Source organism: Pseudoduganella lutea (assembly GCF_004209755.1).
GTDB lineage: Bacteria > Pseudomonadota > Gammaproteobacteria > Burkholderiales > Burkholderiaceae_D > Rugamonas > Rugamonas lutea.
Map to the genome: position 1 here is coordinate 1,724,006 of NZ_CP035913.1, position 230,686 is coordinate 1,954,691.

The 230,686-nt window shown below is 64.8% G+C and carries 174 protein-coding genes and 1 tRNA gene (2 of these 175 cut by a window edge); 74 read left to right on the forward strand and 101 right to left on the reverse strand.

Going from position 1 to position 230,686, the window contains the following annotated elements; all coding sequences use genetic code 11:
• On the reverse strand, window positions 1-1,230 hold the 5' portion of the coding sequence (locus EWM63_RS07265) for a bifunctional rhamnulose-1-phosphate aldolase/short-chain dehydrogenase (RefSeq protein ID WP_130185925.1). It extends 870 nt beyond the left edge of the window; only the first 1,230 of its 2,100 coding nucleotides appear in the window; it begins with the start codon at window positions 1,228-1,230; its stop codon lies beyond the left edge, outside the window.
• Window positions 1,231-1,536: 306 nt separating this feature from the next.
• Here EWM63_RS07265 and EWM63_RS07270 point away from each other — a divergent pair, with 306 nt between their 5' ends.
• Genes EWM63_RS07270 through EWM63_RS07295 form a run of 6 tightly spaced genes read left to right on the forward strand, consistent with a single transcriptional unit; the run spans window position 1,537 to window position 8,474 of the window.
• Window positions 1,537-2,403, forward strand: coding sequence for a DeoR/GlpR family DNA-binding transcription regulator (locus EWM63_RS07270; protein ID WP_130185926.1), 867 nt, complete (start codon window positions 1,537-1,539; stop codon window positions 2,401-2,403).
• Window positions 2,400-3,440 (forward strand): rhamnose ABC transporter substrate-binding protein, encoded by a 1,041-nt coding sequence (gene rhaS, locus EWM63_RS07275; RefSeq protein ID WP_207221260.1) that lies wholly within the window; start codon window positions 2,400-2,402, stop codon window positions 3,438-3,440. Before EWM63_RS07270 ends, rhaS begins: the two co-directional genes overlap by 4 nt.
• A gap of 3 nt (window positions 3,441-3,443) precedes the next feature.
• Entirely contained in the window at window positions 3,444-4,994 is a 1,551-nt protein-coding gene (locus tag EWM63_RS07280; RefSeq protein ID WP_130185927.1) for a sugar ABC transporter ATP-binding protein, read from the forward strand.
• On the forward strand, window positions 4,991-6,013 hold the full coding sequence (locus EWM63_RS07285; RefSeq protein WP_229487784.1) for an ABC transporter permease: 1,023 nt from the start codon (window positions 4,991-4,993) through the stop codon (window positions 6,011-6,013). Before EWM63_RS07280 ends, EWM63_RS07285 begins: the two co-directional genes overlap by 4 nt.
• Window positions 6,014-6,018: 5 nt before the next feature.
• Window positions 6,019-7,089, forward strand: a complete 1,071-nt coding sequence (locus tag EWM63_RS07290) for an ABC transporter permease (protein ID WP_130190249.1) — start codon at window positions 6,019-6,021, stop codon at window positions 7,087-7,089.
• Window positions 7,086-8,474 (forward strand): FGGY-family carbohydrate kinase, encoded by a 1,389-nt coding sequence (locus EWM63_RS07295; protein WP_130185928.1) that lies wholly within the window; start codon window positions 7,086-7,088, stop codon window positions 8,472-8,474. The genes EWM63_RS07290 and EWM63_RS07295 overlap by 4 nt, the downstream gene beginning before the upstream one ends.
• Window positions 8,475-8,677: 203 nt before the next feature.
• On the opposite strand, the gene EWM63_RS07300 is transcribed toward EWM63_RS07295, so the two are convergent.
• The 3 genes from EWM63_RS07300 to typA form a co-directional block, all read right to left on the reverse strand.
• On the reverse strand, window positions 8,678-9,739 hold the full coding sequence (locus tag EWM63_RS07300) for a glycoside hydrolase family 43 protein (protein ID WP_229487786.1): 1,062 nt from the start codon (window positions 9,737-9,739) through the stop codon (window positions 8,678-8,680).
• A gap of 38 nt (window positions 9,740-9,777) precedes the next feature.
• Complete coding sequence (locus EWM63_RS07305) at window positions 9,778-12,999, reverse strand: TonB-dependent receptor (RefSeq protein ID WP_229487787.1); 3,222 nt, start codon at window positions 12,997-12,999, stop codon at window positions 9,778-9,780.
• A gap of 277 nt (window positions 13,000-13,276) precedes the next feature.
• Entirely contained in the window at window positions 13,277-15,109 is a 1,833-nt protein-coding gene (gene typA / locus EWM63_RS07310; RefSeq protein WP_130185930.1) for a translational GTPase TypA, read from the reverse strand.
• Window positions 15,110-15,328: 219 nt separating this feature from the next.
• Between typA and EWM63_RS07315 the strand changes: the two genes are divergently transcribed.
• Window positions 15,329-17,755: an ATP-binding protein gene (locus tag EWM63_RS07315; RefSeq protein WP_165390776.1), complete on the forward strand. Its 2,427-nt coding sequence runs from the start codon at window positions 15,329-15,331 to the stop codon at window positions 17,753-17,755.
• Between the two features lie 446 nt (window positions 17,756-18,201).
• Here EWM63_RS07315 and EWM63_RS07320 read toward each other — a convergent pair whose 3' ends face one another.
• From EWM63_RS07320 to EWM63_RS07385, 14 genes are all read right to left on the reverse strand, one after another.
• A complete protein-coding gene (locus EWM63_RS07320) occupies window positions 18,202-18,870 on the reverse strand; it encodes a PEP-CTERM sorting domain-containing protein (protein WP_229487789.1) in 669 nt (222 codons plus the stop codon).
• A gap of 132 nt (window positions 18,871-19,002) precedes the next feature.
• Window positions 19,003-19,695 (reverse strand): PEP-CTERM sorting domain-containing protein, encoded by a 693-nt coding sequence (locus EWM63_RS07325; RefSeq protein WP_229487791.1) that lies wholly within the window; start codon window positions 19,693-19,695, stop codon window positions 19,003-19,005.
• Between the two features lie 355 nt (window positions 19,696-20,050).
• The gene (gene truB, locus EWM63_RS07330; RefSeq protein WP_130185933.1) at window positions 20,051-21,007 is read right to left on the reverse strand and encodes a tRNA pseudouridine(55) synthase TruB; all 957 of its coding nucleotides are present in this window, start codon (window positions 21,005-21,007) and stop codon (window positions 20,051-20,053) included.
• Window positions 21,004-21,429: a 30S ribosome-binding factor RbfA gene (rbfA, locus tag EWM63_RS07335; protein ID WP_130185934.1), complete on the reverse strand. Its 426-nt coding sequence runs from the start codon at window positions 21,427-21,429 to the stop codon at window positions 21,004-21,006. The genes truB and rbfA overlap by 4 nt, the downstream gene beginning before the upstream one ends.
• 88 nt (window positions 21,430-21,517) lie before the next feature.
• The gene (gene infB / locus EWM63_RS07340; RefSeq protein WP_130185935.1) at window positions 21,518-24,394 is read right to left on the reverse strand and encodes a translation initiation factor IF-2; all 2,877 of its coding nucleotides are present in this window, start codon (window positions 24,392-24,394) and stop codon (window positions 21,518-21,520) included.
• A 68-nt stretch (window positions 24,395-24,462) separates the two neighbouring features.
• Window positions 24,463-26,028, reverse strand: coding sequence for a transcription termination factor NusA (gene nusA, locus EWM63_RS07345; protein ID WP_130185936.1), 1,566 nt, complete (start codon window positions 26,026-26,028; stop codon window positions 24,463-24,465).
• Window positions 26,025-26,513, reverse strand: a complete 489-nt coding sequence (gene rimP, locus EWM63_RS07350; protein ID WP_130185937.1) for a ribosome maturation factor RimP — start codon at window positions 26,511-26,513, stop codon at window positions 26,025-26,027. The genes nusA and rimP overlap by 4 nt, the downstream gene beginning before the upstream one ends.
• A gap of 437 nt (window positions 26,514-26,950) precedes the next feature.
• Window positions 26,951-29,164 carry a 23S rRNA pseudouridine(2605) synthase RluB gene (gene rluB / locus EWM63_RS07355; protein ID WP_130185938.1) on the reverse strand — a complete coding sequence of 738 codons (2,214 nt, stop codon included), beginning with the start codon at window positions 29,162-29,164 and terminating at the stop codon, window positions 26,951-26,953.
• Window positions 29,151-29,885 (reverse strand): SMC-Scp complex subunit ScpB, encoded by a 735-nt coding sequence (gene scpB / locus EWM63_RS07360; RefSeq protein WP_130185939.1) that lies wholly within the window; start codon window positions 29,883-29,885, stop codon window positions 29,151-29,153. The genes rluB and scpB overlap by 14 nt, the downstream gene beginning before the upstream one ends.
• Before the next feature lie 392 nt (window positions 29,886-30,277).
• Window positions 30,278-31,294 (reverse strand): glucokinase, encoded by a 1,017-nt coding sequence (locus tag EWM63_RS07365; protein ID WP_130185940.1) that lies wholly within the window; start codon window positions 31,292-31,294, stop codon window positions 30,278-30,280.
• A gap of 206 nt (window positions 31,295-31,500) precedes the next feature.
• On the reverse strand, window positions 31,501-32,466 hold the full coding sequence (locus EWM63_RS07370; protein WP_130185941.1) for a VTT domain-containing protein: 966 nt from the start codon (window positions 32,464-32,466) through the stop codon (window positions 31,501-31,503).
• Window positions 32,467-32,478: 12 nt separating this feature from the next.
• Window positions 32,479-34,215, reverse strand: coding sequence for an ABC transporter ATP-binding protein (locus EWM63_RS07375; protein ID WP_229487792.1), 1,737 nt, complete (start codon window positions 34,213-34,215; stop codon window positions 32,479-32,481).
• On the reverse strand, window positions 34,215-35,231 hold the full coding sequence (locus EWM63_RS07380) for an ABC transporter permease (RefSeq protein WP_130185942.1): 1,017 nt from the start codon (window positions 35,229-35,231) through the stop codon (window positions 34,215-34,217). The genes EWM63_RS07375 and EWM63_RS07380 overlap by 1 nt, the downstream gene beginning before the upstream one ends.
• Entirely contained in the window at window positions 35,228-36,166 is a 939-nt protein-coding gene (locus EWM63_RS07385; RefSeq protein WP_130185943.1) for an ABC transporter permease, read from the reverse strand. The genes EWM63_RS07380 and EWM63_RS07385 overlap by 4 nt, the downstream gene beginning before the upstream one ends.
• 427 nt (window positions 36,167-36,593) lie before the next feature.
• Here EWM63_RS07385 and EWM63_RS07390 point away from each other — a divergent pair, with 427 nt between their 5' ends.
• Together EWM63_RS07390 and EWM63_RS07395 are read left to right on the forward strand one after the other, a co-directional pair.
• Window positions 36,594-39,365, forward strand: coding sequence for a TonB-dependent receptor (locus EWM63_RS07390; RefSeq protein ID WP_229487793.1), 2,772 nt, complete (start codon window positions 36,594-36,596; stop codon window positions 39,363-39,365).
• A gap of 440 nt (window positions 39,366-39,805) precedes the next feature.
• The gene (locus tag EWM63_RS07395) at window positions 39,806-42,580 is read left to right on the forward strand and encodes a TonB-dependent receptor domain-containing protein (protein ID WP_165390777.1); all 2,775 of its coding nucleotides are present in this window, start codon (window positions 39,806-39,808) and stop codon (window positions 42,578-42,580) included.
• Between the two features lie 165 nt (window positions 42,581-42,745).
• On the opposite strand, the gene aroG is transcribed toward EWM63_RS07395, so the two are convergent.
• Entirely contained in the window at window positions 42,746-43,804 is a 1,059-nt protein-coding gene (aroG, locus tag EWM63_RS07400) for a 3-deoxy-7-phosphoheptulonate synthase AroG (RefSeq protein WP_130185945.1), read from the reverse strand.
• A gap of 24 nt (window positions 43,805-43,828) precedes the next feature.
• Here aroG and EWM63_RS07405 point away from each other — a divergent pair, with 24 nt between their 5' ends.
• The 3 genes from EWM63_RS07405 to EWM63_RS07415 all read left to right on the forward strand — a co-directional run bounded on the left by EWM63_RS07405 (window position 43,829) and on the right by EWM63_RS07415 (window position 50,458).
• Window positions 43,829-44,020: a hypothetical protein gene (locus tag EWM63_RS07405; protein WP_130185946.1), complete on the forward strand. Its 192-nt coding sequence runs from the start codon at window positions 43,829-43,831 to the stop codon at window positions 44,018-44,020.
• A 724-nt stretch (window positions 44,021-44,744) separates the two neighbouring features.
• Window positions 44,745-47,609, forward strand: coding sequence for a TonB-dependent receptor (locus EWM63_RS07410; protein ID WP_229487794.1), 2,865 nt, complete (start codon window positions 44,745-44,747; stop codon window positions 47,607-47,609).
• A 167-nt stretch (window positions 47,610-47,776) separates the two neighbouring features.
• Entirely contained in the window at window positions 47,777-50,458 is a 2,682-nt protein-coding gene (locus tag EWM63_RS07415) for a TonB-dependent receptor (RefSeq protein ID WP_130185947.1), read from the forward strand.
• A gap of 295 nt (window positions 50,459-50,753) precedes the next feature.
• Here EWM63_RS07415 and tldD read toward each other — a convergent pair whose 3' ends face one another.
• The 3 genes from tldD to EWM63_RS07430 all read right to left on the reverse strand — a co-directional run bounded on the left by tldD (window position 50,754) and on the right by EWM63_RS07430 (window position 57,373).
• On the reverse strand, window positions 50,754-52,214 hold the full coding sequence (tldD, locus tag EWM63_RS07420; RefSeq protein ID WP_130185948.1) for a metalloprotease TldD: 1,461 nt from the start codon (window positions 52,212-52,214) through the stop codon (window positions 50,754-50,756).
• Between the two features lie 91 nt (window positions 52,215-52,305).
• The gene (locus tag EWM63_RS07425; RefSeq protein ID WP_130185949.1) at window positions 52,306-53,121 is read right to left on the reverse strand and encodes a carbon-nitrogen hydrolase family protein; all 816 of its coding nucleotides are present in this window, start codon (window positions 53,119-53,121) and stop codon (window positions 52,306-52,308) included.
• A gap of 7 nt (window positions 53,122-53,128) precedes the next feature.
• A complete protein-coding gene (locus tag EWM63_RS07430; protein ID WP_229487795.1) occupies window positions 53,129-57,373 on the reverse strand; it encodes a YhdP family protein in 4,245 nt (1,414 codons plus the stop codon).
• A gap of 207 nt (window positions 57,374-57,580) precedes the next feature.
• Here EWM63_RS07430 and glnE point away from each other — a divergent pair, with 207 nt between their 5' ends.
• Window positions 57,581-60,340: a bifunctional [glutamate--ammonia ligase]-adenylyl-L-tyrosine phosphorylase/[glutamate--ammonia-ligase] adenylyltransferase gene (gene glnE, locus EWM63_RS07435; RefSeq protein WP_130185950.1), complete on the forward strand. Its 2,760-nt coding sequence runs from the start codon at window positions 57,581-57,583 to the stop codon at window positions 60,338-60,340.
• A 183-nt stretch (window positions 60,341-60,523) separates the two neighbouring features.
• A complete protein-coding gene (locus EWM63_RS07440) occupies window positions 60,524-63,226 on the forward strand; it encodes a TonB-dependent receptor (protein ID WP_130185951.1) in 2,703 nt (900 codons plus the stop codon).
• A gap of 222 nt (window positions 63,227-63,448) precedes the next feature.
• Here the strand turns inward: EWM63_RS07440 and gap are convergent, their stop codons facing one another.
• The gene (gene gap, locus EWM63_RS07445) at window positions 63,449-64,459 is read right to left on the reverse strand and encodes a type I glyceraldehyde-3-phosphate dehydrogenase (RefSeq protein ID WP_130185952.1); all 1,011 of its coding nucleotides are present in this window, start codon (window positions 64,457-64,459) and stop codon (window positions 63,449-63,451) included.
• Window positions 64,460-64,537: 78 nt separating this feature from the next.
• Window positions 64,538-66,535 carry a transketolase gene (tkt, locus tag EWM63_RS07450; RefSeq protein ID WP_130185953.1) on the reverse strand — a complete coding sequence of 666 codons (1,998 nt, stop codon included), beginning with the start codon at window positions 66,533-66,535 and terminating at the stop codon, window positions 64,538-64,540.
• A 176-nt stretch (window positions 66,536-66,711) separates the two neighbouring features.
• On the opposite strand from tkt, the gene EWM63_RS07455 reads away from it, so the two are divergent.
• The gene (locus EWM63_RS07455) at window positions 66,712-67,437 is read left to right on the forward strand and encodes a 16S rRNA (uracil(1498)-N(3))-methyltransferase (RefSeq protein ID WP_130185954.1); all 726 of its coding nucleotides are present in this window, start codon (window positions 66,712-66,714) and stop codon (window positions 67,435-67,437) included.
• A 75-nt stretch (window positions 67,438-67,512) separates the two neighbouring features.
• Here the strand turns inward: EWM63_RS07455 and EWM63_RS07460 are convergent, their stop codons facing one another.
• On the reverse strand, window positions 67,513-70,566 hold the full coding sequence (locus tag EWM63_RS07460) for a TonB-dependent receptor (RefSeq protein ID WP_130185955.1): 3,054 nt from the start codon (window positions 70,564-70,566) through the stop codon (window positions 67,513-67,515).
• 423 nt (window positions 70,567-70,989) lie between these two features.
• Here EWM63_RS07460 and EWM63_RS07465 point away from each other — a divergent pair, with 423 nt between their 5' ends.
• Window positions 70,990-72,621: an NAD(P)/FAD-dependent oxidoreductase gene (locus EWM63_RS07465; RefSeq protein ID WP_130185956.1), complete on the forward strand. Its 1,632-nt coding sequence runs from the start codon at window positions 70,990-70,992 to the stop codon at window positions 72,619-72,621.
• 167 nt (window positions 72,622-72,788) lie between these two features.
• On the opposite strand, the gene corA is transcribed toward EWM63_RS07465, so the two are convergent.
• From corA to glnA, 5 genes are all read right to left on the reverse strand, one after another.
• Complete coding sequence (gene corA / locus EWM63_RS07470) at window positions 72,789-73,754, reverse strand: magnesium/cobalt transporter CorA (protein ID WP_130185957.1); 966 nt, start codon at window positions 73,752-73,754, stop codon at window positions 72,789-72,791.
• A gap of 327 nt (window positions 73,755-74,081) precedes the next feature.
• Entirely contained in the window at window positions 74,082-75,566 is a 1,485-nt protein-coding gene (gene ntrC, locus EWM63_RS07475) for a nitrogen regulation protein NR(I) (RefSeq protein ID WP_130185958.1), read from the reverse strand.
• Window positions 75,567-75,625: 59 nt separating this feature from the next.
• Window positions 75,626-76,747: a nitrogen regulation protein NR(II) gene (glnL, locus tag EWM63_RS07480; protein ID WP_130185959.1), complete on the reverse strand. Its 1,122-nt coding sequence runs from the start codon at window positions 76,745-76,747 to the stop codon at window positions 75,626-75,628.
• Entirely contained in the window at window positions 76,744-77,241 is a 498-nt protein-coding gene (locus tag EWM63_RS07485; protein ID WP_307720835.1) for a DUF4124 domain-containing protein, read from the reverse strand. Before EWM63_RS07485 ends, glnL begins: the two co-directional genes overlap by 4 nt.
• A 115-nt stretch (window positions 77,242-77,356) precedes the next feature.
• The gene (gene glnA / locus EWM63_RS07490; RefSeq protein ID WP_130185960.1) at window positions 77,357-78,772 is read right to left on the reverse strand and encodes a type I glutamate--ammonia ligase; all 1,416 of its coding nucleotides are present in this window, start codon (window positions 78,770-78,772) and stop codon (window positions 77,357-77,359) included.
• 336 nt (window positions 78,773-79,108) lie between these two features.
• On the opposite strand from glnA, the gene EWM63_RS07495 reads away from it, so the two are divergent.
• Window positions 79,109-79,564, forward strand: coding sequence for a rhodanese-like domain-containing protein (locus EWM63_RS07495; protein WP_130185961.1), 456 nt, complete (start codon window positions 79,109-79,111; stop codon window positions 79,562-79,564).
• A gap of 260 nt (window positions 79,565-79,824) precedes the next feature.
• Here the strand turns inward: EWM63_RS07495 and EWM63_RS07500 are convergent, their stop codons facing one another.
• The 5 genes from EWM63_RS07500 to EWM63_RS07520 form a co-directional block, all read right to left on the reverse strand.
• Entirely contained in the window at window positions 79,825-82,326 is a 2,502-nt protein-coding gene (locus EWM63_RS07500) for a TonB-dependent receptor plug domain-containing protein (protein WP_130185962.1), read from the reverse strand.
• A 128-nt stretch (window positions 82,327-82,454) separates the two neighbouring features.
• Complete coding sequence (locus tag EWM63_RS07505) at window positions 82,455-83,822, reverse strand: TAXI family TRAP transporter solute-binding subunit (protein ID WP_130190257.1); 1,368 nt, start codon at window positions 83,820-83,822, stop codon at window positions 82,455-82,457.
• Between the two features lie 311 nt (window positions 83,823-84,133).
• Window positions 84,134-87,274: a transglycosylase domain-containing protein gene (locus EWM63_RS07510; RefSeq protein ID WP_130185963.1), complete on the reverse strand. Its 3,141-nt coding sequence runs from the start codon at window positions 87,272-87,274 to the stop codon at window positions 84,134-84,136.
• A 351-nt stretch (window positions 87,275-87,625) separates the two neighbouring features.
• On the reverse strand, window positions 87,626-88,426 hold the full coding sequence (locus EWM63_RS07515; RefSeq protein WP_130185964.1) for a competence/damage-inducible protein A: 801 nt from the start codon (window positions 88,424-88,426) through the stop codon (window positions 87,626-87,628).
• Entirely contained in the window at window positions 88,423-89,250 is an 828-nt protein-coding gene (locus EWM63_RS07520) for an EI24 domain-containing protein (protein ID WP_130185965.1), read from the reverse strand. Before EWM63_RS07520 ends, EWM63_RS07515 begins: the two co-directional genes overlap by 4 nt.
• A gap of 337 nt (window positions 89,251-89,587) precedes the next feature.
• Here EWM63_RS07520 and EWM63_RS07525 point away from each other — a divergent pair, with 337 nt between their 5' ends.
• Together EWM63_RS07525 and EWM63_RS07530 are read left to right on the forward strand one after the other, a co-directional pair.
• A complete protein-coding gene (locus EWM63_RS07525) occupies window positions 89,588-89,944 on the forward strand; it encodes an FKBP-type peptidyl-prolyl cis-trans isomerase (RefSeq protein ID WP_130185966.1) in 357 nt (118 codons plus the stop codon).
• The gene (locus EWM63_RS07530) at window positions 89,944-90,171 is read left to right on the forward strand and encodes a hypothetical protein (RefSeq protein WP_130190258.1); all 228 of its coding nucleotides are present in this window, start codon (window positions 89,944-89,946) and stop codon (window positions 90,169-90,171) included. The genes EWM63_RS07525 and EWM63_RS07530 overlap by 1 nt, the downstream gene beginning before the upstream one ends.
• Before the next feature lie 193 nt (window positions 90,172-90,364).
• On the opposite strand, the gene EWM63_RS07535 is transcribed toward EWM63_RS07530, so the two are convergent.
• On the reverse strand, window positions 90,365-91,162 hold the full coding sequence (locus tag EWM63_RS07535; RefSeq protein ID WP_130185967.1) for an anti-sigma factor: 798 nt from the start codon (window positions 91,160-91,162) through the stop codon (window positions 90,365-90,367).
• Between the two features lie 216 nt (window positions 91,163-91,378).
• Here EWM63_RS07535 and EWM63_RS07540 point away from each other — a divergent pair, with 216 nt between their 5' ends.
• The gene (locus tag EWM63_RS07540) at window positions 91,379-91,666 is read left to right on the forward strand and encodes an HU family DNA-binding protein (RefSeq protein ID WP_050409188.1); all 288 of its coding nucleotides are present in this window, start codon (window positions 91,379-91,381) and stop codon (window positions 91,664-91,666) included.
• A 169-nt stretch (window positions 91,667-91,835) separates the two neighbouring features.
• Window positions 91,836-92,090 (forward strand): acyl-CoA-binding protein, encoded by a 255-nt coding sequence (locus EWM63_RS07545; protein WP_130185968.1) that lies wholly within the window; start codon window positions 91,836-91,838, stop codon window positions 92,088-92,090.
• 51 nt (window positions 92,091-92,141) lie between these two features.
• Here the strand turns inward: EWM63_RS07545 and EWM63_RS07550 are convergent, their stop codons facing one another.
• Together EWM63_RS07550 and EWM63_RS07555 are read right to left on the reverse strand one after the other, a co-directional pair.
• Window positions 92,142-92,417 (reverse strand): polyhydroxyalkanoic acid system family protein, encoded by a 276-nt coding sequence (locus tag EWM63_RS07550; RefSeq protein WP_130185969.1) that lies wholly within the window; start codon window positions 92,415-92,417, stop codon window positions 92,142-92,144.
• Window positions 92,418-92,461: 44 nt separating this feature from the next.
• Window positions 92,462-93,718 carry a putative Na+/H+ antiporter gene (locus EWM63_RS07555; protein WP_130185970.1) on the reverse strand — a complete coding sequence of 419 codons (1,257 nt, stop codon included), beginning with the start codon at window positions 93,716-93,718 and terminating at the stop codon, window positions 92,462-92,464.
• A 183-nt stretch (window positions 93,719-93,901) separates the two neighbouring features.
• Between EWM63_RS07555 and EWM63_RS07560 the strand changes: the two genes are divergently transcribed.
• The 5 genes from EWM63_RS07560 (at window position 93,902) to EWM63_RS07580 (ending at window position 98,874) form a co-directional block, all read left to right on the forward strand.
• Window positions 93,902-95,377 (forward strand): gluzincin family metallopeptidase, encoded by a 1,476-nt coding sequence (locus EWM63_RS07560; protein WP_130185971.1) that lies wholly within the window; start codon window positions 93,902-93,904, stop codon window positions 95,375-95,377.
• A gap of 59 nt (window positions 95,378-95,436) precedes the next feature.
• Window positions 95,437-95,724, forward strand: a complete 288-nt coding sequence (locus tag EWM63_RS07565) for a protealysin inhibitor emfourin (protein WP_130185972.1) — start codon at window positions 95,437-95,439, stop codon at window positions 95,722-95,724.
• A gap of 187 nt (window positions 95,725-95,911) precedes the next feature.
• Window positions 95,912-96,235, forward strand: coding sequence for a ferredoxin FdxA (gene fdxA, locus EWM63_RS07570; protein ID WP_130185973.1), 324 nt, complete (start codon window positions 95,912-95,914; stop codon window positions 96,233-96,235).
• A 97-nt stretch (window positions 96,236-96,332) separates the two neighbouring features.
• The gene (locus EWM63_RS07575; RefSeq protein ID WP_130185974.1) at window positions 96,333-97,400 is read left to right on the forward strand and encodes an NAD(P)/FAD-dependent oxidoreductase; all 1,068 of its coding nucleotides are present in this window, start codon (window positions 96,333-96,335) and stop codon (window positions 97,398-97,400) included.
• Window positions 97,401-97,650: 250 nt separating this feature from the next.
• Complete coding sequence (locus tag EWM63_RS07580) at window positions 97,651-98,874, forward strand: polyhydroxyalkanoate depolymerase (RefSeq protein WP_130185975.1); 1,224 nt, start codon at window positions 97,651-97,653, stop codon at window positions 98,872-98,874.
• Between the two features lie 141 nt (window positions 98,875-99,015).
• On the opposite strand, the gene EWM63_RS07585 is transcribed toward EWM63_RS07580, so the two are convergent.
• On the reverse strand, window positions 99,016-99,843 hold the full coding sequence (locus EWM63_RS07585) for a substrate-binding periplasmic protein (RefSeq protein WP_130185976.1): 828 nt from the start codon (window positions 99,841-99,843) through the stop codon (window positions 99,016-99,018).
• Window positions 99,844-100,021: 178 nt separating this feature from the next.
• Between EWM63_RS07585 and rsxB the strand changes: the two genes are divergently transcribed.
• Together rsxB and nth are read left to right on the forward strand one after the other, a co-directional pair.
• Complete coding sequence (gene rsxB / locus EWM63_RS07590; RefSeq protein WP_229487796.1) at window positions 100,022-100,729, forward strand: electron transport complex subunit RsxB; 708 nt, start codon at window positions 100,022-100,024, stop codon at window positions 100,727-100,729.
• Window positions 100,726-101,373, forward strand: coding sequence for an endonuclease III (nth, locus tag EWM63_RS07595; protein ID WP_130185978.1), 648 nt, complete (start codon window positions 100,726-100,728; stop codon window positions 101,371-101,373). The genes rsxB and nth overlap by 4 nt, the downstream gene beginning before the upstream one ends.
• Before the next feature lie 278 nt (window positions 101,374-101,651).
• Here the strand turns inward: nth and proB are convergent, their stop codons facing one another.
• The 4 genes from proB to rplU all read right to left on the reverse strand — a co-directional run bounded on the left by proB (window position 101,652) and on the right by rplU (window position 104,793).
• The gene (gene proB, locus EWM63_RS07600) at window positions 101,652-102,785 is read right to left on the reverse strand and encodes a glutamate 5-kinase (RefSeq protein ID WP_130185979.1); all 1,134 of its coding nucleotides are present in this window, start codon (window positions 102,783-102,785) and stop codon (window positions 101,652-101,654) included.
• 194 nt (window positions 102,786-102,979) lie between these two features.
• Window positions 102,980-104,089 (reverse strand): GTPase ObgE, encoded by a 1,110-nt coding sequence (gene obgE / locus EWM63_RS07605; RefSeq protein ID WP_130185980.1) that lies wholly within the window; start codon window positions 104,087-104,089, stop codon window positions 102,980-102,982.
• A gap of 89 nt (window positions 104,090-104,178) precedes the next feature.
• Complete coding sequence (gene rpmA / locus EWM63_RS07610; protein ID WP_130185981.1) at window positions 104,179-104,442, reverse strand: 50S ribosomal protein L27; 264 nt, start codon at window positions 104,440-104,442, stop codon at window positions 104,179-104,181.
• Window positions 104,443-104,481: 39 nt separating this feature from the next.
• Window positions 104,482-104,793, reverse strand: a complete 312-nt coding sequence (gene rplU, locus EWM63_RS07615; protein ID WP_130185982.1) for a 50S ribosomal protein L21 — start codon at window positions 104,791-104,793, stop codon at window positions 104,482-104,484.
• A 220-nt stretch (window positions 104,794-105,013) separates the two neighbouring features.
• On the opposite strand from rplU, the gene ispB reads away from it, so the two are divergent.
• The 4 genes from ispB (at window position 105,014) to EWM63_RS07635 (ending at window position 109,728) form a co-directional block, all read left to right on the forward strand.
• A complete protein-coding gene (gene ispB / locus EWM63_RS07620; RefSeq protein WP_130185983.1) occupies window positions 105,014-105,997 on the forward strand; it encodes an octaprenyl diphosphate synthase in 984 nt (327 codons plus the stop codon).
• A 178-nt stretch (window positions 105,998-106,175) separates the two neighbouring features.
• Window positions 106,176-106,871 carry a FadR/GntR family transcriptional regulator gene (locus tag EWM63_RS07625; protein ID WP_130185984.1) on the forward strand — a complete coding sequence of 232 codons (696 nt, stop codon included), beginning with the start codon at window positions 106,176-106,178 and terminating at the stop codon, window positions 106,869-106,871.
• Between the two features lie 222 nt (window positions 106,872-107,093).
• Window positions 107,094-108,497: a glycoside hydrolase family 88/105 protein gene (locus EWM63_RS07630; protein ID WP_130185985.1), complete on the forward strand. Its 1,404-nt coding sequence runs from the start codon at window positions 107,094-107,096 to the stop codon at window positions 108,495-108,497.
• A gap of 10 nt (window positions 108,498-108,507) precedes the next feature.
• Window positions 108,508-109,728: a BT3233 family polysaccharide utilization protein gene (locus EWM63_RS07635; protein ID WP_229487797.1), complete on the forward strand. Its 1,221-nt coding sequence runs from the start codon at window positions 108,508-108,510 to the stop codon at window positions 109,726-109,728.
• Between the two features lie 48 nt (window positions 109,729-109,776).
• On the opposite strand, the gene arsC is transcribed toward EWM63_RS07635, so the two are convergent.
• Window positions 109,777-110,124: an arsenate reductase (glutaredoxin) gene (gene arsC / locus EWM63_RS07640; RefSeq protein WP_130185987.1), complete on the reverse strand. Its 348-nt coding sequence runs from the start codon at window positions 110,122-110,124 to the stop codon at window positions 109,777-109,779.
• Window positions 110,125-110,266: 142 nt separating this feature from the next.
• On the opposite strand from arsC, the gene EWM63_RS07645 reads away from it, so the two are divergent.
• A tRNA-Pro gene (locus tag EWM63_RS07645) sits at window positions 110,267-110,343 on the forward strand.
• 200 nt (window positions 110,344-110,543) lie between these two features.
• Here the strand turns inward: EWM63_RS07645 and EWM63_RS07650 are convergent.
• The 4 genes from EWM63_RS07650 to EWM63_RS07665 all read right to left on the reverse strand — a co-directional run bounded on the left by EWM63_RS07650 (window position 110,544) and on the right by EWM63_RS07665 (window position 116,937).
• Window positions 110,544-111,599: a DUF2278 family protein gene (locus EWM63_RS07650; RefSeq protein WP_130185988.1), complete on the reverse strand. Its 1,056-nt coding sequence runs from the start codon at window positions 111,597-111,599 to the stop codon at window positions 110,544-110,546.
• 54 nt (window positions 111,600-111,653) lie between these two features.
• Window positions 111,654-113,183: a ComEC/Rec2 family competence protein gene (locus EWM63_RS07655; RefSeq protein ID WP_130185989.1), complete on the reverse strand. Its 1,530-nt coding sequence runs from the start codon at window positions 113,181-113,183 to the stop codon at window positions 111,654-111,656.
• Window positions 113,184-113,551: 368 nt separating this feature from the next.
• Entirely contained in the window at window positions 113,552-115,414 is a 1,863-nt protein-coding gene (locus EWM63_RS07660; protein WP_130185990.1) for an ABC transporter ATP-binding protein/permease, read from the reverse strand.
• 230 nt (window positions 115,415-115,644) lie between these two features.
• Window positions 115,645-116,937, reverse strand: a complete 1,293-nt coding sequence (locus EWM63_RS07665; RefSeq protein ID WP_130185991.1) for an MFS transporter — start codon at window positions 116,935-116,937, stop codon at window positions 115,645-115,647.
• A gap of 214 nt (window positions 116,938-117,151) precedes the next feature.
• On the opposite strand from EWM63_RS07665, the gene EWM63_RS07670 reads away from it, so the two are divergent.
• Entirely contained in the window at window positions 117,152-118,831 is a 1,680-nt protein-coding gene (locus EWM63_RS07670) for an AMP-binding protein (RefSeq protein WP_130185992.1), read from the forward strand.
• Between the two features lie 65 nt (window positions 118,832-118,896).
• Here the strand turns inward: EWM63_RS07670 and EWM63_RS07675 are convergent, their stop codons facing one another.
• Entirely contained in the window at window positions 118,897-119,703 is an 807-nt protein-coding gene (locus EWM63_RS07675) for a PEP-CTERM sorting domain-containing protein (protein ID WP_165390778.1), read from the reverse strand.
• 123 nt (window positions 119,704-119,826) lie between these two features.
• Entirely contained in the window at window positions 119,827-121,587 is a 1,761-nt protein-coding gene (locus tag EWM63_RS07680; RefSeq protein ID WP_130185994.1) for a glycoside hydrolase family 9 protein, read from the reverse strand.
• Between the two features lie 326 nt (window positions 121,588-121,913).
• On the opposite strand from EWM63_RS07680, the gene EWM63_RS07685 reads away from it, so the two are divergent.
• Window positions 121,914-122,444, forward strand: a complete 531-nt coding sequence (locus EWM63_RS07685) for a hypothetical protein (RefSeq protein ID WP_130185995.1) — start codon at window positions 121,914-121,916, stop codon at window positions 122,442-122,444.
• Here the strand turns inward: EWM63_RS07685 and EWM63_RS07690 are convergent.
• Window positions 122,404-123,177: a helix-turn-helix transcriptional regulator gene (locus tag EWM63_RS07690; RefSeq protein ID WP_130185996.1), complete on the reverse strand. Its 774-nt coding sequence runs from the start codon at window positions 123,175-123,177 to the stop codon at window positions 122,404-122,406. The genes EWM63_RS07685 and EWM63_RS07690 overlap by 41 nt on opposite strands.
• Window positions 123,178-123,275: 98 nt before the next feature.
• Here EWM63_RS07690 and EWM63_RS07695 point away from each other — a divergent pair, with 98 nt between their 5' ends.
• The 9 genes from EWM63_RS07695 to EWM63_RS07735 all read left to right on the forward strand — a co-directional run bounded on the left by EWM63_RS07695 (window position 123,276) and on the right by EWM63_RS07735 (window position 132,844).
• Window positions 123,276-125,171, forward strand: a complete 1,896-nt coding sequence (locus EWM63_RS07695; protein WP_165390779.1) for a glycoside hydrolase family 2 protein — start codon at window positions 123,276-123,278, stop codon at window positions 125,169-125,171.
• A gap of 197 nt (window positions 125,172-125,368) precedes the next feature.
• Window positions 125,369-126,235: an STAS domain-containing protein gene (locus EWM63_RS07700; RefSeq protein ID WP_130185998.1), complete on the forward strand. Its 867-nt coding sequence runs from the start codon at window positions 125,369-125,371 to the stop codon at window positions 126,233-126,235.
• A 7-nt stretch (window positions 126,236-126,242) separates the two neighbouring features.
• On the forward strand, window positions 126,243-126,599 hold the full coding sequence (locus EWM63_RS07705) for an STAS domain-containing protein (protein ID WP_130185999.1): 357 nt from the start codon (window positions 126,243-126,245) through the stop codon (window positions 126,597-126,599).
• Window positions 126,600-126,614: 15 nt separating this feature from the next.
• Window positions 126,615-127,031, forward strand: coding sequence for an ATP-binding protein (locus tag EWM63_RS07710; RefSeq protein ID WP_229487799.1), 417 nt, complete (start codon window positions 126,615-126,617; stop codon window positions 127,029-127,031).
• Complete coding sequence (locus EWM63_RS07715) at window positions 127,016-128,074, forward strand: ATP-binding SpoIIE family protein phosphatase (RefSeq protein ID WP_130186000.1); 1,059 nt, start codon at window positions 127,016-127,018, stop codon at window positions 128,072-128,074. Before EWM63_RS07710 ends, EWM63_RS07715 begins: the two co-directional genes overlap by 16 nt.
• Window positions 128,071-129,828 (forward strand): ATP-binding protein, encoded by a 1,758-nt coding sequence (locus tag EWM63_RS07720; RefSeq protein WP_130186001.1) that lies wholly within the window; start codon window positions 128,071-128,073, stop codon window positions 129,826-129,828. The genes EWM63_RS07715 and EWM63_RS07720 overlap by 4 nt, the downstream gene beginning before the upstream one ends.
• Window positions 129,825-131,360, forward strand: a complete 1,536-nt coding sequence (locus EWM63_RS07725) for a response regulator (RefSeq protein ID WP_130186002.1) — start codon at window positions 129,825-129,827, stop codon at window positions 131,358-131,360. The genes EWM63_RS07720 and EWM63_RS07725 overlap by 4 nt, the downstream gene beginning before the upstream one ends.
• Before the next feature lie 105 nt (window positions 131,361-131,465).
• The gene (locus EWM63_RS07730; protein ID WP_130186003.1) at window positions 131,466-131,648 is read left to right on the forward strand and encodes a hypothetical protein; all 183 of its coding nucleotides are present in this window, start codon (window positions 131,466-131,468) and stop codon (window positions 131,646-131,648) included.
• Window positions 131,649-131,902: 254 nt separating this feature from the next.
• Window positions 131,903-132,844, forward strand: a complete 942-nt coding sequence (locus EWM63_RS07735; protein WP_130186004.1) for a LysR family transcriptional regulator — start codon at window positions 131,903-131,905, stop codon at window positions 132,842-132,844.
• A 291-nt stretch (window positions 132,845-133,135) separates the two neighbouring features.
• On the opposite strand, the gene EWM63_RS07740 is transcribed toward EWM63_RS07735, so the two are convergent.
• The gene (locus tag EWM63_RS07740) at window positions 133,136-133,858 is read right to left on the reverse strand and encodes a sulfite exporter TauE/SafE family protein (protein ID WP_130186005.1); all 723 of its coding nucleotides are present in this window, start codon (window positions 133,856-133,858) and stop codon (window positions 133,136-133,138) included.
• Window positions 133,859-133,956: 98 nt separating this feature from the next.
• Between EWM63_RS07740 and EWM63_RS07745 the strand changes: the two genes are divergently transcribed.
• Together EWM63_RS07745 and EWM63_RS07750 are read left to right on the forward strand one after the other, a co-directional pair.
• A complete protein-coding gene (locus EWM63_RS07745; protein WP_130186006.1) occupies window positions 133,957-134,874 on the forward strand; it encodes a LysR family transcriptional regulator in 918 nt (305 codons plus the stop codon).
• An 11-nt stretch (window positions 134,875-134,885) separates the two neighbouring features.
• Window positions 134,886-135,527 (forward strand): CatA-like O-acetyltransferase, encoded by a 642-nt coding sequence (locus tag EWM63_RS07750; RefSeq protein ID WP_130186007.1) that lies wholly within the window; start codon window positions 134,886-134,888, stop codon window positions 135,525-135,527.
• A 9-nt stretch (window positions 135,528-135,536) separates the two neighbouring features.
• On the opposite strand, the gene EWM63_RS07755 is transcribed toward EWM63_RS07750, so the two are convergent.
• The 8 genes from EWM63_RS07755 to aptA form a co-directional block, all read right to left on the reverse strand.
• Entirely contained in the window at window positions 135,537-136,811 is a 1,275-nt protein-coding gene (locus tag EWM63_RS07755) for a Zn-dependent hydrolase (protein ID WP_307720838.1), read from the reverse strand.
• An 11-nt stretch (window positions 136,812-136,822) separates the two neighbouring features.
• Window positions 136,823-138,217 carry a dihydropyrimidinase gene (gene hydA, locus EWM63_RS07760; RefSeq protein WP_130186008.1) on the reverse strand — a complete coding sequence of 465 codons (1,395 nt, stop codon included), beginning with the start codon at window positions 138,215-138,217 and terminating at the stop codon, window positions 136,823-136,825.
• Window positions 138,214-139,707, reverse strand: a complete 1,494-nt coding sequence (locus tag EWM63_RS07765) for an NCS1 family nucleobase:cation symporter-1 (protein ID WP_130186009.1) — start codon at window positions 139,705-139,707, stop codon at window positions 138,214-138,216. Before EWM63_RS07765 ends, hydA begins: the two co-directional genes overlap by 4 nt.
• A gap of 165 nt (window positions 139,708-139,872) precedes the next feature.
• Window positions 139,873-141,174 (reverse strand): NAD-dependent dihydropyrimidine dehydrogenase subunit PreA, encoded by a 1,302-nt coding sequence (gene preA, locus EWM63_RS07770; RefSeq protein WP_130186010.1) that lies wholly within the window; start codon window positions 141,172-141,174, stop codon window positions 139,873-139,875.
• Window positions 141,174-142,541, reverse strand: a complete 1,368-nt coding sequence (locus tag EWM63_RS07775) for an NAD(P)-dependent oxidoreductase (RefSeq protein WP_130186011.1) — start codon at window positions 142,539-142,541, stop codon at window positions 141,174-141,176. The genes preA and EWM63_RS07775 overlap by 1 nt, the downstream gene beginning before the upstream one ends.
• Window positions 142,542-142,759: 218 nt before the next feature.
• The gene (locus tag EWM63_RS07780) at window positions 142,760-144,262 is read right to left on the reverse strand and encodes a CoA-acylating methylmalonate-semialdehyde dehydrogenase (RefSeq protein WP_130186012.1); all 1,503 of its coding nucleotides are present in this window, start codon (window positions 144,260-144,262) and stop codon (window positions 142,760-142,762) included.
• Window positions 144,263-144,337: 75 nt separating this feature from the next.
• Window positions 144,338-145,453, reverse strand: coding sequence for an alanine dehydrogenase (gene ald / locus EWM63_RS07785; RefSeq protein WP_130186013.1), 1,116 nt, complete (start codon window positions 145,451-145,453; stop codon window positions 144,338-144,340).
• 191 nt (window positions 145,454-145,644) lie between these two features.
• A complete protein-coding gene (gene aptA, locus EWM63_RS07790; protein WP_130186014.1) occupies window positions 145,645-146,964 on the reverse strand; it encodes an omega-aminotransferase AptA in 1,320 nt (439 codons plus the stop codon).
• A 150-nt stretch (window positions 146,965-147,114) separates the two neighbouring features.
• Here aptA and EWM63_RS07795 point away from each other — a divergent pair, with 150 nt between their 5' ends.
• The gene (locus EWM63_RS07795; RefSeq protein ID WP_130186015.1) at window positions 147,115-148,605 is read left to right on the forward strand and encodes an aminotransferase-like domain-containing protein; all 1,491 of its coding nucleotides are present in this window, start codon (window positions 147,115-147,117) and stop codon (window positions 148,603-148,605) included.
• A gap of 10 nt (window positions 148,606-148,615) precedes the next feature.
• A complete protein-coding gene (locus EWM63_RS07800) occupies window positions 148,616-149,275 on the forward strand; it encodes a TetR/AcrR family transcriptional regulator (RefSeq protein WP_130186016.1) in 660 nt (219 codons plus the stop codon).
• Between the two features lie 58 nt (window positions 149,276-149,333).
• Here the strand turns inward: EWM63_RS07800 and EWM63_RS07805 are convergent, their stop codons facing one another.
• Complete coding sequence (locus tag EWM63_RS07805) at window positions 149,334-150,338, reverse strand: choice-of-anchor A family protein (protein ID WP_165390780.1); 1,005 nt, start codon at window positions 150,336-150,338, stop codon at window positions 149,334-149,336.
• On the opposite strand from EWM63_RS07805, the gene EWM63_RS31725 reads away from it, so the two are divergent.
• The 5 genes from EWM63_RS31725 (at window position 150,333) to EWM63_RS07825 (ending at window position 153,496) form a co-directional block, all read left to right on the forward strand.
• A complete protein-coding gene (locus tag EWM63_RS31725; protein ID WP_165390781.1) occupies window positions 150,333-150,503 on the forward strand; it encodes a hypothetical protein in 171 nt (56 codons plus the stop codon). The two genes, EWM63_RS07805 and EWM63_RS31725, sit on opposite strands and share 6 nt — an antisense overlap.
• 252 nt (window positions 150,504-150,755) lie before the next feature.
• Window positions 150,756-151,028 carry a hypothetical protein gene (locus EWM63_RS07810; protein ID WP_130186018.1) on the forward strand — a complete coding sequence of 91 codons (273 nt, stop codon included), beginning with the start codon at window positions 150,756-150,758 and terminating at the stop codon, window positions 151,026-151,028.
• A gap of 27 nt (window positions 151,029-151,055) precedes the next feature.
• Window positions 151,056-151,982, forward strand: a complete 927-nt coding sequence (locus EWM63_RS07815) for a sensor histidine kinase (RefSeq protein WP_130186019.1) — start codon at window positions 151,056-151,058, stop codon at window positions 151,980-151,982.
• Between the two features lie 162 nt (window positions 151,983-152,144).
• A complete protein-coding gene (locus tag EWM63_RS07820; protein ID WP_130186020.1) occupies window positions 152,145-152,906 on the forward strand; it encodes a LytR/AlgR family response regulator transcription factor in 762 nt (253 codons plus the stop codon).
• A gap of 122 nt (window positions 152,907-153,028) precedes the next feature.
• A complete protein-coding gene (locus tag EWM63_RS07825; RefSeq protein ID WP_130186021.1) occupies window positions 153,029-153,496 on the forward strand; it encodes a VOC family protein in 468 nt (155 codons plus the stop codon).
• Between the two features lie 7 nt (window positions 153,497-153,503).
• On the opposite strand, the gene EWM63_RS07830 is transcribed toward EWM63_RS07825, so the two are convergent.
• The 7 genes from EWM63_RS07830 to xapA form a co-directional block, all read right to left on the reverse strand.
• Window positions 153,504-154,805, reverse strand: coding sequence for a nucleoside deaminase (locus tag EWM63_RS07830; RefSeq protein ID WP_130186022.1), 1,302 nt, complete (start codon window positions 154,803-154,805; stop codon window positions 153,504-153,506).
• Window positions 154,806-154,812: 7 nt separating this feature from the next.
• Window positions 154,813-155,220 (reverse strand): cytidine deaminase, encoded by a 408-nt coding sequence (locus EWM63_RS07835; protein ID WP_130186023.1) that lies wholly within the window; start codon window positions 155,218-155,220, stop codon window positions 154,813-154,815.
• A gap of 175 nt (window positions 155,221-155,395) precedes the next feature.
• Window positions 155,396-156,700: a thymidine phosphorylase gene (gene deoA, locus EWM63_RS07840; RefSeq protein ID WP_130186024.1), complete on the reverse strand. Its 1,305-nt coding sequence runs from the start codon at window positions 156,698-156,700 to the stop codon at window positions 155,396-155,398.
• Window positions 156,701-156,893: 193 nt separating this feature from the next.
• The gene (locus EWM63_RS07845) at window positions 156,894-159,281 is read right to left on the reverse strand and encodes an aldehyde dehydrogenase family protein (RefSeq protein ID WP_371861195.1); all 2,388 of its coding nucleotides are present in this window, start codon (window positions 159,279-159,281) and stop codon (window positions 156,894-156,896) included.
• 17 nt (window positions 159,282-159,298) lie between these two features.
• Entirely contained in the window at window positions 159,299-160,273 is a 975-nt protein-coding gene (gene deoC, locus EWM63_RS07850) for a deoxyribose-phosphate aldolase (protein WP_207221261.1), read from the reverse strand.
• Complete coding sequence (locus EWM63_RS07855) at window positions 160,270-161,463, reverse strand: phosphopentomutase (RefSeq protein WP_130186025.1); 1,194 nt, start codon at window positions 161,461-161,463, stop codon at window positions 160,270-160,272. Before EWM63_RS07855 ends, deoC begins: the two co-directional genes overlap by 4 nt.
• A 52-nt stretch (window positions 161,464-161,515) precedes the next feature.
• Window positions 161,516-162,346, reverse strand: a complete 831-nt coding sequence (gene xapA, locus EWM63_RS07860; RefSeq protein ID WP_130186026.1) for a xanthosine phosphorylase — start codon at window positions 162,344-162,346, stop codon at window positions 161,516-161,518.
• Window positions 162,347-162,566: 220 nt separating this feature from the next.
• Between xapA and EWM63_RS07865 the strand changes: the two genes are divergently transcribed.
• The 3 genes from EWM63_RS07865 to EWM63_RS07875 are packed head-to-tail and all read left to right on the forward strand — an operon-like array spanning window position 162,567 to window position 165,558.
• A complete protein-coding gene (locus tag EWM63_RS07865; protein WP_130186027.1) occupies window positions 162,567-163,694 on the forward strand; it encodes a carbohydrate kinase in 1,128 nt (375 codons plus the stop codon).
• A 22-nt stretch (window positions 163,695-163,716) separates the two neighbouring features.
• Window positions 163,717-164,637, forward strand: coding sequence for a pseudouridine-5'-phosphate glycosidase (locus EWM63_RS07870; protein ID WP_130186028.1), 921 nt, complete (start codon window positions 163,717-163,719; stop codon window positions 164,635-164,637).
• Window positions 164,638-164,655: 18 nt separating this feature from the next.
• Window positions 164,656-165,558, forward strand: a complete 903-nt coding sequence (locus EWM63_RS07875; RefSeq protein WP_130186029.1) for a LysR family transcriptional regulator — start codon at window positions 164,656-164,658, stop codon at window positions 165,556-165,558.
• A 241-nt stretch (window positions 165,559-165,799) separates the two neighbouring features.
• Here EWM63_RS07875 and EWM63_RS07880 read toward each other — a convergent pair whose 3' ends face one another.
• Window positions 165,800-168,043, reverse strand: a complete 2,244-nt coding sequence (locus EWM63_RS07880) for a TonB-dependent receptor (RefSeq protein WP_130186030.1) — start codon at window positions 168,041-168,043, stop codon at window positions 165,800-165,802.
• A gap of 502 nt (window positions 168,044-168,545) precedes the next feature.
• Between EWM63_RS07880 and EWM63_RS07885 the strand changes: the two genes are divergently transcribed.
• The 4 genes from EWM63_RS07885 (at window position 168,546) to EWM63_RS07900 (ending at window position 173,199) form a co-directional block, all read left to right on the forward strand.
• On the forward strand, window positions 168,546-169,541 hold the full coding sequence (locus EWM63_RS07885) for a BMP family lipoprotein (protein ID WP_130186031.1): 996 nt from the start codon (window positions 168,546-168,548) through the stop codon (window positions 169,539-169,541).
• A gap of 84 nt (window positions 169,542-169,625) precedes the next feature.
• Window positions 169,626-171,152 carry an ABC transporter ATP-binding protein gene (locus EWM63_RS07890; protein WP_130186032.1) on the forward strand — a complete coding sequence of 509 codons (1,527 nt, stop codon included), beginning with the start codon at window positions 169,626-169,628 and terminating at the stop codon, window positions 171,150-171,152.
• Window positions 171,149-172,231, forward strand: coding sequence for an ABC transporter permease (locus tag EWM63_RS07895; RefSeq protein ID WP_130186033.1), 1,083 nt, complete (start codon window positions 171,149-171,151; stop codon window positions 172,229-172,231). Before EWM63_RS07890 ends, EWM63_RS07895 begins: the two co-directional genes overlap by 4 nt.
• Window positions 172,228-173,199, forward strand: a complete 972-nt coding sequence (locus EWM63_RS07900; protein ID WP_130186034.1) for an ABC transporter permease — start codon at window positions 172,228-172,230, stop codon at window positions 173,197-173,199. The genes EWM63_RS07895 and EWM63_RS07900 overlap by 4 nt, the downstream gene beginning before the upstream one ends.
• Window positions 173,200-173,409: 210 nt before the next feature.
• On the opposite strand, the gene EWM63_RS07905 is transcribed toward EWM63_RS07900, so the two are convergent.
• Entirely contained in the window at window positions 173,410-173,991 is a 582-nt protein-coding gene (locus EWM63_RS07905; RefSeq protein ID WP_130186035.1) for an NUDIX domain-containing protein, read from the reverse strand.
• A gap of 71 nt (window positions 173,992-174,062) precedes the next feature.
• Between EWM63_RS07905 and EWM63_RS07910 the strand changes: the two genes are divergently transcribed.
• Window positions 174,063-174,818: a DeoR/GlpR family DNA-binding transcription regulator gene (locus tag EWM63_RS07910; protein ID WP_130186036.1), complete on the forward strand. Its 756-nt coding sequence runs from the start codon at window positions 174,063-174,065 to the stop codon at window positions 174,816-174,818.
• Window positions 174,819-174,927: 109 nt separating this feature from the next.
• On the opposite strand, the gene EWM63_RS07915 is transcribed toward EWM63_RS07910, so the two are convergent.
• The 10 genes from EWM63_RS07915 to EWM63_RS07960 all read right to left on the reverse strand — a co-directional run bounded on the left by EWM63_RS07915 (window position 174,928) and on the right by EWM63_RS07960 (window position 192,553).
• A complete protein-coding gene (locus EWM63_RS07915) occupies window positions 174,928-175,992 on the reverse strand; it encodes a S1/P1 nuclease (RefSeq protein ID WP_130186037.1) in 1,065 nt (354 codons plus the stop codon).
• Entirely contained in the window at window positions 175,989-177,212 is a 1,224-nt protein-coding gene (locus EWM63_RS07920; RefSeq protein WP_130186038.1) for a phospholipase D-like domain-containing protein, read from the reverse strand. The genes EWM63_RS07915 and EWM63_RS07920 overlap by 4 nt, the downstream gene beginning before the upstream one ends.
• 10 nt (window positions 177,213-177,222) lie before the next feature.
• Window positions 177,223-178,908 carry a bifunctional metallophosphatase/5'-nucleotidase gene (locus EWM63_RS07925; protein WP_130186039.1) on the reverse strand — a complete coding sequence of 562 codons (1,686 nt, stop codon included), beginning with the start codon at window positions 178,906-178,908 and terminating at the stop codon, window positions 177,223-177,225.
• A 172-nt stretch (window positions 178,909-179,080) separates the two neighbouring features.
• The gene (locus tag EWM63_RS07930; protein ID WP_307720839.1) at window positions 179,081-182,437 is read right to left on the reverse strand and encodes a TonB-dependent receptor; all 3,357 of its coding nucleotides are present in this window, start codon (window positions 182,435-182,437) and stop codon (window positions 179,081-179,083) included.
• Window positions 182,438-183,043: 606 nt separating this feature from the next.
• Window positions 183,044-184,531, reverse strand: a complete 1,488-nt coding sequence (locus EWM63_RS07935; RefSeq protein ID WP_130186041.1) for an amidohydrolase family protein — start codon at window positions 184,529-184,531, stop codon at window positions 183,044-183,046.
• A gap of 28 nt (window positions 184,532-184,559) precedes the next feature.
• The gene (gene guaD, locus EWM63_RS07940) at window positions 184,560-185,870 is read right to left on the reverse strand and encodes a guanine deaminase (RefSeq protein WP_130186042.1); all 1,311 of its coding nucleotides are present in this window, start codon (window positions 185,868-185,870) and stop codon (window positions 184,560-184,562) included.
• A gap of 1 nt (window position 185,871) precedes the next feature.
• A complete protein-coding gene (xdhC, locus tag EWM63_RS07945) occupies window positions 185,872-186,876 on the reverse strand; it encodes a xanthine dehydrogenase accessory protein XdhC (RefSeq protein ID WP_130186043.1) in 1,005 nt (334 codons plus the stop codon).
• A gap of 185 nt (window positions 186,877-187,061) precedes the next feature.
• A complete protein-coding gene (xdhB, locus tag EWM63_RS07950; RefSeq protein ID WP_130186044.1) occupies window positions 187,062-189,407 on the reverse strand; it encodes a xanthine dehydrogenase molybdopterin binding subunit in 2,346 nt (781 codons plus the stop codon).
• A gap of 9 nt (window positions 189,408-189,416) precedes the next feature.
• Window positions 189,417-190,880 (reverse strand): xanthine dehydrogenase small subunit, encoded by a 1,464-nt coding sequence (xdhA, locus tag EWM63_RS07955; RefSeq protein ID WP_130186045.1) that lies wholly within the window; start codon window positions 190,878-190,880, stop codon window positions 189,417-189,419.
• A 140-nt stretch (window positions 190,881-191,020) separates the two neighbouring features.
• Window positions 191,021-192,553 (reverse strand): carboxylesterase/lipase family protein, encoded by a 1,533-nt coding sequence (locus EWM63_RS07960; protein ID WP_130186046.1) that lies wholly within the window; start codon window positions 192,551-192,553, stop codon window positions 191,021-191,023.
• 406 nt (window positions 192,554-192,959) lie between these two features.
• On the opposite strand from EWM63_RS07960, the gene pilB reads away from it, so the two are divergent.
• The 3 genes from pilB to EWM63_RS07975 all read left to right on the forward strand — a co-directional run bounded on the left by pilB (window position 192,960) and on the right by EWM63_RS07975 (window position 196,750).
• Window positions 192,960-194,642, forward strand: a complete 1,683-nt coding sequence (pilB, locus tag EWM63_RS07965; RefSeq protein WP_229487800.1) for a type IV-A pilus assembly ATPase PilB — start codon at window positions 192,960-192,962, stop codon at window positions 194,640-194,642.
• Window positions 194,643-194,652: 10 nt separating this feature from the next.
• On the forward strand, window positions 194,653-195,882 hold the full coding sequence (locus tag EWM63_RS07970; protein WP_307720840.1) for a type II secretion system F family protein: 1,230 nt from the start codon (window positions 194,653-194,655) through the stop codon (window positions 195,880-195,882).
• A 250-nt stretch (window positions 195,883-196,132) separates the two neighbouring features.
• The gene (locus tag EWM63_RS07975) at window positions 196,133-196,750 is read left to right on the forward strand and encodes a hypothetical protein (protein WP_130186048.1); all 618 of its coding nucleotides are present in this window, start codon (window positions 196,133-196,135) and stop codon (window positions 196,748-196,750) included.
• A 20-nt stretch (window positions 196,751-196,770) separates the two neighbouring features.
• On the opposite strand, the gene EWM63_RS07980 is transcribed toward EWM63_RS07975, so the two are convergent.
• The 4 genes from EWM63_RS07980 to EWM63_RS07995 all read right to left on the reverse strand — a co-directional run bounded on the left by EWM63_RS07980 (window position 196,771) and on the right by EWM63_RS07995 (window position 203,646).
• Window positions 196,771-198,129 (reverse strand): MFS transporter, encoded by a 1,359-nt coding sequence (locus tag EWM63_RS07980; protein ID WP_130186049.1) that lies wholly within the window; start codon window positions 198,127-198,129, stop codon window positions 196,771-196,773.
• A gap of 63 nt (window positions 198,130-198,192) precedes the next feature.
• Window positions 198,193-200,031, reverse strand: coding sequence for an alpha-amylase family glycosyl hydrolase (locus tag EWM63_RS07985; RefSeq protein ID WP_130186050.1), 1,839 nt, complete (start codon window positions 200,029-200,031; stop codon window positions 198,193-198,195).
• Window positions 200,032-200,084: 53 nt separating this feature from the next.
• Complete coding sequence (locus EWM63_RS07990; protein ID WP_130186051.1) at window positions 200,085-202,361, reverse strand: TonB-dependent siderophore receptor; 2,277 nt, start codon at window positions 202,359-202,361, stop codon at window positions 200,085-200,087.
• Window positions 202,362-202,578: 217 nt separating this feature from the next.
• On the reverse strand, window positions 202,579-203,646 hold the full coding sequence (locus EWM63_RS07995) for a LacI family DNA-binding transcriptional regulator (protein ID WP_130186052.1): 1,068 nt from the start codon (window positions 203,644-203,646) through the stop codon (window positions 202,579-202,581).
• 143 nt (window positions 203,647-203,789) lie between these two features.
• Between EWM63_RS07995 and EWM63_RS08000 the strand changes: the two genes are divergently transcribed.
• The 4 genes from EWM63_RS08000 (at window position 203,790) to yacG (ending at window position 206,339) form a co-directional block, all read left to right on the forward strand.
• On the forward strand, window positions 203,790-204,665 hold the full coding sequence (locus EWM63_RS08000) for a prepilin peptidase (RefSeq protein ID WP_130186053.1): 876 nt from the start codon (window positions 203,790-203,792) through the stop codon (window positions 204,663-204,665).
• Window positions 204,662-205,300 carry a dephospho-CoA kinase gene (gene coaE / locus EWM63_RS08005; RefSeq protein ID WP_130186054.1) on the forward strand — a complete coding sequence of 213 codons (639 nt, stop codon included), beginning with the start codon at window positions 204,662-204,664 and terminating at the stop codon, window positions 205,298-205,300. Before EWM63_RS08000 ends, coaE begins: the two co-directional genes overlap by 4 nt.
• A 94-nt stretch (window positions 205,301-205,394) precedes the next feature.
• On the forward strand, window positions 205,395-206,150 hold the full coding sequence (zapD, locus tag EWM63_RS08010) for a cell division protein ZapD (protein WP_130186055.1): 756 nt from the start codon (window positions 205,395-205,397) through the stop codon (window positions 206,148-206,150).
• Between the two features lie 9 nt (window positions 206,151-206,159).
• Window positions 206,160-206,339, forward strand: coding sequence for a DNA gyrase inhibitor YacG (yacG, locus tag EWM63_RS08015; RefSeq protein ID WP_130186056.1), 180 nt, complete (start codon window positions 206,160-206,162; stop codon window positions 206,337-206,339).
• A gap of 198 nt (window positions 206,340-206,537) precedes the next feature.
• On the opposite strand, the gene EWM63_RS08020 is transcribed toward yacG, so the two are convergent.
• The 3 genes from EWM63_RS08020 to argJ are packed head-to-tail and all read right to left on the reverse strand — an operon-like array spanning window position 206,538 to window position 209,052.
• Window positions 206,538-206,933, reverse strand: coding sequence for an NUDIX domain-containing protein (locus EWM63_RS08020; RefSeq protein ID WP_130186057.1), 396 nt, complete (start codon window positions 206,931-206,933; stop codon window positions 206,538-206,540).
• Window positions 206,930-207,817: an ATP-binding protein gene (locus tag EWM63_RS08025; protein WP_130186058.1), complete on the reverse strand. Its 888-nt coding sequence runs from the start codon at window positions 207,815-207,817 to the stop codon at window positions 206,930-206,932. The genes EWM63_RS08020 and EWM63_RS08025 overlap by 4 nt, the downstream gene beginning before the upstream one ends.
• Window positions 207,817-209,052 (reverse strand): bifunctional glutamate N-acetyltransferase/amino-acid acetyltransferase ArgJ, encoded by a 1,236-nt coding sequence (gene argJ, locus EWM63_RS08030; RefSeq protein ID WP_130186059.1) that lies wholly within the window; start codon window positions 209,050-209,052, stop codon window positions 207,817-207,819. The genes EWM63_RS08025 and argJ overlap by 1 nt, the downstream gene beginning before the upstream one ends.
• Before the next feature lie 340 nt (window positions 209,053-209,392).
• On the opposite strand from argJ, the gene EWM63_RS08035 reads away from it, so the two are divergent.
• Both EWM63_RS08035 and EWM63_RS08040 read left to right on the forward strand, forming a co-directional pair.
• A complete protein-coding gene (locus tag EWM63_RS08035) occupies window positions 209,393-210,607 on the forward strand; it encodes a hypothetical protein (RefSeq protein WP_229487801.1) in 1,215 nt (404 codons plus the stop codon).
• A 9-nt stretch (window positions 210,608-210,616) separates the two neighbouring features.
• On the forward strand, window positions 210,617-211,036 hold the full coding sequence (locus EWM63_RS08040) for a type 2 periplasmic-binding domain-containing protein (RefSeq protein WP_130186060.1): 420 nt from the start codon (window positions 210,617-210,619) through the stop codon (window positions 211,034-211,036).
• Window positions 211,037-211,094: 58 nt separating this feature from the next.
• Here the strand turns inward: EWM63_RS08040 and EWM63_RS08045 are convergent, their stop codons facing one another.
• Window positions 211,095-211,550 (reverse strand): GNAT family N-acetyltransferase, encoded by a 456-nt coding sequence (locus EWM63_RS08045; protein WP_130186061.1) that lies wholly within the window; start codon window positions 211,548-211,550, stop codon window positions 211,095-211,097.
• A 64-nt stretch (window positions 211,551-211,614) separates the two neighbouring features.
• On the reverse strand, window positions 211,615-214,377 hold the full coding sequence (secA, locus tag EWM63_RS08050) for a preprotein translocase subunit SecA (protein WP_130186062.1): 2,763 nt from the start codon (window positions 214,375-214,377) through the stop codon (window positions 211,615-211,617).
• Here secA and EWM63_RS08055 point away from each other — a divergent pair.
• Window positions 214,376-215,098 (forward strand): DciA family protein, encoded by a 723-nt coding sequence (locus tag EWM63_RS08055; RefSeq protein ID WP_307720841.1) that lies wholly within the window; start codon window positions 214,376-214,378, stop codon window positions 215,096-215,098. The two genes, secA and EWM63_RS08055, sit on opposite strands and share 2 nt — an antisense overlap.
• A 49-nt stretch (window positions 215,099-215,147) precedes the next feature.
• Here the strand turns inward: EWM63_RS08055 and lpxC are convergent, their stop codons facing one another.
• Both lpxC and EWM63_RS08065 read right to left on the reverse strand, forming a co-directional pair.
• Window positions 215,148-216,083: a UDP-3-O-acyl-N-acetylglucosamine deacetylase gene (lpxC, locus tag EWM63_RS08060; RefSeq protein WP_130186063.1), complete on the reverse strand. Its 936-nt coding sequence runs from the start codon at window positions 216,081-216,083 to the stop codon at window positions 215,148-215,150.
• Between the two features lie 87 nt (window positions 216,084-216,170).
• Complete coding sequence (locus EWM63_RS08065) at window positions 216,171-217,013, reverse strand: DMT family transporter (protein WP_130190266.1); 843 nt, start codon at window positions 217,011-217,013, stop codon at window positions 216,171-216,173.
• 153 nt (window positions 217,014-217,166) lie between these two features.
• On the opposite strand from EWM63_RS08065, the gene EWM63_RS08070 reads away from it, so the two are divergent.
• From EWM63_RS08070 to EWM63_RS32300, 3 genes are all read left to right on the forward strand, one after another.
• Window positions 217,167-217,667 carry an SET domain-containing protein gene (locus EWM63_RS08070; protein ID WP_130186064.1) on the forward strand — a complete coding sequence of 167 codons (501 nt, stop codon included), beginning with the start codon at window positions 217,167-217,169 and terminating at the stop codon, window positions 217,665-217,667.
• Between the two features lie 278 nt (window positions 217,668-217,945).
• The gene (locus EWM63_RS08075) at window positions 217,946-218,815 is read left to right on the forward strand and encodes a PEP-CTERM sorting domain-containing protein (RefSeq protein ID WP_229487802.1); all 870 of its coding nucleotides are present in this window, start codon (window positions 217,946-217,948) and stop codon (window positions 218,813-218,815) included.
• Complete coding sequence (locus EWM63_RS32300; protein WP_229487803.1) at window positions 218,812-219,651, forward strand: FxDxF family PEP-CTERM protein; 840 nt, start codon at window positions 218,812-218,814, stop codon at window positions 219,649-219,651. The genes EWM63_RS08075 and EWM63_RS32300 overlap by 4 nt, the downstream gene beginning before the upstream one ends.
• Window positions 219,652-219,720: 69 nt before the next feature.
• Here the strand turns inward: EWM63_RS32300 and EWM63_RS08085 are convergent, their stop codons facing one another.
• The 10 genes from EWM63_RS08085 to mraY all read right to left on the reverse strand — a co-directional run.
• Window positions 219,721-220,224, reverse strand: coding sequence for a peroxiredoxin (locus EWM63_RS08085; RefSeq protein WP_130186065.1), 504 nt, complete (start codon window positions 220,222-220,224; stop codon window positions 219,721-219,723).
• Window positions 220,225-220,465: 241 nt separating this feature from the next.
• Window positions 220,466-221,674, reverse strand: coding sequence for a cell division protein FtsZ (ftsZ, locus tag EWM63_RS08090; protein ID WP_130186066.1), 1,209 nt, complete (start codon window positions 221,672-221,674; stop codon window positions 220,466-220,468).
• Between the two features lie 160 nt (window positions 221,675-221,834).
• Entirely contained in the window at window positions 221,835-223,067 is a 1,233-nt protein-coding gene (gene ftsA, locus EWM63_RS08095) for a cell division protein FtsA (protein ID WP_130186067.1), read from the reverse strand.
• A gap of 47 nt (window positions 223,068-223,114) precedes the next feature.
• On the reverse strand, window positions 223,115-223,879 hold the full coding sequence (locus tag EWM63_RS08100) for a cell division protein FtsQ/DivIB (RefSeq protein WP_130186068.1): 765 nt from the start codon (window positions 223,877-223,879) through the stop codon (window positions 223,115-223,117).
• 7 nt (window positions 223,880-223,886) lie between these two features.
• Window positions 223,887-224,846, reverse strand: a complete 960-nt coding sequence (locus EWM63_RS08105) for a D-alanine--D-alanine ligase (protein ID WP_371861197.1) — start codon at window positions 224,844-224,846, stop codon at window positions 223,887-223,889.
• A 16-nt stretch (window positions 224,847-224,862) separates the two neighbouring features.
• On the reverse strand, window positions 224,863-226,251 hold the full coding sequence (gene murC, locus EWM63_RS08110) for a UDP-N-acetylmuramate--L-alanine ligase (RefSeq protein WP_130186070.1): 1,389 nt from the start codon (window positions 226,249-226,251) through the stop codon (window positions 224,863-224,865).
• 60 nt (window positions 226,252-226,311) lie between these two features.
• The gene (gene murG, locus EWM63_RS08115; protein ID WP_130186071.1) at window positions 226,312-227,379 is read right to left on the reverse strand and encodes an undecaprenyldiphospho-muramoylpentapeptide beta-N-acetylglucosaminyltransferase; all 1,068 of its coding nucleotides are present in this window, start codon (window positions 227,377-227,379) and stop codon (window positions 226,312-226,314) included.
• Window positions 227,376-228,587, reverse strand: coding sequence for a putative lipid II flippase FtsW (gene ftsW, locus EWM63_RS08120; RefSeq protein ID WP_130186072.1), 1,212 nt, complete (start codon window positions 228,585-228,587; stop codon window positions 227,376-227,378). Before ftsW ends, murG begins: the two co-directional genes overlap by 4 nt.
• On the reverse strand, window positions 228,587-230,116 hold the full coding sequence (gene murD / locus EWM63_RS08125; protein ID WP_130186073.1) for a UDP-N-acetylmuramoyl-L-alanine--D-glutamate ligase: 1,530 nt from the start codon (window positions 230,114-230,116) through the stop codon (window positions 228,587-228,589). The genes ftsW and murD overlap by 1 nt, the downstream gene beginning before the upstream one ends.
• A 34-nt stretch (window positions 230,117-230,150) precedes the next feature.
• Window positions 230,151-230,686, reverse strand: partial view of a phospho-N-acetylmuramoyl-pentapeptide-transferase gene (gene mraY / locus EWM63_RS08130; protein ID WP_130186074.1) — the end only. The gene runs 634 nt beyond the window's last position; the window shows 536 of its 1,170 coding nt (coding positions 635-1,170); its start codon lies off the right edge, out of view; it ends in the stop codon at window positions 230,151-230,153.

The window sequence follows — 230,686 nt, forward strand, 5'->3', positions numbered from 1 at the left end:
CTCCGGCAGGCCCACGTACTTGTCGACACCGTTCGCGCCGCGCATCACGTTGATCGCGTTGACGTAGAACTCGCCGGCGATACGGGCGGTTGCCTTGTCTTTCGCGAACGACAGCATGCCCACGCCCGGGATCAGGTAGATGATCGGGTTCGCGTCACGCACGGCCGGGCTGTTGTCTCGCTTGCAGCGCTCGTAATAGGCCGTGTAGTCGGCGCGGTAGGCTTCCAGCGCGTCATCCAGGCCGGCGGCCACGGCGTCGAAGTCCGGCTTCGTCGGGTCGAAGTCGACGACGAACGGGCGGATCTTCGTGCGCAGGAAGTGGTCGGGGCACGAGGTGCCCAGCGCCGCCAGCGGTGCCAGGTCCTTCGAGTTGACGAATTCCAGGATCGTGTCGGAATCCTCGAAGTGGCCCAGCTTGTATTCGGTCTTGCTGATCTTGCCGCGCAGCAGAGGCATCAGTTTCGCGGCGAACGCGGCGCGCTCCGCGGGCGGCAGGGCCTGGTGCTGCTGGCCGCCGAACACGGGCTGGGCGATGTTCGCTTCCAGCCATTCCTCGGCGCGCTTGATGATCGCCAGCGTCGTTTCGTAGGCTTCCTTGGCGGTGTCGCCCCAGGTGAACAGGCCGTGGCCTTCCAGGATGATGCCTTTCAGGTTCGGCTGCTCGGTCGACAGCTTTTCCAGGTCCAGGCCCAGGTCGAAGCCCGGGCGCTTCCATGGCAGCCAGCCCAGCACGCCTTCGAAGATCTTTTCCGTCAGCGCGCGGCTGTTGGCCGTGGCGGCGATGGCGATCACCGAATCCGGGTGCATGTGGTCGACGTGCTTCTTGTTGATGTAGGCGTGCAGCGGGGTGTCGATCGACGCGGCGCGCGGGTTCAGGTTGAACGTGGCGTGCGGCAGGTAGCCGACCATTTCATCTTCGTTCGCCAGGCCGCGGTAGCGCTTCTTCAGCGCGTGCAGCTTGTCCAGGTACAGCGTCGAGAAGCCGTCCAGCTTGATGCTGCCCAGGTCGCCGCCCGAGCCCTTCACCCACAGTACCTCGACTTTTTCGCCCGTCAGCGGGTCATCCATCATCACCTTGGCCGACGTGTTGCCGCCGCCGAAATTGGTGATGCGCAGGTCCGAGCCCAGCAGGTTGGAACGGTACAGCAACAGCTCCGGTTCGCTCATCGTTGCGGCCTTCGCGTCATCCCACAGCGACGTGATGGGCTGTTTCTGCTTCGGTTGGTTCATGTGGTCTCCATCGTTGATTTGCATTCGGTTTTGCCCCCGGATTCGACCGTTTGAGCAAGCGGAGTCAGTAGAAATCAGAGCCTGCGGGGGTGTCAATGCACAAGCGCTCAACATCGTGACCAAGAATGAATTAATCATTTACTTGAGCGAAATGATTAGAACGTGACGCGACAGTTTGAAAGAAAATCACTCAATTGATCGCCGGGTGATTGACCTGAGGGTTTGAAAGGGTTTAGGCTTGCCCTTAATAAATAGACCACTCACGGCACCCGCCGGGAAGTAGGATCACGACAAGGAGACGGAAACATGGTGAATCACAAGCGCCGTAAACGTTTGCTCAAACTGCTCGTCGAGCACCAGACCGCCAGCGTTCCCCAGCTGGTCGAATGGCTGAGCGCTTCCCCTGCCACTGTGCGCCGCGACATCAGCTGGCTCGCCGCGCGCAACCTGCTGACCCGCACCCGCGGCGGCGCGGCAAACCTGGCGCAGAAAAAGCGCAACCTCACGCTCACGAGCGAAACCTTCGAACACAACATCCAGTGCTTTGCCGACCGCAAGCGCGCCATTGCCCGCTACGCGGCGGGCATGTGCGAGGAAGGCGAAACGATCGTCATCAACGGTGGCACCACCACGTTCATGATGGCCGATTTCCTGGTCGACAAGCACCTGAAGATCCTCACGAATTCGTTCCTGATGGCCGAGCGCCTGCTGCTGTCGTCGGAAAACGAAGTGATCCTCCCGGGCGGCAAGGTGTACCGTGAGCAGAACGTGATCCTTTCGCCGTTCGACAACGACATCACGCAGCACCATTATGCGGCCAAGATGTTCATGAGCGTGTATGGCCTGTCGCTGCTGGGCCTCATGGAAGCCGACCCGCTGCTGATCCAGGCCGAAAAGCGCCTGATCGGCCAGGCCGAGGAACTGATCGTGCTGGCGGACAGCTCCAAGTTCGCCAAGAAGGCCGGCCTGATCCTGTGCGGCCTCGATCGCGTGTCGTGCGTGATCACGGATACCCATGCCTCGGACGCCGCCGTCCAGCTGCTCGAACAGTCCGGTGTCAAGGTCGTGACCGTGGCGCCCGAACCCGTGCCGACCCAGGTCGGGTCGCTGCAATTCCCGCACGGGTTCGACTTCCCCGCGTCATCGCTGTTCCATCCGGAGGCTGCACATTGAAACGCAAGACTTTTATCTACGCAGCGCTGGCTGCCGCGGTGGCTGCGACGGGCATCACGGGCTGCGGCCAGAAGACTGACGGCGCCGCCGCCGGCGCCGTCGCCAACGGCGAGAAAGTAAAGATCGCGATGGTCGTGAAAAGCCTGGGCAACGGCTTTTTCGACGCCGCCCACACGGGCGCCAAGGAAGCCGCGGGCCAGCTGAAGGATGTCGAGATCATCTATACCGGCCCGACCACGCCATCGGCCGAAGGCCAGATCGAAATCGTCAACTCGCTGATCAGCCAGAAGGTCCATGCGATCGTCATTTCCGCGAACGACCCGAACGCGCTCGTGCCGATCGCCAAGAAGGCGATGCAGCGCGGGATCAAGGTGGTGTCGTTCGACAGCGGCCTGGCGCAGGAAGGCCGCCTCATGCAGCTGAATCCCTCCAACGCCGAACTGATCGCCCGCAAGCAGCTGCAGATGGCGGCCGATTCGATCGGCGGCGCCGGCGAGATCGCGATCCTGTCCGCCTCGGCGCAGGCCACGAACCAGAACATCTGGATCGACGTGATGAAGTCGCAGCTCGCCACACCGGAATTCTCGAAGCTCAAACTGGTGGCCACCACCTACGGTGACGACCAGTCCGATAAAAGCTACCGCGAGGCGATCGGCCTGCTGCGCAGCTACCCGAACCTGAAGGCGATCATCGCGCCGACGACGGTCGGCATCGTGGCGGCATCGAAAGCCGTCGTCGACGAGAACGTCGTGGGCAAGGTGTTCGTCACGGGCCTGGGCCTGCCCTCGGAGATGGCCGGCCACGTGAAGAGCGGCGCCGTGAAGGAATTCGCGATCTGGAATCCGATCGACCTGGGCTATGCGGCCACCTATGCCGCCTACGACTTCGTCAAGGGAGCACCGGATGCGAAGGCCGGCGGCAAGTTCGCCGCGGGCCGGATGGGCAATATCGCGATCGACGGGAAAGGCGAGGCCGCGATGGCCGAACCGTTCACGTACAACCGCGACAACGTCGACAAATTCGCCAAGATTTTCTAAGCCATGCAACAGACAACGAACACACCTGCCGGGGGTGCAACCCCGGCGGGCGAGGCCGTGCTGCGCCTCGAGGGGATCTGCAAGCGCTTCGGCGGCATCACCGCGCTCAATAAAATGGCGCTCACCGTGCGCGCCGGCGAAGTGATGGCCCTGCTGGGCGAGAACGGCGCCGGCAAATCCACCCTCGTGAAGACGCTGACCGGCATCTACCAGCCGGACGAAGGCACGATCACGCTCAACGGCGAGCAGGTACGGTTCGCCAATGCGCAGGATGCGATGCGTGCGGGCGTGACGGCCGTGCACCAGGAAAGCGTGATGTTCGACGAGCTCACCGTGGCCGAGAACATCTACGTGGGCCGCCAGCCGCAAAAAGACGGCAGGATCGACTGGAGTCGCATCGAACACGAAGCGGAGCAGCTGTTCGCGCGGCTCGAGGTACCGCTACCTGTGCGCACGAAAGTGAAGGACCTGTCGGTGGCGCAGCGGCACTTCGTGGAAATCGCCCGCGCCCTGTCGCAGGATGCGCGCGTGGTGATCCTCGACGAGCCCACCGCCGCCCTCTCGCAGCGCGAGATCGGCGAGCTGTATCGCATCATCAGGCAGTTGAAGGCGGCCGGCACGGCGATCATCTTCATCACCCACAAGTTCGACGAGATCTATGCCGTGGCCGACCGCTACACGGTGCTGCGCGACGGCCACTACATCACCGAGGGCGTGCTGGCCGACATCACCGAAGGCGAGCTGGTATCGCTGATGGTGGGCCGCGCCGTGACGCAGGCTTACCCGAAGGCGGACGTGACGCCGGGCGCCACGCTGCTCGAAGTGAAGAATTTCTGCCATCCCACCGAATTCGACGACGTGAGTTTCACCTTGCGCAAGGGCGAGATCCTGGGCTTCTATGGCCTGGTGGGCGCCGGCCGCTCGGAAGTGATGCAGGCGCTGTTCGGCCTCACGAAACCGTCGCGCGGCACCGTGCTCATCGAGGGCAAGGAAGTGACGATCGGCTGCGCGGCCGAAGGCATCGCGCACGGCATCGCCTACGTGCCGGAAGACCGCCAGCACCAGGGTGCCCACCTGACGATGCCGATCCTGCACAACATCACGCTGCCGATCCTCGACAAGATGGGCTGGTTCCTGCGCGGCGGCAAGGCCAAGCGCGAATCGCTCGGCGTGGCGCGGCTGTACAGCGAGCAGCTGGAACTGAAGGCGCACCACCTGCGGCAGAACGTTTCCGAACTCTCGGGCGGCAACCAGCAGAAGGTGGTGCTGGGCAAGTGGCTGGCCACGAACCCGAAAGTGATCATCCTTGACGAACCCACGAAAGGCATCGACATCGGTTCGAAAGCCGCCGTGCACCGCTTCGTCGGCGAGCTGGTGAAGCAGGGCCTGTCGGTGATCCTCGTGTCGTCCGAGCTGCCGGAAGTACTGGGCCTGTCGGACCGCATCGTGGTGATGCACCAGGGCCGCGTCGAGCGCGAGTATGCGCGCGGCGAGGCGACACCGGAGAACGTTTGCGCGGCCGCCTCGGGCGCCGTGCTGGAGGAAGCGGCATGAACGCCTTGAGCATGAAAGCCCACAAACGTGAATTGCTGCTGGCCGCGTCCATCGTGGCGTTGATCATCGGCGTGGGCATGCGCGCACCGGTGTTCGTCACGGGCGCCAGCCTGGCCAACCTGCTGACGGACAGCACCCTGCTGATCATGCTGGCACTGGCGCAGATGCTGGTCATCGTCACACGCGGCGTCGACCTGTCGGTGGCGTCGAATCTCGCCTTGTCCGGCATGGCCGCCGCCCTGCTGGCCGCCAGCAACCCGGGCCTGCCGCTGCCGGTGATCGTGCTGGCCGCCGCCCTCCTCGGCCTCGTGCTGGGGCTCGTCAACGGCTACCTGATCGGCTACCTGGACCTGCCGGCGATCGTCGTCACGCTGGGCACGATGAGCGTGTACCGCGGGCTCGTGTTCGTGCTGTCCGGCGGCGCATGGGTGTCGTCGCACCAGATGCCCGAAGCGTTCATCGCCTTCCCGCTCACGAAGTTCCTGGGTGTGACGAACCTGGTGTGGATCGCGTTCGTCGTCGTGCTGGCCGCGTGGTACCTGGCGAATCACAGCCGCTTCGGTCGCGACCTGTACGCCGTAGGCAATGCGCCTTCGTGCGCCCGCTACGTGGGCATTCCGATGGCGCAGCGGCTGCTGTGGACCTACGGGATTTCCGGCCTGGTTGCCGGCGTGTGCGGCTACCTGTGGGTGGCGCGCTACGCGGTGGCCTACACCGAGATCGCCTATGGCTTCGAATTCACCGTGATCGCCGCGTGCGTGATCGGCGGCATCAACATCGCCGGCGGCACCGGTTCCGTGGCCGGCGCCGTGCTGGGGGCGCTGTTCCTGGCCGTGATCGGCAATGCGCTGCCGGTCGTGAAAGTGTCGCCGTTCTGGCAAAGCGCGCTGACCGGCGCCGTGATCCTCATTGCCGTGCTGATCAACGCCCGCGACCGCAAGAAGGAAGGCCGGCAGATCCTGCCGCTGCACCTCGACAATCACTCCTCGCCAACCGCACCTGTCCGGAGCGCCGCGTGACCACCATGACCGCCACCAATACGACCGCCAAGCCCGATTCGCCCGATTCGCCCGATTCGCCCGATTCGCCGAACGCCGGAGGGCCGGCCGCCAAATCCCGCTACACGATCCTCGACCAGCCGAAGCTGGGCATCAAGGGCGTGCTGGGCAAATGGGAAACCCTGCTTGCCCTGCTGTTCCTGCTAGCCTTCGTCACCAACGGCATGCTGCTGGAGCACTTCCTCGATCCGTACAATCTCGCGGACGGCACGTTCAACTTCAGTGAAAAGGCGCTGATCGCGCTGCCGATGGCCTTATTGATCATCTGCCGCGAGATCGACATCTCCGTGGCCGGCATCCTCGCACTGTCTTCGGTGGCGATGGGGCTGGCGATGAATGCCGGCTTCCCGCCTGCCTCGCTGCTGTTCGTGGCGCTGGCCACGGGCGTGGCCTGCGGCACGCTGAACGGCGTGCTGGTGACGCGCTTCGGCCTGCCGGCCATCGTCGTCACGATCGGCACCGTGTCGTTGTTCCGCGGCTTGGCTTCCGTGGTGTTGGGCGACAAGGCCTTCACCGGCTACCCGCAGGTGATGACGGACTGGGGGCAAGGCTACTTCTTCGACTTCATCCCGCGCGAATTCGTGATCCTGCTGGTGTTCGCGGCGATCTTCGCCTTCGTGCTGCATGCCACGCGCTGGGGCCGCCGCATCTACGCGATCGGCAACAACCCGATCGCCGCAAGGTTCTCCGGCATCGAGGTGGACCGCTACCGCATGGTGCTGTTCATGCTGACCGGCGCGATGGCGGGTCTCGCGGCCTTCCTGCTGACGGGCCGCATCGGCAGCACGCGCCCGAACATTGCCATGGGCTGGGAGCTGGAAGTGATCACGATGGTGATCCTGGGCGGCGTGTCCATCGCCGGCGGTGCCGGCACGATCGGCGGCGTGATGCTGGCCGTTCTGACGCTGGGTACCGTGACGTACGGCCTGTCGATGGCGAATATCCCGGGTATCTACATGACGATCGTGATCGGTTTGCTGCTGCTGGTGACCATCGCGCTGCCGCGCCTGCTGCGTGGCAAGAAGGTGGCGAAATGAGCGCAAGCGTGGGAAACATCGTCGTCCTCGACATCGGCAAGACGAACGTCAAGCTGGCCTTGATCGATGCTTCGGGCGCGCAGCTGGCCGAGCGCCGCAAGGCCAACACCGTGCTGCGCGACGGACCGTATCCGCACCACGACACGGAAGGCATCTGGAACTGGATGCTGGACACGATGAAGGAATTCGCGGCGACCGCGCCGGTGCGGGCGATCGTGCCGGTGACGCATGGCGCCACGGCGGCGCTGGTCGACGCGCAGGTTGAAAATTCTGGCCTGGTGCTGCCGGTGCTCGACTACGAATTCGAGCCGCCTGCCACGCAGCGTACGGAATACCTGGGCCAAAGGCCCGCGTACGACACGACGTATTCGCCGTCGCTGCCGGCCGGCCTGAACCTGGGGCGGCAGCTGGCATGGCTGGCATCGGCCTATCCCGCCGAGTTCGCGCGCACGAAGCACATCCTGATGTACCCGCAGTACTGGGCGTGGCGGCTGTCCGGCGTGGCGGCCGGCGAAGTGACGTCGCTCGGCTGCCATACGGACCTGTGGCAGCCTTCGCGCCAGCAGTATTCGCAACTCGTCGAGCGGCAAGGGTGGAGCACGCTGATGCCGCCGCTGCGCAATGCGTGGGATGCGCTGGGGCCCGTGCTGCCTGCGCTGGTGGAACGCACCGGCTTGCCGGCCGATTGCCAGGTCGTCTGCGGCATCCACGACAGCAATGCCTCGCTGCTGCGCCACCTCGATGCCACGGGTAGCCATGCGGCGCCGCCCGCCATCCTGTCGACCGGCACGTGGGTGATCGCCGCCCTGCCCGGCGGCCAGCTCGATGGCCTGAAGGAAGCGTCGGACATGCTGGCCAATTGCAGCGCGCTGGGCCAGCCGGTACCCTGCATCCGCTTCATGGGCGGGCGTGAGTTCGGCGCGCTGGCCGGCACCGAGGCGATGCCTTGCAGCGTGGCCGACCTGCAGCAGATCATCGACCAGGGCACGTATGCATTGCCCGCGTTCGCCGAAGCGGGCGGCCCGTTCGCCGGGCGCAAGGGCTCCGTCGTCGGCCCTGCATTGCCCACCGATGCCGAGCGCACCGCGCTGGCCACGCTGTACTGCGTGCTGATGAGCGACTGGTGCCTGACCGCGCTGGGCTCGGCGGGCGACATCGTTGTCGAAGGCAGCTTCACCAACAACCCGCACTTCGCTCCACTGCTCGCCGCCCTGCGGCGCGGCCAGCAGGTCACCGTGACCGACGATGCCAGCGGCACCACCAGCGGCGGCTGGATGCTCGCCCACTGGGGCGCCGCCCCCGCCGTGCGCTCGCACGCCGCCGATCCCATCGCGCTGCAGGGCTGGCCGCAGTATCGCGAACGCTGGCTGGCGCAGCTGGCGTAAACCGGCGGCCGCCGAGCCGCTGGTGTCTGACACTGTTTTCCGGGCGTTTTTCCGGAAAACAGTGTCAGACACCGGTTTTCGTGTGCGCTGACGGTGAACGCCGGGGAAAACCGGTGTCAGACACTATTTCCGGGTGAAGCGTCCGGAAATAGTGTCTGACACCAGATGCATCAGGCTTCAGCTTCTCATCAGGCTTCAGCGTCTCACTGGATAGCAGCTTTCTTGTCGGCCACGGGCACCCCAAAATCCGGTGTGCCGTCAGCCTTCCAATTGATGACTTGTGCCCGTGTGTGCCGGTCGGGGTTGCGCAGCGGGTCGCCGGCGATGTCGCGGTAGTTGCGCGCGTGGTAGACGAGGATGTCGGTCTTGCCGTCCGGCGTTGTCGTGAACGAATTGTGGCCGGGGCCGTACTGGCCGGTGGCGTCGCTGCTGGCAAACACGGGTTGCGCGGACTTGGTCCACGATTTGGGGTCCAGCAGGTTGGCATTGGCGCGCGCGGTGAGCATGCCCAGCGCGTAGTTGGCATCGGTGGCGGAGGCCGAGTAAGTCATGAACACGCGGCCGTTCTTCACCAGCACAGACGGGGCCTCGTTGACGGCGTGCTTGACCTTTTCCCACGCATATTCCGGTTCGGTCAGCAGCACGGCCGGGCCGGAGATCGATAGCGGCGTGTCCATCGGCGCGATGTAGATGTCGGTCTGCTTCTTGCCCTCCTGCTTCGGCCGCTGCGTCCACAGCAGGTAGCGCTGGCCTTTCAGCTCGAACGTGGTGGCATCCAGTGCGAACGATTCCCAGCCTGTCTTCAACTGGCCGCGTTCCTTCCAGGGCCCGCGCAGAGGATCGTCGGACTCGCATTCGAGCACATACAGGCGGATCTCCCAGATCGCATCCGAGCGGCCGGCGGTGAAGTAGATGTACCACTTGCCGTCGATCCGGTGCATCTCGGGAGCCCAGATGTGCGCGCCCATTTCACCCTTGGCGTGTTTGCGCCAGACGGTATGCACCTCGGCCTTGCCCAGATCGTCGAGCGAGCGGGCGCGCCGCACTTCGATGCGGTCGTACTCCGGCACTGTGGCCGTGTAGTAGTACCAGCCGTCCGGCTGCAAGGTCACGTGCGGGTCGGCACGCTGCAGCACGAGTGGATTGTTGAAGGCCGGCGCACCACTTGCCTGCGCAGTGGCGTTGGCGGACGTGGTGGTGGTGGGAGCAGCAGCGGAGGCGACGGCTGCGGCCGTGGCGGCGCAAACGAAAAAAACCGCAGGCACGAGGCCCGCGGTCCGGTGTGACGATGTCGGAGGCATGTTCAGTTTTTGAAGGATACGCTCAGATAGTAACGGCGGCCCGGGAACGCAAGCTCGTTGACGCGGAACGGGTCGCCCGCATCGGTCCTTTCAGCCTGGTCGGTCAGGTTCTTTCCCTCCAGCGAAATGGTGATGTTCTCGCTGTAGCGGTACTGCAGTTTAGCATCGAGGTAGCCGGTCTTTTCCGAAAAATTCGGGTTGCCCGACACGTCGTTGCCGCCCGTGTAGTAACGGTCGCGGTGGTTGTAGGCCACGCGGGCATTGACCGGGCCGCGGTCATACCACAGTGCCGCGTTGTAGCTGTTCTTCGACAGGCCCGGATACGGCAGCACGGTGCCATCGAGGGTGTTCAGGCGTTCGGTACCCGGCGCGTACTTGTAGTTCATGCGCGTGTAGTTGGTGTCGACACCGAAGCCGCCCAGCCACCCTGGCAGGAACGTGAACGCCGTGCGAGCGGTCAGCTCGATACCCTTGGTCGTTGCGCCCTCGCCGTTGACGGCGCCGGTCACGTCCCACAGGCGGCCGTCGCCGTACACGTCGACATCCTTCTGCAGGTTCTTCTCCAGGATGTAGCTGGAGATCTTCTTGTTGAAGAACGCCACGCTGACCTGGGTGTCGGCGCTCGGGTAGTACTCGAACGACACGTCGGTATTGGTGGCGCGGAACGGCTTGAGCTTCGGATTGCCGGACGTGCAGTCGTCGGCCGTGCCGTCGCCCCCAACGAGGGGGTTGCCGCTGTTGGCGATACAGGAGATGTTCGGTGCCAGCAGGTCGATGCGCGGACGCGACATGACCTTGCCCCAGCCCAGCCGCACCAGGAAGGTGTCCGGCACCAGCCAGGTCATCAGGTTGGCGCTCGGCAGCACGTCGTGGTATTCGTTGTCGACCGTGGCGATGCTGTTCGTGATGATGTAGTCGGTGTACGCGTTCGATCCGCTGCCGCTCGGCTGGCGGTAACGGTAGGACGAAGAACCTGTCGCGCGGCTGCGGGTACCCGTGTAGCGGGCACCGACGTTGCCGGTGAAACTGTAGCCGAGCAGCTCCGAGTCGAAGTCCAGGCGGGCATACGCGGAGCGCACGCTTTCCTCGGACTTGTAGGCCGGGATCTGCGGGTAGATGTTACCGTCGCTGCCCGGCGCGCTGGTCAGGTAGTCGTGGTTGAAGTGCGACGTGTCGAAGTTCGGCGCGGCGGCGGCGTAGTTCGGCGTGGTCCAGCCGGCGGGCAGGTTGCTGACCTTGTCGTAGCCGTTGAAGAACGTGCCCGGGGTGCGGCCGATGATCGAGCTGACCAGCGCCTGCATCTGGGCCGCGGTGGCGTACTTCGTGGCATAGCTGCGGTTCAGGAACGACTGCGAATCGGGCGAGCGGATCACGCCCGAGGTGTTCAGCGGATCGTAGACCAGCGTCTGGTTGACGTTGGCGCCAATGATGGCGACGTCGTCGGTCGTGGTACTCAGGTCGTTGCTGTTCAGGTAGCCGCCGCCGTTGTACTGGCGTCCGGTCGACTTGCGGAACTGCGTGCCCACCCACAATTTCGAGAAGAAGCCGTCGAGGCGATATTTCGCGTCGATCTTGGCCTGGTCTTCCGTGTTGCGCGTTTCCGATGGACGGTACTGCAGCTGCACCTGCGTGTACGAGCTGGCGTCATCGGGCGAATACCCGGACGGGAACGCGAAGTGCGGCAGGCCCTGCGCATCGAGCGACACCTTCAGGCCCGGCGCATTCTGTGTCAGCACCACGTTGTTGCTGTCGCTGAAGTAATCGGACGACGACGTGCCGACGAGGCCCTCCACTTCCAGGCGGTCGCGCTTGAAATTGAAGCCGCTGGACAGGTAGCGCGAACGGATATTGAGTTCATAGTCGCGCGCCGACGTGGAGAACGCGCCCTGGCCGCCCTGGCCGCCCACGTTCAGGCAATCGCCCACCGTGTATTCGGTGACGTAGTGGTTCTGCACCGTCATGCCGGCCGGCGTGCCGGTGCCCGGAATGGCCGTGCAGGTGCCTCCCGAGCCGACGCCGCTGGCGTTGTAGACTGGCGCCTTGCCGGCGCTGGCCAGGCGGTTGACGTTCTCGAACGCGGTGCCGAAGTTGCGGTCGTTCAGGCGCTGGTCCTGCTTGTTGTCCTGGTACGAAACATAGGCGTTGAAGCTTTTCGAGAATTCATACTGCGCCGTCAGTTCGGCGGACGAGCGCTTGTGATCGCGCGTCCACATGCCATAGCGCGCGATGCCCGGCGAGTAGTCGTACCACTGCCGGAGGCAGTCCGTCTTGGCCGTGCCGGTCAGCGCATCGCACCCGGCCTGGCTGCCGATGGCGGCCAGCGCCGGGTCCTTGCTCACCACCGTTTTTTCCGGCGAGGCATCCCAGTCGCGCAGGAAGCGCCACGACGTGTTGCGCGCATAGTCCTGCTGCGTGAGCACCTTGTCGTAGACGAAGTTGCCCATCAGGCCCAGCTTGTTGTTGAAGTACCGGTCGGCCAGCAGCAGGCTGCCGCGCGGCTGCACGCCGCCGCGGCTGGACGACTGCTGCCCCGACACGGTGGCGGCAACCGTCGGCTTCTTGAAGTCCAGCGGCTTGCGCGTCTTCACGCTGACGGTACCGCCCACGCCACCTTCGGTCATGTCGGCGGTCACGCCCTTGTAGACGTCGATCGAGGAGATCAGTTCCGACGCCAGCTCGCGCAGCTCGGCGCCGCGGCCGGCCCCGCCGCCCGTGGACAGCACCGACATGCCGTTGATCTCGACACGGTTCAGGTCCGGCTCGACGCCGCGGATCGCCACCTGCGAGCCTTCGCCGAATGAGCGGGACAGCTGCACACCGGTGATGCGCGACAGCGCTTCGCCCACGTTCTTGTCCGGGAACTGGTTGATGTCCTCGGCGATGATCGAATCGGACACGGTGGCGTTGCGGATCTTGCGGTCGATGGCCGAAGCGACCGATCTGCGGGTGCCGGTCACGACGACGACATTGCCTTGCGAGGCGTCGGCGGCCGACGAGGCAGGAGCTTGCGCGGCCGGCGCAGGAGCGGAAGCCTGCGCGGCTGGCGCAGGGCTGGAAGCTTGCGCAACCTGCTGCGCTTCCTGGGCCGCGGGGGCGGGCGCGGCGGTGGTCTTCGCCTCCTGCGCCAGGGCGGCATGCGCCGCGAGCATCGATGCGGCGATGGCAAAGACGGTCCTGCGGTCCAGGCGGCCAGCCGCCCGCACCTTGTTCGAGTGCTTCGTCACTTTGAATCTCCTCCGGTCTGGGCATTGCTAGCAACTTGCTAGCAATTGCCTATTTTTTTGCAATTCTATGTGAGTCATCCGGATGCAAAATAGCGCGCAGGCAAAGAATCAAAATGATGATTAACGACGGGTTTTGCTCAAGAGTGTGAGCGGTTTGCGCAGCAGCGTGCGCGTGGGAATGGAAACGTTGCCGCAGGCGAACCGTGGGGGAAAATGCGGGCATGAAAAAACCCGCCGGGCTTGCGCCACGGCGGGTTTTTTTATACGGCTGAAGCGATTACGCTTCGCGCGATGCCTTCTTGCGCTCGTGTTCCTTCAGGAAGCGCTTGCGCAGGCGGATCGATTTCGGCGTGATCTCGACCAGTTCGTCGTCCTCGATGAATTCCACGGCGTATTCCAGGGACATCTGGATCGGCGGCACCAGGCGCACCGCTTCGTCGGTACCCGACGAACGCACGTTGGTCAGCTGCTTGCCCTTGATCGGGTTGACGACCAGGTCGTTGTCGCGCGAGTGGATGCCGATGATCATGCCTTCGTACACCGGGTCGTTGTGCGACACGAACATGCGGCCGCGGTCCTGCAGCTTCCAGATCGCGTAGGCCACGGCGGCGCCGTCATCCTGCGAGATCAGCACGCCGTTGCGGCGGCCTGCCAGCTCGCCGCGGGTGTTGTCGACCGGGGCATAGGCGTCGAACACGTGGCTCATCAGGCCGGTGCCGCGCGTCAGCGTCATGAACTCGCCCTGGAAGCCGATCAGGCCACGGGCCGGAATACGGTACTCGAGGCGCACGCGGCCCTTGCCGTCCGATTCCATGTTCTGCAGGTCGCCACGGCGGCGGCCCAGTTCTTCCATCACGCCGCCCTGGTTGACTTCTTCCACGTCGACGGACAGGTTTTCATACGGCTCGTGGCGCACGCCATCGACCATCTTGAAGACCACGCGCGGGCGCGACACAGCCAGCTCGAAGCCTTCGCGGCGCATGTTCTCGATCAGGATCGTCAGGTGCAGCTCGCCGCGGCCGGACACTTCGAAGATCGTGTCGTCGTCGGTCGGTGCCACGCGCAGCGCCACGTTGGCTTTCAGTTCCTTGTCCAGGCGATCGCGCAGCTGGCGCGACGTGACGAACTTGCCTTCGCGGCCAGCCAGCGGCGAGTTGTTGACCATGAAGTTCATCGTCAGGGTCGGCTCGTCGACGGTCAGCATCGGCAGCGGGTTCGGCGCTTCCGGCGAGCACACGGTCGAACCGATGCCGATTTCCTCGATACCGTTGATCAGCACGATGTCGCCGGCGACGGCTTCATCGACCAGCACGCGCTCCAGGCCCTTGAAGTTCAGCACCTGGTTGATGCGGCCCTTGATCGGGGTGGCGCCTTCGCCGTCGATCACGACGACATCCTGGCCGGCCTTGACGCGGCCGCTCGAGATGCGGCCAATGCCGATCTTGCCGACGTACGACGAGTAGTCCAGCGACGTGATCTGCATCTGCAGTGGGCCGTCCGGGTTGTCGTCACGCACCGGCACGTGCTTCAGGATCGCTTCGAACAGCGGCTTCATGTCGCCTTCGCGCACGTCTTCGGTCAGGCCGGAGTAGCCGTTCAGGCCCGATGCGTAGACGATCGGGAAGTCCAGCTGCTCGTCGTTGGCGCCCAGCTTGTCGAACAGTTCGAACGTGGCGTTGATCGCCCAGTCGGCGCGCGCGCCCGGACGGTCGATCTTGTTGACGACGACGATCGGCTTCAGGCCCAGCGCCAGCGCCTTGCGGGTCACGAAGCGGGTCTGCGGCATCGGGCCTTCCTGGGCATCGATCAGCAGCAGCACGGAATCGACCATCGACAGCACGCGCTCCACTTCGCCGCCGAAGTCGGCGTGGCCCGGGGTGTCGACGATATTGATGTGCGTGCCTTCGTACTCAACCGCGCAATTCTTCGACAGAATCGTGATGCCGCGTTCCTTTTCCAGGTCGTTCGAGTCCATGACCCGGGTATCGACCTGCTGGTTTTCGCGGAAGGTGCCGGACTGCCGCAGCAGCTGGTCCACGAGGGTCGTCTTGCCATGGTCGACGTGTGCGATGATGGCGATATTGCGAATTGCGCGTTTAGTATTAGACATAGTCATTGTGTTTGTAAAAACGGGTGGGACGCCGAAGCTGCGGTGTACTGGTGAAGCTGACGTCTGCTGAGCAGGCGCCCCGGCAAATGCGGATGCACTGAACCCACTAGTATAGCATGGGCTTGTGACAGCTCAAAGACACCGGGCGTTGTGTGAGCTGGACCACCGACCGCCGGTTGCCAGACTGGCATCATGCACCGACTTTGTCCCAGGATTCCGATGAGCGATCGAACGCCCGATCCGGGCGCCGTGTTCGGCGCCCTCCCCGCGCCCTACGTGCTGCTGACACCCGATTTCACCATCGTGCTCGCCAGCGATGCCTTCCTGCGCGCCAACGGCTACGAGCGCGCCCAGCTGATCGGGCGTAACGTCTTTGCCGCCTTCGGCACGCTGCCCGACAACCCGCAGGCCAACGACGCGACGATGGCGAACCTGCGCGCTTCGCTGCACAAGGTGCTGGAAACGAAGGCGCCCGATGCGATGCCTGTGCAGCGCTACGATCTTCCGGTGCCCGGCCACCCTGGGGAACTGCAGCAAAAATACTGGAGCCCCGTCAACGCGCCGGTACTCGACGATGCGGGCAACGTCACGTATATCGTGCACCACGTGAAGGACGTGACGGCGCGGGTGCGCGGCAATGCGCGGCGCGATGCGCTGGTCAGGTTGACCGATGCATGGCGCGACCTGCGTTCGCCGCGCGAGATCGTGCTGGCGGGCCTGGCGATCCTGGGCGAACTGCTGGGCGCGAGCCGCGTGTCCTACGGCCGCTACAACGAAGCCACGGACACGCTGTACATCGGGCCCGACTGGTGCGTGCCCGGCGTTCCATCGCTGGAAGGCACCGCGCGCCTGCGCGAATTCGGTTCGTTCGTGGACGAGATGCTGGAGGGGCTGGCCGTGGTGGTCGGCGACGTGGAGCAGGATCCCCGCACGGTGGCGCACGCGGAGGCATTCCGGCGCCACCACGCGCTGTCGTTCGTCGACATGCCCGTCATCGAACAGGGCCAGCTGAAGAGCATCCTGGTCGTCAGCGACATGGTGCCGCGCCAGTGGGCCACGGGGGACGTGGCGCTGGTGCGCGAATTCGCCGAGCGCATCCGCACCACCAGCGAACGGGCGCGCAGCATGGAGGCGCTGGCCGCAAGCGAAGCGAAATTCCGCTCCATCACCAATGCGATGCCGCAGATGGTGTGGTCGACAACGGCCGATGGCTGGCACGATTACTACAACCAGCAGTGGTACGAATACACCGGCGTGCCGTCCGGTTCCACCGACGGCGCCGGCTGGAACGGCATGTTCCACCCCGACGACCGCGAGCGCGCGTGGGATGCCTGGCGGCACAGCCTGGCAACCGGCGATGTCTACGAGATCCAGTACCGGCTGCGGCACCGCTCGGGCGAATACCGCTGGACGCTGGGCCGGGCGCTGCCGGTGCGCGACGAAACGGGCCGCATCATCCGCTGGATGGGTACCTGCACCGACATCCATTCGCAAAAGCTGGCCGAGGATGCGCTGCACGAGGCGGCCGCGCGCAAGGATGAATTCCTGGCCATGCTGGCGCACGAGCTGCGCAACCCGCTGGCGCCGATCGGCACCGCCGCGCAACTGCTCAAGACGGGGCTCGCGGACGAACGCATCCGTGTGGCGGCCAGCGACATCATCATCCGGCAGGTGCGGCACATGGCGCACCTGGTGGACGACCTGCTCGACGTGTCGCGCGTCACGCGCGGCCTGGTGCAGCTGAACAGGGTCGAACTGGACATGGCCGACATGGTCGCCAGCGCCGTCGAGCAGGCGCTGCCGCTGATCGAGGAGCGCCGCCACGTGCTCGAGCCGCACATGCCGGACGTGCCGGCCACGGTGCTGGGCGACCGCACCCGGCTCGTGCAGGTGATCGCCAACCTGCTGAACAACGCGGCCAAGTACACGCCGCCCGGCGGACGCATCGCGCTGTACCTCGACATCGTGGACAGCCATGCCCGCGTGACCGTGCGCGACAACGGCATCGGCATCGCCCCGTCCCTGCTGCCGCACATCTTCGACCTGTTCATCCAGGGCGAACGCAATCCGGACCGTGCCCAGGGCGGCCTGGGGCTTGGCCTGACGCTGGTGAAAAGCATCGTCTCGCTGCATGGCGGCTTCGTGATGGCGCACAGCGACGGTGCCGGCATGGGCAGTGAATTCACGGTCACCCTGCCGCTGCTGGACAAAGTGCCGGCACCGGCACAGGCCGCGCCGGCGGCCGTGCACCATCCCGCCGTGCGCCCCCTGAGCCTGCTGGTGGTGGAAGACAATCCCGACGCCGCCGGCGTACTGGCCGAACTGCTGCGTTCCGAGGGGCACGACGTGGCGGTGGCCGAGGATGCGGAGACGGCACTGCGCCGCGCCGACCTGGCGGCGATCGACGCCTTCATCCTCGACATCGGCCTGCCCGGCATGGATGGCTACACGCTGGCGCGGCACCTGCGCGCTGACCCGGCCACGGCCGGGGCCACGCTGCTCGCGCTGACCGGCTACGGCCAGCCGAGCGATCGCGCGCAATCCCATGCCGCCGGCTTCAACCGGCACTTCGTCAAGCCGGCCGACCCTGCCGAGCTGCTGCTGGCGCTGCAGGCGGTTAACGGTCGCGACGCCATTGGTACCTGAAAAATGCCGGGAATCGATTGCCGAGACCAAAGGCCGTACGGCCAGCTATCCTCGCACGGCCGTGCCAGTAATGCTCGGCAACGCCCTGTCTCGCACGCGAATGAGCAGACGGCACCGCGATCCGATCCCGAGCAACGCGGGGCTGTCCTGCACGTCGTGACGCCCCGTCCTTTGACATCTCCTGTCGAACCGAATCGTTAAGGGATTATCTTTCAGACTACTTAGCACCATCGGTTTTTTCAAGGACAGGCAGAAAATAACGCGCCAGGCATCCACAGATGATTCGCTTGCCAAACCGGCTGCATGCCCTTCAGCCGGCAACCGAAGCTTCAGGATGGTTGCTGCCCGAAGACGGTCCAGGGCAACGCGGCGCACTGCCCATTGGCAAGAGCCTTGGGCGAACTGCTGCTGGCGCTGCAGGCGGTACAGGCCACCGGGCCGGGCTTCTATACCAGGCGCACCTTCTGCTGCCGCCGTGCCGCGTAGCCGAGCAGGGCAAGGCCACCGGCCAGCATGCCCCACGTTTGCGGTTCCGGCACGGCCGCCACCGAGATGTGGAAATTATCGATCGAGGACCACACGCCCGGCTGCTGGCCGGCGGTGACCGTCAGCGACACCAGGTCGGCGCTGGAGACGAAGCCGACGAACGAGTGTACGTCGGGGTTCTCGAGCGTGAACGTCACCGTGGCGCCGGTGCTGTCGGTGGCGGTCAGCAGCAGACTGGCCGCGGCGGTCGGATGGCTGTAGGCATCCGAACCGAAGAAATTGCCGCCGGCGCCGGCCACGCCGTCCTGCAGCACGAACGTGGTGATATCGGTGCGGTTCTGCGAAGTCAGGAAGAAATCCACATAGTCCTCGGTGCCGGCCCAGATGGCCGGCGCTTTCGGCCCCGCGCTCACGCTGTATGCATAATCGCCGGCCTGGCGCGGAATCTGGTCGAAGTACATTTGTTGGATCAGGTCGTTATAGTCGTCGACGCCGGTGTTGCCGACAGCGGCAAGGTACGATGCCTGGCTCGTGAAGGTGGTGATTTCTGCCTGCGCGGAACCGGCGCACAGCAGCAAGGCGGAAGCAATGGTCGCGGCAACGGCCGCGGCGGAGGGGATCGATCGCACGTAAGACTCCATGGACTGGGATGAATGGTGCCGCGTACCGTCGCGCGGCGCGTCGTGCGCGCCGGCGTTGGCAGCGACATCGGGAAGGCGTCTTGTGAGACAGCCTTCGGCTGCGCTGGTGCGCGTCGGTGGCTAGGCTGCTGGCTGCGAACCCTGGCGCTGCCGGCGCCGCGCGGTCCAGCCCAGCATGCCCAGGCCGGCCAGCAGCATCGCGTAGGTGCCCGGTTCCGGTACGGCGGCCACGGACAGGTGCAGGTTATTCACGGTGGGCCAGATGGGGTAGCCGTCGACGCCCGTCTGGACGCCGGTGGCCACCGACAGCGACACGATCTGCGCATCGGACACGAAGCCCAGGAACGAGCTCGGCACGGGGTCGGTGATCGTGTAGGTCAGCGTGGCGCCGGTGCTGTCGGTCGCGGTCACGGTGATGTACGGTGCGAACACCGAATAACCGCCGCCATCCGAACCCCAGAAATAGCCGCCGGCGCCGGCGACCGGCGTATCGAAGCTGGAGAAGGTGACCGAGTCGGAGGCGCGGCTCGGGGTCAGGTACCAGTCGATATCGTCATCGCTCGCACCGTAAGCGCGCGGATTGCCGGGGCCGGTGGTGGCGACATAGCCGATGTCGCCCGCGGTGCGGGCAAACGGCGTGTCGTAGGGTTCGATCCAGAGGTCGTCGAATGTGTCGACCCCGGTGGTGCCGACCGCGGAGAGGTAGGCGGACTGGCTGGTGTAAGTGGTCAATGCGGCGTGAGCCGCCGAAGCGGAAAACAGCAGGATGGCCGAAGCCGCGGCGGTGGTAACCGCGCGATACGTCTTGCGCACTATGTGCTCCTTGTGGAAGTGGAGAGGAAGACTGACTGGGGTACTTCGGCCGAAGTAGGGACAATGTAGCGCCGCCTCCCTGCCCGCTCAACAAGGTTTTACGAAAGAATAATAATGATGATTAGTTACTGGCGAACCGTGGCTTTCCGGTTGCGGATACCGGTTCGGGGAATTGACAGCGGCGCGGAGTCCGGGACTTCAATCTTAGGTGGTGTCGGACATTTTTTCCGGATGCTTTTTCCGGAAAAATTGTCGGACACCGGTGTTTTCATGATGTGTCATCGGCATGCGAAAACCGGTGTCCGACACCGAAAAGCCGGTGTCCGACACCATGGATTCGGCGCCGCAGGCAGGCCTATTGCGCGGCGGCGATCAGCCGCTCGGGCTTGAGGATGGCCCACTGCTCGAACAGGCCGGTGCCGAGCAGCTTGCCGCCGTCGCCGGCGGGCCCGTACACGCGCACACGGCCTTCGTAGGACGCGGGCGTCTGCACGCCGGGCTCCTTGCCGAGCGGCAGGCGCTGGCCTTGCAGGAAGCGCTTCGCCAGGTCGGCCGTCAGTTCGATGCTGGGGAACGACGACAGCAGCGCATCCACGGGTGCCAGCAGGGAAAGCGGCGCGGCATGGGCGTTCACCTGTTCCAGCGTGACCATGCCATCGGCGGACAGCGCGCCGACGCCCGTGCGCCGCAGCGCGTTCAGGTGGGCGCCGCAGCCGAGCGCGGCGCCAATGTCCTCGCCCAGCACGCGGATATAGGTGCCCTTGCTGACCGTGGCTGCCAGGCGCAGGAACGGCGCTTCGTACGACAGCAGTTCCAGCTTGTGGATCACCACGTTGCGCGCTTCGCGCTCGAGCGTGATGCCGGCGCGGGCGTATTCGTACAGCGGCTTGCCGTCGCGCTTCAACGCCGAGTACATCGGCGGCACCTGCGCGATCGGGCCGCGGAAGCGCGCCAGCACCGCTTCGATCTCGTCGATCGTGATGGTGGCGGCATCGCGGTTCAGCGCGGGGTCGGCGTCGAGCACGAGGCCTTCCGTGTCGCCCGTGTCGGTGCGCACGCCCAGGTGCACGGTGGTCACGTAGGTCTTGTCGGCTTCCAGCAGGTCCTGCGAGAACTTGGTCGCTTCGCCGAAGCACAGCGGCAGCAGGCCGGTGGCGAACGGATCGAGCGTGCCGGTATGGCCCGCCTTCTTGGCGTTCAGCACGCGCTTCACCTTGATCAGCGCATCGTTCGACGACAGCCCGACCGGCTTGTCCAGCAGCAGCACGCCGTCGACGAGGTCGCGCACCCGCTTTACTCGTGCTTCGGTCATTCTTTTGTTTCGCTGCCGGTTGCGCCGTCCGCGCTGTCTTCTTCATAGTCGGCCGCGCGCGTGGCGTTGGCCTTGTCGATCAGTGCCGACATCGCGATGCCGCGCGAGGCCGACGTGTCGTGCACGAAGTGCAGCTGCGGCAGCGTGTGGATGTGCAGGCGCTTGCCCAGCTGGTTGCGCAGGTAGCCGGCGGCGGCGTGCAGGCCGGCCAGCGTGTTCTTCACGGTCTCCGGATCGTCCTTGAGCATCGTGAAGTAGATCTTTGCATGCGCGTAGTCCGGCGTGAGCTGCACTTCGGCGAGCGTGAGCATGCCCACGCGCGGGTCTTTTACCTCGAAGGCGATCAGTTCGGAAAGGTCTTTCTGGATCTGGTCCGCCACGCGCAGGCCGCGGGCGGGGATCGATTTGCTGTGTTTAGCCATGATGTTCTACCAAATATGAAAATGGCGGGTGGCGCCCACCCCGCTTGCGCGGAGCGGGCGGCACCCGCCATGGATACCGCGTGCTGAATTACAGCGTACGTGCCACTTCTTGAATCTCAAAGACTTCCAGCGTGTCGCCAACCTGGATGTCGTTGTAGTTCTTCAGCGACAGGCCGCACTCGAGGCCGGCGCGCACTTCCTTCGCATCGTCCTTGAAGCGCTTGAGCGAGTCGATCTCGCCGGTCCACACGACGATGTTGTTGCGCAGCAGGCGAACCGACGAGGAACGCTTGACCACGCCATCGGTGACCAGGCAGCCGGCAATCGCGCCAACCTTCGACACCAGGATGACCTGGCGAATCTCCACCTGGCCGGTGATGTGCTCGCGCTTCTCCGGTGCCAGCATGCCCGACATCGCCGCCTTCACCTCTTCGATCGCGTCGTAGATGATGTTGTAGTAGCGGATGTCCACGCCGTTGGCCTCGGCCAGCTTGCGCGCCTGGGCATCGGCACGGGCGTTGAAGCCGATGATGACAGCCTTCGACGCGGTCGCCAGGTTGACGTCCGATTCCGTGATGCCGCCGACGGCCGCGTGCACGATCTGCACCCGCACTTCGGAGGTCGACAGCTTCTGCAGCGAACCCACCAGCGCTTCCTGCGAACCCTGCACGTCGGTCTTGACGATCAGCGGCACGTTCTGCACTTCGCCTTCGGCCATCTGGTCGAACAGGTTCTCCAGCTTGGCGGCCTGCTGCTTGGCCAGCTTCACGTCGCGGTACTTACCTTGACGGAACAGGCCGATCTCACGCGCCTTGCGCTCGTCCGCCATGACCATGACTTCTTCGCCGGCGGCCGGCACTTCGGTCAGGCCCTGGATCTCGACCGGGATCGACGGACCGGCTTCGGCGACCGCCTTGCCGTTCTCGTCCAGCATTGCACGGACACGGCCATACGACGAACCGGCCAGCACCACGTCGCCACGCTTCAGCGTACCGGACTGCACCAGGATCGTGGCGACCGGGCCGCGGCCCTTGTCCAGGCGGGCTTCGACCACCAGACCGCGGGCCGGTGCTGCCACCGGCGCCTTCAGTTCCAGCACTTCGGCTTGCAGCAGCACGTTTTCCAGCAGCGTATCGATGCCCTGGCCCGTTTTCGCCGACACCGGCACGAACGGCGCTTCGCCGCCGTATTCTTCCGGCACCACGCCTTCGGTGATCAGTTCCTGCGTCACGCGTTCCAGGTTGCCGCCTGGCTTGTCGATCTTGTTGATCGCCACCACCAGCGGCACGCCGGCCGCTTTCGCGTGGGCGATCGCTTCCTTCGTTTGCGGCATCACGCCATCGTCCGCCGCCACCACCAGGATGACGATGTCGGTGGCCTTGGCACCGCGGGCACGCATCGCCGTGAAGGCTTCGTGGCCCGGGGTATCCAGGAAGGTGATCATGCCGCGCGGCGTGTCGACGTGGTAAGCGCCGATGTGCTGCGTGATGCCGCCGGCTTCGCCCGACGCCACTTTGGCGCGGCGGATGTAATCCAGCAGCGACGTTTTACCGTGGTCGACGTGGCCCATGACGGTGACGACCGGTGCACGCGACGTCGATTCGAAGTGCGTCTGCTCGCCCTGGTCGGCCAGCAGCGCTTCCGGATCGTCCTCGGCGGCAGGGAATGCCTTGTGGCCCATTTCCTCGACGAGGATCATCGCCGTTTCCTGGTCCAGCACCTGGTTGATCGTGCACATCTGGCCCAGCTTCATCAGCTGCTTGATCACCTCGGAAGCCTTGACGGCCATCTTGTGGGCCAGTTCGGCCACGGTGATGGTTTCCGGCACGTACACTTCCTTGATGATCGCTTCCGTTGGTGCCTGGAAGTTCGATTCGCGGTCATCGTGGTGCGAGTTGCGGCCACGGCCACCGCGGCCGCCACCTGCACGCCAGCCATCGCGGCTGGTCGGACCGGTGCTCGTGCCACGGCCCTTGCCGCCGCCCGGCGCGCCACGCTTCTTGGCATCGTCGGACCAGGTGGACGACACGTTGGCCGACTTGATCGACTTGCGATCGCCCGGCTTCTTGTCGTCCTTCTTCTCGGTAGTTGCCGCCGTGGTGGTGCCCGGCTTCTTGTCGGCAGGCTTGTGCAGCGTGCCGGCCGGCGCGGCCGGCTTGACCGGTGCAGGCGGCGGTTCCGGCGCCTTGATCACGCGGCGCGGCTGCGCCATCATGGCCTTGATCTGCGCCACTTCGTCGGCCACGGCTTTACGGGCGCGCTCGGTTGCAGCGGCACGTTCCGCGGCTTCCTTGGTTGCCTGCTCGGCCTTCTTCTTGGCTTCCTCGGCGTCGGCGGCGCGCTTTTTGTCAGCGGCTTCCGTATCGGCCTGCTTCTGCGCGTCGCGGGCACCGGCCTTCTCGGCGGCGGCCTTTTCGGCGGCAGCTTTCGCCGCTTCCTCGTCGGCGCGGCGCTTGGCTTCCGCTTCTGCAGCAGCGGTGGCCTTGGCTTGCGCTTCCTTTTCCGCGTCCAGGCGCGCCAGGGCTTCCTGCTTCTCGCGCAGATCCGCTTCCTGGCGGGCGATCATCTCGGCCTGGCGGCGCGCGTCTTCCTCGCGGCGGGCGTTCTCGGCCTCGTCGACCACCGGTGCCGCCGGAGCGGGCGTGGTGGTCGCGGGCAGGTCATCTCGCTGCACGAAGGTGCGCTTCTTGCGCACTTCGACCTGGATCGTGCGGGTCTTGCCAGAGGCATCGGCCTGCTTGATCTCGTTGGTTTCCTTGCGCGTGACCGTGATTTTCTTCTTCTCGGATGATCCAGCTGCGCCGTGCGTGCGGCGCAGGTGCTCCAGCAGCTTGTCCTTATCATCTTTCGACAATGGATCTGACGCCGAGCTCTTCTCGACGCCCGCGGAACGCAGCTGCGTCAGCAGCAAGTCTGCAGGCATCTTCAGTTCGGTGGCAAATTGGGCTACGTTGTTACTCGCCATTCAGTCCTCTTTTCTATGTGTCGCGTAGATGATAATTGTTAGCTCGGCTGCCGTGGTGTCCAGGGCGCTCAGGCCTTGGCCGCCTCGGCCACCGACCACGCCTTGGCCTGCAGGGCCTTGGCGCGATCGTCGTACTTGGAGTCGACCAGCTTCATTTCATCGTCGGTCACATCTTCAAATTCATTTTTAATCAGTTCACTTGCACGGTCCGTCGACAGCGCGAGGATGGCCCCGAACTCGTCATAGGCCAGGCCGGCGAACTGTTCCAGCGTCTTGATGCCCGCCAGACCCAGCTTGCCCGCCGTGATGCGGTCCATGCCTTCCAGGCCGACCAGGCCTTCTTCCATGCCTTCCAGGCCCTCTTCCGAAGCGATCGCCTCCGTGACCAGCGCATCCCGTGCCCGGGTACGCAGTTCGTTGACGGTGTCTTCGTCGAAGGCTTCGATGTCCAGCATCTCGGAGATCGGCACGTAGGCGATTTCTTCCAGGCTGCTGAAACCTTCCTCGACCAGGATGTCGGCCACTTCCTGGTCCACATCGAGCTTTTCCATGAACAGCGTACGAACCGCCGCCGTTTCCTGGGCTGCCTTGTTGGCCGATTCCTCGGCCGTCATGATGTTGATCTTCCAGCCGGTCAGCTCGGAAGCCAGGCGCACGTTCTGGCCGGAACGGCCGATCGCGATCGCCAGGTTTTCCTCGTCGACGACGACGTCCATCGCGTGCTTGTCTTCATCGACCATGATCGACGACACGTTGGCCGGCGCCAGCGCGCCGATCACGAACTGCGCCGGGTCTTCGGACCACAGCACGATGTCCACGCGCTCGCCGCCCAGTTCACCGGTCACGGCCTGCACGCGCGAACCGCGCATGCCGACACAGGTGCCGATCGGGTCGATGCGCTTGTCGGCCGTGTAGACGGCGATCTTGGCGCGCACGCCGGCATCGCGGGCGGCCGATTTAATTTCCAGCATGCCCTGCTCGATTTCCGGCACTTCCAGCTCGAACAGCTTCATGATGAATTCCGGCGCGGTGCGCGACAGGATCACCTGCGGGCCGCGCATGTTGCGGTCCACGCGCAGGATGTACGCACGCACGCGGTCGCCAATGCGCAGGTTTTCCTTCGGGATCATCTGGTCGCGCGGCAGGCGGGCTTCGATCTTGCCGGATTCGACGATCGCATCGCCGCGTTCCATGCGCTTGATCGTGCCGGTCACCAGCGCATCGCCGCGCTCGAGGAAGTCCTGCAGGATCTGTTCGCGTTCGGCATCGCGCACGCGCTGCAGCACGACTTGCTTGGTGTCCTGCGCGAAGCGGCGGCCGAATTCCACGGATTCGATCGGCTCTTCGATGTATTCGTCGACTTCGATATCGGGGATCTGCTCTTTTGCTTCGAACAGCAGCACTTCCTGATCAGGCAGCTGCAGGCCGGCTTCGTCGGGTACCACGTGCCAGCGGCGGAAGGATTCGAATTCGCCGGAATCGCGGTCGATCGAAACGCGGATGTCGACTTCGCCTTCATAGCGTTTCTTCGTGGCTTGCGCCAACGCGAATTCGAGCGCGCCGAATACCACGTCCTTATCGACGTTCTTCTCGCGCGCAAGCGCGTCCACCAATAACAAAACTTCGCGACTCATGCTTTGCGGCTCCTAAAATCCACCTGCGGCACCAAACGTGCCTTATCCATGTCCGCGAGCGTGAAATTCAGCACCGCAGGACCATCTTTACTTTCAAATTCGATTCCCAGCTGGTCACCCTCGGGTGCCTGCAGGATGCCCTGGTAGGACTTGCGGTTGGCGGTGCCCGGCAGCGCCATGCGCAGCTTGACGATGGCCTCGAGGCCGGCGAAGCGCTCGAAATCGGACAGCTTGCGCAGTGGCCGGTCCAGGCCCGGCGACGAAATCTCGAGCCGCTCGTATGGCACATTTTCGACCGTCAGCACGTGCGACAGCTGGTGGCTCACCGTGGCGCAGTCTTCTACCGTGATCGGGCCCTTTTCCTCTGCGTCCGCAGGGAGGAAATCGATATACACGCGCAGCAGGCCGCGCTCGGCCCGTTCGAAATCGACCAGGTCATAGCCGAGACCCGCGACGGTCTTCTCAATCAGTTCCGGCAGTTGCAAAGGAAAATCTCCAGATCGGGGTCTTGCGCGCGGGGCGCGCCGCGGACCCATTCAAACACTCACTTTTCGTGAGCAAAAAAAAAATGGGCAACTGCCCATCTTCTTGTACTGCAGCCTTGATACCAAGGCCTCGTTACCGCCAGCCAGATGAAGCATCTTCGAATAAAAGATCCTTTTTTTAAGGAAAGGAACCTTTTCCAAGGAAACAATCCTTGTGAAGAACTTTTATCAGGCCGCTTATTATAACGGCATATCCATTTCGCTGCAATGCCGCATAGGCGAAGCGGACGCCGTTACAACAGAGTCAAGGTTGGTTTTTCATACTGTCGGGCGACAGTGAAACCGGAAAGACAAGAGACAAATCGTGGCGTTGAGACAACGCCACGAGCTGCTAGAAGTCCGATATAAGAACGTTCTGCCGGAATACAAGCCTCTTATTATCCTTTACGCCGACGCGGCATGCCATGGTCGGTGGCGCCGCCGCGCGGCTGGCCGCCGCCACGGCGCTGCGACTGGCCGCCGAAGCCGAACGTCGTCTGCAACGGATCCGGCTGGCGCGGGCCGCGGGCCTTGCCCTGCTGCGGACGGCCACTGGTCTGCTCGCCGAATGCCGGGCGGGCGCTGCCTGCAGGGCCGCGACCGGGACGGCCGGGATTGCCGGCACCGAAGTAGCTGCCGGCGCCCTGGCCGCCAGGGCGACCGCCACGGGGCGCCTGCGGGAATGGATCGGCGTTCTTGTTGGAAACGTCCATCCGGTTGAAGTTCGGCTCGCTCTCGCGCTCACGGTCACGGCCACGGCCGCCACCACGCTTTTCTCCGCGCTCGTTGCCATTGCGCTCGTTGCCATTGCGCTCGTTGCCCTGGCGTTCGTTGCCCTGACGTTCGTTGCCATTACGCTCGCCCGCATGACGCTCGTTGCCAGTGCGCTCGCCGGGCTGGCCAGGCTTCTTCTCGCCGCCGGCCGCCTTCTTTTCGACACCCACGAACGCCATCAGGTCGCGCACGGTGTTTTCTTCCATCTCTTCCCAACGACCGCGCTTGAGGTTCGATGGCAGCGTCAGCGCGCCATAGCGGGTGCGGATCAGGCGCGACACGGTCAGGCCCACGGCTTCGAACATGCGGCGCACTTCGCGGTTGCGGCCTTCGCCGATCACCACGCGGTACCATTTGTTGACGCCTTCGCCACCGCCATCGGCGATCTTGGAGAACTGCGCCAGCCCGTCTTCCAGCTCCACGCCGGCCAGCAGTTTCTGGCGCATGCCTTCTTCCAGCTCGCCCAGCGTGCGCACGGCGTATTCGCGGTCGATGTTGTAACGCGGGTGCATCAGGCGGTTCGCCAGGTCACCGGACGTGGTGAACAGCAGCAGGCCTTCGGTATTGAAGTCGAGGCGGCCCACGGCCAGCCACTTGCCGACCTTCATCTGCGGCAGGCGGTCGAACACGGACGGGCGGCCATCCGGATCGTCGTGCGACACGATCTCGCCGGCAGGCTTGTGGTACACCAGCACGCGCGGTGGTTTCTTGCTGACTTTCCGCTGGATCAGCTTGCCATTGATGCGCACCGCGTCGGTCGGCAGGATGCGCTGGCCGATGTGGGCCGGCTCGCCGTTCACCGACACGCGGCCTGCCACGATCAGGTCTTCCATGTCGCGGCGCGAACCCAGGCCGGCCTCGGCCAGCACCTTGTGCAGCTTCGGCGCATCGTCGTCGGCCGTCAGGTCGCGGCGCACGGCCTTCGGCTGGCCCTTGCCGCGGGCGCCGTCTTCCTTGTCGAACGCTTCCGAGGTGACGAACGAGAACACGGCATCGGCTTCGTTCAGCTTGGCGACACCATTGCCGCGCTGGCCCTGGGCGCCCCGGCCCTTGCCGCGCGCGTTCTGCGCGTTGCGATCATTGCCGCGGGCGCCATCGGCGCGCGGGGCGTCGTTGCGGGCACCATCGGCACGGGCACCGTCATTGCGGGCGTTGTCGCGATTGGCATCGTTGCGGTTCCGGCCCTTGTTGCGGCCATCCTCGCGGCGCGGCGCGTCGGCGCGGGCCTCGGGAGCGGCGTCGGCCTGCACGGCTTCCGATCCGGCGGGGGCGGCCTGTGCGGCCGGCTGCGCCTCGGCAACGACCGGCTTGTGCTCGCCGGCCTGCTCGACCTGGCCAGCCTGCTCGCCCTGCTCCGCCTTCAGCGCTTCACGCACGGCGCGCTGTTCGCGCATCTGGCGCGGACCGCGCGGCGCACGAGGCTTTTTCGGCGCAGGTTCAGCATTGGCGGCGTTGGCAGCCTCGGCGGCCGGTTGCGCTACCGGTGCAGCCTGGGCAACCGGTTCGGCTTGAGCGACCGGTGCCGGCGCGGCTTGCGCCTCCACTTCCACTTTCGGCTTGCGGGTACGGGGCTTCTTCACCGGAGCAACTTCGGCCGCGGCCGGCGCGCTGTCGACAGGCGCTGCCGCTTCCGGCGCAGCTTCCTGCGCGGGTTCGACCTTCTTGCGGGTGCGCTTGGGCTTTGCCGGCGCTTCCGCCGTTTCGGCCGGGGCCGCGGCGGCCACCGGGGTTACAGCAGCTGCCGCTTCGGCGGCGATCTGCGCCTTGGTACGGCGCTTCGGCTTCACGGCCGGTTCAGCCGGCGTGCCGGTCTCGTTTGCGTTATCAGTATTGTTCATGCGTATTTTCTTGCGTGGGCTCAGCGTCAGGCGCCTGCACCGCGGGCGCGGATGCTTCCCCGGGCGCTACATTGTCAGTGACATTGGCGGCATGGGCCGCCTTCTCGAAATTCTCCTGCAGCGCGGCTTCGAGCATTTCGATCGAATTGGCATTCTGCGGTTCGCTGATTTGCTGCAGAGGCGGCAGCTGGGACAGCGACTGTAATCCCAGGTCGTCCAGGAATTGCCTGGTGGTGCCAAGAAGGGCCGGACGACCCGGCACGTCGCGGTGGCCGACAGTATCGACCCAGCCGCGCTCTTCCAGCATCCGGATCGTCTGCGAATTCACCGTCACGCCGCGAATCTCCTCGATATCGCCACGTGTGACAGGCTGGCGATAAGCGATGATTGCCAGCGTCTCGAGCGTGGCCCGGGAATACTTTTGCGGCTTTTCCGGGTTCAGGCGATCCAGGTAATGCTTCATTTCGGGCCGGCTCTGGAAGCGCCAGCCGGACGACAGGCTGGCCAGTTCGACGCCCCTGCCCTGCCACTCCTGCCGCAATTGCTCCAGCATGCCGCGGATATCAGCTGTACCGACGTCATCCGCACCGGCGCTTTCGGCCAATGACCGGCCCGCATCATCGGGATCGGCGAACAAGCGCTTCAAGCTGTTCATCGACAACGGCTCGCGCGCGCATAGCAGTGCGGTTTCGAGGATTTTCTTCGCCTCAGCTGTATCCATATACCAACATGTGGTCGCCGTTCCGGCCGAACGAAACGCAAGTAATGAATAACTTCAACAAATCAAGACTTGAATAAGGGCCGGAAATGCCGGGGTGTGAGGCTAGCCCGGGGCGTCAGATCAAACAAGGGTCAACGATGGAGAGCAGTGTTTTCAGTGAGGGTTGGTGCGCATCGGTGCGCGTTGGTACAGTACCTGCCTGAAAAACTTGTCGGCCTTCCCGGAAGAGTTGCTGGGTCGGGTGGCGCTATTTCATCCAATGTCGGGCATTGTACTCCATAAAATCGCGCGCAGTGCAATTTGCGGCCTTCAGCCGGAACAGCAAGCGTTTCGCGCGGCACGATTGCTCCCGGTCATGCGCTGTCCGCGCACGAGCCGACCGGAAAATGGCTTCAGTCGGCCAGCCGTTCGGCCAGGATCGCGGACACGCCGAGGAAGGCCGGGTAGTCAGCGGTGATGACGAACGCGGGGATCGCCGACAGGTATTGGCGGAAGCGGCCCTTGGCTTCGAACCGGGCGCGGAATGCGGACCGGTCGAAACGCTCGCCCAGCTTCGGTACGATGCCGCCACCGATATAGATGCCACCCTGCGCACCAAGCGTGACGGCCAGGTTGGCGGCGATGGTGCCCAGCATGCCGCAGAACGTTTCGATGGCCGCGTCGCACAGCGCGCAATCGCCGGCCAGCGCGCGGCGCGCGATCTCGGCCGGGGTCAGCGCTTCGGCCGGCAACTGGCGCTGGTCGGCCAGCGCGCGGTAGATCAGCTCGATGCCGGCACCGGACATCAGCCGTTCGGCCGACACATGCTCGAATTCGCGCCAGGCGAACTGCAGGATCGCCACTTCGGTCTCGTTGACGGGCGAGAAGCTGACGTGGCCACCTTCGGACAGCAGCGCCGTCCAGCCGGACGGCGACGGGATCAGGCCCGACACGCCCAGCCCCGTACCGGCGCCGATCAGGCCCAGCGGCGTGTCCGGCACGCCGGCGGCGCCGCCGACCTGGCGCTTGTGTTCGCCCAGGAACGGCAAGGACCGGGCCAGCGCCGTGAAGTCGTTGACGACGGCCAGCACCTCGAACCCGCACTCCTGGCGCATGGCTTCGATCGAGAATTCCCAGTGGTGGTTGGTCATGCGCACGTAATCGCCGGTGACGGGATTGGCAATGGCGATCGCGCCATGGCGCACGGCGGGCGCGGCGGCGGCCACGTCCGGCAGCGCCAGGTAAGCCTGTAATGCCGCCGCGAGCGTCGGATACTCGGCGCCCGGCAGCACGTGGATGTGGCTGACCTGCCCCGGCGCCGACTCCAGCGCAAAGCGGGCATTCGTGCCACCCACGTCGGCCAGCAGCCGGGGCCCGCCTGGGAATACGGATACGAGGGTCTGCTGCGCGGGGGTCGACATGGCGTTCATGGGCACGAGAGAAAAAGGTGAAGCCCAATGCTAGCGGATTTCTTGGCGAACGCGCAAGAGTTGGGTGTAGTTTGGGTACAAACTCTGCTATACCTGTGGGATGAACACCAAAACAGCACGGTAGTATGACTACTAACACCGGGGTCAGACCCCAATTTCAGGAAATATTTCCTGGACCTGGGGTCTGACCCCGGTTTCAGGCAATATCAGCGTGGCCCATCCACGGCGGGGAACTGCTCCCCAACAATTACCGTTTCGCCGGCACGGAACGCCGAGTTATAGGCTTCCAGCCCGCCATGCAGCGGCTTGGCCAGCGTGTAGCCCTGCTCGTGCAGCTGCTTGGCCACGCTGGCGGCGGTAACGTCGTTCGGGCAGCTGCAGTAGACGATGATGTGGCGGTCGCGCGGCAATGCGCCGAGCAGGCCGGACAGGTTGCCGTCCACCGGCAGCGCGCCGGGCACCGGCGGGTCGAGCTGGCGGGCGGTGGCGCTGCGGGCATCGATCATCACCGGCTCGTGGCCGGCGTCCAGCAAGGCGCGCAGCTGGTCGACGTTGATGCGTTCGGTCTGCATCGCGCGCTGGAAGCGGCGCCGTTCGATGTACTTGAACAGCATGAACAGCGCCAGCAGCGTGCCCAGCACGGCCAGCGCGGTGCCGCCCATGGTGGACAGGATATCCAGCACTTCGTCGATGTTTTCGTTGAAATACACGCCGATCAGGATGCCCGTCAGGCTCCACAGCAGGCCGCCGAGCAGGCTGAACGAGAGAAACAGCGGCAGCCGCGTGCCCAGCGCGCCGGCCATCGGCGGTGCGATCGTATTGAAGCCCGGGATGAACTTGGCCACGATCATCGACTTCACGCCCCATTTCTTGAAGTTGTCTTCTGTTTGGGAGACGCAGTAATCGGGCGAAAGGGAGATCTTGCACAGCACCTTCAGGATGCGCTTGCCGTAGCGGCGTCCGGCACTGAACCAGAACAGGTCAGCCATCACGCAGCCGGCCAGGGCCACGGCCAGCACGCCGGCCAGCGGCGTGCCGCCATTCATCGCCAGCGCGCCGGAGATGATCAGCACGGGGTAGGCGGGAATCGGCGCGCCCATCTGCTCGACCAGGACGACGATGAAGACGATCAGCACGCCGTATTCCTGCAACAGATAGATCAAGTTCGCCATAGTGCCGCCATCTTACTCCACGCCACGGGGAAACGCCGACAACAAGCTGCGTGTATACGCATGTTGCGGGTTGCGGTACAGCTCGTCGGCATCGGCCGTTTCGACGACCGCGCCACCCTGCATCACCATCACGCGATCCGATATGTATTTGACGACAGCGAGATCGTGCGAAATGAAGATGTAAGACAGGCCGAATTCATCCTGCAGATCCTGCAGCAGGTTCAGTACCTGGGCCTGCACCGACACGTCCAGCGCCGACACGGATTCGTCGCAGACGAGGATTTCCGGCCGCATCGTCAGGCAGCGGGCAATCGCGATGCGCTGGCGCTGCCCACCGGAGAATTCGTGCGGATACCGGTGCAGCGCCTGCGCCGGCAAGCCCACGCGCGCCAGCAGCGCCAACGCCATCGCCACCCTTTGCGTGTCATCGGCGCCGATGTGGTGCAACCGCATCGGTTCAAGCAGGATCTGCCCGACCGTGAAGCGCGGGTTCAGCGACGCATACGGATTCTGGAAGACGATCTGGATCCGCCGCTTGTACGGGCGGAACTCCCGGTCCGGCAACGCCAGCAGGTCGCGCCCTTCGAACAGCGCGCTGCCGCCGGTGGCCTTGTGCAGCCGCAGCAGGGTCAGGCCCACCGTGGTCTTGCCGGAACCCGATTCGCCGACGACGCTCAGCGTCTTCCCGCGCGGCAGCTGGAACGACACATCCTTCACGGCCTGGAATTCGCGCGTGCCGAACAGGCCTTCGCGGGTGAAGAAGCTTTTGCGCAGGTTTCTCACGTCCAGGATGATCTCGTCGTCCGGCGCATAGCCGCGGGTGCGCTGCGGCAGGGCCTCGGCAAGGAGCGGGCCGCCCTCCTCCAGGTAATCGGCGATCACGGGCAGCCGCACGGGCCTGGCGTGCAGCGACGGCCGGCAATGCAGCAGCGCCCGCGTATACAGGTCGCGCGGCGCGCCGAACACCTGGGCCGCCGTGCCCGTTTCGCGGACCTCGCCATGCCGCATCACGATCACATGGTCGGCGATGTCGCCCACCAGGCCCAGGTCGTGCGTGATGAACAGCACCGCCATGCCCCGCTCGCATTGCAGGCGGCGCAGCAATTCCACGATCTGCTTCTGCACCGTCACATCCAGCGCGGTGGTCGGCTCGTCGGCGATCAGCAGCTTCGGCTCGCAGGCGATCGCCATGGCGATCATCACGCGCTGCTGCTGGCCGCCGGACAACTGTCCCGGATACGCATCGATCTTCCTGGGCGGATCGGGAATGCCCACTTCCTCGAGCAGGGCCAGGGTGCGCTCGCGCGCCTGGCGCCGGCCCATGCCCAGGTGCCGGCGCAGCACCTCGCCGACCTGGAAGCCCACGGTGAATACCGGATTGAGCGACGACATCGGCTCCTGGAAGATCATCGCGATGTCACGGCCGCACAGGGCACGGCGCTCGTCGGCGGGCAGGCGCAGCACGTCGCGCCCATCGAAGCGGATGGCGCTGCCCGGATCGATCAACGTGGTGTCGGCCGGCAGCAGACCCATCACCGCCAGCGAACTGACCGACTTGCCGCTGCCCGATTCGCCCACCAGCGCCACGGTGGCATGGCGCGGCACGTCGAACGAGATGCCCTTCACCGCTTCGACTGTGGTGCGCCTGTCCACCCGGAAGGCGATCCGCAGGTTGCGCACCTGCAGCAACGGTTCATCCGGCGGCGGCTGTTCGTTCATCCGGGATTCATCCATCAAGGGTTCATCCATTACTTCGCCTTCGGATCGAGCGCGTCTCGCAGCGCATCGGCAAACAGGGAAAATGCCGTGACCAGCACCGCCATGGCCGTGGCAGCGGCGGCCAGTTGCCACCACTTGCCCAGCAACAGTTCATTCTGCGCCTCGTTCAGCATGGAGCCCCACGACACCACGCCGGCCGGCACGCCGAAGCCGAGGAAGGACAGGATCACCTCGGCCTTGATGAAACCCACGACGAGAATCGATACCTGCACCAGCGCCACGTGGCTCACGTTCGGGAAGATGTGCACGAACATCCTGCGCCATGCGGAAGCGCCGATCGCGTCGGCCGCCAGCACGTATTCGCGCCCCTTGTGCCGGAGATATTCGGCGCGCACCAGCCGGTACGGGCCGGTCCAGCCGGTGAACCCCAGGATCAGCACGATGGTGGCCACGCCCTTCACCTGCAGCACGGCGGCCACCGCCAGGATCATCAGGATCGACGGAATCGACGTGAAGACGCTGTACAGCCATTCGAACAGGTCGTCGGCGATGCCGCCCGAAAAGCCGGCCATCGCGCCGAAGAGCGTGCCCAGGCCCACCGCGACGAAGGCCGCCACCAGGCCGACGACGATCGACGTTTCGGCGCCCTTGATGGTTTTCTTCACGATGTCGTGGCCCCACTTGTCGGCGCCGAACGGCAGCGTGGGCAGGCGCTCGGCCGCGGCACCGCCTGCCGGCAACACGGCGCGCAATGCCGCGATATCGGCCGCCAGCGGGTCGAACGGGTTGTCGCGCGCCACGGGCGCGGCTGCGGGCGCGAGCGCCGCAGGGCCGGTCATGCCAGCTGCGCCGAGGAACGATGGCGGCGCGTAGTTCACGCCCACCTCGCGCTCCCAGTCGGCGGCGATCCACCCCGCGGCGGACAGCGCCACGAGCACCAGCCAGCCGGCAACGACGGCCAGCGCAGCCATCGCCAGCCGGTCGGCGCGCAGCCGGCGCCACGCGAGCGTCCACAGGCCGGCCGGGGTGGCGTGGAAATCCGTCATGCCCGCTGCACCCGCGGATCGACGAGCCGGTACAGCACGTCCGTCAGCAGGTTGAAGACCATCGTGGCGGCGGCCACATACACGGTGATCGCCTTGATGACGGGGAAGTCGCTGCGCTCCACGGCCAGGATCACTTCACGGCCGATGCCGGGAATGCCGAAGAAGCGCTCGAGCAGGAAGGCGCCCACCAGCAGGGCCGGCAGGCTGGCCATCACGTGCGTGATGATCGGGATCGCGGCATTGCGCAGCACGTGCACCCACATCACGCGCCGTTCCGGCAAGCCCTTGGCGCGCGCGGTGCGCACGTAATCCTGGTTCGCTTCGTCGAGCACGAAGCTGCGGTAAAGCCGCAGCGTGGGGGCCACGGAAACGGCCAGGCCGATCAGGATCGGCAGCGGCGCGTAGCGCAGCAGGTTCTCCGCCACGCCATCGCCCCAGCCCTGCACGGGAAACAGCCCAAGCCGGTAGGCCAGGCCATACTGGAACACGATGATATAGACGAGGATCGACACCGACATGGCCGCCGTGCACGCCACCATCACGGCGCGGTCGGTCAGGGAACCGCGCACGAACGCGATCGCCAGTGCCAGCGCGACCCCGATCAGGGTTTCCAGGATCGTCAGCGGCACCAGCACCGTCAGCGACGGCCCCAGGCGCGATGCGATGACGTGGCCGACATCTTCGCCGGTGGCCCAGCTCTGGCCGAAGTCGAACGTGGCAACCTGTTTTGCGAAGATCAGCAGTTGCACATACCAGGGTTCGTCGACGCCGAGCTGGCGGCGGATGCTGGCGATGGCTTCCGCGCTCGACATCTTCCCGGCCAGTACATAGGCGGGATCGCCGCCCACCCAGTGGAACAGCACGAACACCAGCAGCACGACCCCGAGCATCGTCGGCAGCATTTGCCACAGGCGGCGCAGGACGAATGGGAGCATGGGCGGAATGGCACGTGAAAAGCACACGATAGCGCAAAACCTTGCGCTACGGCAGTTTGATGCTTTTGCAAAATAAAGTTGCTTTCTGCAAAGTTAGGCAGACAAGTGTATCAATTCGTCCACATACGTGAAGTTGCCAATTATTTCACAAGCAAAGTTCAAGATCGCCGAAGATCAGGCCAGAAGATGCGCAACTCGGCAGAATTGTCGAGATTTGCTTGTCGCGCAGATATCTTTGGCCTACCAGCATACATTTGCGTGAATTCACTGTGACAACTTTTTGTTTGACCGTTATGAAGCCGGAGTGATTACATGCAGCCTCAAGGAAGCACCGCGCTTCCTGAACACGAGCAACGGACACGCACACAACGCAGCCTTTGTAGCTCATCAGAAATTATTAGTGGAGGTAGTACCCATGGTAGAGAAAATGATGGCACGTTCGGTTCGCCTGTTATTCACGGGCGGCCTGATGGCCACGCTGGGCATGGCAGGCACGGCCGCAGCCCAGGACACGAACATTCAACGCGTCGAGATCACCGGTTCGAGCATCAAGCGCGCCACCGCGGAAACCGCCTCGCCGGTCCAGGTGATCAACCGCGAAGAGCTGCTGCGCTCGGGCAAGTCCACCGTCTCCGAATACCTGCAGACGCTGACCGTCGACGGCGCCGGTTCGCTGCCGACCGGTTTCGGCAACGGCTTCGCCGCCGGTTCCACCGCGATCTCGCTGCGCGGCCTCGGCGCCACCTCCACGCTGGTGCTGCTGAACGGCCGCCGCATGGCGCCGTTCGCGCGCGCCGACGACGGCCAGAAGAGCTTTACCGACCTGTCCACCGTGCCGATGCAGATCGTCGAGCGCATCGAGATCCTGAAGGATGGCGCATCGTCCACCTACGGCGCCGACGCGATCGCCGGCGTGGTCAACATCATCCTGCGCAAGGACGTGCAAGGCCTGGAATTCAAGGCCGACACGGGCTGGTCGCGCTATGACGACGGCAAGCAGAACAAGGCCTCGGTCACGTTCGGCAAGGGCGACCTGGACGAAGACAAGTACAACTGGGTGGTCAACGCCGAGTACATGCAGTCCGACCGCATCAAGAACAGCGACCGCAAGGACCGCGCCTACATCGGCAACGGCGACCTGCGCGCCTACGGCTTCCCGATCGGCACGCAGTTCGCCGGCGGCTACATCAACGGCACCAACAGCGTCAGCCCGTCGCCGACCGGCATGGTGCGCGATCCGGTCACCACGAACTACACGAACCTGCCAGGCTGCGCGGGCATCTCGGCCACCACGAACCAGACCGGCGCGAACGGCGGCTGCCTGTACTACGTCGACCAATGGCGCGACATGCAGCCGGAGATCGAGTCGCTGAACCTGTACACGAAGGGCACGCTGCAGATCAACGAGTCGACCCAGGCTTACGTGGAACTGGGCTACTCGAAGCGCTCGACCGCCTTCATGATGACGCCGCCGTCGGTCACCCCGACCGTGGCCTTCCCGCCGAACGCGCAGACGCCGCAAGGCTTCATCAACTACGGCAACCAGAACCTGATGTCGGCGCAGCACCCGCAGAACCCGTTCGGCGCCAATGCCCGGATGCGCTACATCGCCACCGACATCGGCCCGTCCGAGCGCCGTGCCGACAACGAGTTCCGCCGCTTCGTCGTGGGCGTGAAGGGTTCGCTGGCAGGCTGGGACTACGACACCGGCTTCACCTACTCCGATTCCAAGCTGGACCTGGAATACACGAACATGCTGAACATGAACGTGGTCACCCAGGCGCTGAGCAACCCGGCTTCGCAGTACTTCCCGTACTACATCGGCGACCAGGCCTACCGCAACCCGGCCTCGCTGTACCAGGCCATGGTGGTCGATGCGCTGTCGCACTCGAAGACCAGCCTGTCCGTGATCGACTTCAAGGCAACGCGTGAACTGCCGATCGCCCTGCCGGGCGGTAACATCGGCCTGGCAATCGGCGCCGAGCACCGCCGCGAGAAGGTGTCGAACCCGTCGCTGGCCGGCTCCGAGAACGGCTCGATCAACTCGTCTTACGTGGCTGCGTTCGGCGATTCGAAAGTGTCCGCCGTCTACGCCGAGATCCTGGCTCCGCTGCTGAAATCGCTCGAACTGTCCGCCGCCGTCCGCTACGACAAGTACGACAACTTCAACTCCACCACGCCGAAGGTCGGCCTGAAGTGGACGCCGCTGCGCACGTTCGCCCTGCGCGGCACGTACACGGAAGGCTTCCGCGCACCGGGCGCCGCCGAAGGCAGCTCGTCGTCGCAGTCGACCGGCACGTCCACCGTGCGTGACCCGATCCGCTGCCCGAACGGCCCGGCCGCCGGCGGCGCCACGGCCACCGACTGCGCGATTCCGGTCGCCGCCGTCAAGGTCGGCGATCCGAACCTGCAGCCGGAAACGTCGAAAGGCGTGACGCTGGGCATGGTGTGGGATCCGTTCGAAGGCACGTCCGTGGCACTGGACGGCTGGAAGATCAAGCGTGAAAACGAGATCAACCCGCTGCCGTACAACGAAGCGGCCGCCCTGCCGACCGCGATCCGCAACGACAACAACCTGGTGCAGAACGGCCAGGTGATCCCGAACTCGGGCACGCTGATCCTGACGCAGGCACCGTACCGCAACTCCAGCTTCACGGAGATCTCGGGCGTGGACCTGGACGTGAAACAGCGCCTGCGCCTGGGCGACTACGGCCGCGCAACGCTGGGCATGGTGATCACGCACGTGGCATCGTGGAAGCGCCAGGAGTCCGCAACGACGGCCTACCAGTTCGCCGGCACGCACGGCAACTGCGACACGTCGAACTGCGCCGGCACGCCGAAGAACAAGGTCAACCTGTCCGCCACCTGGGACATCAATGCCTTCAACTTCAACGCCAACCTGAACTGGCGCGACAAGATGGACAACGTGCTGTTCGCCGGCGACAAGTGCGCGTCGACGCTGGCCAACGGCCAGCCGGGCACGAAGGATTGCGAAATCGCTTCGTTCACGACGCTGGACCTGTCGACCCGCTACAACGTGAGCAAGAACTTCACGCTGTTCGCCTCGGTCAGCAACGTGTTCGACAAGATCGCCCCGCTTGATCCGCTGACCTACGGCGGCATCAGCTACAACCCGATGGATGCATCGGGCGCGATCGGCCGTTACTTCAAGGTCGGCGCAAGCTACAGGTTCTTCTAACTTCTCCGGAAGTTCAGCAAGCAAAGCGGCCCCATGCGGGCCGCTTTTTTCATGGCGCGGGGCTTTTCAACCATGGGCCGCCGGATTGCCATGCCACCGGATTCCTGCACCAGCTTCAGTGGCAATACCGAAAAATGACAGTTGTGAACTATCCATTCGGATAGCTACCAGTTGCGTCTTCACATACTTGTTGATTTGACAAATGTTGGCAGTGCGGGGCTACTTTTGCTTACATCGGCCGAACAAAAATTGACAACTAGCATGTTTTGGTGGTTTGATACGCACCCCCGTGATTATTTGTGAGAATCGCAGGGGCTAGCGGTCACTGTATAACAGTTACTTCCAGTTGCAGCATGGGCTGCTCCGGCCGCCGCCTTACCCGGGCGGCGGCCGTTTGTCGTTCGCAATAACCTGAAAGAAGTTTCATGATTGAGAAAGTATTGTCTCGCTCCCTGCGCGTAATGTTCGCGGGCAGCCTGGCGATGGGCATGCATGCCGCGACCGCGCAGGAAGCCGGCGAGCAGCCCATGCAACGCGTTGAAATCACCGGCTCGTCCATCAAGCGCATCGCCGCCGAAGCGTCGCTGCCGGTGCAGTCCTTCAACCAGAAGGACATCAAGAAAACCGGTGTCACCACGGTGACCGACTTCATCCAGCAGATCCCGACGATGCAGGGCTTCACTGCCGCGGCCACATCGGTCGGCGGCGGTGGCGGCGGCATCACGACGGCTTCCATCCACGACATCGGCGAGCAGTACACGCTGGTGCTGCTGAACGGCCGCCGCATCGCGCCATCCAACTCCGGCACCACGATCGACCTGAACTCGATTCCGCTGTCGGCCGTTGAGCGCGTGGAAGTGCTGACCGACGGCGCCTCGGCGCTGTACGGTGCCGACGCCATTGCCGGCGTCGTCAACTTCATCCTGAAGAAGGGTGCTTCCGACTGGCAGATCGACGCCAAGTACAACAACCCGGAACGTTCGGGCGGCGCGTCGAACTCGGTGTCCATCTCGAAGGGCTTCGGCGACTACGATGAAGACGGCTACAGCGTGTTCTTCTCCGCCAGCCACGACGTGCAGAAGTCGCTGAAGGCTTCTCAGCGCGATTTCGCCAAGTCCGGCCTGATCAACTTCACCGACCCCGCCACCGGCAAGGAACTGCTGTTCGCCACGGCGTCGAGCCGCGCGCTGCCGGCCAACGCCGCGGTGCGCTACACGGCGGCCGATGGCACGGCACGTTCGGTCAACCTGAACCCGTATGCCCTGTCGCACAATGGCGCCTGCGCGCCGCTGAACGCCAATGTGTATGGCGACGGCAACTGCTACTTCGACTCCGCCTCGACCATCGAGATCAATCCGGAAACGAGCCGCGACGGCGTGTTCAGCTCCGGCGAACTGAAGCTGGGCAATACGGGCTTCCGCGGGTTCTACGACTTCGCGTTCACCAAGGCCAATGTGCGCTCGTCGATCGCCCCGTTCCCGGCCCAGTTCTCGATCGCCAAGGGTTCGTCGCTGTACAACCGGTACATCGCACCGTACCTGACCGCCGAGCAGGCGGCCGGCGTGACGAGCGTGAACGCGAACTACCGCCTGATGGAAATGGGCAACCGCACGTACGACTACGGCACCAAGGCCACCCATATCGTGGCCGGCGTGGACGGCAATGCGTTTGGCTGGGACGTGAACTCCGCGTTCACGTGGTCGCGCAACCGCCAGCAGACCGACTACGTCAGCGGCTTCCCGCTGGCATCGGAGTTCGAGGCCGCCATCGGTGCAGGCTTGCTCGATCCGTTCAGCTACGGCCTGGGCGAGATGCCCGAGTCGATGAAGAACACGCTGCTGGGCACCGGCTTCTCCGGCCTGTACCAGACGCAGACCGTGATCATGAAGGGCTGGGATGCACGCGGTTCGCGTGAAGCGTTCAAGCTGCCGGGCGGCGCGGCGATGCTGGGCGTGGGTGTCGATTACCGCGACACGAACTACCACATGGACAGCCAGAAGGTCGCCGAAAACGCCGAGATCCTGTACGAAGGCGGCGCCATCGACAGCGGCTACCACCGTGCCAACGCCGGTGCGTACGCCGAGCTGATGATGCCCGTGACGAAGCAGCTGGAAGTGACCGCCTCGGCGCGTTACGACCGGATCGGCGCCGTCAAGGACAACAACGGCGGCAAGACCTACGGCGACACCGAAAGCGCCAACACGTGGAAGCTGTCGGCCAAGTACTCGGCCACGAAGAACGTGATGTTCCGCGCGGCTGCGGGCACCGGATTCCGTGTCGCGACGATGCAGCAGATCGCCGGCGTGCAGGAAGACTGGGGCGTCACGGGCGGCAACTACCAGTGCCCGCTGACGGGCAGCGCGCATCCGCTGGCGTCGTACTGCAACGGCGTGGGCCGCACGCAGTTCGAGGCATTCCGCGCGGGTAACGCCAATCTGAAGCCGGAGAAGTCGAAGCAGTGGTCGATCGGTACGGTGTGGGAACCGACCGGCAACCTCTCGCTGGCACTGGACCTGTGGAACGTGGAAATCCGCGACCAGGTGCAGGACGTGACGGAAGCGCAGATCTTCGCCGACCCGGCGAAATTCGCAGACCTGTTCACGACCAAGTACCTGAACTCGACCGGCTCGCGCGAGCTGGCGGTGATCCTCGCGCCGATCAACATCGGCAAGCGTGAGAACCGCGGTATCGACTACGACCTGACCCACAAGCAGAACATCTGGGGCGGCCGCCTGACCAGCCGCCTGGCCGGTACTTACCTGCTGCGTTCGCGCTTCACGGAGCCGGGCTCGGACGACGTATGGACCACGAGCCTGAACCGCTACGGCATCGACGACAAGGTCAGCTTCCGCCACGTGATCAAGGCATCGACGTCGTTCGAGACGAAGCAGCTGACGCACACGCTGATCGCCTCGTACCGCAACGGCTACGTCGACAAGCCGCAGACGCTGGACGACTGCGCCGTGATCGTCGCCGGCTCGCCGGGCGAGTGCTACGCCGTCACGCTGGACGTGCCGAGCTACACCACGTTCGACTACCAGGTGGCTTACCGCCCGCTGGCCAATGTGGAAATCTCGGCAGGCGTGCTGAACCTGTTCGACCGCAACCCGCCGTTCTCGCTGCGCAACGCCGGCTCGCACCAGATGGGCTACAACCCTTCCTACTCCAGCGCGCTGGGCCGGCAGCTGTACCTGTCCGGTTCCTACCGGTTCTAATGGACCCCGGGCCTCGCGGCCCGGTGGCCCAACAAAAGCGGCGCCTCGTGCGCCGCTTTTTTTATTGCCAGATTCCGCGACTGCCCCCAATTCACAACGGGGACCAACGGGGACAGTCCCGCCGGGAGGGACTGTCCCCAGAGGTTTTACAACACTTTTTGTTGTTTATTCGCCCGTCAGGCGGCGCTGGCGGACGGCGGCGGCCAGTTGTTCGAGCACTTGCACGCTGGCTTCCCAGTCGATGCAGCCGTCGGTGACGGATTGGCCGTAGGTCAGTTCCTTGCCCGGCACCAGGTCCTGGCGGCCGGCGACGAGGTGGGATTCGACCATCACGCCGACGATGCGCGTGTCGCCGCCGGCCACTTGCGCGGCGATGTCGGCGCAGACGGGCACCTGGTTTTCCGGCTTCTTCGAGCTGTTCGCGTGCGAGGCGTCGATCATCAGGCGCGCGGCCAGGCCATGGCCGGCGATCGCCTTGCTGGTTTCTTCGACGCTGGCGGCGTCGTAGTTCGGGGCCTTGCCGCCGCGCAGGATGACGTGGCAGTCCTCATTGCCGGCGGTCGACACGATGGCCGAGTGGCCGCCCTTCGTCACCGACAGGAAGTGGTGCGGCTGCGATGCGGCCTTGATCGCTTCGACGGCGATCTTGATGTTGCCGTCGGTGCCGTTCTTGAAGCCGACCGGGCACGACAGGCCCGACGCCAGCTCGCGGTGCACCTGCGATTCGGTGGTGCGCGCACCGATGGCGCCCCAGGCGATCAGGTCGGCGATGTATTGCGGGCTGATCACGTCGAGGAACTCGGTGCCGGCCGGCAGGCCCAGCTCGTTGATGTCGCGCAGCAGCTCGCGCGCCATGCGCAGGCCGTCATTGATGCGGAAGCTGTTGTCCATGTACGGGTCGTTGATCATGCCCTTCCAGCCCACCGTGGTGCGTGGCTTCTCGAAGTACACGCGCATCACGATTTCCAGGTCGGCGCTCAGGCGCTCGCGCACCCCGATCAGCCGGCGCGCATATTCCATGGCCGCTTTCGGATCGTGGATCGAGCACGGGCCGATGACCACCATCAGGCGGTCGTCCTGGCCATGCAGGATGCGATGCAAGGCTACCCGCGCGCCGGACGCCGTGGCGGATGCGGCTTCGGTGCAGGGGAATTCGCGGATCAGGTGCGAGGGGGGCGTCAGTTCCTTCATCTCGCGGATGCGCAGGTCGTCGGTGCGTTGCATGGTGCTCTCCTGGAAAATTGCGGCTTGAACTTGCTTGTATGGGGTGAAAACAAAAAAAAACCGCCATTGCTGGCGGTTTGTCTGTATCTGCTGGACTCGTCTGCTTCTCGCTTACGTGCACCGGCCTTTACTCAACCGCCTGGAGGCAGGGAGCCAAAAGTAAAAAAAGCCGGTAAAGAAAACGAAGCGGTGCATGGAACCAATCCTTTGAGTTGAGTTCACTATAACAACAAAATCTGAGGTTTGGCAAGACATTGTTTGGCCTGCGATGTTGTCAAACGTATTTGATTGCCCATGCCGGTCCTCCGGGCCTTTTACAGGCCCAGCTGAACGAACACCGATGTCGGGCAAGGACGGGTCGTGCGAACCATTTCGATGGCCTCGTTCGCCTGCACATAATGCCGGGCTGACCGGCATTATTATCCAGATTGCCGGCAAGGCGCCTTTCCATCATGCAATATGAGCCGGTGTTCCGGGCCCTGATAATAAGGCCATCGAAAAATCGCCATTTAAGCTCAATTTAAGGTTTCCTCTCCAAACGCAGGCAGAAAAGAAGAGGTATCAAATTCCACCTCTTCTTTTAGAAATCTCGTTCGAGTCGCATCTCTTTTTCTTTCCAAAAGCTCCTTAACCCTGACTACAGGAGTGGTCGGCACACTCCATCCGCGAATTCATTTTCATCTAAATAACTACATCTTCACCCGCCTTGCTGTCATCTTCACGCATATAGCAGAATCCGCATCGAATCCTAAACCGTTGGCATTCGATTCCAATAGGAACTATAAATTAACTCTGAGTATAAGAAGATAGCGCTGCCATCGCTTGTCCCGCATATGTCCTGTTGCGCACATGAGACATTACAGTTTCGCAAAATCCTTAACTCCTATATAACTTTCACACTCACGAAAACCATTGGACACCTTTTCCGGAGATATAACGAATGAAACCAATGAAAATACGCCCGGTTCCGGGCGTTCTCCGCCGGGCCTTCCCCATCGCGGCACCGCTGCTGATGACGGTGCTGACGGCCCAGGCACAAACCACCGCCCCGACCGCTGCCGGTGCGCAACCGATCCAGCGCGTGGAAATCACGGGCTCGAACATTCGCCGTTCGCAAGCCGAAACGGCATCGCCGGTGCAGACCGTGAACCGCGCCGACATTGAAAAATCCGGCAAGACCACGGTGGCCGAACTGCTGCAGACGCTGGCGGTCGACAACCAGGGTTCCGTGCCGACCACGTTCGGCAACGGCTTTGCTTCCGGCGCATCGGGCATCTCGCTGCGTGGCCTGGGCGCCGCGTCCACGCTGGTGTTGCTGAACGGCCGCCGCATCGCACCATACGGCCTGGCCGACGATGGCCAGAAAGTCTTTGCCGACCTGAACATCATTCCCGCGGAAGCCGTGGAACGCGTCGAGATCCTGAAGGATGGCGCCTCGGCCATCTACGGTTCCGACGCCATCGCCGGCGTGGTCAACGTCATCCTGCGCAAGGATTACGTGGGCACCACCGTGCGCCTGTCGCAAGGCCTGTCGAACGAAAGCGACGGCGGCGACACCCGCCTGGCCGTCACGCACGGCGTGGGCGACCTGGAAACGGATCGCTACAACTTCCTGTTCTCGGCTGAATACGGCAAGAAGCGCGAAGTGTGGAACCGCGACCGTGCTGGCCGCGGTGCCGTGGGCCGCGCCGACCTGCGCGACTTCGGGTTCTCGGCGCAGGAAGCACTGGGCGGCACGGGCGCGATCGTTGCCCGCAACAGCGCCGGCAGCTCGGTCGTCGGCAACGTGCGCAACCCGCTCACCAACGATTACTACAGCCGCGGCAACCCGGCCGGCGTGGGCTTCACCCGCACCTTCCCGGGCGCGGCGTGCTCGAACTTCACTAACCACCCGCAGGGCGATCCGGGCGGCGGCTGCCTGACGGATGCCACGCAGATGTACAACCAGATCCAGCCGCGTCAGGAAACGCTGAACCTGTTTGGCCGTGCGACCTTCCAGCTGAACAACGACTGGCAAGCCTACGTGGAACTGAACGGCTACCACAGCGATTCGGAATCGTTCTCCACGCCATCGGGCATCAGCGGCAGCGTTGGCTACCCTGGCGGCCCGGTCAACAATGCGGACGTGTCGCTGGGCGCCGCGCACCCGGATAACCCGTACTTCGGCAGCCGCGCGCGTCTGCGTTATATCGCTTCGGACGTGGGCCCACGCACCAGCGCCATCGAAACGAACTTCGTGCGCGCCGTGGCCGGCCTGAAGGGCACCGTGGCAGGCTGGGATGTCGACAGCGCCCTGCTGTTCTCGCAAAGCAAAACGAATCGTGACCAGAACGGCTACCTGCAACGCGACGTGGCTTTCGCCCTGCTGGATCCAAGCGCGGCGAACGTTGCCGCCGCCCGCGCCGGCAGCGCCGCCTATAACGGCCTGCCAGCAGGCAGCTTCTGGCGTATCGGCGAGAACGCCGGCCTGAACTCGCAAGCCCTGTACGACGCCCTGTCGCCGACGATCTCGAACGACGCCACCACCAGCATTGCCGTGGCCGATGTGAAAGCGTCGCGTGAATTCGGCCAGTTGCCGGGCGGCGCGCTCGGCGTGGCCGTGGGCGCCGAGTTCCGCCATGATGAAACCGAGCTGAACCCGACGTCGGGCACTGATCGCGGCAACATCATCGGCCTGGGCTACTCGGCCTACGAAGGCCAGCGCAACTCGGCCGCGCTGTACACCGAAGTCATCGCGCCGGTTCTCCCGACCGTTGAACTGTCCGCCGCGCTGCGCTACGACCACTTCAACGACGTGGGCAATTCCTACACGCCGAAAGCGGGTTTCAAGTGGACGCCGGTGCGCAGCTTCGCACTGCGCGGCACGTTCGCCCGCGGCTTCCGCGCACCGAGTGCGGCCGAAAACGGCCGTGGCGGCCTGGCAGCCTTCTCCACGTCGGACGATCCGGTCCGTTGCGCACTGGGAATCCCGGCTGCATGCGCCTCGTCGTCCGTGGCCGTGATCACGTCGCCGAACCCGGACCTGTCGCCTGAAAAGTCGAAGAGCTTCTCGCTGGGCGCCGTGTGGGATCCGCTGCCACGCACCAGCATCTCGCTGGACGCATGGCAGATCGAGCGCAAGAACGAAATCAACCAGGAAACCACGTCGGCTGCGATCGCCGCGGGTAACCTCGTACGCGATCCGGGCAGCTCGCAGTTCGCCGGCGATCCAGGCGCCATCGTGGCCGTGCTGACGAACTACATCAACTCGAACTCGACCAAGGTCAACGGTATCGACCTGGATGCCCGTACCACGTTCCAGATGGGCGATGCCGGTTCGCTGACGGCCGACATCAAGTGGACGCACATGTTCAAGTTCGAGCGTACCGACCTGGAAGGCAACACGGTCGATTACGCCGGCACGCACGGCAACTGCGATGCGACGAACTGCATGGGCACGCCGGATAACCGCATCAACCTGGGCCTGACCTGGGATCGCGGCCCGCTGCGCCTGTCCGGTGTCGTCAACCACCGCGGCAAGTTCGACAACACGCTGTTCAAGGACGATCCGGATGGCTGCGCCTTCCACTTCGCCAACGGCGACGACTCGCCGAACGGTTGCAAGATCAGCTCGTTCACGACGCTGGACCTGACCGCGAAGTACCGCTTCACCAACAAGGCCGAGCTGTTCGCCACGATCCAGAACGTGCTGGACAAGGAACCGCCGCTGGATCCGCTGACCTACGGTGCCGCCGGCTACAACCCGCTGGACTACAGCGGTGCACTGGGCCGTTACTTCCAGGTGGGGATGCGCTACACGTTCTAAGCGACATTGCCGCAACAAAAATGGGCCTTCGGGCCCATTTTTTTCATCAGCAATTTGTTGATGATCAATATCGTGTCAAAGTGTTATTGCGAGCCGATGCGCACAATGAAAACATCGGCTGCTTCTGAGCGGTTCCATGAAAACTACTTGAGGAAGAACTCCCATCCATGAAGACCACCCGTCCATCCCATCGCCCCGGTTTCCACCCCCGTTTCAACCTCCGCCTCGCCGCCCTCCCCCTCGCCCTCGCTTCCATCGCACCGCTTTCCGCCCAGGCCCAGCAGGCCGAGGAAGGCCAGGTCGCGCGCGTGGAAATCACCGGCTCGTCGATCAAGCGCATCCAGTCGGAAACGGCCACGCCGCTGACCGTGTTCCGCGCCGAGGAATTCGTCAAGCAGGGGCTCACGACGGCGCAGGAAGTGCTGGACCGGATTCCTTCGAACCAGTCCAGCTTTGGTTCCGCGAACGCGGTCGGCGGCAATGCCAGCGGCCTGCCGACCGGCGGCCAGGCCACGGCCGACCTGCGCGGGCTGGGTGGCGACAAGACGCTGGTGCTGCTCAACGGCCGCCGCCTCGCCACGCACCCGTACGACGGCGCCAGTGTCGACCTGAACCTGATTCCGGTCGCGGCGCTGGAGCGCGTGGAAGTGCTGCGCGACGGCGCCTCGGCCATCTACGGCACCGATGCGATCGGCGGCGTGATCAACTTCATCACCAAGCGCGGCGTCGACCGCGCCACCGTCGCGGTGGAAGCCACGTTCCCCGAAGAGACGGGCGGCCGTGAGCGGCGCGCCAACCTGACCGCGGGCGGCGGCGACCTGGACCGCGACCGCTGGACCGTGCTGGGCGTGCTGGACTGGCACCAGCAGGACGTGCTGACGTCGCAGCAGCGGCCCTTCTCCGCCACCGGCGTGATGCCGTCGCGCGGCTTGAACATCACGTCCGGCACCACGTTCCCGGGCAATTACTTCGACCCGGTCACCGAGGTGCAGGGCAACCCCGGCAATGCTTCCGGCTGCAATCCGCCGCTGTCCGTGCCGCACCCCACCAACGGTACCTGCCGCCAGGATTACACGCGCCAGATCGACAACAACCCCGAGCAGGAACACGTGACGGCGTATGGCAAGGCCAGCTTCAAGCTGGCGCCGGACCACACGGCGTCCGTCGAGCTGCTGCATTCGGTGAACCACGTGAAGGCACGCACGGCGCCGCCACCGCAGACCGACCTCGTGCTGCCCGCGTCGAGCCCTTACTACCCAGGCAATGCGGGCGGCGTACCGGCGCAGGCAGGGCTGTCCGGCGGGCCGCTGACGGTCAACTGGCGCCCTACCGAGGCGGGCCAGCGCCAGATCAATTCGAAAGGCACGGGCACGCGGGTCGTCGGCTCGCTCGAGGGCCTCATCGCCGGCTGGGATTACCAGGGTGGCCTCAGTTATTCCGTCAGCCGCTCCGAAGAGGAATTCACCGGCGGCTACGTGGCCGATGCCGCGTTTGCGGCCGGCGTGTTCAACGGCATCCTGAACCCGTTCGGCTTGCAGAACCAGGCGGGCCGCGATTACCTGGCCAGCACGGCGCTGCGCGGCCGCGTGCAGGACGCCAGCAACCAGCAGAGCGCGTTCGACTTCAAGGCCAGCCGTGAACTGTTCGACCTGGGCGGCGGCAAGCTGGCCGTGGCGTTCGGCGGCGAGCTGCGGCACGAGAAGGCCGACTTCAACGTCAACCGCGACATCGCCGGGCAGGCATCGAGCTCGGGCCTGTCGGGCTCCCTGTCGAAGGATGGCAGCCGCACCGTGCAGGCCGTGTTCGGCGAAATCAGCGCGCCGTTCCTGAAGACCCTGGAAGCATCGCTGGCCGCCCGCTACGACCACTACAGCGATGCCGGCAGCACGTGGAACCCGAAGGCGTCGCTGCGCTTCCAGCCCACGCAGGCATTCGTGCTGCGCGGCTCGGCCAGCACCGGTTTCCGCGCGCCCACGCTGTTCGAGAAAAACGCACCGCTGTCGCGCAACGACACGAGCAATACCTACGACGACCCGATCCTGTGCCCGGGCGGCGTGCCGCAGCCGGGCGCGAATCCGCTGCGCGACTGCGACCTGCAGCAGTACAAGCTACAAGGCGGCAACGCGGACCTGAAGCCGGAAAAATCGCGCACGTTCTCGATCGGCGCCGTGTTCGAGCCGATCCCCGCCATCACGCTGGCCGTGGACTACTGGACCATCCGCCTGCGCGACAAGATCGGCGCGCTGCCGGAACAGACGATCTTCGGCAATTACGAAAAATACCGCGACCGCTTCATCCGCTTCCCCGACGGTTCGCCGAACGCCATCCTGGACCTGAACGAAAACCTGGGCAAGGTCAAGACGGACGGCGTCGACGTCAGCCTGACCGCGCGCACGCCGAACCACAGCTGGGGCGCGCTGTCGTTCACGCTGGACGGCACGTGGGTGCACAACTATGAATACCAGAACGAACGCGATGGCGAGTTCACGCAAAACGTGGGCCGCTACGCGGACAACAACGTGGTATTCCGCTGGCGCCACAACGCGGCGCTGACGTGGCGTTCGGGTGCATGGAGCGCCACCGTGGCCCACAACTTCAAGACCGGCTACGACGACCAGAACCTGGTCGAGCCGCAATTCTTCAATCACGTGCCGTCGTATGGCCTGGTGAACCTGTCGGGCACGTACACGGGCTTCCAGAACATCTCGCTCACCGCCGGCATCAAGAATGTGGCCGACAAGGAACCGCATTTCTCGAACCAGGGCACGCTGTTCCAGAAGGGCTACGATCCGCGCTACACCGACCCGGTCGGCCGCGCGCTGTACGTGCGGGGCTCGTACACGTTCTAGAAGCAAAAACTGGGGACGTACCCCTGTTTAGAGGAAACTCCGCCGGCAGCTCGGCTGGCGAAGTTTCCTGGAAACCAGGGTCCGTCCCCAGTTTTGCCGGCTGAAAAAACTGGGGACGTACCCCTGTTTAGAGGAAACTCGCTGGCTGCGTTTGCGGGTGAAATTTCCTGGAAACCAGGGTCTGTCCCCAGTTTTGCGGCCCGGCGAAAGTTGCTTCAAAAATGGGGTACGTCCCCATTTTTGAAGCAACAAAAAAGGCGCCGCGAGGCGCCTTTTTCGTTGGAGCGGAGTGGGGTTACGCGGTGCCGCCGACGGTTACGCCGTCGATGCGCAGTGTCGGCTGGCCGACGCCCACCGGCACGCTCTGGCCTTCCTTGCCGCACACGCCCACGCCGGAGTCGAGCTTCATGTCGTTGCCGATCATCGACACGCGGTTCAGCACGTCCGGACCGTTGCCGATCAGCGTGGCGCCCTTCACCGGGTAGGTGATCTTGCCATCCTCGATCATGTAGGCTTCGCTGGCCGAGAACACGAACTTGCCGTTCGTGATGTCGACCTGGCCGCCGCCAAAGTTCACCGCGTACAGGCCGTTCTTCACGGAGGCGAGGATCTCGGCCGGGTCCTTGTCGCCGGCCAGCATGTACGTGTTCGTCATGCGCGGCATCGGCAGGTGGGCGAACGATTCGCGGCGGGCGTTGCCTGTCACCGGCATCTTCATCAGGCGCGCGTTCATCGTGTCCTGGATGTAGCCGCGCAGGATGCCATCCTCGATCAGCGTGGTGCACTGCGTGGGATTGCCTTCGTCGTCGATGTTCAGCGAACCGCGGCGGTCCTGCAGCGTGCCGTCGTCGACCACCGTCACGCCTTTCGCGGCGACGCGCTCGCCGATGCGGCCGGCGAACGTGGACGAACCCTTGCGGTTGAAGTCGCCTTCCAGGCCGTGGCCGATCGCTTCGTGCAGCAGGATGCCGGGCCAGCCCGGGCCCAGCACGACGGTCATCGGGCCGGCCGGTGCCGGTCGCGAATCCAGATTCACCAGGGCGCCCTTGACGGCATCCTCGGCATATTGCGTCAGCAATTCATCGGTGAAATAGCCATAGTCGTAGCGGCCGCCGCCGCCGGACGTGCCCATCTCGCGCCGGCCATCCTGCTCGACGATGACGGTGACGGACACGCGCACCAGCGGGCGGATGTCCGCCGCCAGCACGCCGTCGCTGCGCACCACCAGCACCACGTCGTATTCGCCGGCCAGGCCAGCCATCACCTGCACCACGCGCGGATCCTTGGCGCGGGCGATCTTTTCCACGCGCTCCAGCAGCTTCACTTTCGATGCGGCGTCCAGCGACGTCAGCGGATCGTGCGGCAGGTACAGCGAACGGCCGCCCTGCTGGGCGAGGCTGCCGGCCACCTTGATCTTGCCGGCGCCGGCGCGCGCGATCGTGCGCGTGGCGGCCGCCGCGTCCAGCAGGGCCGCTTCGGAAATCTCGTCGGAATATGAGAACGCCGTCTTTTCGCCGGAAACGGCGCGCACGCCCACGCCCTGGTCAATCGAGAAACTGCCCGTCTTGACGATGCCTTCTTCCAGGCTCCACCCTTCGTTCTTGGTGAACTGGAAGTACAGGTCGGCGTAGTCCACCTTGTGCGTGAACATCGTGCCGAGCGTCTTGATCAGCTTGCCCTCGTCCAGGCCGAACGGGGTCAGCAATACGTCGCGCGCGACGGCCAGCGAAGAGAGGTTCGGTTCGAATGGTTTCATTTGGATTTCCCGTGCTATGACTGGCTGTCATTGTAGTGGATTCATGCCGGGGCCGCCGGCGCGCCGGCGCCGCACCTGCATGGCACCGCGCCTACAGGATGCGGTGGTCGAGCGCAGGGAGGCGCTTGCGCACGTCGGCGATGACATCCGGGTCGATCAGGCCGCCCACGATGCCTTCGCCCTCGCCGTCGATGATGGCGCGCAACTCGCCCCACGGGTCGATCAGCTGGCTGTGGCCCCAGGTGCGCCGGCCGTTCACGTGGGTACCCCCTTGCGCTGCGGCCAGCACGTAACACTGGTTTTCAATGGCGCGGGCGCGCAGCAGCGTATCCCAGTGCGCCTCGCCCGTCGTGTAGGTAAACGCGGCCGGCACCACGATCAGGTCCACCGGGCCCATCGCGCGGAACAGTTCGGGGAAGCGCAGGTCGTAGCAGATCGCCATGCCGACCTTGCCGAAGTCCGTGTCCACCATGCCCACGCTCTTGCCCGGCACGATGGTGCGTGCCTCGTCGTAGGATTCGGTGTCGTTGGCAAAGCCGAACAGGTGCATCTTGTCGTAGCGCGCCACCTGCTCGCCGGCCGGGTTAAACACGAGCATCGTGTTCAGCACCTTGCCGGGCTCCTCGCTGACCAGCGGCAGCGTGCCGCCGAACAGCCAGATGGCGTGCGTGCGCGCCAGCTCGGCCATCGCATCCTGAATCGGCCCACTGCCGGGCTGCTCGGCTACGGCCACCTTGTCCGTGTCGGCCATGCCCATGATCGGCCAGTACTCGGGCAGCACGACAAGGCGCGCGCCGTTGTGGACGACAGCCTGCTCGACCAGCCGGCGTACGGTGGCGATGTTTTCTTCGACCACCGGGGTGGAAACCATCTGGATCGCGGCAACGAAAGCGGAAAGTGTGCTCATGATGTCCTCACTGGGTTCGGGTAACGTTCGGCAAGTCTGGCGTTGCAAGGCTCCCCGAGTCAAGCCTGCTGGTATCGAGTTTTGTCATGACGGGCGCCTTCCACGGTCCCGTCACCTGCATCTGGTACGTCAGCGCCTTCATCATCGGTTGCGACAGGAACAACTGGGCCAGGTAACTGCCCAGCCCGATCACGGGATTGACGGCCAGCGCATACACGAGCGGCGCCGTGCCGAAGTTCAGCTCGGGGATCACCACCACGTGCAGGTTCGTCGATTCGTTGGCGATGTCGGCCATGCCCGCCATCAGCACGGTCGCCTGCACGCCGTGCATTTTCAGGTTGTCCGTCTTCACGATGCCGCGGTCGATGACGGCGTGGGCCGTGAGCCCGTCGAACTGCAGCCCTTGCGAAAACACGTCGTTGAAATCGAACTTCAGCAGCCGCGGCAGCGCCTGCAGGCTCAGCACGCCCAGCAGTTTCGCCGCGCCCGGGTCCTGCTTCAGGAACTGCCCTTTTTCCACGTTCATGTCGAGCTTGCCGGACAGCGTGGGAATGTCCAGCGAGTACGGCAATCCCTGCCAGGCGATGTCACCGGACAGCTTGCCCTTGCCGCCCTTGACCGTGTCGGCGAAGCCGAAGCGTTCCAGCAGCTTGCCGGCGTCATGGATCTCCATGTTGAAATCAAGCGCTGAATGGTGGCGCTCGCTCTGCACCTGGCTTCCCCCGCCGCGGCTGACCCAGCGGCCGGTACCGTGCAGCGCGCCGTCGGCATTGACGAGCGCCAGCTTCGACACCCGCCATTCCCGCGACGACGTGATCAACGCATTATAGGCCTGCAATTCCAGGCTTCCCAGCGGCCGATTGAACAACTCGAAGCGCTCGGCCACGATATCGAGCGCCGGGATCGCCGGCGAGCTGGCCGACCGTTCCAGCATGTCCTTCACGTCGCCGGCCGACGATTCGGGAATGATGAGGCTCGACAGCCGCGCCGTGACCTTGCCCAGCCCGCGGCCCGTTGGCGATTCCGCCCACGTGATGTAGCCGTTGGCCTGCTTCGAATCGATGTTGGCCTGCCAGGTGCCGCCGCGGTGCGTGGCGCCCAGCACCACGCCGTCGAGCTTGCGGCTGGCGAGGATCAGTTCATCCGCCCGCGCCGCCATCGTTTCCGGCACGATGTACTGCGCCAGACTGATGCCGTCGCTGCCGCTGCCGCTGCCGCCGCTGCTGCTGCTGCTGCCGCTGTCACTGCCCGCGCCGGCGATATCGGTACCCAGCGCCAGCCATTCATCCACGTTCAGCGATTTCATGCTGACGTTCAGCGCCATGCCGCTATCCGGTTCGGGCGCCGGCGTGTTGACGCCGATGCCGCCGCGCACCAACTGCCAGGTACCGCGCTCCTGGCCTTGGTTCTGCCGCTGGCGCTGGTAGGCGGCCGCCACGACGTTGCCGATCGTGATGCGGATATCGTCGCGCGCCAGCCCCGCCTCGTTGGTGGCGGCGCCATTGAGCAGGAAATGCACGGGCAGCGCGTTGGCGGCCTCTTTCGCCAGCGGCGCCGGGAAATCCAGGCCCACGCCCGTCAGCAGCGATTCGACGACCACCTGGTATTGATGGTTGTGCGCCGTGACCAGGCCGTTGTAGCGGGCGCTGCCGCTGATGTGCCGGGCCAGCCGCTGCATGGCCGGTGCCGGATAGGTGCGGCGCAAGCCATCGGCCGTCACGTTGCCGCCGATGCGCACGGCGATGGTGCCGTCGGCCTGCGTGCCGCCGCCCACCGTCAGCTGGCCGCCCAGCAGCGTGCCGTTCAGGCCGTTCAGGTTGACGCCATGCTCGTTGAATTCGATCTTGCCGGTGGCCAGCAGCACGGGCGGCATGTCGTTCCACAAGACCACGTCGTTGCCCTGCAATTGCAGCGTGCCGTTGACCTTGCTCTCGCGCAACCGGTTCAGCGGCAAGTCCAGCCTGAGGGCAAGCCTGGCGTTGCCGGTGGCCGTGGTCTGGTCCGTGAAGTGGCCGATCCAGCCCAGCACGGGGCTGTTGGCCACGTAGCGCAGGTAGTCGCTCATGGCGCCGGCCGCGTTGCCGTCGATTTCCAGCACGCTGTCATGGTGGATCAGGTCGGCGATCACCGCCTTCACGTTGGACAGGTTGACGTTGCCCGTCTTCGCCGTATTGGCGCGGATTTCCATGCGGGCCCGCTCGAACGCGAAACTGCCGCGTATCTGCTCGGCCTGCGGCCACAGCGGCGACTTGCCGTCCACGCCGAAGTGGCCCGGTTCGTAGTTCAGCTTGCCATCCTGGATGCGGCCGGCGATGCGGAATTCACCCTTGCTGAAATCCGGCGTATCGGCCGCGAACGGGAAATGCGCGAGGTTGCCGGCAAGGCGCACCGACACGTCGTGCGCGGTGCCGCCTTCGAGCGCGCCGGTGAGCCATGCCTTCAGGTGCGCCGGCGTGGCGACCGGCAGGTAGCGGCCGATGCGGTTGATCGTGAAGCCGTCCAGCTTGCCGCGGATGTCCGCGGTGCCGGGGCCGGCCAGCCTGCCATCCGCGTTCGCCGGCAGAACGTGGGTGCCGGACAGTTCACCCGTCAGGCCTTCCTGGTCGAATGCCAGCTGGCCGAGGTCGACGCGCAGCCCCTCGGCATCGCGCGACCACGACGCATCGAGCTGCAGCTTCCGGAACGGCATCCTGGCTGTCTCGAACCAGGCCGGCATGTCGAGCACGAGGCCTGGCGCGTCGAGCACGACGCTGCCGCCATCCTCGCGCGCGTCGACCGTGCCGGACAGCTTGTCGAAACCCGGCAGCGCCGGCATGGCGGGCAGTGCCGGGGCCTTGCCAGTGGCCGCCACGGCGGGACGCGCGGCGAGTGCCGCCATGCCGAGCTCGCGCAAGTCCGCCCGCACCCGCCAGTCGGCCGGTGCCGACAGCGGCCCCTGCCACTGTGCCCGCAGGTTTTCCACGCGGCCGCGCGGTGCCAGGTCGGCCAGCAGGCTGCGCGACGCGGCCGGCAGCGGCAGTTTCGTCGCCAGTTCGGCCAGCGCCTTCAGGTCCAGCGCCGGTGCCGTGACTTCGGTGCGCGCCGGCTTGTTCTTCGTGGCGGGCAGGGTACGCTCGGCCACGGTGGTGGGCACCAGCGTGGCGCCGTCGCGCGTGCGCAGCGCGAGGTTGGTCACGCTGGCGCGGTGGCCGTAGGCGCCGAACGGTGCGTTGCGGTTCGCGCCGCGCGGTGCCTTGTCTTCGCTGAATGCGAACCGGCCGGACAGCGCCGCCACGTCCAGCCGGGGCAGGTCGGCGCCCAGCTTGGCCACCACGTCGTGCAGCGCCACGTCGGCCGTCACGCCGGTCAGGCGGGCGCGGTCGATGTCGAGCCAGGCGCGCACGCCGCCGCGGCCGGATTCGAGTTCATGGGGATACGGCAGGTGCGGTTTCCAGGCGGCCAGGTCCGCGCCCTTCACGGCCGCATACAGCGTGCCGCGCCACTGCTTGACGTCGGCCGCGTGCTGGGTAAAGGTGGGCTGCCGGAAGTCGGCCCGGATGTCGAGCTTGCCGCCGAGCGCGCGCGGCGGCGCGGCCGTGATGCCGAAGCGATGCCGGCCCCAGTTGTTGTGCAACACCACGTTCACGTCCTGCAAGGCCAGCGGCGCGGTGCCCCGCAGCGCATCCGTCCAGGCGAGGCGCCCTTCGCGGATGACGATCTCGCGCTGCGCCAGCAGCCAGTCGGCGCCACGGCCGTCATCCTTGCGGTTCGGATCGACCAGGGTGCCGGCCACGTAGAGCTTGCCGTCGGCATCGCGCCGCACGTCCAGGTCCGGGCGGATCAATTCCAGCGATTCGAAGCGCAGGTCGAAGGACACCAGGCTCCACCACGACAGCGTGGCCGACACGCTGGGCAAGCGCAGCGCCTGCTGGCCGGCACCGTCGCGCAGCACCACGTCGCCCAGGAACAGGTTCGGGCGCAGGCCGGACCAGGAAGCATAGATGCGGTCGATCGTGACGGGATTGCCGGCGGCGCTGCTGGCCATGCGTTCGATATCGCCCTTGTAGCGATCGATATTGGGCAGCACGGCCCAGCGCAGTGCGAGGAACAGCAGCGCCAGCGCGAAATACACGACCAGTACCAGCTTGATCGTGAATCCCAGGACATGGTGGGTGGCCAGGTTGCACAGGCGGTAGGCTGTCTGAAGACGGTGCCAGCGCGCAACCAGGGGCCCCTCTCGTGCCAGCTCTTTCTCTGCCGTTTGTTCCGTCAACACACAATCCCAGGGCCAGCCGCCGAAACTGTTCGGGCGGCAAAAATAAATGTCGGTTTCTTACGAGGCGCCCATTCTACCCCAAGGCCCGGTTAAACTAGCTTACGGAAGCTGTTCATTACACAACGTTACGAAATTTGTTGTTTTACTTATTTCCCGCGTTACTGTCTTCTTCCTGCACCCTTCTCTACCCTTCTCGCTCTTTCCATGCCAAATTCCTCTGCCACTTCGTCGTCCGTTTCCGACTCCCGCTTCTACCAGCGCTGGCTTGCGGCGGCGCCCGACCGCCAGGCCAAGATCGACGCGCTGGTGCAACAGCCGCTGGACAGTGCGGATCTCGAGGCGTTGCTGGCGGTCGAACGCGAAGGGGGCGCGCTGCCGGCGACCCGCGGCATGCGCCGCTTGCGCAACCTGCTGATCGCCGGCCTGATCCGGCGCGACCTGGCGGAGCTGGCCGATCTGAACGAAGTGGTGACGGCGGTCACGCGCCTGGCCGATTTCGCGATCCGCACCCACCTGGCCGAAGCCGATGCCGAAATGCGCGCGGCGCACGGCGTGCCCACCGGGAGCGAGTCCGGGGTCGCCCAGGAACTGATCGTGCTGGCGATGGGCAAGCAGGGCGGCTTCGAGCTGAACGTGTCGTCCGACATCGACCTGATCTTTGTCTACCCGGAAGACGGCGACACGGTGCCCACGGCGCCGGGCCAGCGGGTGCTGTCGAACCATGAATATTTCGTGCGGCTGGGGAAAAAGCTGATCGCGGCCATCGCCGAGATCACCGAGGATGGCTTTACGTTCCGCGTCGACATGGCGCTGCGCCCGAACGGCGGTTCCGGCCCGCTGGCGGCCAGCCTGGGCATGGTGGAACAGTACCTGATCGTGCAGGGCCGCGAGTGGGAACGCTATGCGTGGGTGAAGGCGCGCGCCGTGACCGGCCGGGCCGAGGATATCGCGGCGCTCGATGCGATCGTGCGGCCGTTCTGCTTCCGCCGTTACCTGGACTTCGGCGTGATCGACGCCATCCGCACGATGCATGCGCAGATCCGCGCCGAGGTGAACCGGCAGGAACGGCTGCACCCGGAGCGCAGCCACAACGTGAAACTGGGCCGCGGCGGCATCCGCGAGATCGAATTCCTGGCCCAGGTATTCCAGCTGATCCGTGGCGGGCGCGACCCGAGCCTGCGCGACCGCTCCACCCGCGCGACGCTGCGCCAGTTGCCGGACAAGGGCCTGCTGGCGGCGGATATCGTGGAACGCCTGCTGGATTCGTACACCTTCCTGCGCAACCTGGAACACCGGCTGCAGTACCTGGAGGATGCGCAGACCCACACGCTGCCGGCCAGCGATGCCGACCGCGACACCGTGGCGCGCATGATGGGCCTGCCGGACGCCGCCACGCTGATGGCGGCGCTGGAAGGCCACCGCCGCTTCGTGGCCGAGCAGTTCGACGCGATGTTCGCCGAAAAGGCCGGCGACGACGAGATCGACCCGGCCACCAGCAACGAGTGCGCCGATCCCGACAACATCGAAGCGATCGAATCGCGCTTCGCCAGCCTGGGCTACGACAGCCCGCCCGCCGCGGCGCGCCGGCTGATCGCCACGTGGCAGGCGCCGCGCGTGCAATCGATGCCGGAAGCGAGCCGCCAGCTGTTCGTGGCGCTGATCAACGCGGCGCTGCCCCAGATCGCCCGGGCGGCCGAGAACAACCCGGTCGGCACGCAGGTGGGCACGCTGGGCCGGCTGCTCGATTTCCTCGAGGCGATCGCGCGGCGCTCTTCCTACCTGTCGCTGCTGACGGAATACCCGCACACGCTGGAACGCGTGATCGGCATGATGCACGCCAGCGCGTGGGCCGCCACCTTCCTCACGCAGCACCCGATCCTGCTGGACGAGCTGCTGGACGACCGCATCCGCAATGCCGTGTTCGATCCGCAGGCGCTGGCGCAGGATCTCGATGGCCAGCTGGCCGTCTATGAAGGCGACACGGAGCGCCAGCTCGACATCCTGCGCGAAGTGCACCACGCGCAGCTGTTCCACCTGCTGGCGCAGGACCTGGCCGGCGATCTGACGGTGGAAAAGCTGGCCGATTACCTGTCCGAGCTGGCGGACGTGATCGTGGCGGCCGTGGTGCGGGCCGCGTGGAAGACGGTGGCGAAGCGGCACCGGGAAGTGCCCCGCTTCGCCGTCATCGCCTACGGCAAGCTGGGCGGCAAGGAACTGGGCTACGTGTCCGACCTCGACGTGATCTTCCTGTACGACGACGACGACCAGGAAGCCCCCGGCCTGTACGCAAAGCTGGCGCAGCGCTTCATCACGTGGATGACCACGCACACGTCTGCCGGCATCCTGTTCGACATCGACACGGCGCTGCGCCCGGATGGCGCGAGCGGCATGCTGGTGTCGTCGGTCACGGCATTCGAGCGTTACCAGAAACAGTCGGCATGGGTGTGGGAACACCAGGCGCTCACGCGTGCCCGCTTCGGTGCCGGCGATGCCGCGATCGGCCAGCGCTTCGAGGAAATCCGTTGCGAGGTGCTGCGCCAGCCCCGCGTGACGGGCGAGGAACTGAAGCGGGAAGTGCTGGCGATGCGCCGCCGCATGCACGATGCCCACCCCAGCCGCCCCGAGAGCTTCGACTTGAAGCAGGATGCCGGCGGCATGATCGACATCGAATTCATCGTGCAGTATCTCGTCCTCGAACATTCGGGCCGGCACCGCGAACTGACGGCGAACCGGGGCAATATCGCGCTGCTGCGCATTTGCGCCGAACTGGGTCTTGTCGATGCCGCGCTGGCCGCGCAAGTGGGCGACGCTTACCGCGCCATGCGCAAGCTGCAGCACCAGATCCGGCTGCAGGGCGGCGAGCAATCGCGCGTGGATCCGCTGCGGGTAACGCTGCACGCACAGAATGTGCGGCAATTATGGACGGCGATATTCGGCGAAGAACATCCCGCGCAGGCGGCTTGACTGCCCGTCGATCAGTTACATTTACAAACAATTCATAACAAAATCTTACGAATATGTTGCATGTAACACGAAAGTAACAATTAACGTAAAAATATTATTGACTCAGGTTAAGGCCGCGTTGTCAGATGCAAGATCGTCTCGTGCAAGGCACAAGCGTTCGTGACAACTCTGGAGAAAAACCCGATGAAAGAAACAACCCTGTCCCGCTCGGTGCGGCTGATCTGCGCCGCCGGCCTGGCAAGTGCGCTGGCGATCCCGGCCCATGCCCAGCAAGCGGACCAGCCCATCCAGCGCGTGCAGATCACCGGTTCGGCGATCAAGCGCATCGATGCGGAAACCGCGGTACCCATCACCGTGGTCAAGATGGACCAGTTGAAGGCCGAAGGCATCACCACCGTGGAACAGGTTCTGTCCACCGTGGCGGCCATGCAGGCCACGCAAGGCACCAGCCAGGTCGTGGGCCTGGGCACCGGCGGCGCCTCGTTCGCCGACATGCGCGGCATCGGCGAGAACAAGACGCTGGTGCTGCTGAACGGCCGCCGCCTGGCAAACAATGCGTTCGACAGCTCGGCACCCGACCTGAACATGATCCCGTTCGCGGCGATCGAGCGCGTGGAAGTGCTGCGCGACGGCGCCTCGTCGCTGTACGGCTCCGACGCCGTGGGTGGCGTGATCAACTTCATCACGAAAAAAGATTTCACCGGCGGTGTCGTGACCGTGGGTGGCGATTCGCCGCACCACCAGGGCGGCCAGAGCCTGAACAGCAATATCGGCCTGGGCTTCGGCGACCTGGACACGGATGGCTGGAACTTCTTCGCCATGGGCGATTTCCAGAAGCAGCGCGCCATCGGCGGCCTGGACCGCGACTTCAACACGCGCTTTGCCGGCGGCCTGTCGGGCAGCACGAGCCCGGCCAACTACTACCAGGAAGGCGATTCCGGCAACCCGGCCGCGCCGGACTGCACGAGCGCGCCGAACCTAGTGCCGAACGGCACCAGCTGCCGGATGACGACGTCGAGCTTCGTCGACTACGTGCCGCGCTCCGAACGCGCCACGGGCCTGTTCAAGGGCACGCTGAGGCTGTCGAACAACCATGAACTGGGCCTGGAATACCTGATCAGCCGCAGCAACGTGGAAAGCGCCATCGCGCCGGTACCGTACGGCGGCCTGCGCATGAACCGCACGCTGGCCAACGGTTCGCTCAATCCCTATTACCCGGGCAACCCGGGCGCGATCACGCCGAACATTCCGCTCGATCCGACCTTCGGCGCGGGCGACCTGCCGGCCGGCGCCCTGCCCGGCTACATCAACGTGATGTGGCGTAACCTGCCGGGCGGCTCGCGCGGCGGCGAAAACATCAACCGCCAGCAACGCTTCGTCGCCTCGCTGTCCGGCAACGTGGCTGGCTGGGATTACCAGACCGCCCTGTCGTACAACGAAAACAAGGTGCAGGCGAACCTGAGCGGCTACAGCGATGGCGGCATCATCACCAAGGGTGTGCTCGATGGCGTGATCAACCCGTTCGGCGAACAGACCGCAGCCGGCCTGGAGTTGATCCGCTCCGCCGCCCTGGACGGCAACGTGCAGAACGCCAAGGGCACGACGAAATCGCTGGACTTCAATGCCAGCCGCGAACTGTCCGACTGGCTGGGCGCCGGCCGTGCTGCCGCGCTGGCGATCGGCGGTGCGGCCAGCCGCGAGAACTTCGTGATGGCATCGAACACGCCGTACGCCGAAAAAGTGGTGGCCAGCACGGGCATCGATCCGACCGCCTACAACGCCGGTTCGCGCAATGTGTACGCCGCGTACGCCGAGCTGAACGTGCCGCTGCTGAAGACGCTGGACGTGACCGCTGCCGTGCGCTACGACAAGTACAGCGACTTCGGCAACAGCACCAATCCGAAGTTCAGCTTCCGCTGGCAGCCTGCACCGGAAGTGCTGGTGCGCGGTTCGTACTCGACGGGCTTCCGCGCGCCGTCGCTGTATGAAGTCAACGCATCGCAGACGTACACCAACACGTCCACGCAGAACGACCCGGTGAACTGCCCGAACGGCACGCCGATCCCGGGCAAGGGCTCGGCCACGAACTGCCGCGTGCAGTTCCAGAAGCTGCAGGGCGGTAACCAGAACCTGGATCCGGAAGAGTCGACCAACGCCACACTGGGCATCGTCTATGAAGGCGTGAAGAACCTGACGCTGTCGGCCGACCTGTGGGCGATCAAGCTGGAACACCAGATCGACAGCCTGTCCGAGGACGACGTGTTCGCCGATGGCGTGAAATACGCGGCGCTGTACCACCGCAACGCGGCCGGCAACCTGTCGATCGACGGTTCGCAGTGCGTGACGCCGACGAACTGCGGCTATGTCGACCTGCGCACGCAGAACCTGGGCAACATCAAGACCCACGGTGTCGACGTGGCAGCCCAGTACCGCCTGCGCACCGACGCGTTCGGCACGTACAACTTCGCGCTGAACAGCACTTGGGTGCACGGCTTCAAGTACCAGACGTCGCAAGGCGGCGAATGGATCGACCGCCTGGGCGCCTACCGCGGCACCGGCCCGGTATTCCGCTGGCAGAACACCGCCAACGTGCGCTGGAGCCTGCGTGAACTGGGCGCCGGCCTGACCGCGAACTACAAGTCGGGCTACCTGGACGCGGACAACGCCTTCGAGGAAAACCACCGCGTGGCGTCGTACACCACGATCGACGGCTACCTGTCGTGGACGCAGCCGAAGGGCTACGCCGTCACATTCGGCGTGCGCAACATGTTCGACCGCGATCCGCCGCTGTCCTACCAGGAAGACACCTTCCAGGCTGGCTACGACCCGCGTTTCGCCTCCCCGATCGGCCGCACGTTCTACGTGCGCGCTTCGTACAGCTTCTAAGCTGAACGTCGCATGACAAAGCCCCGCCGGCTCGCGCCGGCGGGGCTTTTTTTTCGTACTTACCATGCAGAAAAACTGGGGACGTACCCCTGTTTTCAGGCAATTATCACGCGACCGCTGACGCCAGTAGGTTTCCTCTAAACAGGGGTACGTCCCCAGTTTCGCTGGGAGGCAACAAAAAAGGCGCTCGAGGCGCCTTTTTTGCGGGTACTGCGGGAGCGATTACTTCGCGTTGAACAGCGCGACGGTGGTGTCGAGCATGCGGTTCGAGAAGCCCCACTCGTTGTCGTACCACGACGATACCTTCACCAGGCGGCCGGAGACTTTCGTCAGCGTGGCGTCGAAGTTCGACGATGCCGGGTTGTGGTTGAAGTCGACGGAGACCAGCGGTTCGGTCTGGTAGGTCAGCACGCCTGCCAGCGCGCCTTCGGCAGCCGACTTCATGATCTGGTTGACTTCATCGACGGTCGTGTCGCGCTTGGCGATGAACGACAGGTCGACCAGCGACACGTTGATGGTCGGCACGCGGATCGCGAAGCCGTCCAGCTTGCCGTTCAGTTCCGGCAGCACCAGGCCGACCGCAGCGGCGGCGCCGGTCTTGGTCGGGATCATCGACTGCGTGGCCGAACGGGCGCGGCGCAGGTCTTCGTGCATCACGTCGGTCAGCACCTGGTCGTTGGTGTACGAGTGCACGGTGGTCATCAGGCCGGTTTCCACGCCGATCGCGTCGTTCAGCGGCTTGACCAGCGGGGCCAGGCAGTTGGTGGTGCACGATGCGTTCGAGATCACGGTGTCCGACGCTTTCAGCACGCCTTCGTTGACGCCGAAGACGATCGTTGCATCGACATCCTTGCCGCCTGGTGCGGAGATGATGACTTTCTTGGCGCCGCCCTTCAGGTGGGCCGAAGCCTTTTCCTTGGTGGTGAAGAAGCCGGTGCACTCCAGCACCACGTCCACGCCCAGCTCGCCCCACGGGATTTCAGCCGGGTTACGCTGCGCGAACACGCGGATCTTGTCGCCGTTGACGATCATGAAATCGCCGTCGACTTCCACGGTACCGTTGAACTTGCCATGCGCCGTGTCGTAGCGGGTCAGGTGCGCGTTCGATTGCGCATTGCCCAGGTCGTTGATCGCAACAATCTGGATGTCCTGCTTCTTGCCGCCTTCGTAGAAAGCGCGCAGCACGTTGCGGCCGATACGGCCATAACCGTTGATAGCTACCTTGATCGTCATTACATGTACTCCTGTTTAAAGAAAAACGGTTTTTATTATGCAATGCCCCGCTACGTGAGCGGGGCATCGTGAATCTCTTTATGCAGCGATGACAGCTTTGGCTTTTGCAACCACATTCTCGACGGTGAAGCCGAAGTGCTTGAACAGCACGCTGGCCGGCGCGGATTCGCCGAACGTGTCGATACCGACCACGGCGCCTTCCAGGCCCACGTACTTGTACCAGAAGTCGGTCACGCCGGCTTCCACCGCCACGCGCGGGATACCCTTGCCCAGCACGCTGGCCTTGTAGGCGGCGTCCTGGCGGTCGAACACGTCGGTCGACGGCATCGACACCACGCGGGCCGGAATGCCTTCGCCCTTCAGCGCGGCAGCGGCCTTGACGGCCAGTTCCACTTCGGAACCAGTGGCGATCAGCACGACTTTCGCGTCGGCTTCATCGGACAGGATGTAGCCGCCCTTGGCGATGTCGGCGATGGCCTGCTCGGTGCGCTCGTTGAACGGCAGGTTCTGGCGCGAGAAGATCAGCGTGCTCGGGCCATCCTTGCGCTTGACCGCCTCGCCCCATGCCACCATCGATTCGACGGTATCGGCCGGGCGCCAGTTGTCCAGGTTCGGGATCAGGCGCAGCGACGACACGTGCTCGACCGACTGGTGGGTCGGGCCGTCTTCGCCCAGGCCGATCGAATCGTGCGTGAACACGAAGATCGAACGCTGCTTCATCAGCGCGGCCATGCGCAGCGCATTGCGGCTGTAGTCGGAGAACGTGAGGAACGTGGCGCCGAACGGGATGTAGCCGCCATGCAGGGCCACGCCGTTCATGATCGCGCTCATGCCGAATTCACGCACGCCGTAGTTGACGTGGTTGCCCGGCTTGCCGGAACGGATGTTGGTCGACTCTTTCCAGTTCGTCAGGTTCGAGCTGGTCAGGTCGGCCGAGCCGCCCAGGAATTCCGGCAGGATCGCCGACAGCGCCTGGATCGCGTTCTGCGATGCCTTGCGGGTGGCGATGGTTTCCTTCTTCTCGACGGTGGCGGCAATCGCGGCCTTCAGCGTCTCGTCGAAGTTGGCCGGCAGGTCGCCGTTCATGCGGCGCTTCAGTTCGGCGGCTTCAGCCGGGAAGGCGGCGGCATACGCGTCGAACTTCGTGTTCCATTCGGTTTCGTACGAAGCGCCCTTGTCCTTGAAGTTCCACGCGGTGGTGACTTCTTCCGGCACGATGAACGGCTCGTGGCCCCAGCTGATGTATTCGCGGACGGCGGCGATTTCCTTGTCGCCCAGCGCGGCGCCGTGCACCTTGTCGCCACCCTGCAGGTTCGGCGAACCCTTGCCGATGATCGTCTTGCAGCAGATCAGCGTTGGCTTGTCGGCCTTCTTGGCCTGCTCGATGGCGGCATCGACGGCGGTCACGTCGTGGCCATCCACGTCGCGGATCACGTTCCAGCCGTAGGCTTCGAAGCGCTTCGGCGTGTCGTCGGTGAACCAGCCTTCGACTTTACCGTCGATGGAGATGCCGTTGTCGTCGTACAGCGCGATCAGCTTGCGCAGGCCGAGCGTGCCGGCCAGCGAGCACACCTCGTGCGAGATGCCTTCCATCAGGCAGCCGTCGCCCACGAACGCATACGTGTAGTGATCGACCACGTCGTGGCCCGGCTTGTTGAATTCGTTCGCCAGCAGCCACTCGGCCAGCGCCATGCCGACCGCGTTGGCCAGGCCCTGGCCCAGCGGGCCCGTGGTGGTTTCCACGCCCGGCGTGATGTCCACTTCCGGGTGGCCCGGCGTTTTCGAGTGCAGCTGACGGAAGCCGCGGATGTCGTCCATCGACACGTCGTAGCCGGACAGGTGCAGCAGCGCGTAGTGCAGCATCGAGCCGTGGCCATTGGAGAGCAGGAAGCGGTCGCGGTTGACCCAGTCCGGATTGGCCGGGTTGTGGCGGTGGTGGCCGCTCCACAGCGCGACGGCGATCTCGGCCATGCCCATCGGCATGCCTGGGTGGCCGGAGTTGGCTTTCTGGACGGCGTCCATCGCCAGCGCGCGGATCGCGTTGGCCATCTGGGTGTGGGGAAGCTTAGCGTTCATATCAGTTGGTGCGGGAGGTTGGGGATTCCGGGGGCTGCAAGCCGTCTCGAGCAGGTGCGTGCCTCACTACCGAACTGACACCATGCTGAAACCGCCTTGGCTGCGTAGCCCGCTATTTTACCAGAGGCCGGCGCGGCCGCTTAAAATCAGTGCATTTTGGACTTATATAGATCACGATGCCACGCTTTTACATCGACGCGCCCCTCGCGGCCGGCCAGCTGCTCGACCTGCCAGCCGAGGTCGCCCACCATATCCACGTCGTGCGGCTGGCGCCGGGCGACGCGCTGACGCTGTTCAACGGCACGGGCGGCCAGTACGAGGCGGTCCTGACCGAGGTCGGCAAAAAACGGGCAACTGCCGAGCTGGGGGCGTTCGAGCCGCGCGACGTCGAGCTGCCCTACCCTGTCACGCTGGCGCAGGGCTTGCCGGAAGGCACGAAGATGGACTGGATCGTGGAAAAGGCCGTGGAGCTGGGCGTGACGTCCGTGCAACCGCTGGCCGCCCGGCGCTGCGTGGTGCGGCTTTCCGCCGAGCGGGCCGTCAAGAAGCTGGAACACTGGCGCGGGATCGTCGTGGCCGCCTCCGAGCAAAGTGGGCGGAACCGGCTGGCGGCCATTGCCGAGCCGGCGGACTTCCGCGACTGGATCGGCATGGCCGATGGCGGACCGCGGCTGCTGCTGTCGCCGCGGGGAACGTCGTCGCTGGTGGACTGGGCACGACAGGCCGGGCCGCAGGCGGTGACGATCATGGTGGGGCCGGAAGGCGGTTTTACCGACGAGGAAGAAGATGCGGCCGTACGTGCCGGGGCCGTGATGGTGACGATGGGGCCGCGCGTGCTGCGTACGGAGACGGCGGCGCTGGCAGCGCTGGCGATGCTGGCCGGGGTGTGGGGCGGGATGTAAAAAAGCCCGCGGAATCGCTTCCGCGGGCTCCTGCGTTGCCGCCAGCTGGCTGGCGGCAACGCAACGATCAGGCGATCAGTTGAAGCGGACGTTGTATTCCGCGGAGAAGCGTGCCGAACGGGGAGCCGAACGGTAGATCTGCGCTTCGTACAGCGCGTAGCGCGCCTGGTTGGTGTTGTAACGCTCGTACACCTTCTGCACGTTCTGGTCGTTCAGCACGTTGAACACGTCCACCTTCAGCGCCAGGCCCTTGATGAACGACGGCTTGTACACCACGTTCAGGTCCAGCGTTTTTTCCCACGGCAGGCGGCCCACGGTGCCGCGCGGCGACGGCGTGTTCTGGCTGCCGGTCGCGCCGAAGCAGTAGTGCGAAGCGGACTGGTAGTTGTAGTCGGTGCCCACGGTGTTCGGGTTGGTACCCGAGCACGAACGCGGACGGCCCGATGCGAGGATGGCGGCGCCGCCGACGGTCCATTCCGGCGTCACGTCATAGAAGCCGATCGCCTTCAACTGGTGCTTGCGGTCGTTCGGCAGCAGGCCGTAAGCGTAGTCCATCAGCTCCGGGTAGTCCCAGGTCTGCGTGGCGGCCACGTCGCCCTGGCCGACCGAGGTGTCGGACAGCGTCTGGCCTTCGGTATTACCCTTGCTGCGGGACAGCGTGTAGTTCACCTTGGCATACCAGCCATTGCGGTACGGGTGCTCCAGGAAGAAGTCCAGCGCCGCGTAGGTACGCTTGGCCTTGTCGAAGCCCAGGGCTTCCTTGGACAGGTGCACTTTCGTGTAGTTGCCGTTCATGCCGTAGTCGACCAGGAAGTCGTTGGCTTCGCCCGGATTGAACGATGCGCAGGCGAAGTGCCAGTCGCTGGACACGGCGATGTTGTTGGCGGCGGCATAGGCTTCGAACGGACGGCCATCGCAGGTGTCGTCGATGGTCGACTGCAGCTTGCGGTAGGTGGCCTTGGCACCGAAGTTGAATTCCGGCGTCAGCGATTTTTCCAGGCCCAGCGTCAGTTCATCCTGGAACGAAGGCTTCATGTCCAGGGCGGCAACCGTGTTCGGGTCTTTCGCCTGGCCGAATTCGCTGTTGGCCGACAGCACGCCGGTTACCGGGGTCAGGCCGGTCGGGGCGCCATTGGCGTCCGTGCCGGTGTAAACGAAGTACTCGTCGACGCCCAGCGAACCGTTGGCGCCGCGCAGCGCGATCATGGTCGGCATCTGCACGGTGTAGCGGCCGGCGCTGCCGAAGATCTTGAACGATGCGTCGCCGTTCACGTCCCACACTGCCGAAGCGCGCGGAGCGATCTGGTTCTTCATCTCGATGTACTTCGTGCCATCCTGGTTGGCGTTGAAGAAGCCTTCACGGCGCACGCCAACGGTCACGGCGACGTCCTTGGTGACTTGCCAGCGGTCTTCCAGGTATTGCGCATCCTGGCCGGCGAATGCGTTCGACACGGTCGAACGACGGTTGCGCTGGACGTAATAGCCCTGTGCGGCCAGGCCGCCATACGGTGTCAGTGCAGGCACTTCGCCACCGCCCACGGCAAACGCTTCATTCGGCGTCGGCGTCTTGCCGTAGAGCCACAATGCGCCACCAGCCAGCTGGTCGCCGGCGTTCATCGACTTCATCTTGTTGTTGTCGATACCGGCCTTCAGCGTGTGATTGCCGATGCGCCATTCCAGATCGAGGCGCTTCGAGATGACTTCATCGCGCGCGCCGTTGAACGGCTGGTCGTCGTCGAACGGCTGGCCGCCGTTGTAGTTCAGGCCGGGAGCGCGCACGTCCGGCGGTGCCGAGACCTGTGCCAGGGTCGGGTTGTAGCCTTCCGGTGCGTAAATGTGCTCGGCTTCGGACTTGCCGAACAGCGCGGTCACCGTCAGGTCTTCCGTCAGGTTGCCCACGTAGCGCAGGATCTTGGCTTCGCCGCCGTTCGGGTTGAAGGGACCGTATTCTTCATGCGTGGCCGAATTGACGGTGCTGCCCACGGCGCGCGTGGCGTAGTCGTACGAACGATACTGGGTGTCGGTTTCCGGCAGGTCGCCCATCGTCGTGAACTCGACGCGGTGGTTGTCGGAGATGTTGTAGTCGAGCTTGAAGAAGTAGCGGCTCTGCTTCGTCTCGTAGTCGCGCCAGCCGTTGTCGGCCAGCGTCAGCGCCGTGCGGCCCAGGTAGACGCCGCTGCTTTCCAGGCTGGTCTGTTCCAGGGCGGCGAACATGAACAGCTTGTCCTGGATGATCGGGCCGCCGACATAGGCGGAGTACTGCTTCTGCTGCACCTGGTTGTCTTCGCGGCGCAGGCGCAGCGTACCGTCCGTGGTGGTCGGGAATGCGCCGGTGTTGGCGTAGTAGTAATCCTGGTACTTGGCACGGGTCGACTTCGGCGTGATCGAGAGGAGGCCGCCTGCTTCCCACGTGTTGGTGCCGGACTTGGTGGTGATGTTCATCACGCCACCGACCGAACGGCCGAATTCCACGCCGTAACCGCCCGTCAGCACCTGTGCCTGGGCGATGGCGCCGAACGGCAGTTCCATTGCGCCCAGCTGGGTCAGCGGGTTGGTGACGGGGAAGCCGTTGATGTAGTACGCGTTCTCGGAAGCGCCGCCACCGCCGAAGCTGGCACCGGCCGAATAGGTCGGGTCGCCGCGCGTGGTGTTCGGTGCCAGCTGGACGATGGCCTCGACGCTGCGGGCGATCGGCAGTTTTTCCAGGTCGCGGGCCGTGAACGTGGCGCCGTTGGTGGAGTTGGAGATGTCGATGCGGCTGCGACGGCCAGTCACCTGGACCGACGTCATGCCCGCGGTCGCGAAGACGGCTTCGACGCCCGAACCGGCCAGCACTTCCAGCTGCGCGGTGCTCACGGCGTTGCCGCCCTTCTGCAGGGTAGCGGTGTAGTTACCGATCGGGAGGTTCGTGACGCGGAAGGTACCGTTGGGTTCGATGGTCGTCGTACGGGTCTGGTTCGTGTCGTTACTCTTCAGAACGATCGTGTCGCCATCTCCAGCGGAGACCTTGCCGTACACGGAACCAGCGGCGTTCGACTGTGCCATGACTGCCGGCGCAACAGCCATCGACAGTGCGCCCGCCGTGAACGCTACCTGGAGCGCACGGACCAGAACAGTTTTTCTCAACATTTTTTGTATTTCCTCATTTAATAAGCTTGTTCGGTAGAAAAGCTTCGGCGAAACCGTTTTGGCGGATCCGCCAGCACCGGCACAGCTCTGTTTATATGTCCCAACAATTCGTGCTGGGTCGGCTTATGGACGACCCCACCAGGCTCGGTTTGATCTATGTCAACCGTAGCCCGATGACAAATATGACCACGCCGCCAATTGGCGTGTCAATTGAGAAAGTTTTTTTCGCGGCTCAGATACAACAGCTGTGTAGAAATGGATACAGAAAAGAACAGATGTGGTGCGGTTCCTGTCTGTTGTGGGGCATGCACCAAAGTGGACAGCGTCGCCGACTGACTGTGCTAAGCGGGTCGGAGTACAATCGAGGGTTACCGTGCGCGGCCTTCGCGACCCGCGCCTTGCAGACCATCTTGAAGAATTGCCATGCTCCGTTTAAATGAAATCAAACTGCCTCTGAACCACGAAGAATCAGCGCTGAAGGAAGCAATCCTGGAAAGACTGGGCATTCCCGCGGAAGCCCTGCTGCAATTCACCGTGCACAAGCGCAGCTATGACGCCCGCAAGAAAGCGCACATCGTGCTGATCTACTCGGTGGACCTGGAAACGACGGACGATGCCGGCACCCTGGCCCGCAACGCGCGCGACGTGCACCTGATGCCGTCGCCCGACATGGCGTACAAGTTCGTTGCCCGCGGCGTGAACCGCGATGGCCGCCAGCCGCGCCCGGTCGTGATCGGCATGGGCCCGTGCGGCCTGTTCGCCGCGCTGGTCCTGGCGCAGATGGGCCTGAACCCGATCGTGCTGGAGCGTGGCAAGACGGTGCGTGAGCGCACGAAGGACACGTTCGGCTTCTGGCGCAAACGTGCGCTGAACCCGGAATCGAACGTGCAGTACGGCGAAGGCGGCGCGGGCACGTTCTCGGACGGCAAGCTGTACAGCCAGATCAAGGACCCGCGCCACCTGGGCCGCAAGGTGCTGACCGAGTTCGTGAAGGCGGGCGCGCCGGAAGAAATCATGTATGTCAGCAAGCCGCACATCGGCACCTTCCGCCTCGTCAAGATGGTGGAAGCGATGCGCGAGGAAATCGTCGCGCTGGGCGGCGAGATCCGCTTCGAGCAGCGCGTGGTGGACTTCGACATCGAGGAAAAGAACGGCGTGCGCCAGGTGCGCGGCCTGCAACTGGCCACCGGCGAGCGCATCGCGACGAACCACGTGGTGCTGGCGATCGGCCACAGCGCGCGCGACACGTTCTACACGCTGTACGAGCGCGGCGTGTACGTGGAAGCCAAGCCATTCTCCATCGGCTTCCGCGTGGAGCACCCGCAATCGCTGATCGACACATGCCGTTTCGGCCCGAACGCCGGCCACCCGATCCTGGGCGCGGCCGACTACAAGCTCGTGCACCACGCAAAGAATGGCCGCGCCGTGTACAGCTTCTGCATGTGCCCGGGCGGCACGGTGGTAGCGGCGGCTTCCGAACCGGGCCGCGTCGTCACGAACGGCATGAGCCAGTATTCGCGCGCGGAGCGCAATGCCAACAGCGCCATCGTGGTGTCGATCAGCCCGGAGGATTATCCGGGCGGGCCGCTGGCCGGCATCGAATTCCAGCGCCGGCTGGAGGAAGCCGCGTTCCGGCTGGGCGGCGAAGACTACAACGCGCCGGGCCAGCTGATGGGCGATTTCGTGGCGGGCCGGCCGTCCACCGAGTTCGGCGCCGTGATTCCGTCGTACAAGCCGGGTGTGCACCTGACGGACCTGGCAACGATCCTGCCGGATTACGCTACCGAAGCACTGCGCGAAGCCTTCCCAGCCTTCGACCGCCAGGTGCGCGGCTACTTCAAGCACGACGCGGTGCTCACGGGCCTGGAAACCCGCACGTCGTCGCCGATCCGCATCAAGCGGCGCGACGACGATCTGCAGAGCATGAACACGCGCGGCCTGTTCCCGGCCGGCGAAGGCGCCGGCTACGCGGGCGGCATCCTGTCGGCCGGCGTGGATGGCATCAAGGTGGCCGAAGCCGTGGCGCTGTCGATGGCGGACGCCGACCACGCATAGTGCGGCACAGAAAAACTGGGGACGTACCCCTGTTTCCAGGAAATTTAAACTGGGGCGTACCGCATCGGCAAACCGCCCTGTTTACAGGAAAACGTCGACCAGGAACCCTGCTGGCCAGTCACCGATGATGTTTCTTCAAAACGGGGTACGTCCCCAGTTTTGCTTTTCTATAACCAGCGGGCCTTGCGGAAGCGGCGGTACAGGTAGAAGCTTACCGAGAACATCGCCGCCAATGCCAGCGGATAGCCGTACTTCCACTTCAGTTCGGGCATGAACTCGAAATTCATGCCCCAGATGCCCGCGAATGCAGTGAGCACGCCAAAGATCGCGGCCCATGCCGCGAGGCGCTTGTTCACTTCGCCTTCATCGAGCGCGATCATCGACAGGTTCACCTGGATCGCCGTGGCAATCGTGTCGCGGATCGCATCGAGGATCGAGGCGATGCGGGCCAGGTGGTCGTGCACGTCGCGGAAGTATTCCTGGCTGTTCGCGCACACGGCCGGCACGCGGCCGCCGTGCAGCTTGCCGATCGCATCGAGCAGCGGCGCCACCGCATGGCGCAGGGTCATCACCTTGCGCTTGAGGTCATACAGGCGCTCGATATTGTCACGCTGCGAGGTGCCCGTGAAGATGCGTTCCTCGATCTCCTCCAGTTCCGATTCGAACGCGTCGACCAGCGGGAAATAGCGGTCGACCACGGCATCCATCAGCGCATACAGCACGAAGCCGGCACCATGGCGCAGCAGGTGCGGCTCGCGCTCGGCGCGGGCGCGCACGCCCATCAGGTCGTGGCTGCTGTTCTGGCGCGACGACAGCACATAGTTGTGGCCGACGAAGATGTCGATCTCGCCGACGACGAGTTCCTCCCCTTGCGGCTCGACCGTTTTCACCACGACGAACAGCGAATCGCCATACTCCTCGATCTTGGGCCGCTGGTGGCCGCGCTGCGCATCCTCGACGGCCAGTTCGTGCAGGCCGAACTCGTGCTGCATCTCGGCCAGTTCGGGCGGCGTGGCGTCGCGCATCGCCACCCAGACGAACGCATCGTTGTGCGCGATGTAGTCGCTGATGTCGGCCACTGGCAGGTCGGCCAGCTTGCGGCCATCCTGGTAGGCGACGCAGTTGATCAGCATGTGCAGTCCAAAAAAATAAGCTCCCGGTTGTGACACCGGGAGCTTACCTGAAAACCGCTTACTGCCGAGCTCGTGTCCACCTTGAAGGTGCCACAGGGAGTGACGCAGGGATTTCGTGGAGCATGCTCCGCGCCTGCGGAACGATGCGGCCCTGCATGGCCGCAGCTTCGCGGAACATGTTCCGCGCCTGTGGCACGGTGCGAGCCTGCAGGCTCGCACTCCTTCCAGGCCCATCCGGACACGGACTCGACGCTAATTGACGGCTAGAGCTCAGCCCGTGTCCGATTTGAGGGTTGACCCCAAGGTGGACACGGGCTGAACCGTGGGCTAGTCCTCCTTGGCGCCATCAATCCCCAGTTCGGCGATCTTCCGGGTGATGGTATTGCGCCCAATCCCCAGCCGCACGGCGGCATCGTTCTTGCGCCCGTGCGTGTATTTGAGGGCGGTGCGGATCAATGCGGATTCGAACTGCCGGCCCAGCACGTCCATCACATCCTGCTGGCCGTCGGACAGCATCGTGGCCGCCTGCAGTTCCAGCAGCGACAGCCAGCCGTCCGGGCCGGGGGTCGCGGGGGCGGTGGCGGAGGCGAACGGCATGCTGTGCGCCACATGGGGCGGCACCGGCACCGGCAGCTCGGGCGCGGCTTGCATGGCGCCCTGCCCTTCGGACAGTTCCAGCGGCAGGTCCTTCACTTCCACGGTCTGGCCGGGCGCCATCACGGTGATCCAGTTGCACAGGTTTTCCAGCTGGCGCACGTTGCCCGGCAAGTCGAGGCTCTGCAGGAACGCCAGCGAGGCGTCGCTCATGCGCTTGGCTTCCACGCCGAGCTGCCGGGCGCTCTGCACCAGGAAATGGCGCACCAGGATGGGGATGTCCTCGCGGCGCTCCCGCAAACTGGGCAGCCGCAGCCGGATCACGTTCAGGCGGTGGAACAAGTCTTCGCGGAACAAGCCGTCGCGCACGCGCTGCTCCAGGTTCTGGTGCGTGGCCGTGATCACGCGCACGTTCGCCTTCAGTGGCTGGTGGCCGCCGACGCGATAGAAATGCCCGTCGGACAGCACGCGCAACAAGCGCGTCTGCAAGTCGAACGGCATGTCGCCGATCTCGTCGAGGAACAGCGTGCCGCCTTCGGCCTGTTCGAAGCGGCCGCGCCGCGTGGCCTGGGCACCGGTGAACGCGCCCCGTTCGTGGCCGAACAGTTCCGATTCCAGCAGATCCTTCGGAATCGCCGCGGTATTGAGCGCAATGAACGGCTGCGCTGCACGCGGGCTATGCTTGTGCAGCGCGCGCGCCACGAGCTCCTTGCCGGAGCCGGATTCGCCGGTGATCAGCACCGTCACGTTCGATTGCGACAGGCGGCCAATGGCGCGGAACACTTCCTGCATCGCCGGCGCCTGGCCGAGGATCTCGGGCGTGTCCGCGGGGCCGGATTCCACGCTGGCTTCGCGCAGGCTTTCGTCCAGCGCGCGGCGGATCAGTTCGACAGCCTTGTCGATGTCGAACGGCTTGGCAAGATATTCAAAGGCGCCGCCCTGGAAGGCTGCCACGGCCGAATCCAGGTCGGAAAACGCGGTGATGATGATGACGGGCAGGCCCGGCAGCCGCGACTTGACCAGCGACAGCAGGTCGAGGCCGGAATCGCCCGGCATGCGAATGTCGGAAACGAGCACCTGGGGTGTCTCGTATTCCAGCGCAGCGATCGCATCGCGCGCATTCGCAAAACTCTTTGTGGCGAGGTTTTCCCTCGCTAACGCTTTTTCCAGTACCCAGCGGATCGATTCGTCGTCATCGACAATCCAGATTGGCTTCATATGTGATGTGCTTCCCGCAATTTGGATTCATCAGGCACTTCAGCCACCGGCCCCCCGGCTTATGGCAGGGGCAGCAGGATGCGGAAGTCCGTAAAGCCGGGCCTGCTTTCGCATTCGATGACGCCCATGTGCTGGTGCACGAAGGTTTGCGCCAACGTCAAACCCAGGCCGCTGCCGCCATCCCTTCCCGATACGAGCGGGTAGAAGATGCGGTCGCGGATCTGGGGCGGAATGCCCGGTCCGTTATCGATGATATGCAAATCTAATGCCAGGTTATAACGGACCTTTGCCAGCGTCACCTGGCGTGCCACGCGCGTCTTGAACGTGAGCTGCGCGTCGCCTGTTTCGATGCGGTCGGCCAGCGCCTGCGCCGCGTTATGGGCGATGTTCAGCACGGTCTGGATCAGTTGTTCCTTGTCGCCCCGGAACTCGGGCAGCGAGGCATCGTAGTCGCGCACGATCGCCAGGCCGGCAGGGAATTCGGCCAGCATCAGGCTGCGCACGCGCTCCAGGACTTCGTGGATGTTGACGTCGCCCACGATGTGGGGGCGGCGGTGCGGCGCGAGCAGCCGATCGACCAGCGTCTGCAGCCGGTCCGCTTCCTTGATGATCACCTGCGTGTACTCGCGCAGCTGCTGCAGGTGCAGCGGCGGCAATTCCATTTCCAGCAGCTGCGCCGCGCCGCGGATGCCGCCCAGCGGATTCTTGATTTCATGAGCCAGGTTGCGGATCAGCTCCTTGTTCACCTGGCTCTGGTCGAGCAGGCGTTCTTCGCGGTCCAGCTTCATCTGCTGGACCGTTTCGCGCAATTCCAGCAGCACGCTGCCGTCCGGCTCATCCATCGCGCTGGCGATCGCGTGCACGTGCAGCGGTTCGCGCGCCGGGCGCTCCAGGGTCAGTTCCTGGCGCAGGTCGGAAAACTTGTGGGCGCGCGCCTGCGCGATCACGTTTTCAAAGTCGGTCGCATGGGTAAACAGGTCGCACAGCCGCTGGCGGGACAAGGCCTTCAGCGAGCTTTCCAGCATGTTCTCGGCCGCGGCGTTGGCGAAGGCGATGCGGCCATCGGCATCGACGATCACGACAGCCGATGCCAGCAGGTCGAGGCCCGCGAGCGTGTGGGAACGCGGGATGGCGCCCGCCGCCGCAGCCGCGGCACGGGCGATATTGGTCACAATTTTCATCGTATGTTGGCGATCTCGCGCTGTAGCGCTTGCACGTTCTGTTCCGAGCGGGCGATGGCATCGCGCAGGTTGGCCACCCGCTCCTGGTACTTGGCGTAGTTGCGCTCGTCACCGCGCCGTTCCGGCTCGCCGTTGTTGAATTCACGGCGCAGCTCGCCAAGCTTTTGCGTTTCGGCGTTCAGTTCGTCGGTCAGGATCTGGCGGCGGTCGGCATCGCGGGCCTTCTGTTCAGCCACGTCCACACGGGGAAACGCTGATGGGCTCGTACGCGGCGCCGGGCTGGCAGCCGATGCGGACGGGCTGGCACCCTGCGCGCGCGGCCGCGGCAGCTCCCGCGGCGGCGGCGCCGGAATAGCCGCGTTCGGCAAATCCAGCAGTACGCAAGCCTTGCCGCGGACCTGGCGATCCGTGTATTCCTTGCGCCCTTCGGCATCCGTGCAGCGGTAAATCTGCGCCGACGCGCCAGCGGTGGCCGTAAGCAAAACCAGTAACAACGAGCAGCGTGCGATCATGCCCCGACTATACAACAACCGAAAAAAAACGCGGGGATGGCTCGAAGCCCTCCCGCGCTCATTGGCTACCGGCATCGATGTCCCGGCAGCGTCGCCATTACAGCGAGTAGTACATGTCGAACTCGACCGGGTGCGTCGTCTGGCGCATGCGGGTCACTTCCGTCATCTTCAGTTCGATGTAGGCATCGATCATCGAATCGGTGAACACGCCACCGCGGGTCAGGAACTCGCGGTCCTTGTTCAGGTGATCCAGCGCTTCTTCCAGCGAGGCGCAGACGGTCGGGATCAGCGCGTCTTCTTCCGGCGGCAGGTGGTACAGGTCTTTCGACGCTGCTTCGCCCGGGTGGATCTTGTTCTGCACGCCGTCCAGGCCGGCCATCATCAGCGCGGCGAAGCACAGGTACGGGTTGGCCAGGGGATCCGGGAAGCGCGTCTCGATGCGGCGGCCTTTCGGGTTCGCCACGTGCGGGATGCGGATCGAAGCGGAACGGTTGCGTGCCGAGTAGGCCAGCTTCACCGGTGCTTCGTAGCCAGGCACCAGGCGCTTGTACGAGTTGGTGCCCGGGTTGGTGATCGCGTTCAGCGCCTTGGCGTGCTTGATGATGCCGCCGATGTAGTACAGCGCGAAGTCGGACAGGCCGGCATAGCCGTCGCCGGCGAACAGGTTTTTGCCGTCTTTCCAGATCGACTGGTGCACGTGCATGCCCGAGCCGTTGTCGCCCACGACAGGCTTCGGCATGAAGGTGGCGGTCTTGCCGTAGCTGTGCGCCACGTTCCAGATCACGTACTTCATGTTCTGCGTCCAGTCGGCGCGTTCGACCAGGGTCGAGAAGCGGGTACCGATTTCATTCTGGCCGGCGCCGGCCACTTCGTGGTGGTGCACTTCGACCGGGATGCCCATCGATTCGAGGATCAGGCACATTTCCGAGCGCATGTCCTGGAACGAATCCACTGGCGGCACCGGGAAGTAGCCGCCCTTGACGGTCGGACGGTGGCCGCTGTTGCCGCCTTCGATGTCCTTGTCGGTTGACCACGATGCTTCGTCGGAGTCGATCTTGACCGATGCGCCGGACATGTCGATCTTCCACTTCACGGAATCGAAGATGAAGAATTCCGGTTCCGGGCCGAAGTAGGCGGTGTCGCCCAGGCCGGACGATTTCAGGTAGGCTTCGGCGCGCTTGGCGATCGAACGCGGGTCGCGGTCATAGCCCTTGCCGTCCGACGGTTCGATCACGTCGCACTGCATGAACAGGGTGGTTTCTTCGAAGAACGGATCGATATTGGCGGTGCTCGGGTCCGGCATCAGGATCATGTCCGATGCTTCGATGCCTTTCCAGCCTGCAATGGAAGAACCGTCGAAGGCGTGGCCGCTTTCGAACTTGTCGATATCGAAGTGGGACACAGGCACGGTCACGTGCTGCTCTTTACCACGGGTATCGGCGAAACGGAAGTCGACGAACTTGACTTCGTTGTCTTTGACCAATTGCAGGACTTCTTCGGCGGTACGTGCCATTACTCATCTCCTAAGTGAAAAGGGCTGCCGTCACATTGTGCGGCGGTAACTCGCGTACTGTAATGCATGAAGCGTGCCAGCACAAAGCTTCTATGGATATGCAGCGAGTTACATTGATCTTGCTCCCTACGGAAACTAAAATCATCCGTACGGAAACGCACGGCAAAATGCACCAAGTTTGCGCATCGCTGCGGGCGCCCAATTTTGGTGCGCGCCAGGTATTTTGCACCAGTTTCGCGCACTGCGCCCCAAAATGTGGCATGAATGTCCAGGTGCAATTTTTACCTGCAGAAATGCCTTCGATGTTAGACACAGATCCCAAGGAATTAACGCCAAATGAGCACCAACGACATTCTGGAGCAGGCCCGCGAGCGCGGCCAAGGTCTGCCCTATGCTGGAGCGGTCACGCCCCAGGAAGCGTATGAACTCCTCCAGCAAAACCCGGCCGTACGCCTCATCGACGTGCGCACCAATGCGGAACGCGACTGGGTTGGCCGCGTGGCGATCGCCGATGCGCAGCATGCCGCGGTGCAGTGGAGCACTTATCCGGGCGGCGTGCCGAACCCGGAATTCGTGCCGCAGCTTTCCACAGTGGCCAGCAAGGACGACGTGCTGTTATTCCTGTGCCGCTCGGGCGTGCGTTCGCGTCATGCGGCCAAGCTCGCCACCGAGCATGGCTATGCCAACAGCTTCGACATCCTGGAAGGCTTCGAGGGCGACAAGGATGCCGAGGGGCATCGCAAGACCGTGGGTGGGTGGTGCAAAGCAGGCTTGCCCTGGCTGGGCGCCTGAGCTCCCGTGCCTGGTGTCTGACACTTTTCCGGGCGTCTTATCCGGAAAAGTGTCAGACACCGGTTTTTCGCTCAGGAATCGGCGACATCGCGCGAAAACCGGTGTCTGACACCAAGAAGCCGGTGTCAGACACCGATACGCCGGCGTCGCGAATTGCATCATATTCCGTAACTCAAAAAATGGGGACGTACCCTGTTTTTCAGGAAATGTTGCTCAGAAAATGGGGTACGTCCCCATTTTTAGAGCAACGTTTCTTGTCGTTACAGCGCGTATGTCAGCCGCGCGTAGACGAACCGGCCGGAGCGGCCGAATGGCGAGTAGTTCGTGAACGGGGCGTTGCCGGTGGTGTTCAGCGCGGCGGGATAGGCGTCCGGGTACTGGTCGAACAGGTTTTCCGCGCCCAGTGCCAGCGACAGCGCGTCGTTGATCTTCCAGCGCCCTTCCAGGTCCACCAGCGTTTTTGCCGACATCGTGTGGTCCAGCGCCGGTGTCGTGCCCGGCGTGAGGATCTTGCCGTAGCGTGTCGCCCGGAGGGTGGCACCCCATGGGCCCAGGTTCCACGTGCCGCTGGCGGTGAACTTGGTTTTCGGCGTGCCCTGCTCGAACGTCAGCACATTGACGCGGTCGAACAGCACCGGCGCCGGCGACAGCGCGGCCAGTTCGGCCGTCTGCGGCACCTTGTCCACGCTGGTATCCGTGTAGTTGCCGGCCAGCGTCAGGTCGAAGCGGCCCGCGGCGCCCAGGTTCCACGGGTAGTTCAGCACCACGTCCACGCCTTTCGTCGTGGTGTCGACGCCGTTGATGAAGAAGCGGCCGCCGGCCACGCCGGGGAAGCCGTTCGCAACCAGGTAATTGCGCACGTTCGCCTGCGTGAGGTTTTCCGACAGCACGATGCGGTTGCGGATGTCGATGTGGAACGCGTCGACCGTCAGGCTGCCGCGGCCCAGCTTCGTGACCGCGCCCAGCGAGAAGTTGGTGGACTTCTCGGCGTCCAGCGGCTTCGCGCCCAGCGCCACGGCGGCCGGGTCGTTCGGCTTGAACGTGGTGAGGTCGAACGGCACGCCGTTGATGAAGTTGGTCGACGTGGACGTGAAGAATTGCTGCTGCATCGACGGTGCGCGGAAGCCGTTCTGCACCGAGCCGCGCAGCGCGAAGGCCGGGGTGAAGTCATAGCGAGCGGCCAGCTTGCCGGACCAGTTGCTGCCGAAGTCCGAGTAATGCTCGCCGCGCACGGCGAACGATGCCAGCAGTGACGGCAGGACCGTCGCCTCGAAGTCGGCGAACACGCTGTACGCGGTGCGGTGGCTGTCCGATTCGTCGGTCGGCCGGAAGCCCGGGAACACCTGCGAACCGGAAGCGGTAGGCAGGCCCGAAGCCAGCAGCACGCCGCCGTTGCGGTACGAATCCGGCTCGCCCGCCTCCAGCTTGTACCCTTCCCGGCGCGCCTCGGCGCCCAGCGCCACGTTCAGCGGCGACGCCAGGCCCACGTCGAACTGGCGCACCCCGGACAGGTTGTACGTCAGCTGGTCATACGAAAAGCCGCCGGCCTCGAACTCGGTCTTGCTGGCCGCGCCCAGCGAACGGTTCAGCGTGTTCTGGATCGTGAAATCCATCTTGTTCTTGCCGTAGCTGAACGAGGAATCCATGTCCCAGCCATCGAGGGTCCACGTGAAGCCCGCCGCGGCCGAGAAATCGTCGACATCCGGCGCGATGATCGGCAGGAAGCCGTTCGGATAGATCTGGATGGTGTTGTTGTCCTGCAGGGCGCGCCGGAAGAAGCCGCCCGATTCCGCCTCGCGCTTCTGGTAGCTCGCCCACCCATACCATTTCAGGTTCTCGCTGACCGAGCCGCCGGCATTGGCGAAAACGGTCGACTGCTTCATTTCCGGCTCGCCGTACCAGGCGTTGAAGCGGTTGATCGTTGCTTCGCGCGGATCGAACTGGCCATTGACCAGCGGGTATTGCTGGCGCGTGTCGTAGCCGCTGCGCTCCGTGTGCTCCTGGTCCTTGTACTCGGCCGCAATCGTGAGATAGCCGGTCTCGCCCAGCGCCAGGCCTTTCCACAGGCTGACGGTGGCCACGCCGCCATCGCGCCGCTCACGATCGGTCTGCGTTCCCCAGTTCGCGCCGGCCACCGGCGGCGTGACCGCGAATTCGTATTCCGTGATGCGCTTGCCGTAGCTGACGGTGGCTTCGCCGCCGCTCCGGTCGTTGCGCAGCCGGATGTTGACCACGCCGGCGATCGCATCGGAGCCGTATTGCGCCGATGCGCCGTCGCGCAGTACTTCGATGTTCTTCACGATGCCGGTCGGGATCGTGTTCATGTCGACGGCGGCCGAGCCGCGGCCGATCGTGCCGTTCAGGTTGACCAGCGACGATGCGTGGCGACGCTTCGAGTTCACCAGCACCAGCGTCTGGTCCGGCGCCAGGCCGCGCAAGGTGGCGGGGCGGATCGTGTCGGTGCCGTCCGCCAGGCCCGGGCGCGGGAAGTTCAGCGATGGCAGCGCGACGGACAGCGCCTGCGTGATCTCCGGAACGCCGGTGTTCTTGATCGTGTCGGCCGAGATCACGTCGACCGGTGCCGTGGTGTCGAGCACCGTGCGGTTCGATACCCGCGTGCCCGTGACGACGACGGTGGCCTGGTTGTCTTCGGTGGAGGTGGCCTGCTGCGCAGGATTTTGCTGCGCGGCCGCGTGGCCGGCGAACAGCGAAGCGATGGCGGCGGCAAGCAATGCCCTGGCTGGTAAGGTATTCCGGTGCATCCTGATCCCTTGTGCAAGTGATGTGAGCGAATGACAGCAAGGAGCTCATCATCGGGGCCGGTGCAACGGGGTGTCAATCCAATCAGTGCCTTGATCGCAATGTTGTCGTAATTTTTACACGGGTAGTTCTACGTATCGACGGGTCCGGCGATGACCGCGCCGCCCATCAGTTCGACGATCCGCTGACGCACGAAATGCACGTGGCTGCGCAGGCCATACAGGTCGTCGGCGAACGACAGCGGGATCGACAGGTGGTTGACGCGGTCCTCGATCTCGTTCAGCCGTTCCAGCTGCGCGGCGTAGATGGCGCCACGCTCCTCCGGCGGCACTTCCACCGCCTCCTCGATCGCCCCTTCCACCGTGCGCAGCTGGCCATACCAGCGGTAGATGCGCGAGCGCACGCGCCACACGTACAGCGGCGGCACGATCTTCGACAGCGGCAGGATCAGCGCGGACAGCGCCAGCAGCAGCACCCACATGCGGTCGAGGAAGTTCGCCAGCCAGAAGCTCATGTAGCGCTGCAGGAACGGCGCGCCATCCTTGTAGTACTTGGCCGCTTCGTCGGCCACCCTGATTTCCGTGTATTTCGCGGACGGGAACTGGCCCTGCTGCTGGAACCAGCCGGCGCCGCCATGGATCTTCGCTGCGGCCTGCACGAACAGTTCCACCAGCGCCGGGTGCAGGTCGTCGCGCGCCACCAGGGTGGCCGTCGGCGCGATCAGGTGGTAGTCGCGCGCCGGCAGGTCGCGGCCCAGGTCGACGATGCCGCGCGGCAGCGTCACATGGGTCAGGAACGGCAGGCGCCGCGTATAGGCTTCGGCCTGGGCAAAGTCGAACAGGACGATGCCGGGCGTCTGCAACAGCATCTGGATCAGCGGGTCGTCCGGCGCGGCGGCGAACACGAGGCCGTCGATGCGCCCTTCCAGCAACTCCACGGTGGCCGGCGTGTTGTCGAGCTGCGTGGTCTGCAGCTCCGCGCGGTCGACGCCGTTCACCTCGAGGATCTGGCGCACCAGGCGTGGCGTGCCGCTGCCGCGCGCGCCGATATTGATTTTCAGGCCGCGCAACTGCGTCAGCTGCGTTATCGCCGGCGCGCCCTCCTTCGCGCGCAGGAACAGCCACACCGGCTCCGTGAACAGGCTGCCCAGTGAGACCAGCCCTTCGCGTTCCGGCGCCGCCTCGTCGGTCGTGCCGCTCTGCATGAACGCGATGTCGACCTTGCCTTCCTTCAGCAGCTTCAGGTTGTCGCGCGAACCATGCGAGCCTTGCAGCGCCACCGCGATGCGTTCCTTCTTCAGCAGTTCCTGGTACCGCTTGCCGAACACGTCGTAGGCGCTGTTCTCCTGCCCCGTGCCCAGCACCACGTGGCGCGGCGGCGCGGGGTCGACGACCAGGTAGGCAACGATGCAGACGACGGCAATGCCGAGGATGGTGGGGCCGGCCGAAGCGACCAGGTCGCGCAGCGAGAAGCTGGTGAACTTCTTCAGGCGGGTCATCGTGGAGCGGAGAACGGGTTTTATCATGGCTGGCACGATGCCAACTTTTGGCCGAACCTGCAAGGGGGGAGACCCGGCGGCGGTGGAGCGCTGGTGTCAGACACTTTTTTCTGGGCGCTTCATCCAGAAAAAGGTGTCTGGAAGGAGAGAGGGCTTGCAGGCCCTCCCCGTTACGCAGGCGTGGAGCAGTGCTCCACGAAATCCCTGCTCCACCAGCGGTTTTTGTCAGCCGATGGCTGCGGCAGAAGGAAACCGGTGTCGCACACTTTTTCCGGAAAAGCGTCCGGAAAAAATGTTCGACACTAGGCGGATCACCCGCCGCAGGCTTTCACGGGTGCGCCCAGCGCGGCGGCGGCGGCGGCCACGGAAGAATCGGCCGGCAGGGTGGCCGCCTGGTTCGGTTCGATCAGCGGCATCAGGCTCGGCGCCAGTACCGTCAGCAGTTGCACCGGCAGCGCGCTGGTGAAGTCGTAGTTCTTCGATTCGGGGCCGCGCACATAGGCCGTCATGCTGCCGAAGAAGCGTTCGCCGATATTGAACACGAAGGTGGCGGAGCGGTTCACGTAGCGCGATTCGATCAGGCGCCCGCCTCCGGCATACACGTCGAAGCGCTGGTCGCCAGTGCCGGTCTTGCCGCCGACGGCGATGTTAGTGCCATCGGCCGCCACGAAGGCGGTCTTGGCGCGCTTGGCCGTGCCGTCCGACACCACGCCGCGGATCTCGTCGGCCACCACGTGTGCCACTTCGGGCGACAGCACCCGTTCCGCCGCCACTTTCTCGGCCCGCGCCACTTTCGTGTCGTAGGGCGTGCCGGCCGCGAAATGCAGCGATTCCACGCGCTGGGTCGGTTTGCGCACGCCGCCGTTGACGATGATGCCCATCATCTCGGCCAGCGCGGCCGGCCGGTCGGCCGATGCGCCCAGCGTGGTCGCATACGAGGGCACCAGCGAGCCGAATGGATAGCCCATCTTCTTCCACTGGGTGTGAATGCCGATGAACGCTTCCATTTCCAGCAGGCCGGCGATACGGCGGTCCTGCGCGTGCTTGCGGTGCGTCTTGAACAGCCACTGGTAGACTTCCTGGCGCTCCTTCTCGGAAGCGGCCACCACCTGCGACAGCGTGGCGCCGTCGTGCTGGCGCAGGTAAGCCACCAGCCACAGTTCCAGCGGGTGCACGTTCGCCATGTAGCCGCGGTCGGCCAGGCTCCACTTGTCCATCGCGTACTGGTCGAACATCTTTTCCAGGCGATCCTGCGGCACTTCGTTCTGTTCGAGCAGGTTGCCGTTGACGAACAGGGCGAATTCGCCGAGCGAAGCCTTCGGGAACAGCGTGCGGTGGATATTGGCCAGGCGCAGCGGCGTGGGCCGGATGCTGTCGACGAGGATCTTGTCCAGCTCCGACTTCGGCTTGCCCTTGTACTTGGCATAGAAACGGTTCAGGAATTCCTTGCCTTCCTTGTCGGCGAAGCGGGCCAGGTACTGCGCGCGGCGCGGATCGTCCGAATCGGCCAGCAGGCTGGCCGAGGATCCCGGCATCTGGAACATGTAGTACTTGACCACGTCGCGCATCAGCCGCACGAACAGCAGGTTGGTCGAGCGGCGCAGGCCTTCGCGCACCGTGAGGATGCGGCCGTTGTCTTCCTTGGAGAAGTTGCCGAAGTAATGCAGCCCGCCACCGGTGAAGAAGCCTTCGCCCGGGTTGCCGGAATACGTGCGTTCCATCGCCGCGTTCAGCATGGCCGTCAGGTCGCGCTTGTCCAGCGGCGTGATCGACAGCCATTCGATGCCCCAGGCGGTCAGGCGGTCCTTCGGATCGAACACCACCTTGCCCAGTTCGTCCGCGCTCATCCGGCCGTATTTCTTGTGCAGCTGGTCGACGATGTCCAGGTAGGTGACCAGCGTGCGCAGCTTCGCCGTCGACCCCAGGTCCAGCTTGGCGCCTTCGTTGATGTCGAGCGGCTGGTCGTAGTTATCGGTCTGCACGCGCAGGTAGTTCACCTTGTCGCCGCGCTCGAGCAGCGTGAAGCTGTACACCACGTTGGCCGGGTCGCCATTGCCCAGCATGCCCTTGCCCGTCAGGCCGGCCTGTTCGGCCACGGCGGCGTCCTTCAGGTCGCGCAGCATGCTCGCGACCGCCCGCTGGGCATTCGCATCGAGCGTGCTAACCACGGACAGGTCGAGCCGGTCCAGGTTGTACATGCGGTTGTCGCCCAGCAGGTTCGCCAGGTGCACGCGCACCGTGTTGGCGGCCTTCTTGGTGACGTAGCTGACCGGCGGCGCGGCCTGCAGGCCGTTGCCCTTGGCAGGGCGCAGTTTTTCCTTCAGCGCCGCGTCACGCAGCGCCGGCGTGATGATACCGGCCTGCGCCAGCACCCGCAGGTGGCTGTTGGCCAGCGTTTCCAGGTCCTGGTCGCCATTGCCCAGGTAATAGCTGGGGCGGCGCTGCGCGATCAGCAGCGACAGCGCTTCCTTGAACACGAGCGCGCTGCCCGGCTGGTCCATGCGCCCGGCCAGCAGGCGGTTCACTTCGTTGAAGTCGCGGCCGTACCATACCCACATGCCATCGCCGATGCCGTTCACTTCGCCGTAGCCGGGCTTGGCCGACAGGGGCACCGTGTTCAGGTAATCGACAACGATCTGGCGGCGCACCGCCGTCGTGTCCTCGCCCTGCTGGTAGGCCCTCAGGGTGGCCGAGACCATCTGCTGCAGCTTGTCCTTCATCGACCCCGTGCGCCCTTCCGGCGAATGGCGGTACTTCTCGATCTGCGTGGCGAGCGTGCTGCCGCCGGCGGCGCGGCTGCTGGCCAGGCCCACGGCACTCGCGGATTTTTCCAGGATCGCCTTCGACAGGCGGTCCCATTCCACCGCCGGATTGCGTTTCGGGTAGGTATTGTCCAGCAGCTCGCGGTTCTCGATGAACAGCAGGCTGTGCACCAGTGCCGCCGGCGCTTGCTGGAAGCCCGGGTAGATGCGCTCCGGGTAGCTGGCCGAGAACAGCGGCTGGGCGCGGCAATCATAGATCGTCAGGCCCGTGCGGGTCTTTTCGCGGAACGTGGTGAACACGCCCATGTCGGCCAGCTCCACCATCTTCGGCGAAAAGCGCGACTGCGCCAGCACCTGGTAATCGCGTGCCTTGAGGCGCTCCAGGTAGTCGGGAATGTTGGCGTAACCCAGGCGCTCGTCATACGGGCTGTCGTGCGGGAAGCGGATCGCGTTGCTGGGCCCCGGCTCGACCTTGTAGGTGAGCTCCTTGACGACGCCGGTGAAGTATTTCGCCTGCATCGTGGACGTGCGGGATTCGTGGATCAGCCACCAGATGGCCAGCGACAACAGCACCAGCATCAACAGGATGAATGCGTTACGGGAGCGCTTGCCCTTGGGCTCGGACGGCGGCGGCGTGGCCGGCTGGTCGTCGTCCAGGCCTTGCCGTTCTTGGTCGTATTGGGAAGACATAGGTTCTGCTATCTTTACTTGTACTGCATTGCTGCACTGCGTTAGGTGATTACAACAGCGTGGCGCCGACAGGGTGGCGCCAACGGCGGTGATGCGAAAAAGCTGCGTACGGCGGCCGCGCAAACGGCACGCGGCTTATTGCCATTGCACCACATCGCACCTGTGCGCACGGGTCGGCGGGAAGAATATTTGGTGCGGGTGCTTTATTTTCGCAAAAAAACAACGACCCTGATCTGCAAGCAACAGTAGCGGCACCGGCGGTGACGGCTCATGTCATCCGGCTGTCATCCAGCCGTCATGCCGCGGTCATGGCAGCCGTCATCCATGTCGCGCCCGGCAGGCGCGCCAACATCACGTGCGCTGGTAGTCGGCGCCGTGCGCGTCGAGCCCCGCGCACAGCCGCAGGAACGCGCTGGCCACCTGCTCCGGATCGCCCTTCACGCCCAGTTCGATGTGGCGGCGCGTTTGCGCGTCGCCCACGCTGGGCAGGCTGAACACTTTTACACGCGGCCACGCGGCCTCGATTTCTTCCATCAGCGGCGTCAGCGCGGCCTCGGCGCCGTCGTACACGAGCACCGCCTGTTCCGCCCGCGCCTCGCGGTTGAACAGGTGCGCGTAATGCGTGTCGAGCACCCATTCGATCATCGGCCACGCCATCACGGGAAAGCCCGGCACGAAATAATGGCTGCCGAGCGCGAAACCGGCCACGTTGTTGTACGGGTTCGGGATCAGTTCGGCGCCTTCGGCGAACTCCGCCATCTTCAGGCGCTGCAGGTTGTCCGGCGCATCCAGGTCCACCTCCTTGCCTTCGTCGCGCGCCACCTGCAGCACGCGCTGGCGGATGTTCTCGGCACCTTGCGGATGCAGCACCAGTGGCCGCCCCAGCGCGGCCGCCGCGGCCTGGCGCGTGTGGTCGTCCGGCGTGGCGCCGATGCCGCCGGTGGAAAACACGATGTCGCCGGTGGCGAAGGTGCGTTTCAGTGTCGCCGTGATGCGCTCGGGCTCGTCGCCGATGTATTCGGCCCAGCCCAGCTGCAGGCCGCGCGCGGCCAGCAGCTGTACCACTTTCGGCAGGTGCGCATCGACGCGCTTGCCGGACAGGATCTCGTCGCCGATCACGATCAGTCCGATGGTTGGTGCCTTGCTGCTCATATGCCTTGGTGCTCCATGGTGGGTTCACTACGCGCGCGCAATTGCGACAGCGCCTCCAGACAATAATACTGAAACCATAAGCCGGTGAAGATGAAAATGAGTACGTACAGCCACACGGCGGCCGCCAGCAGGAACGGGAACATCACCACGGCGATCGCCGCCCCGCCGATCCACACGATCGCCGGCAGCGAACCGGCCATGCCGGAGGCCACGCCGATCGCCAGCAACGGCCATTTCTTTTCGCGCTGGAGGATGCCGATCTCTTCCTCGCTGGCGTGCTCGGACAGCGCGTCGTAGCTCATCACGCGCGACGTCAGCCACCCCCACAGCAATGCCGACGACAGGATCGCCAGCGGCGGCACCGCATACAGCGGCAGCAGGCAGAACCAGATCACGATGAACACGAGGAACAGCGAGATGGCCTTGCCGATGCCCTTGACGAGGCTGCCACCCTGGCGCTTTTCCAGGTGCGGGAAGTGGCGGTCGCCCACGTGCCTGACGATGGCCGGCACGGCCGCCACGCCAATGAAGATCAGCGCCGTGAGGATCATCAGCGGCAGCAGCAGGAGCATCGCGAACAGCGGTACCACCACGGTCTTGAGCATGGCCAGGCCGATATCTTCCAGCCAGCGGCTGGAGTACTGGTACAGCTCGAAATCGAAGAAATGGCCGGTCAGCCAGTCCAGCAGCGGCTGCAGCGTGAAGTACAGCACCACGGCCCACACGCCCAGCGACAGCAGGAACGGCACCACCGACAGCAGCAGCATGCGGCCGTGCATCTGCGACAGCACGGCGCGGCCATAGGCATTCAGTACGCCGCGCATCAGCGTGCCCTCCGGCGCAAGGCCGGGGCCGGCAGCATGCCGGCATGCACGGGCAACATGCCGGGCAACCCCGAAGCGGATGCCAGGGAACGGAGGAAGCGGATACTGCGGAACATGGCGACTCGTGGCAGTGGTGTCAAAGGCTGTATTTTACGGCCAATGCCGGGCATGGCAGCAGTCCCGTCCGTTCTGCAAGGGTATTCCATGCCCTGCTGCGGAGGGAAAACAAGGGCTTGACATCATGATATTGCCGGCCTTGCCACACAGGGCGTACTAGCCCGGGGGCGGCCCCTTGCACTACAATCCCCAGTCCGAACCAACATGTAAAGGAACGCCCATGTCCATCACCACTACCCCATCCGGCCTGCAATACGACGAAGTCAAGGTCGGCGACGGCGCTGAGGCGAAAGCCGGCCAGAACGTCACCGTGCACTACACCGGCTGGCTGCAGAACGCCGACGGCAGCAAGGGCGCCAAGTTCGATTCCAGCAAGGACCGCAACGATCCGTTCGAGTTCGCGCTGGGCGCCGGCATGGTCATCCGCGGCTGGGACGAAGGCGTGCAGGGGATGAAGGTCGGCGGCACCCGCCAGCTGATCATCCCGGCCGACCTGGGCTACGGCGCACGCGGCGCTGGCGGCGTGATTCCGCCGAATGCCACGCTGATCTTCGACGTCGAGCTGCTGGGCGTGTGATGCGCCTGCCGGCATCGACGCGCTGGCCGTTGCTTGCGGCCAGCCTCCTGGCGCCGCTGGCGCTGTCCGGCTGCACCGTGGTCGCCGTCGGCGCGGCCGTGGTGGGCGCCGGCGTGACCGTCGCATCGACCGCGGTCGACGTGGGTGTCGCTGCCGGCAAGGGCGTCGTCTATGTGGGCAAGGCTGCCCTGTCGGACGACGACGACGAGGAAGAAGAGAAGAAGTAAGCCGGCCTGCGGGTCCGTACCGGTGTCCGCCCCGGACGTTGACCCGCTGATGACCCGGCAATATGCAAAGGCGCCCAGGTGGCGCCTTTGTTCGTTTGGTTCAGGTGATATCGCAACGTGCTCCCGCAGCAAAAGCTGGTAGCAAAAGCCGGTAGCAAAAGCCGGTAGCGCGCTCGCACCTGCCGTGGCAAAGCTAGCGTTGCCAGCCGCGCTGCATGGCTTCCTGCTCGGCCTTGGCATCGAGCGGGTCGCCGGCGATGCGCTGTTCGATCGCCGTTTCCACCGGCGGCGCAATCTCTCCGGACGCCCGGCCCGCCGCGGCCCGCGCCGGGCGGGGGCTCTGCATCACCAGCGGAAGGCGCCATTCCTGCCCCACCTTGCAGGCCAGGCCATCGATCTCCGCGGTGCCTGTGCCGCTGGCGAAGCTGCGGCAATAGCTGCCATCCGTCGACACGAACGACATGCCGATCCGCACCGCGCCCGCCGCCCGCGCCGCCGCGTTGGTGGCCATGCCGGCCGCGCCCGGCGGCGCCGACGGTTGCTGCTCGAGCGCGGTAACGAGACGGCCCTGCGCCATCAGCGTGCCGTCGTGGCTGGCGATCAGGTCGACCTTCGGTTCGTCCGCCTGCAGGTAGGACAGCCCGAACGTGCCGGCCAGCACGCCAACGACAAGCACCCCGCCCAGCGCCGTCCACTCCGGCCACGACCAGCGCCGCTCGCGCGTGGCCTTGCGGGCCGCCAGCTGGGTGGCTTCGCGCCGCGCCCGCACGGCGTCGAGGCTGACGATGGTGGCCTGGCGCGCCTCGCGCACGCGCTGGCCGTCGTCACCGGGGGCGAAGCCGGCAAAGACATTGCTGCGCCGCGTCTTGTAGTAGGCAACGCGCCGGGCCAGCGCGAGATCGGTGGAACAGGCCTGCTCCACCGCGCGGCGTGTGGCCACGTCCAGTTCGCCATCGGCATACGCCATCAGGGTTTCGTCGGAAAAGCTCATGATGTTGGCCCGCCTCGTTGGAGCATCGAACCTTCATATTAGCACCGGGCCGCGCCGGTCCCGCGCCCGCCTCGCGCCCGGCCCGGCATGGTACGGGGCGCCACCTTATGCCGCGCCGCAGCAGCCCAGCAGCCATAAGGGTTTCTGTTGGTTCAGGAGATTACTTTCCGCAAATATTGTGCTAATCTGCGGCCTCTATTAACCACGGAGGTAGTAATGAAAAAAGGCGAACTGATTGCAGAATTCGCGAAGCGTACCGAAATGTCCGGTGCCGCCGCCAACGACGCAGTGAATACCCTGATTGCCATCGTTACCGAGCGCCTGAAAAAAGGCGATACGGTCGGCATCACCGGCTTCGGCACCTTCTCGGTTGCCAAGCGCGCTGCTCGCAAAGGCCGCAATCCTGCAACCGGCGAAGCGATCAAGATCGCCGCGTCCAAGACGCCGAAGTTCTCGGCCGGCGCGACGCTGAAGGCGGCTGTGAACCCGACCAAGAAGAAGTAAACACGGATTTGCGCCAAAGCGGCGGTCTGGGCCCGGTCGCCTCGGGTTCCGGCCGCCGTGTTCATTTGGGCGGCGGATTTGGAATGGATGCTCTACAGTTTCCCGGTTCGGAGTGCCCGCCGTTTTTGTATGATGCGGCGATCTCAACCCTACCATCCACGAGGACACCATGAGCCTGCAACAACAGTTCGACCAGGCGGTCGCCGATTCGAAGAACCTGCCGGAACGCCCGGACAACATGACGCTGCTGAAGATCTATGCGCTGTACAAGCAGGGTTCCAGCGGCGACGCGACCGGCGATCGCCCCGGCATGACCGATTTCGTCAACCGCGCCAAGTACGACGCCTGGGCGGCCCTGCAGGGCACGTCGCAGGAAGACGCGCAGCAGCAGTATGTCGACCTGATCGGAGAGCTGAAAGGCTGATTGCACGGGGCGTGTCGCCCCATGCTGGCCGGCGCCCGCCGGCCGGCGGCATCACTCCGGCGCAAACACCTTGCGCATCTTCTCCGCGACCTTGCTCTGGATCGCCGGCGCGAAGGCGCCATACAGGAACCCCAGCTTGATCTGCATCTGCGCCTGGTTCTCCAGCAGCGTGAGCGTGCCTTCGATACCGCTCTTTTCAAACCGCAGCACATCGCCCTGCCACTGGCAGGACAGGTCCATGTCGCGCGCCAGCTTGTCGGCCACTTGCTGGGCGGCGGCACGCGCCACTTCAGGCGCGAGGTTGTGGGGTTGGGTAATGTTGATCATGCTTGGGATCGGCAAAAAGGCGCCATGATGCCATAACCTTCCGGCTACAGCAGCCGGAACGCGGCAATGGCCACGGCCGTCGGCACCAGCGCCGCCAACAGCAGGTGCAGCGCCGACACCGTCTGCAGCGCGAAGTGTTCCTTCAGGATCGACATGCCGGCCGGGTTCGGCGCGTTGGCGATCACCGTCAGGCCGCCGCCGGCCACCGCGCCCGTCACCAGCGCATACTTGAATTCGTCGCTCAGGCCTTCCACCAGCGAGCCCAGGTAGGTCAGCGCGGCGTTGTCGGTGATGGCCGTCAACGCCGTTGCACCATAGAACACGGCGTCGCTACTCATGCTCATCAGCACCGGCTGCAGCCACCACTGCTGCTGGCCGCCCAGCACCACGAGGCCGGCCAGGAAGAATGCCACCAGCAGGCCTTCGCGCAGGATCAGCCGGTCCTGGAAACGCTCGTAGGCATGGGCCACGCCCAGGAAGAACAGGAACAGCCCCATGAAGACGGGCGGATGGTGCGCGAACAGCACCACGCCGGCCAGGAACGCCAGGTGGACCAGGACGAGGGTAAACGGCACCGTCGCCGCCCGGTCGCCGGTCGCGGGGCGCAGCGCGGCCAGTTCACGGGCGAACAGCATGGTGACGCCGGCCGCGTTGACGAACACCGCCAGCGCCGCCTTCCAGCCGATGTGCGACAGCATGAACGGCAGGTCCCAGCCCCACTTCGCCGCCACCATCAGCACGGGCGGCGCCGCATACGGCGTCAGCGTGCCGCCGATCGACACGTTGACGAACAGGACACCCAGCGTGGCGTACTTCAGCCGTTCCGAGATGCCGCTGGCGAAGATGCGTTCGGACAGGATCAGCGCCGCCAGTGTCATCGCGGCCGGTTCCGTGATGAACGAACCCAGCAGCGGCACCAGCGCCAGCACGATGAAGTACGTGCCGGTGCTGCCGGCGAGCGGCAGCGCGCGCGCCAGCAGCGCCACGGCGGCCTTCGTCGTCTGCAGGATCGGCCGCGTGGCGGCGATCACCATGATGACGAAGACGAACATGGGTTCGGTGAAGTTGCGGCTGTCCAGGTAGGCGACCGCGGCGCCGCTGCCGGCCGTGGCACCGATGAACGCCACCAGCACCAGCGCCCAGAACCCGAACACCACCTCCACTTCGCCCAGTAGGTGCCAGATGCCGGCATGGGCGGGATAGCGGTGCGCCACGCGCTCGAACACCCTGGCGGTGAACGTGTGCAGGATGGCGGCGGCGAACAGGATCGCACCGGTGATCTCGATGGGGCTGGGCGTCATGCATTACTCCAGTTGGGGAACCTCATCATTGTAAACCGGCAACCTCAGGCTGATTCGCACGTACGACGTTTGCGGCGGATCAAACTTGCGGCGCTCGCGCAGGAAGACCATCGATCCTCGGGTGCGGGAGATTCCTGTTGGATTTCCCGTTACACCGCGCGCGTGAAACCTGAGGAGAGTGATATGGACCAGAAAGTGATCGTGCCAAGGCTGGAAGCAGTATTGACGACCCGTCCCGACTTACCGGTAGGATTCGTGCCTACCCCGACCGCTTCCTACCGGCTGCACCGGAAAGTGGCCAAGCTGACCGAACAGCCCGGCGCTCCGCAGCTGAAGATGGCGCCCGGCGTGCCGCAACGGGTATCCGCGGCATCGGCCGGCGCACGCGTGCTGATGTGGAAGCAGGATCCCTCCGTGAGCGACATGGGCACCCGCAAGGCCTACCTGCACGGGGTGATCCTGGAGGGTCCGCGCGATGCGCGCATCGCTTCGGGCCAGCCGGGCATCGCCCCGGTGAGCCCGAACGCGTTCGGCGACTTCATCGCGCCGCCGGACAGCGAACAGTTCGACGCCGTGCACACCTTCACCGTGGTGCGCCAGACGCTGACGATGTACCAGCGCGTGCTGGCGGCGGACGACAGCGGCGCCCTGCTGCCGTGGGCCTGGAACAGCGGCAAGGACACGGCGCCGCTGCAGGTGTTCCCCCATGGCCTGCCGAACGTGATGAACGCCTACTACAGCCGCAACGAGCGGGCGTTGAAATTCGGCCACTTCATTCCTAGCGGCGCGGCCGAGCGCATGTTCACGTGCCGCTCGTTCGACATCGTGGCGCATGAAGCGGCCCACGCAGTGCTGGACGGGCTGAAGCCGCAATGGATCCTGTCGTCCGCGCCGCCGCAGACGGGCGGCCTGCACGAATCCTTTGGCGACCTGACGGCGATCTTCCTGGCGCTGTCGCAGATGGACCAGGTGGAAGCGGTGATCGCCCAGACCAAGGCCGACCTGCACGACAAGACCTTCCTGGCCGACATGGCCGAACAGTTCGGCCTGGCGCTGGGCCGCAGCAATGGCCTGCGCAACGCCGACAACGACCTCACGCTGGCGGAAACGGGCGACCAGGTACACGCGATCTCGCAAGTGTTCACGGGGGCCATGTACGACATCCTTGCCGACATGTTCGCGTTCGAACGCCAGCCGGGGGTGGAAGACGATGCCGCCGTGCTGTACCGCGTGGGCGGCTACCTGTGCAGCCTGACGCTGCGCGCGATCGTGGCCGCACCGGACCGGGCCGCCACGTTCGTGGACGTGGTGAACCACCTGCTGCGCCTGGCCGAAGCCGACGGCAAGCCCGTCGAGTACCGCAACTTCATCCGCAACCGCTTCGCGCTGCGCGGCGTGGTCGATGTCGATATCGCCACGCTTTCCGACGACGTGGCGCCCCATGCGAAACTGGCACCGGTGCGCGACGACCGGCCGCAAGGGGTGCAGGATCGCCGCGCCTGCTGTGGCACGATGAACAATGCGCAATACTTCGACCTGGAAGACGTGCTCGAAGCGGAGCGGCAGGCGCTGGCGCGGTGGTGCCAGGGCCATGCGGCGCGGCACCAGCACCGCGGCCCGGCGGCAACGGATGGCGACGACGTGGCGGTCAACAATTGACGCGGCAGGACGGGATGGCGCAACGGGCGTGCCGTCGGCCGCCATGACAGGGAGGCAGCATGAAGATCACGGCAACGGGCGGCGGCGGCTTCGCCGGCATCACGCAGCGACATGAAGTGGACACGGCGACCAGCCCGGCCGGCCCGGACCTGAAAATGGCGCTGGAGGCCAGCGGGTTCTTCGCGGCGCCCCGCGCCGCCGGCGAGGAACCGGTCGGCGCCGACATCCCCCGCTGGACCATCACGGTCGATGCCGATGGCGAGCGCCACAGCGTGAGTTTCGCCGAGGATGGCAGCGCGGCCACCGCGCATTGGCGGACTTTGCTGGACCGTATCCTCGCGGCCTGAACGCCTTTCGCGGGCAGCATCCGGGCGGCTGGCGCCGCGCACCGGCAACGGCGCGCGGCGCATTTGCTTATATGTATTGTGTCTAAGCCTGAATTGTGAGAAAGGGAGAATTGCCCTAAAATACAGTGCTTTGCTGAAGTTGGGATTGTGTTATCGACCGCTTCGCACCAACATTGATAGGACTGCTATGACCCACGTTGTCACCGAATCTTGCATCGCCTGCCGGTATACGGACTGCGTCGATGTTTGCCCGGTAGATTGTTTCCGCGAAGGCCCGAATTTCCTGGCAATTGACCCTGATGAATGCATCGACTGCGCCGTGTGCGTGGCCGAATGCCCGGTCAACGCGATTTTCGCGGAAGAAGATGTGCCGTCCGACCAGCAGGATTACATCAAGCTCAACGCGGACCTGTCCCGCAACTGGCCTTCGATCACGAAGACCAAGGCAGCCCTGCCGGAAGCCGAGCAGTTCAAGGACGTCAAGGAAAAGCTCCACCTGCTGGCCCGCTAACGGCAGTTTCCCGGCAGCCGCGCCGCATGCGCGCCGCTCGCGCTTGCTCTACTTTGTGCGCGCCTGCCGCATTTGAATACACAGGATAGAAATCGTCATGAATATCGTCAGCACCACTCCAGGTGGCTTCCATGAAACGGATGCCGTCATCATCGGCGCCGGCCCGGTCGGCCTGTTCCAGGTCTTCGAACTCGGCCTGCTGGAAATCAAGGCCCACGTGATCGATTCGCTGGCAGCCGTTGGCGGCCAGTGCGTGGAACTGTATCCGGACAAGCCGATCTACGATATTCCCGCGATCCCTTCCTGCACCGGCCAGGAATTGACGGACGGCCTGCTCAAGCAGATCGAACCGTTCGGCCCCACGTTCCACCTGGGCCAGGAAGTGACCGTCGTGCAAAAGCGCGAAGATGGCCGTTTCGATGTCGAAACCAGCCTGGGCACGAAGTTCATCACGAAAACCATCTTCATCGCCGCCGGCGTGGGTTCGTTCCAGCCGCGCACGATGAAGACCGAGGGCCTCGATGCGTTCGAAGGTTCGCAGGTGTTCTACCGCGTGAAGGATCCGGCGCAGTTCGAAGGCAAGAACATCGTTGTCTGCGGCGGCGGCGACTCGGCGCTGGACTGGGCGCTGAATTTCGTCGGCAAGGCCGAGTCCGTGGTACTGCTGCACCGCCGTGAAGATTTCCGCGCGGCGCCCGCTTCCGTGGCAAAGATGAAACAGCTGTGCGAAGACTATGAAATGCAGCTGATCATCGGCCAGGTGTCCGGTATCGAGCAAAAGGATGGCAAGCTGTCCGAATTGCGCGTGACCGGCGCCGATGGCGTGACCCGCCGCGTGCCGCTGGACATGCTGCTGGTGTTCTACGGCCTGTCGCCAAAGCTGGGCCCGATCGCCGAGTGGGGCCTGGATATCGAACGCAAGCAGCTGAAAGTGGTGTCCACCGAGAAGTTCGAAACCAATGTGCCGGGCATCTTCGCCGTGGGCGACATCAATACGTACCCGGGCAAGAAGAAGCTGATCCTGTCGGGCTTCCACGAAGCTGCGCTGGCCGCTTTTGGCGCTGCGCCTTATATCTTCCCGGACAAGAAGATTCACATGCAATACACGACGACGTCGCCTAAACTGCACAAGGTGCTGGGCGTGGAGTCGCCGGTCTTCGACTAAGCATGTCACGGTTGAAGTCTTAGTGACCTCAGACCTGTCCTACAGAAAAGCAGCGGAAACGCTGCTTTTTTTGTTTCACAGGCACTATTATCGTAGGGACCATGGGGGTTGAGATTTCATTTTGTGGCTGTTTTTCCTCTTTCTAGCAGCAATCTGAAAATGCTTTACGTCAAGAATAAACGGCCTATAATGGGCTTATGATTTCCGCGCTGCACATTATTAAGGCAGCGCATACGACCCGGGAACACCTATGCTTTACCAACTTCATGAGATGCAACGAACCTTCCTGAACCCGCTGATGCAGTGGGCGGAAGCGTCATCAAAACTGTTCAGCAACCCGGTGTCGCCACTGGCACACACGCCGTTTTCGCAACGGATTGCCGCCGGCTATGAATTGCTTTACCGCCTGGGCAAGGATTACGAAAAGCCGTCGTTCGGTATCGATACCGCTACCGTGGACGGCAAGCCGGTCTCCATCATCGAACACGCTGCGGTCACCAAGCCGTTTTGCCGGCTGATGCATTTCCGCAAGGACGTGCGGGAGCCGCTGGTGCAGCCGACCGTGCTGCTGGTGGCGCCGCTGTCCGGCCACCACGCCACGCTGCTGCGCGATACGGTGCGCGGACTGTTGCCGGAACACGACGTCTACATCACCGACTGGACCGACGCCCGCATGGTGCCGCTGAGCGACGGCGCCTTCCATCTCGACGATTACATTTATTACGTGCAGGATTTCATCCGCTACCTGGGCCCTGACGTGCACGTGATTTCCGTCTGCCAGCCCACCGTGCCGGTACTGGCCGCGATCTCGCTAATGGCATCGAACAACGATCCGAAGCTGCCGAAAACGATGACGATGATGGGCGGCCCGATCGACACGCGCAAATCGCCGACCGCCGTGAACAACCTGGCAATCGAGAAGCCGTTCTCCTGGTTCGAGAACACCGTGATCTACCCGGTGCCGCCGAACTACCCGGGCTTCGGCCGCAAGGTCTATCCCGGCTTCCTGCAGCATGCCGGCTTCATCGCGATGAACCCCGGCCGCCACGCGCAGTCGCACCGCGAGTTCTACATGCACCTGGTGCGCGGCGACGACGAGACGGCGGAAAGCCACCGCAAGTTCTACGACGAATACAACGCCGTGCTGGACATGCCGGCCGAGTACTACCTGGACACGATCAAGACCGTGTTCCAGGAACACCGCCTGCCGAAAGGCACGTGGGAAGTGGGCGGCCAGCTGGTGCGCCCGCAGGACATCACGAACGTGGCGCTGCTCACCGTCGAAGGCGAACTGGACGATATCTCCGGCGCCGGCCAGACCCAGGCGGCCCACGAACTGTGCAGCGGCATTCCGGCAGACATGCAGGAAGATTACGTGGTGCCGCAGGCCGGCCACTACGGCATCTTCTCCGGCCGCCGCTGGCGCGAACTGGTGTGCCCGAAAATCACCTCGTTCATCCGGCAGCACGCCTGAACAACCGTCTCCTCGAAGATTAGCCGCCCACCCGGGCGGCTTTTTTTGGCTTGCAGCCTGGAACCACTGGTGTCTGACACTATTTTCGCTAGCGAAAATAGTGTCAGACACCGGTTTTGCTTTGTGTGCATCCAATATCCATCATTCCCCCGCCACGCCCACTTCGCCGATCCTGCGCCAGTAATCCTTTTCCACCTGGCCGAAATCCACCTTCTTCGCCGCATCGTTGAACGCCCGCTGCTGCACGAGCCCCACCTGCGTGCGCTTGAAGCACACGTGCACGGGGCGCTCCCCGAACAGTTGTTCATTGACGGCGATATTGCTGCGCTCCACTTGCGCGAACCGCGTGGCGAGCAGGTGGCGCAGCACGCGCCGCTCGATCAGGATGGCGGGATAGCGCCGGGCCAGCAGCTTGCGCAGGTTGGTCTCGTCGTTGACGCCCGCTTCCACCTCGATGCGGCCCTCGCGGACGAGGGCATCGAATTGCTCGCCATTGGCGAAACCGCTCACGGTGCCGACGCGCACGCCGCGCAAGTCGGCCAGCTGGCCGGCGCGTACGGGCTTGTCCTTCAGGTAGGCCAGCACGGTCAGCGTGTTGCCGATGGGAGCCGAGAAATGACACAGCCGCTCGCGCTCGGGCGTGCGCCACACGGCCAGAAAGCCGGCATAGCGGGGATCCTTCAAACCCAGCTCCATGGCGCGTTTCCAGGGGAAGTAATCGATCCGGGCCGTATAGCCGAGGCGGTCGAGCACATTGCGCAGGATCGCGCCGGACAGGCCATCGTCGGGCAGCGCGTCGCTCACGAATGGTGGCCATTCTTCGGCGGCAAAGCGGATCGTTTGCGGTGTCTGCGCGGCGGCCGGGCCAATGGCGAGCACAGAGCCGATGGCGAGCACAGAGCCAATGGAGAGCCTTGAAGCGATGGCCAGGGCGCACAACGCCGTGACGAGCGGGCGGCGCGCGCTCATGTCGCGATATTCTCCATCATGATCGGCGTTGCTTCAGACATGCATGCATGCTCCCACAAGGCGGCGGCAAAGCCAAGCGAAGCCTGCCGGGACGGCTGCCTGCACGCGCCGCCGCGAATGAAGGATAATGCGGGTTGCCGTCGTTTGCCGCATCCTCATCCGCATTCTTACCAGCATCGTGACCCAACAAAAGACCCTCGCCGACCGCATCGAAGACGCCCTGCCGCAGACGCAGTGCACGAAGTGCGGCTATGCCGGCTGCCGGCCCTACGCCGAGGCCATCGCGGCAGGCGAAGCGCGCATCAACCAGTGCCCGCCCGGTGGCCATGAAGGCATCGTGCGCCTGTCCGCGGTGACCGGCCATCCCGTCATCCCGCTCAATCCAGAGAATGGCCTGGAACGGCCGCGCGCCGTCGCATTCATCGACGAGGCGCTGTGCATCGGCTGCACGCTGTGCATCCAGGCCTGCCCGGTCGACGCGATCATGGGCGCGGCCAAGCAGATGCACACCATCGTTCCCGAGCTGTGCACGGGCTGCGACCTGTGCGTGAAGCCATGCCCGGTGGACTGCATCGTGATGTATCCGGTGACGGAATCCACGGGCTGGCACGCCTGGTCGCAGCCCGACGCCGATGCCGCGCGCGACCGCCACGATTTCCGCATTGCGCGCCTGAAGCGCGAGCGCGACGAAAACGATGCACGGCTGGCCGCGAAGGCGCAGGCCAAGATGGAGGCCGTCAACAACCTGGCGCCCGAGAACGATGCCGAGCTGGCCGAGAAGGAACGCAAGCGGGCGATCATCGCCGCCGCGATGGAACGCGCGCGCCTGAAGGCCGAAGCCGCAAAGGCCGCGGCCGCTGCCCAGGAAAACAAACCCGAACAATGAATGCAGCCAAACGCCACGAAATCTTTCGCCGCCTGCGCGAAGCCAACCCGCACCCCACCACCGAGCTCGAATACACGACGCCGTTCGAATTGCTGATCGCCGTGCTGCTGTCGGCCCAGGCGACGGACGTGGGGGTCAACAAGGCCACCCGCAAGCTGTACCCGGTGGCGAACACGCCGCAGGCGATCCTCGATCTCGGCCTGGACGGGCTGGTCCCGTACATCCAGACCATCGGCCTGTTCAACACGAAGGCCAAGAACGTGATGGCCACCTGCAAGATCCTCGTCGAGCAGCATGGTGGCGAGGTACCGCGCGACCGCGAGGCGCTCGAAGCGCTGCCCGGCGTGGGCCGCAAGACCGCCAACGTGGTGCTCAATACCGCGTTCGGCGAACCGACGATCGCCGTGGACACGCACATCTTCCGTGTATCGAATCGCACGAATCTCGCGCCGGGCAAGACGGTCGACATCGTCGAACAGAAGCTGCTGAAGTTCGTGCCGAAGGAGTTCCTGCAGGATGCCCACCACTGGCTGATCCTGCACGGCCGCTACACGTGCATCGCCCGCAAGCCGCAGTGCTGGAACTGCATGATCGTGGATTTGTGCGAGTACAAGGACAAGACGCCGGCGCCGGCGGTGGTTTGACATGAACCCGGAGGCAGAAGCCGGGGTCAGACCCGGCGGGTCTGACCCCAGCCTCTGCCGTTGGGTTGAATACTGCCAGCGAATCCTCGACTAGGGTGTCGGACCCGCGTCGTGCCTGGTGTCGGACACTTTTCCGGGCGCTTCATCCGGAAAGGTGTCCGACACCGGTGTTCGCTGGACAATCGCTACGGCATGGGAAAACCGGTGTCTGACACTGTTTTCTGGAAGCAGCACCCAGAAAACAGTGTCAGACACCAGACCACAACCGCCGCGGGCTTTTAAAGCAGCACCAGGTTATCCCGATGAATCAACTCGCGCCCTTCGACGAAGCCGAGGATCGCTTCGATCTCCGCCGACGGTTTGCGCAGGATGCGCCGCGCTTCGCCGCTCGTGTAGTTGGTGATACCGCGGGCGACCGGCACGCCCTTCTCGGTGATGCAGGTGATGACGGCGCCGCGGCCGAACTCGCCGCGCACTTCGAGCACGCCGATCGGCAGCAGCGACTTGCCTTCGCGCGACACCTTTTCCACGGCGCCCCCGTCGATGACGACCTGCCCCAGTGTGTGCAGGTGATCGGCCATCCACTGCTTACGCGCAGTGAGGTGGCCGGTCTGTGCCTGCAGCTCGGTGCCGATCGCTTCGCCCGCGGCCAGGCGCGTCAGCACGCCCTCCTCGCGGCCGAACGCGATCACCGTGTGCGCGCCGGACTTGGCGGCACGTTTCGCGGCCAGGATCTTTGTCAGCATGCCGCCGCGGCCCAGGCTCGAGCCCGCGCCACCGGCCATCGTTTCCAGTTGCGGATCGCCGGCGATGCCGTTGGTGATCAGGAAGGCCGCCGGGTCCTTGCGCGGGTCAGCCGAGAACAGGCCGCGCTGGTCGGTCAGGATGATCAGCGCATCGGCTTCGATCAGGTTGGCGACGAGCGCGCCCAGGGTATCGTTGTCGCCGAACTTGATCTCGTCCGTGACCACCGTGTCGTTCTCGTTGATGATCGGGACCACGCCCAGCGACAGCAGGGTGGTCAGCGTGGAGCGCGCGTTCAGGTAGCGTTCGCGGTCGGCCAGGTCGGCGTGCGTCAGCAGCACCTGCGCGGTGCCGATGCCGTGCGCGCGGAAGCTCGTTTCATAGATTTGCGCGAGGCCCATCTGGCCCACGGCGGCGCAGGCCTGCAGTTCGTGGACGTCGGTGGGCCGGTGCTCGAACCCCAGGCGCAGCATGCCTTCGGCGATCGCGCCGGAGCTGACCAGCACGACCTGCTTGCCCAACGAGCGCAGCGCGGCGATCTGGGCGGCCCAGCGCGCGATGGCAGCCTGGTCGAGGCCGCGGCCATCGTTGGTGACGAGCGACGAGCCAACCTTGACGATGATGCGGCCGGCTTTCTGGATGATCGATGTGGTGACGCTGGAATTCATGGCGCGGCAAATCTCTTTTCGGAATTGATCTGATGTGTCGCCGGGCCGGTCGCCCCGCTTTGCCGCTGACGCCGGCCGGTGCGCGGATGGCTGCCCGGCCAGGTAACAGTTGGAAGAATTTTAACCGGTAACGGCGCTCCCTACCGAAGAAGATAAGGAAAAGGCCCGCTAAGCGGGCCTTTTGTTAATTCGGTTCAGTCGAGAACCTTGAAGCGGGGATCGTCGGGATCGATCGACGAGATACCGCGTGCTTCTTCCGTCATCTGCGTTTCCTCGGCGCGCTGCTCGCCATGGCGCTTCTCTTCCAGGTACTGGTAGATCGCCGTCACGAGTTCCTGCGTGCCGTCGCGCGACAGCGCGGAAATCTCGAACACGGGGCCCTTGAAGCCGAACTTCTTCACGAAGTCCTTCACGCGCTTGGCGCGCTCCGCTTCCGGCACCACGTCGAGCTTGTTCAGCACGAGCCAGCGCGGCTTGTCGACCAGCGCTTCATCGTATTTCTGCAGTTCCTTGACGAGCGCCTTGGCTTCCTTCACCGGGTCCACCGTCGCCTCGAACGGCGCGATGTCGACGATGTGCAGCAGCAGGCCCGTGCGCGACAGGTGGCGCAGGAACTGGTGGCCCAGGCCGGCACCTTCGGCGGCGCCTTCGATCAGGCCGGGAATGTCGGCGATGACGAACGATTTTTCATGCGACACGCGCACCACGCCCAGGTTGGGGTGCAGGGTGGTGAACGGGTAGTCGGCGATCTTCGGGCGCGCGTTCGACACGGCCGTGATGAACGTCGACTTGCCGGCGTTCGGCATGCCCAGCAGGCCCACGTCCGCCAGCACTTTCAGTTCCAGGCGCAACTGGCGGCGTTCGCCTTCCTTGCCTTCCGTCTTCTGGCGCGGCGCGCGGTTCGTCGACGTCTTGAAGTGGATGTTGCCCCAGCCGCCCTCGCCACCCTTGGCGAGCAGTTCGACCTGGCCATGTTCGGTCATGTCGGCGAGGATCTCGCCGCTCACGTCGTCGATGATCAGCGTGCCGACCGGCATGCGCAGCGTGATGTCGTCCGCGCCCTTGCCGTAGCAATCCGAGCCGCGGCCCGGTTCGCCATTGGAAGCCCGGTGCATCTTGGAATAGCGGTAGTCGACGAGCGTGTTGACGTTACGATCGGCCACGGCCCAGATGGATCCACCCTTGCCGCCGTCGCCGCCATCGGGGCCGCCGAACGGACGGAATTTCTCGCGCAGGAAAGAGGCGCAGCCGTTTCCGCCGTCGCCAGCGATGACTTCGATACGTGCTTCGTCGATGAACTTCATGATTACCGCCTGAAAATGAAAAAGGCTCCACCGTGGGCAGAGCCTTTAGTTTCGAAAGGCTTGCGCCTTAGGTCACTGTACTGTCCGGATTACTGAGCAGCCGGAACGACGGTGACGAACTTGTTGCTGCCAGCGCCCTTGGTCACGAACTTGACCACGCCGTCGACCAGTGCGAACAGGGTGTGGTCCTTGCCGGTGCCCACGCCTTCGCCGGCGCGAACCGGGGTGCCACGCTGGCGGATGATGATGCCGCCGGCATTGATCGTTTGACCGCCGTAAACCTTAACGCCCAGGCGCTTTGATTCGGAATCGCGGCCGTTGCGGGTAGTACCGCCACCTTTTTTGTGTGCCATTTAATGCTCCTTGATTGAGACTGATTCAGATAACAGCGATTAGCCGTTGATCGAAACGATTTGGATTTCGGTGTAGTTCTGACGATGGCCCTGGTGCTTCTGGTAGTGCTTACGACGGCGCATCTTGAAGATCTTCACCTTGTCGTGACGACCCTGGGAAACCACTTTCACGAGAACCGTTGCACCTTCAACCAGTGGAGCACCAAACTTGATGCTGTCGCCCGCGCCAACGGCGAGGACTTGATCGATGGTGAGTTCGGAACCAATGTCAGCAGGTATCTGTTCTACTTTGAGTTTTTCGCCAGCGACAACTTTGTATTGCTTGCCACCGGTTTTTATGACCGCGTACATGATTTGAAACCTCATCAAATGTTAAGAAAATTCCCTGTCTCGACACCCGCGTCGACAGCGCAATGACGTGGGCGGAGCTCAGAGAACCAACGATTATACATGCAAGGCAAATAGACGTCAAAAAGTATTCACAAAGCCAAGCGCTCGTGGTATGTCGGCAACGTGCAGCGTGCATGTCGTATAATCGCGGCACTTCAAACCCGACCGAAGCAGGCTCGCCTTGTCCACCCAACCAACCAGCCAGAATCACATCATCAGCACCATCGCGGCCGACATGGACGCCGTCAACGGCGTGATCCGCCAGCGACTGCATTCCGAGGTGGCACTGGTCAACCAGATCGCTGAATACATCATCAGCGCCGGCGGCAAGCGCATTCGCCCGGTCCTGGTCCTGCTGGTGGCGAACGCCTACAGATATGAAGGCGCCGCGCATCACGAACTGGCGGCGGTGGTCGAGTTCATCCATACCGCAACGCTGCTGCATGACGACGTGGTCGACGAATCGTCGCTGCGCCGCGGCCGCGCCACGGCCAATGCGCTGTTCGGCAATGCCGCGTCGGTGCTGGTGGGCGACTTCCTGTACTCGCGCTCGTTCCAGATGATGGTTTCCCTGGACAATATGCGGGTGATGCAGATCCTGTCGGATGCCACCAACGTGATCGCCGAAGGCGAAGTTCTGCAGCTGTTGAACATGCACGACCCGGACGTTTCCGAGGAAAGCTACCTGAAGGTGATCCGCTCGAAGACGGCCAAGCTGTTCGAGGCGGCCGCCGAGCTGGGCGCCCTGGTGGCCGGCGCGAGCGACGACCAGATCGCCGCGGCCGGCGAATACGGGCGCTCGCTGGGCACCGCGTTCCAGCTGATCGACGATGTGCTGGATTACGCGGGCGATGCCGCCGAAATCGGCAAGAACGTCGGCGACGACCTGCGCGAAGGCAAGCCCACGCTGCCGCTGATCTACCTGATGGAACATGGCTCCGAGGAACAGCGCCAGCTGGTGCGCTCGTGCATCGAGACGGGCGACGAACAGCATTTCGACGCCGTGCTGGCCGCGATCACGTCCAGCGGGGCACTCGACTACACGCGCCGCGCCGCCGTCGCGCAGGCCGACCGCGCCACCGCCGCGCTGGCCAACATGCCGGAAGGCCGCCACAAGGAATCGCTGCTGCAGCTGGCCCGTTTCGCGGTCGACCGGACGCACTGACTTACGCTGACACCTTCCCGCTGCCCCATCCCCGCTGATACGCGCCGGCCTGCCCGCCACGCGGGCGCGCCACGCAAGATGGTGATCGTTTCCACTCGCATCCCGGAAAGCCGCGGGCCGCTGCCCGCATTGGCTGGAACACAACTATAATCGGCGTTCCCACAGAGGACATCCACCCATGAAAAAGAATTCCGCAAACGGCGAGACCCCTGCCGCTGAACCGCGGCTGTACCGCGTCGTGGCCGAGCGCGTGCAGCAGATGATCCAGGACGACAAGATCGGCCCTGGCGAACGGCTGCCCGCCGAACGCGAGCTGGCCGCCAGGCTCTCCGTCAGCCGCGCCTCGCTGCGCGAGGCGTTGATTGCGCTGGAACTGGGCGGCGTGGTCGAAGTGCGCGGCGGCTCCGGCGTCTATGTGTGCGAACAGCCGCTGCCGGCGGACGTGCCGGAAACGGGCCCCGGCCCGTTCGAAGTGCTGGCCGCGCGCCGCATGATCGAATCCGAGATCGCCGCCATCGCCGCCAAGGCCGCCACCGGCGCCGCCGTCGACGCGATCCTGAAAGCCGTCGAACAGATGGAGCGCCACCACGAGGACCGCGCCAGCAACGAACTGGCCGACCGCAACTTCCACCTCGCGATCGCCCGCGCCACCGGCAACACGGCGCTGGTCGGCGTGGTCGAATACCTGTGGAACAACCGCGGCTCGCTGTGGCACAAGCTCAAGGAGCACTACCAGACCGAGGAACTGCGCCTGCAGACCCTGCCGGACCATCGCAAGATCCTCGAAGCCATCGCCGCCCACGACCCCGCCGGCGCCCGGCACGCCATGCGCGCCCACCTCGAGCGCGTCACGCGCACCTTCTCGCGCGGCTGATCCCCCCTCCTCCCACTGCCGAGCCCGTGTCCACCATGGGGCCAGGCCTGAAAGTGGACACGAGCTCGACCATATTTGCACTCGAGCTCGTGTCCGTTTTTGGGGTTGACCCCAGGGTGGACACGGGCTCGGCTGTCATTGTGGTCGCCCACCTTGCTTAACTGGCCAGACCAATCTAGAATGGCCTGACCAAAAAGCCACGCCAACCCTGACGGAGACAAGGTGAAGAACTCGACCAAACTGCTGGCCGCCCTGGCCTGCTGCACGCTGCTAGGCACCGCCCATGCCGAAGGCCCCTTCCGCAACCCGGACAACAAGAACCTGAAGGATGTATCCGAAGGCACGTATCCGGTTCCCTACAAGATGCCGGTCGTGGCCGAGATCACGGAACAGCTGAACCGCATCCGCGCCTACATGGACCACGCCACGCCGACCCGCGTGGTCAACAAGAAGACCGGGGCGCCGATCACCGACTTCAAGACGCCGGTGGCCGATGCGGCGTTTGCCGAGGCGGCGGGCGACTACGGCATCATGGTCTACGAGATGGGCGTGGTGCACGCCGGCCTGCTGCGCGCGGCCGAGGCCACGGGCGACAAGAACTTCACCGCGATGACGAAGCGCCACTTCGACTTCTTCGGCCAGACACTGCCCTACTTCCGCGCGCAGGAAGCCAAGTTCCACCTGGAGCGCCAGAACAGCTTCGCACGCTTCATCGATCCCCGCTCGCTGGACGACACCGGCTCCATGTGCGCCGCGCTGATGCGCGCGAAGGCCGCGAAAATCGGCCCCGACCTGAAATGGATGATCGACAGCTGCAACGACTGGGTGGCGAACAAGCAGTTCCGCCTGGCCGACGGCACGATGGCCCGCAAGCGCCCACAGGCCGTCTCGCTGTGGGGCGACGACATGTACATGAGCATTCCCGCGCTGGCTGAAGCAGGCCGCATGACGGGAGATCGCAAGTACTTCGACCTGGCGGTGGCCAACGTGCTGGGCATGTCCGAGCGCCTGTACAACCCGCAGCTGAACATCTTCACGCACGGCTGGCACGAGCACGTGCCGAATTCGCCGCGCTTCTACTGGGCCCGTGCGAACGGCTGGGCGGTGCTGGCGATGAGCGACCTGCTCGACGTGCTGCCGAAGGACCATCCCGGCTACGACAAGGTGCTGAACCAGCTGAGGAGCGCCATCAAGGGCATCGCCGAACTGCAGTCCGGCACCGGCCTGTGGCACCAGATGATCGACCGTAACGACTCGTACCTGGAAACGTCCGCGTCGGCCATGTTCACCTACGTGATCGCCCATGCGATCAACCAGGGCTGGATCAGCCCCACCACGTATGGCTCGATCGCGCAGGCCGGCTGGGTGGGCCTGACCACGAAGATCAACGACAAGGGCCAGGTCGAAGGCACGTGCGTGGGCACCACCCTCGCATCGGACCAGATCTACTACTACAACCGCCCCGTCAGCGTGCACGCGCTGCACGGCTACGGCCCGGTGCTGCTGGCCGGCGCGGAAATGATCAAACTGCTCAAGAACCCGAACGTGAGCGTCGAGTACAAGCTGCGCACCTATCATTACCAGCCGAAGGATGGCGGCAAGACCGACTACCGCGAACACCAATGAAAGGATGACGATGACCCGCTTTCCCTCCCGACTGGCAACTCTCTCCGCCCTGCTGCTGGCAGCCAGCGCAAGCAGCGCGGCCACCCTGCGCGTGACGCTGTCGCATGACCTGGACAGCGCCCGCCCATCCGAAACGGTGACGGTGCCATGGAAAGAGGTGAACGCCGCCCTGCCCGGCGCGCTGATCCAGCGCATCGTGGTCAAGGATGCGGGCGGGAAGGCGGTGCCGTTCCAGGTCACGAACGTGGCCCCGCAGGCCAAGGATCCGCAGAACGTGGGCGCCGCCTACGGTGAACTGATTTTCCAGCACAGCTTCAAGGCCGGCGAGAAGAGCGCCACCTATACCGTGGAAAAGTCCGACGCGATCGCGCCGGTCTTCCCACAGCAGACCACGGCGCGCTACATCCAGGAACGCCTCGACGACTTCGGCTGGGAAAACGACAAGCTCGCGCACCGCACCTACGGCCCCGCGCTGATGGCGCCGGCGGCGCCGGGCAGCGGCAAGGAAGTGCTGCAGACGTCGGGCCTGGACCTGTGGTTCAAGCGCGTGCCGTATCCGATCGTCGATCGCTGGTACAACAAGGGCCATGACCATTACCACAAGGACGAAGGCGAAGGCATGGACTTCTACAACGTCGGCAAGTCGCGCGGTGCCGGCGGCACCGGCGTGTGGGATGGCAAGGCGCTGCATGTATCGGCCAACTACGCCGGCTGGAAGGTGCTGGCCAATGGCCCGATCCGCTCGATCTTCGAGCTGCGCTACGACAGCTGGGACGCGGCCGGCACACCCGTCACCGAAGTGAAGCGCTTCACCGTGGATGCGGGCCACCAGCTGGACCGCATCGACAGCACGTTCGAGTTCAAGGGCCCGGCCACGCTGACGGTGGCCGTGGGCCTGAACAAGACGCCGACGGACAAGGGCGAGAATGGCGTGGTCGACGTCAAGCGCGACAAGGCGACCGGCACGCTGCTGCAATGGATCGAACAGCGCAGCAAGGGCGCGTTCGGCACCGCCGTGATCCTGCCGGGCGCGCAGGACTTCACCGACGATGCGTTGAACAACCTCGTGCTGGCGCAGGTGAAATCGGGCGAGCCGCTGCGCTATTACGCGGGCGGTGCCTGGAGCGGCGCGAAGGAGATCACCACCGCAGCGCAGTGGCAGTCTTACGTGGCCGACTTCGCGAAGCGCGCCGCGCATCCCGTGAAGGTCGGACTGCAGACGCAGCCCTGAGCGCAGGCAGGTCACCGAAAAGGGCCGGCATCATGCCGGCCCTTTTCTTTACAGGATCTCGTGCACGATGGCGGGTGGCCGGCACAGCCGCACACCCTTCTCCGTCACCACGAACGGCCGGTTGATCAGCGCCGGATGCGCGCTCATCGCGTCCAGCAGCTGGTCGTCCGTCAATGCCGGATCGGCAAGGTTCAGCTGTTCGTACAATTCCCCCTTGTCGCGCATCGCGCCGCGCGGCGCCAGACCCGCACGGGCGATGATGTCCGCCACCTCGGCGCGCGTGGGCGGAGTCTTCAGGTAGTCGACGATCACGGGCTCGATGCCCGCTTCGCGGATCAGCGCCAGCGCACCGCGCGAATTGCTGCAGGCGTTGTTGTGGTAGATGGTGACGGCCATGGAAAATCCTCGCTCATGTTGACGAGGCGGGATCATAACGGAACCAGTCGCGCAAAGGCCCGCCGGCATGGCGCCAGCGAAAAATTACTGTAGAGATAGTTGCCAGAATCCTCGAAATCTGGTCTAATAATGCCTCACCAGTCGGGGTGTAGCTTAGCCCGGTAGAGCGCTACGTTCGGGACGTAGAGGCCGGAGGTTCGAATCCTCTCACCCCGACCAAGAATTCAGAGTCACATCAGCACTTGGCTGATGTGGCTCTTTTACGTTGTGCACAACAATCAAGCAGAAATCGAACCCGTCGCAGCCCGGCAATGGCCTACGATCTGGGGCTGCGATGGCTGGCCCGGATACGCTGTTACGGGCGACGGCAAGCCTCCCTGCCTGCCGACCGCCCGGATATCAACAGCTGCCTGCGAGGGTCAGGAGAAGACCACAGGCTTGCCAGCGATTTGCGCGACATCCTTGGTGTAGGCAACGCCATCCACTTTCAGGCCATTTGCATCGAGCAACGTGATCGTGCCGCCTTTGTTGGACAAGCGCGCACCTTCCCCGGTGAGCCGTATGACAGCAGCGTGGCCGGGTTCGATCACTCCCGAAATCCGGTCGACGTCGTCACGCTGGTCGAGGATCTGCCACCCTGCCAGATCCAACGTCTGATCCGAAATATTCAGGATCGTGACTGTCTCGCTGCCGGGTTCACTCACTTTCGGATTGACCATTGCCGCAATGATGCGGGCGAGGTGATACGGCGAATCCTCGGCTACTACGTCCCATGGGTACGCATCACCGGCTTGCGGAATTGGTATCGCTGGGACCGTCGGCGCACCCGTGATCGGCGCGGCATCGCTTTCCTGGGTATGCCATATTTGATTCTGGAATTTGAGGAACAGCGCCGACGCCGTGCCGGAACCAGCGAAATCGAATACCAGGGCGCCGTCCCGGTAGGTCCCGTGGCTATCGCCGGAGCCGCCCTGGTTCATATGAATCAGATGCACTCCATTGCCGGGCAAGAAGCCGAAGTATTTATCTTCGTCACTTTTTTCAGGGCCCCAGCGCTCCCCGAACGCATACACGAGCGCATTCTCGTCGTCGATCGCGCGCTGCAACAGGTCTTCAATGTGCTCGAACAGATCGTTGTTCGGACCACTCGCAAAATGCGTCAGCGGCTTCATATCGGTCGCACGGAAGATATTGCTGCGAATGTAGTCGAGCGCGGCATCATCCTGTACGCCATCTTTCAGATTATTCCAGCCGATCGGCAACTCGCGCGCATGGTCGACCACCGGATGCTGGACGTCGTGCAGGATCAGGTATTCGACTAGCCTGTTGTGGACCGGCCCCCGGCTCGAGCGTACGTTGATGGCAATGCGGAATTTTTCGCCATTCACGTCCATCAGCAGTTCCGAATGCGGGTCGTCATCTTCGTCGCGCGCATATTCAATGGCTCTTCCTTTCAACACCCCATAGTTCTTCATGACCAATCCTTATAGTTGATTAAAGTCTCCTGCTGACTGGAACCTGCCGCAGCCTCATGCACGTATCACGGCCGCCGGTACCGGCACGCCTTCGTTATCCAACGAAAAACAATATGCCTCCTTCATGTTTGCCTTGCCGCTGTTGGTAAAGACCAGCAAGCGCTTGCCATCCGTGCGGGTCCGGACCATACCGTAAGCGGTACGGCTGAAGGCATAAAACTCGCCGCGCTCCGCAGCCTGGCCCTTGTCCGCAAGCTGCGCCCAGCCTTCGCGCTTGAAGAAGGCGATCAGCTCGGTCACGAAGATCAGCGGTTCATCGCTCCGCGAGTGCCGGCCCAGCGCGCCCACCAGGGTAGCGCGGGGATGGATGTATTCCTTGCTTGCCGATTCGTCGCCGCTGGACACAATGCTGACGATTGGCGCCACCATGCGCAGGAACGCGTTGGAAAAGTCCGCCGAACCGTGATGCGGCACCTTAAGGATTTCGGAACGCAAGGTAATCTCGCCGGCCTCATGCTGGCGGGCCAGCTCACGACTGGCTTCCTCGTTGAGGTCGCCGGTAAAGAGGAAATTCATGGCACCATACTGCAGGCGAAACACGATCGAATGGCCATTGATGGTGTGCGATGCCGAGAGACCTGTGAAGGGCTTGTCGTTCGCGTCGAGCACCGCGCTGCGAGAAGCTGGGTCCCTGGGCGGCTTGCCCAAAAACTTCAATCCGGTGATCCCTGCACGCTGCATCGGCAGCGGCCCGAGCACGGAGATTTTCAGGTCGGTGCTGGTGAAGAAATCGAAGGCGTCGTGATCACCGGCCGCGATGCGCCGCATTTCAACCGCGCTGCGCTCATTCCAGGTCGCCAAGGCGTTTTTCCATTGGCGAAACGGACGGTTCATTTCGTGATCGGGCACATCGAGGAGGTTGTCGACCAGTCCGACCAGCACCGTCTCCGCTCCCACCTTTTCGATCGGGCCGAGCAGGTTGGCATCAGCGACCCGTTTGCCGCTGGCGTCCTTGCCCGGTCGCTTCACGATCCCGTTATGGAATATTCGCTTCGGAGCGATGAACAGCCGCTTGCGCGCTTCCTGGTTGTTTTCCGATTCGTGGATTTCGGTGAGCCCCGAAAAGTGGTCGGCATCGCCGTGCGTGACGACGATACAGTCGATTTCCTGGGGATTGTCCGCGCTGGTACCACGAAAACGCGCTGCGAGGTATCTGGCGAACAGCTGATTGTCGCCGCCGTCCACCAGGATGATCTTGCCATCGGGAGACTCGATGACCGCGCCATCGCCCTGCTGTACATCGACGAAGTCGACCTTAAGCACACGGTTGGCACCGGCCGGAACAATGATATCGGCCGGTTTGATCCCGACTATGCGCGGGCAGATATACGCCTCGGTCGCGATCGGCAGGATACTGCCATCGGCCCTGTTCTCATAGCGCACGGTGGCGATCCGTAAATAGCTGTCAGTTGCCTCCAGAACATCGACCTCGTCGCCCCAGGCCAGGGTGTGCAAATATTTTTCCCGGTCGATACTAGCAAAAACATCGGCAAGATCGATATTGATAACAGACTTGGCCACCATCGCTCCTCCATGCGTCAATTGTCATAACGCAGATGCTCGCGCAGTTGTAACCATTAGTCAACTAGTAGAGGGATGAGTAACCAAGTTTATGAGAAGCTGTTGTGTCAATACACTCGAGAGTTAACCGCCCTCGCAACGACACGCGCGACTTGAAGCAGGAATCATTACTTGTTAGTTTCGTGCGATCATGTCCTCGTCGCAGCATGGCCTTGTTCCGCGCTAGAGTCGTGCTCGACGAGTTGATCGCCGGCTTTCCGTCGGGCTCGAAGACCGATTCAACAAAAGTGATCTTCTACGACTAGTCTGAAAACATACAAACAGCAGACCATCGGTCTGCTGTTTGCTTTGTGGCCCCGGTTCCGTGACCCCTACCGCACCGCCGCCACTTTCAGCACCGGCGTCGCCGGCACCTCTGCCCCACCACTAGGCGATGCCACGGCCGCCTCATCGAACCGGTACTCCCCCGCCGCAAGCACCTCCCAGCAGCCATCCCCCATCAGATGCAGCACGTGCGTATGGTGCCGCAGCACGGCAGGCCGGTGCGCAATGCTGATCAGCGTCGTCCCGCTCTCGCGCAGGCGACCATACAGCGACGCTTCGTTGCCGCAGTCCAGCGCACTGGTCGCCTCGTCGAGGATGACGATGCTCGGGCCATGCACCAGCACGCGGCCGAAGGCCAGGCGCTGCTGTTCGCCAACGGACAGCAGCTTGGCCCAGTCCTGCACGGCATCGAGTCCGCCGACGCGGTCGGCCAGGTGCGGCAGGTGCACCTGCTGCAGGATGTCCAGCAGTTCCTCGTCGGTCAGGTCGGCGTGGGCGCTCGGGTAAATGAGCTGGCTGCGCAGCGACCCGTGCTGCAGGTAGGGCTGCTGGGGCAGGAAGAAGAAATCCTCCATCGGCGGATGGTGGATCGTGCCGCTGCCCGTGTCCCACAGGCCGGCGATCGCGCGCAGCAGCGAACTCTTGCCGCAGCCGCTGTCACCGGTGATGAGCAAGGCGTCGCCGGGCTTCAGCGCCAGTGACAGTTCCTTGATCAGCACCCGTTCGGATTGGGGCGGATGCAGCGTGAGCGCTTCCAGCGACAGATGCTTGCCCTCGCGCTTTTCGATGCGCGGGTGCTTGCTGTCGGCATCGGCATCGGCCGTGGGCGCCGCGCCCGGCAGCACGAGGTTGGACAGTGCCTGCAGGCGGCCGATCCCCGCCACGAAGCGGCTCAGGCTCTCGAAGTTGTCGACGATGATGCCCACCGCGGTGAGCACGGCGGTGAAGGCGCCCGCCGCCTGGATCGCGCGCCCCACTTCCAGTTCGCCCGACAGCACGCCGTCGGCCAGGATCACGAACGGCAGCACTAGGGTGAGCTGGTTGAACGTGCGCTGGAAGAAGTTGAGGTTGCGCTGTTTCTTGATCAGCCGGGCGAAGTTGTGGATCACCTTCTCGAACTTGCTGTTGATGTGCGCCCGCTCCTGCGCCTCGCCACGATAGAAGGCGATCGATTCGGCATTCTCGCGCAGGCGCATCAGGCTGAAACGGAAATCCGCCTCGCGCCGCAGCTGCCAGAAATTCAGGTGGATCAGCGGCGTGCCGAAGATGTAGAGGGCGATACCGGTGCCCACCAGCGCATACACCGCCAGCACGCCCACCAGCACATGGGAGATCGACCACAGCACGGCACTGAACGCCACCAGCTGCATGATCGAACCCAGGAAGATCAGCAGGAAGTGGGTCGACCGTCCGGTGAACGTGTTGATGTCTTCACTGATGCGCTGGTCGGGGTTATCGATCTCGCCATCCGACTGCAGCGCATAGTATTTCCGGCGCTTCAGGTAGCCATCGAGGAAACGGCCCGTGAGCCAGCGCCGCCACTGGTTCGCGAAGAGATCGCGCATGTAGTAATAGAAGGCATAGATCGGAATCGCAAACGCCAGGATGATGAGGCAGGTCCGCACCGAATCCCAGAAGCGGTCGCCGCTCCTGGCGGCCAGCGCCGACGTCATCTCGCCGGCCTGGTCGTTCAGCATGACGGCCAGCTGGGTCTCCACCAGCATCAGCACGATCAGCAGCACGAGCAGCAGCCAGGCCTGCTTTTTCTGGTCTTCCTGCCAGTAGGGCTTTGCCACGCTGAGAAACTGTCTCCATGCTTCGATCGACAAAGGTGCGGCGCGCTGTCGTTTTTTTGGGGCCGGCGTGTCGTCGGTCGCGGCGTTGATCTTCTTCGAGGTTGGCGTGCTCATTTTCGGTGCTTCCAGTTAGCGGCCAGGTGCGGACGTGCTGCCTGGACCATAGCTGTAGCCTACCGCCTGGAATGGAACTGTTCAGTGCGGAAACGGACATAACGCACGACAATATTTCCATAGGAAAAAGACAGCCCGGCTAGGATGATGGCGCTATCAATATTCCAGGGCGCGCAAGGACCAACGGAGCGCTCCCTGCCCGTCTGTCAGTCGCCTTCGCCAGGGCCTGCTTAAGTCTCGTCGTGCTCCGGAATCGGCCGCACCACCAGGAACAGGTATGACATGGCGCCAAGGAAGGCGATGGCGGCTCCTGTGAGCAGCGCCGGCACGAACGACCACGTCTGCGCGATATAGCCGGTCAGCAAGGGCGCCAGCGCGCCGCCCAGGAACCCGCCGAAATTCTGCAATGCGCCTAGCGAGCCCACGCCGCTGGGCGGCGCCACCACCGTGGCGAGCGACCAGGCGCACGCTGACGAAGCGTTGGCGAGGAAGATCACCATGGAGATGCAGGCAACGGCCACCACGTTGCTCTCGGCCAGCGCCGCCGGGATCGTGAAGGCCACCATGCCCAGCGTGGCCACCACGACCGCGTTGCGGCGGCCGGCCACCTTCGATGTCGACGCCCGGGCCACGCGGTCGGAAGCCCAGCCGGCCACCAGCGCGCCGGCAAAGCCGCACAGGAACGGGATCGAGGCCGCGATGCCCGCATAGGCCAGGTCCATGTGCCGCTCGGTGCGCAGGTAGCCCGGCAGCCACGTCAGGAAAACCCAGTTCAGGTAGACCGAGCCGAAGAAGCCCAGCATCATGCCCCACGTGGACCGGTAGCGGAACAGTGCCCGCCACGCGGCGAAGCCGGCTGCCGGCGCGGCCTTGCCGGCAGCATCGACTTCGAGGTACTCGCGCTCGGCGGCGGTCAGTTCGGCGTGCACCGGATCACGGTAGACACCGATCCACACGACCGCCGCCACGATGCCCAGTGCACCGGTCACGAAGAACGCCCAGTGCCAGCTCGTGGCGGCGATCAGCGGCGGCAGGCACAGGGGGGCCAGTGCCACGCCCAGCGGCGAGGCCGAATTGAAGATGCCGGTGGGCGTGCCGCGCGAACGGGCCGGGAACCAGTTGGTGACGACGCGCGCGGCTGCGGGAAATTGCGGGGCTTCGCCGATGCCCAGCGCGATCCGCACGAGCAGGAACCAGCCGAAGGTCGACGCCAGCCCGCCCGCGGCCTGGGCAAGCGACCACACCACCAAGCCGCTGCCGAGGAGCCAGCGCGGCCCCACCTTGTCGACCAGCGCCCCCACCGGCAGCTGGCACAGCGCATAGCTCCACGAGAACGCCGACAGCAGCACGCCCATCTCGCCGAGCGACAGGCCGAGGTCGGCGCGGATGTATTCGTTGGCCACGGCCAGCGTGGCGCGGTCCAGGTAATTGATGACACCGCAGACCACCAGCAGCACGAGCGAGATGGCCTGGCTGCGGCGGATGCGGGGCGGGATGGTGGCGGAGGCCAGGTGATTGGGCATGGTTCGGTGCAGCCTGCGCAGTGCCCGTGGCAGCAGGCCGGCTGCTCAAAAAGGTGAGAATAAAAGGAAAAACAACGGAGAAAATGACGGCGAGTATAGTGCACCGGGCAGTGCATGGATCAACAATCGGTGGCCACTGTCCGGGGCGGCGGCTGGCGCATCGCGGGCATTACAATGCTTCGGCCAGCACAGACCACAACGACATGGAGACAACATGCACCCAAGCCTGAGCTATGTACACGGCGCGCACGACGTGCCGTTGATCGGCGAAACGATCGGAACCTTCCTGGCCGGCGTGGCCGCGCGCCATGGCGACAACGAGGCACTCGTCGTGCCGCACCAGCGCGTGCGCTGGACTTATGCCGAACTCGATGCGCGCGTGACGAACCTCGCCGCCGGCCTGCTCGGCCTGGGCCTGCAGCCCGGCGACCGTGTCGGCATCTGGTCGCAGAACTGCGCCGAGTGGGTGCTCGTGCAGTTCGCCACGGCGCGCGCCGGCCTGGTCATGGTGAATATCAACCCCGCCTACCGGCGCACCGAACTCGAATACGTGCTCGAGAAGGTGCAATGCGCGGCACTGATCCTCGCCCCCGCGTTCAAGTCGAGCGACTATCTCGCGATCGCCAATGAAGTCATTCCCGAGCTGCGCACGAGCGCCCCCGGCAGGCTGCATTCGGCAAGGCTGCCGCACCTGCGGCACGTGGTCAGGCTTGGCGACGGCGAAACGCCCGGCATGCGCAACTTCGACACACTGCTCGCCCCGCCCGACGCAGCGCGGCACGAAGCCCTCGCGGCCATCGAGGCCGCACTGCAGTTCGACGATCCCGTCAACATCCAGTTCACCTCAGGCACGACCGGCTCGCCGAAAGGTGCAACGCTCACGCACCACAACATCCTGAACAACGGCTTCTTCGTCGGCGAGGCGATGAAGCTTACCCACCGCGACCGGCTGTGCATTCCCGTGCCGCTCTACCACTGCTTCGGCATGGTGCTCGGCAACCTGGCGTGCGTGACGCACGGCGCCACCATGGTGTTTCCGGGAGAAGGCTTTGAACCGAAGGCGGTGCTGGAGACGGTGCAGGCGGAGCGCTGCACCGGCCTGCATGGCGTGCCAACCATGTTCATCAGCCTTCTCGATCACCCCGATTTCGGCCGGTACGACCTGTCGACGCTGCGCACCGGCATCATGGCCGGTTCGCCCTGCCCCGCAGAAGTCATGGGCCGCGTCATCGAGCGCATGCACCTGTCCGAGATCACCATCGCCTACGGTATGACGGAAACGTCGCCGGTCAGCTTCCAGAGTTCGGTGGACGACCCGGTCGCGCTGCGCGTGTCCACGATCGGCCGCGTGCATCCGCACCTGGAAGTCAAGATCGTCGATGCGCAAGGCCGCATCGTGCCGCGCGGCGTGAAGGGCGAGCTGCTCACGCGCGGCTACTCCGTCATGCTCGGCTACTGGGGCGACGAGGAAAAGACCCGCGAAGCCATCGACTCCTCGCGCTGGATGCACACGGGCGACCTGGCGGTTATCGACGAACAGGGATTCGCGGCCATCGTCGGCCGCGCCAAGGACATGGTGATCCGCGGCGGCGAGAACATCTACCCCCGCGAAATCGAGGAGTTCCTGTACCGGCACCCCAAGGTGCTCGACGTGCAGTGCGTGGGCGTGCCGGACCCGAAGTACGGCGAGGAACTGTGCGCCTGCATCGTGCTGCGCCCCGGCGCGGTGGCGGACGAAGACGAGATCCGCGAATTCTGCAAGGGCCAGATCGCGCACTACAAGGTGCCGCGCTATGTGCGCTTCGTCAGCGCCTTTCCGATGACGGTCACCGGCAAGATCCAGAAATACGTGCTGCGCCAACAGGTGAGCACCGACCTCGGCCTGAGCGGATAGAGTGCGGCTACCCGCGTGCCATCATGGCAAGCGCGGGAAGCGGGTTTTCCTGGATTGCCGCGATATCAGCGGCGCACGAAGCGCCGCGCGCCGAACATCAACCCCAGCCCGCCGAGCAGCATCGCCCATTGGCCCGGTTCCGGCACTGGTGCCAGTGCTGGTACCAGTGCCTCGGTATAAACGGTCAGCACAGGGTTGACATAGTGGATCTCCGCATCGCCATAAGCCCTGCCTTCCGCTGGCCAGGGTTCTTCGGGATTGGGATTCGGGTAATAGATGTTTGTTCTTATCGCACGCGACGAGCCGAGGACATAGAGGTCGAAGTCGAACTCACGCAGGCCTTGCGTATTGGTTACGTTGCCGCCCAGCGTGACGGGCGCGGTGACCTGGGTGACGCCATACAACAGGTCCGGGTGCGAAATCTCGCCGGGGCTCGTGATACTCGCGGAAGCTTCGGCAAAGTTCAGGGAATCACCGTATTCCACCCAGAGCACGTCGGGGTTATTCACCTCCGGCAGCTCGAGTACGCCGTACACCGTGGCGGAAAAAGAGATGCCCGTGATGCGATACCCATCCGCAGCCCGGAAATGAATAGCGGAATAGACTTCCGCAACCATGGCCGCACTTCCCGATTCCACGGTATGCAGCGTCTGGCCTAAGCTGTCCAGGCTGATGACGGTCGATGCGGCATCGGTCGAGAGCAGCCCGATCGAAGCCGGCACTAATCCGGGAATGCTGTGGGAGTAACCCGAATAATCGGTGAACGCTAGAGAGAACGTGGGAACGTTCAGGGACGGCAAGGTTGCCGCCTGCGCGGCGGGCATGGCAAGCGTGACGATCAGCGCAGCGGTGGTGGATGAAAAAGGTCGCATTTTTCTTCCTTGAAGTTGAACTAAGATTGCATTATTAGCCGCTTCCATCCGCCTTGCGCGCCGCTCCTCCAGAAAAGCAACACTACCAGGACGCAAGTCATCGCGCCGGCGTGCTGTCACATGTCATTGACTCCCGACGGGCGTCAGCGCCTGCACCGCGGCCGTCACGTACACCAGCGGCGCATTCCAGTTGATGGCCACCTCGTTGCTGGCATACGAGCAGGCGTGGTCCAGGAACGATTTCGCCGGCAATGCCGACGGGTACGACACGGGACAATCCTTCTTGTCCTGCTGCGCCGGCTGCGGCCCGCCCACGAGCCAGCCCGGCACCGGCGCCTCGATGCCATCGGCTTCCGAAGGCCGATGGTGCGGATGCATCGGCGACTTCGTGCCGAAGCCGGTCACGAACGAGATGCCCACGGCATTGCGGCCCAGCGCGTAGTCCAGCCCCGCCTGGGCTGCGTCGAGGTACTCGCGCTTGCCCGTCAGCCGGTAGCCATGCACCAGCACCATCGCCTGGTTCATGGCCACGGCGCTGCTGCCCCAGATGTAGTCGGCAGGCTGCATCGGCGTGCCGTAAGCCGAGGCCTTCGCCCCGTTGGCCAGGGTGGACGACAGCGTGTCGATCCGTTGCCGGATCAGGGCCTGGTCCGCCGCGGCGCCCAGCTTTTTGTGGTGCCGCGCCAGCGACATCCATGCCTGGCCGCGCACCTCGGCCCACGACGGCACGGTCGCCTGCAATGCCGTGGCATTCATCGCCTTGTAGTATGCGGCGTCGCCCGTGGTGATGAACAGCTCGGCCGCGGCCCAGCCGAATTCGTCGCTCACGTCCTTGTCGCCGTATTCGCCGGTCTGGATGTCCGCCGGCTGCCGGTAATACACCTCGGGATGCGCCTGCGCCCATTGCCATGCGGCCTTCGATGCCGCCAGCATGCGCGCCGAAAGGCCGGGTAACTGCTTTTCGTATGGCGCGAACACGCGGCTGGCCGTTGCCATCACGGCGGCGAAGTTCAGCGCCGCCGCCGTGGTCTTCTGCACCACGTAGCGCGGTTGCGTGGCCTGGTCCGGCATCACCATGCCGTCGAAGCTCTTGTTGGTGAGCTTGTGGTACACGCCGCCGTCGGCGGGGTCCTGCATCGTCAACATCCACTCCAGGTTCCACAGCGTTTCGTCGAGCAGGTCGGGCAGCCGGTTGCCGCTCTCCGGAATATCCAGGTCCTGCTTGTCGAACATGGCCGGGAAGTCTTCATACGCGGCCAGCAGCGTGTACGTGGAAATGCCGGAATTGACGATGTACTTGTTGTAGTCGCCCGCGTCGTACCAGCCCTTGGGACTTGAAATGACCGTGCCGGCCGGCCGTGCCGGCGATGCGGCCGATTCGTGCACCAGCACGCGCGTATCCGGGTGCCCCGCCGCTCTCTTGTAGACACCGGCATGCTTCTCATCGAGCGCCATGCTGTTGCGATTGAAATAGAAGGCCTTGATGGACGCCGCGTTCACGGCCCGCAGCACCGCCGGGCCGATGTCGAACGGCGGCGAATCGGGCAGGCCGGCAACGCGCACCTGGTAACGGCCCGGTGTTGCCAGCGCCGTGAACTCGGCCAGCCGCACCTTGTCGCCCGATTCCGGCGACAGTCGCGCCGCTGCCAGCGTGCCGGTCCGCACAACGGTACCGGTGCCGGCCTTCACGATGGCAAAGCTGGACGCCTTGCCGTCCGGGATGACAGCGAATTTCGCCGCACCGGGCAGGAAACCAAGCTGGTTGAGCGCAATGGCGGGCGCTGGCGCGGCGGCCGGTGCCGCGCCCGGGAACAGGCAAGCCAGCGGCAATGCCAGGGCTGGCAGCTGGCGCAGGGAAATGCGTTGCAATGCGGGGTGTCTCATTATCGTTATCCTTCGCCATCGTAGGGTGAAAACGTTTTCAATGCAGGCGCCATGGTGACGCAATTTGGCGGGAAGATCAATGAGGCGTCAATGCATGAGGCGTCATCCATGAGCCGCAATTCCATGAGCCCCATACCCTTGGCTCGCGGCGCCGCCACCGGCACTGCGGCCGTTCCTATCAGTTCTGCTAGTTACCCTTACACGGCGGCGCTGGTGTAATGGCGGTCACGCCAACACTACGCAACAAGGAAAAGCATGTCCCACGCCACGGCCTCTGCCCGCCACGCCACCCGCTTCGCTTTCGAGGCCAATGCCGGGGTGGCCGCATGAGCACCCTCGCATCGGTCGCCGCCCACACGCCGCTCTGGGTCTACGGCATCTTCGCCCTGCTGGTCCAGCGCGGCATCGCCGCCGCGCGGCCCAATACCGTAAGCCCGGCGCGCCTGTTCCTGTTGCCGCTGGTGATCTCGGTTTCCGGCGCCGTGCTGCTGGCGCGTTCCGGCCCGATGCTGCCGTTCGCCGTGGAGGCGGCAATAGCGGGCCTGGCCGCGGGTGGCGCCCTTGGCTGGCGGCTGTTCGCCGGCCTGGAAGGCTACCGCTGGGATGGCCGGCAACTGGCGCGCCCGGGCACGTGGCTGATGCTGGCCGTGAGCCTCGCCGCCTTTGCGGTCAAGTTCGGCTCCGCCACCCTGACGGGCTGGCATTCCGGGCTGGCGGCCGGTGTGGCCGGCGCCCTGCTGATGGGCGCGGCGGCCGGTTTTTCCAGCGGCCTGCTGTGGGGGGCGACAATCACGCAACTGCTGCTGGGCCGGGCCTTTACCGCGACCCGCGCGGTGCGGGTGCAAGAGCGGGCGTAGCGCCCGGCAGGTCGGCGAGGCCCAGGCGGATCGCTTTCAGGACGACATCGTTGCGGCGATGCACGCCAAACTTGCCGCGCAGGTTGGCGATGTGAAAATTCACGCCGGCTTCCGAGATGCCGAGGATGCGGCCGATTTCCCAGGCCGTCTTTCCGGCGCACATCCACCGCAGGCAATCGTGCTCGCGCGCCGTCAGTACCGGCATCGGCTCCGCCGGCGCGGCGGTCTGCACGGCGGGCTGCAAATACGGATGCAATGCATCGAAGGCCACATCCCGCAGCAGCGACAGGCTGCCCAGGTTGCGATGCACATCTTTCAAGAACGCGGAGCCCGGGGTTTCGTCGCGCACGCAGGTCAGCATGCCGATCTCGCCTTCCACGCCGCGCACCGGCAGCGTGACGCCCACCTTCAGGCCATGGGCCGACGCTTCCTCGTACAGCGCCTGCTGCGCGGGCGTTTCAAACGATTGTTGCATCCACACGAGTGGGGAATTCGACCTGAAGCAGTAAGCTACGGTGGGGTCGGTGGCCCGCAGGTCGTGGCGATCGTAGTGCTCGCGCCACCGGGCCGGGTAATTGCTGCGCAGGTAGACCTGGCCGGCATCGACCCTGGGTTGCGGGATCACGGCGAACAGCACACTGTCGAAACCCAGCCCGCGCGCCGCCGTTTCGAGGTGGCGCAAGGCTTCCGGCTCGTTCGCGGCGTTCTTCAACCCTTCGAATTGCTCATCCATGCAAGCTGCCCATGTCCACGTCCAGGTCCAGGTCCTGGCCAATAACTGCTTCAGTGCCGGCCGGTCAGCACCGTGCCGCTGGCTCCGGCGATCTTAGCATGGCAGCGCGCCCGGAAAGCCTGGCTCGCCGGCACGTCGGCCGCGGCGGGCCGCTGCCGGCGCCGCCGATCGAATTCGTGCGTCGGCCGGATCCGGTATCGCGATACCATGCCGCGATGACCACGACCGACACCCTCCACCCCCGCCCCCAACTGACCCGTTCCAACTGGCTCAGCCTTGACGGAACATGGGAATTCGCGTTCGATGACGAAGACCAGGGCCGCAACGATGGCTGGCATGATGGCCGCACGTTGCCGCGCTCGATCGAGGTGCCCTTCCCCTACCAGAGCGAACGCTCCGGTATCGGCACGCAGGAAGTGCATGAGATCGTCTGGTATGCCCGCACGTTCGAGGTGCCCGGCGCATGGCGCGAGCAGGACCTGCTCGTGCATTTCGGCGCCGTGGACTACAGCACCGAAGTGTGGATCAATGGCAAGCTGGCGGGCCGCAACCGCGGCGGCCACGTGCCGTTCTCGTTCAATATCGCGCCCTTCCTCGTCGATGGCGCCAACCGCATCACCCTCCGTGTCGAAGACCGGCAGGACATGTACCAGCCGCGCGGCAAGCAGTCGTCGTCCGGCAAGCCGGTGCGCATCTATTACTGGTGCACCACCGGCATCTGGCAGACCGTGTGGCTGGAGCCGGCGCCGCCAGTGCGCATCGATTCGCTGCGCTGGCTGGAAACGGAGCCGGACGGGCGCCTGTCGATCGAAGTGCACCTGCACGCCCCGGCCGCCGGCTGGACCGTGGAGCTGGACGTGCTCGACGAGACCGGCGAGCGTGTCGCCTTTGCCCAGGCGGAAACACGCTTCGCCACGACCCGGATCGATGCGCGCATCGACGCGCCGCAAGCCTGGTCGCCGGACAACCCCTACCTCTACGGGCTGCGCGTGCGCCTCGTGGCCGACGGCCGGGTGCTCGATGAAATCGGCTCCTACTGCGGCCTGCGCCGCTTCGAGGCGCACGGTGCCCAATTCCACCTGAACGGCCAGCGCACCTTCCTGCTGATGGTGCTGGACCAGGGCTACTGGCCCGATACCAACCTTGCCGCGCCCTCGGCCGATGCGCTGCGCGTGGACGCAGAATGGATCAAGCGGCTGGGCTTCAATGCCGTGCGCAAGCACCAGAAGATCGAGGACGAGCGCTGGCTGTACTGGTGCGACCGGCTCGGCATCCTCGTGTGGGAAGAGATGCCGAACACGCGCAGCTGGTCGCTGGAGGCGGAAGAAGCGCTGCTGTCGGAATGGGAACGCGCCGTGGAGCGCGATGCCGGCCATCCGTGCATCGTGGCGTGGGTGCCGCTGGTGGAAAGCTTCGGTTTCCCGGCGCTGTACCGCCATCCGGGCCAGCAGGCGTTCATCGAAAAGCTCGTACTGCGCACGCGCCGGCTCGATCCGGGCCGCCTCGTCGTCGATAACGACGGCTGGGAGCACACCGATCTCACCGACGTGTGCTCGATCCACGACTACACGCAGCCGGGCGACAAGCTGGCGGCGCGCTACGCCGAAGCGCAGAAAACAGGCATTCCGCCCTCGAAAGGCTGGTACAAGGACAAGCCGCTGTTCCTGCCCGGTGGCCAGTACCGAGGGCAACCGGTCGTGCTGTCGGAAGTGGGCGGCTTCCTCAGCGAGCCCGAAGGGGATGACGCACCGCGCGACCGGCTGTTCGATTACTACGGCAGCGTGCGCTCCGGGGACGAGCTGCTGGCCCGCTACCGCGACCTGATGGAAACCCTGGGTAGCCTCACTTTCCTGGCCGGCGCCTGCTACACTCAATTCACCGACGTCGAACACGAAAAGAACGGCCTGCTCACCTTCGACCGCCAGCCGAAGATCGATCCCGAACAGGTTGCCGCCCTCCATCGCGCGCTGCTGGAGCGATACCGGAACAGTTGACCGGCCATCCCTGATGAACAGGAAGCTCGTGTCGCGACAGCCCTGACACGAGCTTCAGCCCGCGAACTTCAGCCGTTTGTTGCGGTTTTTGCTACACGAAAAAGCGTATCGTGTGGCAAGGAAATGTTTCAAATCGTATCATTGCGCCCAGTGTCGAGCTGTTACACTAATCCGTTAGAAATTATTTTGGAGAGCGCATGAGCATCGCAACGAGCGGCCACCTGGCCAGGATCCTGACCGAGAACCAGGAATCATTGCTGGAAGGCTGGCTGGGGGGGATGCTGTCCCGCATGGTGCGTCGCGACAAGGCGGCCGAGGGCGAGATCCGCCAGCAGGCCAACCGCTTCATCGCGCTGGTTGCCCGCACGGTGGACCGTGGCCAGACCTACGATTTCGATGCGCCGGCGTGGGGCGAAGTGCGCCAGCTGCTGGCGGAGATCTCCGCCGCGCGCGTGCGCCAGGGCTTTTCGCCCACCGAGACGGCCAGCTTCATCTTTTCGCTGAAGGAACCGCTGTTCGGCTTCCTGCGCACGGGCCTGGCTGCCGACCCGGCCGCCCTGGCCGCCGAAATTGCCGAGACGGGCGCGCTGTTCGACCGCATGGGCCTGTTCACGGTCGAGGAATACCAGAAGAGCCGCGAGAGCGTGATCATGCGCCAGCAGCAGGAATTGCTGGAGCTGTCGACCCCGGTCGTGCAACTGTGGAAGGACGTGCTGGCGCTGCCGCTGATCGGCACGCTGGACAGCGCGCGCACCCAGGTGGTGATGGAAAACCTGCTGCAGAAGATCATTGAAACGGGTGCCTCGATCGCCATCATCGACATCACCGGCGTGCCCACCGTCGACACGCTGGTCGCCCAGCACCTGCTGAAAACCGTTGCCGCTGCCCGCCTGATGGGCGCAGACTGCATCATCAGCGGCATCCGCCCGCAGATCGCGCAAACCATCGTGCACCTGGGCGTGAACCTGGAGGACGTGACCACCAAGGCCACGCTGGCCGATGCCTTCCTGGTGGCGCTGAAACGCGTGGGCGCCACCGTGGTCCGCGCCGAATCGGCAGCCTGAGGCAACCATGGAGCGCATCCCCATCCTCAAAATGGGCGACCTGCTGCTCGTCACGATCCAGGTCGACATGCACGACCGGCTCGCGATGACCCTGCAGGACGACCTGACCTCGCGCATCGTCAAGGACCGCGCGCGCGGCGTGCTGATCGACATCTCGGCGCTGGACATCGTCGATTCCTTCATCGGCCGCATGATCAGCAACACCGCGGCAATGGCGCGCATCCTCGATGCGCGCACGGTGCTGGTCGGCATGCAGCCGGCGGTGGCCATCACGCTCGTGGAGCTGGGCCTCACGCTGCACGGCGTGCAGACGGCGCTGAACGTCGAAAAAGGCGTCCAGCTGCTCAAGCAGACCGCCGACTAACCTGAAAGGCGATCCTTGAGCAATATCGACGTCGACGCAGTAGTGCTGCCGGTCCGTTCCGACGAGGATGTCGTGCGGCTGCGGCAAGCCGTGCGCGAACAGATGATCGCCGCCGGCTTTTCGCTGATCGACCAGACCAAGATGATCACGGCCGCCAGCGAACTGGCCCGCAACACGCTGCGCTATGGCGGCGGCGGCGAAGCGCACATGCAAAAGTTGCTGAACGGCGCCCGCAAGGGCGTCGGCCTCACGTTCATCGACCATGGTCCCGGCATCCCCGACATTCCGCGGGCGCTGACCGACGGTTACACGACCGGCGGCGGCATGGGCCTCGGCCTGTCCGGCGCCAAGCGGCTGGCGGACGAATTCGAACTCGACTCAGCTCCCGGCCAGGGCACCACTGTCAGAATCTGCAAATGGAAACCATACTAGCCGCCGAACACCGCCAGAGCTGTCACACCCTGGCGGACGGCAGCCAGGTCGCGGCGATACGGCGTATCGCCGTCGACCTGTGCCAGCGGCTCGACTTCGACGAAACGGCCGCCGGCGAGGTGGCGATCGTCGTCACCGAGGCGGCAACCAATATCCTCAAGCACGCCGGGCACGGCGAAATCCTGCTGCGCCCGCTGTTCGGGCGCGGCGTGCACGGGCTGGAAATCCTCGCGCTCGACAACGGGCCCGGCATCGCCAACGTGCCCGCCAGCCTGGCCGACGGCCGCTCCACCGCCGGCAGCTATGGCGTGGGCCTGGGCGCCATGCGCCGCCTGGCAACGGACTTCGACATCTACAGCGCGCCCGGCCGTGGCACAGTCGTCATGATGGCCATGTGGCCGCGCCAGTTGACGGAGCTATCGCCGGCCGAGGCGGCCCGCACCGCGCCCGCGCTGCACTGGGGCGCCGTATGCCTGCCGATGCATGGCGAAGACCTCTCCGGCGACAGCTGGGCGCTGGCGCACGATGCCACGTCGGCCACGGTGATGGTGGCCGACGGCCTGGGCCATGGCCCGCTCGCGGCCATGGCATCCGAACTGGCCGCCACCACGGTGGCGCAGGAACCCGAGCTGCCCGCCGGCACGCTGATGGAAGACATGCACGCGGCGCTGCGGCCCACGCGCGGTGCCGCTGCCGCCGTGGCCCGTATCGACATGCTGGACGAGACCATCACCTTTGCCGGCGTCGGCAACATCGCCGCGCACCTGTTTTCCGGCGACGACCGGCGCCAGCTCGTGTCGCATAACGGCATCGTGGGCAGCAACGTGCGCAAGGTGCAGGAATTCGGCGCGCCGTGGAACCCGACGGCGATGCTGGTGCTGCATTCCGACGGCCTCGGTTCACGCTGGCGCCTGGAAGACTACCCCGGCCTCGCCGCCTGCCACCCGGCCATCGTGGCCGGCGTGCTGTACCGCGATTTCAGCCGCGGCCGCGACGACGTGACGGTGCTGGTCGTGCGCGATCATCAGGGGTGGGCATCATGAGCGTGCGCATCCTCACCGTGCGCATCGAGCAGGAGCTCGACGTGGTCGCGTCGCGCCAGCGTGCGCGCCAGATCGCCGCGCTGTGCGGCTTCAACGCGCAGGACCAGGCGCGCATCGCCACCGCCGTGTCGGAACTGGCGCGCAACGTCTACAGCTACGCGGGCAAGGGCCGCGTGGAATTCGCCGTCGAGGGCACCACGTCGCCGCAACTGCTGGTGATCCGCATCGAGGACAAGGGCCCCGGCATTGCGCATCTCGACCTGGTGCTGTCCGGCCGCTACCAGTCGCGCACCGGCATGGGCATGGGCATCATCGGCGCGCGCCGGCTCATGGACCAGTTCGACATCCAGGCCGAGCCTGGGGCTGGCACCACCATCACGCTGAAGAAGCTGCTGCCGCATGACGCGCCGCTGGTCACGGCCGCCGCCGTGGGCGAGATGAGCGCGCAGTTCGCCGCGCTGTCGCCGGATGTATCGGTGGCGGAAGTGCAGCAGCAGAACAAGGAACTGCTGGCCACGCTGGCCGAGCTGAAGTCCCGCCAGGATGAGCTGATGCAGCTGACCCGCGAACTGGAAGATACCAACCGCGGCGTGGTGGCCCTGTACGCGGAGCTCGACGAAAAGGCCGACCACCTGCGCCGCGCGGACGAAATGAAGACGCGCTTCCTGTCGAACATGACCCACGAGTTCCGTACGCCGCTGTCGTCGATCCGCGCGCTGACCCGCCTGCTGCTCGAACGCGTGGACGGCGAGCTGTCGCCGGAACAGGAAAAGCAGGTGCGCTTCATCCTGAAGGGTGCCGAGTCGCTGACGGAGCTGGTCGACGACCTGCTCGACCTGGCCAAGATCGAGGCGGGCAAGATCGATGTGCGCGCCGCGCCGTTCGAAGTGACCGACATGTTCTCGGCCCTGCGCGGCATGCTGCGGCCCCTGCTCGTCTCGAGCACTGTCGAACTGCTGTTCGACGAGCCGGAAGGGCCGATCACGATGATGACGGATGAAGCGAAGCTGTCGCAAATCCTGCGCAACTTCATCTCGAACGCGCTGAAGTTCACCGAGTCGGGCCACGTGCGCGTGTCCGCCATGCTGCTGCCGAAAGGCGACGCCGTGCGCTTCGACGTGGCCGATACCGGCATCGGCATCGCGCCCGAGCACCAGCAGATCGTCTTCGAGGAATTCTCGCAGGTCGAAAACCGGCTGCAGCATCGCGTGAAAGGCACCGGCCTGGGCCTGCCGCTGTGCCGCAAGCTGGCCGGCCTGCTGGGCGGTTCGGTCTCGCTGAAAAGCACGCCGGGCGAGGGCTCCACGTTTTCCGCCACCATCCCGCTGCTGCATGACGACCTGCCGGAACCGCACGTGTTCCGCCCCGACGCGGCGGACGCGGCCGGCATTCCCGTGCTGGTAGTGGAAGACGACCGCTCGACCCAGCTGCTGTACCGCAGCTATTTCCGCAACACGCCCTACCGCGTGATCCCCGTGCGCAGCGTGTGGGAAGCGGAACAGGCATGGGCCGTGGAACAGCCGGCCGCGGTCATCCTCGACCTCTACCTGAACGGTGGCGACAGCTGGCGCTGGCTTGCCCAGATCAAGGACGACGAACGCCGCAAGCACGTGCCGGTGATCATCGCCTCCGAAGTGGCCGACCGCCAGAAAGCGTTTTCGCTGGGGGCGGACGCCTATTTCAGCAAGCCCGTCGCCCGCGACGAATTGGTGGCGCGGTTGAATGCGCTCTGCCACCAGGAGAGACCAACATGAAGGCAAACCCGCTGGACCCCGTGATCCTGAACGTCGACGATACCGATGCCGCGCGCTATGCGAAAACCCGCATTCTCCAGCGCGCGGGCTTTCGCGTGCTGGAGGCGGGCAGCGGTGCCGAAGCGCTGCGCATCGCGCAGGAGGTGTCACCCGACCTGGTGCTGCTCGACACCAAGCTGCCGGACATCAATGGCTTCGAAGTCTGCCGCCAGTTGAAGCAGAACCCGGAGACGGCGATGGTGCTGGTGCTGCAAACGTCGGCTTCCTACCTGTCGTCGCCCGACAAGGTGCGCGCGCTCGACAGCGGCGCCGACAACTACCTGTTCGAACCGATCGAGCCGGAAGAACTGCTGGCCAACGTGCGCGCGCTGCTGCGGCTGGGCCGCGTGGAGCGCGAACTGCGCGACATGGACCGCCGCAAGGATGAATTCCTGGCGATCCTGGCGCACGAGCTGCGCAACCCGCTCGGGCCGATCCGCAACGCCGTGGAACTGTTGCGCAGCCTGGACCCGCACTCCTCGCCCGCACAGGAAAACGCCCGCCGCGTGATCCTGCGCCAGACCGATCACATGGTGCGCCTGGTGGACGACCTGCTGGACGTTTCGCGAATTTCGCAGGGCAAGATCGCGCTGCGCCGCACGCAGGTGGAGCTGTGCGGCCTGCTGAAGAGCATCGTGGAAACGGTTGAACCGAACATCGCCGCGCGCCAGCACATCCTGAGCGTGAAGCTGCCGGACCACGAGATCTGGGTCGATGGCGACAGCGTGCGCCTGACACAGGTGGTGGGCAACCTGCTGAACAACGCGGCCAAGTTTACGGCGCCGGGCGGCCAGATCGCGCTGTCCGTCTGCCTGGAGGGCAACCAGGCGGTCATCCGGGTGACCGACAATGGCATCGGCATCGCTCCCGAACAGGCCGAAACGATCTTCGACCTGTTCGCGCAAGCCGGCCATTCACCGGACCGCGTGCAGGACGGGCTGGGCATCGGCCTGTCGCTGGTGCGCACGCTGGTGAACCTGCACGGCGGCAGTGTCGACGTGCACAGCGAAGGCATGGGCCAGGGCAGCACGTTCGAAGTGCGCCTGCCCGTGCTGGCCAGCACGCCGGCGGCGGACGAAACCGATTGCGTCGTGCCCGCCACGGCGCCGGCGCGTCCGGCCGACGCCTACCGTATCCTCGTCGTCGACGACAACGTCGATTCGGCAGAGATCGTATCGGCATTGCTGCAGTTCGCCGGCCATGAAGTGCACATGGCGCACGACGGTGCCGGCGCGATCGAGGCGGCGCTGCGCCTGCAGCCGGATGTGGCATTCCTCGATATCGGCCTGCCGGACATGAGCGGCGTGGACGTGGCGGAGAAATTGCGCGGCTATCCGCAACTGGCAAAGACGGTACTGATCGCGCTGACCGGCTATGGCCAGGACAAGGACCGCATGGGGGCGATGGCGGCCGGCTTCAATCACCACCTGACGAAGCCCGTCAACATGGAAACGCTGAACGATACGGTGCGCACGTTCATGAAGCGGCAGTAATGAAGCGGCAGTAAGGAATCTGGCGTACCCGGTGGATCGAACGGCAATGCCGCACTTGCCGCGCGACCCACTATAATGCGCGCGCCCTTATTTCACCGACCCGCCATGCGCAGACTCATTCCCGCGGCACTGCTTGCCGCCGCCTTGCCCCTTCCCTCCTTCGCCGTTACCCCGATCACCCTCGACCAGGCCATGGCCGCGCCGGACTGGATCGGCACGCCCGTGGAAACGGCGTGGTGGGGATGGGACAGCAAGACCGCCTATTACCAGCAAAAGCGCGCCGGCTGATTTACCAACTTTTCGAGCGCACCCTGAAGTAATGTTTCCCTAAAAATGGGGACGTACCCCATTTTTCAGGCAACTTTTACTGCCATGAAGCTTGCTTGACTCCTCCAGGGCGGCCCGAAGCACTCATGACAATTGACTAAAGAACTGTGGCCCGCTGGCATCTATTTTCAGTCGATACATCCCTTGGCACGCTCGCGGCATGAAAGTTCACGTATATTTGACATATCCGTATTCGTATAGACACAGCCTCCGCCATGTCCGCCCTCCCGCAACATCTCGACCTGCACCTGATCCGCATCCTGTATCTGTTGCTGGTGGAGAAAAACGTCTCGCGCGTGGCGCTGAAGCTGAACCAGCCACAGCCGTCAATTTCCGCCTCGCTGCGCAAACTGCGCGAGCTGACGGGCGATCCGCTGCTGGTGCGCGGGGCGCGCGGCATGGTGCCCACGCAGCATGGCGAGAGCCTGCTGAAGCCGGCCAAGCGCATTCTCGACGAGACCGAGAACCTGTTCGTGAAGAAGGCGCCGTTCGCTCCCCAGGAAGAAGCGCGCACCTTCAATATCGCCGCCCCCGATTACCTGGACAGCCAGTTCCTGCCGAGCGTGGTGGCGCTGCTGCGGCGCGGCTCGCCGAAGAGCCGCGTTGTCATCCACGGCCTGGGCCCGGGCGTCGACTATGTGCGCCTGCTGTCCGATGGCGACATGGACCTGGTGATCGCCAACTGGGATGAACCGCCCCAGCACCTGCACATTTCCAAGCTGTTCGAAGACCCGATCGTGTGCGCGATGCACGCCGCCAGCCCGTACGCGAAGCGCACCGCCGAGGATGCGATGACGCTGCACGAATACCTCACGCTGCCGCATGTGGCACCGTCGCAGATGGTGCAGGGTTCCGTGGGCGTGATCGACGCCTTCCTCGAACGCCAGAACCTGCACCGCAACGTGGCGGTGGAGTCGGCCTATTTCGGCCTGATCCCCTACATGCTGACGCAATCCGACCTCGTGCTGACGACGGGCCGCCAGTTCGTGCAGTTCTACGAGCGGACACTGCCGCTGAAGATCTTCACGATCCCCGTGAAATTCCCGCCGATGCGCTTCTACCAGTTGTGGCACGAGCGCGTGCACCAGTCGCCCGAACACAAGTGGCTGCGCGACCAGGTGACCACCGCCGCCAAGGCTTTGCAAAAAAACCGGTGACGGACGTTAATGCCGTTTAGTCAAGGCGACGTGTTGGCATTGGCGTGCCTGGTGTCGGACATTTTTTCCGGGCGCCCCATCCGGAAAATGTGTCGGACACCGGTCTTCGCCTGACGTTGCCAATTTCCTCGGCGGAAAACCGGTGTCGGACACCAATACGCCAGCGTCGCGAACTACATCGAATCCCACTAACTTAACGGCATTAGTGACAGACACCCTTTTCCAGGGAATATTTCAAAAAAATGGGTGTCTGTCACCGGTTTTACCGGTTTTGCCGTCGGTCTTGATGTATCAGGCGAAGGCGGCCATGTGCGCGCCGAGCAGCAGCAGCGTACCGAAAAAGCAGCGCCGGAACACATGCGGCTCCAGCCGCCCGCGCAGACGGCTGCCCAGGGCCAGCCCGGCCAGCGCGGGCAGCTGGGCGGCGAACGACATGCCGGCGCTGGCGGGTTCCCATGCGCCATGCCCGGCCAGCACCACGGCCAGCGCCAGCGTGGACACGGTGAACGACAGGCCCATCGCCTGCACCTGTTCTTCCTTCTCCATCCCGAGCGCCTGCAGGTAAGGCACGGCCGGCAGCACGAACACGCCCGTTACCGCCGTGAGCACGCCGGTCGCCACGCCGGCCGCCGGCCCGAGCCACCACTCCTGCTCCGCACGCACCCGCCAATGCCACGAAAACAGCCCGAGCAGCGCATACAGCACCAGAGCCAGGCCGAGCAACGCCTTGCCGTCTCCGCTGGTGAACAGCGCGCCGCCGAGCAGCGTACCGGCGCAAACGCCCAGCAGCATCGGCCGCAGCCGCAGCCACAGCGCATGCAGCCCCCGCCGTTCCAGCATTTGCCAGATATTCGTCAAAAGCGAAGGCACGACAAGGATGGCGGCAGCCTGCAGCGGCGGCATCACGAGCCCCAGCAGCGCCATCGCCACCGTCGGCAGGCCCATGCCCGTCACGCCCTTCACCATGCCCGCCAGCAGGAATACGATGCCGATGTAAAAAAGATGATTGTCCATGGGCGTAGTATGGCGCCCGTCCCCCGTGCCGAAAATGTGGAATATACTGCCCGAGCCTTCGGCCTTTTCGAAGCCTGCTGAACTGGCTTTTATACCTCATGCGATTCGATCTCACCGACCTGAAACTGTTCCTGCGCGTGGTGGAAACCGGCAGCATCACGGCCGGCGCCGCGCAGACCCACCTTGCCCTGGCCTCGGCCAGCGCACGCGTGCGCGGCATGGAAGAAGCACTCGGCGTGCCGCTGCTCGAGCGCAACCGCCGCGGCGTGGAGCCGACGGCCGCCGGCCGCACGCTGCTGCACCACGCACGGCTGATCACGCAGCAGATGGAAAAGATGCGCGCCGACCTGGGCGAATACGCCACGGGCCTGAAGGGCCACGTGCGCCTGCTGTGCAACACATCGGCGCTGACGGAATTCCTGCCCGACGTACTGGCCGCGTTCATGGCCAGCCATCCGCAGGTGAATGTCGACCTCGAAGAGCGCCTGTCCAGCGACATCGTGCAGGCGATGCGCGACGACCTGGCCGACATCGGCATCGTCACCGATTCCGTGGACAGCAGCGGCCTGGAAACACGGCTCTTCTGCGAAGACCGGCTGGTACTGGCGCTGCATCCCGGCCACCCGCTCGGCAAGGGCTTGCGCCGCAACGCCTCGCTGCCGTTCGCGGCCACCGTGGAACATGACTTCATCGGCCTGGCGGGCGACAGCGCGCTGCAGATGTACCTCGGCGAGCAGGCCACGAAGCTGGGCAAGCGGCTGCGCTATCGCGTGCGGGTGCGCAGCTTCGATGCGATCTGCCGCATGGTGGCCAGCGGTGCCGGCCTGGCGGTCCTCCCGGAATCGGCCGTGGTGCGCTCGCGTGACGCGGCCAACCTGAAGGTGATCAAGCTGGCGGACGGATGGACCCGGCGCCGCCTGCTGCTGTGCACGCGCAGCTATGCCGAACTGCCCGGCCATGCACGCGACCTGGTCGACGCGCTGGCGCGCCATGCGACAATGCCGTCCTCGGAATGACAAGACACGCTATGGAAAACTTCGAACGGCGGCGCGACCGCTTCACCATGTTCGACGGCATGGACAGCCCGGCCGTCAACCTGTGCTTCCCTCTCGAGTTGCCGGATTTCCGGCCCTGGTGCAAGGCCAACGGCCTGCCGCCGTTTCACGTGCTGCTGTGCGCGGTGCTGCGCGCGGCGATGAAGATCGAGAACTTCCGCTGGCGCATCCTCGATGGCGATGTGTTCGAGATCGACTACCTGATCCCGTCGTTCACGGTGATCAACCAGCACAACGACCTCAATTTCGCGATGTTCGACTGGTCGGACGACCTGCGCGAATTCGTCGCCCGCGGCAGCGCCGCGCGGGAGGCGGCGTCGAACATGGTCCCGTTCAACGAGCCCTACCGGACGCTGGCACCCCGCGAGGCCAAGCACCAGATGTTCGTCACCTGCATTCCATGGCTGGCCTTCACGTCGATCCAGCATCCGACGGCAGCCCTGGACTGTCCGGACATTCCATCGCTCGCCTGGGGGAAATTCCGCGAAGGCGCGCCCGGCGAGCTGCTGCTGCCGTTCTCCGTGCAGGCGCATCACGGCTTCGTGGATGGCTTCCATATCCACCAGCTGGCGCAGCAGATCGCCGCGGAGCTGGCGGCGATCATCGAAGCCTAGAAGACTTTCCTAGACCACTCTCGCCCGCTCCAGCATCGCATGCAGCAGCACATTGCAGCCCGCTTCCAGGTGGGCCGGCTGGGCATCCTCGATCTCGTTGTGGCTGATGCCATCCTTGCACGGCACGAAGATCATCCCTGAAGGGGCCAGGCGCGCCGCGTAGATCGCGTCGTGCCCGGCGCCGGACACCACGTCCATCGTCGAATACCCGAGTTTCGCCGTGGCGCTGCGCACGGCGCCAACCACATCCGGGTGGAACGGGCATGGCGGATAGTACGACACGCGTTCCAGCTTCACGTCGAGGCCCGAATCAGTCGCCACCTGCGCCACGAACGCCGTCATCTCCTCGTGCATGGTGTTCAGCAGCTCATCGTTCACATTGCGCAGGTCGATCGAGAACTTCACCTGGCCGGGGATCACGTTGCGGCTGTTCGGGAACACCTGCATCATGCCGACCGTACCGCGGCCATACGGCGGATAGCGGTTGGCGATGGCCACCACCTCAGGAATGATCCGCGCGGCCACCTGCATGGCATCGCGCCGCAGGTGCATCGGCGTGGGGCCCGCATGCGCTTCCATGCCCGTCACCGTGCAGTCGTACCACGACAGGCCCATCACGGCGGGCACCACGCCGATCACCTTGTCCGCGTCCTCGAGCACGGGGCCCTGCTCGATGTGCGTCTCGAAATAGGCGCCGATCGGGTGCTCGCCCGGCACCTGGTCGCCCTTGTAGCCGATGCGTTCCAGCTCCTCGCCGACCGTCTTGCCGTCGGTGTCCTTTGCCGCGTACGCGGTTTCCAAGGTGAAGGCGCCGCAGAAGACACCGGACCCCATCATCACGGGCACGAAACGCGAACCTTCCTCATTGGTCCAGAAAGCCACCTCGATCGGCGCTTCCGTGCGGATGCCATGATCGTTCAGCGTGCGCACCACCTCCAGCCCGGCCAGCACGCCGTAATTACCGTCGAACTTGCCGCCGGTGGGTTGCGTGTCGATGTGGCTGCCCGTCATCACGGGCGGCAGCGAATCGTTCGTCCCGGCGCGGCGCATGAACACGTTGCCGATCTGGTCGACGGTGACCGTCATGCCGGCCGCCTTGCCCCAGCCCACGACGAGGTCGCGGCCCTGCCGGTCCAGGTCCGTCAGCGCCAGGCGCTTCACGCCGCCCTTTTCGGTGGCGCCGATCCGCGCCAGCTCCATCAATGCATCCCACAGCCGCTGGCCATCCACCCGCAGCGCCTCCGGATCCACGCCAGTCTTTACTGCCTCGGTCATGTCGTTCATTTGCTGTCCTTTCAGGCTGCACTGACGGGTTGGAACGCGGGGCGGTCGACGTGCCGGCCGGCGCCTTCCACGGCCATCAGTTCGCCGCGGTGGAACACCACCTTGCCGGCCGCCACGGTGGTGCTGGGAATGCCCTTCACGGTGCGGCCCTCGAACACGTTGAAGCCGCCTTTTGCGAACTGCGTTTTCGCCGAGATCGTGCGCGTGCCGGCCGGATCCCACACGACGACGTCCGCATCGGCACCGGCCTGCACCACGCCCTTGCGGGGATAGATGTTGAAGATCTGCGCCGCGTTGGTGGATGTGACCTTCACGAATTCGGAAGGCGTCAGCAGCCCGCCATTCACACCTTCATCCCAGATCACGGCCATCCGGTCCTCGACGCCGCCGCAGCCGTTCGGGATCTTCGTGAAATCGTCGCGGCCGGCGGCCTTCTGCGTGTCGCAGAACGTGCAGTGGTCGGTGGCGGTCGTGTGCAGGTTGCCGCCCCGCAGGCCCTGCCACAACGCGCGCTGGTGTTCCTTGCCGCGGAACGGTGGGCTCATCACGTGGCCGGCCGCGAAATCGAAATCGGGATGCTGGTACACGCTGTCGTCGATGATCAGGTGCCCCGCCAGCGCCTCGCCATACACGCGCTGGCCGGCGGCGCGGGCGCGCGTGATGGCGTCCAGCGATTCCTTGCACGACACGTGGACGATGTACAGCGGCGTTTCCAGCACGCCGGCGATGGCGATGGCCCGGTTGGCCGCCTCCGCTTCCACGGCCGGCGGCCGCGACAGCGGGTGCGCCGACGGCCCGGTGATGCCCCGGGCCAGCAGGTCGCGCTGCAACTGGTAGACCAGTTCGCCGTTCTCCGCGTGCACGGTGGGGATCGCGCCCAGTTCCAGCGAGCGCCGGAAGCTTTTCACGAGCGTTTCGTCATCGGCCATGATGGCGTTCTTGTACGCCATGAAGTGCTTGAAACTGTTGACGCCATGGTCGCGCACCAGCACGCCCATCTCTTCGTGCACGCGGTCGGACCACCACGTGATCGCCACGTGGAAGGTGTAGTCGCCGGCCGCCTTCGCGGCCCAGCCGCGCCACTGGTGGTAAGCCTCCAGCAGCGACTGCTGCGGGTTCGGGATCACGAAATCGATGATCGTCGTCGTGCCGCCCGCCAGGCCGGCCGCCGTGCCCGTGTAGAAATCGTCCGCCGTCACGGTGCCCATGAACGGCAGGTTCATGTGCGTGTGCGGATCGATCCCGCCCGGCATCACGTACTGGCCGGAGGCGTCGATGACTTTCGCGCCCGCGGGCGCATCGAGGTTGTCGCCCACGGCGACGATCCTGTCGCCGTCGCACAGCACGTCGGCGCGGAAGGCGCGGTCGGCGTTGACGACGGTACCGCCTCGGATGATCAGGCTCATTTGGTGTCTCCGTTCAGGATTGGGGTGGGCGGACGGAAAGCGGCCAGCTGCATCATCACCGCGTAGGCCACGGCGGCGATCGCGATGCCCACGAACCAGGCATAGGTATAGATGGTCTTGAAGGTATCGCCGACATCCGGGAACGCGGCGGGAAAGGCCGCGTTCAGGAAGCCGGGAATGTTCGGCAGCACGCCGAGGATGAACGCGATGACGGCGGCCATGTTCCAGCCGGTGCCGTACGAGTAGATGCCGTCGGCGCGGTACAGCTCCGCCACGTTCAGCTCCGTCCGCCGCACCAGGTAGTAGTCGACGATCAGCACGCCGGCGATGGGGCCCAGCAGCGCCGAATAGCCGATCAGCCACGTGAAGATGTAGCCCTGCGTGGTTTCCAGCAGTTTCCACGGCATCATCGCCAGCGCGATGCCGGCCGTGATGTAGCCGCCGGTGCGGTACGAGATGCGTTTCGGCGCCAGCGCGGAAAAATCATAGGCGGGTCCAACCAGGTTGGCGGCCAGGTTGACGCTCACGGTGTCGACGAGCAGCACGATCAGCGCGACCAGCACGGCCACGCCGGTCATGCGCGCGGCCAGGTCGACCGGGTCCCACAGCGCCTTGCCGTACAGGACGACGGTTGCCGACGTAACGATCACGGCCAGCGCCGCCAGTAACCCCATCGGCACCGGCAGGCCGATCGACTGGCCCACGATCTGGTCCTTCTGCGACTTGGCGAAGCGGGTGAAGTCGGGAATGTTCAGCGCCAGCGTGGCCCAGAAGCCCACCATCGCCGTCAGCGACGGCCAGAAGGCGCTCCAGAACTGGCCTTCCTTCGGCTGGCCCGGTGCGAACTGCGAAGGCTTGTCCAGCAGAGGGCCGAAACCGCCCGCCTTGTCGTACACCCACCACAGCAGCACGAAGCAGATCAGGATCTTCAGCGGCGCGGTGTAGGTCTCGAGTTTGCGGATCGAATCCATGCCATGCACGATGTAGTACATCTGGATCGCCCAGAACGCCAGGAAGCACAGCAGCTGGGCGCCGTTGATGCCCAGCCAGCCGATCTTCTCGCCGCCGATCGGGGCGCCCATCAGCACGCCCAGCAGCGTGTAGATCATGCTGCCGCCGAACCAGGTCTGGATGCCGTACCAGCCGCATGCCACGATGGCGCGCAACAAGGCCGGCAGCTTGGCACCGTCGGTGCCGAACGATGCGCGCGCCAGCACCGCGTAGGGAATGCCGTATTTGGTGCCCGCATGGCCGATCGCCAGCATCGGCACCAGCACGATCGCGTTGGCGAGGAACACCGTCCATACGGCCTGCCAGGCGGACATGCCGCCTTCGACGAGGCTGGCGGACAGCGTGTACGCGGGAATGCACATCACCATGCCCACCCACAGCGCCGCGAAGTGGTACCACAGCCAGGTGCGCTGGGCGGCGGAGGTGGGCGCGAGGTCTTCGTTCCACAGGTGGGGGTTGGCTTTGATGTCTTGTTTCACTGGGCTCTCTCCTCGGTTTTTTTTCCTGGATGGTGCACCTGCATGGTGTCAGACACCTTTTCGGAGCCTTACCCGAAAAGGTGTCTGACACCGGTTTTCGCATGATGTTGCCGATTTCCTGAGCGAAAAACCGGTGTCCGACACCGGTTTTCGCATGAGGCTACCTCACGCAGCGGTCGGCACCTGCTCCGCCCGCGGATTGCGCGGATCCTGCGTCCAGTTCATGTAGGCCTTGCCGGTCTGCTGCGGCACCATCGTGATGCAGCCCTGCACGGGGCACGTGATCTCGCACAGGTTGCAACCCACGCATTCGCTGTCGATGACTTCATACGTGCGCTTGCCCGTCGCCTCGTCCACCAGCCGGGCCACGGCCTGGTGCGACGTATCCTCGCACGCCACGTGGCACTTTCCGCAACCGATGCAGTCGGCCTGGCTGATGTGCGCGATCGTCTTGAAGTTCATGTCGAGGTATTTCCAGTCGGTGGTGTTCGGCACCGCGCGGCCCCGGAACTCCTCGATGGTGCGGTAGCCCTTGGCGTCCATCCAGCGCGACAGGCCATCCTTCATTTCCTCGACGATGCGGAAACCGTGCAGCATCGCCGCCGTGCACACCTGCACGCAACCGGATCCCAGCGCGATGAACTCGGCGGCGTCGCGCCAGTTGTTGATGCCGCCGATGCCGGAGATCGGCAGGCCGCGCGTTTCCGGATCGCGCGCGATCTCGGCCACCATGTTCAGCGCGATCGGCTTCACGGCGGTGCCGCAGTACCCGCCGTGCGTGCTCGCGCCGCCGACCGTGGGCAGCGCCACCATCCGGTCCAGGTCGATCGACGTGATCGAGTTGATCGTGTTGATCAGCGAGACCGCGTCGGCGCCGCCGGCCTTCGCCGCGCGTGCCGGGTGGCGGATGTCGGTGATGTTCGGCGTGAGCTTGACGATCACCGGCAGCCTGCTGTGCTTCTTGCACCAGGCGGTGACCATGCCCACGTATTCCGGCACCTGGCCGACGGCCGCGCCCATGCCCCGCTCCGGCATGCCGTGCGGGCAGCCGAAATTGAGCTCGATGCCGTCCGCGCCCGTCGCTTCGACCTTCGGCAGGATGTCGGCCCAGTAGTGCTCCTCGCAGGGCAGCATCAGCGACACGACGATCGCCCGGTCCGGCCACGCTTCCTTGACGGCGGTGATCTCGCGCAGGTTGATGTCCAGCGAGCGGTCGGTGATCAGCTCGATGTTGTTGAAGCCGATGACTTCTCGGTTCTTGCCATAGATGGCCGAGTAGCGCGACGACACGTTGACGGCCGGCGGGTCCTCGCCCAGCGTTTTCCACACCACGCCGCCCCACCCCGCCTCGAAGGCGCGGATGACGTTGTAGGCCTTGTCGGTGGGCGGTGCCGAGGCCAGCCAGAACGGGTTCGGCGACTTGATGCCGCAGAAGTCGATGGCCAGGTTGCTGTATTCGTGGCTCATTATGCTGCCTCCAGGGTCGATTGAAGTTCGGCGTGGATCGCCATGGCCGCCAGCTTGCCGTGCTGGACCGCCTGCACGGTCAGGTCCTGCCCCGGTGCCACGCAGTCGCCGCCGGCATAGATCCCCGGCAGCACGGTGCGGAAGTGTTCGTCGACGTGGATGCGGTCGCCGTCGCGCTTGAGCAGCGTGGCCAGCGGATCGGCCAGCGCGGCATCGTCCATCGTCTGGCCGATCGCCTTGAACACGGCATCGGCGGCGATCTCGAACGTTTCGCCGGTGCCCACGAGGCGGTTGCCTTCCATGCGCGTCTTCTCGAAGCGCATGCCCTGCACGCGGCCCGCCGCGTCGAGCAGCACCTGCCGCGGCTGGGCCCATGTGCGCATGCGCACCTGGTTGGCCTTGGCGATCTCCTGTTCATGGTGCGTGGCGCTCATCGCCTCGAAGCCGCGGCGGTACACCAGCGTCACCTCCTCGGCGCCCAGCCGCTGGATCTGCACGGCCATGTCGATCGCGGTATTGCCCGCGCCGATCACGATCACGCGCTTCGGCACCGGCAAGGCGGCAAGGTCGTCGGCCTGGCGCAGCTCGGCGATGTAGTCGACCGCGGCCAGCAAGCCCGGCGCATCCTCGCCCGTCAGGCCCAGCTGGCGGCTCGCACCCAGGCCCAGGCCGAGGAACACGGCATCGTAGTTCGCATGCAGGTCCTTCAGGTGCAGGTTATCGCCCAGCTTCTGGCCGAGGCGGATCTCGATGCCGCCGATGCCCATCAGGAAGTCGACTTCACGCTGGGCGAAATCGTTGGTGAGCTTGTACTTCGCGATCCCGTACTCGTTCAGGCCACCGGCCTTTTCCTGGGCCTCGAACACGACGACGTCGTTGCCCAGCATGGCCAGGCGGTGGGCGCACGACAGGCCCGCGGGGCCGGCGCCGACAACGGCGATCTTGCGGCCCGTGCCTTTCGCGCGCTGGAACGGGTGTTCCGTGAAGCTCATGTTGTCGGTGGCGTAGCGCTGCAGCAGCGCGATCTTCACCGGCTGGCCTTCGGCGTCATGGTTGCGCACGCAGGCGTCCTCGCACAGGATCTCCGTGGGGCAGACGCGCGCGCAGCTGCCGCCGAAGATGTTCTGCTTCAGGATGCCGAGCGCGGCGCCGTCGACGTTGCGGTCATGGATGTTGCGGATGAAGCTCGCCACGTCGATGTCCGACGGGCAGATGCGCGTGCACGGCGCGTCGTAGCAGTACAGGCAGCGGGCCGCTTCGATCGCCGCCTGGCGGGCGTTGAGTGGTGGCGCGAGGTCGGTGAAGTGGGTGGCCAGCTCGCTGTTCGTCGAGCTGGGGTGGGGAATGTAGTTGAGTGAGTCGAGCATGGTTCTGGTTCCTGGCTGAATGGCTGAAAAACCTCGTTGCGTACTAGGGCGAACTTTTCAACTGCGCAAAGCGGGGTCAGGGAGGAATGGCGGCATGCATGCCGCCATCGCTACGCAGGCAAGGAGCAGTGCTCCTTGAAACCCCTGCTTTGCCCCGCTGGGTCTGACCCCAGGTTCTGCCTGGGGTTCTTGCAAGGGCCGACGTGTACTCGCTTCGCTTACTTCATCTGTGGGAATGCAAATTCCGCGCCAGCCGTGGCCGTGTTGGGCCACCGCTGCATCACGGCCTTGTGCCGCGTGTAGAACCGCACGCCTTCCGGGCCATACGCATGGTGGTCGCCGAACATGCTGCGCTTCCAGCCGCCGAAACTGTTGAATGCCATCGGCACCGGCAGCGGCACATTCACGCCCACCATGCCCACCTGGATCTGGCGCACGAATTCGCGGGCCACGCCGCCATCGCGCGTGAACACGGCCACGCCGTTGCCGTATTCATTGCGGTTGATGAGGTCCACGGCGCTGCCCACGTCCGGCAAGCGCATCACGCACAGCACGGGGCCGAAGATTTCCTCCTTGTAGATCGTCATGTCCGGCGTGACGTGGTCGAACAGCGTGCCGCCGACAAAGAAGCCGTTCGGCCGTTCCGCCACCCGGTAGTTGCGGCCATCGACGACGAGCTTCGCGCCCTGTTCTACGCCTTCGCCGATCAGGCGCTCGATGCGCTGCTTGGCGGCGAGTGTGACGACGGGCCCCATTTCGGCATCGTGCGCCGCACCGTCGCGTACTTTCAGTGCGGCCGTGCGCCGTTCCAGTGCGCTCACCAGCGCGTCGCCCGCATCGCCGATCGCCACGACCACGGAGATCGCCATGCAGCGCTCGCCGGCCGAACCATATGCCGCGCCCATCAGCGCGTCGACGGCCATGTCCATGTCGGCATCGGGCATCACCACCATGTGGTTCTTCGCGCCGCCCAGTGCCTGCACGCGCTTGCCGCTCGCGCTGCCTTTCGCGTAGATGTACTCGGCGATCGGCGTGGAGCCGACGAAGCTGATCGCCTGCACGTGCGGGTGCTCCAGCAGCGCATCGACGACGAGCTTGTCGCCCTGCACGACATTGAACACGCCGTCCGGCAGGCCCGCCTTCTTCAGCAGCTCCGCATGCAGCAGCGATGGCGAGGGATCGCGCTCGGAAGGCTTGAGGATGAAGGTGTTGCCGCAGGCGAGGGCCACCGGGAACATCCACATCGGCACCATCACGGGGAAGTTGAACGGCGTGATGCCGGCCACGACGCCGAGCGGCTGGCGCATCGACCAGGCGTCGATGCCGCGCGAAATCTGGTCCGTGAATTCGCCCTTCAGCAGTTGTGGAATGCCGAGCGCGAACTCGACGACCTCGATGCCGCGCGCCACCTCGCCACGCGCATCGGCCAGCGTCTTGCCGTGTTCGCGCGTCAGCATCGCCGCGAATTCCTCGGTGTGCTGCTGGCACAGCTGCAGGTATTTCGCCAGCACGCGGGCGCGGGCCAGCGGTGGCGTGTCGGCCCACGCGGGAAACGCGGCGTGCGCGGCCTGCACGGCGGCGTCCACTTCGTCCGGCGTGCCGAGCGCCACGCGGGCAACCGGTTCGCCGAGCGCGGGATTGAAGACGTCGGCGTAGCGGCCGCTGCGCGTGTCCGCCTTCGCGCCGTTGATGTAATGGGTGATGGTGTCGATGTCGCTCATCTTGTTCTCGCTTGGTCTCGTTCAGGTTATGGGGATGCAGGACAGGAGCGTGGGGGCAATACAAGAGCCCGGGATTCAGGACAGAAAACTGTCGGCCGGCACGTAGTCGTAGCCCAGGTCGCGGGCTACGGCTTCGTACGTGACCTGGCCCTGGCAGACGTTCAGGCCGTTCTTCAGGTGCGGATTGGCTTGCAGGGCCTTTCGCCAGCCCTTGTCCGCCAGCGCCAGCGCATGCGTGATGGTGGCGTTGTTCAAGGCGAACGTGGACGTGCGCGCGACGGCGCCCGGCATGTTCGCCACGCAGTAATGCACCACGCCGTCGACGATGAACGTGGGTTGTTCGTGCGTAGTCGCGCGCGACGTTTCAAAACAGCCGCCCTGGTCGATCGCCACGTCGACGATGACGGCGCCCTGCTTCATGCTCGCGACCATCTGGCGCGTGACGAGCTTGGGCGCCGCGGCGCCGGGCACCAGCACGCCGCCGATCACCAGGTCGGCGCCCAGCACGGCTTCCTCGATCGTATGCGCGTTGGAGTACATGGTCTGCACGCGGTTGCCGAAGACGAGGTCGATCTGGCGCAGCCGGTCGACGCTCTTGTCCAGCACCGTCACGCGCGCGCCCATGCCCACGGCGATCTGCAGCGCATTGGTGCCGACCACGCCGGCGCCGATGATCGCCACGTGGCCGGGCGCCACGCCGGGCACGCCGCCCAGCAGCAGCCCCATGCCGCCCTTGGATTTTTCCAGGTGCGCGGCACCCGCCTGCACGGCCATGCGCCCCGCCACTTCGCTCATCGGCGCCAGCAGCGGCAGGCCGCCGTTCGGGCCCGTGATGGTTTCGTAGGCGATGCAGACGGCCTTCGATGCGACCAGCGCTTTTGTTTGCGCCGGGTCGGGGGCGAGATGCAGGTAGGTGTAGAGGATCTGGCCTTCGCGCAGCATCGCGCATTCCTGCGGCTGCGGTTCCTTGACCTTGACGATCATGTCGGCGCGTTCGAAGATTTCCTGCGCGGTGGCGGCGATCGTGGCGCCGGACGCTTCGTACATCGCATCCGTGAGGCCGATCGCTGCGCCGGCATTGCGTTCGACGAGCACGGGGTGGCCGCGCAGCGTCAGTTCCTTCACGCTGGCCGGGGTGAGGCCCACGCGGGATTCCTGGTTCTTGATTTCCTTGGGTACGCCTACGAGCATGGTATGTCTCCTTTTAGGCTTTTTGGGGTGGTGTTTGATGCGCGGTGCGTGGTGTCGGATGCTTTGGCTGTTGGCACCTGAGAACCGGTGTCTGACACCATTTTCCGGAGGAAAATGGTGTCAGACACCGGTGTTCCGCGGCCAACAACTATCGCTTGTGGCGATTGGTGCGCACACTAAGAACTTCTACTTCAATCCAGCTCTTTCAAGATTTTCGCCAGCTTCCCGAACAGCTCATCGATATGCTGCTTCTCGAACACCAGCGGCGGCGACAGCGCGATGATGTCGCCGGTGACGCGAATGAGCACGCCGTCGGCGAAGGCCTTCTTGAAGGCGGTATAGCCGCGCACGCCGGGCTTGCCGGGGATCGGCGCCAGCTCGATGCCGGCGATCAGCCCGATGCAGCGCAGGTCGATCACGTTCGGCAAGTCCCGCAGCGAGAACACGGCGTCGGCCCAGTAGTCCTGCAAACCTTTCGCATGCTCGATGACCTGCTGTTCCTCGAACACTTCCAGCGTGGCGAGCGACGCGGCGCAGGCCAGCGGATGGCCCGAGTACGTGTAGCCGTGGAACAGTTCGATGCCGGCCGGCGAATCCATGAACGCATCGTGCACGAAGCTCTTCGTGAACACGGCGCCCATCGGCACGGTGCCGTTGGTGAGGCCCTTCGCCGTGGTCATCATGTCCGGCTCGACGTCGAAGTAGTCGGCCGCGAACGGCGTCGTCATGCGGCCGAAGCCGGTGATGACTTCATCGAAGATCAAGAGGATGCCGTGCTTCGTGCACAGCTCGCGCAGCCGCTTCAGGTAACCCTTCGGCGGGATCAGCACGCCGGTGGAACCGGCCACGGGTTCCACGATGACAGCGGCGATCGTGGACGCGTCGTGCAGCGCGACGATGCGCTCCAGTTCATCGGCCAGGTGCGCGCCATGTTCCGGTTCGCCGCGTGTAAAGGCATTCTTTTCCAGGTTGTGCGTATGCGGCAGGTGGTCGACGCCGGGCAGCAGCGTGGCATAGGGCTTGCGGTTCGCGGCAATGCCGCCGACCGAGATGCCGCCGAAGCCCACGCCATGATAGGCCCGCTCGCGGCCGATGAAGCGCGTGCGCGATGCTTCGCCGCGTGCCTTGTGGTAGGCCAGCGCCATCTTCAAGGCCGTGTCCACCGCTTCCGAGCCGGAGTTCGTGTAGAACACATGGCCGAACTTGTGGTTCGTGTAGGCCATCAGCTTCTCGGCCAGTTCGAACGCGGTCGGGTGGCCCATCTGGAACGTGGGTGCGAAGTCCAGCGTGCCCACCATCTCGCGCACGGCCGCCACGATCCTCGGCTGCGCATGGCCGCACGGCACGCACCACAGGCCCGCGGTGCCGTCGAGCACCTGGTTGCCGTCGACGTCGCGGTAATGCACGCCGGACGCCGACACCAGCAGGCGCGGGCTGGCCTTGAAGTCGCGGTTGTTCGTGAAAGGCATCCAGAAAGCGGACATGGAATGCAGCTGCTCGGGTTTGTTCATGCGATCTCCTTGGGCGGCTTGGCCCGCAAATTTCTTTACCAGTTGGCAAAATGATGATGCAATAATAGACACGCCGGTCACTATGTCACATATACACAATCGGCAAAGCGTTCCAACCGTACTGGTCTTAAAAACACTACAGTTCAAACGATGGTACCCAGACGACAATTCGCGGAAGAGGCACCCGGCGCCGTGGCGTGGCCGGCGATCGTCATCGAGCGGGCCAGCAAGGGCAGCCTGGTGGACAAGATCGTTGCCGTGCTGACGGCCATGATTTCGGGCAAGGCGTTGGGGATCGGCACGAAAATGCCCTCCGTGCGGCAGTTCGCAAAGTGTAATGGCGTGAGTACCTTCACAGTCGTCGAGGCCTACGACCGGCTGGTCAACCTGGGGCTGCTGTCGTCGCGGCGCGGTTCCGGCTACTACGTGGCGCGGCACGACATCGCCTCGCAGTTGCCGCCGGCGGCGGTGGCCGGACCGGTCACCGTGGATGCGTTGACGTCCGACCTGTACTCCGGCGTTTCCGATGCGCTGCCGGTCGGCGCGGGCTGGCTGCCCCCGGAGTGGTATGGCGAGGATACGATCCTGGACGCGGTGCGCCACGCGATGCGCATCCCGGCCAACCGGCTGCGCGGCTATGGCCATCCGCTCGGGTTCCCGGCACTGCGCCAGCACGTGGCGGCGCAGCTGACGGACGAGCTGTTTCCCGTCGAGGCGGACCAGGTGCTGCTGACGCATGGCGCCAGCCATGCGTTCGACCTGATCCTGCGCACGCTGACGCGGCCCGGCGACACCGTGTTCGTCGAAGACCCGGGCTACAGCAACCTGCTGTCGCTGATCCGCCACCACGGCTGCAACGCGGTCGGCATCCCGCGCGGCGAGCATGGCCTCGATCTGGACGCGCTGGCCACCCAGGCGCGCCAGGCGCAGCCCAAGCTCATGTTCGTCAACACGGTGCTGCAAAACCCCTTGGGCACGTCGCTGTCGCAGGCGCAGGCGCACCGGCTGCTGGCATTGGCCGAGCAGTTCGACTTCTGGCTCGTCGAGGACGATATCTACCGCGACCTGGCCGGCAGGGGCGAAGCATCGCTGGCGGCGATGGATGGCCTGCGCCGCGTGATCCGCGTGGGCAGTTTTTCCAAGACGCTGTCGCCGGTGCTGCGCGTGGGGTCGATCTGCGCGTCCGGCTCGCTGATGCCCGAACTGGTGCGGGTGAAGATGCTGACGGGGCTGACGACGTCGGAAGTCAACGAGCGCGCCGTCTACCACGCGGTCACGGGTCGCGCCTACCGCAGGATGGTCGACAGGCTCGTGGCGCAGCTCGACGCCGGCCGCGAACGCACGATCGAGGCGCTGGCGGAAGTGGGCATGGAACCGGTGGCGCGGCCGCGCGGCGGCATGTTCGTTTCCGCCGGCTGGAACGTGGCGCCGACGCCGGAACACAATGCCCGCAGCATCGCCGATGCCGCGCTGCGTGCCGGCATCCTGCTGTCGCCGGACGAATTCTTCCTGCTGCGGCCCAGTACCACGATCTGGTTCCGATTCAATGTGGCGTATGCGCACGATCCCGTGCTGCGCGCCTTTTTGCACTCCGCACTCAAGCGCCCCATAGTCCAACGTTCCGCATCGAGCATCCCTTAAGGAGACCGCCATGGCCGGCAAGAACGAAGTCCGCACCGGCGCCGCCTCGCGCCGCATGCAGAACCGCGACCGGGTCGAGGCGGACATCGCCGCCGTGGCCGTGCGCGTGTTCGCCGAATGCGGCTACGAGGGCACGTCGGTCGCGGCGATCGCGGAAGGCGCCGGATTGTCGAAGCAGAACCTGATGTACTACTTCCCCACCAAGCTGGAGCTGTACCGCCGCGTGCTGGATGGCGTGCTGGATGACTGGCTGGAGCGCATGTCCAGCCTGGCCCGGACAAGCGACGAGGATGCGCCGGCCGATGTGCTACGCGCCTATGTGCAGGCGAAACTGCGCTTTTCGCGCGAGCAGCCCTATGCGTCGCGCGTGTATGCGATGGAGGTGATCGGCGGTGCGCAGCTGTATGGCGAGCAGATCAGGGAGCGCGTGGTGCCGGTGCTGAAACGCGACATCGAGGTCTTCGAACGGTGGATCGCCACCGGCCGCATGGCGCCCGTCAACGCCACGCACCTGCTGTTCGCGATCTGGGCGATGACGCAGTCCTATGCCGACTTCGCTCCGCAGATGGCGCTGGTGCTGGGCCGGCGCCAGTTGCTGAAGAAGGATTACGACGAGGCCGAGGAAACGATCCTGGCGCTCGTGCTGGCGACCACGCGTGCCGCCGGCTGAAGCGTGCCAGGCGTGGCAAGGGTGCCAGGCGTGCATTTCCCCACCCTTGCCACCCTGGTCAGCGTTTGAAGCACTCCCGGCGGCGGACGTGGCCGACGCCGAACATGGCCAGGCCGGCCATGATCATCGCGACCTCCGTCGGTTCAGGTACCGGGGACAGCAGGTCGACGTTGCCGGCGAACGGCTGCACGTGCACCTGCGCCTGCAGGTTCAGTGCGCGGGCGAACAGGCCGCCTTCGATGTCGCGGGTATTCGTCACCAGCGCATCGGTGGCCAGCACGGAACCGCCGAACTGGGTGCCGATCGCCACGTTCGTGGCATCGTGGAAGTTCCAGATCACGCGGCTGCCGATCGTCTCCGCGCTGCCTGCCAGGAAGTTTGCATGGATCGACGCCGTCGTCACATCCGTGTTCATGATCACGGTGCTGGCACCGTTCAGGTTGAACGCGAACTCGCCGAGCGTGAACAGCGTGTCGTCGATCCCGGTCAGGTCGAACACCGCCACGCCGCCCGCATCGGCCACCGCCGTGAATGTGGCCTGGTTGCCGCTGATGTCGACGGTGCTGCCGGTCGACTTCAGCCGCGCCAGCGAATCGGACAGGTCGCCCAGTACCTTGCCGAAATCCGTCGACGCGGCGGCAGACCTGTTCGCGTTCATTTCCGCCGTCATGCCGCCGAAGCCGCTGCCGTTGATGTTCGAGTTCGCCACCGCGCCGCCGATGGTCGCGCCGCCGTTGATGTTCGAATGGGCCACGCTGCCACCGACATAGGCGCCGCCATTGAACGTGGAGTTCGACACGCTGCCGGCGACGTACGAAGCGCGGTTCAGCGTGGAATTGGCCACATTGCCTGCGACAACGTTCGTGCCTTCGTTGACGGTCACGCCGTTGAGCGAGCCGCTCGATACCACGCCGCCACGGTTGACATTGACCCTGCCCCCGTCCGTCGAAGCGCTGACATTGCCTGCGGTCAGACCGGCATAGTTCGATGCCGGTGCCTTCTCCAGCTGGTTGCCATATTCGCCACCGGTGACGGAACCCGCCGCCCAGGTGCGGCCATGCACATGCCCCCTGAGCTGGCGTCGATGGTCGTCAGCGACACGGCGTTCATCTGGTTCAATACCTGCGTGGCGGTCAGGGGTTCGGTTGCCGGCGCCGCATGGGCTGCCGCGAACGTGGTGGACAATAGAGCAGCGATGACACTCGTGCGTAACATGGATTCCCTTTAAATTGTTTTATATTGGTAATATTTATTTCTCATAGGATAGCACGATGCGTGAAATTCTTTGCGCAAGTTCAAGAGAGTTGCTGATTTTCAGTTGTTTTTGTTGCTGATCCGTGTTGCTTTCGCACCGTTCGTCACGCGCTGCGGCAAGTCATCCCTCCGCGCATTCCGTTCGTCGGATCGATGACCTGGCATGGGAACGAACGCGCTACAGTGATTGCATCGACGAATTCCTTTGATTCACGGAGAACTGCCAATGAAGACCATCAATAAAACCTGTACCGATACCGTGCAGGAAGCGTGGAACGCCATGGTGCGCATCCTGCGGCACGCGATACGCCGCCTGGAGCGGATGCCCTGGCCAACCTTGCTGACCGTGTGCGTGATGCTCGCGCTGCTGATCACGTTGCTGCCGCTGGCGCTCACGCTGTTCGTGCTGTTCCTGCTCGTGAAGCTGGCGGCGAACGCGCTCGGCGCCGGCCGTCACGCGCCGCACCGCCGCGATCACGCTCATCCCGATGCCCAGTGAGACCCATCAGCCTGCAATGATCAACCGATGAGCAATGAAACGATGAAGACGGCAACAGGCGGCGCCCGCGGCGCGCTGGGATTCGTGCGCGAGCTGGGCGAAACCGCCAGCTCGCTGTGGTGGCAATTCTTCGACTGGCTGGCGCAGGTGCCGATGCGCCAGCTCGTGGTGACGTGGGTACTGGCAACGCTGCTGGCCTGCACCCCGGTCATCCACCCCAAACAGGCGGCGGCGTTCATCGTCATTTCGCTGGGCCTGAAGGTGCTGGCGGGCGGCAAGCGCAAGGCCGAGATCGAAGCGCGCCGCGCTTCGCAGCAGGCCGGCACCGAAGAACTGGAACGCCGCCTCGTGGAAGCGCGGATGGCTGCGCTGCAGGCGCAGGTGGAACCGCACTTCCTGTTCAACACGCTGGCGCTGATCGGCCAGCTGATCGAAACGGATCCGCCGCAGGCGGCGCGCATCCACCAGCACCTGATCGATTACCTGCGCTCGACGTTGCCGCAGATGCGTTCGCGCGGCAACGGCACGCTGGGCCGGCAGATCACCCTGTCGCGCTCCTACCTGGCGATCATGCAGGCGCGCATGAAGGCGCGGCTGGCCGTGTCGATCGACGTGGCGCCCGGACTGGAAAGCGCCACGTTCCCGCCCATGATGCTGCAGATCCTGATCGAGAACGCGATCAAGCACGGGCTGGAACCGAAGATCGAGGGTGGCCGCATCGACATCCGCGCCTTTGCCACGGGCAGCGTGCTGCAGGTGGACGTGCAGGACGACGGCGTCGGCTTTTCCTGCTATGCGGACGACGGCATCGGCCTGGCCAACGTGCGCGAGCGGCTCAAGCTGATGTATGGCACGCGCGCCGAACTGCAGATCGAAACGCCGCCCGAAGGCGGGTGCCGGGCGGCCATTCGCGTGCCGTTCGCGCCGGACATCTTCGCGGAGAAGATATCATGACTCCAGCCGCCCTTTGGGGAGATTACCAAGATTCGATCCGCGTGCCGTTCGCGCCGGACATCTTCGCGGAGAAGATATCATGACTCCAGCCGCCCTTTGGGGAGATTACCAAGATTCGATCCGCGTGCCGTTCGCACCGGACATCTTCGCGGCAGGCATCCCATGACGCCCACCGCCCTGATCGCGGATGACGAAGAGCCGATGCGCGACATGCTGCGCGCCCGGCTGCGCGAATGCTGGCCTGAGCTGTCGATCGTGGCCGAGGCGGCGAACGGCGTGGAAGCGATCGCGCTGGCCGGACAGCACCAGCCGGACGTGGTGTTCCTCGACATCCGCATGCCCGGCATGTCCGGCATCGAGGCGGCGCGCATGCTGTTCAACCGCTGCCACATCGTCTTCGTCACCGCCTATGACCAGTATGCGATCGAGGCCTTCGAGCAGGGGGCGCTGGACTACCTGCTGAAACCCGTCGGCGGCGAACGGCTGCGAACCACCTGCGCGCGGCTGAAGGACCGCATCGGCCAGCAGCCCGGCGATATCGCGGCGCAGCTGTCGCGCCTGCTGGACGGGCGTGCCGAGGGCGGCAAGGGCGGCCGCGACTACCTGCACTGGATCCAGGCCCAGGTGGGCAGCAGCCTGCGGATGATCAGCACGCGCGAAATCCTGTTCTTCCAGGCCGATGAGAAATACACCCGCGTGCAGACGGCACAGGGCGAAGTCCTGATCCGCAAGACGCTGAAGGAACTGGCGGACGAACTCGATCCGGACGAGTTCTGGCGCATCCACCGCTCCACGCTGGTGCGCGTGGATGCGATCGCGGAAGTCACGCGCGACCTGCGCGGGCGGCAGATGGTGCGCGTGAAACACTGTGCGGAACAGCTCGAAGTCAGTCGCGGCAACACCCATTTATTCCAGCAAATGTAAGTGTTGCGCGCCTGTTGGCCGGGGCCGTGGAGAGCGCCTGACTTCGCTTGCCCCGCCTTGTGCGCTGGTCTATATTGGGGTTTCGCCTACCAGAAACCCGGAACAGAACAGGGAGAAGCGTAATGACGACACAACATGCGTCTGGCCCCCATGCCGTCCCCAAGCACACGCGCGCCACCATCATGCCTTGCCTGCGTTACCGCGATGCCCCCGCCGCCATCGAATGGCTGTGCAGTAACCTGGGCTTCGAAGCCACGCTCGTGGTGCGCAACGAGGATGGTACGGTGGCCCATGCCCAGCTCTCCTATGGCAACGGCATGATCATGCTGGGATCGATCTTCGATACCGACTATGGCCGCCTGCTGAAACAGCCGGTGGAAACGGGAAAGTACGTGACGCAAAGTTCCTATCTCGTCGTCAATGATGCGGACAGGGTGCATGAGCGCGTCATGGATGCGGGCGGCGAAGTCGTGCTGCCACTGCAGGATGAGGATTATGGCGGCCGTGGCTTCACGTGCCGCGACCCCGAGGGGCATGTGTGGAGCATCGGCACCTACGACCCGTGGGCCGAGGCTGAACGGCCCCGCTGATCGTCGCTTACGCGTTGCCCGGCCCGCCTGCGGCGCCCCGGGACGATTCGCTCGGTGATTCGCTCGGTGATTCGCTCGGTGACTGGCTCAGTGACTGGCTCAGTGACTTGATCAGTGCGTCATCCACGACCTGCACCGGATTGATCCCGATCAGGTCGCGGTACAGCGGCGGCAGGTTCGCGCACAACGCGTCGAGCTGACCGGGTGCCATGCCTGGCCGCACATACTGCAGCTGCGTCGGATTATCCGCCGGCAGCGCGCCTTCCATCGTCGAACCGTAGGCGCCCAGCTCCATGAAGCTGAGCGCGCTGTCGTCCGGCCCCACGGCCAAGACGAACGTGCCGTCTTTCGGATGGCCGAGGTAGCGGCGCACTTCCTGCTGGCGATCCGCATCGGCGCCCACCATCAGCCGGTAGCGCAACTGCGCATACGCACGCGTGCATTCCATGAAAGCGGTGCGGATGCCGGATTGCGCATGCCGCCCGTGGCAGCACAGCAGCAGGTTGCCGAACGCATCCAGCATGGCCACCGCATTGCCGCTGCCGCCCTGCGCGCGGTCGCGCTCCATGGCATGGCGCAGGTAGGGTGCCAGGCCGGCATCCGGCCGGCGCGGCGTGGCGCGGTAGGTCAGCGCATCCGGGCAGGCGCGTTTCAGCGCGCGCACGATCGCGTGATCATCCGGCAGCGTGGCGGGATCGAGCAGGCCGTGGCGGGGCGGATCGTTGTTGAACAGGTCCGTCACCGCTTCCGTCGTGGCCTCGAACACGAGCGAGCACAGGGCCTGGGTGGGTTCCGCGATCGTCTTCCCGATGAAGAACGGCGGCGGCGGCGCACCGGCTGCGGCGCGCGCATAGGACGACGAACCCAGCACTGCCGGATAGGCAAAGGTGGCAAGGGCCTGCGGGCGCAGGGCTTCGGGCAGCGCGGGGAAGGCGCCGCCGCCATCGTGGTTGATGCCGGCATCGGCATCGTTGGCGGCAACGACGACGTTGAACCCCGCCGCCAGGATCGCTCCCGCGCACATGCAGCACGGATCGAGCGACGTGACGATCGTGATCTCGTGCGGCGGCGGCAGCGCCCTGCCCCTGGCCGTCTCCGCGAAGTACCAGTCGACGAGCTGGCGCTCGCCGTGCGCGGTCGGATCCCAGATCAGGCCATCGCGGATCACCTCGTTGTGGACGGCCTGCAGCACGTTGCCGAAGCCATCGAGCATCACGCCGCCCACGCCGAACGTGCCCTGCGTTTTCGCCGCGATCGCTTCCAGCGAAGCGATGGCGGCGGCGGCCTGGACGTCGATCGTCTTCTTCACGGCCTGCTTACGTACGCTTCAGGTCGTGACCACCGAACGCGTTCGGCAGCTGGGCCGCGGCCGTCGTCTCGAACACGTCGCCCTTCAGGTTCGTGAGGATGACGGGCAGCGCGTTGCCGCCCAGCTCCAGGATCACCTGGCGGCACGCGCCGCATGGCGCGATCGGGCCATCGGTCTCGCCGATCACGACGAGCTTGTCGAAATCGCCTGGCTTGCAGCCCTGCGCAAAGGCGCTGAAGAACGCGGTGCGCTCCGCACAGTTGCACAGGCCGTACGCCGCGTTTTCCACGTTACAGCCATGGAACACCCTGCCATCGCGGGCCAGCAGCGCCGCCCCCACCTTGAAATTCGAGTACGGCGTATAAGCCTTCAACCGCGCCGCCTTGGCTTCCTCGATCAATTGTTCCGTATTCATCGGCAATCTTTCCTAAAACCGGGGTCTGACCCCGTTCTCGAGCAATGTTTCCTGAAACCGGGGTCTGACCGGATCGCCGGACCGCCCGGTTTTTGGCAACTTTTCCAAAATCGGGGACAGTCCCCAACGTTGAAATCGGGGACTGTCCCTGCTGGAGGGACTGTCCCTGTTGTTTTTACGGCCGGATCGTGCGGTAGACGATCGGGTTGGCGGGCGGGGCCATGTCGGCGATCGTGTAGGCGGCCTGCACGTCGGCGATGGCGCGCTGGGCGGCGGCTTCGGTGCGGGCGTGGACGTGGGCCAGCGGCTGGCCGGCTTCGATGCGCTGGCCCAGGTCGACCAGGTCCGTCAGGCCGACGGCGAAGTCGATCGTGTCTTGCGGGCGGGTGCGGCCACCGCCAAGGGCGACCACGGCCAGGCCGATGGCGCGGCAGTTCGTGGCGGCGGCAAAGCCCGATTGCGGTGCCGGCACGGGCACGATGACCGGCGCCTTTTCCAGGTACTTGTCCGGGTTCTGCATCAGGTCGGCCGGGCCGCCCAGCGCGGCCACCATGCGGGCGAAGCGGTCGGCGGCTTCGCCGGAGTCGAGCGAGGCCTGCAGCTTGGCGCGGGCTTCTTCCTCGCTGGCGGCCAGCTTGCCCAGCACGAGCATCTCGGCGCACAGCGCCAGCGTGACTTCATGCAGGCGCGCCGGGCGCGACTTGCCGGTCAGGTAGTCGATCGCGCAGCGCACTTCGACGGCATTGCCGGCGGCAGGCGCCAGCGATTCGTTCATGTCCGTCAGCAGCGCGGAAGTGAGCGTGCCGGCGCCATTGCCCACGTTGACGATCGACTCGGCCAGCTCCACCGATTTTTCGTACGTCGGCATGAACGCGCCGCTGCCGGCCTTCACGTCCATCGCCAGCACGTCCAGGCCGGCGGCCAGCTTCTTCGACAGGATCGAGCCGGTGATCATCGCCACCGATTCCACGGTGCCCGTCACGTCGCGGATGCCGTAGAAGCGCTTGTCGGCCGGCGCCAGCGAAGCCGTCTGGCCGATGATGGCCACGCCCACTTCCTTCACCACCTTGCGGAACAGTTCGTTGTCCGGCACCGTCGTGTAGCCGGGGATCGAGTCGAACTTGTCCAGCGTGCCGCCCGTGTGGCCCAGGCCGCGGCCCGAGATCATCGGCACGAAGCCGCCGCACGCGGCGATCATGGGGCCGAGCAGCAGCGACACGAGATCGCCCACGCCGCCGGTCGAATGCTTGTCCATTACAGGGCCGGGCAGGTTGAGCGATTTCCATTCCAGCACGTCGCCGGAGTCGCGCATGGCCAGCGTGAACGCGACGCGCTCGTCCATCGTCATGTCGTTGAAGTACACGGCCATCGCCAGCGCGGCGATCTGGCCTTCGGTGGTTTCACCGGTGGTGATGCCGCCGACGAAGAAGCGGATTTCTTCTGCGGTGAGGGTGCCGCCATCGCGTTTCTTGCGGATGATTTCCTGGGGAGGTACATGGTGGGTTTCTTTCTTTGAGTTGCGTTCTTGTGGAGCGCAAGCCTTGGGAGTGCTGTGGGGGTTGTGCCACCAGCGCAGGGAAAACCGGTGTCTGACACCATTTCCGGGTGAATCTTCCGGAAATGGTGTCAGACACCGGTCACTTTGGCGCCGTGCGCGACATCATGCAGTTAAATCAGACGCCGTAAGGAATCCAGATATTTTTCACCTGCGTCACGTGCTGCAGCACGGTGCGGCCAGCTGCCTGCTGCACGCTGAACCAGTCGCGCCCTTTCGCGCCGCCGGTCCAAGTGCGCTTGAGCGAGCCGGCCGACAGCCGCTCCACTTCGGCGCAGCCCTCGAGCGAACCGTCGTGGCGCCAAACCGCATCGATATCCGAGTGCGTGGCCAGCGTGCGGGCCAGTTCGTCGGCGCTGCCGGTGACGATGTTGACGACGCCGCCCGGCAGGTCCGACGTGTCGAACACCTGGTACAAGTCGGTGGCTGACAGCGGATAGGCCTCGGACGGCACTGCCACCACGCGGTTGCCCACGGCGATGGCCGGCGCGACCAGCGAGATGAAGCCCAGCAGCGGATTCTCGTTGGGGCAGACGATGCCGATCACGCCGATGGCTTCGTTCAGCGCCACGGTGATGCCATGCATCGGCGGCTGGTGCGCGGCGCCATCGTACTTGTCGGCCCACGCGGCCCAGTAGAACAGGCGCTCGATCGATGCCTGCACTTCACGCTCGGCATCCTTTGCACCGGTCTGCGCGGCGATGCGGTCGGCGAACTCGCGACCGCGGGCAGCCAGGTTCTCGGCGATGTAGTACAGCACCTGCGCGCGGTTGTGCGCGGTGGCCTTCGTCCAGCCGGCGGCTTTATGCGCGGCTTCGACGGCATTGCGGATGTCCTTGCGGCTGCCCTCGCCGATCTCGCCGAGGAAGGCGCCCTCGGCGCCGTGGATCGCACGGCTGTAGGCGCCATCCGGGCGGGCCTGCTTGCCGCCGATGTACAGTTTGGCGGTGCGGTCGATGGCGAACGGATCGCTCGACGGCGCGGCGGCCTTGGCCGAAGCGGAGGATTTCGGCAACGAAGGCAAGGCGGGACGCGCATCCTCGCTCACCGGCACCAGGTATTCATACAACCCTTCACGGCCGCCTTCGCGGCCATAGCCCGATTCCTTGTAGCCGCCGAAGCCGCACGCGGCATCGAACTGGTTCGCGGTATTGATCCACACCACGCCGGCCTTGATCTGCGGCGCCACGTCCAGCGCCAGGCTGATGTTCTCGGACCACACGCAGGCGGCCAGGCCGTACACGGTGTTGTTCGCCAGTTGCACGGCTTCGGCCGGGGTGCGGAAGCTCATCGCCACCAGCACCGGGCCGAAGATCTCGGCCTGCGCCACAGCGGCGGAAGTCGATGCGCCCATGATCAGCGTGGGCGGGAACCACGAGCCGTCGGCCGGGATTTCGCATGCCGATGGCTGGTAGATCTCGCAGCCTTCCGAACGCGCCGCTTCCACCAGGCCATGGATGCGCTGGCGCTGGATCGGGTCGACCAGCGCGCCGATGTCCATCGACTTGTCGAGCGGGGAACCGAGGCGCAGGTTGTCCATGCGCGCCTTGAGCTTCTTCAGGAAGCGCTCTTCCACGGATTCCTGCACCAGCAGGCGCGAACCGGCGCAGCATACCTGCCCCTGGTTGAACCAGATCGAATCGACGAGGCCTTCGACGGCCGCATCGATATCGGCATCTTCGAACACGATGTACGGCGACTTGCCGCCCAGTTCGAGCGACAGCTTCTTGCCGGTGCCGGCCGTCGCTTCGCGGATCAGGCGTCCCACCTCGGTGGAACCGGTGAACGCCAGCTTGTCGATGCCTTCGTGTTTGACGATCGCTTCACCCGTGCGGCCATCGCCGGTGACGATGTTGACCACACCCGCCGGCACGCCGGCCTGCACGCAGATCTCGGCGAACAGCAGCGCGGTCAGCGGCGTGAACTCGGCCGGCTTGAACACGACCGTGTTGCCGGCCGCCAGCGCGGGAGCGATCTTCCAAGCCAGCATCAGCAGCGGGAAGTTCCACGGCACGATCTGGCCCACCACACCCACCGGGCGGTGGTTCGGGAATTCCTCGTCGAGCAGCTGGGCCCAGCCGGCATGGTGATAGAAATGACGGGCCACCAACGGCAGGTCGGCGTCGCGCGTTTCGCGGATCGTCTTGCCGTTGTCCAGCGTTTCCAGCACGGCGAACAGGCGCGCATGCTTCTGCATCAGGCGCGCGATCGCATACAGGATCTTCGCGCGGCCGTGGCCACCCAGCGCGGCCCATGCCGGCTGCGCGCGGCGCGCGGCTTGCACGGCGCGATCCACGTCGTCCGCCGTGGCCTGCGTCAGCTCGGCCAGCGGCTTGCCGTCGGCCGGGTTGGTGGACGCGAATACGTCACCGGGCTCGCTCCAGGCGTTGTCGATGAACAGGCCGAACTTGCGGCCGCGCTGCTCCAGCCACGCTTGCGCTTCTTTCTGGCTCTCGGGTGCGGGGCCGTATTCCATGGTGTTGAGGATCTCGTTGATAGTTGGCATGGCGATAGTCTGAAAGCTCAAGGTTGCGCGTGGCGGTGGGCCGCGGAGTAATTGCCGGTGACATGGTGCTCCAGCTGGCGCTCGATGTCGGTCAGCAGGCTCGATGCGCCGATGCGGAACAGGTGCGGCTCGAGCCATTCGTTGCCCAGCTCTTCCTTCATCACCGTCATGTACTGCAGCGCCGCCTTGGCGGTCGACACGCCGCCGGCCGGCTTGTAGCCGACCTTGAAACCGGTGCGCTCGTGGTATTCGCGGATCGCCCGCACCATCACCAGCGACACGGGGATCGTCGCGTTCACGCCTTCCTTGCCGGTGGACGTCTTGATGAAATCCGCGCCGGCCATCATGCACACCCACGAAGCCTTCGCCACGTTTTCCAGCGTGACCAGGTCGCCGGTTGCCAGGATCGCCTTGACGTGCGCTTCGCCGCATGCCTGGCGATAGGCCACCATCTCGTCGTACAGCGCCTGCCAGTTCCCCGTCAGCACGTGCTGGCGGGTGATGACGATATCGATTTCCTGCGCGCCGTCGGCCACCGACAGTTCGATCTCGCGCACCTTCGTTTCCATGCTCGTCAGGCCGGCCGGGAAGCCGGTCGACACGGCGGCGATCGGCAGGCGGCCCTGCAGCACCTTGTCCGCGTGGCGGATCATCTCGTGGTACACGCAGACGGCACCCGTCTTCAAGCCGCGTTCCTGCAAACCCAGCGCTTCGACGAGGTCGCCGCGCAAGGGGCGCAGTGCCTTCATGCACAGGCGCTCCACGCGGCCCGGCGTATCGTCGCCGGCCAGGGTGGTCAGGTCGATCAGCTCGATCGCCTTGACCAGCCACGCGGCCTGGTATTCCTTCTTCACGGTGCGGCGGTTCGCCAGCGACGCGGCGCGGCGTTCGGCCGCCGCCTTGTTGACGTGGATGTGGTTCAGCCAGCCCAGGTCGAGGCCAGTGGCCTCGTTGCGCTTGAAGTCTTGCAGGCTGTTCAAGGAGTCGCTCATAACAGGTTGGTTCCGTTGGAAAGGGGTTTCACGCCAAGGTGGTGCGCGATGGTCTGGCCGATGTCCGAGAACGTTTCGGAAATGCCCAGCTCGCGGCCCTGCACGCCCGGGCCGAAGAAGATCATCGGGATATGCTCGCGCGTATGGTCGGAACCGGGCGACGTGGGGTCGCAGCCATGGTCCGCGGTGATGACGACCAGGTCGCCCTCCTTCAGCCTGGCGATGAACTCGGGCAGCCGCGCATCCAGCTCGTGCAGCGCCTGCGAGTAACCCTGCACGTCGCGGCGGTGGCCGAAGTGCATGTCGAAGTCGACGAAGTTCACGAACGTCAGCGACTTGTCGCCGGCTTCCTGTTCCACGTCGAGCAGGCGGTCGAACAGCGCCATGTTGTCCGGCCCCTTCACCACGCGCGTAACGCCCTGCCCCGCATAGATGTCGCTGATCTTGCCCAGCGCGATCACTTCGCCGCCCGCATCCTTCACATGGTCCAGCAGCGTGGGGCCGGTCGGCGGCACCGCGTAGTCGTGGCGGTTGGCGGTGCGCTTGTAGTTGCCGTCGCTGCCCAGGAACGGGCGCGCGATCACGCGGCCGATGTTGTACGGCTGCACCAGCTTGTAGGCGATCTCGCACATCTCGTACAGGCGTTCCAGGCCGAAGCTTTCCTCGTGCGCCGCGATCTGCAGCACCGAATCGGCAGACGTATACAGGATCGGCTTGCCGGTGGCCACATGCTCGTCGCCCAGCTCCGTGAGGATCGTGGTGCCGGAGGCGTGGCAGTTACCGAGGAAGCCCGGCACGCCCGTCAGCGTCTGCAGCTTATCCGTCAGCTCCTGCGGGAACGACGGCACCGTCTTCGGGAAGTAGCCCCAGTCGAACAGCACCGGCACGCCGGCAATCTCCCAGTGGCCGCTCTGCGTGTCCTTGCCCGTGGACTGCTCGCGTGCCGCGCCGTAGGCGGCCGTGAAGCCATCGCGCCGGTCGAAGCCGGGTGCCCACGTGCCGCAGGCGGTGTGCGCGGCGGCGGCGAGGCCCAGCTGTTCCAGCGCGGGAAGGGACATGGGCTTGCCCTGTTCCGCGGCCCATTTGGCAATGTGGCCGAAGGTGTTGGTGGCGGCGTCGCCATACTTGTCGGCATCCGGCGTGGCGCCGAGGCCGAAGGAGTCGAGCAGGAGGATGAATGCGCGTGACATGATTTATCCGGTCTGGAAAGTTCAAGGGCGGCCGAGGCCGCCCTTCGATTCATTAAGCCTTGGCGAGGTCCGCAAAGAAAGCGTGGATCAGTTTCACCAGGCTTTCGGCACCCACGGCCGCGTATTTCAGCGTCTGTTCATGGGACAGCGGGAACGGCGACAGGCCTTCGGCCAGGTTGGTGACGACGGACACGCCGATCACCTTCAGGCCGCAGTGGCGCGCCGGCACGACCTCCGGTACCACCGACATGCCGACAACGTCCGCGCCCAGGCGCGAGAAGGCGCGGATCTCGGCCGGCGTTTCAAAGCTCGGGCCGGAGCACGACAGGTACACGCCTTCGTGCAGCGTGATCTGCTGCGCGGCCGCGGTGTCCTGCAGCTGCTTGCGCAGGTCGGCGTCGTAGGCGTTGGCCATGCTGAAGAAGCGCGGGCCGAAACGCTCGTCGTTCGGGCCGATCATCGGCGAACCCGGCAGCAGGTTGATGTGGTCGTTCAGCGCCACCAGCGAGCCGGCATCGACTTCCGTGCGCAGCGAACCGGCGGCGTTGGTGACGAACAGGAATTCGCAGCCCAGCAGCTTGAGGGTTCTTACCGCACTCGTCATCACGCCCAGGCCATAGCCTTCGTAGAAGTGGCCGCGGCCCTTCAGGCACACGACCGGCACGCCGGCCAGCTTGCCCAGCACCATCTGGCCCGCATGACCATGCACGGTGCTGATCGGGAAGCCCGGCAGTTCGTCGAAACCGATCGCGACGGTATCCGTCATCTGGTCGGCCAACACGCCGAGGCCGGAACCAAGGATCAGCGCGGCGCGCGGCGCAAAGCCGGCCGGGGCACGGGAACGTACGATCGCGGCAGCCTGGAAGGGGGAATTATTCGACATGGAGTTCTCGCTAGGTTCTGGTTGGGCGCCACCGGTAACGCTTGGCGGGCCGAGGCAGGCGACACTATGCATCATCGATGATTGTTATGACAAATACCGAATTTCTTTGGCATTTATATCACCTACATATAAATCACCCATTATTATAACGGTTTGACAGCGGATAAACATGTGTTTACGATGATGGACAAATGTTTGCGGCGCGGTGACGTGCAATAAAATGAGCAAGAAAGAACAACTCTACGGCCTGATCCGCGCCAATCCGTTCATTTCCCAGCAGGAAATGGCGCAGGCGCTCGGCCTGTCGCGCTCCGCCGTGGCAGGGCACGTGGCAAGCTTGATCCGCGAACGCCGGCTGGTGGGCCGCGCCTACGTGCTGCCGCAGGAGCGCTCGGTGCTCTGCATCGGCGCCGCCAACCTCGATCGCAAGCTGCGCACGGTCGAGCCACTGCAGCTGGGCACGTCGAATCCCGCCACGGCCGGCGAAACCTTTGGCGGCGTGGCCCGCAACATCGCGGAAAACCTGGCCCGCCTCGGCAGCCCCTGCGCGTTGCTGACGGTCCTTGGCGAGGATAGCGCGGGCCAGGCTTTGCGGGCGCACGCCCAGCACTGCGGCATCGACATGACCGCCACGCCGGTATTGCCGGGCGCCGCCACCGGCACCTATACGGCCGTGCTGGATGCGAATGGCGAGATGGCCGTGGCGCTGGCCGACATGGCGCTGTACGAGCAGATGACGCCCGCCTTTGTCGCCGGCCGCCAGGCGCAGCGCAACGCGGCGGCCCTGGTGATCGCGGACCTGAACCTGCCGCACGATACCGTGGCCCTGCTGCTGGCCGAGGCGCGCAGGGATGGCATCCCGCTCGCCATCGTGGCCGTCTCGCAGCCGAAGATGGCGCGGCTGCCGCGTGACCTGTCCGGCCTGCGCCTGCTGATCCTGAACCGCGGCGAGCTGGAAACCCGCGTCGGCCGCCCGCTGCCCACCGAGGCGGCCGTGCGCGATGCGTGCCGCGCCGTGCAGGCCGATGGCGCGCGGGACGTGATCGTTACCTGCGGCGCGGCCGGCGTGTATCACACCTATGGCCACGCGGCGGACGCCAGGGAGCCTCTCAAGGCGACGGAAGACCTGCAATGGCTGCCGGCGCACGAGGTGGAGGTCGTCGACGTCACGGGCGCGGGCGATGCCTTCTCGGCGGCCGTCTGCTGGACGCTCGCCCAGGGCGAGAACGACCTGACCGTGGCGTGCGAACGGGGCCTGCGCGCCGCCGCATTGACCGTGCAGAGCGCGCACACCGTATCTCCCGAGCTGACGGCTGGACTGTTCAGCGCTGCCCATACCGAACAATGAAGACCCTCGACCAGGAATGACCATGCACCAGTTTCTCTTACTCTCGCCCGAAGTGGCGAACGCCCGCGCGTCCGGCAAGCCGATCGTGGCGCTCGAATCGACGATCATCTCGCATGGCATGCCGTATCCGCAGAACGTGCAGACCGCGCGCGAAGTCGAGCAGATCATCCGCGACGGCGGCGCCGTGCCGGCTACCATTGCCGTCATCGGTGGCAAGATCTGCATCGGCCTGACACCGGAACAGCTGGAATTGCTGGGCAATTCGCCCGAAGCCCTGAAGGTCAGCCGCCGCGACCTGGCCTACGTGCTTTCCCAGAACAAGCTGGGTGCGACGACGGTCGCCGCCACGATGATCTGCGCGCAGCTGGCCGGCATTTCCGTGTTCGTCACCGGCGGCATCGGCGGCGTGCACCGCGGCGCCGAAACGAGCTTCGACATCTCCGCCGACCTGCAGGAACTGGCGCAGACCAACGTCGCCGTGGTGTGCGCCGGCGTGAAGTCGATCCTCGACATTGGCCTCACGCTGGAATACCTGGAAACGCAGGGTGTGCCAGTGGTGAGCGTGGGCCAGGAAGGGTTTCCCGCCTTCTTCACGCGCGAGAGCGGCTACCACGCCGACTTCCGGCTCGATACGCCGGCCGAGCAGGCATCGTTCATCCGCACCAAGTGGGCGCTGGGCCTGAACGGCGGCGTGGTGGTGGCCGCGCCCGTGCCGGAAAGCGATGCGATGCCGAAGGAAGAGATCGACGGCATTACCTTGCAGGCCTTGCAGGAAGCGGAGGAAAACGGCGTGACGGGCAAGAAGGTCACGCCCTTCCTGCTGGCCCGCATCAAGACGCTGACGGCGGGCCGCAGCCTGGCCACCAATATCGCGCTCGTGAAGAACAACGCGCGCGTGGGTGCGGCCCTGGCGCGCGCGCTGCTGGAACATCCGATCACCTGATTACCCACCGAGTAGCCCATGTCGATCGACCTGAAGCAGCTGAAGTACTTCCTCGCCGTGGCCGAGGAAAAGAGCTTTTCCCGCGCCGCCGAGCGGCTGCATATCTCGCAGCCGCCGTTGTCGCAGCAGATCATGAAGCTGGAGGCGGAGCTGGGCGTGAAGCTGTTCGCCCGTACCACGCGCAGCTTCGAGCTCACGGTAGCCGGCCGCGCGCTGATGAACGAAGCAGCCGAGCTGCTGGCGAAGATGCGGATGACGATCGACACCGTGCGCCAGATCGACCGCGGCGAAGTGGGCCGCCTGCGCGTGGGCATCGTCGGCTCGGCGATGTGGGGGCCGATTCCCAGCCTGCTGGAGGAATTCCAGAGCAAGTACCCGCGCGTGACGTGGACGATCCACGAACTGGGCCCCACCGTGCAATACGAAGCCCTGCGCGCCAAGCAGATCGACGTGGGTTTCTGGCGCGAGCCCAGGCTCGATGAAAGCGACCTGCGCAACGACAACCTGCGCCAGGAACTGTGCTACCGCGAGAACGTGTGCGTGGCGGTCAACGAGCACCACCCGCTGGCGAAGAAGGAAGCGATCGAGCTGACCGACATCGCCGACGAGCCGATGCTCACCCTGGCCCTGGACAAATCCGCCTTCCCCCGCTACCTGCTGCAATGCTGCGTGAACGCCGGCTTCGACCCCGTCATCTTTCAGGAAGCGAACGAGCCGCAGACCTTGCTGGCGATGGTCGGCGCCGGCCTGGGGGTGACGCTGGTGCCGGAAACCACCAGCCGGATCGGCTGGCCCGGTGTGGTCTTCCTGCCGATCCGCACGAATCCGCCCTCCGCGAACCTGTACATCACGTACACCACCACCGACGATGCGCCGGTGGTGCGGGCGTTCATGAATATTTTGCGGCCGCCGGAGCGGTAGGAACGTTCTGGCAATGTGAGGTCGCGGAGACCGCGTGCGTCACTGGGGTCTGTCCCCGCCAGTCGGTGGCATGAAACTTAGTCGCCGCCATCAAGCCAGGGGACTGACCCCGGTTTTTGCCGGCACAGTCAGACCGCTGGCAACAAAACCGGGGTCAGTCCCCTTGATCATGGCCAGCGACTCCGATCGCTCCGACGACTGGCGGGGACAGACCCCAACGCATCAACCGCTAACTCTTACTTCAAAAATTCATCTTGAACTGCACGCCATACGTGCGCGGTTCGTTCAGGATGCCCGTCAGGTTGTTGAAGTCGATCGCGCCCACCGACTGCACTTCATCGGTGATGTTGCGGCCATACAGCGCCAGGTCGTATTTGCCGTCGCCCCACTTGTAGCCCACGCGCAGGCCGCCTTCCAGCAGGTCCTTGGCCTTGTACTCCACGGCTTCGTACAGGAAGAAGTTATACGACGAGCGATACGACCAGTCGGTGAAGGCATACACTTCGCCGCTGGCCACCGGGGCGGCGTATTTCAGCGTGAAGTTGTGCTGCCATTTCGGGGCCCGCGGCAGCGGGTTGCCGTCGATGAGGGCCACGCGGGTGCCGCCGACGAACGAGATCGGGTTCGTCACCGTGCAGCCGCTGCCGCATGGCAGCACGAACAGGCTGCCGTCCTTGATCTCGGTATCGTTGTAGCTGGTGCCGAACGTGGCCGAGAAGTTCTGCGACAGGTTCGCCTGCAGGTCCAGTTCCACGCCCTGCCCCACCGCCTTGTCGGCATTGAGCAGCTGGTTCATGTTGACGCTGCCGCTGCCGGCCGTCAGCTGCTTGTCCTTGACGCGGTAGTGGAACACGGTCGCCGACATGCGCGCGCGGCGGTCGAACAGGTCCTGCTTCACGCCCGCCTCCACCGACAGCACCTTTTCGGCGCCGGCCATCGACGGCATGCTGCCCAGGTCGAACAGGCGGCCCTGCATCGACGGTGCGCGGTAGCCCGTCGCCACGCGGGCGAACACGTTGGTATCGCGGTTCAGCACATAGGTGCCGGAAGCATCCCAGCTCACGTTGCTCGAATCGTCCGACAGCGGCAGGTACGAACGGCCCGTGGTTTCGATGCGCTGGGCCACGAAATCCTTCTTGTCGCTCGTGTAGCGCAGACCGCCGCGCAGCTTCAGGCGGTCGCTGACGGCATAGTTCACGGAGCCGAACACGGCCCACGATTTCGCGTTCTGCGTCTGTGTCGCATAGTTCGCCGCCTGCGGATTGCCCGGGGCGAGCGAATCGAACGCGATACTGTCGATCGTGATGTCTTCCTTGAAGTAGAACAGCCCGGCGATCCACTGCAACGGGCCGGTTCCGGTCGACTCGGCGCGGAATTCCTGCGAGAGCTGCTTGTGGTTCGGGATCAGGTCGGCCGTCTCGACGACGAACGGGATGAAGCCCGGACCATACGGCGGCGCATACACGGCGCCGTAGCCGCCGTCCACGTCGGCGCGGCTGTAGAAGTCGAGCTTTTCGTAACCCGTGATCGAGTGCAGCGTCACGCCCGGCAGGTCCCAGCGCAGGCGCAGGTTCGCGCCCTTGTTCTTCAAGTGCTGTTCGTTGACGCCATCGGTCGGATAGCTGTCGTAGTCGAAGCCGTCGACCAGGTCGTTGGTGCCCGCCTTCAGGATATTGGCGCGGAACAGCGTGGCCGTGCCATCCATGTCGCGGCCATGCACGTTGAACAGCGCCGAGAAATTGGCTGTCGGCTTGTACAGCACCTGCACGCGCGCGGCGTTGTCCTTGTAGCCTTCGAACTCGCGGGTGCCGGTCGCACGCGGATTGTCCACGCGGTCGCCACGGTGCTGCGAGGAACCGGCGAAGCGGATCGCCACCGTGTCGCTGACCGGAATGTTGTACGCACCATCGAGGTTGCGCACGCGGTCCTTGCCGAAGCCGGCCGACAGGTAGCCCTCCTGCTTGAATACGGGCTTGGCGGAATCGAACTTGATCACGCCGGCCGGCGAGTTGCGGCCGAACAGCGTGCCCTGCGGGCCGCGCAGCACTTCGACCTGGTCGACGTCGAACACGGGGAAGCCCTTCAGCATCGGGTTTTCCTGCACGATGTCGTCCATCACCAGGCCCACCGGCTGCGAGGCGTTCAGGTCGAAGTCGGTATTGCCCAGGCCGCGGATATAGAAGCGCGGGAACGTGCGGCCATAGTCGGACTCGATGCTGACCGACGGCGAGCGGCCGGACAGGAAACGGATATCCTGCCCGCCGGACGTCAGCACGTCGAGCTTTTCGCCCTTCACGGTGGCGATCGACATGGGCACGTCCTTGATGTTCTCGGCGCGGCGCTGGGCCGTGACGATCACGGTTTCAAGCTGGCCCGGCTGAGTGGTTTCAGCGCTTGCCGCTGCCGCCTGGGTGTCCTGGGCGGAAGCGAAGGGGAAGGCGGCGGCGATCGCCAGCGCCATCAGGGTCCGATGGGTCAGTTTCATAGAGGGCCAGTTCCTTGTTGTTGGGTTTTGACTAGTGGCAAATGAGTAATATCTGCCGATCCTACACGAACGAAACTGGCCGTCACAACAAGCTTATTGAGATCTTTTCAATATAAATACTCAAGAAAAAAGGTATTTGTCATACATATGACAGGCGTGCAATAGTGCGCGTCAACCCAGCCCGGCCGCCGGGTGGCCCCTATGAAAGCGATCATTTCGGGGCTTGTCGCAGCATCAAAAGTGAGGCGCATAGTAATGATCAGCTGGACGATCAGTTGGACGAAAACAACGGCGGCGGGCGCACGGGGCCATTATTGGCTGTTGTGCGATTCCAACAGAGGGACTATACGGCGTGGAATATATTGCAAGAAATGGAATCTGGCTGGAAATGCAAATGCCGAACAAAGCTTCTAAAGCGCCGCCTTTCGCCTGCCATCGCGGCAGCGAGGTACATGTTTTGCGCGCAAAAACTATACAATAGCGGACTTCCAGGAGCCATTTCATGAAAATCAAACAACTTTCCATGATGATCGCCGCAGTTGCGGTTTCGGCGAGCGCATTCGCGGCCAATCCGAAACTGGGCATCGTCTACGACGCGGGCGGCAAGTTCGACAAGTCGTTCAACCAATCCGCTTTCGAAGGTGCTTCGCGCTTCAAGAAAGATACCGGTATCAACTTCATCGAAGTGCAGGCTTCTTCGGATACCCAGGCTGAACAGGTGCTGCGTGGCCTGGCCCGCAAGAAGCTCGACATGATCGCCTCGATCGGCTTCGCGCAGACGCAGGCCGTGCAGAAGGTGGCGAAGGAATTCCCGAACGTGCGCTTCGTGCTGATCGACGGCGTGGCCCAGGGTGCCAACGTGAATTCGATCACGTTCAAGGAAGAGGAAGGCTCCTACCTGGTGGGCGTGGCCGCCGCCATGGCCTCGAAATCGAAAAAACTCGGCTTCATCGGCGGCATCGACATTCCGCTGATCCGCACCTTTGCCTGCGGCTACGCGCAGGGTGCGAAATCGGTCGACAAGAAATCCGAAGTCGTGCAGAACATGGTCGGCACCACCGCCGCCGCGTGGAACGACCCGGCCAAGGGCGGTGAACTGGCCCGCTCGCAATTCGAACGCGGCGTGGACGTGGTGTTCGCCGTGGCCGGCGGCTCGGGCATGGGCACGCTGCAGATGGCCAAGGAAAAAGGCAAGCTGGCGATCGGCGTGGATTCGAACCAGAACCACCTGTATCCGGGCACGATGCTCACGTCGATGGTCAAGCGCGTGGACAATGCTGTGTACGACAGCTTCATGCAGATGAAGAACGGCACCTGGAAAGGCGGCGTGACCGCCAAGGGCATCAAGGAAGGCGGCGTTGACTGGGCACTGGACGCCAACAACCGCAAGGTGATCTCGCCGGACATCGAAAAGCGCGTGCTGGGTGTTCGCAAGGACATCATCGACGGCAAGACGAAAGTCATCGATATCCGTTCGGGCGCCGCCTGCCCGGTCTGATTTCCCGGTACCACTCATAGAAACGCGCCGTCGTGGGTTCTCCGCGCGGCGCGTTTTTCAGTAAAACACCACCTGATAAATCCTATGCAGCCAGCTGTTGAATTCCGCGGCATCTCCAAGCATTTCGGAGCCGTGAAGGCGAATACGGACGTCAGCTTCGCGATCGCCAAGGGCGCCATCCATGGCCTCGTGGGCGAGAACGGGGCCGGCAAGTCCACGCTGATGAGCATCCTGTACGGCTACTACCATGCCGACGGTGGCGACATCCTGCTCGACGGCCAGGTGCGCCAGATCCGCTCCAGCCAGGAAGCCATCCGCCTCGGCATCGGCATGGTGCACCAGCACTTCATGCTGGTCGATAACATGACGGTGCTCGACAACGTGATGCTGGGCACCGAGGGCGGTTTCCGCCTCGCCTCACACCGCGCCGAAGCGGAAGCCAGGCTGCGCGAGATCTGCCAGCGCTACCGCCTCGACGTGGACCCACTGGCCACGGTCCACGACCTTTCCGTGGGTGCGCAGCAGCGCGTGGAAATCCTCAAGCAGATCTACCGCAGCGCCAACATCCTGATCCTGGACGAACCCACGGCCGTGCTGACCGCGCAGGAAACCGCGTCGCTGTTCGAGATCCTGCGGCTGTTCAAGGAACAGGGCAAGACGATCATCCTCATCACGCACAAGCTGCAGGAAATCATGGACATCACGGATACCGTGACCGTGATGCGTGCGGGTCGCGTGGTGGGCGCCGTGCAGACGGCCCAAACGTCGAAGGAAGCGCTGGCCAACATGATGGTCGGCCGCCCCATCGAGAACAACCTGCCGCGCGGCCCTTACCAGCCGGGCGCGCCGGTGCTCGACGTGAAGGGCCTGCAACTGAAGGACAAGGCCGGCGTTTCCCTGCTAGAGGATATCAATTTCACGCTGCGCGCCGGCGAGATCGTGGCGATCGCGGGCGTGTCCGGCAATGGCCAGAGCGAGCTGATGGAAATCCTGTCCGGCATGCGCCTGCCCACCGGCGGCCACGCCGACTTCGAGGGCAAGCCCCTGCCCTGGAAGCGCCACGATGCCGACGGCCTGCCGCGCGTGTTCCGCAAGCTGGGCATCGCCCACGTGCCGGAAGACCGCCTGCGCGATGGCGTGGTGAAGAATTTCAGCGTCATGCACAACACCTTCTTCGGCTACCAGGACCAGGTCAAGGGCCGCTGGGGGCTGTTCGACTTCAAGCACATCGCCGAGCGCTGCGCCGGCCTGCTCAAGGAGTTCGACGTGCGCCCGCCGAACCCGGAACTGCGCATCGGTTTATTAAGCGGCGGGAACCAGCAGAAGGTCGTCATCGCCCGTGAGGTGCTGGCGAAACCGAAGCTGATGCTGGTGGGCCAGCCCACGCGCGGCGTGGACATCGGCACCATCGAGGCGATCCACACCCAGTTGCTCGCGCTGCGCGACGCGGGCGTGGCGATCCTGCTGGTGTCGGTGGAACTGGAAGAAGTGCGCGCGCTGGCCGACCGCATCCTCGTGATGTGCGGCGGCCGCATCACCGGCGAACTGCCGGTCAATGAATTCGATACCACCCGCATCGGCTTGCTGATGGGGGGCATGCACAAATCATGACAACCAACGACCTGCCACGCTGGGCAACCGGCATCGTCCTGCCCCTCCTGAATCTGCTGTCCGCACTGCTCGTGACGGCGCTCGTGATCCACCTGCTGGGCGAGGATCCCGTCGAATCGATGCAGATCCTGATCAACAGCGCGGTCGTCAATCCGGAAGGCCTGGCGTACACGCTGTTCTACGCGTCGACGTTCGTGTTCACCGGCCTGGCGGTCTCGGTGGCGATGCAGGCGGGCCTGTTCAATATCGGCGCCGAAGGCCAGATGTATCTCGGCGGCCTGGGGCTGACCCTCGCCATGCTGGCCTTCGATGCCAGCCTGCCGTGGTTCCTGCTGATCCCCGCGGGCATGATCGGCGCGGCGCTGTTCGGCGCGCTGTGGGCCTTCATTCCCGGCTACCTGCAGGCGAAACGGGGCAGCCACATTGTCGTCACCACGATCATGTTCAACTTCATCGCCGCCTCGCTGATGAACTTCGTGATCGTCAAGTACCTGATCCCGGCGGGCGAGCAGAACACGGCCAGCCGCAACTTCGCGGCCGCCGCCGAGCTGCCGCGCCTGTCCGACTGGCTGCCGGTGCTGGGCGACACGCCGCTGAACATCAGCTTCTTCCTGGCGATCATCGCGCTGGCCGTGTATGGCGTGATGGTGTCGCGCTCGTCGTGGGGCTACAAGCTGCGCGCCACGGGCCTGAACCAGCACGCCGCGCACTACGCCGGCGTGAAGATCTCGGCGATGATCATCGTGACGATGCTGATCTCGGGCGCGCTGGCCGGGCTGGGCGCCGTCAATTCGATCATGGGCTCGACGCATTACCTGTCGCTGAACTTCGTCGGCGGCGCTGGCTTCATCGGCATCGCGATCGCGCTGATGGGCCGCCAGCATCCGGTGGGCATTTTCCTGTCGGCCGTGCTGTTCGGCGCGCTGACCCAGGGCGGCTTCGACCTCTCGCTGGAAAAACCGAACATTCCGCCCGAGATGGTGATCCTCATCCAGGGCCTGATCATCCTGTTCTGCGGCGCGATGGAATACCTGTACGCCCCCGCGCTGATGAAACTGATCAAAGGAAAACGAGCATGAGCTTTGAAGATCTCCACTTGGGCAGCATCATCGTCTCCACCGTGCGCAATGCGCCGGTGCTGATCTTCGCCGCGATGGCCGGCCTGTTCGCGGAACGCTCCGGCGTCGTCGACATCGGCCTGGAAGGCAAGATCCTGGCGTCGGCCTTCGTTTCCGCGGCAGTGGCCTTCGCCACGCAGAACCCCTGGTACGGCATCCTTGCCGGCGTAGCCGTGTCGGTCGCGGTGGCGCTGCTGCAGGGCTGCATCGCCATCACGCAGAAGGGCAACCAGCTGGTGGCCGGCATCGCCATCAACATAACGATGAGCGGCCTGACGTTCGTGGTGGCGCAGTACTTCTTCCAGCAGGGCGGCCGCACGCCGGACCTGGGCGAAGCGCGGCTGTCGGAAATCGTGCTGCCGGGCAGCGCAGCCGTGGCGGACGTTCCCGTGCTGGGCTGGATCTGGACGCAGCTGCTGGGTGGCCACACGGTCCTCGTCTACCTGGCGTTCGCGCTGGTGCCGCTGGTGCACTGGGTGCTGTATCACACGCGCTTCGGCCTGCGGCTACGCGCCTGCGGCGAGAACCCGCATGCCGCCGATGCGGCCGGCGTTTCCGTCGAACGCACCCGCTATGCGGCTATGCTCATCGCCGGCATCCTGTGCTCGTTCTCCGGCGCCTATCTCGCGATCGTGCAGAGCGGCTTCTTCCTGCGCGACATGTCCGCCGGTGCCGGCTACCTGGCGCTGACCGCCATGGTGTTCGGCAACTGGCGCCCGTTCTACACCTTCCTCGGCTGCCTGATGTTCGGCTTCTTCGGCGCCGTGCAGATCCAGCTCGAAGGCGTCGACCTGCCGGTCGTGGGCCGCATCCCGGGCGCGCTGATCCAGATGGTGCCGTATGTCGTCACCGTGATCGTGCTGGCCGGGCTGATGGCCAAGTCCGTCGCACCGAAGGCCATTGGCGTGCCGTTCGTGAAGTCGCGCTAAGCGCCCCCGCTCTACTCCAAAAGCCTGCCTGACCCGCAGGCTTTTTCTTTGCCACACTGTTGTCAAAAACTTGGGGACTGTCCCCCTTGCCGGGACTGTCCCTCCAAGGGGGACTGGGAGGAGTACAGGCATGCATGCCTGTACCGTTGCTCAGGCGCGGAGCATGCTCCGCGAAACCCCTGCTCCACCCCCGGTGTCGAAAAACAACAGTCAGCGGCGGGGGAACAGGTGCAGGGCGGCGTGCTGGAGGAGCATGATGGTCTTGCCGTCCTCGATGCGGCCGTCGGCGATCATGGCGAGGGCGGTGTCGATGCCGAGTTCCAGGACTTCGATGTCTTCCCCTTCCGCTGCCACGCCGCCGCCGCCGTCGATGCGGTGGGTGGCTTCGTATTCGGCCACGAAGAAATGCAGACGCTCGGTAACGGAGCCGGGGCTCATGAAGGCGTCGAAGATGCGCTGCACGTGCTCGACGTGGAAGCCGGTTTCCTCGGCCACTTCGGCGCGGATGCGTTCCTCGGGCGAGGCGGCGTCCAGCAGGCCGGCAGGAGCTTCGATCAGGTAGCCGTCGTGCCGGCCGCCATAGCCGAAGGCGGGAAAGCGGAATTGCCGCACCAGCACCACGGTGCGGCGTGCAAGGTTGTACAGCAGGATCACGGCGCCATGGCCGCGGTCGTAGGTTTCGCGCGACATCGTCTGCCAGCTGCCGTCGCGCCGGCGGTAGTCGAACGTGGTTTTCTTCAGCAGATACCAGTCGTCGGACAGTGTAGTAACGTCGCGGATGCGCACGTGCATGGATAGCTCCTGTGGGTTCACTCTTTTTACGATATCATGTGGATTCGTGCAATTTCAAGGAAAATCGTGCAATGCTGACACGCCAGCGCAAGGAGCTGCTGCTCCGCATCCTGAAGGAAGAAGGACAGATCGTCGCGAAGACGTTGAGCGAATCGCTGGGCTTGTCGGAGGACACGATCCGCCGCGACCTGCGCGAGCTGGCCAAGGAAGGCCTCCTGGAGCGGGTGCACGGTGGCGCCCTGCCCGCCTCGCCGGCGCAGGGCAACTTTGCGATTCGTGAAAAGTTGTCCACCGATGCCAAGCCGGCCATCGCGCGCGCGGCCGCCGCGATGATCCGGCCGGGCCAGGTAGTGTTCATCGATGGCGGCACCACCGCCGTGCAGCTGGCACGCGCCCTGCCCCGCGACCTGCGCGCCACCGTGATCACGCACAGCCCATCGGTGGCCGTGGAGCTGGTCGAGCATCCGGACGTGGACGTGATCATCATCGGCGGGCGCCTGTTCAAGCATTCGATCGTGGCCATGGGCGCGGCGGCGGTGGAAGCGGTGGGCCAGTTCCGCGCCGACCTGTTCTTCATGGGCGTATGCAGCCTGCATCCGGAAGCCGGCATCACGACGGGGGACTTCGACGAGGCGGCAATGAAGCGCGCGTTATCGGCACACGCGCAGCGCACCGTGGTGCTGGCATCGCCGGAAAAGCTGGGCACCGCCTCGCCGTTCCAGATCGCGCCGTTGGAGACGGTGGATCACATCGTCGTCAACCGGGAGGTCGACGAGGCGCTGCTGGCGCCTTATCGGGCGATGGGGATCGAGGTGACGCTGGCTTGAGGGTTATTGCAGGGAACACCGGTGGCTTTACGGGTGTTTCGCGCAGCATGCTGCGCGCCCGTAAAGCGGTGATGGCATGCATGCCATCACTCCCTTCACACCAAGCCTCTTACGCCTCCGGCCAGATCTCCTTCAGCAGCGCGGCCAGGTTGTAGCCGCCCTTGATCAGCTGCTGGCGAGCCAGCGCGGACGATGGCACCGGGTAGTCGTCGGGCACGTTCAACGCCCATACTTTATAGCTCTCGCCGCTGCTGGACGATTTCTTCGTCGTGGCGGCGCCCAGCGTGACATCCATGTGCGCCAGCTTCGAGATGGCCAGCGAATCGTTTGCCCACTGGTAGGGCCAGGTGGCCACGTCACCCGTGTTGACGGGCACCGCCGGTTTCCTGTCGATCGCGTACTGCGCGAACTGGTCCGGCGTACGCGTGCTGGAGCGGCGGAACGCGTAGTCGACCACCGTGGTATCCCAGTACGAGTGGAACGGCTTCGTCTTCGGCGGGTTGGCCGCGGACTTCGTGTCGAACGCGGGCGGCATGTATTTCGCGGAAATCGTGGCGAGGACGGCATCGTCCAGCAGCAGGTTATTGCCGCCGCGCGAATCGAAGACGTTCAGTTCGTCGATCTCGGCATGCGTCTTCGGCACCACGAAGCGGCCGTCCTTGCTCACGAACGCGGCGCCCACGTGCAGCGGCTGGTGGATGTCGCCGGCCAGGTGGGCCACCACCAGCAGTGCCTGGCGCGGCGTAAACTTGTGCGGATTCGTCTGCGGCGTGTCCTTGCCCTGCAAAACGAGGATCGCGGACTTCAGCGTCTGCACGATGTCGTCGTCGAACGTGCCCGGCGCATGGTCGTGGTAGGCGCCCAGCTGGAACGGCACGTCCGTGTAGTGGTACTCGGAGTGCTTCGGGTTCGCCGCCACGTAGGCCTGCATTTCCGGCGTTTGCGGACCGCACCACGTGCCCTTCACGCAATCGGCCCATACGGCGATCGATTCGAGCGTTTCGCCCGGCAGCAGCAGCGCCGCGATGCGCTTTTCAGCGATGCTGCCCTTGAGCAGCTTGGCGGCGATGGCGCCCACGGCCCGGTGACCGTCGTTACCCCATGCCAGTGCGCTGGACGGCGCAACGGTGGCGAAGGCGCCGGCCAGCGCCAGCATGCATGCGAGTCGTTTCATTGTTCAGAAGCTTTCTGTGGTTTCGGGTAAGTCTTGTTGATGTCGAGCGGTTCGGCGTAGGAAGAGCTCCACACCTGTTCCTGCAGCGCGGCGATCCGCCGCGCCATCTGCTCGTTGCGCATCACGATTTCCAGGTTGCGCGACAGGTCGAAGTAGCCGCCGGCCCAGTTGCTGGTGCCCACCCACGCCACCTTGCCGTCGATGACCATCGTCTTCGAATGGATCACGCGGGCAAACGGGATGAAGCCCGTCGACGCCTTCGGCAGCGTGACGACGCGGATCTCCACGTTCGGCAGCACGGCAAGGCTTTTCAGGTAAGGCAGCGTGACGTGCTCGAGGTTCCAGTTCGACACCATCAGCTTCACCTTCACGCCGCGGTTGGCGGCCGCGCGCACGGCATTGTCGACCACGGCGTAATACGGCCGCGTGCCATTCGGGCCATACGACAGCGGCGCGTAATCGAGCAGCTGCACGCGCACTTCTTCCTTTGCCGCGGCCAGCAATGCCGGCAGGCCCGTCTCGGAATCGGCCACGCCCGGCGGGTTGTACGTGGCCGGGCTGGCCAGCAGGAAGGATGGTTGAACAGGCAGGCCGGCGGTGGCCGCCTGCTTCTGCTGCAACGGCGCCACGGTGCGGCCCTGGGCCAGCTGCGCCTGCGCGCTCCAGTCCTGCTCGAAGATGGCGCGGACCTGCCCGACGATGGCGGCATCGTCGACCAGCAGGCCCGTTTCATGGATGTGCGTGAACGCGCGCCAGTCGAAGTTCTGGCTGCCCACGAACGCCCGCTTGCCATCGGCAATCACATACTTGGCGTGGATGATGCCGTTGCCGGTGAGCTGGCTGAAATCGAGGATGCGCATCTCCAGGTTCGGGATCGCGCGCAGCCGGTCCAGCGTGGCGGCATCGGACAGGTTCACGCCTTTCTTGTCGAGCAGGAAGCGGATCTTCACGCCCCGCTTGCCGGCGGCGGCCAGCCGGTCGATCACCTTTTCAAAGGGCGCGCCGGGCTTGCCGGCCGCGTAGAACTGGCCGATCGCGATATCGGTTTTTGCGTTGTCGAACAGCTCGCACCAGACGGTGACGGGATCGCGCAGGTCGGCGTTCGCCAGCGTGGTTTCCACCGGCGCCGTCTGCACCAGCTCGAAGCCGGGAATGCGGAAGTCGGCATGGGCGCTGCCGAAGCACGCGGCCAGCACGCCGCACAGGATCAGTCGTTTCATCATTGGCTCCTTATTGGATACGCTGGATGCGGGGCTGCGCGGACGCCAGGCCCGCCGGTTTGCCATCGCGCTCGCGGCGCTCGAGGTAGGCGGTCAGCGAATCGATGTCGCGGATGCCCGTTTCGGCGCGGTTGGTGCCCCTGGCGAACATGGGGAAGGCATCGTTGCCGCCGGCGAGGAAATTGTTGGTGGCCACGCGGTAGGTAGCGTTATCGTCCAGCGGCACGCCGTTCAGCATGATGTCGGTCACCGCTGCCTTCCCGCCCTCACCCAACTTGTATTTGTACGTCAACCCTTCGGACACCTGCAGCAGGCCGCGCACCTGCACCTTATCCGCCACCCACTGCTGTTCGAGCAGCGTGCGCAGTTGCGCGCCGGTGAGGTCCATCACCACGAGGGTGTTCCCGAACGGCAGCGTGGCCAGCGCCTGGCCTTTCGACACGACGTTGCCGGCCCCGGCTTCCAGGTGCTGGCGGATGCCATCCCGGTTCATGAACGCGACCTGCGCACCGAACGGCAACGCGGCCATCAGCGTGGCGTCGGCCACCAGCTTGCCGAGCGCGGACTCATCGGCGCCGTCGGTGGCGCGCATCACGGTTGGCACGGCGATGCGCGCGACCGGCTTGGCCAGTTCGCGGTTGCTGCGCTCGCGCACGCTGGCGAGGTAGGCAGCCACCTTCGGTTCCGCCGGATAGGCGCCCTGCTCGATGACGACGTTGCGCGCGTCGACGTCGACGACGCTGCCCGTCTGCCGGTCGACCACCAGCTTGATGCGGGAAAGCATGTGCCCGCCCATCTGCGCCTGCGTGACGACCTTGCCATCCACCTTGCACAGGTAACCCTTGTGCGAGTGGCCGCTGATCACCAGCTTGATGGCCGGGTCGAGCCGCTTCACGATCGGCACCAGGTCGCCTTCCAGGTTGTCGCAGTACTGCTGGTCGAACGGCGACACGGTGCGGCCGCCCTCGTGCACCAGCACGACGAACGCACCGACGCCCTGCGCGCGCAGTTCCGGCAGCAGCCGGTTCACCGCTTCGGCTTCGTCGAGGAAGCGCAGGCCGGCGATGCCGGAAGCAACCACCACGTCGGCGGTGCCCTTCAGCACGGCGCCGATGAACGCGACCTTCACGCCCCTCGCTTCGAGGATGCGGTAGGCCGGCAGGATCGTCTTGCCGCTCTGTTCGTCGACGACGTTGGCGGCCAGGTAGCCGAACTTCGCGCCGCCATATTGCGCCACGAACCGGCACGCCTTTTCCGGGCGCGGCGAGTCGCAGCCGCCGTGCTGCTGGCGCAGCAGTTCCTTGCGGCCCCCGTCGAATTCGTGGTTGCCGGCCGACGTGACGGTGAGACCGAGCATGTCGAGCGCGGCGATGGTCGGCTCGTCGGCCCACATTGCCGACAGCGCGGGGCTCGCGCCCACCATGTCGCCAGCGCCGACCAGCAGCAGCTCGCTGTCCTCGCGGCGCCATTGCTGCAGCGCGCCGGCGATGGTGTCGATACCGCCCGCCATCACGGTGCGCGGCGCCTTGTCGGCCACGCCGGCATAAGTGAATTTCGTCGCTTCGAGGTTGCCGTGCAGGTCGTTGAGTGCGACCAGGTTGATCTCGGCCGCCGGCGGGTGGGCGGGCGGTGTTGCGCACCCGGCGAGCGCGGTCAGCGCCGCCGCCAGGGCGAGAGTGTGCAGGGATGATTTCATGGGAAAGATGTGGAACGTGACCGGATATTGTACCGACGAGCGCCGGGCAAAAACAGCGCCATCAGCAGGTTGATACCTTGTGTTACAGACGAAAAAAACCGGCACAGCGTGCCGGTTTTTGGCCGGCATGTACTGCACCGGATCTGCGGGTCAGGCTAAGCCAGGACGAATCTTAGAATTCGTACTTGACGGTGGCCTGCAGGGCCCACTGCGATTCGCCCTTGGTCTGGCGCACGGTGTAGTCCTCGACCTGGTCGCGCATCTGGTAGACGTACTTGCCATCCTGCATGCCGACGTAGTCCACGAACGAACGCGCCGTCGCGCCGCTGCCCTGGAACGCCACTTCGTTGACACGGCCCCATTTCTTGTTCAGCAGGTTGCCGACGTTGAAGATGTCGAAGGTCACGATACCCTTGTGGCCAGCCCAGAAGCCCGGAATTTCTTGCGAAACGCGCATGTCGAAGCTGTTGGTCCACGGTGCGAAGCTGTTGTTGCGCTTGACTACGCCACCCGCGGAATCACGCAGGCCGCGGTACTGGTCGACGATCGCCCAGAAACGCTGTTCGTTCACATGGCTGGTGGCCGAATCGCCCTTGAAGACCACCTCGCCCGAACCGAACGCTTTCGGGATGAACATCAGGTCATTGCCGGCCAGGTCGTCGCCGTTCATGTCGTTGTTGAACGTCCAGCTGTATGGCTTGCCAGAGCGGCCTTCATAGAAGATGCCCAGCGACGTGTTGTAGCTGCCGATGAGGCGCTTGCGGAAGTTCAGCACGGCGCTGATACGGTCCTTCACCAGGTAGCTGGAGTTGGCTTCCACTTCCTCGTTCGGGTTGAACACGGAGCGGCCCGAGAAGTTCGAACTCGACGTGGACGAGGTCAGCGGCGACACTTCCTTCGACTCGGTGTAGGTGTAGGCCACCGACCAGCCGAAACCGCCGATCAGCGGACGGCTCAGCGACAAGGTGGCCAGGTTGCTGCCGCCCTTCTTGGTGTTGGTGGCCATCAGCACGTTGCCGAAACTCTCGTTGGCGCCCGAACGGGCACGGTTGGTCGTGCAGTCGAGGGTCGCGGAACGCGTTTGGATGCGGCTGCCGGTGGCGCTCCAGCAGTTCTGGTTGTAGCCCAGCGCCGTATGGTACAGGTTGCGGCCATCGCTGCCGATCGCCGTCGTTTCACCCAGGTTCAGGTTCTGGAAGTAGATAGCGTCGCGCACGTCCGTTTTCAGGTATTCGGCGCTGACGACGAGGTTCTGCCACGGCAGTTCATGGTCGATCGCCACGTTGGCTTTCCAGACCGATGGCTGGCGCAGGCCCGCGGCCAGCAGGTCGACGTTGGCAGCCGGTGCCGTGCCGGCAGTGTACGGACGGGTCGGATCGGCACTGAACTTGCCTTCTTCCAAGTATGTACATCCGGCTTGGCCGGAAGTGCCGCAGGTGTACGTGGTGGTGGCCAGGCCGTTGTTCTGGAACGGATTGCCCAGCCAGACGTTGAGGGCCGCGCCCTGGAACAGGCCCACGCCACCGCGCAGCTGGGTGCGGCGCGGGGTATCGAAGTTGTAGTTGAAGCCGAAGCGCGGCTGCCACAGCTTCTGGCCGTCGAACGTGGTGGTATTGTCCACGCCGAAGCCGCCGGTCTGGCGGGCGTATTGCGACGCACGGGCAATCGTGGCAGCAGCCACCACGTTGTTGCGCAGCGGCACTTCAGGCACCTCGATGCGGTCCACGCGCACGCCGCCGGTCAGCGTCAGGCGTGGGGTCACGTTCCACGTGTCCTGCACGAACACGCCCGTGTCCTTCATGGTGTACTTGGCAACGGCGTCTTCCAGCGAATAGCCGGCGTTCGGTACCTGCGACTGGCTCACGTTCGGACGGCCGCGACGGAAGTTTTCCAGGACGGCCTGTTCGATCTGGGCCGCATTGGAGGTGCAGCTGCCCAGGAAGCCGCCGTTCGTGGAGCCCAGGAAGTCGTACTGGATGTTCGGTACGCAGCTGAACGTGTACGTGCCGTAGATATTCTGCAGGAAGGCGTTGTAGATCTCGTTCTTCTGGTGGTCGAAGCCGAACTTCACTTCATGGTCGCCCACCAGCCAGTTCGCGCCCACGTAGTAATCGTCCGTCTTCGTGCCCAGCACGTTGCGGTGGCGGCTGTTATCGGTGCCGAAGTTCAGCGTGCGGCCGGCCGTCGACGTACCGGCCGGCGCGCCGGCGGGCAGCGGACCGCTGAACGACAGGGCGACCGCAGGCAGCGTCGCATTATTCGTCGGCACGCTGTCATAGTCGCGCGTGGACAGCTTGATCTCGGTGGAGAACGTTGGCGACCAGTCGGACGTCAGCTGCGCCACTCGCGTCTCGAGCACCTTGTTCTGCTGGTACCACTGCGAATTCAGCGAAACCGCGGTGTTCGAGCTGCCGGCAAAGAACGGCTCGGTCTGCTCGGTCTTTGACCAGCGGAACATCGCACGGTGGTCGTCGCTGATGTTCCAGTCGAATTTCAGCAGCTTGTCGGTGACATTGAGCGTGGTGCCCGTCGGGACGTCCAGCGTGCCGATGTCCATGCCGTAGGTGTTCTGGGCGATCTGCTGCGCCTGCGAGATGGCGTTCTGCGTGATCGCCAGGTTCGTCAGCGAGCTGCCGATCGGACCGAAGCCCGGCGTCGCCTTGGTCGACTCGAGCTTTTCGTAACCGGCAAAGATGAACAGCTTGTCCTTGATCAGCGGGCCGCCAACCACTGCGCCCTTGGTGGTTTCCTTGAAGGGTGCCGGCTCGTTGTACGTGCCATTGGTCTGGTTGAAGCGGTCGCCGACGGTCTTGTCGTTACGGAAGACGTAATAGACGCTGCCCTTGACGTTGTTGGTGCCGGACTTGGTCACGGCGTTGATGTTGCCGCCCGTGTAGCCCTTCTGCGTCACGTCATAGTTGGCGACGTTGATCTGCACCGACTGGATCGCTTCGATCGAGATCGGCTGCTTCGCGGTCGGGGAGCCGGAAGCTTCCAGGCCGAACGTGTCGGACACGGACACGCCGTCGATGGTCATCGAGTTGTAGCGGCTGTTCTGGCCGGCCACGGACATTTCGCCGCGTTCCTTGTCGGTCTGCGACACGCGGGGGTCGGTGCGCGCGTAGTCCTGCAGGTTGCGGTTGATCGAGCCCTGGATCGCCAGTTCCGTGGCACTGATGTTGGTGCCGGTGCCCATCGTCGTCTTCGAGAAACGATCGTTGCGCACGTTGCTGCCGGTAACGGTCACGGTCTGCATCGCCTGGCCCAGCTGCGCGTCCACGCTCGCCGTTTCAGCCAGGGCGATGAACACGCCGTCACGCTTCTCGGTCACGCCATTCTTCGTGATCGTGATCGTGTACGGACCACCCGCACGCAGGCCGCGGGCCACATATCGGCCCTGCTCATCGGTGGTGACGCTGCTGACGGAACCGGACTCCACGTGCAGGATGCTGACCTGTGCGCCGGAAGCCGGCGAGCCATCCGGGCTCGAAATACGACCGCCGATGGCGGACGTCGTATTCTGAGCCATGGCTGGTGCCGCAGCCAGTGCGATAGACAGGCTCAGCGCGATCTGCGTAAGCCGGAGCCGTTTGTGATTCATCATATTTACCCCAAAATGGACGAATTTAATGGCAGTTCAATGCTGATCGGATGGATCGCATTTGCTGCCACGCTTTACTTTGTGTTGCAAACTGCTTAGCCGACCCGAAATATTAGCTGTATACAATTTCAAGGCTGTTACACCAATATGACAGTTTCATGACAGACAGGGCGCCGTGCCGCTGGGCCATGACATAGCTTCCAGTCAACTATGCATGAGCGCCAAATGGGTGACAAATTCGATTTAGCATGCGCATTTATATGCACGCGCAATAAATCAACGCCTGAAACTGCGGAAATCGTGTTTTTTGCTGGGGGGTGGCTGACGGCGGGATTATAAATGGGGCACGTTGGCGTGAAATTATTTCATTTAGAAATAATAAAAACAGTGCGTGCTTGCTACAAAACTGTAGCGCATTGGCCACATAGTTAACAGGAAAGAAAGTAAATCCTGCAAGATCCCGGCCGTTGCAGCCGGGATCGTTGTTTTAGCAGGTAATTAGCGCATTGCAAATGATCGCGCTATCGTCGGGCGTTAGGGCTGCTTGCCCGGCAGCGCGCCAACAATGTCCGCCTCGAATTTTGCAAATCGTTCGTCGAGCTGCTTCAGCAGGCGCTTGCAGTCCGGCTCCGCCAGGAAGGCATAGCGGATACTGTCATAGGACAGCCGCTTCACTTCCGCATAATCGGTCTTGTAGCGGGTGGCGAACAACACGTATTCGTTCGACAGGCTGTGGCGCGTGACGCCGGCATCGTCGGTGGAAATCACGAACGGCACGCCATAACGGCGATACAGCTCGATCGGATGGTCCTCGTTCTTCACGCCCAGGATGAACTCGTTGCTGGTGAGGTTCACCTCGACGGGGATGCGCCGTTCGCGCATCGTCTTCATCACGGCCAGCGCGTTTTTCTCGTGCGCGATGTCGATGCCGTGGCCGATCCGGTTGGCGCCGGCCACGTTGACGGCCGCGCCGATGTGGAACCTCAGCCCTTCCGGCGGCACGATGCCGAGCCGCAGTTCGCCGGCGTGCAATGCCGTCTTTACTTCCGGGTATTTCGCTTTCAGGAAGCGGAACATCTGCATGTGCAGGCTGTAGTCGCGCATCGATACGTGCAGGCTTTCCTGGCCGACGATGTTGACGCCGACGATCAGCGGACTCGCCTTGGCCAGCTTGAAGCTGGCCAGCATCTGCGAATACACGGCCGACGGCGACAGGAAGCGCAGCACATAGGGCTGGTAGCGCATCGTGAAGCGCTCGTCGTCGATACCGGCGGCGCTTTTTTCCACGTTGGCGATGTAGTCCGTTATACCGCGCGCGAAGGCGGGATTCGCCTCCAGCTGCGTGGTGAACTTCTCCAGTGCAGCGTCGAGCTGCGCCGGGTGGAACGTGGGGGATGTAACCAGCCCGTCGAAGGCGGCATCGGGCGTCGTGGGTGCCAGCTCGAAGATCGTCTCGATGTATGACAGGTTTTCCGCGATCGCACGCGTCTTCAGCGTTTGCAGGCCTTCATTGGTATTGGTCGATGCGACCGGGCCGAAGTAGCCGAACGTGTCGAAGAAGGTCTGGTCCGGCGGCACCTGGCTGGCCGAGTGGTTGTGGAAGTCCAGCGTCGACCATTTTTGCAGCAGCTTGCGGTAGGTGTCGTTGTCGGCCACCAGGTCGGCGCCGGAAACGCAGGTGCGCAGCGGATTGGGCTTGGCGCGCTCGGCTTCGATGGCGGCCTTGTCGCTGGTGATGCGGAAATTGCCCTTGTTTACGCAGTAGCCCTGCTTGTCCACCCATTCCAGGTACTGCTCGGCATAGATCGCACCGGAGTAATGGTGGTGCAGGTCGCCCCCCTTCGGCATCATCGTCATGAACATCGTCAGCTCGGCGACTTTCGCCTGGCTGGCCGGGCTGGCGACCAGCGTGGCGAAATGGCGTTTGACGATGTCCTCGTTGCCGCCCTTGGCGTGGGCGCCGCAGGCGAATGCCGCGGCCAGCGCGGCAACGAGGATGCGTGGGGAGGTAACTCTATGCATGGGGACTCTCTCGTAAAAGGTGAGAAAGTCAGCTCTCCCGCTTGTGCACCAGCTTGCCGGCCGAGTACGTGGCCGAGATCACGCGGTCGTCGCCCAGCAGGGCCAGCGCGAACAGCATCTCTTCGAGGCTTTCCGTGCGGCCCGTGCGGCGCGCTAGCAGCGGCGTGGCCTGCGGATCGAGCACGATGAAGTCGGCCTCGTTGCCGGCGGCCAGGCTGCCGATCGTGCCTTCGAGATGCAGGCTGCGCGCGGCGCCCAGCGTGGACAGATAGAACATGCGCAACGCGGGCAGGTAGCTGCCTTTCAAGCGCGCTACTTTATAGGCTTCATTCATCGTTTGCAACATCGAGAACGACGTGCCCGCCCCGACGTCCGTGGCCAGCGCCATCAGCATGCCCGTCTTGTCCGCTTCCTCGAAATCGAACAGGCCGCTGCCCAGGAACAGGTTCGACGTGGGGCACACGGCCGCCGCCGATTTGGTTTCCGCCATGCGGGCCCGGTCCTGGTCGTCGAGCCAGATGCAGTGGCCGAACACGGCGCGCGGGCGCAGCATGCCGTAGTGGTCGTACACGTCGAGGTAGCTGCGCGCGTTCGGATACAGCTGCTGCACCCATTTGCACTCATCCTCGTTTTCCGACACGTGCGTCTGCAGGTAGGTGTCCGGGTACTTGCGGGCCAGCGCGCCGGCCAGTTCCATCTGCGCCTCGGTGGAGGTCGGCGCAAAGCGGGGCGTGATCGCGTATTGCGAGCGGCCGTGGTTGTGCCAGCGCTTGATCAGCTCTTCCGTTTCGCGGGCGCCCTGCTCGGCCGTGTCGGACAGGAAGTCCGGGCAATTGCGGTCCATCATCACCTTGCCGGCGATCATGCGCAGGCCGCGCTCTTCGCTGGCGGTGAAGAACGCATCGACCGATTGCGGGTGCACGGTGCAGTACACCAGCGCGGTGGTGGTGCCCACGCGCATCAGCTCATTGAGGAAGAAGTCGGCCACGCTGGCGGCATGGGCCGGGTCGGCGAATGCGCGCTCCGTCGGGAACGTGTACTGCTCGAGCCATGGCAGCAGGCCCGGCGCCGGCGACGCGATCATGTCCGTCTGCGGATAGTGGATGTGGGCGTCGATGAAGCCGGCCGAGATGATCTTGCCGCGGTAATCCGTCACCGGGGTATCCGGGGACAGCGTGTCGCGCAGGGTGGCCCAGTCGCCAATGGCCTGGATCTTGCCGTCGGCAACGATCAGCAGGCCATCCTCGTACCACGAGTGGGCGCGTTCACTGAACGCCGGATCGGCGTGAAAGGTCAACAAGCCGGCGCGGTAGGCTTGCACGTTCGAAGTTGTTTGCATATCAGCTTTCTTGCAGGGCGGGCTGGCGCGGCATCGCAGCGGCGGCGTGCGCCTGCGCTTCCCAGGTCATCAATAATTGTGCCGCCACGGAGACGGCAATGGCGGCGGGTGCCTTGTCGGTGATACCGGGCAGGCCGATCGGGCAGACCATGGCATCGATACGGTCCGGCGGCAATCCGCGTGCCTGCAGCCGGCGCTCGAACAGCACCCGTTTCGTTTTCGAGCCGATCAGGCCGAACCAGCCGACATCGTCGCGCGCCAGGATGGCCGCGGACAGGCGTTCGTCCAGCGCGTGGCTGTGGGTCAGCACGAGGTAGCTGGCGCCCGGCGGCGCCGCGTCCACTTCGGCTTCCGGCGTGTCGGTCGCCTCGATGGTCACGTTGGCCGGCACTTGCGCGGGGAACATATCGTCGCGCTCGTCCACCCACGTGATGGTGCACGGCAGGTGGGCCAGTGCGCGCACGATGGCGGCGCCCACGTGGCCGGCGCCGAACAGCACCAGGTGCGAAGCCGGCGCGGGGATCGGGTCCACGAGCCAGCCGTCCGGCAGCACGATCGCGCTGCTGGTGCGCGGGAAGTGGCGCGGTACATCCGCCTCCCCGGCCACCAGCGTGCCGTGCGTATCGAACACCGCGTTGCGTGGCCGGCCGGCGATCGACGCGACGCGCCAGAAGTCGCTGTTCCGATTGCCACGCAATACAGTGAGGGATTCGGCGACCGAACCCGTGATGGGTTCGAACGCCAGCCAGACGACACCGCCGCAGCACTGGCCCAGGCTCGGGCCAAGGCCGAAGCGCTCATGGCGCACTTGCGTGCCGCCGGTTGCCAGCATCTCGCGCGCGATTTCCACCGCGCGCAATTCCAGGTGGCCGCCGCCGATCGTGTCGTGCAGCGTGTCCGCGGTCACGAGGAATTTCGCGCCCGGCTCGCGCGGCGCCGATCCCTCAACCCGCGCCACCGTCACCAGCACCGCCGGCTGGGCGGTTGTCGTCAGCCATTCGTTCATGATTCAACTACCTCATTTGCACTGTTACCGGCGCTGGTGTCGGACACTTTTTCCGGGTGATTTTCCGGAAAAGGTGTCCGACACCGGTGTTCTCGTGCGCTTGCCTGTGCCTCGTCGGAAAACCGGTGTCCGACACCTTTACGAGCAAGCTCGTAAAAGTGTCCGACACCAGGCCCTCTGAAGCCTCAGGCTGCGACTTTCGCGGTCACGGCGTCGACTGCGCGCAGGATCTCTTCGCTGGTGGCCGGGGCGTTCAGCGGCGGGTTCACCTTGTGGTTACCCACGGCGGAAACGGCGTCGCGGATCGCGAAGAACACCGAGAACGGCAGCAGCAGCGGCGGTTCGCCGACGGCTTTCGAGCGGTGGATGCTGTCGGCCACGTTCGGCTGCTCGAACAGGCTCACGCGGAAGTCTTCCGGGCAATCGGAAATGCCCGGGATCTTGTACGTGGACGGCGCATGCGTCATCAGCTTGCCGTTCGCGTTCCACCACAGCTGCTCGGTGGTCAGCCAGCCCATGCCCTGGATGAACGCGCCCTCAACCTGGCCGATGTCGATGGCAGGGTTCAGCGACTTGCCGGCGTCGTACAGCGCATCGGCGCGCAGCAGGCGCCATTCGCCCGTCAGCGTGTCGACGATCACCTCGGCCACGGCCGCGCCGTAGGCGAAGTACGAGAACGGGTTGCCGTTCATCGACTTCGGATCCCACGACAGGTGCGGCGTGGCATAGAAGCCGTCGGACCACAGCTGCACGCGCTTCAGGTAGGCCTGGGCCACCAGCACGTGCCAGCGGATCGACTGGCCGTTGACGTGCACGTGATCGTTCGAGAACGTCACTTCCGACACGTCGCCGCCATGCTGCTCGACCGCGAATTTCGCCAGGCGCTCCTTGATCTGGCGCGCCGCGTCCTGCGCCGCCTTGCCGTTCAGGTCGGCGCCCGTGGAGGCCGCGGTGGCCGACGTGTTGGCGACCTTGCTGGTATCGGTGGCGGTAATGCGAACGTGGCACAGGTCCAGGCCCAGTTCATGGGCGACCACCTGCATCACCTTGGTGTTGACGCCCTGCCCCATCTCGGTGCCGCCGTGGTTGACGAGAACGGAGCCGTCGACATACACGTGCACCAGCGCGCCGGCCTGGTTCAGGTGGGTGACATTGAACGCGATGCCGAACTTCAGCGGCGTGAACGCCAGGCCTTTCTTCAGCACCGGGCTGGTGGCGTTGAACTTCTCGACGGCCTCGCGGCGGGCGCGGTATTCGCTGGTTTCTTCCAGCCGCGCGGTCAGCGCCGGCAGCACGTTGCCTGCCACGAGCTGGCCATAAGGCGTGGTGTTGCGGTCTTCGGTGCCGTAGAAATTCAGGCGGCGGATGTCCAGCGCATCCTTGCCCAGTTCGCGGGCGATCTCGTCGATGATGTATTCCATCGCGATCGCGCCCTGCGGGCCGCCGAAGCCGCGGAACGCGGTGTTCGATTGCGTGTTCGTCTTGCCGGCGGCAGCGCGGATATCCGCGTCCGACAGGTAGTAGCAGTTGTCGAAGTGGCAGACGGCGCGGGTGGCCACGGGGCCGGACAGGTCGGCCGAGTAGCCGGCGCGGGACGTCATGTCCACTTTCGCGGCAACGATGCGGCCCGCATCGTCGTAACCCACTTCATACTCGTAATAGAAACAGTGGCGCTTGCCGGTGACGATCATGTCGTCGTCGCGGTCGGCGCGCAGCTTCACCGGCACCTTCAGCTTGAACGCGGCCAGCGAGGCGCAGATGGCCCACAGCGCCGATTGCGATTCCTTGCCGCCGAAGCCGCCGCCCATGCGGCGGCACTCGACCTGTACGTTGTGCGAGTTCAGGCCCAGCGCATGCGCGACCAGGTGCAGCATCTCGCTCGGGTGCTGCGTGGAGCACTGCACGAACATGCCGCGGTTTTCTTTCGGGATCGCGTACGAGATCTGGCCTTCCAGGTAGAACTGCTCCTGGCCGCCGACGAACAGCTCGCCCTTGACCCTGCGCGGCGCGCGCTCGAACGCGGCCTTCGGATCGCCGCGTTCCAGCTTCATCGGCGGCAGCACGAAGGAACCGGCGGCTTTCGCCTCCTGCGGCGTGAAGATGGCCGGCAGCTCGTCATACGTGATCGCGGCCTTGCGCGCGGCGCGGCGCGCGTTGGTGTGCGTGTCGGCGACCACGATGAAGATCGGCTGGCCCACGTATTGCACGAGGCCGGGCGACAGGATCGGATCGTCATGGATGATCGGGCCCATGTCGTTGACGCCGGGGATATCGGTGGCGGTAAACACGGCGACGACACCCGGCGAGTTCCTCACCGGGTCCAGGTCCATGGCGGTGATGTTGGCGTGCGCCTTGGTGGACAGGCCCAGCGCGGCGTGCAGCGTGCCTTGCAGCTCGGGGATGTCGTCCGTGTAGGTGGCCTGGCCCAGCACGTGCAGCTCGGCCGATTCATGCTTGCGCGACAGGCCCACGCCGGACCAGTTCGCTGCGTCGGTAGCGGCCTTCAGTTCGGGGATGGCGGGATGGTTCATGATGTCTCCTCAGGCGGCAAAGGCGTTGACGTCGGTGTTCGCCAGTGGCGCATCGATACGGGTTTCGAGCCAGAAGCGGCGCAGCAGGTTCTGCGCGGTGCGCATCCGGTAGGTGCTCGAGGCACGCATGTCGGTCAGCGGCGCGTAATCCTGCGCCAGCGCGGCGATCGCCTCGACCAGCGCTTCCTCGCTCCACACGCGACCGTTCAGCACGGCTTCAGCCTGCGCGGCGCGTTTCGGGGTGCCGGCCATGCCGCCGTAGCAGATGCGGGCATCGACGACCTTGTCGCCATCGAGCTCGAAGGCATAGGCGGCGCACACGGCCGAGATGTCCTGGTCGAAACGCTTGGCCAGTTTATAGGTACGGAACACCACGTTGGCGCGCGGCAGCGGCACGCGCACGGCGCGCACGAACTCGCCCGGCCGCATGTCCTTCTTCATATAGTCGAGGTAGAACGCGTCCATCGGCAGCACGCGGTCACCGGCGGCGCTGTGCAGCACCACTTCGCTGCCCACGGCGATCATCCACGGCATCGAGTCGCCGATCGGCGAGCCGTTGGCCACGTTGCCGCCCAGCGTGCCGGCATTGCGGATCGGCAGCGAGGCAAAGCGCTGGCGCAGCTCGGAGAGCTCGGCCGGGTAGTATTCGCACAGGGCGCCATAGGCTTCGTCCAGCGCCACGCCGGCACCGATTTCCAGCATCTGGCCGTCCAGCGACACGCTGCTCTTCAGTGCTTCGACGTGGCCGAGATAGATGATGTCGGTCAGCACGCGCATCTGCTTGGTGATCCACAGGCCCACGTCGGTGGAGCCGGCCAGCAGGGTGGCGGTCGGGTAGTCGGCGCGCAGCTGCGCCAGTTCTTCCAGCGTGCGCGGGGCGTAGAACGTCTGGCCATTCGCGGCATAGACGGCCAGCTTGTCGCGCTTCAGGGCCTGCAATTGCACGGCCAGTTCCGTCGTGTCGAAATCGACCGACGGCAGTTCCGTCATGCGGCGCGCGGCATCGATGATCGGGCGGTAGCCGGTGCAGCGGCACAGGTTGCCGGACAGGCAATCGTCGATCTCTTTCCGCTCGGGCGTGCGGCCTTCCACTTTCAGGTACATGCCCCACAGCGACATGGCGAAGCCCGGCGTACAGAAGCCGCATTGCGAGCCATGGCATTCCACCAGCGCCTGCTGCACCGGGTGCAGGTCGCCGTTCGGCTGCTGCAGGTCTTCGACGGTGAACAGGGCCTTGCCGTCCAGCGTGGGGGTCAGCTGGATGCAGGAGTTGACGGCCTTGAGCTCGACCTTGCCATCGACAAGGGAGCCGACGACGACGGTGCAGGCACCGCAGTCGCCTTCGGCACAGCCTTCCTTGGTGCCGGTGCAATGCAAGTCTTCGCGCAGGTGCTGAAGCACCGTTTGCGTGGTATCGGCGCCTTGCACTTCGTGCACGGCACCCCGGAAGTAAAAGCGGATCGGTTCGGACATGTTGGCCTCGCGGTTGTATCAGTCTGTAAGACTATCACCGGCCAAGTGTCTACACCTATACCAGATCGCTGATGAGCCTTATCAGCGAAAGCCCATGTCAAAACTTTCCGGATCTGTTGCAATGATTGCCGTACAACATTCTATTGCTGGGCCGCCTGCCGGTCGTGGAACTCGAAGCGGGCACGATCCCGGGGATCGTAGGCGCCCGACTGCACGTCCAGCCGCATGACGTTGGCCCCCGGCTGCGTGATCTTGGGCCACGATGGCAGGCTTGTACCGTTGGGATCGCCGAACTTGATGAAATTGACGAAATAAGCGTGCATCGTTCGCGAGACGGCGCGATCGTCGTCCGTCCACGCGTAGACCTTGTTGCCGTCCAGGTTGGCCATTGCATATTCGATCTCGGCCGCGTGGGCCGCGCCGGTCGCGGCGGGCTGGCCATCGATCGTGGCCGGGCGCGGCCGGCTGTAGTAATAGCGCCACGTTGGTGCCGCACGGGCATGCAAATCGATCCACTTCCACGTGCCGTAGACGAGCCAGCGATCGCCGGCGAGGTCGCGCGCGGCCTCGGCCACGTCGTAATCGTACGCGCGTGCAGCCTCCGCGGCATCGGCGCCATAGAATTTTTGCAAGGCGGCCTGGAAGCGCTCGGGCGTGGGCTCCCGGTTGTCGAGGATGGCGCCGGCGTGTTGTTCCTGGGAATTCCAGCCGGCCAGCAGTGGCACCTTCGCCTGGCGGCCCTGCGTGTAGCTGTCCAGCGGCGCGCGGTCGATCACGTGGCCGTCGGTGACGATGCCGAAGCGCGGCGCACCCGGCTTGCCCTGCGCCTGCAACAGCGCCTCGGCCGGCGCCGCGCGCAGTGCCGCCAGCGTGGCGAACCCGGCGCCCTGCGCGAAGGCCGCGCCCTGCTTTTCCGCTTCCGCCAGCGGCGGCGCGCCGCGGCTGCCCAGCACGGAACCGCTTTCGCCGATCGCCCGGGCAAACAGGCCTTTCGACATCGGCATGATCATCTGCGCACTGACCGAATACGAGCCGGCCGATTCGCCGGCGATCGTTACCTGGTCCGGGTCGCCGCCGAACGCGGCGATATTCTTCTTCACCCAGGCGAGGGCTGCGGCCTGGTCCATCAGCCCATAGTTGCCGGAGGCTTTGTATTTGCTTTCGGCCGTCAGTTCCGGGTGGGCGAGGAAACCGAACATGCCGAGGCGATAGTTGATCGTCAACGCCACGATGCCCTGCCTCGCCATGGCCGCGCCTTCGTAGCGGGGTTCGGAACCGTCCCCGGTCGCCAGGCCACCGCCGTAGATATAGACAAGCACCGGCAGCTTTTTCGCCCCCGGATTGGCCGGTGCCCACACGTTCAGGTACAGGCAATCCTCGGATTGGCCAGGCGAGCGGAACACCATGTCGGCATACAGCGGCAACTGCATGCAGCGGTTGCCGAACGCCGTGGCCTGACGCACGCCCTGCCACGGCCGCACCGGTTGCGGCGCCTGCCAGCGCAGCGCGCCGACCGGCGGCGCGGCGAACGGGATGCCCTTGAAGGCGCGCACGCCCTCCTCGACGCGGCCTTCGATACGGCCACCTTCGACCTTGACGGTGGTGGCGGGCGCGGCGGCTTGCGCCAGCGAGGCGGCGGTGGCCAGCAGGATGCCGGCGGATGCTGTTTTCATTCGTTGTCTCCGGTTCTGGTTGTGGTGTCGGGATGGCCGGCGCGGAAACGCGTGATGCCTTGCCGATAACACCCGATGATAGCGCAGGGCGTTGAATGGTGGTAGCGCTATCCCATCCACTGCGGGACGACGGGCATTCCTTGAACGGGCTGCGCGCCACCGACCGGCGACCGCGATTAAACTTTCAGCTGGACGGGCCGAAAATACTGAACGGCCGGGCCAGTCGCCAAATAGCCTCGCGCCGCTGCCGGAGCGCTTTACAAAAATGATGCCCACAGGCATCATCGCTTAATTGCGGACCCTCCGCCCGAAGTTTCGTCCTTCGTTTCCTGGTCTTTCAGGCTGGTCTTTCACTGGTCTTTCATTTATGGCAGCAGTCCAACCCACGATGGCGTCAGGCGCTCCCATGCCGGGACTGGCACGGGCCCTGCTGCAGGCCGGCCGGCTGACGGCCGCGCAGGCGGACGCGCTGCACAAGCGCGCGGGCGCCGACCGGCAACCGTTCATCGACGTGCTGCTCGGCAGCGGCATCATCGGCGCGCGCGACCTGGCCGTGTTTTGCTCCGAGACATTCGCCTATCCGATGCTGGACCTGCACGCCATCAACGTGGCGGCCCTGCCCGCGACGATCATCGATGCAAAGCTGATGCAGAGCGGGCGCGTGGTGGCGCTGGCCAAGCGGGGCAACAAGATGTCGGTGGCGATTTCCGACCCGACGAACACGCAGGCGCTGGACCAGATCAAGTTCCAGACCGAATCGTCGGTGGAACCGGTGATCGTGCCGCACGACGCGCTGCTGCGGCTGCTGCAGGAGCTCAGCAAGAGCAGCGCGCAGTTGATGGATGAACTGGCCGGCGCGGACAGCGAGATCGTCTTTGCCGAGGACCAGGAAGCGGCGCCGGAAGCGCCGTCGACGGATATCGAGGATGCGCCGATCGTGCGTTTCCTGAACAAGATGCTGATGGATGCCGTAAACATGGGCGCCTCGGACCTGCACTTCGAGCCGTTCGAGAAGTTCTACCGGATCCGCTTTCGCGTCGATGGCGTGCTGATCGAGCATGCGCAGCCGCCGATCGCGATCAAGGACAAGCTCGTGTCGCGCATCAAGGTGCTGGCGCGGCTCGACATCTCGGAAAAGCGCGTGCCGCAGGATGGCCGCATGCGCCTGATCGTGTCGCCGACGAAGACGCTGGATCTGCGTATCTCCACGCTGCCCACGCTGTTCGGCGAGAAGACGGTGATGCGTATCCTCGATGCGACGCAGGCGCAGATGGGCATCGACGCGCTGGGCTACGAGCCGGAACAGCGGACCCTGCTGCTGGACGCGATCGCCCGCCCGTACGGCATGGTGCTCGTGACCGGCCCGACCGGTTCCGGCAAGACGGTGTCGCTGTACACGTGCCTGAACATCCTGAACAAGCCCGGCATCAATATCTCGACGGCGGAAGACCCGGCCGAGATCAACCTGCCCGGCGTGAACCAGGTGAACGTGAACGACAAGGCCGGCTTGACGTTCCCGGTGGCGCTGAAGTCGTTCCTGCGCCAGGATCCCGACATCATCATGGTCGGCGAGATCCGCGACCTGGAAACGGCTGACATCGCGATCAAGGCGGCGCAGACGGGCCACATGGTGTTTTCCACCCTGCACACGAACGATGCGCCGTCGACGCTGACGCGCCTGATGAACATGGGCGTGGCGCCGTTCAACATCGCCTCGTCCGTCATCCTGATCACGGCGCAACGGCTGGCGCGCCGGCTGTGCACCTGCAAGCAGCCGCTCGACATCGCGCCGGACAAATTGCTGAGCGCCGGCTTCCGTGCCGATGAAGTCGATGGCAGCTGGAAGCCCTACGGCCCGGTGGGCTGCGAGCGCTGCAACGGCTCCGGCTATAAAGGGCGCGTGGGCATCTACCAGATCATGCCGATCACGCCGGCGATCGAGGCGCTGATCCTCGCGCACGGCAACGCGATGCAGATCGCCGCCCAGGCCCAGGCCGAAGGCGTGAAATCGCTGCGCCAGTCCGGCCTGGTGAAAGTGAAGGCGGGCCTGACGAGCCTGGAAGAAGTACTGGGCTGCACGAACGAATAGGACTACACAGATGGCATACATGTCAAAGCTCGCGCGGGATCCGGGCGTCAAGGAATCGATCTTTGCCTGGGAAGGCAAGGACAAGACGGGCAAGACCGTGCGCGGCGAACTGCGCGCGGGCGGCGAAGCCGTGGTCAACGTGACGCTGCGGCGCCAGGGCATCATGGTCACCAAGGTGAAGAAGAAGGTCTACCGCTCGGGCAAGAAGGTGACCGACAAGGACATCACGCTGTTCACCCGCCAGCTGGCCACGATGATGAAGGCCGGCGTGCCGCTGCTGCAGTCGTTCGACATCGTCGGCAAGGGCCACGCCAACCCTTCCGTGTCGAAGCTGGTGATGGACCTGCGCGGCGACATCGAAACGGGCACGAGCCTGAACGGCGCGTTCCGCAAGTTCCCGCTGTATTTCGACCCGCTGTTCTGCAATCTGGTGGGCGCGGGGGAACAGGCCGGCATCCTGGAAGACCTGCTGACGCGCCTGGCGATCTACAAGGAAAAGACGCTGGCGATGAAGGCCAAGATCAAGTCGGCGCTCACGTATCCGATCGCGATCCTGGGCGTGGCGTTCATCGTCACGGCCGTGATCATGATCTGGGTGGTACCGGCCTTCAAGGAGGTGTTCACCAGCTTCGGCGCCGACCTGCCTGCCCCCACGCTGTTCGTGATGGCGATGTCCGAGTTCTTCGTGAACTGGTGGTACCTGATCTTTGGCGGCCTGTTCTCCGCCGTGTACTTCTTCTTCCAGGCGTGGCGCCGCTCGCCCACGATGCAGGCGGCCATGGACAGGCTCCTGCTGCGCGTGCCCATCTTCGGCGCCGTGATCAGGAAAGCCACCATCGCCCGGTGGACCCGCACGCTGGCGACGATGTTCGCCGCCGGCGTGCCGCTGGTCGAAGCGCTCGATTCGGTGGGCGGCGCCTCCGGCAATGCCGTCTACCTGGAAGCGACACGCGGCATCCAGAAAGAGGTCTCCACCGGCGTGAGCCTGACGGTGGCGATGCAGAACGTGGACGTGTTCCCGAACATGGTGACGCAGATGGTGGCGATCGGCGAGGAATCCGGCGCCCTCGACGCCATGCTAAGCAAGGTGGCCGACTTCTTCGAAGAGGAAGTCGACGAGGCCGTCGCTTCCCTCTCCTCGCTGATGGAGCCGGTGATCATGGTGATCCTCGGCGTGCTGATCGGCGGGCTGGTGGTGGCCATGTATTTGCCGATCTTCAAGCTGGGGTCAGTGGTGTAGGCAGGAACACGCGTGCCGCAGTGAAAGGCGGCACGAATGACGGTCTGGCAATGCTGCACAAGTTCATCTATACTGTATATCCATACAGTGCCAAAACGTCAATAGCATGTTTGCTGCCTTTTTCCTCCCTGTTCCCGCTTCCGGGTCCTTCCCGGCCAGCGCGCCCGCCACGGTGGCGATGGGCATCCGATGTGCTGATGGGAAGGCATCGTACTTCCCGGCGTCGAGCGCACATGCGTCGGCCTGAGGAATGCAAGCCAGCCTGTTTGCACCACCGCCAACGGAATGGCACGTGACCCCTTCGGCTTCCGGCTCCGCCATCGCACTCGACTTGGCGGTGCTTGAGCATGCCGGCACAGTGCTGAACGCAAGCCCTGCGGTCGTGCCGGTCGTGCTGTCCCGCTGCCATGTGCCTTGCGTCCCCGGGTTGCACGAGAGCCATCTGGGGAAGCAGACGATGCAGGAGTTGCGCAGAAACGCGCTGGTCTCCCGGCAGGTCGAAACCGGCATGATTTTCATGGAAATGCTGGGCATCGATGACGCCCGTGCCTACTGGCGCGCGGCCAATATTCCCGACATCGTGATCGAACGCCTCGTCAATGGCCATCCGGGCCGCGTCCCGCCACCGCTGCGGTCCGAAGCGTCGTCAGCGGTGGAAATCCCCGCTGATACCGGAATCAGCCTGTTTTATTGCAGCGCAGGCCGCCGCCAGGACCTGATCGGCGCCGCGGTCGTGCAGGCCGCGATCGCCGTCTCGCAGGAACTGGGTCGCGACCGGGCGGAACGCATGCTGCGTCGCGAGGGCCTGGGGGCCGATGTCATCGACAGGGTTTTGTCACGAGAAGGCGGTGGCAGGCGCATCGCCTGAATCCTGTCCGGGCGCGTGGTTCAATGCGGATGCCTGACGGCGGGCCGCAGCGGCGCGGCACCGTCAGCGGTGCCACCAGCCGGCGCCAGTTTCACCCGCAGCACCGCCAGCGCGGCGCACAACATCAGCACGCCGGCCAGCCGGATCACGTTTTCCGGATTCCCGCCGAGGCCGGCCTCGTAGAACAACGGCAGCGTGAAGATCTGGATGATCATCGGGATCACGATGAACATGTTGAAGATGCCCATGTACACGCCCGTGCGCGCCGGCGGAATGCAGCCGGCCAGCATCACGTAGGGATTGCCCATCATGCTGGCCCATGCCAGCCCGATGCCGACCATGGGAATGAACAGCAGTGCCGGTTCGCGGATCAGCGGGATGCACAGCATGCTGGCGCCGGCCACGGCCACGCAGGCCGCATGCATGCGCCTGGGGCCGAAGCGCCGCGTGAACGGCACCAGCGCGAACGCGGCCAGGAAGGCGATGAAGTTGTAGAACGCGCCCACCTGCCCGTTGAGCAGGCCCGCATCGCGGAAGCCCTGGCTGGCCGGATCGGTGGTGCCGTAGATCGACTGCGCCAGCGCCAGCATGATGTATTGCCAGTAGCAGAACATGGCGTACCACTGGAACAGCTTGACGAACGCCAGCTGGCGCATCGTCGGCGGCATCTCCCGCACGGCTTGCCAGATGTCGGCCAGCACCGCGCGCGCCCCGGGGCGGCCGGCGGCGCGCATGTGCGCCAGCTGCGCCGCATCCGGCGGCAGTTCCGGCGTCGTGCGGATCGACCACAGCACGCTGGCGATCGACATGACCGCGCCGATCATGAACGCGGCCACCACCACCTGCGGGATATGGCTGGCGTTGGTCGCATCCTTGTCCATGCCGAGGAAGACCAGCAACGATGGCGTGAGGTAGGCCAGCGTCTGGCCCAGCCCTGTGAAAGCGCTTTGCGTGAGGAAGCCCAGCGAGTGCTGCGGCGGGGCGAGCCGGTCGCTGACGAAGGCGCGGTAGGGTTCCATGGTGACGTTGTTGGCCGCATCGAGGATCCACAACAGGCTGGCGGCCATCCACAGCGTGGGGCTGAACGGCATGAACAGCAGCCCCAGGCTGCACAGGATCGCGCCGACGAGGAAATACGGCGTGCGGCGGCCCCAGCGCGTGACCGTGCGGTCGCTCATCGCGCCCACCAGCGGCTGCACCAGCAGGCCCGTGACGGGGCCGGCCAGCCACAGCAGCGGCAGCGTCGCTTCGTCGGCGCCCAGGTACTTGTAGATGGGGCTCATGCTGCTCTGCTGCAGGCCAAAGCTGAACTGGATGCCGAAGAAGCCCACGTTCATGTTGACGATCTGCCGGAACGACAGGTGGGGTTGGGTTGCCATCGCGGTGTCTCCGTTGTTCTCGTTATGGTTGTCTCGTGGACGTTTTGTCGTACGGCGATGCCGCTATCGGCGCAGCCAGCGCATGCCGCACGGCGCCAGCCTGGCTTCGTTCCCCTCGCCGGGCCATGCACCCATGCCCAGCGTTTCCAGCGCCACGACCAGCGGGCGTTCGGAGAAATTGAACAGGGCGACGAAATCGTCGCCACGCGCCAGCGCCAGCAGCGCGGAGTCCTGCGTGGCCAGCACCGTGCGTGGCACCGCGGCGGCCAGTGCCGCGCAGCCGCGCCGCTCGTTGACCAGCGAGCGCAGCGCATGGAACACGTGCCCGGCCCAGCTGTCCGGCGCATCGCGCCGGGCGACGGCTTCGTCGTCGAACCGCGGGCGCTGCACCCAGCGCGTATCATGGGCCCGTTGCGGGTCGTCGCGGTAGCCATGATCGTTGCCCATGCCCAGCTCGTCGCCCATGTACAACACCGGCATGCCGCCGAAGGTGAGCGCCACGCCATGCACCAGCAGCAGGCGCCGCAGCGCGAGTTCGCGTGCCAGCGGCCCTTCCGCGGTCTCGAAGCCCGTCAGCGCCGCCGCCATGCCGTTCGTGGCGGGGATCGCCGCCCCCGCGCCGGACTGGAATGGCACGCCGGCCGCGAAGCTGCCACCCTCGCCATGGAAGAAGCGGGCGACGGCCGCCAGGCGTTCCGTGGCGCCGCCCGCTTCGTCCAGCAGGATCTTCCAGCCGATATCGTCGTGGCAGCGCACGTAGGTCAGCCAGCTTGCGCCCGGCGGTGGCGCGGGCGTTCGCTCGATCACGGTTCGCAGCAAGGCGGCATCCTGCTCGGCCAGCGCGGCCCAGCCGGCGGCCATCAACGTGCTGTGGTAAGCCAGGTGGCACTCGGGTTCGCCGGGCGCGCCCAGGTAGGCCGGCAGGTCGCGCGTGGGCACGATGGCTTCCGCCTTCAGCAGCACGCCGGGGGCGGCGATATCCACGATGGTGCGCAGCGCCTGCAGCAGCACATGCACCTCGGGCTGGTTCATGCAGGCCGTGCCCTCGCGCTTCCACAGGAAGGCCGTGGAGTCGAGCCGGAACACTTCCACGCCGCGGTTCGCCAGCCGCAGCAGGGCGGCGGCGATTTCGGCCAGCACGTGCGGGTTCGCATAGTTCAGGTCCCACTGGAACGGGTAGAAGGTGGTCCATGCCCAGCCGCCCAGCGCCGGCACATGGGTGAAATTGCCCGGGGCCGCCGCGGGGAAGACCTGGCCCAGCGACTGCTCGTAGCGGTCGGGCACCGTGCGGTCCGGGAACACGTGGAAGAAATCGCGCAGGCGCGCATCGCCCGCCATGGCGCCCCGCGCCCAGGCATGGTCGTCGGCCACGTGGTTCAGCACGAAGTCGGCGCACAGGCTGATGCCGGCTTCGCGCAGGCGGGCGCACAGCGTTTCCAGGTCGGCCATGCTGCCGAGGGCCGGATCGACTTCGTCGAAGCTGGACACGGCGAAGCCACCGTCGTTCTCGCCGGCACGCGCGCGCAGGAACGGCAGCAGGTGCAGGTAGGTGACGCCAAGCGTGCGCAGGTGATCGATGCGCCCGGCAACGCCGGCCAGGTCGCCGCCGAAGTGCGATGCGTAGGCACAGTAGCCCAGCATGTCCTGCCGCAGGAACCAGTCCGGTTCGGCGGCGCGGCGCGTGTCCAGCGCCAGCAGGTCGTCCGGGCGGGCCGCCATCAGGCCGCCGATCGTGGCCAGCAATGCTTCGTACCACTGGTCGAAGCCGGGGTGTTCGCCATAGACGCCGGCAAGGCGCCGGTACAGCAGCGGGCCATGCTCGGCATAGCGCCGCGCCGCGGCGGCGCGCCGCGAGGAAGGAAGCGCCGCAAGCAGCGGCTCGGGAGATGGAAAGTGGCTCATGGAACGGGAAGTGAAAACACCGGCGCCGCTGGCGACGCCGGTCGGGTAGCCGGTCAGAACGTGTACCGGACGCTGGCCTTGACGGCCCTGCCGCTGACGGAACGGGCAGCGTGACCATCGCTCTCGGCTTCGGTGAAGCCGATCTCGTTGAACAGGTTGTTGGCAGACAGCGCCAGCATGATGCGCTCGCTGATGCGGTAATTCACGAAGGCGCTCACGGTGCGGTAGGCCGGCAGCTCGATCGTGTTGGCGTCGTCCGCCCACGACCTGCCGGTGCCCACCACGCTGGCGCCCAGGGTGGCATTGCCGCTTTCATACGTGGCGGCCAGCTGGTACACGGCGCGGGCCTGGCGGCGCGGCGTGTGGCCGACCAGCGTTTCGGCGCCCGGTGCCGTCGCGCTGATCTCCGCATCGGTCAGCGTGAGGCCGCCGTTGACGCCGAAGCCGCCGCTGCGCCACGCTGCCTCGATCTCCACGCCTTTCGCGTCGTAGCTGTTGGCCGTGCTGGCCTGCGTGGTCACTTCGTAGTTGCTTTCCCGCGTTTTCGCATGGAAGGCCGTGACGAAGGCGCTCAGCGGGCCGCTGCGCCATTTCACGCCGCCCTCCAGCTGGCGCACGGTATTGATGCTGATGGGCGTGCTGCCGTCGAGCGGGGAACCGAACAGGATACGGTCGGCATTGAACGCCACGCCTTCGCTGGCCCGCGCGAACAGCGCCAGGGCGCCGGACAGGCGGTAGTTGGCGCCCACCGAATACGAGTTGTGGCTCAGGCCATAATCGACCCGCTGCACGGTGGCCGCATCGTAGCGCTGCGCCCCGGTGGCGATGTTGGCCGTGCCGCTCGCGCTCTGCCGGTCGTGGCGCACGCTGGCATCCACGTTCAATGGCCCCGCCTCGTAGCCCAGGTTGACGTACGGCGACCGGTAGCGGTACTGCACGTCCACGGCGCGCGAGCAGCAGGCGCCGAACGCGGGGCCGACGAGGCCCGGCGTGGCGCTCGCCGTTTGCAGCAGGGCTGGCCGGTCGCCGCTGGCCTGCATCAGGTATTCGTTGAAGTGCCACGTCAGGCCCAGGTCCTGGTTGGCGATGTACATGCCGCCGGTGGCCGTCACGCGAGCCCCATCCGCGAGGCGGAAGGTGCGCGCCAGCTTGGTATCGCTCATGACCGAACCGGCATCGTCAATCGACGTATTGAAGACCACCGCGGCGAATGCGCGGCCGGCATAGGCCTGGCCGGCCCGCTGGCCCGTCGCGAACGTGTAGTCGCCCTCGACGCCGTTGTTCCCGGCGAATACGCCGATGAAGCGGCCGCTGTTGTTCGACTTGCGCAGGCGCTCCGTCACCGTCCAGCCATTGGCCAGCTCGACCTGCCCTTCCAGGCCGATACTGTCGCTGCGCACGCGCATGCCGTCGTTGACGTCGTGCGCCACCCGGCGGTTGGCCTTGTCGAGCGTGACATCCGGCACCCAGTAGGGCGAATAGAAGCTGGCGGTGCGCGGGTCGATGCCGTCGATGGCGGCAACCCGGCCGCCGACGACGCGGACCGGGACTGGCAGCGCGGTCGGCGTGCGGTCGTCCAGGTGTTTCACGGACAGGCGCAGGTAGCCGCGGTCGAATTCGCGCGTGATGTTGGCGCGCAGCTGCCCGCCCCGTTCGCTCGTGACACCGGTTTCGCGCACGCCTTCGCCCACGCGGTAGAAGCCGCCGATGAAGAAGCGCGTGCGCGGGCCGAGCGTGCCTCCGTAGTCGCCATCGAAGCGCGAAGAACGATGGTCGACGCCCTGCGTGATGCCCAGGCCGCCGCCCTCCTGCTCGCCGGTCTTGCCGATGAAATTGACGATGCCGCCCGGCGCGTTGGTGGCCAGCGTGGAGGCCGAACCGCCGCGCACCACTTCAAGGTGGGACAGGCCGCCGTCGATGCGCATCCACGCGTCCGGCGTGGCGAAGTTGAAGTCGCCGGACTGCAGCACCGGCAGGCCGTCTTCCTGCATCTGCACATAGCGGGAACCGCCCGCGGAGATGGGCACGCCACGCACGGTCATGTTGGCATTGCCTTCGCCGCCCGACGATTCGGCGCGCACGCCGGGCACCGAGCGCAGGACGTCCGCCGCGCTGGTGGGCACCGACCGGGCGATCGTATCGGCTTCCAGCGTGCTGACCGACACGCTCGATTTCATTTTCGACGTGCCGCCGGCCGTGCCGGTCACGACGACGCGGTTCATCTGCAGGGCGTCGTCCGCCGGTGTAGCAGCTTCCTGGGCAAGTGCGCCGCTCATCTGCAGCAGGGCGAGCGATACCGCCGCCCCCATGCGGGTGCAAGGGAATGTCATGGGTCTCCTCCGATGTCTTGTGAATGTGCGCCGGTGTCGGATGCCGGCGCTTCTGGTGAGCAAATTATCACCACTTTTGTTTGGTATTGCAATCGATTGCAATACATTTTTTACGGCCCTATGCCGATAAAACAACGGTATCTATAGAGCCAACAATCAGACAATGCAAACGATTACATCTCGAGCCACATTACCTACGATGGCGATCTGACGATACTCAGCCGTTGTGATCGTGTTCGCCGGCGCTGGCGCGGACGACAAGTTCGGTGGGGAGCTGCGCGGACGCGGCAGGTGCGCCGTCGATCATCGCGAGCAGCGCCGTCACCATGGCGCGGCCCGCAGCGCCGATCGGCTGGCGGATGGTGGTGAGGCGGGGATGGAAATAGGCGGATTGGTCGATATCGTCGTAGCCGACGACCGCCACGTCGTCCGGCACGCGCCGGCCGTGCCCGCGCAGGCTGTCGATGGCGGTCATCGCCAGCAGGTCGCTGCACGCGAACACGGCGTCATAGTCGACGCCGCGCGCCTGCAGCGTCTCGACGGCTTCCCGCCCTCCCCGCGGCAGGAACGGGCTCGATACCTGCAGCCGTGGATCGACGGCGATGCCATGCCTGGCCAGGGCTTCGCAGTGGCCGCGATAGCGCTGTGCCGGTTCGGGCAGGTCGATATCGCCGACGAAGGCGATGCGCCTGCGGCCCTGGGCAAGCAGGTGTTCCGTGGCCAAAGTGCCGCCGCTGACGTTGTCGCTGCCGATGCAGCAGTACAGCTGGCGAGGCAACTGGGCGCCCCACACCACGATGGGGACCTTGCGGGCCGCCAGCTCGTTGAGCTCCTCGTGCCGGCCCCATTGCCCGACAAGGATGATGCCGACGACTCGGCCGGAATCGAACGGCGCGGCGGCGGCCGCGCCCAGTTCATCGACCGGGATGCGCGAGAACAGCATGTCGAATCCCTGCTCGGTCAGCGCATCGGCAAGGCTGCCCAGCATGGCGAGCAGGAAGGGGTCGGTCAGGTTCTGGTGGCTCTTGCGGTCGAACGGAATGAGCACGCTGATCGAGCGGTTCTGCTTGAGGCGCAGGTTTTGCGCGCCGATGTTGATGGAGTATTTCAGCGACGCCGCCAGTTCGAGGATGCGGCCGCGGGTTTCCGCGTTGACGAGGGGACTGTTGTTCAGGGCGCGCGAGACGGTGGCCGTCGACACGCCGGCAAGCCGCGCGATATCGGCCATCTGCAGGCGCCGTTGCGCCGTGTCGCTGCTGGAATCGTCTTGCCGTGCTTTCGCCATGTGCTGTTTTCCGCGGTGGTCCCGGGACGGGAGCGCCGATTGTATGACACCGGGGCTGGTGGTGTAAGCTCTCGCTTGTAAGCTCTTGTTTATACGAATGGGGACCGGTACCCCGCCGCCCCGACGGATCACACAACGCGCACATGCTCCAGGAACTCTTCCTCTTTTCCCCTCCCGCCACCCTGCCCGCCGCGATCGTCGCCGCGATCTTCGGCCTGCTGGTCGGCAGCTTCCTGAACGTCGTCATCTACCGCATGCCGAGGATGATGCAGCGCGAGTCCGACAACTACGTGGCGTCCGAATCGGGCCTGCCGCTGCCGCACACGGACCGCTTCAACCTGATGGTGCCGCGCTCGCGCTGCGGCCACTGCGGGCACCAGATCACGGCGCTGGAAAACATCCCGGTCGTCAGCTGGCTCGCGCTGCGCGGCAAATGCAGCAAGTGCAAGGCGCCCATTTCGGCGCGCTATCCCGTCATCGAAGCGCTGACCGGGGCACTGTCGGCCGCGCTGGTGTGGCAGTTCGGCAGCGGCTGGACGGGCCTGGCCACGCTGCTGTTCGCCTACCTGCTGATCGCGATGACGTTCATCGACGCGGACACGAAACTGCTGCCGGACGACCTCACGTACCCGCTGCTGTGGGCCGGCCTGCTGGTCAACCTGAACGGTACCTTCGTGCCGCTGGCGGACGCGGTGATCGGCGCCGCGGCCGGCTACCTCGTGCTGTGGTCCGTCTACTGGCTGTTCAAGCTGGTGACGGGCAAGGAAGGCATGGGCTACGGCGACTTCAAGCTGCTGGCCGCGCTGGGCGCGTGGCTGGGCTGGATGATGCTGCCGACGATCATCCTGCTGTCGTCGGTGGTGGGCGCGGTGGTCGGCATCGGCCTGATCGTGTTTGCCAAACGCGGCCGCGAGAATCCCATTCCGTTCGGCCCCTATCTCGCCGCCGCCGGCATGATCGCGCTGCTGTTCGGCCAGGAGATCGCCGCGTTCACGGGGCGGTTCCTGGGCACGGCATGACGGAGCGTGGCGCGAACAGGCGCTTTGTCGTTGGCCTCACGGGCGGCATCGGCAGCGGCAAGAGCGTGGTGGCGCGGCTGTTTGCCGAGCGGGGCGTGGACATCGTCGATACCGACGCGATCGCGCGTGGTCTGACGGCGCCGCATGGCGCCGCGATGCCCGCCCTGCTGGCCGAATTCGGCGACGGCTTCGCCGATGCACACGGCGCGCTGGACCGGGCGAAGATGCGCGCGCTCGCGTTCTCCGATCCGGATGCGAAGCGGCGGCTGGAGGGTATCCTGCATCCGATGATCCGCGATGCCGTGTTTGCCGAAAGCCTGCTGGGCACGGGCCCCTACGTGATCTTCGATATTCCGCTGCTGGTCGAATCCGGCACGTGGCGGACACGGGTGGGCCGCGTGCTCGTGGTCGATTGCCCTGAAACGGTGCAGGTAGAACGCGTGATGGCCCGCAATGCGCTGCCGGAACAACAGGTGCGCGCGATCATGGCCGCGCAGGTACCGCGGCAGGCGCGGCTGGCTGCAGCGGACGACGTCATCGACAATGGCGGCGCGCTGGTAGAGCTGGCGCCGCAAGTCGACCGCTTGCATGCAACTTACTTAACGATCGCTGAAGAAGAAGCCAGGAACACGTGAAAAAGAAGTAAAAACAATTAACAACGTTTGTATTTTTGCTTCGCATGCTTCAGAATCACGGGCATCTTTCCAGGCCCACCATCGAGGATTCGTTTTGATCGTTTATGAATATCCTTTCAACGAGCGCATTCGCACGCTGCTGCGCCTGGAGGACCTGTACGAGAAGTTCACGTTTTTCCTGAACCAGGAACACCCGTTGCAGCATCACGTGGCGCTTACCACGATTTTCGACATGCTCGAAGTGGCCGGCCGTGCCGACCTGAAATCGGACCTGCTGCAGGAAATCGAGCGCCAGAAGCAGACGCTGATGGGCTACCGGACCAATCCCGCCGTGCAGACCGAGATGCTCGACGCCATTCTCGAGGAACTCGACAGCGTGTCGGCCGCGCTGGTGACCTTGCAGGGCAAGCCGGGCCAGAACGTGCGCGACAATGAATGGCTGATGAGCATTCGCGGCCGCACGATCATGCCCGGCGGCGCCTGCGAATTCGATCTGCCGTCGTATTACGCCTGGCAGCAGCGCCCGTTCGAACAGCGCTATCACGACATTGCCACGTGGTTTGCGCCGATGGCGCCACTGTGCAATGCGCTCGCCCTCCTGCTGCGCCTGCTGCGCAATTCCGGCGCGCCGAAAAAGATGATCGCCAATGCCGGCAGCTACCAGCAGATGTTGCAGGGCAAGGTGTACCAGATGCTGCGGCTGACGGTCGACGAATCGTTCGGCGCGATCCCGGAAATCTCGGCCAACAAATACATGCTGTGGGTGCGCTTCACCAGTCAGGGCGGCGACTGCAAGCCGAAGCCGCTGGAAGAAGACGTGCCATTCGAACTGACCCTTTGCAATTTCTGATTTAACGCCATGCCTACCGTCGTCGACTGCCCCACCTGTGGCAAGAAAGTGGAGTGGAGCGAGAAAAACAAGTACCGCCCCTTCTGTTCCGAACGCTGCAAGCAAATCGACCTGGGTGCCTGGGCCGAGGAAAAATACACAATCCCCGGCACCGCCCCTACCGACCCGCTCGAGGACGACAAGCAGTAAAGCGAGCCAAGCCTGAACCGGCACGGACCCTGAAGCCGTTCAGTTAAGGCGACGTGACCATTTGTGTTGGCAGCCAGGTGCCTGGTGTCGGACATTTTTTCCGGGCGTCTCATCCGGAAAATGTGTCGGACACCGGTTTTCCGCTCAGGAAATGGCAACATCAAAAATGGGGTCCGTCCCCATTTTTCGGGCAACTGTTTATGCGCGGTCGATCCACTGCAGTAGCGGGATGGTGGCCGGCAGCAGCGGTTCGACGCCGACCTCTCCCTGCCACGCGAACGCCTGCCCTTCGAGGCTTTGCGGTTCGCCGCGCCAGTGGCGGCTGACGAAGAAGTGCAGCCGCACGTGGGCGTGCTCGTACACGTGCTCGACGCCGCACCATTCGTCGGCTTCGAGGACTTCGATGCCCAGTTCTTCCATGAATTCGCGCTTCAGTGCCTCGAGGATGGTCTCGCCCGGGTCCACTTTCCCGCCAGGGAATTCCCAGTAGCCGGCATAGGGCTTGCCCGGCGGGCGCTGGCCCAGCAGCACGTCGCCGTTCGGCTTCATCAGGATGCCGACCGCGACATCGATCGGCTTCGGCGCCTGCGTCATACCGGGTTGCCCATCTTGCCGGCGAAGTCGCGGGCGAACTGCCAGGCCACGCGGCCGGAGCGCGAGCCCCGCTGCAGGGCCCAGCGCAGCGCGTCGCCACGGGCTTCGGCGATCTGTTCCGGCGTGCAGCCGAACGTGGACAGCCAGTGCGCGACGATGGCCAGGTAATCGTCCTGCTTGAAGGCGTAGAACGACAGCCACAGGCCGAAACGCTCGGACAGCGAGATCTTTTCCTCGACCGTTTCGCCGGGATGCAGGTCGCCATCCTCGTCGTGACGGGCGCTCATGTTCTCCGACATCTTTTCCGGCAGCAGGTGCCGCCGGTTCGACGTGGCGTAGATCAGCACATTGTCGGACTGCGCGGTGATGGACCCGTCCAGCGCCACCTTCAGCGCCTTGTAGCCGCTCTCGCCTTCCTCGAACGACAGGTCGTCGCAGAACACGACGAAGCGCTCGGGCCGGCCGGCCACCAGGTCGATGATGTCCGGCAGGTCGGCGAGATCGGCCTTGTCCACCTCGATCAGCCGCAGGCCGCGGTCGGCGAAGCCGTTCAGGCAGGCCTTGATCAGCGACGATTTGCCCGTGCCGCGCGCGCCCGTCAGCAGCACGTTGTTGGCCGGGCGGCCTTCGACGAACTGCCGCGTGTTCTGCTCGATCGCCGCCTTCTGGTTCGCCACGTTGTGCAGGTCGCCCAGCGTGATCTTCGACGCATGCGCGACCGGTTGCAGCCAGCCGGTGCTGTTGCCGATGCCGCCGCTGCGCTTGCGCCAGCGGAAAGCCGTGGCGGCGCTCCAGTCCGGCGCCTGCACGGCGGGCGGCAGCAGCGCCTCCACCCTTGCCAGCACACGTTCAGCGCGCTGGAGGAAGTCTTCCAGCCCCGCCATCAGGAACGGTAATCCGCGTTGATCGACACGTAGTCGTGCGACAGGTCGCACGTGTACACGGTGGCGGCGGCGCTGCCGCGCGCCAGTTTCACGCGCACGGTGATCTCGCTCTGCTTCATCACGCGCTGGCCGTCTTCTTCCTTGTAGTCGGGATTGCGGCCGCCGTCTTTCGCCACCCACACGTCATCGAGCCACATGTTGATCTTCGAGACATCGAGCTCCACGCCCGCATAGCCGATCGCGGCGAGGATACGGCCCAGGTTCGGGTCGGAAGCAAAGAACGCCGTCTTCACCAGCGGCGAATGGCCGATCGAATAGGCGATCTTGCGGCATTCCTCGACGGACTCGCCCTCTTCCACGGAGATCGTGATGAACTTGGTGGCGCCTTCGCCGTCGCGCACGATGGCCTGGGCCAGGAACACGGACAGTTCGGTCACCGCGGCCGCCAGTTCGCGGTATGCGGGCGAATCGACCGAATCCACTGCCAGCGTGCCGGCACCGGTGGCCATCAGGATGAACGAGTCGTTGGTGGACGTGTCGCCATCGATCGTGATGCAGTTGAACGACTTGTCGGCCACTTCCTTCACCAGCACGTCGAGCACGGGCTGCGCCACCTTCGCGTCGAACGCGAGGTAGCCGAGCATCGTGGCCATGTTCGGCTTGATCATGCCGGCGCCCTTGCTGATGCCCGTGAGCGTGACGGCATGGCCGCCGATCGTGACCGTGCGCGAGCCGGCCTTCGGCTGCGTGTCGGTGGTCATGATGCCTTCGGCCGCGTTGAACCAGTTGTCGGCCTTCAGGTTCTGCACGGCGGCCGGCAGGCCGGCCTTGATCTTCGCGACCGGCAATGGCTCCAGGATCACGCCCGTGGAGAATGGCAGGATCTGCTGCGCATCGAGGCCCAGTTCGGCCGCCAGCGCGTCGCAGGTGGCGCGGGCATTGGCCATGCCCGCCTCGCCGGTGCCCGCATTGGCGTTGCCCGTGTTGACGAGCAGTGCACGGATCGGCTTGCCGCCGGCCTTCGCCGCCGCCAGGTTGTCCTTGGAAATCTGCACGGGCGCCGCGCAGAAACGGTTCAGCGTGAACACGCCGGCAACGGTGGCCCCCTCGGCCAGCTTCATCACCAGCACATCCTTGCGGTTCGGTTTCTTGATCCCGGCCTCGGCATAGCCGATCTCGATACCGGCGACAGGTTTCAGTTCTGCGGCGACAGGAATGGGGGAATTGACGGCCATGTGTTGTTCTCGTGCGGTTGGTAAAACCCCTATTGTAATCCCTGTGACAACAGGTGTCGGCCGGTACCCCACCGCCGGACGGCGCCTTATATCTTTGAATAGAAAACGTGTCATGAACCGGTGATCGCGGACCGGGGTGTTCACAAAAAAACGACAGTAACTTTCATATTGTATATCTACGCGGCAATTAAATTTGGTGCCAAGTGGCAATATCCCATAAGGTGGAGACCGCATGCAGTCTGTCGTGAACAAAGCGCCGCTCCCCTATCTCCGCAGCGGCCTCGCGATGAGCAATACCCCATACAAAACACTTATCGAATCGGACCTCTTCAGCATGAAAATGAAACTGTCAGCAGCATTCGTCCTCGGCGCACTGTGCCTGATGCAGACCGGCGCGGCCAACGCTGTCGCTATCGGCGAGAACCTGAACGTCAGCGGCTTCGGCACGCTGGCCGCCGCCAGGAGCAATTCGGACGACGCGCGCTTCACGCGCGCCAACCAGCGCGAAGGCACGGCGGGCACGAACACGTTCGGCCTGGACTCGAACCTGGGCCTGCAGGCGACCTACACGTTCTCGGACAAGCTGTCCGCCACGACGCAGATCCTGTCGCGCAAATCGACCGGCGACAGCTTCACGACCGACCTGGCATGGGCGTTCGTCAAGTACAAGCTGAACGATGAAGTGTCGTTCCGTGCGGGCCGTATCGTGGTGCCGGCATTCCTGATCTCGGATTACCAGAACGTGGGCTATGCCAACACGATGATGCGTCCGCCGGTCGAGATGTATGGCCAGATGATCATCGAGAACGCCGACGGCGTCGACGTGAACTGGCAGCGCTCCTTCGGTGACACCAACGTGACGGCGCTGGCGTTCGTGGGCATTGCCCGCGGCAAGTCGTACGTGTCGAGCAACCGTTCGGAACCGCGCTACCAGGCACCGGTGGCCGGCTTCGCCGTCAGCGCCGAGCATGGCCCCGTCACGCTGCGCTTCGCGCATGCCCAGGGCAAGCTGAAGGCCACCGACGTCAAGCCGATCAACACGCTCACTGGCACGCTGGATTCGCTGGGCTTCAATCAGCTGGCCGACGACATCACCATCACCGATTACAAGCGTGTCGCCTTCACGTCCGTGGGTCTGATGGCCGACTGGAACAACATCGTCGTGCAGTCCGAGTTCGGCATGCGCCGCGCCAAGGACCCGGTCTACCTGGCCGACAGCAACGCCTGGTACACCATGGTCGGGTACCGCTTCGGCAAAGTGCTGCCGTACTTCGCGCACGCCAAGTACGACGGCAAGGGTTCGATCGTTGCCGTGCCGGCGCAGCTGGCACGCATCCCGGCGCTCAATGCCGGCGTGAAGAACCTGCTGGGCGCAAGCAGCCAGTCGTCCAACCTGGTTGGCGTGCGCTGGGACTTCGCCTCGTCGGCCGCGCTGAAGGTGCAGGTCGACCGCGTGAGCCCGGGCGCCAAGAACGGCTTCCTGTCCGACGTGACCCCGGCCGGTGTCGGCAAGAAGGTCACCGTGGTCGCCGCCGGCGTGGACTTCGTTTTCTAAGGAACGCACATGAAAAAGATCACCATTTCCCTGGTCATCGCCTCCCTCGCAGCGGTGGCCGCAGTCCTGCCTTCCTCGGCATTTGCCGAGACCGTGGTCATCGTCAGCGCGAAGAACCCGGCCACCCGCATGTTCTCCGAACAGGCGGCCCAGTTCTTCCTCGGCAAATCGACGATGTTCACGCCGGTCGACCAGGCCGACGGTTCGGCGATCCGCAACGAGTTCTACAAGAAGGTGACAGACAAGGACGCCGCCCAGGTGAAAGCCATCTGGTCGAAGCTGGTCTTTACCGGCAAGGCGCAGGCGCCGAAAGAGTTCAAGTCGAACGCCGACGTGAAGAAGGCCGTTGCCGATGACCCGAAAGCCATCGGGTATATCGACAAGTCGGCCGTGGACGATACCGTCAAGGTCATCCTAACGCTGCAGTAAGCCGTTTCGCGGCATCGAAAAGCCCGGCCGAGTGCCGGGCTTTTTTCATTGCCGCGCCTTACAGGCGGATACTACGGGCCAGCCGCTGCCCATCGCGCGAAAGGCCATGCCGCTCGTAGAAGCGGTGCGCATCGAGCCGCCGGTCGCTGCTCGTCACTTCCAGTTTCACGCAGCCGGCCGACACAAACCAGCGCTCGGCAGCGGCGATCAGCGCGGCGCCGATGCCCTCGCTCCGGTACCGCTCGTCGACGACCATGCTGGTGATGCGCCCCAGGTGGCCGGCGGTGTGGAACAGCGGCAGCGCGTGCAGGCTGATGCAGCCGACGACTTCGCCTTGCAGCTCGGCCACCAGTACCCGGTCGGCCGGGCTGGAGGCCAGTGCCTCCAGCCTTGCACGGACCTGTCCGGGTGTCGACTCGTATCCCAACTCGTGCAACAGGCGCGCCAGGGCCGTGTGATCGGTGGACTGCGCATCGCGTATCGCCAGGGCCTTGCCGGCGGCTTCGTTCGTCATTCCGGTCATCTCCTTGCGGATGAAAAACGGGGCGAAAAAAAACCGGGGCGCGCCCCGGTTTTCATCAAGCCAGCTTGCCGTGGCAAGCCTTGTACTTCTTGCCGCTGCCGCAAGGGCATGGATCGTTGCGGCCGACCTTTGCCCCCATCTGCACCTGCGCTTCCGGCATGCCGGCCGGGTGTGCCGTGGGTGCCAGCAGTTCTTCCGGTGCCGCGCTCGGATCGAAGTCGGCGTGCTGGAAGGAGACGTTTTCCAGGTGCGTGACGGCCAGTGCCGCTTCGGCCGCTTCCACTTCCTCGCGCGACTGGATGCGCACCGTCATCACCTGGCGCACCACTTCGTTCTTGATCAGGTCCAGCATCTGGGCGAACAGTTCGAACGCTTCGCGCTTGTACTCCTGCTTCGGGTTCTTCTGCGCGTAGCCGCGCAGGTGGATACCCTGGCGCAGGTGGTCCAGCGCGGCCAGGTGTTCGCGCCAGTGGGTGTCCACTGACTGCAGCATCACGCTGCGCTCGAAGCCGCCGAACGCTTCCTTGCCGACGATGGCGATCTTGGCGTTGTACTGCTCGTCCGCCGCGGCCACCACGCGCTCGACGAGGTCTTCGTCGGTCAGGTTCGATTCCTTTTCCAGCATCTCGGCCAGTGGCACGTCGATCTGCCACTCGGATGCCAGCGTGGCCTGCAGGGCCGGCACGTCCCACTGCTCTTCCACGGATTCTTCCGGCACGTGCTGGCGCACCAGATCGGTGAATACGCCGTGGCGCAGGTTCTGGATCATCTCGGCGATCTCGGTCGCCTCCAGCAGCTCGTTACGCTGCTGGTAGATCACCTTGCGCTGGTCGTTGGACACGTCGTCGTATTCGAGCAGCTGCTTGCGGATGTCGAAGTTGCGGGCCTCGACCTTGCGCTGCGCCGATTCGATGGAACGGGTGACGATGCCCGCTTCGATCGGTTCGCCTTCCGGCATCTTCAGGCGATCCATGATGGCGCGCACGCGGTCGCCGGCGAAGATGCGCAAGAGCGGATCGTCCAGCGACAGGTAGAAGCGCGACGAGCCCGGGTCGCCCTGGCGGCCGGAACGGCCGCGCAGCTGATTGTCCACCCGGCGCGATTCATGGCGCTCGGTGCCGATGATGTGCAGGCCGCCGGCCGCCACCACCTGCTCGTGCAGTGCCTGCCAGCCATCGCGCAGTTGCTTGATCTTCGCTTCCTTGTCGGCTTCCGACAGGTTCGCGTCGGCCTCGAGCAGCTTGATCTGGTTTTCCAGGCTGCCGCCCAGCACGATATCGGTACCACGGCCAGCCATGTTGGTGGCGATGGTGATTGCTTTCGGCGAACCCGCCTGGGCGATGATTTCCGCTTCGCGGGCGTGCTGTTTCGCGTTCAGCACGTTATGCGGCAGCTTGGCCTTGTCGAGGATGGACGCCAGCAGCTCCGAGTTCTCGATCGACGTGGTACCCACCAGCACCGGCTGGCCGCGGTCGTAGCAGTCGCGGATGTCGGCAACCATCGCCTGGTATTTTTCCTGCGCCGACTTGTACACCTGGTCCTGCCTGTCCTTGCGGGCGGACGGACGGTTCGGCGGGATCACCACGGTCTCGAGGCCGTAGATGTCCTGGAATTCGAATGCTTCCGTATCGGCGGTACCGGTCATGCCCGACAGCTTGGCATACATGCGGAAGTAGTTCTGGAACGTGATCGAGGCCAGCGTCTGGTTCTCGTTCTGGATCTTCACGCCTTCCTTGGCTTCCACGGCCTGGTGCAGGCCATCGGACCAGCGGCGGCCCGTCATCATGCGGCCCGTGAATTCGTCGACGATGACGACTTCGCCGTGCTGCACCACGTAGTGCTGGTCCTTGTGGTACAGCGCATGCGCGCGCAGCGCCGCATACAGGTGGTGCACCAGCGTGATGTTGGCGGAGTCGTACAGCGAGGCGCCTTCCGGCAGCAGGCCCATCTGCGTGAGGATCGCTTCGGCCTTTTCGTGGCCGGCTTCGGTCAGCAGCACCTGGTGCGACTTTTCGTCCTTCGTGTAGTCGCCCGGCACTTCGATACTGCCCTTGCCGTCCGGCTTTTCCTCGCCGATCTGCAGGGTCAGCATCTTCGGCACTTCATTGATCTTGTGGTACAGGTCCGTGTGGTTCTCGGCCTGGCCGGAAATGATCAGCGGCGTACGGGCTTCGTCGATCAGGATCGAGTCGACTTCGTCGACGATCGCGTAGTTCAGGCCGCGCTGCACGCGATCGCGGATATCGAACACCATGTTGTCGCGCAGGTAGTCGAAACCGAATTCGTTGTTGGTGCCGTAGGTGATGTCCGAGGCATACGCCTGCTGCTTGACCGAGTGCTCCATCTGGCCGAGGTTGACACCCGTGGTCAGGCCGAGCCAGCGGTACAGCTTGCCCATCGTTTCGGCATCGCGCTGGGCCAGATAATCGTTGACCGTCACGATGTGCACGCCCTTGCCGGACAGCGCGTTCAGGTAGGCCGGCAGGGTTGCCGTCAGCGTCTTGCCTTCACCGGTGCGCATCTCGGCGATCTTCCCGTAATGCAGGACCATGCCGCCCAGCAGCTGGACGTCGAAGTGGCGCATCTTGAACACGCGCTTGGATGCTTCGCGGCACACGGCGAACGCCTCGACCAGCAAATCGTCCAGCGCTTCGCCGGCCGCCACGCGTTCCTTGAAGGCGGGCGTCTTGGCCTGCAATTCGGCGTCCGACAGCTTTTCGTACTCGGGTTCGAGAGCGTTGATTGCTTTGACGGTTTTTTGGTATTGCTTGAGCAGCCGTTGATTACGGCTGCCGAAAATCGCGGTCAGTAAGGACATGCTTGAATTCTTGAATAAACGCCGTTTAAAAAAAGCTCGCTTCGCGACCTCGCCCAGAGCCTGTGGCAAAAAGACCTGTGATTTTAGCACGGGGGTACATTGGGATGGCTGCCGGAAAGACAATAGCCAAAAGGGAACGAAGCCCTTGCCCGAATATCCGCCCGCAGCGGCCCAGTGTCCGCCAAGGCGCCGCTGCAGCGCCGCCGATGCTGCGCGCACGGCGCGGCTATGCTATGTTTCGCGCATGCGATTCAATGCCTTCAGCCCGACCCGTCAGAACCGGAATGCCGTGGATGCCACGGATTTCCTGCGCCGCAACGACCACCTGGCGGCACTGCTGCCGGCCGTGCAGCGCATGGCCCGGTTGCAGCAGGACTGCGCGAAAGTCCTGCCGACCGCATTCGGCTTCTGCGACATCATTTCGTTCGAGGCTGGCCAGCTGGTGCTGTCCACGCCGAACACATCGGTCGCAGCCAAGCTTAAACAGCAATTGCCAAAACTGCAAGAAGCACTCGCGGCCAAGGGGTGGCAGATCGACAACATCCGCCTGAAGGTGCAGATGATGAAGGCAATGTCCGCGCCGCCACCGGAAAGGCGCCAGCTGGTCATTCCCGAGGTGGGGGTCGATTCGTTCGCCCAGCTGTCGGAAACGCTCGAGCCGACGAAACAGAATGCCGCGTTGATCGCGGCGCTGAAGAACCTGGTGGCGCACCGGCGCTGACTACACGGCCAGGTTGCCACCCGGCCCGCGCGGTGCGCGGCCCGCTACCTTAGTTGTACGCCCACTCCTGCTCGAGCTGCCGCGCATACGATGGCGGCGCCTCGTCGGCCGAATCATAGGTGACGAACTCGTAGGCATCCGGATTGGCCAGCAGCTCGCGCAGCAGCTTGTTGTTCAGCGCATGGCCGGATTTGTGCGCTTCGTACGCGCAGACCAGCGGATGGCCGATCACATACAGGTCGCCGATCGCATCGAGGATCTTGTGGCGCACGAATTCATCGTCGTAGCGCAGCCCGTCCGGATTCAGGATGCGGTACTCATCCATCACGATCGCGTTTTCCAGCGAGCCGCCGCGCGCCAGGCCGATCCCGCGCAGCATTTCCACGTCCTGCATGAAGCCGAACGTGCGCGCCCGCGCCACCGCCTGGATATAGGACTGGCTGCCGAAATCGATCTGCGCGCGCTGCGCCGTGCCATCGACGGCCGGGTGGTTGAATTCGATGAAGAAGTCCAGCTTGAAGCCATTGTGCGGCACCAGCCGCGCCCACTTCTCGCCCGCGCCCTGCCCTTCGCGCACTTCGACAGGCTTCTTGATGCGGATGAATTTCTTCGGCGCGGCCTGCTCTTCGAGGCCCGCCTGCTGCAGCAGGTAGACGAACGACGACGCCGAGCCATCCATGATCGGGATTTCCTCGGCGGTCACGTCGATGTAGAGGTTGTCGATGCCCAGGCCCGCGCAGGCGGACATCAGGTGTTCGATCGTCGACACGCGGGCGCCTTCCCTGATCATCACGGTGGCCATGCGGGTATCGCCGATTTCCATCGGGCCGACCGGGAATACGACCGGCGGCTGCAGGTCCACGCGGGAAAAGATGATGCCCGTATCGGGCGGCGCCGGGCGCAATGTCAGTTCGACCTTGGTGCCGGAGTGCACGCCGACACCTGTGGTGCGGACTTGTTCTTTGATGGTTCGTTGTTTCAGCATTTCACGATTATATCGGCTTTCCCCGCCCCGCGTTTCCTCCACCCAAAGGCCCATTGACAGGCTTGAAAGCGAGACAACATGCGGGTTTCACGGGTGTTCGGCCTCGCTGTGCACAGCCTCGCGCCGCACGAGGTAGATGCCGCTGCCGATGATGATCGCGGCACCCACCAGGGTCCACCGGTCCGGCAAGGTGCTCCACAAGGCCCAGTCGATCGCCACGCCCCACGCCAGCGCGGTGTACTCGAACGGCGCCACGATCGATGCCTTGCCGATGCTGAATGCCTTGGTGATCGCCAGCTGGCCCAGGAAGCCGGAGAGCGCCAGGGTGGCGATCACGGGCCAGTCGCTCCACTGCAGCGGCACCCATCCCGGCCACGCCAGCGGCAGCGCCCCGCCACCGATCATCACCAGCAGCCAGAACATGATCTGTTCATTCGAATCGGTGCGCGACAGGATCCGGCTGGCGATCGCGGACACCGCGTAGCATGCCGCCGAGCCCAGGATGGCCAGCCCGGCCACGGAAATGAAGCTGGTGCCCTCGGGCCGCAGCACGACAAGCACGCCGACCAGGCCGACGCCGATCGCCAGCCACTGCATCGCGTCGACGCGCTCGCCCAGGATGAATACCGACAGCGCCGTGATCAGCGCCGGCGCGATGAAGAACACCGAATACGCTTCCGACAGCGGCAGCGATTTGAGGCCATAGGCGAACATGGTGAGCATGCCGATCCCCAGCGCGCCGCGCAGCAGCTGCAGCGGCCATCGCACCTTGAAAATGCCGCGGAATCCGCCGCGGTAGGCAACGTAGGCACACACCAGCGGCATCGATGAAAACGCGCGCAATACCGTCACCTGCATGGCCGGATAGCGGGCAGCCAGCAGTTTCATGGCCGTGTCCATGATCGAGAACATTGCAACGGCGATGACCATCGCATAGATGCTGTGCAGGTTTTCCTTGGCTTGCTGTTTCAAGAAGCGGTCCTTGGCTGGCGTGTAATAAGATTAGCCGGCCATTGTAATTCGCCCGCACGCGAACAGTGAGCGGTATCAGCGTTTCCTTTCGCTGCGCGGTATCATGATCGAATGACCAAGCCCACCAAGAAACCGAAAGTATCTCCCGTCTTCGAAGTGCATGATTCGCCGATCCACGGCAAGGGTGTCTTCGCCCGCCGCGCCATTCCGGCCGGTACCCGGATCATCGAATACACCGGTGAAATCGTCGACTGGGATGAAACATGCCGCCGCACCGCCGAGAAGGGCGGCCCGATCAACCACACGTTCTTCTTCACGCTGAACAACGGCCTGTTGATCGACGGCGGCGCCGGCGGCAACGACTCGCGCTTCATCAACCACTCGTGCGACCCGAATTGCGAAGCGATGGAAGAAGACGACCGCGTCTTCATCCACGCACTGCGCGACATCGAAAAAGGCGAGGAGCTGCGCTACAACTATGGCCTGATCTACGACGAACGCCATACTCCCGCCGTGAAGAAGGCGTTTGAATGCCGTTGCGGCGCGCCGAACTGCACCGGCATCATGCTGGCGCCGAAAAAGCGCAGCCGCGGGAAGAAGGCGGCACCATAAGTTGTAACAGGCGTAGCCAATCTACAACGTTGCCATTTGTTAAGATCGTTAAATAGCCGTTGTACCAGCAGTTCCCCGATCGGGGAATGGCTTTTTCGCGGTATGCAGCACTGCCGCCCGCCTGCCTGTTACACGTATGTCCGGTAAATTCCATCGCGGCTAAATGAATTTCTCTGGCAAATCATTGCCGAGGGTAACTTTGTAACGGCCGAGGTAGCGCTCCCTTGGCATGCGTGACCGCTGCGCATAATGAAATTCCTGCAAACAAAGGAGTTTCAATGAAAAGCTTGGCATACCACCTGCTGGCCGCATCGGTGCTGGCGGGAATGGCGCAAGGCGCCGCCGCGAGCGCCACGAGCACGGGCGGCATTGGCGCGGTCACCATCACACTCGTCGACCTCGCGCCGGACGATGGCATCGCGCCGTCGATCGTGTTCGCTCCGGACATGGGAGAGAACAGCGGCGGCACGGTGAGCGGCGAACTGCGCTCATGGACGGGCGACGACGAAAGCTTCCGCGAATTCCGCAGCGTGGGCTCCGGCCTGGCGTCATCGGTCAGCGCCGGACGCGATACCCCCATGGCTTCGGCCAGCGGCAGTATTGCGGGCCTGGCTGGCGCGGGCTTCTCCGCATTGGCCGCGCAAGGCCAGGCCGGCAGCGGCGCCGCGGCGCGTGGTTCATACGACGTGACGGTGCAGAGCGCGTGGGCAGGCTTCACGCTGTCCGCCAATACGGCCGTGTACTTCTCGGCCAGCGGCTGGGCGCAGGGTACGACATCGACCGGCGGCGACCCGACCACGGGCTGGGACGAAGCCGGCGGCGCGCTGGTGGGTCTCGGCGCGGCAGGCTTCGACAGCGGCGGCACGCTCGTGTGGGACGACGACGAACACATCGCCACCGCGAGCTACACGCTCGACGGCGCCGGCAACGTGCACGGCGATGCGCAATCGTGGACGGGCCTGCTGTCGGTCTCGTTCAGCAACACCACCAACGCCAGCGTGGACGGCATCTTCACGGGAGAGGCCCGTGCGTTCGGCCATTCGGCCGTCTCCGCCGTGCCCGAACCCGCGACAGGCCTGATGCTGCTCGGCGGCCTGGGCCTCGTCGGTGCCATCGCCCGCCGCCGCGCGACAAGGGAGGCCGCATGAAACGCCTGATCCTTGCTTCTTCCCTGCTGCTGGCCGCGACCGGCGCCCTGGCCGCCGCCAGCAGCACCGTGCACATCAACGGCGTGACGATCACGCTGACCGACCTGGACCTGAACGACGGCATCGCCGCATCGGCCACGATGATGCATGGCAGCCAGCCCTATCTCAACATCGGCAGCGCCAGCTTCGATCCGGCCTACAGCAACGATGCGCAAGCCGGCATCGGCACGCATGGCGCCAGCCAGCTGCACGCCGATGTGGGCACCACGTTCTCGCACTCGTCCGCCACGATCGCCGGCCAGCCGTCGATCGTCGGCTATTCCAGCATCGCGCTGGAGGGTGCGGCGCTGAGCTCCGCCGTGGGCTATGGTGAATACGGCGCGACCGCGGCGCCCTACACGGCGATGAACGTGCAGGTCGCGGCAAACACGCGGGTGACGGTAACGTTCGACGCCAGCATCGACGTGGCGACGACGGTGGGCCTCGACGCGGCCGGCAACGCCGAGCGCGCAATGGGCCGCATCCTGATGGCGTTCGACGGACTCGACGCCGATGGCGCCTGGGTCATCGACGAACAGTTCCAGGAACTTGTCGCCGGCTACCGGGTCGACAATGCCGGCAATGTGCTTGGCGACACCTTGCACTGGGATGGCCAACTGTCCGTCAGCTTCGCGAACTGGACCGGCAGCGACACGGTCGCCACGCTGTACAGCGAGGGAGTCATCGGTGGCAGTTCGGTGGTGAGCGCGGTGCCCGAACCGGCCACGTACGGGATGCTGCTGGGCGGACTTGCTCTGCTGGGCGTTGCGGCGCGACGCAAGAAGGCCGCGTGCTGATGAGGCGGTCGTAGTGTACGAAAAAAATGCCGCGCAACCGCGCGGCATTTTCTATCCGTCCGAGGTGGCTTAAACCTGGCCCAGCAGCGTCTCCGCGTTCGACACTTCGAACTTGCCGCCCTGCTCCACGTTCAGCTGCGTGACGACGCCATCCTCGACCAGCATCGAGTAGCGCTGCGAGCGCGTGCCCATGCCGAACTTCGAGAAGTCCGCATCCAGGCCCAGCGACTTCGTGAAGGCGGCGTTACCGTCGGCCATCATGCGCACGATGTTCGTGGCTTTCTGCTCGCGGCCCCAGGCGCCCATCACGAACGCGTCGTTCACCGAGATGCACCAGATCTCGTCCACGCCCTTGGCCTTGAAGGCTTCGGCATGCTCCACGAAGCCGGGCACGTGCTTGGCCGAGCAGGTGGGCGTGTAGGCGCCCGGCAGGCCGAAGATTGCGATCTTCTTGCCGGCGGCCAGTTCCTGCACGTTGAACGTGTTCGGGCCCAGCGAGCAGCCTTCGGTTTCGACTTCGATGAATTCGGACAGCGAGCCTTCCGGCAGTTTGTCGCCGATCTTGATGGTCATGGTGATCTCCTTGTAAAGCGTTGCGTGCCGTGCGAACGGATGATTCCGAAAGCAGCCCGGGCCACGCAAATGAAAAGCCGGGCAGGCAAAAAAAAACCGCGCTGGGGTAGTACACAAAGCGTGCACCCAAGGCGGCAGCTCCGGCAAGTATGCCAGAGCGCGAGCGAAACCGCTCGAAAGCGCCGGCCCCTCTCACCAAGGCCGGCGTGGCGGCGTCCAGGGACGCCGCCGGAACAGATGATCAGTCGGCCTGCTTGCGCAGGAATGCCGGGATGTCGTAGGTTTCCATGCCGTTCTTTTCCATCGCGCGCACCTGCTCGGAAGCCGATTCGCGGCGCCACACGGCTGGAGCCTTCTGGCCTTCGAAGTTGTGGCCGGCAGCGACGCCCACGCCCATCGCGGTCGATGCGGCGGCGCCGCCCAGCCCGGCCTGCGGGTTCAGCGGGTTGTTGTGGGTGCCCGTGCGCAGCATCTGCTGCGGCACCAGCTGAACGTGCTTCTTGTTCTTGCCCAGGCCCGTTGCCACCACGGTCACGCGGATCGAATCGCCCATCGAATCGTCGTAGGCGATACCTTGCGCGATCGATGCGTCCGGTGCGGCGAAGGCGCGCACCGCGGCCATCACTTCCTTGATCTCCTTGCCCTTCAGGCCACGGCTGGCGGTCACGTTGACCAGCACGCCGCGCGCGCCGGACAGGTCGATGCCATCGAGCAGCGGCGAAGCCACGGCCTGTTCGGCGGCGATGCGCGCGCGATCCACGCCGGCGGCGGTCGCGGTACCCATCATGGCCTTGCCCTGCTCGCCCATGATCGTCTTCACGTCGTTGAAGTCGACGTTGATGTGGCCCGGCACGTTGATGATCTCGGCGATACCGGCCACCGCGTTGTTCAGCACATCGTCGGCATGCTGCAGCCATTCGATCAGCGACTCGTCTTCGTAGATCTCCTCGAGCTTCTCGTTCAGGATCACGATCAGCGAGTCGACGTTCTGCGACAGCTGCTCCAGGCCTTCATCGGCGATCTCCATGCACTTCTGGCCTTCGTGCGAGAACGGCTTGGACACGACCGCAACGGTCAGCGCGCCCAGCGATTTCGCCACTTCCGCGACGATCGGCGCGGCACCGGTGCCGGTACCGCCGCCCATGCCCGCGGCGATGAACACCATGTGCGCACCGCGCAGCGCATCCTCGATGCGTGCGCGCGAATCCTCGGCCAGCTTGCGGCCGACATCGGGTTTCATGCCCGCACCCAGGCCGGTCTCGCCGATCTGGATGATGTTGTCGGCCTTGGAAGCCGACAACGCCTGGGCATCGGTATTGGCGGCGATGAATTCCACCCCGCTCATGCCCTTGTTGATCATGTGCTGCACCGCGTTACCGCCCGCGCCGCCAACACCGACCACCTTGATCACCGTTCCCAGTGACGCGTTATCGACCATATCGAACTCCATGATGTGCTCCTAGTTAAAGCGCGCTTCGTGCGCCAGCCTTCATATCGGTAGAGACTGGGGGGCGAAGACTGCGTATATATAAAAATAGTTTACCCTGTTGTTACCGTTTCGGGTGCAATAAAGGCTGTCGCGTGCGGCGGCCAGCCCACAGTGCCCCACCTCAGAAATTACCGAGGAACCATTCCTTCATGCGTTGCCAGACCGCCTTCACGGACCCGTCCTGGCGCGTCACGATATGCCCGCGCAAATACTGCTTCTTCGCTTCCAGCAGAAGACCGAGCACGGTGGCATAGCGGGGGCTGCGCACCACGTCGGCCAGCTGGCCGCGATAGTCCGGCGTGCCGAGGCGCGCCGGTTTCAGGAAGATGTCCTCCGCCATCTCGACCATGCCGGGCATGATCGAGGAGCCACCGGTCAACACGATGCCGGACGAGAGCACGCCCTCGTATCCGGATTCGCGCACCACCTGGTGCACCATGGCGAACAGTTCCTCCACGCGTGGCTCGATGACGGCAGCCAGCGCCTGGCGGGACAGCGGGCGAGGTCCGCGGTCGCCCAGGCCCGGCACTTCCAGGTGTTCCCCCGGATCTGCCAGCACCTGCTTTGCCACGCCGTAGCGGATCTTGATTTCTTCCGCTTCGGACGTAGGCGTCCGCAAGGCCATCGCTATATCGTTGGTGATCTGGTCACCGGCGATCGGGATCACTGCCGTATGGCGGATCGCGCCGTCCGAGAACACTGCAACGTCGGTGGTGCCGCCGCCGATATCGATCAGCACTACACCCAATTCTTTTTCGTCCGGCGTCAGCACGGCATCCGCGGATGCCATGGGCTGCAGGATCAGGTCCGAAACCTCGAGCCCGCAGCGCCGCACGCACTTGACGATGTTCTGCACCGCGCTCACTGCGCCGGTAACGATATGTACCTTCACTTCCAGGCGGATGCCGCTCATGCCGATCGGCTCGCGCACATCCTCCTGGCTGTCCACGATGAACTCCTGCGGCACCGTGTGCAGCAGCTGCTGATCAGTAGGGATGTTAACGGCCTTCGCCGTTTCGATGACGCGCGCCACATCGGTCGCCGTGACTTCCTTTTCCTTGATCGCCACCATGCCGCTCGAATTGAAGCTGCGGATATGGCTGCCCGCGATACCCGCGTAGACATTGCGGATCTTGCAGTCGGCCATCAGCTCGGCTTCCTCGAGGGCGCGCTGGATGGATTCCACGGTCGCTTCGATGTTCACCACCACGCCCTTCTTCAGGCCCTTCGATTCGTGCTGCCCCAGCCCGATCACTTCGTGGCGGCCATCGCCCATCACCTCGGCCACCACGGCAACCACCTTGGAGGTGCCGATGTCGAGGCCGACGATCAGGTTTTTCGCGTCTTTTGTCATTATCTGCTCGTATGTATTCGTTGTACTGCTTCAGCGTGTTTTTTTGCTTATTTTTTTGCTTTTTCAGCCGGTATCTTCAACCCCGCCGCCGACAGCGCCAGACCGTTCTGGTAACGCATGTCGATCGTTTCGATGTCCGGCACGCGCGCGGCCAGTTGCGGCCACACCGATACCAGCCGCGCCACGCGCTCCCTGAGCATCGTCGGTGTCTGCTCGCGGCCCAGCGCCACGCTGGCGCCGCTTTGCAGCGTCACCGTCCACGCGTAGCGGCTCGACAGCGCCAGGCCCGCCGGCACGAGCTTCGCCGGCGCGAACCACTTGCGCAGCTCGGCGTAGCGCGACAGCACTTCCTTCTCGCTGCCGTCCGGCCCGGAAAATTGCGGCAGTTCGTGATCCTCTTCCGCCTCGGCCAGGTTGGCGGTAAACACATCGCCCTTCACCGACAGCAGGCGGCCATCCTCGCCCCACGTGCCCAGCGCCTCGTGCTCTTCGACCTCCACGATCAGCTGGTTCGGCCACTCGCGCCGCACGGTAGCGCGCCGCACCCATGGCACGGCCTCGAATACCTGGCGCACCTGTTCCAGGTTCGCCGTGAAGAAATTGCCGCGGATGCGGCCCTGCGTACCGTTCTTCAGCGTCAGCAGGTTCACGTGGCGCAGTTCGGCGCGCTCCATCGCTTCGACGCGGATCGTGCGCAGGTCGAAAACCGGCCGGTGCGCGATCCACCAGATGCCGGCGGCGACGCAAACGGCAAACACCAGCGCGACGATGCCGCTGGCGGTTGCGTTCAAGGCTTTTGCGTCGTGCCACATGGTTCGTTCAGACCTTCTTGTTTTTCAGCCGTGCCGTGCGCAGGATTTCCACGCACAGCTCCTCGTACGACAGACCGACGGCACGTGCAGCCATCGGCACCAGCGAATGGGTCGTCATGCCGGGCGACGTGTTCACCTCCAGCAGGAACGGCCGGTTGTCGCTCGTGCGCAGCAGCACGTCCACGCGTGCCCAGCCTTCGCAACCCAAGGTGCGATAAGCCTCGACGGCGATGCGGCCCATCTCGGCCTGCACCGCCTCATCGAGCTGCGGCGGGCAGAAATACTGCACATCGTCAGTGAAATACTTGTTCTGGTAGTCGTACTTGCCTTCCGGCGCCACGATTTCCACCACAGGCAGCGCGCGCGCGGCGGCACCCGTGCCCAGCACGGCCACGGTGAATTCGCGGCCGGTAACGAAGCTTTCCGCCAGCACTTCGTCATCCAGTTTCGCCGCCACGTCGTAGGCCGCCTGGAATTCGTCGACAGCATTGACCTTCGTGATGCCGATCGAGGAGCCTTCGTGTGGCGGCTTCACGATCAGTGGCAGGCCCAGTTGCGCGGCCACGGCCGGCAGGTCGGACTGCCCATCGAGCAGCGCGTAGTCCGGCGTGGGCAAGCCGGCCTTTTGCCAGAGCACCTTCGTCGTGATCTTGTCCATGCCGACCGAGCTGGCCATCACGCCGCTGCCCGTATAGGGAATGCCCAGCAGTTCGAGCGCGCCCTGCAGCGTGCCATCTTCGCCGAGGCGGCCATGCAGCGCGATGAAAACGCGGTCGAATTTTTCCGCTTCCAGTTCGCCCAGCGAACGCTGGCCCGGATCGAACGGGTGTGCATCGATGCCCTGGCCGCGCAGGGCTTCCAGCACGCCGCTGCCGGACATGATGGACACTTCGCGCTCGGCGGAGCGGCCGCCGAACAGCACGCCGACCTTGCCAAACGATTGCGCTTCTTCTTTCGAGATACTCATGCTCATGCCCTGTCGTTCAAGCTTTGTAGTTCACCAGTTTGCCCGGTACGCCGCTGATCGCGCCCGCGCCCATCGTCAGGACCACGTCGCCGTCCCGTACCAGGTTCATGATCGTTTCCGGCACCTCGGCGATGGTTTCGACGAAGACCGGCTCGGTCTTGCCGCGAGCGCGGATCGCGCGCACCAGCGAGCGGCCGTCGGCGCCCACGATCGGCGCCTCGCCGGCCGGATAGACTTCCACCAGCAGCAGCAGGTCCACCACCGACAGCACGCGGGCGAAGTCCTCGAACAGGTCGCGGGTGCGGGTATAGCGGTGCGGCTGGAACGCGAGCACCAGGCGGCGGCCCGGATACGCGGCGCGGGCGGCGGCCAGTGTCACTTCCGTTTCCACCGGGTGATGGCCGAAATCGTCGACCAGCGTGAAGGTGCCGCCGCCCGGAATGGCGACGTCGCCGTATTTCGTGAAGCGGCGGCCCACGCCCGCGAAGCCCGCCAGGCCGGCTTGCGTGGCGCTGTCCTCGACGCCGATTTCACGCGCGATGGCAACGGCCGAGCAGGCGTTCTGCACGTTGTGCATGCCCGGCTGGTTCAGCACCACGTCCAGGTCGGGGAAGCCTTCCTGCAGTACCGTGAAATGCATCTGCGTGCCGACCGCGCGGGCGTTCACGGCGCGCACTTCGGCGTCTTCCGCGAAACCATACGTGGTGACGGGCTTGGTCACCTGGGGCAGGATGCTGCGCACGTGCGGGTCGTCGATGCACAGCATGGCGCGCCCGTAGAACGGCAGCCGGTGCGTGAAGTGCACGAACGCCTGTTTCAGCTTTTCGAAATCGTGCTCGTAAGTTTCCATGTGGTCGGCATCGATGTTCGTGATCACCTCGATCATCGGCGCCAGGTTCAGGAACGAAGCATCCGATTCGTCCGCCTCGGCCACCAGGTACTCGCCGGAACCCAGCTTGGCATTGGCGCCCGCCGCGGTGAGCCGGCCGCCGATCACGAACGTGGGGTCCAGGCCGCCCTGGTACAGCACGGAGGCGACCAGCGACGTGGTCGTGGTCTTGCCGTGCGTGCCGGCGATGGCGATGCCGCGTTTCAGGCGCATCAGCTCGCCCAGCATCACGGCGCGCGGCACGATCGGGATCTTTTTCGCGCGGGCCGCCACCACTTCCGGATTATCCGCCGCGACGGCGGTGGAGGTGACCACCGCATCGGCGGCGCCGATGTATTCGGCCGCATGGCCCTGGAATACCTGTGCGCCCATGTCGGCCAGGCGCTGCGTGACGGCATTACTGCCCAGGTCCGAGCCGCTGACGTTGTAGCCGAGCGTGACCAGCACCTCGGCGATGCCGCTCATGCCGCTGCCGCCGATGCCGACGAAGTGAATGTTCTTGACCTTGTGTTGCATGTTTGCGTTCTTCTCTGCCCGTTGTGCGCGTTATTGCCGTTATTGCCGGTTATTACCAATTCATGCCAGTTGTTCGAGTACGTTCGCGATCGCGTCGTTCGCATCGCGCTTGCCCACGGCCCGCGCCGCCACGGCCATGCCGCGGCAGGCGTTGCGCGTGAGCGTTTGCAGCAGTGCCGCCAGGCCCTGCGCGGTCAGTTCCGTTTGCGGCAGGTGGATCGCCGCATTCTGCTTCTGCATCCATTGCGCGTTGTCGCGCTGGTGGCTGGTCGTCGACGCCACGAGCGGCACGAGCACGCTGGCCACGCCGGCCGCCGTCAGTTCGGAAACCGTGATGGCGCCCGCGCGGCAGATCACCACGTCGGCCTGCGCATACGCGCTGGCCATGTCGTCGATGAAGTCGACCACGCTGGCCTGCACGCCGGCCTGCGCATAACCGGCGCGCAGCGCATCGATATTCTTCTTGCCCGACTGGTGCGTCACCAGCGGTCGTTCGGCTTCCGGCAGCAACGCCAGCGCGGCCGGCAGCGCATCGTTCAGCGCCTTCGCGCCCAGGCTGCCCCCGACGACGAGGATGCGCAGCGGGCCTTCGCGGCCGGCGAAACGCTGCTCGGGCGCCGGCAGGTCGAGGATTTCCTTGCGCACCGGGTTGCCCGTGACGACGGCCTTGCCGGCGGCGCGGCCGAAGTCGGCCGGGAAACCGAAGCACACCTTCGACGCCACTGGTGCCAGCGTCCTGTTCGACAGCAGCAATGCCGCATCGGCGTTGACGAGCACCAGCGGCACGTTGCGCAGCTTGCTCATCATCCCGCCGGGCACCGTCACGTAGCCGCCCATGCCCAGCACGGCATCGGGCTTGCGGCGGCCAATGATGCCGTAGCAATCCCAAAAAGCCTTCAGCATCTTCAGTGCGCCGGACACCGTATGGCCCAGGCCCTTGCCGCGCATGCCGGAAAAATGGATCACGTCCATCATCACGCCGGCCTTCGGTACCAGGTCACCTTCCATGCCGTGCGATGTGCCCAGCCACGTGACTTCCCAGCCGCGCTCGCGCATCGTGCGCGCGATCGCCAGGCCGGGAAAAATGTGGCCGCCGGTGCCGGCCGCCATGATCACGAGTTTCTTCATACTCGCCCGCCCCGCATCAGCACGCGGTTTTCATAGTCGATGCGCAGCAGGATCGCCAGGCCGAGACAGTTGACGAGCACGCCGGTGCCGCCGTAGCTCATCAGCGGCAACGTCAGTCCCTTGGTGGGCAGCAACCCCAAATTGACTCCCATATTGATGAATGTCTGGATACCGACCCAGATACCGATGCCCTTGGCGACCAGGCCGGCGAAGGTCTGGTCGATGGCGATCGCCTGGCGGCCGATCTCGAAAGCGCGTTTAACGATCCAGTAGAACATTCCGATGACAACGAGCACGCCGATCAGCCCCAATTCCTCGCCGATCACGGCCAGCAGGAAGTCGGTATGCGCTTCGGGCAGGTAGTGCAGCTTTTCCACGCTGCCGCCGAGACCCACGCCGAAGATCTCGCCGCGGCCGAAGGCGATCAGCGAGTGCGTCAGCTGGTAGGCCTTGTTCAGCGCGTTTTCTTCTTCCCACGGATTCAGGTACGCAAAGAAGCGGTCGCGCCGGAACTTCGACAGTGCGATGATCGACACGAAGACCGTGACCAGCATGCCGGCGATGCCGCCGAACCAGATTGCGTTCACGCCGCCCAGGAACAGGATGCCCATGGCGATGCAGACGATCACGCCGAACGCACCCAGGTCGGGTTCGAGCAGCAGCAGCAGGCCCACGACGCTGACCGCGATCGCCATGGGCAGGAAGCCCTTGGTCAGCTTGTGCATGTATTCCTGCTTGCGCACCGTGTAGTCGGCCGCGTACAGCACGATGAACAGCTTCATCAGCTCCGAAGGCTGCAGGTTGTAGATCTTCAGCGACAGCCAGCGCCGCCCGCCATTGACCACCACGCCAATGCCGGGGATCAGCACGAGCACCAGCAGGAACAGCGTGCCGATGAACAGGTATGGCGCCCAGCGCTGCCATGTGGCGACCGGGATGCGGAACGCCACCAGCGCCATCACGGCGGAAATTCCGATGAACGTGGCTTGCCGCGTCAGGAAATAGGAACTCGAGTAGGCCGCGTATTTGCGCGAATCGGGCAAGGCAATCGACGCCGAGTACACCATCACCATGCCGAGCAGCAGCAGCAGGATGATCACCCACAGCAGCGGCTTGTCGTACTCCATCATGCGCGACTGGCGCGAGCGGATATCGATCGGCGTGACCGATCCCCCGCCGGAGAACTTGAATGGCAGCTGGAAGGCCATCAGATCTCCTGTCCCGCATCGAGCGCGATGCCGCGCACGGTGTCGATGAACACTTGCGCGCGGTGCGCATAGTTCTTGAACATGTCCAGGCTGGCGCAGGCGGGCGACAGCAGCACGGCGTCACCGGCATGGGCCAGCGCGGCGGCGCGCTGCGTTGCTTCTTCCAGCGTCGCAAAGTCTTCCAGCGGCACGTTCGTGTCGGCCAGTGCGGCGCGGATGGCCGGCGCATCGCGGCCGATCAGCACCACGGCGCGCACGTAGCGCGATACCGGGCCGGCCAGCGGATCGAATGCCTGGCCCTTGCCGTCGCCGCCGGCGACCAGCACGATGCGCTGGCTGTCGCCGCCGAAGCTCTTGCCCAGGCCGTCGATGGCGGCCACGGTGGCCCCCACATTGGTGCCCTTGCTGTCGTCGTAGAATTCGACGCCATTGATGGCGGCCACCAGTTCCACGCGGTGCGGCTGGCCCTTGTAGTCGCGCAGGCCGTGCAGCAGCGGCGCGAACGGCAGCCCGATCGCCCGGCACAGCGCCAGCGCGGCCAGCGCGTTGGTTGCGTTGTGCGTGCCGCGAATCTGCAGCGCATCGGCCGGCATCAGTTTTTTCACCTGGGTCTCGACCGCGGGCACCGGTTCGTTCTTGCGGCGCTTCTTTGCCGGCTCGGCATCGTCCGTCGGCTCGGCCGTGGCCAGCCACCACACTCCCCGCTCGTTGACGAGGCCGAAGCTGTGCAGGCCCTCGGGTTCGCCGGTGCCGAAGGTGGCAGTTGAATTAGCACCATTGGTACCGGCCGGGGCCGCCATGCGCATTGTCCAGGCATCGTCGCGGTTCAGCACGCGCACGGTGTGCTCGCCGAAGATGCGCGCCTTGTCCGCGGCATAGGCTTCCATGGTACCGTGCCAGTCCAGGTGATCCTGCGTCAGGTTCAGCACCGTGGCGGCATCGGCCTGCAGCGAGTACGTGGTGTGCAGCTGGAAGCTGGACAGTTCCAGCACCCAGGCCTGTGGCAGCGAATGTTCCAGCTGCGCGTTGTCCATCGCCTCGCGCAGCACGTCCAGCGCGGCGGGGCTGATGTTGCCGGCCACCTTCACCGATAGGCCGGCGCGTTCGCACAACTGGCCGGTCAGGGTGGTGACGGTGGTCTTGCCATTGGTGCCGGTGATCGCGATGACCTTCGGCGCATAGGCGCGATCGGTCTTCAGCCAGGCCAGCGCCTGGGCGAAGAGTTCGATCTCGCCCCAGACAGGGATGTTCCTTTCCTGCGCGGCAGGCAGGATCTGGGACAGTTCGCGGTTCGGCGCAAGGCCGGGGCTGACGGCGACGAAATCCACGCCGTCGAGCAGCGCTGCATTGAACGGACCGGAGATGAACTGCGTGCCCGGCACCGCTTCGCGCAACGCCGGCAGGCGTTCCGGCACGGCGCGCGTATCCGCCACGCGCAGCAGCGCGCCGCAGCGGGCGAGCCACTGCGCCATGGCCAGGCCCGATTCGCCAAGGCCCAGCACCAGCGCGATTTTGCCGTTATAGATCATCTGTGTTTACCGTTGTTTGCCGTTAATACCGTTATTACCGCAGCTTCAGGGTGGACAGGCCCACCAGCACCAGCATCATCGTCACGATCCAGAAGCGCACCACGACCTGCGTTTCCTTCCAGCCCTTCTGTTCGAAATGGTGGTGCAGCGGCGCCATCAGGAAGACGCGACGGCCCTGGCCGTAGCGCTTCTTGGTGTACTTGAACCAGCCCACCTGGATGATCACGGAAACGGTTTCGGCGACGAAGATGCCGCCCATGATGAACAGCACGATTTCCTGGCGCACGATGACGGCGATGGTACCCAGCGCGCCGCCCAGCGCGAGCGCGCCCACGTCGCCCATGAATACTTGCGCGGGGTGCGTGTTATACCAGAGGAAGGCCAGGCCGGCGCCGGCCATCGCGCCCACGAAGATGATCAATTCGCCGGCACCGGGAATGTGCGGGATGAACAGGTATTTCGAGTACGTGGCGCTGCCGGTGAGATACGCGAACAGGCCGAGCGCGGAACCGACCATCACGGTCGGCATGATCGCCAGGCCGTCCAGGCCATCGGTGAAGTTGACGGCAT

What these genes read in the sequence shown, in the direction of transcription:
- murC (WP_130186070.1), bottom strand. Translation starts at nt 226,251, where the DNA reads ATGCAACACAAGGTCAAGAACATTCACTTCGTCGGCATCGGCGGCAGC.
- tldD (WP_130185948.1), bottom strand. Translation starts at nt 52,214, where the DNA reads ATGAAACCATTCGAACCGAACCTCTCTTCGCTGGCCGTCGCGCGCGAC.
- EWM63_RS07920 (WP_130186038.1), bottom strand. Translation starts at nt 177,212, where the DNA reads ATGAAACGACTGATCCTGTGCGGCGTGCTGGCCGCGTGCTTCGGCAGC.
- EWM63_RS07685 (WP_130185995.1), top strand. Translation starts at nt 121,914, where the DNA reads ATGAGCACCCTCGCATCGGTCGCCGCCCACACGCCGCTCTGGGTCTAC.
- nth (WP_130185978.1), top strand. Translation starts at nt 100,726, where the DNA reads ATGAATGCAGCCAAACGCCACGAAATCTTTCGCCGCCTGCGCGAAGCC.
- EWM63_RS07845 (WP_371861195.1), bottom strand. Translation starts at nt 159,281, where the DNA reads ATGCCAACTATCAACGAGATCCTCAACACCATGGAATACGGCCCCGCA.
- EWM63_RS08040 (WP_130186060.1), top strand. Translation starts at nt 210,617, where the DNA reads ATGAAAAAGATCACCATTTCCCTGGTCATCGCCTCCCTCGCAGCGGTG.
- EWM63_RS07715 (WP_130186000.1), top strand. Translation starts at nt 127,016, where the DNA reads ATGGAAACCATACTAGCCGCCGAACACCGCCAGAGCTGTCACACCCTG.
- EWM63_RS07650 (WP_130185988.1), bottom strand. Translation starts at nt 111,599, where the DNA reads ATGAAGAACTATGGGGTGTTGAAAGGAAGAGCCATTGAATATGCGCGC.
- EWM63_RS07515 (WP_130185964.1), bottom strand. Translation starts at nt 88,426, where the DNA reads ATGAGCAGCAAGGCACCAACCATCGGACTGATCGTGATCGGCGACGAG.
- scpB (WP_130185939.1), bottom strand. Translation starts at nt 29,885, where the DNA reads ATGGATACAGCTGAGGCGAAGAAAATCCTCGAAACCGCACTGCTATGC.
- EWM63_RS07740 (WP_130186005.1), bottom strand. Translation starts at nt 133,858, where the DNA reads ATGGACAATCATCTTTTTTACATCGGCATCGTATTCCTGCTGGCGGGC.
- glnL (WP_130185959.1), bottom strand. Translation starts at nt 76,747, where the DNA reads ATGAAAATTGTGACCAATATCGCCCGTGCCGCGGCTGCGGCGGCGGGC.
- EWM63_RS07975 (WP_130186048.1), top strand. Translation starts at nt 196,133, where the DNA reads ATGCAAGCCAGCCTGTTTGCACCACCGCCAACGGAATGGCACGTGACC.
- infB (WP_130185935.1), bottom strand. Translation starts at nt 24,394, where the DNA reads ATGGCGAGTAACAACGTAGCCCAATTTGCCACCGAACTGAAGATGCCT.
- EWM63_RS07995 (WP_130186052.1), bottom strand. Translation starts at nt 203,646, where the DNA reads ATGGCGAAAGCACGGCAAGACGATTCCAGCAGCGACACGGCGCAACGG.
- EWM63_RS07880 (WP_130186030.1), bottom strand. Translation starts at nt 168,043, where the DNA reads ATGAAACTGACCCATCGGACCCTGATGGCGCTGGCGATCGCCGCCGCC.
- xdhA (WP_130186045.1), bottom strand. Translation starts at nt 190,880, where the DNA reads ATGTCCGAACCGATCCGCTTTTACTTCCGGGGTGCCGTGCACGAAGTG.
- arsC (WP_130185987.1), bottom strand. Translation starts at nt 110,124, where the DNA reads ATGGCCGTCACCATCTACCACAACAACGCCTGCAGCAATTCGCGCGGT.
- tkt (WP_130185953.1), bottom strand. Translation starts at nt 66,535, where the DNA reads ATGAACGCTAAGCTTCCCCACACCCAGATGGCCAACGCGATCCGCGCG.
- EWM63_RS07455 (WP_130185954.1), top strand. Translation starts at nt 66,712, where the DNA reads ATGCCACGCTTTTACATCGACGCGCCCCTCGCGGCCGGCCAGCTGCTC.
- EWM63_RS08075 (WP_229487802.1), top strand. Translation starts at nt 217,946, where the DNA reads ATGAAAAGCTTGGCATACCACCTGCTGGCCGCATCGGTGCTGGCGGGA.
- EWM63_RS07910 (WP_130186036.1), top strand. Translation starts at nt 174,063, where the DNA reads ATGCTGACACGCCAGCGCAAGGAGCTGCTGCTCCGCATCCTGAAGGAA.
- EWM63_RS08025 (WP_130186058.1), bottom strand. Translation starts at nt 207,817, where the DNA reads ATGGCGGGGCTGGAAGACTTCCTCCAGCGCGCTGAACGTGTGCTGGCA.
- lpxC (WP_130186063.1), bottom strand. Translation starts at nt 216,083, where the DNA reads ATGCTGAAACAACGAACCATCAAAGAACAAGTCCGCACCACAGGTGTC.
- EWM63_RS07460 (WP_130185955.1), bottom strand. Translation starts at nt 70,566, where the DNA reads ATGTTGAGAAAAACTGTTCTGGTCCGTGCGCTCCAGGTAGCGTTCACG.
- fdxA (WP_130185973.1), top strand. Translation starts at nt 95,912, where the DNA reads ATGACCCACGTTGTCACCGAATCTTGCATCGCCTGCCGGTATACGGAC.
- EWM63_RS07380 (WP_130185942.1), bottom strand. Translation starts at nt 35,231, where the DNA reads ATGACGGATTTCCACGCCACCCCGGCCGGCCTGTGGACGCTCGCGTGG.
- EWM63_RS07390 (WP_229487793.1), top strand. Translation starts at nt 36,594, where the DNA reads ATGATGGCACGTTCGGTTCGCCTGTTATTCACGGGCGGCCTGATGGCC.
- EWM63_RS07800 (WP_130186016.1), top strand. Translation starts at nt 148,616, where the DNA reads ATGGCCGGCAAGAACGAAGTCCGCACCGGCGCCGCCTCGCGCCGCATG.
- EWM63_RS07370 (WP_130185941.1), bottom strand. Translation starts at nt 32,466, where the DNA reads ATGGCGAACTTGATCTATCTGTTGCAGGAATACGGCGTGCTGATCGTC.
- EWM63_RS07505 (WP_130190257.1), bottom strand. Translation starts at nt 83,822, where the DNA reads ATGACCCGCCTGAAGAAGTTCACCAGCTTCTCGCTGCGCGACCTGGTC.
- EWM63_RS07525 (WP_130185966.1), top strand. Translation starts at nt 89,588, where the DNA reads ATGTCCATCACCACTACCCCATCCGGCCTGCAATACGACGAAGTCAAG.
- EWM63_RS07665 (WP_130185991.1), bottom strand. Translation starts at nt 116,937, where the DNA reads ATGCCCAATCACCTGGCCTCCGCCACCATCCCGCCCCGCATCCGCCGC.
- xdhC (WP_130186043.1), bottom strand. Translation starts at nt 186,876, where the DNA reads ATGAACGAATGGCTGACGACAACCGCCCAGCCGGCGGTGCTGGTGACG.
- EWM63_RS08000 (WP_130186053.1), top strand. Translation starts at nt 203,790, where the DNA reads ATGCTCCAGGAACTCTTCCTCTTTTCCCCTCCCGCCACCCTGCCCGCC.
- EWM63_RS07440 (WP_130185951.1), top strand. Translation starts at nt 60,524, where the DNA reads ATGAAAGAAACAACCCTGTCCCGCTCGGTGCGGCTGATCTGCGCCGCC.
- EWM63_RS07890 (WP_130186032.1), top strand. Translation starts at nt 169,626, where the DNA reads ATGCAGCCAGCTGTTGAATTCCGCGGCATCTCCAAGCATTTCGGAGCC.
- EWM63_RS07960 (WP_130186046.1), bottom strand. Translation starts at nt 192,553, where the DNA reads ATGAAAACAGCATCCGCCGGCATCCTGCTGGCCACCGCCGCCTCGCTG.
- EWM63_RS07930 (WP_307720839.1), bottom strand. Translation starts at nt 182,437, where the DNA reads ATGGCTCAGAATACGACGTCCGCCATCGGCGGTCGTATTTCGAGCCCG.
- corA (WP_130185957.1), bottom strand. Translation starts at nt 73,754, where the DNA reads ATGCTGATCAACTGCGTCGCCTACCAGGATGGCCGCAAGCTGGCCGAC.
- EWM63_RS07560 (WP_130185971.1), top strand. Translation starts at nt 93,902, where the DNA reads ATGGACCAGAAAGTGATCGTGCCAAGGCTGGAAGCAGTATTGACGACC.
- EWM63_RS31725 (WP_165390781.1), top strand. Translation starts at nt 150,333, where the DNA reads ATGCACATGCCCCCTGAGCTGGCGTCGATGGTCGTCAGCGACACGGCG.
- EWM63_RS07660 (WP_130185990.1), bottom strand. Translation starts at nt 115,414, where the DNA reads ATGAGCACGCCAACCTCGAAGAAGATCAACGCCGCGACCGACGACACG.
- EWM63_RS07855 (WP_130186025.1), bottom strand. Translation starts at nt 161,463, where the DNA reads ATGTCACGCGCATTCATCCTCCTGCTCGACTCCTTCGGCCTCGGCGCC.
- coaE (WP_130186054.1), top strand. Translation starts at nt 204,662, where the DNA reads ATGACGGAGCGTGGCGCGAACAGGCGCTTTGTCGTTGGCCTCACGGGC.
- truB (WP_130185933.1), bottom strand. Translation starts at nt 21,007, where the DNA reads ATGACCGAAGCACGAGTAAAGCGGGTGCGCGACCTCGTCGACGGCGTG.
- EWM63_RS07510 (WP_130185963.1), bottom strand. Translation starts at nt 87,274, where the DNA reads ATGTCTTCCCAATACGACCAAGAACGGCAAGGCCTGGACGACGACCAG.
- EWM63_RS08045 (WP_130186061.1), bottom strand. Translation starts at nt 211,550, where the DNA reads ATGACGAACGAAGCCGCCGGCAAGGCCCTGGCGATACGCGATGCGCAG.
- EWM63_RS07725 (WP_130186002.1), top strand. Translation starts at nt 129,825, where the DNA reads ATGAAGGCAAACCCGCTGGACCCCGTGATCCTGAACGTCGACGATACC.
- ntrC (WP_130185958.1), bottom strand. Translation starts at nt 75,566, where the DNA reads ATGAAGCCAATCTGGATTGTCGATGACGACGAATCGATCCGCTGGGTA.
- nusA (WP_130185936.1), bottom strand. Translation starts at nt 26,028, where the DNA reads ATGAGTCGCGAAGTTTTGTTATTGGTGGACGCGCTTGCGCGCGAGAAG.
- rbfA (WP_130185934.1), bottom strand. Translation starts at nt 21,429, where the DNA reads ATGGCTAAACACAGCAAATCGATCCCCGCCCGCGGCCTGCGCGTGGCG.
- EWM63_RS07895 (WP_130186033.1), top strand. Translation starts at nt 171,149, where the DNA reads ATGACAACCAACGACCTGCCACGCTGGGCAACCGGCATCGTCCTGCCC.
- EWM63_RS07625 (WP_130185984.1), top strand. Translation starts at nt 106,176, where the DNA reads ATGAAAAAGAATTCCGCAAACGGCGAGACCCCTGCCGCTGAACCGCGG.
- rpmA (WP_130185981.1), bottom strand. Translation starts at nt 104,442, where the DNA reads ATGGCACACAAAAAAGGTGGCGGTACTACCCGCAACGGCCGCGATTCC.
- ftsA (WP_130186067.1), bottom strand. Translation starts at nt 223,067, where the DNA reads ATGACAAAAGACGCGAAAAACCTGATCGTCGGCCTCGACATCGGCACC.
- xapA (WP_130186026.1), bottom strand. Translation starts at nt 162,346, where the DNA reads ATGTCGAATAATTCCCCCTTCCAGGCTGCCGCGATCGTACGTTCCCGT.
- EWM63_RS07495 (WP_130185961.1), top strand. Translation starts at nt 79,109, where the DNA reads ATGAGCACCAACGACATTCTGGAGCAGGCCCGCGAGCGCGGCCAAGGT.
- argJ (WP_130186059.1), bottom strand. Translation starts at nt 209,052, where the DNA reads ATGGCCGTCAATTCCCCCATTCCTGTCGCCGCAGAACTGAAACCTGTC.
- EWM63_RS07545 (WP_130185968.1), top strand. Translation starts at nt 91,836, where the DNA reads ATGAGCCTGCAACAACAGTTCGACCAGGCGGTCGCCGATTCGAAGAAC.
- EWM63_RS07780 (WP_130186012.1), bottom strand. Translation starts at nt 144,262, where the DNA reads ATGAGCGACATCGACACCATCACCCATTACATCAACGGCGCGAAGGCG.
- EWM63_RS07690 (WP_130185996.1), bottom strand. Translation starts at nt 123,177, where the DNA reads ATGGATGAGCAATTCGAAGGGTTGAAGAACGCCGCGAACGAGCCGGAA.
- EWM63_RS07585 (WP_130185976.1), bottom strand. Translation starts at nt 99,843, where the DNA reads ATGAGCGCGCGCCGCCCGCTCGTCACGGCGTTGTGCGCCCTGGCCATC.
- EWM63_RS08070 (WP_130186064.1), top strand. Translation starts at nt 217,167, where the DNA reads ATGACCAAGCCCACCAAGAAACCGAAAGTATCTCCCGTCTTCGAAGTG.
- glnE (WP_130185950.1), top strand. Translation starts at nt 57,581, where the DNA reads ATGCCAAATTCCTCTGCCACTTCGTCGTCCGTTTCCGACTCCCGCTTC.
- xdhB (WP_130186044.1), bottom strand. Translation starts at nt 189,407, where the DNA reads ATGAACCATCCCGCCATCCCCGAACTGAAGGCCGCTACCGACGCAGCG.
- pilB (WP_229487800.1), top strand. Translation starts at nt 192,960, where the DNA reads ATGCCGGGACTGGCACGGGCCCTGCTGCAGGCCGGCCGGCTGACGGCC.
- EWM63_RS08105 (WP_371861197.1), bottom strand. Translation starts at nt 224,846, where the DNA reads ATGAGTATCTCGAAAGAAGAAGCGCAATCGTTTGGCAAGGTCGGCGTG.
- ftsZ (WP_130186066.1), bottom strand. Translation starts at nt 221,674, where the DNA reads ATGGAGTTCGATATGGTCGATAACGCGTCACTGGGAACGGTGATCAAG.
- EWM63_RS07520 (WP_130185965.1), bottom strand. Translation starts at nt 89,250, where the DNA reads ATGCGCGGCGTACTGAATGCCTATGGCCGCGCCGTGCTGTCGCAGATG.
- EWM63_RS07270 (WP_130185926.1), top strand. Translation starts at nt 1,537, where the DNA reads ATGGTGAATCACAAGCGCCGTAAACGTTTGCTCAAACTGCTCGTCGAG.
- EWM63_RS07655 (WP_130185989.1), bottom strand. Translation starts at nt 113,183, where the DNA reads ATGGTGGCCAAGTCTGTTATCAATATCGATCTTGCCGATGTTTTTGCT.
- preA (WP_130186010.1), bottom strand. Translation starts at nt 141,174, where the DNA reads ATGAGCCACGAATACAGCAACCTGGCCATCGACTTCTGCGGCATCAAG.
- secA (WP_130186062.1), bottom strand. Translation starts at nt 214,377, where the DNA reads ATGTCCTTACTGACCGCGATTTTCGGCAGCCGTAATCAACGGCTGCTC.
- EWM63_RS07375 (WP_229487792.1), bottom strand. Translation starts at nt 34,215, where the DNA reads ATGGATGAACCCTTGATGGATGAATCCCGGATGAACGAACAGCCGCCG.
- yacG (WP_130186056.1), top strand. Translation starts at nt 206,160, where the DNA reads ATGCCTACCGTCGTCGACTGCCCCACCTGTGGCAAGAAAGTGGAGTGG.
- EWM63_RS08085 (WP_130186065.1), bottom strand. Translation starts at nt 220,224, where the DNA reads ATGACCATCAAGATCGGCGACAAACTGCCGGAAGGCTCGCTGTCCGAA.
- ftsW (WP_130186072.1), bottom strand. Translation starts at nt 228,587, where the DNA reads ATGGCCTTCCAGCTGCCATTCAAGTTCTCCGGCGGGGGATCGGTCACG.
- EWM63_RS07755 (WP_307720838.1), bottom strand. Translation starts at nt 136,811, where the DNA reads ATGAACGACATGACCGAGGCAGTAAAGACTGGCGTGGATCCGGAGGCG.
- EWM63_RS07550 (WP_130185969.1), bottom strand. Translation starts at nt 92,417, where the DNA reads ATGATCAACATTACCCAACCCCACAACCTCGCGCCTGAAGTGGCGCGT.
- EWM63_RS07635 (WP_229487797.1), top strand. Translation starts at nt 108,508, where the DNA reads ATGACCCGCTTTCCCTCCCGACTGGCAACTCTCTCCGCCCTGCTGCTG.
- EWM63_RS07365 (WP_130185940.1), bottom strand. Translation starts at nt 31,294, where the DNA reads ATGAACGCCATGTCGACCCCCGCGCAGCAGACCCTCGTATCCGTATTC.
- EWM63_RS07825 (WP_130186021.1), top strand. Translation starts at nt 153,029, where the DNA reads ATGACGACACAACATGCGTCTGGCCCCCATGCCGTCCCCAAGCACACG.
- EWM63_RS07535 (WP_130185967.1), bottom strand. Translation starts at nt 91,162, where the DNA reads ATGAGCTTTTCCGACGAAACCCTGATGGCGTATGCCGATGGCGAACTG.
- EWM63_RS07775 (WP_130186011.1), bottom strand. Translation starts at nt 142,541, where the DNA reads ATGCTCGACTCACTCAACTACATTCCCCACCCCAGCTCGACGAACAGC.
- obgE (WP_130185980.1), bottom strand. Translation starts at nt 104,089, where the DNA reads ATGAAGTTCATCGACGAAGCACGTATCGAAGTCATCGCTGGCGACGGC.
- EWM63_RS07280 (WP_130185927.1), top strand. Translation starts at nt 3,444, where the DNA reads ATGCAACAGACAACGAACACACCTGCCGGGGGTGCAACCCCGGCGGGC.
- EWM63_RS07425 (WP_130185949.1), bottom strand. Translation starts at nt 53,121, where the DNA reads ATGAGCACACTTTCCGCTTTCGTTGCCGCGATCCAGATGGTTTCCACC.
- EWM63_RS07980 (WP_130186049.1), bottom strand. Translation starts at nt 198,129, where the DNA reads ATGGCAACCCAACCCCACCTGTCGTTCCGGCAGATCGTCAACATGAAC.
- gap (WP_130185952.1), bottom strand. Translation starts at nt 64,459, where the DNA reads ATGACGATCAAGGTAGCTATCAACGGTTATGGCCGTATCGGCCGCAAC.
- EWM63_RS07385 (WP_130185943.1), bottom strand. Translation starts at nt 36,166, where the DNA reads ATGCTCCCATTCGTCCTGCGCCGCCTGTGGCAAATGCTGCCGACGATG.
- EWM63_RS07530 (WP_130190258.1), top strand. Translation starts at nt 89,944, where the DNA reads ATGCGCCTGCCGGCATCGACGCGCTGGCCGTTGCTTGCGGCCAGCCTC.
- EWM63_RS07915 (WP_130186037.1), bottom strand. Translation starts at nt 175,992, where the DNA reads ATGAAACGACTCGCATGCATGCTGGCGCTGGCCGGCGCCTTCGCCACC.
- EWM63_RS07290 (WP_130190249.1), top strand. Translation starts at nt 6,019, where the DNA reads ATGACCGCCACCAATACGACCGCCAAGCCCGATTCGCCCGATTCGCCC.
- EWM63_RS07295 (WP_130185928.1), top strand. Translation starts at nt 7,086, where the DNA reads ATGAGCGCAAGCGTGGGAAACATCGTCGTCCTCGACATCGGCAAGACG.
- EWM63_RS07695 (WP_165390779.1), top strand. Translation starts at nt 123,276, where the DNA reads ATGGCAGCGCGCCCGGAAAGCCTGGCTCGCCGGCACGTCGGCCGCGGC.
- EWM63_RS08055 (WP_307720841.1), top strand. Translation starts at nt 214,376, where the DNA reads ATGCTTGAATTCTTGAATAAACGCCGTTTAAAAAAAGCTCGCTTCGCG.
- EWM63_RS07500 (WP_130185962.1), bottom strand. Translation starts at nt 82,326, where the DNA reads ATGCACCGGAATACCTTACCAGCCAGGGCATTGCTTGCCGCCGCCATC.
- rluB (WP_130185938.1), bottom strand. Translation starts at nt 29,164, where the DNA reads ATGAACAATACTGATAACGCAAACGAGACCGGCACGCCGGCTGAACCG.
- EWM63_RS07900 (WP_130186034.1), top strand. Translation starts at nt 172,228, where the DNA reads ATGAGCTTTGAAGATCTCCACTTGGGCAGCATCATCGTCTCCACCGTG.
- EWM63_RS07730 (WP_130186003.1), top strand. Translation starts at nt 131,466, where the DNA reads ATGCGCAGACTCATTCCCGCGGCACTGCTTGCCGCCGCCTTGCCCCTT.
- EWM63_RS07810 (WP_130186018.1), top strand. Translation starts at nt 150,756, where the DNA reads ATGAAGACCATCAATAAAACCTGTACCGATACCGTGCAGGAAGCGTGG.
- EWM63_RS07555 (WP_130185970.1), bottom strand. Translation starts at nt 93,718, where the DNA reads ATGACGCCCAGCCCCATCGAGATCACCGGTGCGATCCTGTTCGCCGCC.
- EWM63_RS07565 (WP_130185972.1), top strand. Translation starts at nt 95,437, where the DNA reads ATGAAGATCACGGCAACGGGCGGCGGCGGCTTCGCCGGCATCACGCAG.
- EWM63_RS07285 (WP_229487784.1), top strand. Translation starts at nt 4,991, where the DNA reads ATGAACGCCTTGAGCATGAAAGCCCACAAACGTGAATTGCTGCTGGCC.
- rplU (WP_130185982.1), bottom strand. Translation starts at nt 104,793, where the DNA reads ATGTACGCGGTCATAAAAACCGGTGGCAAGCAATACAAAGTTGTCGCT.
- EWM63_RS07680 (WP_130185994.1), bottom strand. Translation starts at nt 121,587, where the DNA reads ATGAGACACCCCGCATTGCAACGCATTTCCCTGCGCCAGCTGCCAGCC.
- glnA (WP_130185960.1), bottom strand. Translation starts at nt 78,772, where the DNA reads ATGGCACGTACCGCCGAAGAAGTCCTGCAATTGGTCAAAGACAACGAA.
- EWM63_RS07575 (WP_130185974.1), top strand. Translation starts at nt 96,333, where the DNA reads ATGAATATCGTCAGCACCACTCCAGGTGGCTTCCATGAAACGGATGCC.
- EWM63_RS08035 (WP_229487801.1), top strand. Translation starts at nt 209,393, where the DNA reads ATGAAACTGTCAGCAGCATTCGTCCTCGGCGCACTGTGCCTGATGCAG.
- EWM63_RS32300 (WP_229487803.1), top strand. Translation starts at nt 218,812, where the DNA reads ATGAAACGCCTGATCCTTGCTTCTTCCCTGCTGCTGGCCGCGACCGGC.
- murG (WP_130186071.1), bottom strand. Translation starts at nt 227,379, where the DNA reads ATGAAGAAACTCGTGATCATGGCGGCCGGCACCGGCGGCCACATTTTT.
- EWM63_RS07970 (WP_307720840.1), top strand. Translation starts at nt 194,653, where the DNA reads ATGGCATACATGTCAAAGCTCGCGCGGGATCCGGGCGTCAAGGAATCG.
- EWM63_RS07705 (WP_130185999.1), top strand. Translation starts at nt 126,243, where the DNA reads ATGGAGCGCATCCCCATCCTCAAAATGGGCGACCTGCTGCTCGTCACG.
- EWM63_RS07415 (WP_130185947.1), top strand. Translation starts at nt 47,777, where the DNA reads ATGAAGACCACCCGTCCATCCCATCGCCCCGGTTTCCACCCCCGTTTC.
- EWM63_RS07540 (WP_050409188.1), top strand. Translation starts at nt 91,379, where the DNA reads ATGAAAAAAGGCGAACTGATTGCAGAATTCGCGAAGCGTACCGAAATG.
- EWM63_RS07410 (WP_229487794.1), top strand. Translation starts at nt 44,745, where the DNA reads ATGAAACCAATGAAAATACGCCCGGTTCCGGGCGTTCTCCGCCGGGCC.
- aptA (WP_130186014.1), bottom strand. Translation starts at nt 146,964, where the DNA reads ATGAACAAACCCGAGCAGCTGCATTCCATGTCCGCTTTCTGGATGCCT.
- EWM63_RS07820 (WP_130186020.1), top strand. Translation starts at nt 152,145, where the DNA reads ATGACGCCCACCGCCCTGATCGCGGATGACGAAGAGCCGATGCGCGAC.
- deoC (WP_207221261.1), bottom strand. Translation starts at nt 160,273, where the DNA reads ATGAGCGACTCCTTGAACAGCCTGCAAGACTTCAAGCGCAACGAGGCC.
- typA (WP_130185930.1), bottom strand. Translation starts at nt 15,109, where the DNA reads ATGTCTAATACTAAACGCGCAATTCGCAATATCGCCATCATCGCACAC.
- EWM63_RS07925 (WP_130186039.1), bottom strand. Translation starts at nt 178,908, where the DNA reads ATGAAATCATCCCTGCACACTCTCGCCCTGGCGGCGGCGCTGACCGCG.
- EWM63_RS07905 (WP_130186035.1), bottom strand. Translation starts at nt 173,991, where the DNA reads ATGCACGTGCGCATCCGCGACGTTACTACACTGTCCGACGACTGGTAT.
- EWM63_RS07990 (WP_130186051.1), bottom strand. Translation starts at nt 202,361, where the DNA reads ATGACATTCCCTTGCACCCGCATGGGGGCGGCGGTATCGCTCGCCCTG.
- murD (WP_130186073.1), bottom strand. Translation starts at nt 230,116, where the DNA reads ATGATCTATAACGGCAAAATCGCGCTGGTGCTGGGCCTTGGCGAATCG.
- hydA (WP_130186008.1), bottom strand. Translation starts at nt 138,217, where the DNA reads ATGAGCCTGATCATCCGAGGCGGTACCGTCGTCAACGCCGACCGCGCC.
- EWM63_RS07315 (WP_165390776.1), top strand. Translation starts at nt 15,329, where the DNA reads ATGAGCGATCGAACGCCCGATCCGGGCGCCGTGTTCGGCGCCCTCCCC.
- proB (WP_130185979.1), bottom strand. Translation starts at nt 102,785, where the DNA reads ATGAATTCCAGCGTCACCACATCGATCATCCAGAAAGCCGGCCGCATC.
- EWM63_RS07580 (WP_130185975.1), top strand. Translation starts at nt 97,651, where the DNA reads ATGCTTTACCAACTTCATGAGATGCAACGAACCTTCCTGAACCCGCTG.
- EWM63_RS07735 (WP_130186004.1), top strand. Translation starts at nt 131,903, where the DNA reads ATGTCCGCCCTCCCGCAACATCTCGACCTGCACCTGATCCGCATCCTG.
- EWM63_RS07935 (WP_130186041.1), bottom strand. Translation starts at nt 184,531, where the DNA reads ATGCATAGAGTTACCTCCCCACGCATCCTCGTTGCCGCGCTGGCCGCG.
- EWM63_RS07985 (WP_130186050.1), bottom strand. Translation starts at nt 200,031, where the DNA reads ATGAGCCACTTTCCATCTCCCGAGCCGCTGCTTGCGGCGCTTCCTTCC.
- EWM63_RS07700 (WP_130185998.1), top strand. Translation starts at nt 125,369, where the DNA reads ATGAGCATCGCAACGAGCGGCCACCTGGCCAGGATCCTGACCGAGAAC.
- EWM63_RS07750 (WP_130186007.1), top strand. Translation starts at nt 134,886, where the DNA reads ATGGAAAACTTCGAACGGCGGCGCGACCGCTTCACCATGTTCGACGGC.
- EWM63_RS07795 (WP_130186015.1), top strand. Translation starts at nt 147,115, where the DNA reads ATGGTACCCAGACGACAATTCGCGGAAGAGGCACCCGGCGCCGTGGCG.
- EWM63_RS07465 (WP_130185956.1), top strand. Translation starts at nt 70,990, where the DNA reads ATGCTCCGTTTAAATGAAATCAAACTGCCTCTGAACCACGAAGAATCA.
- ald (WP_130186013.1), bottom strand. Translation starts at nt 145,453, where the DNA reads ATGCTCGTAGGCGTACCCAAGGAAATCAAGAACCAGGAATCCCGCGTG.
- guaD (WP_130186042.1), bottom strand. Translation starts at nt 185,870, where the DNA reads ATGCAAACAACTTCGAACGTGCAAGCCTACCGCGCCGGCTTGTTGACC.
- EWM63_RS08100 (WP_130186068.1), bottom strand. Translation starts at nt 223,879, where the DNA reads ATGTGGCACGACGCAAAAGCCTTGAACGCAACCGCCAGCGGCATCGTC.
- EWM63_RS08020 (WP_130186057.1), bottom strand. Translation starts at nt 206,933, where the DNA reads ATGACGCAGGCGCCGAAGCCGATCGATGTCGCGGTCGGCATCCTGATG.
- EWM63_RS07670 (WP_130185992.1), top strand. Translation starts at nt 117,152, where the DNA reads ATGCACCCAAGCCTGAGCTATGTACACGGCGCGCACGACGTGCCGTTG.
- EWM63_RS07815 (WP_130186019.1), top strand. Translation starts at nt 151,056, where the DNA reads ATGAGCAATGAAACGATGAAGACGGCAACAGGCGGCGCCCGCGGCGCG.
- EWM63_RS08065 (WP_130190266.1), bottom strand. Translation starts at nt 217,013, where the DNA reads ATGGTCATCGCCGTTGCAATGTTCTCGATCATGGACACGGCCATGAAA.
- EWM63_RS07675 (WP_165390778.1), bottom strand. Translation starts at nt 119,703, where the DNA reads ATGCGACCTTTTTCATCCACCACCGCTGCGCTGATCGTCACGCTTGCC.
- EWM63_RS07870 (WP_130186028.1), top strand. Translation starts at nt 163,717, where the DNA reads ATGCACCAGTTTCTCTTACTCTCGCCCGAAGTGGCGAACGCCCGCGCG.
- EWM63_RS07865 (WP_130186027.1), top strand. Translation starts at nt 162,567, where the DNA reads ATGAGCAAGAAAGAACAACTCTACGGCCTGATCCGCGCCAATCCGTTC.
- EWM63_RS07875 (WP_130186029.1), top strand. Translation starts at nt 164,656, where the DNA reads ATGTCGATCGACCTGAAGCAGCTGAAGTACTTCCTCGCCGTGGCCGAG.
- EWM63_RS07885 (WP_130186031.1), top strand. Translation starts at nt 168,546, where the DNA reads ATGAAAATCAAACAACTTTCCATGATGATCGCCGCAGTTGCGGTTTCG.
- EWM63_RS07835 (WP_130186023.1), bottom strand. Translation starts at nt 155,220, where the DNA reads ATGAATACGGAACAATTGATCGAGGAAGCCAAGGCGGCGCGGTTGAAG.
- aroG (WP_130185945.1), bottom strand. Translation starts at nt 43,804, where the DNA reads ATGCAACGCACCGACGACCTGCGCATCCGCGAGATGAAGGAACTGACG.
- EWM63_RS07745 (WP_130186006.1), top strand. Translation starts at nt 133,957, where the DNA reads ATGCGATTCGATCTCACCGACCTGAAACTGTTCCTGCGCGTGGTGGAA.
- EWM63_RS07720 (WP_130186001.1), top strand. Translation starts at nt 128,071, where the DNA reads ATGAGCGTGCGCATCCTCACCGTGCGCATCGAGCAGGAGCTCGACGTG.